This window comes from Paenarthrobacter sp. TA1.8, assembly GCF_048595705.1.
In the GTDB taxonomy this organism is placed as follows: domain Bacteria; phylum Actinomycetota; class Actinomycetes; order Actinomycetales; family Micrococcaceae; genus Arthrobacter; species Arthrobacter nitroguajacolicus.
This window is the reverse complement of record NZ_CP184287.1, coordinates 3,143,231-3,373,916: the sequence shown is the minus strand read 5'-3', so window position 1 is coordinate 3,373,916 and position 230,686 is coordinate 3,143,231. Positions and strand designations below refer to the sequence as shown.

General features: G+C 61.5%; 201 protein-coding genes, 3 tRNA genes, 1 other RNA gene and 2 riboswitches (1 of these 207 only partly in view). Of the genes, 131 read left to right on the top strand and 74 right to left on the bottom strand.

Features of this window, described 5'->3' with window-relative positions; genetic code table 11:
* The first annotated feature begins 173 nt into the window (after positions 1–173).
* The 3 genes from sigE to ACNAOT_RS15635 are packed head-to-tail and all read left to right on the top strand — an operon-like array spanning position 174 to position 2,137.
* Positions 174–797 (top strand): RNA polymerase sigma factor SigE, encoded by a 624-nt coding sequence (gene sigE, locus ACNAOT_RS15645; RefSeq protein WP_017198611.1) that lies wholly within the window; start codon positions 174–176, stop codon positions 795–797.
* A 7-nt stretch (positions 798–804) separates the two neighbouring features.
* Positions 805–1,719 carry a hypothetical protein gene (locus ACNAOT_RS15640; RefSeq protein WP_420178516.1) on the top strand — a complete coding sequence of 305 codons (915 nt, stop codon included), beginning with the start codon at positions 805–807 and terminating at the stop codon, positions 1,717–1,719.
* A 31-nt stretch (positions 1,720–1,750) separates the two neighbouring features.
* Positions 1,751–2,137 carry a Sec-independent protein translocase TatB gene (locus ACNAOT_RS15635; RefSeq protein ID WP_420178515.1) on the top strand — a complete coding sequence of 129 codons (387 nt, stop codon included), beginning with the start codon at positions 1,751–1,753 and terminating at the stop codon, positions 2,135–2,137.
* 53 nt (positions 2,138–2,190) lie between these two features.
* On the opposite strand, the gene ACNAOT_RS15630 is transcribed toward ACNAOT_RS15635, so the two are convergent.
* From ACNAOT_RS15630 to ACNAOT_RS15620, 3 genes are read right to left on the bottom strand one after another with little or no spacing between them, the layout of a single operon-like run.
* Positions 2,191–3,318 carry an Mrp/NBP35 family ATP-binding protein gene (locus tag ACNAOT_RS15630; protein WP_091468743.1) on the bottom strand — a complete coding sequence of 376 codons (1,128 nt, stop codon included), beginning with the start codon at positions 3,316–3,318 and terminating at the stop codon, positions 2,191–2,193.
* A 4-nt stretch (positions 3,319–3,322) separates the two neighbouring features.
* Complete coding sequence (locus ACNAOT_RS15625) at positions 3,323–4,054, bottom strand: DUF1003 domain-containing protein (protein WP_420178514.1); 732 nt, start codon at positions 4,052–4,054, stop codon at positions 3,323–3,325.
* Positions 4,035–5,318, bottom strand: a complete 1,284-nt coding sequence (locus tag ACNAOT_RS15620; RefSeq protein WP_011775428.1) for a magnesium transporter MgtE N-terminal domain-containing protein — start codon at positions 5,316–5,318, stop codon at positions 4,035–4,037. Before ACNAOT_RS15620 ends, ACNAOT_RS15625 begins: the two co-directional genes overlap by 20 nt.
* 76 nt (positions 5,319–5,394) lie before the next feature.
* Here ACNAOT_RS15620 and ACNAOT_RS15615 point away from each other — a divergent pair, with 76 nt between their 5' ends.
* Positions 5,395–6,216, top strand: coding sequence for a general stress protein (locus ACNAOT_RS15615; protein WP_420178513.1), 822 nt, complete (start codon positions 5,395–5,397; stop codon positions 6,214–6,216).
* A gap of 143 nt (positions 6,217–6,359) precedes the next feature.
* Here ACNAOT_RS15615 and ACNAOT_RS15610 read toward each other — a convergent pair whose 3' ends face one another.
* A complete protein-coding gene (locus tag ACNAOT_RS15610; RefSeq protein WP_420178512.1) occupies positions 6,360–7,934 on the bottom strand; it encodes an aminopeptidase P family protein in 1,575 nt (524 codons plus the stop codon).
* A gap of 80 nt (positions 7,935–8,014) precedes the next feature.
* On the opposite strand from ACNAOT_RS15610, the gene ACNAOT_RS15605 reads away from it, so the two are divergent.
* Positions 8,015–8,860 carry a PHP domain-containing protein gene (locus ACNAOT_RS15605; RefSeq protein WP_420178511.1) on the top strand — a complete coding sequence of 282 codons (846 nt, stop codon included), beginning with the start codon at positions 8,015–8,017 and terminating at the stop codon, positions 8,858–8,860.
* Complete coding sequence (locus tag ACNAOT_RS15600; protein ID WP_091468732.1) at positions 8,860–9,468, top strand: MarC family protein; 609 nt, start codon at positions 8,860–8,862, stop codon at positions 9,466–9,468. Before ACNAOT_RS15605 ends, ACNAOT_RS15600 begins: the two co-directional genes overlap by 1 nt.
* Here ACNAOT_RS15600 and ACNAOT_RS15595 read toward each other — a convergent pair.
* From ACNAOT_RS15595 to ACNAOT_RS15585, 3 genes are all read right to left on the bottom strand, one after another.
* Positions 9,441–10,355, bottom strand: a complete 915-nt coding sequence (locus ACNAOT_RS15595) for a DNA-methyltransferase (protein ID WP_091468729.1) — start codon at positions 10,353–10,355, stop codon at positions 9,441–9,443. The genes ACNAOT_RS15600 and ACNAOT_RS15595 overlap by 28 nt on opposite strands.
* Before the next feature lie 8 nt (positions 10,356–10,363).
* The gene (locus ACNAOT_RS15590) at positions 10,364–12,076 is read right to left on the bottom strand and encodes a DEAD/DEAH box helicase (protein WP_420178509.1); all 1,713 of its coding nucleotides are present in this window, start codon (positions 12,074–12,076) and stop codon (positions 10,364–10,366) included.
* Positions 12,077–12,353: 277 nt separating this feature from the next.
* On the bottom strand, positions 12,354–13,838 hold the full coding sequence (locus ACNAOT_RS15585; RefSeq protein WP_420178508.1) for an RNB domain-containing ribonuclease: 1,485 nt from the start codon (positions 13,836–13,838) through the stop codon (positions 12,354–12,356).
* A 41-nt stretch (positions 13,839–13,879) separates the two neighbouring features.
* Between ACNAOT_RS15585 and ACNAOT_RS15580 the strand changes: the two genes are divergently transcribed.
* The gene (locus ACNAOT_RS15580) at positions 13,880–14,548 is read left to right on the top strand and encodes a ferritin-like fold-containing protein (RefSeq protein ID WP_091468723.1); all 669 of its coding nucleotides are present in this window, start codon (positions 13,880–13,882) and stop codon (positions 14,546–14,548) included.
* A gap of 30 nt (positions 14,549–14,578) precedes the next feature.
* Here ACNAOT_RS15580 and thiE read toward each other — a convergent pair whose 3' ends face one another.
* Entirely contained in the window at positions 14,579–15,250 is a 672-nt protein-coding gene (gene thiE / locus ACNAOT_RS15575) for a thiamine phosphate synthase (RefSeq protein ID WP_364306131.1), read from the bottom strand.
* Positions 15,251–15,277: 27 nt separating this feature from the next.
* Positions 15,278–15,396: riboswitch (TPP riboswitch) on the top strand.
* Between thiE and thiO the strand changes: the two genes are divergently transcribed.
* The 4 genes from thiO to ACNAOT_RS15555 all read left to right on the top strand — a co-directional run bounded on the left by thiO (position 15,389) and on the right by ACNAOT_RS15555 (position 18,039).
* Positions 15,389–16,657: a glycine oxidase ThiO gene (thiO, locus tag ACNAOT_RS15570; protein ID WP_420178507.1), complete on the top strand. Its 1,269-nt coding sequence runs from the start codon at positions 15,389–15,391 to the stop codon at positions 16,655–16,657. (Overlaps the previous riboswitch by 8 nt.)
* Positions 16,654–16,890 (top strand): sulfur carrier protein ThiS, encoded by a 237-nt coding sequence (gene thiS / locus ACNAOT_RS15565; protein WP_420178506.1) that lies wholly within the window; start codon positions 16,654–16,656, stop codon positions 16,888–16,890. The genes thiO and thiS overlap by 4 nt, the downstream gene beginning before the upstream one ends.
* A gap of 2 nt (positions 16,891–16,892) precedes the next feature.
* On the top strand, positions 16,893–17,690 hold the full coding sequence (locus ACNAOT_RS15560; protein ID WP_420178505.1) for a thiazole synthase: 798 nt from the start codon (positions 16,893–16,895) through the stop codon (positions 17,688–17,690).
* Between the two features lie 13 nt (positions 17,691–17,703).
* Positions 17,704–18,039 carry a 4a-hydroxytetrahydrobiopterin dehydratase gene (locus ACNAOT_RS15555; protein WP_420178504.1) on the top strand — a complete coding sequence of 112 codons (336 nt, stop codon included), beginning with the start codon at positions 17,704–17,706 and terminating at the stop codon, positions 18,037–18,039.
* Positions 18,040–18,114: 75 nt separating this feature from the next.
* Here ACNAOT_RS15555 and ACNAOT_RS15550 read toward each other — a convergent pair whose 3' ends face one another.
* The 3 genes from ACNAOT_RS15550 to ACNAOT_RS15540 are packed head-to-tail and all read right to left on the bottom strand — an operon-like array spanning position 18,115 to position 19,465.
* Positions 18,115–18,417: a hypothetical protein gene (locus ACNAOT_RS15550; RefSeq protein ID WP_420178503.1), complete on the bottom strand. Its 303-nt coding sequence runs from the start codon at positions 18,415–18,417 to the stop codon at positions 18,115–18,117.
* A gap of 38 nt (positions 18,418–18,455) precedes the next feature.
* Positions 18,456–18,680 carry a DUF3107 domain-containing protein gene (locus tag ACNAOT_RS15545; RefSeq protein WP_091468712.1) on the bottom strand — a complete coding sequence of 75 codons (225 nt, stop codon included), beginning with the start codon at positions 18,678–18,680 and terminating at the stop codon, positions 18,456–18,458.
* A gap of 50 nt (positions 18,681–18,730) precedes the next feature.
* On the bottom strand, positions 18,731–19,465 hold the full coding sequence (locus ACNAOT_RS15540; protein ID WP_420178502.1) for a TetR/AcrR family transcriptional regulator: 735 nt from the start codon (positions 19,463–19,465) through the stop codon (positions 18,731–18,733).
* Positions 19,466–19,471: 6 nt separating this feature from the next.
* Between ACNAOT_RS15540 and moeB the strand changes: the two genes are divergently transcribed.
* Positions 19,472–20,674, top strand: a complete 1,203-nt coding sequence (moeB, locus tag ACNAOT_RS15535) for a molybdopterin-synthase adenylyltransferase MoeB (protein ID WP_179017110.1) — start codon at positions 19,472–19,474, stop codon at positions 20,672–20,674.
* A 60-nt stretch (positions 20,675–20,734) separates the two neighbouring features.
* Here moeB and ACNAOT_RS15530 read toward each other — a convergent pair whose 3' ends face one another.
* Positions 20,735–22,057, bottom strand: a complete 1,323-nt coding sequence (locus tag ACNAOT_RS15530; RefSeq protein ID WP_420178501.1) for a glutamyl-tRNA reductase — start codon at positions 22,055–22,057, stop codon at positions 20,735–20,737.
* Positions 22,058–22,215: 158 nt separating this feature from the next.
* Between ACNAOT_RS15530 and hemE the strand changes: the two genes are divergently transcribed.
* From hemE to ACNAOT_RS15480, 10 genes are all read left to right on the top strand, one after another.
* The gene (hemE, locus tag ACNAOT_RS15525; protein ID WP_091468702.1) at positions 22,216–23,331 is read left to right on the top strand and encodes a uroporphyrinogen decarboxylase; all 1,116 of its coding nucleotides are present in this window, start codon (positions 22,216–22,218) and stop codon (positions 23,329–23,331) included.
* Between the two features lie 5 nt (positions 23,332–23,336).
* The gene (gene hemG / locus ACNAOT_RS15520; protein WP_420178500.1) at positions 23,337–24,797 is read left to right on the top strand and encodes a protoporphyrinogen oxidase; all 1,461 of its coding nucleotides are present in this window, start codon (positions 23,337–23,339) and stop codon (positions 24,795–24,797) included.
* A gap of 87 nt (positions 24,798–24,884) precedes the next feature.
* On the top strand, positions 24,885–25,586 hold the full coding sequence (gene hemQ, locus ACNAOT_RS15515; RefSeq protein WP_091468698.1) for a hydrogen peroxide-dependent heme synthase: 702 nt from the start codon (positions 24,885–24,887) through the stop codon (positions 25,584–25,586).
* Complete coding sequence (locus tag ACNAOT_RS15510) at positions 25,583–26,806, top strand: ferrochelatase (RefSeq protein WP_420178499.1); 1,224 nt, start codon at positions 25,583–25,585, stop codon at positions 26,804–26,806. The genes hemQ and ACNAOT_RS15510 overlap by 4 nt, the downstream gene beginning before the upstream one ends.
* On the top strand, positions 26,803–27,801 hold the full coding sequence (gene hemC, locus ACNAOT_RS15505) for a hydroxymethylbilane synthase (protein WP_420178498.1): 999 nt from the start codon (positions 26,803–26,805) through the stop codon (positions 27,799–27,801). The genes ACNAOT_RS15510 and hemC overlap by 4 nt, the downstream gene beginning before the upstream one ends.
* A 10-nt stretch (positions 27,802–27,811) precedes the next feature.
* A complete protein-coding gene (locus tag ACNAOT_RS15500; protein ID WP_420178497.1) occupies positions 27,812–28,666 on the top strand; it encodes a uroporphyrinogen-III synthase in 855 nt (284 codons plus the stop codon).
* Positions 28,663–29,643 carry a porphobilinogen synthase gene (gene hemB / locus ACNAOT_RS15495; RefSeq protein ID WP_179017115.1) on the top strand — a complete coding sequence of 327 codons (981 nt, stop codon included), beginning with the start codon at positions 28,663–28,665 and terminating at the stop codon, positions 29,641–29,643. The genes ACNAOT_RS15500 and hemB overlap by 4 nt, the downstream gene beginning before the upstream one ends.
* A complete protein-coding gene (locus ACNAOT_RS15490; protein WP_420178496.1) occupies positions 29,643–30,722 on the top strand; it encodes an LLM class flavin-dependent oxidoreductase in 1,080 nt (359 codons plus the stop codon). The genes hemB and ACNAOT_RS15490 overlap by 1 nt, the downstream gene beginning before the upstream one ends.
* 43 nt (positions 30,723–30,765) lie before the next feature.
* Positions 30,766–32,085: a glutamate-1-semialdehyde 2,1-aminomutase gene (gene hemL, locus ACNAOT_RS15485; RefSeq protein WP_091468683.1), complete on the top strand. Its 1,320-nt coding sequence runs from the start codon at positions 30,766–30,768 to the stop codon at positions 32,083–32,085.
* Between the two features lie 112 nt (positions 32,086–32,197).
* Complete coding sequence (locus ACNAOT_RS15480; protein ID WP_420178495.1) at positions 32,198–33,484, top strand: glycoside hydrolase family 3 N-terminal domain-containing protein; 1,287 nt, start codon at positions 32,198–32,200, stop codon at positions 33,482–33,484.
* An 88-nt stretch (positions 33,485–33,572) separates the two neighbouring features.
* Here ACNAOT_RS15480 and ACNAOT_RS15475 read toward each other — a convergent pair whose 3' ends face one another.
* From ACNAOT_RS15475 to ACNAOT_RS15460, 4 genes are all read right to left on the bottom strand, one after another.
* Positions 33,573–34,310: an amino acid ABC transporter ATP-binding protein gene (locus tag ACNAOT_RS15475; RefSeq protein WP_017198579.1), complete on the bottom strand. Its 738-nt coding sequence runs from the start codon at positions 34,308–34,310 to the stop codon at positions 33,573–33,575.
* The gene (locus ACNAOT_RS15470; RefSeq protein ID WP_091468678.1) at positions 34,307–35,071 is read right to left on the bottom strand and encodes an amino acid ABC transporter permease; all 765 of its coding nucleotides are present in this window, start codon (positions 35,069–35,071) and stop codon (positions 34,307–34,309) included. The genes ACNAOT_RS15475 and ACNAOT_RS15470 overlap by 4 nt, the downstream gene beginning before the upstream one ends.
* 12 nt (positions 35,072–35,083) lie before the next feature.
* Positions 35,084–36,034: an ABC transporter substrate-binding protein gene (locus ACNAOT_RS15465; RefSeq protein ID WP_091468676.1), complete on the bottom strand. Its 951-nt coding sequence runs from the start codon at positions 36,032–36,034 to the stop codon at positions 35,084–35,086.
* 322 nt (positions 36,035–36,356) lie between these two features.
* Entirely contained in the window at positions 36,357–37,067 is a 711-nt protein-coding gene (locus tag ACNAOT_RS15460) for a 3'-5' exonuclease (RefSeq protein WP_172325483.1), read from the bottom strand.
* A 66-nt stretch (positions 37,068–37,133) separates the two neighbouring features.
* Here ACNAOT_RS15460 and ACNAOT_RS15455 point away from each other — a divergent pair, with 66 nt between their 5' ends.
* The 3 genes from ACNAOT_RS15455 to ACNAOT_RS15445 are packed head-to-tail and all read left to right on the top strand — an operon-like array spanning position 37,134 to position 44,424.
* Entirely contained in the window at positions 37,134–37,550 is a 417-nt protein-coding gene (locus ACNAOT_RS15455; RefSeq protein WP_091468671.1) for an MGMT family protein, read from the top strand.
* Positions 37,547–40,900, top strand: a complete 3,354-nt coding sequence (locus tag ACNAOT_RS15450; protein ID WP_420178494.1) for an ATP-dependent helicase — start codon at positions 37,547–37,549, stop codon at positions 40,898–40,900. The genes ACNAOT_RS15455 and ACNAOT_RS15450 overlap by 4 nt, the downstream gene beginning before the upstream one ends.
* Positions 40,897–44,424: an ATP-dependent helicase gene (locus ACNAOT_RS15445; RefSeq protein ID WP_420178493.1), complete on the top strand. Its 3,528-nt coding sequence runs from the start codon at positions 40,897–40,899 to the stop codon at positions 44,422–44,424. Before ACNAOT_RS15450 ends, ACNAOT_RS15445 begins: the two co-directional genes overlap by 4 nt.
* Positions 44,425–44,472: 48 nt before the next feature.
* Here the strand turns inward: ACNAOT_RS15445 and ACNAOT_RS15440 are convergent, their stop codons facing one another.
* Positions 44,473–45,645 (bottom strand): macrolide 2'-phosphotransferase, encoded by a 1,173-nt coding sequence (locus ACNAOT_RS15440; protein ID WP_420178492.1) that lies wholly within the window; start codon positions 45,643–45,645, stop codon positions 44,473–44,475.
* Between the two features lie 194 nt (positions 45,646–45,839).
* Between ACNAOT_RS15440 and nudC the strand changes: the two genes are divergently transcribed.
* From nudC to ACNAOT_RS15425, 3 genes are read left to right on the top strand one after another with little or no spacing between them, the layout of a single operon-like run.
* Entirely contained in the window at positions 45,840–46,829 is a 990-nt protein-coding gene (nudC, locus tag ACNAOT_RS15435; protein ID WP_091468661.1) for an NAD(+) diphosphatase, read from the top strand.
* Entirely contained in the window at positions 46,826–48,958 is a 2,133-nt protein-coding gene (locus ACNAOT_RS15430) for an ATP-dependent DNA helicase UvrD2 (RefSeq protein ID WP_420178491.1), read from the top strand. The genes nudC and ACNAOT_RS15430 overlap by 4 nt, the downstream gene beginning before the upstream one ends.
* Entirely contained in the window at positions 48,958–49,575 is a 618-nt protein-coding gene (locus ACNAOT_RS15425) for a M48 family metallopeptidase (protein WP_420178490.1), read from the top strand. Before ACNAOT_RS15430 ends, ACNAOT_RS15425 begins: the two co-directional genes overlap by 1 nt.
* 131 nt (positions 49,576–49,706) lie before the next feature.
* Here the strand turns inward: ACNAOT_RS15425 and ACNAOT_RS15420 are convergent, their stop codons facing one another.
* Positions 49,707–51,164 (bottom strand): zinc-dependent metalloprotease, encoded by a 1,458-nt coding sequence (locus tag ACNAOT_RS15420; RefSeq protein WP_420178489.1) that lies wholly within the window; start codon positions 51,162–51,164, stop codon positions 49,707–49,709.
* A gap of 211 nt (positions 51,165–51,375) precedes the next feature.
* On the opposite strand from ACNAOT_RS15420, the gene ACNAOT_RS15415 reads away from it, so the two are divergent.
* The 5 genes from ACNAOT_RS15415 (at position 51,376) to ACNAOT_RS15395 (ending at position 57,139) form a co-directional block, all read left to right on the top strand.
* Positions 51,376–52,512: a PDZ domain-containing protein gene (locus ACNAOT_RS15415; RefSeq protein ID WP_420178488.1), complete on the top strand. Its 1,137-nt coding sequence runs from the start codon at positions 51,376–51,378 to the stop codon at positions 52,510–52,512.
* Positions 52,513–52,553: 41 nt separating this feature from the next.
* The gene (locus ACNAOT_RS15410; RefSeq protein WP_420178487.1) at positions 52,554–55,634 is read left to right on the top strand and encodes a UPF0182 family protein; all 3,081 of its coding nucleotides are present in this window, start codon (positions 52,554–52,556) and stop codon (positions 55,632–55,634) included.
* A gap of 133 nt (positions 55,635–55,767) precedes the next feature.
* A tRNA-Met gene (locus tag ACNAOT_RS15405) sits at positions 55,768–55,841 on the top strand.
* Positions 55,842–56,146: 305 nt separating this feature from the next.
* A tRNA-Met gene (locus ACNAOT_RS15400) sits at positions 56,147–56,220 on the top strand.
* A gap of 121 nt (positions 56,221–56,341) precedes the next feature.
* Complete coding sequence (locus ACNAOT_RS15395; protein WP_420178486.1) at positions 56,342–57,139, top strand: GntR family transcriptional regulator; 798 nt, start codon at positions 56,342–56,344, stop codon at positions 57,137–57,139.
* Positions 57,140–57,245: 106 nt separating this feature from the next.
* Here ACNAOT_RS15395 and ACNAOT_RS15390 read toward each other — a convergent pair whose 3' ends face one another.
* Positions 57,246–58,034, bottom strand: a complete 789-nt coding sequence (locus ACNAOT_RS15390) for a PspA/IM30 family protein (RefSeq protein ID WP_054808911.1) — start codon at positions 58,032–58,034, stop codon at positions 57,246–57,248.
* Positions 58,035–58,132: 98 nt separating this feature from the next.
* On the bottom strand, positions 58,133–60,181 hold the full coding sequence (locus ACNAOT_RS15385) for a TPM domain-containing protein (RefSeq protein WP_420178485.1): 2,049 nt from the start codon (positions 60,179–60,181) through the stop codon (positions 58,133–58,135).
* Positions 60,182–60,513: 332 nt separating this feature from the next.
* Here ACNAOT_RS15385 and ACNAOT_RS15380 point away from each other — a divergent pair, with 332 nt between their 5' ends.
* The 6 genes from ACNAOT_RS15380 (at position 60,514) to ACNAOT_RS15355 (ending at position 66,979) form a co-directional block, all read left to right on the top strand.
* Positions 60,514–62,142 carry a S1C family serine protease gene (locus ACNAOT_RS15380; protein WP_420178484.1) on the top strand — a complete coding sequence of 543 codons (1,629 nt, stop codon included), beginning with the start codon at positions 60,514–60,516 and terminating at the stop codon, positions 62,140–62,142.
* A gap of 260 nt (positions 62,143–62,402) precedes the next feature.
* The gene (locus ACNAOT_RS15375; protein WP_420178483.1) at positions 62,403–63,206 is read left to right on the top strand and encodes an electron transfer flavoprotein subunit beta/FixA family protein; all 804 of its coding nucleotides are present in this window, start codon (positions 62,403–62,405) and stop codon (positions 63,204–63,206) included.
* Between the two features lie 14 nt (positions 63,207–63,220).
* The gene (locus ACNAOT_RS15370; RefSeq protein ID WP_091468639.1) at positions 63,221–64,174 is read left to right on the top strand and encodes an electron transfer flavoprotein subunit alpha/FixB family protein; all 954 of its coding nucleotides are present in this window, start codon (positions 63,221–63,223) and stop codon (positions 64,172–64,174) included.
* Positions 64,175–64,194: 20 nt separating this feature from the next.
* Complete coding sequence (locus ACNAOT_RS15365) at positions 64,195–64,959, top strand: PIG-L deacetylase family protein (protein ID WP_166660298.1); 765 nt, start codon at positions 64,195–64,197, stop codon at positions 64,957–64,959.
* A gap of 74 nt (positions 64,960–65,033) precedes the next feature.
* On the top strand, positions 65,034–65,579 hold the full coding sequence (locus tag ACNAOT_RS15360; protein ID WP_420178482.1) for a gluconokinase: 546 nt from the start codon (positions 65,034–65,036) through the stop codon (positions 65,577–65,579).
* Complete coding sequence (locus ACNAOT_RS15355; RefSeq protein WP_091468631.1) at positions 65,576–66,979, top strand: gluconate:H+ symporter; 1,404 nt, start codon at positions 65,576–65,578, stop codon at positions 66,977–66,979. The genes ACNAOT_RS15360 and ACNAOT_RS15355 overlap by 4 nt, the downstream gene beginning before the upstream one ends.
* A gap of 82 nt (positions 66,980–67,061) precedes the next feature.
* Here ACNAOT_RS15355 and ACNAOT_RS15350 read toward each other — a convergent pair whose 3' ends face one another.
* The 4 genes from ACNAOT_RS15350 to ACNAOT_RS15335 all read right to left on the bottom strand — a co-directional run bounded on the left by ACNAOT_RS15350 (position 67,062) and on the right by ACNAOT_RS15335 (position 70,141).
* Positions 67,062–67,895 carry an anti-sigma factor domain-containing protein gene (locus tag ACNAOT_RS15350; protein ID WP_420178481.1) on the bottom strand — a complete coding sequence of 278 codons (834 nt, stop codon included), beginning with the start codon at positions 67,893–67,895 and terminating at the stop codon, positions 67,062–67,064.
* A gap of 1 nt (position 67,896) precedes the next feature.
* A complete protein-coding gene (gene sigK / locus ACNAOT_RS15345) occupies positions 67,897–68,502 on the bottom strand; it encodes an ECF RNA polymerase sigma factor SigK (RefSeq protein ID WP_166660316.1) in 606 nt (201 codons plus the stop codon).
* Between the two features lie 188 nt (positions 68,503–68,690).
* Positions 68,691–69,158 (bottom strand): tRNA (cytidine(34)-2'-O)-methyltransferase, encoded by a 468-nt coding sequence (locus ACNAOT_RS15340; RefSeq protein ID WP_178996968.1) that lies wholly within the window; start codon positions 69,156–69,158, stop codon positions 68,691–68,693.
* Between the two features lie 38 nt (positions 69,159–69,196).
* Positions 69,197–70,141: a J domain-containing protein gene (locus ACNAOT_RS15335; protein WP_091468621.1), complete on the bottom strand. Its 945-nt coding sequence runs from the start codon at positions 70,139–70,141 to the stop codon at positions 69,197–69,199.
* Positions 70,142–70,295: 154 nt separating this feature from the next.
* Here ACNAOT_RS15335 and ACNAOT_RS15330 point away from each other — a divergent pair, with 154 nt between their 5' ends.
* The 4 genes from ACNAOT_RS15330 (at position 70,296) to ACNAOT_RS15315 (ending at position 74,004) form a co-directional block, all read left to right on the top strand.
* Positions 70,296–71,189: a diacylglycerol/lipid kinase family protein gene (locus tag ACNAOT_RS15330; protein ID WP_420178480.1), complete on the top strand. Its 894-nt coding sequence runs from the start codon at positions 70,296–70,298 to the stop codon at positions 71,187–71,189.
* Positions 71,190–71,320: 131 nt separating this feature from the next.
* Entirely contained in the window at positions 71,321–71,995 is a 675-nt protein-coding gene (locus tag ACNAOT_RS15325) for a hypothetical protein (protein WP_420178479.1), read from the top strand.
* 51 nt (positions 71,996–72,046) lie between these two features.
* Complete coding sequence (locus tag ACNAOT_RS15320) at positions 72,047–72,730, top strand: helix-turn-helix transcriptional regulator (protein WP_420178478.1); 684 nt, start codon at positions 72,047–72,049, stop codon at positions 72,728–72,730.
* Positions 72,731–72,771: 41 nt separating this feature from the next.
* Positions 72,772–74,004, top strand: coding sequence for a cysteine desulfurase family protein (locus ACNAOT_RS15315; protein ID WP_420178477.1), 1,233 nt, complete (start codon positions 72,772–72,774; stop codon positions 74,002–74,004).
* Positions 74,005–74,013: 9 nt separating this feature from the next.
* Here ACNAOT_RS15315 and ACNAOT_RS15310 read toward each other — a convergent pair whose 3' ends face one another.
* Entirely contained in the window at positions 74,014–75,249 is a 1,236-nt protein-coding gene (locus ACNAOT_RS15310) for an NAD(P)/FAD-dependent oxidoreductase (protein WP_420178476.1), read from the bottom strand.
* 181 nt (positions 75,250–75,430) lie between these two features.
* Between ACNAOT_RS15310 and mnmA the strand changes: the two genes are divergently transcribed.
* The 7 genes from mnmA to ACNAOT_RS15275 all read left to right on the top strand — a co-directional run bounded on the left by mnmA (position 75,431) and on the right by ACNAOT_RS15275 (position 83,904).
* Entirely contained in the window at positions 75,431–76,552 is a 1,122-nt protein-coding gene (gene mnmA, locus ACNAOT_RS15305) for a tRNA 2-thiouridine(34) synthase MnmA (protein WP_243836845.1), read from the top strand.
* 171 nt (positions 76,553–76,723) lie between these two features.
* On the top strand, positions 76,724–78,352 hold the full coding sequence (locus ACNAOT_RS15300; RefSeq protein ID WP_420181179.1) for an ABC transporter substrate-binding protein: 1,629 nt from the start codon (positions 76,724–76,726) through the stop codon (positions 78,350–78,352).
* 127 nt (positions 78,353–78,479) lie between these two features.
* On the top strand, positions 78,480–79,571 hold the full coding sequence (locus ACNAOT_RS15295; RefSeq protein WP_091468608.1) for an ABC transporter permease: 1,092 nt from the start codon (positions 78,480–78,482) through the stop codon (positions 79,569–79,571).
* Between the two features lie 2 nt (positions 79,572–79,573).
* Positions 79,574–80,578, top strand: coding sequence for an ABC transporter permease (locus tag ACNAOT_RS15290; RefSeq protein WP_420178475.1), 1,005 nt, complete (start codon positions 79,574–79,576; stop codon positions 80,576–80,578).
* Entirely contained in the window at positions 80,575–82,281 is a 1,707-nt protein-coding gene (locus tag ACNAOT_RS15285) for a dipeptide ABC transporter ATP-binding protein (RefSeq protein ID WP_420178474.1), read from the top strand. Before ACNAOT_RS15290 ends, ACNAOT_RS15285 begins: the two co-directional genes overlap by 4 nt.
* A 195-nt stretch (positions 82,282–82,476) precedes the next feature.
* Positions 82,477–82,866: a chorismate mutase gene (locus ACNAOT_RS15280; protein ID WP_054808477.1), complete on the top strand. Its 390-nt coding sequence runs from the start codon at positions 82,477–82,479 to the stop codon at positions 82,864–82,866.
* Positions 82,867–82,878: 12 nt separating this feature from the next.
* A complete protein-coding gene (locus ACNAOT_RS15275; protein ID WP_420178473.1) occupies positions 82,879–83,904 on the top strand; it encodes a hypothetical protein in 1,026 nt (341 codons plus the stop codon).
* Positions 83,905–83,915: 11 nt separating this feature from the next.
* On the opposite strand, the gene ACNAOT_RS15270 is transcribed toward ACNAOT_RS15275, so the two are convergent.
* The 6 genes from ACNAOT_RS15270 to ACNAOT_RS15245 are packed head-to-tail and all read right to left on the bottom strand — an operon-like array spanning position 83,916 to position 89,909.
* Entirely contained in the window at positions 83,916–84,629 is a 714-nt protein-coding gene (locus ACNAOT_RS15270) for a DUF4166 domain-containing protein (RefSeq protein WP_420178472.1), read from the bottom strand.
* A 37-nt stretch (positions 84,630–84,666) separates the two neighbouring features.
* Positions 84,667–85,959 (bottom strand): DUF58 domain-containing protein, encoded by a 1,293-nt coding sequence (locus ACNAOT_RS15265; protein WP_420178471.1) that lies wholly within the window; start codon positions 85,957–85,959, stop codon positions 84,667–84,669.
* A 32-nt stretch (positions 85,960–85,991) separates the two neighbouring features.
* Positions 85,992–87,062 (bottom strand): AAA family ATPase, encoded by a 1,071-nt coding sequence (locus ACNAOT_RS15260; protein ID WP_420178470.1) that lies wholly within the window; start codon positions 87,060–87,062, stop codon positions 85,992–85,994.
* Positions 87,059–88,261 (bottom strand): DUF4350 domain-containing protein, encoded by a 1,203-nt coding sequence (locus ACNAOT_RS15255; RefSeq protein WP_420178469.1) that lies wholly within the window; start codon positions 88,259–88,261, stop codon positions 87,059–87,061. Before ACNAOT_RS15255 ends, ACNAOT_RS15260 begins: the two co-directional genes overlap by 4 nt.
* A complete protein-coding gene (locus ACNAOT_RS15250; protein WP_420178468.1) occupies positions 88,258–88,947 on the bottom strand; it encodes a DUF4129 domain-containing protein in 690 nt (229 codons plus the stop codon). Before ACNAOT_RS15250 ends, ACNAOT_RS15255 begins: the two co-directional genes overlap by 4 nt.
* Positions 88,944–89,909, bottom strand: coding sequence for a hypothetical protein (locus tag ACNAOT_RS15245; protein ID WP_420178467.1), 966 nt, complete (start codon positions 89,907–89,909; stop codon positions 88,944–88,946). The genes ACNAOT_RS15250 and ACNAOT_RS15245 overlap by 4 nt, the downstream gene beginning before the upstream one ends.
* A 528-nt stretch (positions 89,910–90,437) precedes the next feature.
* Between ACNAOT_RS15245 and mtrA the strand changes: the two genes are divergently transcribed.
* Genes mtrA through ACNAOT_RS15230 form a run of 3 tightly spaced genes read left to right on the top strand, consistent with a single transcriptional unit; the run spans position 90,438 to position 94,787 of the window.
* The gene (gene mtrA, locus ACNAOT_RS15240) at positions 90,438–91,112 is read left to right on the top strand and encodes an MtrAB system response regulator MtrA (protein ID WP_014922244.1); all 675 of its coding nucleotides are present in this window, start codon (positions 90,438–90,440) and stop codon (positions 91,110–91,112) included.
* Entirely contained in the window at positions 91,084–93,072 is a 1,989-nt protein-coding gene (gene mtrB, locus ACNAOT_RS15235; RefSeq protein ID WP_420178466.1) for an MtrAB system histidine kinase MtrB, read from the top strand. Before mtrA ends, mtrB begins: the two co-directional genes overlap by 29 nt.
* Before the next feature lie 53 nt (positions 93,073–93,125).
* Positions 93,126–94,787: an LpqB family beta-propeller domain-containing protein gene (locus ACNAOT_RS15230; RefSeq protein ID WP_420181178.1), complete on the top strand. Its 1,662-nt coding sequence runs from the start codon at positions 93,126–93,128 to the stop codon at positions 94,785–94,787.
* A 354-nt stretch (positions 94,788–95,141) separates the two neighbouring features.
* On the opposite strand, the gene ACNAOT_RS15225 is transcribed toward ACNAOT_RS15230, so the two are convergent.
* Positions 95,142–95,423 (bottom strand): hypothetical protein, encoded by a 282-nt coding sequence (locus ACNAOT_RS15225; protein ID WP_364308842.1) that lies wholly within the window; start codon positions 95,421–95,423, stop codon positions 95,142–95,144.
* 21 nt (positions 95,424–95,444) lie between these two features.
* On the opposite strand from ACNAOT_RS15225, the gene ACNAOT_RS15220 reads away from it, so the two are divergent.
* From ACNAOT_RS15220 to secA, 4 genes are all read left to right on the top strand, one after another.
* Entirely contained in the window at positions 95,445–95,888 is a 444-nt protein-coding gene (locus tag ACNAOT_RS15220) for a ComF family protein (RefSeq protein WP_364308840.1), read from the top strand.
* 153 nt (positions 95,889–96,041) lie between these two features.
* Positions 96,042–96,770 carry a ribosome hibernation-promoting factor, HPF/YfiA family gene (hpf, locus tag ACNAOT_RS15215; RefSeq protein ID WP_026005453.1) on the top strand — a complete coding sequence of 243 codons (729 nt, stop codon included), beginning with the start codon at positions 96,042–96,044 and terminating at the stop codon, positions 96,768–96,770.
* Positions 96,771–96,799: 29 nt separating this feature from the next.
* Positions 96,800–98,089, top strand: coding sequence for a winged helix-turn-helix domain-containing protein (locus ACNAOT_RS15210; protein ID WP_420178465.1), 1,290 nt, complete (start codon positions 96,800–96,802; stop codon positions 98,087–98,089).
* Positions 98,090–98,131: 42 nt separating this feature from the next.
* A complete protein-coding gene (gene secA / locus ACNAOT_RS15205; RefSeq protein WP_091468578.1) occupies positions 98,132–100,867 on the top strand; it encodes a preprotein translocase subunit SecA in 2,736 nt (911 codons plus the stop codon).
* Between the two features lie 112 nt (positions 100,868–100,979).
* On the opposite strand, the gene ACNAOT_RS15200 is transcribed toward secA, so the two are convergent.
* Together ACNAOT_RS15200 and ACNAOT_RS15195 are read right to left on the bottom strand one after the other, a co-directional pair.
* Positions 100,980–101,402, bottom strand: coding sequence for an Rv3235 family protein (locus ACNAOT_RS15200; RefSeq protein WP_420178464.1), 423 nt, complete (start codon positions 101,400–101,402; stop codon positions 100,980–100,982).
* 154 nt (positions 101,403–101,556) lie between these two features.
* Positions 101,557–102,333 carry a LysM peptidoglycan-binding domain-containing protein gene (locus ACNAOT_RS15195; RefSeq protein ID WP_420178463.1) on the bottom strand — a complete coding sequence of 259 codons (777 nt, stop codon included), beginning with the start codon at positions 102,331–102,333 and terminating at the stop codon, positions 101,557–101,559.
* A gap of 149 nt (positions 102,334–102,482) precedes the next feature.
* Between ACNAOT_RS15195 and ACNAOT_RS15190 the strand changes: the two genes are divergently transcribed.
* Positions 102,483–103,061: a hypothetical protein gene (locus tag ACNAOT_RS15190; RefSeq protein ID WP_420178462.1), complete on the top strand. Its 579-nt coding sequence runs from the start codon at positions 102,483–102,485 to the stop codon at positions 103,059–103,061.
* Between the two features lie 6 nt (positions 103,062–103,067).
* Here the strand turns inward: ACNAOT_RS15190 and ACNAOT_RS15185 are convergent, their stop codons facing one another.
* Positions 103,068–103,289, bottom strand: coding sequence for a helix-turn-helix domain-containing protein (locus ACNAOT_RS15185; protein ID WP_420178461.1), 222 nt, complete (start codon positions 103,287–103,289; stop codon positions 103,068–103,070).
* A 154-nt stretch (positions 103,290–103,443) separates the two neighbouring features.
* Here ACNAOT_RS15185 and ACNAOT_RS15180 point away from each other — a divergent pair, with 154 nt between their 5' ends.
* The 4 genes from ACNAOT_RS15180 to ACNAOT_RS15165 are packed head-to-tail and all read left to right on the top strand — an operon-like array spanning position 103,444 to position 111,810.
* Positions 103,444–104,088 (top strand): SAF domain-containing protein, encoded by a 645-nt coding sequence (locus ACNAOT_RS15180; protein WP_420178460.1) that lies wholly within the window; start codon positions 103,444–103,446, stop codon positions 104,086–104,088.
* Positions 104,085–105,395, top strand: coding sequence for an AAA family ATPase (locus ACNAOT_RS15175; RefSeq protein WP_420178459.1), 1,311 nt, complete (start codon positions 104,085–104,087; stop codon positions 105,393–105,395). The genes ACNAOT_RS15180 and ACNAOT_RS15175 overlap by 4 nt, the downstream gene beginning before the upstream one ends.
* A gap of 57 nt (positions 105,396–105,452) precedes the next feature.
* Positions 105,453–110,309 (top strand): NAD-glutamate dehydrogenase, encoded by a 4,857-nt coding sequence (locus ACNAOT_RS15170; RefSeq protein ID WP_420178458.1) that lies wholly within the window; start codon positions 105,453–105,455, stop codon positions 110,307–110,309.
* A 31-nt stretch (positions 110,310–110,340) separates the two neighbouring features.
* Positions 110,341–111,810 (top strand): sensor histidine kinase, encoded by a 1,470-nt coding sequence (locus tag ACNAOT_RS15165; protein ID WP_420178457.1) that lies wholly within the window; start codon positions 110,341–110,343, stop codon positions 111,808–111,810.
* 89 nt (positions 111,811–111,899) lie between these two features.
* Here the strand turns inward: ACNAOT_RS15165 and ACNAOT_RS15160 are convergent, their stop codons facing one another.
* Positions 111,900–112,148 (bottom strand): WhiB family transcriptional regulator, encoded by a 249-nt coding sequence (locus ACNAOT_RS15160; protein ID WP_015937605.1) that lies wholly within the window; start codon positions 112,146–112,148, stop codon positions 111,900–111,902.
* 238 nt (positions 112,149–112,386) lie between these two features.
* Here ACNAOT_RS15160 and ACNAOT_RS15155 point away from each other — a divergent pair, with 238 nt between their 5' ends.
* A complete protein-coding gene (locus ACNAOT_RS15155; RefSeq protein ID WP_420178456.1) occupies positions 112,387–112,887 on the top strand; it encodes a hypothetical protein in 501 nt (166 codons plus the stop codon).
* 50 nt (positions 112,888–112,937) lie between these two features.
* Here the strand turns inward: ACNAOT_RS15155 and ACNAOT_RS15150 are convergent, their stop codons facing one another.
* Positions 112,938–117,146 (bottom strand): FtsK/SpoIIIE domain-containing protein, encoded by a 4,209-nt coding sequence (locus tag ACNAOT_RS15150; protein WP_420178455.1) that lies wholly within the window; start codon positions 117,144–117,146, stop codon positions 112,938–112,940.
* A gap of 130 nt (positions 117,147–117,276) precedes the next feature.
* Between ACNAOT_RS15150 and ACNAOT_RS15145 the strand changes: the two genes are divergently transcribed.
* The 7 genes from ACNAOT_RS15145 (at position 117,277) to ACNAOT_RS15115 (ending at position 124,935) form a co-directional block, all read left to right on the top strand.
* Positions 117,277–117,894: an acyltransferase gene (locus ACNAOT_RS15145; RefSeq protein WP_091468551.1), complete on the top strand. Its 618-nt coding sequence runs from the start codon at positions 117,277–117,279 to the stop codon at positions 117,892–117,894.
* Positions 117,891–118,982, top strand: a complete 1,092-nt coding sequence (locus ACNAOT_RS15140) for a DegT/DnrJ/EryC1/StrS family aminotransferase (protein ID WP_091468547.1) — start codon at positions 117,891–117,893, stop codon at positions 118,980–118,982. Before ACNAOT_RS15145 ends, ACNAOT_RS15140 begins: the two co-directional genes overlap by 4 nt.
* The gene (locus ACNAOT_RS15135) at positions 118,982–119,968 is read left to right on the top strand and encodes a Gfo/Idh/MocA family protein (RefSeq protein WP_091468545.1); all 987 of its coding nucleotides are present in this window, start codon (positions 118,982–118,984) and stop codon (positions 119,966–119,968) included. Before ACNAOT_RS15140 ends, ACNAOT_RS15135 begins: the two co-directional genes overlap by 1 nt.
* A 187-nt stretch (positions 119,969–120,155) precedes the next feature.
* Positions 120,156–121,340: a UDP-galactopyranose mutase gene (gene glf / locus ACNAOT_RS15130; protein WP_091468543.1), complete on the top strand. Its 1,185-nt coding sequence runs from the start codon at positions 120,156–120,158 to the stop codon at positions 121,338–121,340.
* Positions 121,337–123,343, top strand: coding sequence for a glycosyltransferase (locus ACNAOT_RS15125; protein ID WP_420178454.1), 2,007 nt, complete (start codon positions 121,337–121,339; stop codon positions 123,341–123,343). Before glf ends, ACNAOT_RS15125 begins: the two co-directional genes overlap by 4 nt.
* Positions 123,344–123,345: 2 nt before the next feature.
* On the top strand, positions 123,346–124,203 hold the full coding sequence (locus tag ACNAOT_RS15120) for an ABC transporter permease (protein WP_166660296.1): 858 nt from the start codon (positions 123,346–123,348) through the stop codon (positions 124,201–124,203).
* Complete coding sequence (locus tag ACNAOT_RS15115) at positions 124,204–124,935, top strand: ABC transporter ATP-binding protein (protein WP_091468535.1); 732 nt, start codon at positions 124,204–124,206, stop codon at positions 124,933–124,935. It begins immediately after the preceding gene.
* Between the two features lie 321 nt (positions 124,936–125,256).
* On the opposite strand, the gene ACNAOT_RS15110 is transcribed toward ACNAOT_RS15115, so the two are convergent.
* The 8 genes from ACNAOT_RS15110 to ACNAOT_RS15075 form a co-directional block, all read right to left on the bottom strand.
* Positions 125,257–127,500 (bottom strand): hypothetical protein, encoded by a 2,244-nt coding sequence (locus ACNAOT_RS15110; RefSeq protein ID WP_420178453.1) that lies wholly within the window; start codon positions 127,498–127,500, stop codon positions 125,257–125,259.
* Positions 127,501–127,597: 97 nt separating this feature from the next.
* The gene (locus ACNAOT_RS15105) at positions 127,598–128,626 is read right to left on the bottom strand and encodes a lysylphosphatidylglycerol synthase domain-containing protein (protein WP_091468530.1); all 1,029 of its coding nucleotides are present in this window, start codon (positions 128,624–128,626) and stop codon (positions 127,598–127,600) included.
* Positions 128,623–129,378: a glycosyltransferase gene (locus tag ACNAOT_RS15100; protein WP_420178452.1), complete on the bottom strand. Its 756-nt coding sequence runs from the start codon at positions 129,376–129,378 to the stop codon at positions 128,623–128,625. The genes ACNAOT_RS15105 and ACNAOT_RS15100 overlap by 4 nt, the downstream gene beginning before the upstream one ends.
* A 212-nt stretch (positions 129,379–129,590) precedes the next feature.
* Complete coding sequence (locus tag ACNAOT_RS15095) at positions 129,591–132,674, bottom strand: chitobiase/beta-hexosaminidase C-terminal domain-containing protein (RefSeq protein WP_420178451.1); 3,084 nt, start codon at positions 132,672–132,674, stop codon at positions 129,591–129,593.
* Entirely contained in the window at positions 132,674–133,201 is a 528-nt protein-coding gene (locus tag ACNAOT_RS15090) for a hypothetical protein (protein ID WP_420181177.1), read from the bottom strand. Before ACNAOT_RS15090 ends, ACNAOT_RS15095 begins: the two co-directional genes overlap by 1 nt.
* 84 nt (positions 133,202–133,285) lie before the next feature.
* Positions 133,286–134,122, bottom strand: coding sequence for a hypothetical protein (locus tag ACNAOT_RS15085; RefSeq protein WP_420178450.1), 837 nt, complete (start codon positions 134,120–134,122; stop codon positions 133,286–133,288).
* 119 nt (positions 134,123–134,241) lie between these two features.
* Positions 134,242–135,588, bottom strand: coding sequence for a hypothetical protein (locus ACNAOT_RS15080; protein WP_420178449.1), 1,347 nt, complete (start codon positions 135,586–135,588; stop codon positions 134,242–134,244).
* A gap of 262 nt (positions 135,589–135,850) precedes the next feature.
* Positions 135,851–138,574 (bottom strand): GH25 family lysozyme, encoded by a 2,724-nt coding sequence (locus tag ACNAOT_RS15075; RefSeq protein WP_420178448.1) that lies wholly within the window; start codon positions 138,572–138,574, stop codon positions 135,851–135,853.
* A 283-nt stretch (positions 138,575–138,857) separates the two neighbouring features.
* Here ACNAOT_RS15075 and ACNAOT_RS15070 point away from each other — a divergent pair, with 283 nt between their 5' ends.
* From ACNAOT_RS15070 to ACNAOT_RS15005, 14 genes are all read left to right on the top strand, one after another.
* Positions 138,858–140,081, top strand: a complete 1,224-nt coding sequence (locus tag ACNAOT_RS15070) for a CpaF family protein (RefSeq protein WP_420178447.1) — start codon at positions 138,858–138,860, stop codon at positions 140,079–140,081.
* On the top strand, positions 140,081–140,935 hold the full coding sequence (locus ACNAOT_RS15065; RefSeq protein WP_420178446.1) for a type II secretion system F family protein: 855 nt from the start codon (positions 140,081–140,083) through the stop codon (positions 140,933–140,935). Before ACNAOT_RS15070 ends, ACNAOT_RS15065 begins: the two co-directional genes overlap by 1 nt.
* Entirely contained in the window at positions 140,932–141,873 is a 942-nt protein-coding gene (locus ACNAOT_RS15060; RefSeq protein WP_420178445.1) for a type II secretion system F family protein, read from the top strand. Before ACNAOT_RS15065 ends, ACNAOT_RS15060 begins: the two co-directional genes overlap by 4 nt.
* 82 nt (positions 141,874–141,955) lie before the next feature.
* On the top strand, positions 141,956–142,195 hold the full coding sequence (locus tag ACNAOT_RS15055; RefSeq protein WP_420178444.1) for a hypothetical protein: 240 nt from the start codon (positions 141,956–141,958) through the stop codon (positions 142,193–142,195).
* Between the two features lie 8 nt (positions 142,196–142,203).
* Positions 142,204–142,629 carry a TadE family protein gene (locus tag ACNAOT_RS15050; RefSeq protein ID WP_420178443.1) on the top strand — a complete coding sequence of 142 codons (426 nt, stop codon included), beginning with the start codon at positions 142,204–142,206 and terminating at the stop codon, positions 142,627–142,629.
* 133 nt (positions 142,630–142,762) lie between these two features.
* Positions 142,763–143,152 (top strand): hypothetical protein, encoded by a 390-nt coding sequence (locus ACNAOT_RS15045; protein ID WP_420178442.1) that lies wholly within the window; start codon positions 142,763–142,765, stop codon positions 143,150–143,152.
* Entirely contained in the window at positions 143,149–143,604 is a 456-nt protein-coding gene (locus ACNAOT_RS15040; protein ID WP_420178441.1) for a pilus assembly protein TadG-related protein, read from the top strand. Before ACNAOT_RS15045 ends, ACNAOT_RS15040 begins: the two co-directional genes overlap by 4 nt.
* Positions 143,605–143,673: 69 nt before the next feature.
* A complete protein-coding gene (gene prfB / locus ACNAOT_RS15035) occupies positions 143,674–144,792 on the top strand; it encodes a peptide chain release factor 2 (RefSeq protein ID WP_309073003.1) in 1,119 nt (372 codons plus the stop codon).
* 188 nt (positions 144,793–144,980) lie between these two features.
* Positions 144,981–145,745 carry a cell division ATP-binding protein FtsE gene (gene ftsE / locus ACNAOT_RS15030; RefSeq protein ID WP_420178440.1) on the top strand — a complete coding sequence of 255 codons (765 nt, stop codon included), beginning with the start codon at positions 144,981–144,983 and terminating at the stop codon, positions 145,743–145,745.
* Entirely contained in the window at positions 145,742–146,656 is a 915-nt protein-coding gene (gene ftsX, locus ACNAOT_RS15025) for a permease-like cell division protein FtsX (protein WP_017198500.1), read from the top strand. The genes ftsE and ftsX overlap by 4 nt, the downstream gene beginning before the upstream one ends.
* A gap of 55 nt (positions 146,657–146,711) precedes the next feature.
* Entirely contained in the window at positions 146,712–148,127 is a 1,416-nt protein-coding gene (locus ACNAOT_RS15020; protein WP_091468498.1) for a M23 family metallopeptidase, read from the top strand.
* Between the two features lie 76 nt (positions 148,128–148,203).
* Positions 148,204–148,674 carry an SsrA-binding protein SmpB gene (gene smpB, locus ACNAOT_RS15015; protein ID WP_017198498.1) on the top strand — a complete coding sequence of 157 codons (471 nt, stop codon included), beginning with the start codon at positions 148,204–148,206 and terminating at the stop codon, positions 148,672–148,674.
* A gap of 97 nt (positions 148,675–148,771) precedes the next feature.
* Positions 148,772–149,140, top strand: a transfer-messenger RNA (tmRNA) gene (gene ssrA / locus ACNAOT_RS15010).
* A 171-nt stretch (positions 149,141–149,311) separates the two neighbouring features.
* Positions 149,312–150,295, top strand: a complete 984-nt coding sequence (locus ACNAOT_RS15005; RefSeq protein WP_420178439.1) for a S1C family serine protease — start codon at positions 149,312–149,314, stop codon at positions 150,293–150,295.
* On the opposite strand, the gene ACNAOT_RS15000 is transcribed toward ACNAOT_RS15005, so the two are convergent.
* Positions 150,292–150,660, bottom strand: coding sequence for a hypothetical protein (locus tag ACNAOT_RS15000; protein WP_256870808.1), 369 nt, complete (start codon positions 150,658–150,660; stop codon positions 150,292–150,294). The two genes, ACNAOT_RS15005 and ACNAOT_RS15000, sit on opposite strands and share 4 nt — an antisense overlap.
* 31 nt (positions 150,661–150,691) lie before the next feature.
* Between ACNAOT_RS15000 and ACNAOT_RS14995 the strand changes: the two genes are divergently transcribed.
* A complete protein-coding gene (locus ACNAOT_RS14995; protein ID WP_420178438.1) occupies positions 150,692–152,146 on the top strand; it encodes a DHA2 family efflux MFS transporter permease subunit in 1,455 nt (484 codons plus the stop codon).
* A gap of 49 nt (positions 152,147–152,195) precedes the next feature.
* Here the strand turns inward: ACNAOT_RS14995 and ACNAOT_RS14990 are convergent, their stop codons facing one another.
* From ACNAOT_RS14990 to ACNAOT_RS14960, 7 genes are all read right to left on the bottom strand, one after another.
* The gene (locus ACNAOT_RS14990; RefSeq protein WP_420178437.1) at positions 152,196–152,909 is read right to left on the bottom strand and encodes a metal-dependent transcriptional regulator; all 714 of its coding nucleotides are present in this window, start codon (positions 152,907–152,909) and stop codon (positions 152,196–152,198) included.
* A 9-nt stretch (positions 152,910–152,918) separates the two neighbouring features.
* The gene (locus ACNAOT_RS14985) at positions 152,919–153,743 is read right to left on the bottom strand and encodes a class I SAM-dependent methyltransferase (RefSeq protein WP_420181176.1); all 825 of its coding nucleotides are present in this window, start codon (positions 153,741–153,743) and stop codon (positions 152,919–152,921) included.
* A 76-nt stretch (positions 153,744–153,819) separates the two neighbouring features.
* Entirely contained in the window at positions 153,820–155,229 is a 1,410-nt protein-coding gene (locus tag ACNAOT_RS14980) for an aminotransferase class V-fold PLP-dependent enzyme (protein WP_420178436.1), read from the bottom strand.
* Between the two features lie 32 nt (positions 155,230–155,261).
* A riboswitch (SAM riboswitch) is annotated at positions 155,262–155,375 on the bottom strand.
* A 180-nt stretch (positions 155,376–155,555) separates the two neighbouring features.
* On the bottom strand, positions 155,556–156,368 hold the full coding sequence (hisN, locus tag ACNAOT_RS14975) for a histidinol-phosphatase (protein WP_091468486.1): 813 nt from the start codon (positions 156,366–156,368) through the stop codon (positions 155,556–155,558).
* 56 nt (positions 156,369–156,424) lie between these two features.
* On the bottom strand, positions 156,425–157,540 hold the full coding sequence (locus tag ACNAOT_RS14970) for a ribosome small subunit-dependent GTPase A (protein ID WP_178996844.1): 1,116 nt from the start codon (positions 157,538–157,540) through the stop codon (positions 156,425–156,427).
* A gap of 2 nt (positions 157,541–157,542) precedes the next feature.
* Positions 157,543–158,925 (bottom strand): 3-phosphoshikimate 1-carboxyvinyltransferase, encoded by a 1,383-nt coding sequence (gene aroA / locus ACNAOT_RS14965; protein WP_420178435.1) that lies wholly within the window; start codon positions 158,923–158,925, stop codon positions 157,543–157,545.
* A gap of 6 nt (positions 158,926–158,931) precedes the next feature.
* The gene (locus ACNAOT_RS14960; protein ID WP_178996843.1) at positions 158,932–159,447 is read right to left on the bottom strand and encodes a DoxX family membrane protein; all 516 of its coding nucleotides are present in this window, start codon (positions 159,445–159,447) and stop codon (positions 158,932–158,934) included.
* A 181-nt stretch (positions 159,448–159,628) separates the two neighbouring features.
* Here ACNAOT_RS14960 and ACNAOT_RS14955 point away from each other — a divergent pair, with 181 nt between their 5' ends.
* Entirely contained in the window at positions 159,629–160,423 is a 795-nt protein-coding gene (locus tag ACNAOT_RS14955) for a sigma-70 family RNA polymerase sigma factor (RefSeq protein WP_420178434.1), read from the top strand.
* On the top strand, positions 160,420–160,680 hold the full coding sequence (gene rsrA, locus ACNAOT_RS14950) for a mycothiol system anti-sigma-R factor (RefSeq protein WP_017198486.1): 261 nt from the start codon (positions 160,420–160,422) through the stop codon (positions 160,678–160,680). The genes ACNAOT_RS14955 and rsrA overlap by 4 nt, the downstream gene beginning before the upstream one ends.
* 102 nt (positions 160,681–160,782) lie before the next feature.
* On the opposite strand, the gene ACNAOT_RS14945 is transcribed toward rsrA, so the two are convergent.
* From ACNAOT_RS14945 to ACNAOT_RS14930, 4 genes are all read right to left on the bottom strand, one after another.
* A complete protein-coding gene (locus ACNAOT_RS14945; protein WP_369299106.1) occupies positions 160,783–160,857 on the bottom strand; it encodes a 50S ribosomal protein bL37 in 75 nt (24 codons plus the stop codon).
* 113 nt (positions 160,858–160,970) lie between these two features.
* Positions 160,971–161,585 carry a PadR family transcriptional regulator gene (locus ACNAOT_RS14940; protein ID WP_420178433.1) on the bottom strand — a complete coding sequence of 205 codons (615 nt, stop codon included), beginning with the start codon at positions 161,583–161,585 and terminating at the stop codon, positions 160,971–160,973.
* Complete coding sequence (locus ACNAOT_RS14935) at positions 161,585–162,433, bottom strand: DUF4097 family beta strand repeat-containing protein (RefSeq protein WP_420178432.1); 849 nt, start codon at positions 162,431–162,433, stop codon at positions 161,585–161,587. The genes ACNAOT_RS14940 and ACNAOT_RS14935 overlap by 1 nt, the downstream gene beginning before the upstream one ends.
* 104 nt (positions 162,434–162,537) lie before the next feature.
* Entirely contained in the window at positions 162,538–163,563 is a 1,026-nt protein-coding gene (locus ACNAOT_RS14930; protein ID WP_256871376.1) for a serine hydrolase domain-containing protein, read from the bottom strand.
* Here ACNAOT_RS14930 and ACNAOT_RS14925 point away from each other — a divergent pair.
* Positions 163,562–163,858 (top strand): hypothetical protein, encoded by a 297-nt coding sequence (locus tag ACNAOT_RS14925; RefSeq protein ID WP_256871377.1) that lies wholly within the window; start codon positions 163,562–163,564, stop codon positions 163,856–163,858. The two genes, ACNAOT_RS14930 and ACNAOT_RS14925, sit on opposite strands and share 2 nt — an antisense overlap.
* On the opposite strand, the gene ACNAOT_RS14920 is transcribed toward ACNAOT_RS14925, so the two are convergent.
* Positions 163,836–164,435, bottom strand: a complete 600-nt coding sequence (locus ACNAOT_RS14920; RefSeq protein WP_026005442.1) for a GDSL-type esterase/lipase family protein — start codon at positions 164,433–164,435, stop codon at positions 163,836–163,838. The genes ACNAOT_RS14925 and ACNAOT_RS14920 overlap by 23 nt on opposite strands.
* A gap of 138 nt (positions 164,436–164,573) precedes the next feature.
* The gene (locus ACNAOT_RS14915; protein WP_420178431.1) at positions 164,574–168,368 is read right to left on the bottom strand and encodes a multifunctional oxoglutarate decarboxylase/oxoglutarate dehydrogenase thiamine pyrophosphate-binding subunit/dihydrolipoyllysine-residue succinyltransferase subunit; all 3,795 of its coding nucleotides are present in this window, start codon (positions 168,366–168,368) and stop codon (positions 164,574–164,576) included.
* Between the two features lie 487 nt (positions 168,369–168,855).
* Here ACNAOT_RS14915 and ACNAOT_RS14910 point away from each other — a divergent pair, with 487 nt between their 5' ends.
* The 5 genes from ACNAOT_RS14910 to ACNAOT_RS14890 all read left to right on the top strand — a co-directional run bounded on the left by ACNAOT_RS14910 (position 168,856) and on the right by ACNAOT_RS14890 (position 174,252).
* Positions 168,856–170,208 carry a hemolysin family protein gene (locus tag ACNAOT_RS14910; protein WP_420178430.1) on the top strand — a complete coding sequence of 451 codons (1,353 nt, stop codon included), beginning with the start codon at positions 168,856–168,858 and terminating at the stop codon, positions 170,206–170,208.
* On the top strand, positions 170,205–171,275 hold the full coding sequence (locus ACNAOT_RS14905) for a hemolysin family protein (protein ID WP_420178429.1): 1,071 nt from the start codon (positions 170,205–170,207) through the stop codon (positions 171,273–171,275). The genes ACNAOT_RS14910 and ACNAOT_RS14905 overlap by 4 nt, the downstream gene beginning before the upstream one ends.
* A 106-nt stretch (positions 171,276–171,381) precedes the next feature.
* Positions 171,382–172,392 (top strand): metal ABC transporter solute-binding protein, Zn/Mn family, encoded by a 1,011-nt coding sequence (locus ACNAOT_RS14900; protein ID WP_420178428.1) that lies wholly within the window; start codon positions 171,382–171,384, stop codon positions 172,390–172,392.
* Between the two features lie 135 nt (positions 172,393–172,527).
* A complete protein-coding gene (locus ACNAOT_RS14895; RefSeq protein ID WP_178997623.1) occupies positions 172,528–173,361 on the top strand; it encodes a metal ABC transporter ATP-binding protein in 834 nt (277 codons plus the stop codon).
* Positions 173,362–174,252 (top strand): metal ABC transporter permease, encoded by an 891-nt coding sequence (locus ACNAOT_RS14890; protein WP_091468467.1) that lies wholly within the window; start codon positions 173,362–173,364, stop codon positions 174,250–174,252. It abuts the gene before it with no gap.
* Here ACNAOT_RS14890 and ACNAOT_RS14885 read toward each other — a convergent pair.
* A complete protein-coding gene (locus ACNAOT_RS14885; RefSeq protein WP_017198476.1) occupies positions 174,249–174,716 on the bottom strand; it encodes a Fur family transcriptional regulator in 468 nt (155 codons plus the stop codon). The two genes, ACNAOT_RS14890 and ACNAOT_RS14885, sit on opposite strands and share 4 nt — an antisense overlap.
* Before the next feature lie 94 nt (positions 174,717–174,810).
* On the opposite strand from ACNAOT_RS14885, the gene ACNAOT_RS14880 reads away from it, so the two are divergent.
* Entirely contained in the window at positions 174,811–175,464 is a 654-nt protein-coding gene (locus ACNAOT_RS14880; protein WP_091468465.1) for an MBL fold metallo-hydrolase, read from the top strand.
* Here ACNAOT_RS14880 and ACNAOT_RS14875 read toward each other — a convergent pair.
* Positions 175,461–176,543, bottom strand: a complete 1,083-nt coding sequence (locus tag ACNAOT_RS14875) for a PLP-dependent cysteine synthase family protein (RefSeq protein ID WP_420178427.1) — start codon at positions 176,541–176,543, stop codon at positions 175,461–175,463. The genes ACNAOT_RS14880 and ACNAOT_RS14875 overlap by 4 nt on opposite strands.
* Positions 176,544–176,625: 82 nt before the next feature.
* On the opposite strand from ACNAOT_RS14875, the gene ACNAOT_RS14870 reads away from it, so the two are divergent.
* Genes ACNAOT_RS14870 through ACNAOT_RS14860 form a run of 3 tightly spaced genes read left to right on the top strand, consistent with a single transcriptional unit; the run spans position 176,626 to position 179,095 of the window.
* Positions 176,626–177,525, top strand: coding sequence for a sulfurtransferase (locus tag ACNAOT_RS14870; protein ID WP_420178426.1), 900 nt, complete (start codon positions 176,626–176,628; stop codon positions 177,523–177,525).
* The gene (locus ACNAOT_RS14865) at positions 177,522–178,670 is read left to right on the top strand and encodes an NAD(P)-dependent alcohol dehydrogenase (protein ID WP_420178425.1); all 1,149 of its coding nucleotides are present in this window, start codon (positions 177,522–177,524) and stop codon (positions 178,668–178,670) included. Before ACNAOT_RS14870 ends, ACNAOT_RS14865 begins: the two co-directional genes overlap by 4 nt.
* Positions 178,667–179,095, top strand: a complete 429-nt coding sequence (locus ACNAOT_RS14860; RefSeq protein WP_091468455.1) for an HIT family protein — start codon at positions 178,667–178,669, stop codon at positions 179,093–179,095. The genes ACNAOT_RS14865 and ACNAOT_RS14860 overlap by 4 nt, the downstream gene beginning before the upstream one ends.
* 69 nt (positions 179,096–179,164) lie before the next feature.
* On the opposite strand, the gene hrpA is transcribed toward ACNAOT_RS14860, so the two are convergent.
* From hrpA to ACNAOT_RS14845, 3 genes are all read right to left on the bottom strand, one after another.
* Positions 179,165–183,112, bottom strand: a complete 3,948-nt coding sequence (gene hrpA / locus ACNAOT_RS14855; RefSeq protein ID WP_420178424.1) for an ATP-dependent RNA helicase HrpA — start codon at positions 183,110–183,112, stop codon at positions 179,165–179,167.
* Between the two features lie 13 nt (positions 183,113–183,125).
* Entirely contained in the window at positions 183,126–184,118 is a 993-nt protein-coding gene (locus ACNAOT_RS14850) for a helix-turn-helix transcriptional regulator (RefSeq protein WP_420178423.1), read from the bottom strand.
* Positions 184,119–184,279: 161 nt separating this feature from the next.
* Positions 184,280–184,450 carry a hypothetical protein gene (locus tag ACNAOT_RS14845; protein WP_014922190.1) on the bottom strand — a complete coding sequence of 57 codons (171 nt, stop codon included), beginning with the start codon at positions 184,448–184,450 and terminating at the stop codon, positions 184,280–184,282.
* A gap of 81 nt (positions 184,451–184,531) precedes the next feature.
* Here ACNAOT_RS14845 and ACNAOT_RS14840 point away from each other — a divergent pair, with 81 nt between their 5' ends.
* Positions 184,532–185,500, top strand: coding sequence for a GlxA family transcriptional regulator (locus tag ACNAOT_RS14840; RefSeq protein ID WP_420178422.1), 969 nt, complete (start codon positions 184,532–184,534; stop codon positions 185,498–185,500).
* Positions 185,501–185,557: 57 nt separating this feature from the next.
* Here the strand turns inward: ACNAOT_RS14840 and ACNAOT_RS14835 are convergent, their stop codons facing one another.
* The 6 genes from ACNAOT_RS14835 to ACNAOT_RS14810 form a co-directional block, all read right to left on the bottom strand.
* Positions 185,558–185,860 carry a protealysin inhibitor emfourin gene (locus tag ACNAOT_RS14835; protein ID WP_420178421.1) on the bottom strand — a complete coding sequence of 101 codons (303 nt, stop codon included), beginning with the start codon at positions 185,858–185,860 and terminating at the stop codon, positions 185,558–185,560.
* Positions 185,861–185,940: 80 nt separating this feature from the next.
* Entirely contained in the window at positions 185,941–186,981 is a 1,041-nt protein-coding gene (locus ACNAOT_RS14830; RefSeq protein ID WP_420181175.1) for a M4 family metallopeptidase, read from the bottom strand.
* Between the two features lie 158 nt (positions 186,982–187,139).
* A tRNA-Arg gene (locus tag ACNAOT_RS14825) sits at positions 187,140–187,212 on the bottom strand.
* Positions 187,213–187,342: 130 nt separating this feature from the next.
* Positions 187,343–188,845 carry an FAD-dependent oxidoreductase gene (locus ACNAOT_RS14820; RefSeq protein WP_420178420.1) on the bottom strand — a complete coding sequence of 501 codons (1,503 nt, stop codon included), beginning with the start codon at positions 188,843–188,845 and terminating at the stop codon, positions 187,343–187,345.
* Entirely contained in the window at positions 188,842–189,714 is an 873-nt protein-coding gene (locus ACNAOT_RS14815; RefSeq protein ID WP_420178419.1) for an FAD:protein FMN transferase, read from the bottom strand. Before ACNAOT_RS14815 ends, ACNAOT_RS14820 begins: the two co-directional genes overlap by 4 nt.
* 5 nt (positions 189,715–189,719) lie before the next feature.
* Positions 189,720–190,214 (bottom strand): hypothetical protein, encoded by a 495-nt coding sequence (locus ACNAOT_RS14810; protein ID WP_420178418.1) that lies wholly within the window; start codon positions 190,212–190,214, stop codon positions 189,720–189,722.
* A 235-nt stretch (positions 190,215–190,449) separates the two neighbouring features.
* Between ACNAOT_RS14810 and argS the strand changes: the two genes are divergently transcribed.
* The 25 genes from argS to ACNAOT_RS14685 all read left to right on the top strand — a co-directional run bounded on the left by argS (position 190,450) and on the right by ACNAOT_RS14685 (position 217,895).
* Complete coding sequence (gene argS / locus ACNAOT_RS14805) at positions 190,450–192,099, top strand: arginine--tRNA ligase (protein WP_420178417.1); 1,650 nt, start codon at positions 190,450–190,452, stop codon at positions 192,097–192,099.
* Between the two features lie 5 nt (positions 192,100–192,104).
* A complete protein-coding gene (lysA, locus tag ACNAOT_RS14800) occupies positions 192,105–193,577 on the top strand; it encodes a diaminopimelate decarboxylase (protein ID WP_420178416.1) in 1,473 nt (490 codons plus the stop codon).
* Complete coding sequence (locus ACNAOT_RS14795) at positions 193,570–194,886, top strand: homoserine dehydrogenase (protein WP_091468423.1); 1,317 nt, start codon at positions 193,570–193,572, stop codon at positions 194,884–194,886. Before lysA ends, ACNAOT_RS14795 begins: the two co-directional genes overlap by 8 nt.
* On the top strand, positions 194,887–195,990 hold the full coding sequence (thrC, locus tag ACNAOT_RS14790) for a threonine synthase (RefSeq protein WP_091468420.1): 1,104 nt from the start codon (positions 194,887–194,889) through the stop codon (positions 195,988–195,990). It abuts the gene before it with no gap.
* Positions 195,991–195,992: 2 nt separating this feature from the next.
* On the top strand, positions 195,993–196,967 hold the full coding sequence (gene thrB, locus ACNAOT_RS14785; protein ID WP_420178415.1) for a homoserine kinase: 975 nt from the start codon (positions 195,993–195,995) through the stop codon (positions 196,965–196,967).
* Positions 196,968–197,271: 304 nt separating this feature from the next.
* Positions 197,272–199,425 (top strand): transcription termination factor Rho, encoded by a 2,154-nt coding sequence (gene rho, locus ACNAOT_RS14780; RefSeq protein WP_420178414.1) that lies wholly within the window; start codon positions 197,272–197,274, stop codon positions 199,423–199,425.
* A 243-nt stretch (positions 199,426–199,668) separates the two neighbouring features.
* Positions 199,669–200,742: a peptide chain release factor 1 gene (gene prfA / locus ACNAOT_RS14775; RefSeq protein WP_014922181.1), complete on the top strand. Its 1,074-nt coding sequence runs from the start codon at positions 199,669–199,671 to the stop codon at positions 200,740–200,742.
* Between the two features lie 34 nt (positions 200,743–200,776).
* Positions 200,777–201,649, top strand: coding sequence for a peptide chain release factor N(5)-glutamine methyltransferase (gene prmC / locus ACNAOT_RS14770; protein WP_420178413.1), 873 nt, complete (start codon positions 200,777–200,779; stop codon positions 201,647–201,649).
* Positions 201,650–201,661: 12 nt separating this feature from the next.
* Positions 201,662–202,468, top strand: a complete 807-nt coding sequence (locus ACNAOT_RS14765; RefSeq protein ID WP_420178412.1) for an L-threonylcarbamoyladenylate synthase — start codon at positions 201,662–201,664, stop codon at positions 202,466–202,468.
* Positions 202,465–203,250 (top strand): WecB/TagA/CpsF family glycosyltransferase, encoded by a 786-nt coding sequence (locus ACNAOT_RS14760; RefSeq protein WP_420178411.1) that lies wholly within the window; start codon positions 202,465–202,467, stop codon positions 203,248–203,250. Before ACNAOT_RS14765 ends, ACNAOT_RS14760 begins: the two co-directional genes overlap by 4 nt.
* Entirely contained in the window at positions 203,251–204,207 is a 957-nt protein-coding gene (locus ACNAOT_RS14755) for a glycosyltransferase (RefSeq protein ID WP_420178410.1), read from the top strand. It begins immediately after the preceding gene.
* Between the two features lie 281 nt (positions 204,208–204,488).
* On the top strand, positions 204,489–205,601 hold the full coding sequence (locus ACNAOT_RS14750) for an MraY family glycosyltransferase (protein WP_091468403.1): 1,113 nt from the start codon (positions 204,489–204,491) through the stop codon (positions 205,599–205,601).
* Positions 205,602–205,720: 119 nt separating this feature from the next.
* The gene (locus ACNAOT_RS14745; protein ID WP_420178409.1) at positions 205,721–206,212 is read left to right on the top strand and encodes a hypothetical protein; all 492 of its coding nucleotides are present in this window, start codon (positions 205,721–205,723) and stop codon (positions 206,210–206,212) included.
* Positions 206,199–206,537: a hypothetical protein gene (locus ACNAOT_RS14740; protein WP_178996815.1), complete on the top strand. Its 339-nt coding sequence runs from the start codon at positions 206,199–206,201 to the stop codon at positions 206,535–206,537. Before ACNAOT_RS14745 ends, ACNAOT_RS14740 begins: the two co-directional genes overlap by 14 nt.
* Positions 206,538–206,618: 81 nt before the next feature.
* The gene (gene atpB / locus ACNAOT_RS14735; protein WP_017199729.1) at positions 206,619–207,419 is read left to right on the top strand and encodes a F0F1 ATP synthase subunit A; all 801 of its coding nucleotides are present in this window, start codon (positions 206,619–206,621) and stop codon (positions 207,417–207,419) included.
* Between the two features lie 77 nt (positions 207,420–207,496).
* Entirely contained in the window at positions 207,497–207,700 is a 204-nt protein-coding gene (atpE, locus tag ACNAOT_RS14730) for an ATP synthase F0 subunit C (protein WP_009356484.1), read from the top strand.
* 55 nt (positions 207,701–207,755) lie between these two features.
* Positions 207,756–208,313 carry a F0F1 ATP synthase subunit B gene (locus tag ACNAOT_RS14725; RefSeq protein ID WP_017199730.1) on the top strand — a complete coding sequence of 186 codons (558 nt, stop codon included), beginning with the start codon at positions 207,756–207,758 and terminating at the stop codon, positions 208,311–208,313.
* Entirely contained in the window at positions 208,313–209,140 is an 828-nt protein-coding gene (locus tag ACNAOT_RS14720) for a F0F1 ATP synthase subunit delta (RefSeq protein WP_091468397.1), read from the top strand. Before ACNAOT_RS14725 ends, ACNAOT_RS14720 begins: the two co-directional genes overlap by 1 nt.
* A gap of 85 nt (positions 209,141–209,225) precedes the next feature.
* On the top strand, positions 209,226–210,863 hold the full coding sequence (gene atpA / locus ACNAOT_RS14715) for a F0F1 ATP synthase subunit alpha (protein ID WP_011775259.1): 1,638 nt from the start codon (positions 209,226–209,228) through the stop codon (positions 210,861–210,863).
* Positions 210,864–210,939: 76 nt separating this feature from the next.
* Positions 210,940–211,830: a F0F1 ATP synthase subunit gamma gene (locus ACNAOT_RS14710; RefSeq protein ID WP_011775258.1), complete on the top strand. Its 891-nt coding sequence runs from the start codon at positions 210,940–210,942 to the stop codon at positions 211,828–211,830.
* A gap of 83 nt (positions 211,831–211,913) precedes the next feature.
* Positions 211,914–213,365, top strand: a complete 1,452-nt coding sequence (gene atpD / locus ACNAOT_RS14705) for a F0F1 ATP synthase subunit beta (RefSeq protein WP_091468394.1) — start codon at positions 211,914–211,916, stop codon at positions 213,363–213,365.
* A 1-nt stretch (position 213,366) separates the two neighbouring features.
* The gene (locus tag ACNAOT_RS14700; protein ID WP_014922172.1) at positions 213,367–213,651 is read left to right on the top strand and encodes a F0F1 ATP synthase subunit epsilon; all 285 of its coding nucleotides are present in this window, start codon (positions 213,367–213,369) and stop codon (positions 213,649–213,651) included.
* 10 nt (positions 213,652–213,661) lie between these two features.
* Positions 213,662–214,093 (top strand): DUF2550 domain-containing protein, encoded by a 432-nt coding sequence (locus ACNAOT_RS14695; protein WP_420178408.1) that lies wholly within the window; start codon positions 213,662–213,664, stop codon positions 214,091–214,093.
* Positions 214,094–214,098: 5 nt separating this feature from the next.
* A complete protein-coding gene (locus tag ACNAOT_RS14690) occupies positions 214,099–215,397 on the top strand; it encodes an alpha/beta hydrolase (RefSeq protein WP_420178407.1) in 1,299 nt (432 codons plus the stop codon).
* Positions 215,379–217,895 carry a bifunctional lysylphosphatidylglycerol flippase/synthetase MprF gene (locus ACNAOT_RS14685; protein ID WP_420178406.1) on the top strand — a complete coding sequence of 839 codons (2,517 nt, stop codon included), beginning with the start codon at positions 215,379–215,381 and terminating at the stop codon, positions 217,893–217,895. The genes ACNAOT_RS14690 and ACNAOT_RS14685 overlap by 19 nt, the downstream gene beginning before the upstream one ends.
* A gap of 178 nt (positions 217,896–218,073) precedes the next feature.
* Here the strand turns inward: ACNAOT_RS14685 and ACNAOT_RS14680 are convergent, their stop codons facing one another.
* The 3 genes from ACNAOT_RS14680 to nucS form a co-directional block, all read right to left on the bottom strand.
* Positions 218,074–218,277 carry a cold-shock protein gene (locus tag ACNAOT_RS14680; protein ID WP_017199737.1) on the bottom strand — a complete coding sequence of 68 codons (204 nt, stop codon included), beginning with the start codon at positions 218,275–218,277 and terminating at the stop codon, positions 218,074–218,076.
* A 298-nt stretch (positions 218,278–218,575) separates the two neighbouring features.
* Positions 218,576–219,823, bottom strand: coding sequence for an N-acetylglucosamine-6-phosphate deacetylase (locus ACNAOT_RS14675; RefSeq protein WP_420178405.1), 1,248 nt, complete (start codon positions 219,821–219,823; stop codon positions 218,576–218,578).
* A gap of 47 nt (positions 219,824–219,870) precedes the next feature.
* A complete protein-coding gene (nucS, locus tag ACNAOT_RS14670) occupies positions 219,871–220,566 on the bottom strand; it encodes an endonuclease NucS (RefSeq protein WP_178996812.1) in 696 nt (231 codons plus the stop codon).
* A 57-nt stretch (positions 220,567–220,623) separates the two neighbouring features.
* On the opposite strand from nucS, the gene ACNAOT_RS14665 reads away from it, so the two are divergent.
* Positions 220,624–220,971: an ATP/GTP-binding protein gene (locus tag ACNAOT_RS14665; protein WP_091468381.1), complete on the top strand. Its 348-nt coding sequence runs from the start codon at positions 220,624–220,626 to the stop codon at positions 220,969–220,971.
* A gap of 19 nt (positions 220,972–220,990) precedes the next feature.
* A complete protein-coding gene (locus ACNAOT_RS14660) occupies positions 220,991–221,785 on the top strand; it encodes an alpha/beta hydrolase (protein ID WP_420178404.1) in 795 nt (264 codons plus the stop codon).
* Positions 221,786–221,962: 177 nt separating this feature from the next.
* On the opposite strand, the gene ACNAOT_RS14655 is transcribed toward ACNAOT_RS14660, so the two are convergent.
* Entirely contained in the window at positions 221,963–223,270 is a 1,308-nt protein-coding gene (locus ACNAOT_RS14655) for an AI-2E family transporter (RefSeq protein WP_420178403.1), read from the bottom strand.
* Positions 223,271–223,472: 202 nt separating this feature from the next.
* On the opposite strand from ACNAOT_RS14655, the gene ACNAOT_RS14650 reads away from it, so the two are divergent.
* The 6 genes from ACNAOT_RS14650 to nagB form a co-directional block, all read left to right on the top strand.
* Positions 223,473–225,296 carry a hypothetical protein gene (locus ACNAOT_RS14650; protein ID WP_420178402.1) on the top strand — a complete coding sequence of 608 codons (1,824 nt, stop codon included), beginning with the start codon at positions 223,473–223,475 and terminating at the stop codon, positions 225,294–225,296.
* A 38-nt stretch (positions 225,297–225,334) separates the two neighbouring features.
* The gene (locus ACNAOT_RS14645) at positions 225,335–226,333 is read left to right on the top strand and encodes a tetratricopeptide repeat protein (protein ID WP_178996807.1); all 999 of its coding nucleotides are present in this window, start codon (positions 225,335–225,337) and stop codon (positions 226,331–226,333) included.
* Positions 226,333–227,433, top strand: a complete 1,101-nt coding sequence (locus ACNAOT_RS14640; RefSeq protein ID WP_420178401.1) for an NADH:flavin oxidoreductase/NADH oxidase — start codon at positions 226,333–226,335, stop codon at positions 227,431–227,433. Before ACNAOT_RS14645 ends, ACNAOT_RS14640 begins: the two co-directional genes overlap by 1 nt.
* A 40-nt stretch (positions 227,434–227,473) precedes the next feature.
* Complete coding sequence (locus tag ACNAOT_RS14635) at positions 227,474–228,373, top strand: ATP-binding cassette domain-containing protein (protein WP_420178400.1); 900 nt, start codon at positions 227,474–227,476, stop codon at positions 228,371–228,373.
* Positions 228,355–229,926 carry a transporter gene (locus ACNAOT_RS14630; RefSeq protein WP_420178399.1) on the top strand — a complete coding sequence of 524 codons (1,572 nt, stop codon included), beginning with the start codon at positions 228,355–228,357 and terminating at the stop codon, positions 229,924–229,926. The genes ACNAOT_RS14635 and ACNAOT_RS14630 overlap by 19 nt, the downstream gene beginning before the upstream one ends.
* 81 nt (positions 229,927–230,007) lie before the next feature.
* On the top strand, positions 230,008–230,686 hold the 5' portion of the coding sequence (nagB, locus tag ACNAOT_RS14625; RefSeq protein ID WP_420181174.1) for a glucosamine-6-phosphate deaminase. 104 nt of this gene lie beyond the right edge of the window; only the first 679 of its 783 coding nucleotides appear in the window; it begins with the start codon at positions 230,008–230,010; the stop codon falls past the right edge of the window.

Below are 230,686 nucleotides of genomic sequence, written 5' to 3'. Positions count from 1 at the left end.
CCCGTCGCAGGGAAGCCTCCCCGCACCTGTGTCCACGGCCGATTTCAGCCTCGCGGGGAAATCCTCTGCCAGTCAGGAAATTCCCAGACAAACTTGGGATGATAATGCTCCGGTCATCCATGAGGTGGGCGGCGCCGAAGACTCGGTGAACCACAGTTTGAGGGGAGTGGACGATGCCGGCATCGCATGCTGCGCCAGTCCAAACATCGGAAAGCCTTGAGGCCGTTACAGATTGGGTCATGCCCAGCTGGGAGGAAGTGGTTTCGAACCACTCCGCCAAGGTATATCGCCTCGCCTATCGCCTGACCGGCAACAAGTTCGACGCCGAAGACCTCACCCAGGAGGTCTTCGTCAGGGTTTTCCGGTCCCTGGAAAACTTCAAGCCGGGAACCCTGGACGGCTGGTTGCACCGCATTACCACCAACCTGTTCCTGGACCAGGCCCGGCGCAAGAGCCGGATCCGCTTCGACGCGCTTGCCGAGGATGCCGAATCCCGCTTGCCCGGCCGCGAGCCAGGCCCTGAGCAGAGCTTCGAGCACAACAACCTTGACCTTGATGTCCAAAGGGCCTTGGAAGAACTCCCGCCGGACTTCCGCGCCGCCGTCGTGCTGTGCGACCTTGAGGGCCTTTCCTATGACGAAGTGGCGGAGGCGCTCGGTGTGAAGCTCGGAACCGTCAGGTCCCGTATCCACCGCGGCCGGACCATGCTGCGCGAGAAGCTTGCCCACCGTGACCCCCGACCGGCGGAGGCCCGCAAGCCGCGGCTGAAGATGCCCCGCATCGCCAGCATTCTTTAGGTAGTCGATGCCTCGACGTTCACTTCGTCCGGGAGCCCTGTCCCGGCGCAAATTGGCTGCGCTTCGCCATACACGCAGCCCCGAACACCTGGAGGACTGCCCGGACTGCCGGAGCGCGCTCCGCCGGGAACGGCAGTACCTTGAACGCCTCCGTGCGGCAGCCGTGCCCGAAGCCAGCCAGGATCTTGCGGCGCGATTAATTCAGCACACCGAACGCTTGGCCAACGAACCGGCACCAATGTACTCACCACCGCAATATCCGAACCGTCGGTTGCGCGGCCTTGGCATTGCGGGCATTGCTGCCGGCACCTTGGCGGTGAGCGCAGGAGCCTTGGCACTGTCCGCCTACGTGATCGCCGGCGACGAAAGACCACAGGCCCTTGCGGGAACCAGCGATGTTGGCCCACTTGCCGGTGCCTGGACGGGTAACCCCGCAGAAGCCATGGTTGGACCCGCATTTCGGGCCGGCAGCACGGTCAGCTTGAGCGCTGCCCAGCTGGAGTCACTGCGTGAAGACGGGTGGGCGTGTCCCGAACTATCCGGAATGGGCTTCCACGTCGTGTCCGCCCAGGCCACCATGCATAACGGGAATCCGGCTGTGGAGATCAGGCTCGAAAGCAACGGTCACTACGCCACTATCGTGGAGGAACATCTGCCAGCGGATCGATCCGGAACTGGACGGTCTACGTCTGCGCAGCTTTCTGTCACGCAGGGAACCCCGTGGAAGGCTGTCTACACCATGCCCGCCGCAGTCATCAGCTATGCCTCCGACCTCCCGGCGGACAGCGCGGACGACGCCGTCCCTGAAATCGTCCGGGCCGGGGAGTCCATGGCGTTAATGTCCGCCGATGAAGATCCGGAAGCCTGGTACCAGAGGCTGCTTCGCGGCCTTCAGACCCTACTCCGTCCCGCCGGTTTATGAGCGGCACCACAGACAAGGTAATCTTCGTAGCGTGCTTGGAATCAACGGCCCGGAGTTCATACTCCTTCTGATTATCGGCGTACTCGTCATCGGTCCCAGCCGTTTGCCCGAATACACTCAAAAGCTCGCCAACCTGGTCAAGGAAGTCCGTCGGATGGCTTCCGGCGCCCGCGAGCAGATCAAAGAAGAAGTCGGCATCGACATCGATGACGTCGACTGGAAGAAGTATGATCCCCGCCAGTATGATCCCCGTCGAATCATCAAGGACGCGCTCCTGGATGACGACACCAAGCCAGTCAGCGCTGGAGCTCCAGCAGCTGCTGCCACTGCTGTAGATACCAAGCCCAAGGCCCCTGTGCGGGTCATTGAGCGGCTCGCCGAGGGCGAAGCTGCCCCGTTCGATACCGAAGCGACCTGATTCGAAGCAGTGAAGCACGTTGTGGGTGCCGGCTCGGAGTGAAGGGTGCCGGCCTAGCGCGGCTGGATTCCCAAGGACATGCCGGACAGTCCGCGGGGTCGCGTGGCCAAAGCGGAAGCAATACCTTCCATCGCTTTTGCGGCAGCCGTTTCAGGTGCTGCCAGGACCACGGGTTTTCCGGCGTCGCCGCCCTCCCGCAAACGGATGTCCAAGGGAATCTGCCCGAGGAGCGGAACGTCGCTGCCCACGGCAGCGCTCAAGCGCTCAGCCAGGATGGCACCTCCGCCACTTCCGAACAGTTCCATACGTCCGCCGTCGGGCATTTCCAGGTAGGACATGTTCTCGATGACGCCGGCCACTTTCTGCCCTGTCTGGGTGGCGATGGTACCGGCTCGTTCTGCGACATCGGCAGCAGCTGCCTGCGGTGTGGTGACAACCAAAATTTCTGCGTTGGGCAGGAGCTGCGCCACGGAAATGGCGATGTCGCCCGTGCCCGGGGGCAGGTCCAGGAAGAGCGCATCGAGGTCACCGAAGTAGACATCGGTGAGGAATTGCTCCAGGGCCCGGTGCAGCATGGGACCGCGCCAGGCCACCGGCTGGTTGCCCGCAACGAACATGCCGATGGAGATGACCTTCACGCCGTAGGCGACAGGCGGCAGGATCATGTCGTCTACCTGCGTGGGTTTCTGGTCGATCCCCATCAGGGCGGGCACGGAGAAGCCGTGCACATCGGCGTCCACGATGCCAACCCGGAGGCCTTGGGCGGCAAGTGCACACGCCAGGTTGACGGTGACGGATGACTTGCCAACACCGCCTTTTCCGCTGGCTACGGCGTACACCTTGGTCAGGGAGCCAGGCTTGGTGAAGGGTATGCCGCGCTGTCCACCGGGCCCGCGGAGTTGTTCCTTGAGGGCTTCCCGCTGGGCCTGGGTCATGACCTTCAGTTCAACATCTACGCCCGTGACGCCTTCCACCCGGATCAGGGCGTCGGTGGCGTCCTTGGTGATGGTCTCTCGCAGGGGGCAACCGGCGATGGTCAGCAGAACTGCGACGTGTACTGCGCCGTCATCATCGGCCGACACCGATTCCACCATTCCCAGTTCCGTGATGGGGCGCCGGAGCTCGGGATCAATGACGGTGGCCAAGGCAGCATGCAGCGCCTCGGCAGATGCGATGCTCATACGTTCAGGCTCGGCTTTCGGGATTTTCAGGCGATGGCTTGCCGGTGGAATGTTGTGGACCTGCGGCCCGCGGTGGGCGAACCTTCGGAATCTGCTGTGTGCGGGGCCCACGCGATTTGTCGCGCTTCTCCTTCAGCTTCTCCTTGACCTTCTCACCCGGCGATTCCGTGCCATCAGTGGCGCCTTCGCTCTCGCGGAGTTCCTCCTGGGCGTCGATGATGTCTTCCAGAAGGCTTCGGAGCTCGGTCCGGACGTAGTCACGGGTGGCTACTTCGCGCAAGGCGATGCGCAGTGACGCCAGTTCCCGGGTCAGGTATTCGGTGTCGGAGAGATTGCGTTCGGCACGCTGGCGGTCCTGCTGGAGCGAGACACGGTCGCGGTCATCCTGCCGGTTTTGGGCGAGCAGCAGCAGCGGTGCCGCATAAGAAGCCTGAAGGGACAACATCAGGGTCAGCAGGGTGAAGCCCAGCTCCACGCGGTCGAACTGCCAGTCCGTGGGCGCGAAGGTGTTCCAGGCAAGCCAGAAGACACAGAACACCGTCATGTAGACGAGGAACGTCGGCGTGCCCATGAACCGGGCGAAGCCCTCCGTTGCGTTTCCGAACGCGTCCGGGTTCGGGGAGAACTTGGGCAGGATGCGTTGGCGACCGCTCAGGGGCGTGTCAAGGCTACTGCTCGAGCGTCCTGCGGACTTGGGGGATCGGGCGGCGTTGTTATCAGCCAATGCGGCCTCCAAGTTTCCTTATAGGGGCGTCGTCCTCATGGGCGCGCCAGTCATCCGGCAACAGGTGATCCAGCACGTCATCAACAGTCACCGCCCCCACAAGGCGGCCGTCGTCGTCAACGACTGGAAGCGAGTTCAGGTTGTACGTGGCCAAGGTGCGGGCCACCTCGCTGATGTGGGCTTGGTCCGAGAGCGGCTCGAGGTTCTTGTCCACGAGGTTGCCCAGCGGTTCCGGCGGTGGGAAGCGCAGCAGTTGCTGTATGTGCACCACCCCCAGGAAACGGCCTGTCGGCGTCTCCAAGGGAGGGCGGGCGATAAAAATGGATGAGGCCAGTGCAGGCGAGAGCTCCTCGCGGCGAACGTGTGCCAGGGCCTCGGCCACGGTTGCTTCCGGCGGCAGGATGACCGGAACCGGAGTCATGAGGCCACCGGCGGTGTCTTCGTCGTATTCCAGGAGACGGCGGACGTCCTCGGCTTCCTGGGGTTCCATGAGTTGAAGCAGCTCTTCCGCCTGAGCGGAAGGCAGCTCGGCCAAGAGGTCGGCGGCGTCGTCCGGATCCATTTCTTCGAGGACGTCAGCGGCTCGTTCCACATCCAGCGCTGAGAGGATCTCCACCTGGTCGTCTTCCGGGAGTTCCTGGAGGACATCGGCGAGGCGCTCGTCCTGAAGCTCACTGGCCACCTCGAAACGTCGCTTGTCGCTCATTTCCTGGAGGGCCTCAGCGAAGTCGGCAGGTTTAAGGTCTTCGTGCGTGGCAACGAACTGCGTGGCAGCCTGGGGCTCGTTATGGGCGCCGGTCTGTGCATCGGCCCAATCGATGATCAGGGTCTCGTTGCGGCGAAGCCTGCCAAAGGGGGACAGGGAGTGCCCACGGCGGACGAAGAGCTTGCTGACAAACCAGTCTTTGGACCTGTGCTGGTCCATGGCGATGTCTTCGATCGTGGCGTCGCCACTGCCATCGGCCAGCGTCACGCGGCGGTCGAACATCTCAGCGACCACCAGGGTCTCGGCGCCGCGCTGCTCGAAGCGGCGCAGGTTGACCAGGCCGGTGCAAATGATTTGCGTCTGGTCTATGGACGTGATGCGCGTCATGGGAACAAAAACCCGCTTCTTGCCCGGAACTTCAACCACGATGCCCACCACATGGGGCGCACCACGGGTGCCGCGGGAGAGCACCACGACGTCGCGCAACCGGCCCAGACGATCGCCCAGGGGGTCGAAGACGTCCAAGCCGAGCAAGCGCGCGACAAAGACGCGTGAGGGATGTGTGCTCATGTTTACAGGCTACCGAGTCTGCTCTCTTTTAGCTGAATTACAGCCGCTACACATGTCCATGAGACACAATGGGGCTATGTCAAACATTTTTGGTGCTCCCAAAGCCGTTGAGGAATCCCGCAGTGTCCCCCAAGGTGACACCGTAGGCTCGTACACCTCGTATTTGGATGCCCAGAAGGCGGTGGACTACCTCGCAGACCAGCAGTTCCCAGTACAGCTGGTGTCCATCGTGGGCAACGACCTCAAAATGGTGGAACGGGTAACAGGCCGCCTGAGCTACCCGAGGGTGGCATTGTCCGGTGCCTTGAGCGGCATGTGGTTCGGCCTCTTCGTAGGCGTCATGCTGTCCTTCTTTACTCCCGCCGGGGGACCGTTCTCCATCATCACATCTGTGCTCATGGGTGCGGCTTTCTTCATGCTGTTCGGCATCGTCACCTATGCCATGCAGCGCGGGAAGCGTGACTTCACCTCAACCAGCCAGGTAGTGGCCACCAACTACGACGTCATCGTCTCTGTAGAGGCAGCCCACGAGGCCCGCCGTTTGCTTCACCAGCTGCCGATGAACCCGGCGCAGGCAGCCGCGCCGCAGGCCAACTACAACCAGCCGAATGCGCCGTTCCAGCAGCCGGGCCAGGCTCCTGAGCGGCCTTCCACCTGGAACGACCCCTACGGCCAGCGTGGTCCTGAGGCCAATGGGTCGGCTCCGGAGGGACAGGGCGCAGCTGCGTCGGAGACCCAGCCGGCTCCGAACCCGGCGCCGGCAGCTGTCCGTTACCCGGACCTCCCGGACGGTCGCCCGCAGTACGGTGTCCGGGTGGCCGACAGCCAGGACCGGACACGGAATGCGCCACAGGAAGACGGAGATCACTCCAGCGCCGAGGGTTCGCCCAAGCAGTAGTCGCCTCCGCAGGCACCAGCCTCCGCAGGCACCAGCTTCCGCAAAGCACTAGCCTCCGCAATGCACCAAGGGAAGGCCACCGGATCTCCGGTGGCCTTCCCTTGGTTTGGCCCAACTGCCTGTGTCAGCCCAACGGCGTGCGCTTAGCCTTGGGCTTCCTGGTAGATGCCGGCCATCCAGGACTCGACGTCGTCGGCCTTGCGCGGCAACGCTGCGCTGAGGTTCAGGGGGCCGTCTGCGGTCATGAGGATGTCGTCTTCGATGCGGACGCCGATCCCGCGGTACTCCTCGGGAATGGCGAGGTCTTCATTCTTGAAGTAGAGCCCGGGTTCGATGGTGAAAACCATGCCCTCGGTGAGGATGCCATCGAGGTAGAGCTCGCGCTTTGCCTGCGCGCAGTCGTGGACGTCCAGGCCAAGGTGGTGGCTGGTGCCGTGCGGCATCCAGCGGCGGTGCTGCTGGCCCTCCGGGCTGATGGCTTCCTCCACGGAAACAGGCAACAGACCCCACTCGGCGAGGCGTTCGGCCAGCACCGTGGTTGCAGCGGTGTGGATATCCCGGAACCTCACGCCCGGCTGGGCGGCAGCAAAACCGGCATCGGCGGCGTCGAGCACGGCCTCATAGACTTTGCGCTGGACATCGGTGAACGTCCCTGTAGCCGGCAGTGTGCGGGTGATGTCCGCTGTGTAGAGGGAGTCTGCCTCCACACCGGCATCGAGGAGAAGGAGTTCGCCCGCATTGACGGTCCCGGAGTTGCGGTTCCAGTGCAGCACGGTGGCGTTGTTGCCGGACGCGGCAATGGTGTCGTAACCGAGTTCGTTGCCTTCCTCGCGGGCCCGGGCAAAGAAAGCGCCCTCAACTACACGTTCGCCGCGCTTGTGGGTCAGCGCGCGCGGGAGTGCCCGCACCACGTCGGCGAAGCCTTCCACGGTTGCCGCCACAGCGATCTTCATCTGCTCGATTTCCCACTCGTCCTTGATGAGGCGCAGCTCGGACAATGCTTCGCTGAGCTTCTCATCCAGGGCGTCGAGTTCGCCGAGGTCCAGGTTCTCGGGGTCTTTGGCCGTGTTGTAGCGGGCGGTGTCAACCAGCGCATCAATGTTCTCGTCCACCTTGCGGACCAGGCGAATGGAGATGCCGCCGATTTCCGGGGCGCCCACGTTCTTGGTGATGGCCATCTCGAGCTCGGAGATGTGCGCGGTGGGGAGGCCGAGGCGGGCTTCGAATTCGGCCAGTGTGGGACGCGCACCGATCCAGAACTCGCCGGCGCGCGAGTCCGCGTAGAACTGCTCTGTATCCCGGCCGGCCAACGGACGGAAGTAGAGGGTGGCAGTGTGGTGACCGCCGTCGTCGCCCTTTCCTTCAGCAACAGGCTCAAGGATCAGCACGGCGTCGGGCTCGTGGTCGAGGCCCAGGCCGGTGAGGTGGGCGAAGCCGGAATGCGGGCGGAAGCGGTAGTCGCAGTCGTTGGAACGGACCTTCAATGGACCGGCGGGGATGACGAGCCGTTCGCCCTTGAACAGTTCGGAGATAGTACGACGGCGGCGGGCAGCGTGGTCTGCAACGGCGTCTCGCGCGGGGGTCACCTGCGGGGCGGGCGCCCAGTTGCTGGCCATGAATGCCTTGAAGGCATCGGATGTGGGCCGTTGCGAGCGGTTGTTGACACGCTCTTGCAGTGGCTGGGAGGACGAGTTCTGGGTGTTTTCGGCATCGTTCACCGTTACATCGTCCCACCAGTTACGTGAGGAGGCCAACGGCGCAACGCTCCAAGCATGCCCGTATCCCATAGGCTGGGAAAGTGAGGATAGACCTGCATGCGCACTCAAATGTTTCCGACGGAACCGAGACACCGGCCGGCGTGATCATCTCCGCCGTCTCGGCCGGCCTGGACGCCGTGGCGTTGACGGACCACGATTCGACGGACGGCTGGGAATCTGCTGCCGCGGCGGCCCGGGAACATGGCATTGCCTTCGTTCCCGGAATGGAGATTTCCTGCCGGACCGAGAAGGGAATCAGCGTTCACTTGCTGAGTTACCTCCACGACCCCACCCATGCGGGTTTGCTGGAGGAAATCACCAAGTCCAAGGACGCCCGACTCACCCGTGCCGAGCACATGGTCACCTTGTTGTCCGAGGATTACCCGTTGACTTGGGATGACGTCATCCACCACGTGGCTCCCGGTGCCACGGTGGGTCGCCCTCACATCGCCGATGCCTTGGTCGCGGCTGGCGTTGTCGCGGATCGAACGGAGGCCTTCACTTCCATCCTTACTTCTCATTCGCGGTACTTCGTGCAGCACTATGCGCCCAACCCGGCAGTCGCCGTCGAGCTTGTCCGTGCAGCCGGCGGCGTTCCAGTCTTTGCCCATCCTGTGGCCTCGTCGAGGGGACGCATTGTGGGGGAGCAGACATACCGGGACATGATTGATGCCGGACTGCTGGGACTTGAGGTTCAACATCGGGACAACCCGGAGGAGGGCCGCACGTTCCTGCGGGGCCTGGCAGCCGAACACGGTTTGCTCATGACAGGGTCATCTGACTATCACGGAGCGGGCAAGCCCAACCTGTTGGGCGAAAACACTACCTCGCCCGAGGTCTTGGCACGCATTGAGGAGTTGGCAACAGGGAGCACGGTCATTCGCTGATGGATCTTCAACTGCTTGCCTCCGTGATCGTCACCTTGTTCGTGATCATGGATCCCCCGGGTACCGTGCCGATTTTCATGTCACTTACGGCTCAGATGTCGGCCAAGGACCGAAACCGGTCCGCGTTCCAGGCTCTTTTGGTGGCCACCGGTGTGATCGTTGTGTTCGCGATCTTCGGGCAGTCCATCCTGAACTACATGCACATCTCGCTGGCGGCCTTGCAGGGCGCCGGCGGTCTGCTTCTGGTGCTCATTGCGCTGCAGCTGCTGACGGGGTCCACCAGTGGCGAAGAGAATGCTGCCAAGTACAAAAACGTGGCGTTTGTGCCGCTGGGAACACCGCTGATGGCCGGGCCCGGGGCGATCGTCGCCGTCATGGTGTTCGTGCAGCAGTCCAGCCAGCTCTCGGAGTACTTGGCGGTTGGCCTTGGCATTGCCGTGGTGCTGGGCTCGCTTTACCTTGCGATGCGCTTCGCTGGCGTCGTACAGCGCGTGCTCGGTGAAAACGGAGTGGAGCTGGTGACCCGGATCGCCGGCTTGCTGCTGTCAGCCATTGCCGTCCAGATGATCGCGGACGCCGTTCAGGCCTTCGTGAAGGGTGCTGCCTGATCCAGGCCGGCGACCGGCAAGGACCCGCTCCGGTGGAAACCTGCCTTGCTGCCCAGCCGTTTCCGCATGACCTCGATGGCCTGTTCGTTCTGGTCTACGCACACGAAGTTGCGGCCCAGCTTGGCTGCAACTGCGCCCAGGGTGCCTGAACCGGCGAAGAAATCAAGGCACCAATCGCCCTCGCGGCTTGATGCAGAGACAATCCTGCGAACCAGGCCTTCAGGTTTTTGAGTGGGGTAGCCGGTCTTTTCGCGGCCCGTGGGCGAGACGATGGTGTGCCACCAGACATCCGTGGGAAGCTTGCCGAGCTCGCGTTTGGCCGGAGTGACCAGGCCAGGCGCCATATACGGTTCCCGGTCCACTTCGGCGTTGTCGAAGTGATATTTGGTGGGGTTCTTGACGTACACCAGGATGTTGTCGTGCTTGGTGGGCCAGCGGTTCTTGGCGCGGGCGCCGTAATCGTAGGCCCAGATGATCTCGTTCAGGAAGCATTCCCTGCCGAAGATCGAGTCCAGCATCACCTTGGCGTAGTGGACTTCCCGGTAATCCAAATGCAGGTACAGGGTGCCGTCGTCTGCCAGCAGTCGCCAGGCCTCCACGAGCTTTGGTTCCAGGAAAGACCAGTAATCGCTGAAGGCGTCGTCGTAGCTATGGAGGGCGCCCTTGATGGTGTCGTAAGAACGGCCCTTGAAGCCGACGCGGTCGCCGTCGCCGTCCGCATTGCGGACCATACGGGTTTCCTGGCGGCGTTGGACCCTGCCCGTGTTGAAGGGCGGGTCCACGTAAATGAGTGTGAAGGCGCCGTCCGGCAGCGTAGGGAGGAATTCCGCGTTGTCCGCGTGCACCACCAAGTTGCCGCCGTCCGGCGCCCAAACAGATTCAGTCATTGAGGTTTTTAGGCCTCGGTGCTGCCGGACTGGGCAGCTGCGGTCTCTCCGGAAACCACTTCGCCGTTGCGACGACGCGTGCGGGTCCGACGCGTACGTGACGGCTTCTCCGCATTGTCCGCAGTGGCGGTGCGGGTCTCCGAGGCGCCGGCAGCCGGGGCTGCCTCACCATCAGAAGTACGACGGCGGCGCGTACGGTTACGACCACCCTCGCCCTTGGATTCGCTGGACTCGGCGTCACCGGACCTGCCGGAGCGGCCACGGCCGCCGTCACGACCGCCGTCGCGCTTGCCGTCTCGTCCGCCATCCCGGCCGGAGCCGCCGGAGCGGGCGTTCTTCTTGCCCGTCTCGCCCAGGTCCTCAAGGACCTCGGCGTCGACGCCGGCGAGGACGCGCTTGTTGCGCGGCAGGCGGCCCTTGGTGCCCTCGGGGATGTCGAGATCGGAGAACAGGTGCGGCGAAGAGGAGTACGTCTCAACGGGCTCGGGAACGCTGAGTCCCAGGGCCTTGTTGATCAGGCCCCAGCGAGGCATGTCGTCCCAGTCAACAAACGTGACGGCCGTGCCCTTGTTGCCCGCGCGACCGGTACGGCCAACGCGGTGCAGGTAGATCTTTTCGTCTTCCACGCACTGGTAGTTGATGACGTGGGTGACGTCATCGACGTCGATGCCGCGGGCTGCGACGTCGGTGGCCACCAGGACGTCAACCTTGTTGTTGCGGAAAGCGCGGAGCGCCTGCTCGCGGGCGCCTTGGCCCAGGTCGCCGTGAATGGCTGCAGCTGCGAAGCCGCGGTCTACGAGTTCCTCGGCAACCTTCGCGGCGGTGCGCTTGGTCTTGGTGAAGATGATGGTGCGGCCACGTCCGCGGGCCTGCAGGATGCGGGCCACAACCTCGGTCTTGTCCATGCTGTGGGCACGGTAGATGAGCTGGCGGATGTCGCGCTTGGTGAGGCCTTCATCATTCGGGTCAGCCGCACGGATGTGGGTGGGCTGTGTCATGTAGCGGCGGGCCATGGCGATGACGGGGCCGGGCATCGTTGCCGAGAAGAGAAGCGTCTGCCGAACGGCGGGGGTGCCGGCGATCAGCGTTTCGACGTCGGGCAGGAAGCCGAGGTCCAGCATTTCATCGGCTTCGTCAAGGATGACCATCTTGACGTTCTTGAGGCTGAGGTGCTTCTGCTTGTAGAGATCGATCAGCCGGCCGGGCGTGCCCACTACGATTTCGACGCCCTTCTGCAGGGCATCAACCTGCGGCTCGTACGCACGGCCGCCGTAGATGGTGGCGATGCGCGCGTTGCGCTTGCGCGACGCGGTCTGGAGATCGTTGGCAACCTGCACCGCGAGTTCACGGGTGGGGACGATAACCAGGGCCTGGGGTGCGCCCGGGACAGCAAGCTTTTCGTAACCGGCGTCGTCGCGGCCGGCTACGCGCTGGAGGGCGGGAATGCCGAACCCAAGCGTCTTTCCGGTTCCCGTCTTGGCCTGGCCGATGATGTCGTGGCCGCTCAAGGCGACCGGCAGGGTCATGGCCTGGATGGGGAAGGGGTGCGTGATGCCAGCGTCGGCCAAGGACTCAACGATGTCGGCGCGCACGTTAAAATCAGCGAACGACTTCTCTTCGATCTCGTGGGGCGTCTCATCCGAGATGATCGTTTCCTCGGGTTCGATTGATTCGGTTCCGGTGGAGTCCGTCAGGACTTCGTGGGTATGCAATTCACTCACAGGGAGTTTCCTTATTCATTTGGGCATTGGCGCTGCATGCTCAACGGCGGCGGCGGAGCCGTACCGGAGCACGAACGGGCGCGCAAGCAAGTCCAGTGGAAGCCGATCGCGGGCTATCTAAGTACTGGCACTGGTGACCAGTTGGTACATCTCAAGATCGCGTAGGGGCGGGCTTGTTGAGTTCAAAAATTAACTGAATCAACGACCGGGCATCCATTACTACAAGCCCAGTCTATCCTCTGGGGGCCGGAAAGCCCGGATCGCCGGATGAGCGGCTTCAGGGCAGCAACTGGAATCGGATCTCCCGGCTGGCGATATCAGCCTTCAGCAGGCGCACCCGAACCTTGGTTCCGGACTCCATTTCTCCGTCGCACCGGGCCGTGACAGCGGGTTCCGCGATTTGCACGACGCCAAAGGGTCCGTTGCCGTTTCCATTGCCGTTGCCGTTTCCACGGGCGGCTCCGTTGGAGGGTTTGGACCCGGAAATGACAACAGCCTCGAATTCCTGGCCGATGTGGTTGGCAACGAGAGCCGCTTCCACTGTGTCCAATGCCGCCCGCTCAAGGCGTCCGGCCAACTGATCAGAGGATGCCATGATCTCGGGTAACGACGGGAGGGCTTCACGCGCCCACGCCGGAATGTCCTGGTTATTGCTGAGGGCTTCGCAGATCACCAGGACAAAGCGATCAATGAGGCGCCGCAAGGGTGCTGTGGTGTGGGCATAGGGAGCCCCGATAGCTGCTTGGATCACATTGGCCGGAACATCACCGTCAAAGGGCGTGTAGCCTGCACCGCGGAACAACGTTCCGGCTGAATGCAGGATGGCCAGCTGTTTGGGATCGGATGCATCCAGGGTCCGCAGGTATTCGCCGTAGCTGACCTCTCCGTCCCAGGGTTTGCCGAGGGCAGTGGTCTGCCGCTTGAAATGGAGCAGTGACCGATCATCAGGTGCGGGCATGGTGCGCAGGATGCCCACTTTTCCATCGAGCATCATCTGCGCGGCGGCCATGCCGGTCATGAGGGAGATCTGCGCGTTCCAATCCTCAACCGGCAGGGACGGTGCCGCTGCGATTCTGTACCCGCCGCCGTCAGTCGCCTGGACTATTTCCTGTTCCGGCATGTTGAGGCTTGCGCCGCCGCGTTGACGTTCCAGTTCAACGCGCTTCAGTCCCACTTCTTTGAGTAGCTGGAGAACCGGCGGGGCAGTACCGTCGTCGATCTGCTGTTGTGCGCCCTTGTAGCTCAGCTTTGCCCTGCTGCGCACAGTCGCACGGGCAACGGTGACGGCCAAAATTTCAGCTTTCCCGTCCAGGTCGAAATCCCAAACGAACGCGCTGCAATCCTGGTCGGCCAGCAGGCTTCCCGCGTTCTCACTGATGACCTCCGGATGCAGCGGGATCCGCCCGTCAGGGGCGTAGAACGTCTGCCCGCGTTGACGCGTTTCGGTATCCAGCGCGCCGCCGGGAGCCACGAAGGAAGGCACATCGGCGATGGCATAGAGGACCTTGTACCCATCACCGGCCCTTTCAATGAACAGAGCCTGGTCCAGGTCGGTGGACGTCGCGGGGTCGATGGTCACAAAAGGGATATCCCGCAGGTCCTGGGCTGGCAGCTCAAGGGCCTCCACCGCTTCCCGGGCCTCGTCCACAGCTTCTGCCGGGTATTCGCCGGGGAGTTCCAGCTCCGTCCTCAGGGCGGCGAGGGCCGAGGCGAGCTGGTCCGACGAGTCGTCGACGTTGGGCGCAATCCGATGATGTGACACGAAAATCAGGTTAGCCCGAAATGGGCCGATAGTCTTGGATCATGGGCACTTCCCCGGACGCCGCAGCCTATGCCGGGCAACTCTCAGCGGAGTTGCTTGGAGCCATGGCGTATGGCGAACTGTCCGCCTTCGGGCGGCTCTCCCTGGATTCCCGCTATGCACCCACGCTTCACGACAGGTCCGTGCTCGCGAAGATCGCAGTGGGGGCCTACGGAAACTTCGCCCTCCTCAACGACCGCCTGTCGGAGATGGGTCTGGATCCCGAACGTGCCATGCTGCCGTTTCAGCGCTCCTTCGATCACTTCCACGAGCGCACCAAGCCGGGGGACTGGTTCGAATCCGTGATGAAGGCCTATGTCATCGATACTGTGTCATCGGATTTCTATAGGGCTGTCTCGATGTTCCTCGACCCGACAACGCAGCATTTCGTTGAGCGCGTTGCTTCACCCGATCAGGCCACGGAAGTCCTTCGCGTCCTGCTCAGGCGGGCCTTGGCAGATGACCCGCGCCTCGCTTCGCGATTGGCGCTGTGGGGCCGCCGCTTGGTGGGGGAAGCGCTGACGCAGGCGCAACGCGTGGGCATGGAACACCCCCTGCTGGGGCCGATGCTGAAAAGCGGCGGGGACGCGCGTGCCGCGGCGAAAAGGCTGACGACGGAGCTCGCCGAAAAGCACGCCCGCCGGATGACTGGCCTCGGCCTGACCGCCTAGCCCGCGGATCGCGCGGAACCTCCGGCTTCCCTAGACGGAATCCAAGGCTTCCAGCAGCGACTTGGCCGCCGCCGTCGGGTCCGGTGCCGCTGTGATGGCGCGGACCACCACGATCCGGCCGGCGCCCGCTTTCACAACCTGTTCAACGTTGCTGAGATCGATGCCACCAATGGCGAACCATGGGAGGGTCACACCGTCGCCCGAGCGCTTGACCGCTTCTGCGGCATATGTGACCAGGTCCAAACCGACAGCAGCGCGACCGGGTTTGGTGGGTGTTGCCCAGACCGGACCCACGCAGAAATAGTCCAGTCCCAGGGGCCCTTGGGAGGTGGCCACAGCGGCATCGATTTGTTCGGTTGTGTGGGTGGAGAGGCCGATGCCGGTGGCGTTCGGCAGGAGGGTCCGGGCTGCAGTCAGGGGCAGGTCCTTTTGCCCGATGTGGAACACGGGAGCCCCTGAAATGCTGGCAACATCGGCCCGGTCGTTGACCGCCCAAAGCCGTCCGTGCCGTTGTGCGACGCTCCGCAGGACGGCCAACATCTCCAGTTCCTCGGCAGCTTCCAGCGTCTTGTCGCGGAGTTGGATGATGTCCACGCCGCCTTCGAAAGCGGCGTCCACAAAGTCCTCAAAATCGCCCTGCTCCTTACGGGCATCGGTGCACAGGTAAAGGCGGGCGGAGGCAAGAGCGTCAGGCTGAGTCATGGGAACCAGAGTAGTTCCTCTAAACTGGGCTCGTACTGCGGGAGCCGCGACATTCGTCATATGACTGTCCGGCTGAGAGGGCTTCAGCGCCGACCGCTTGACCTGATCCGGCTAGTACCGGCGTAGGGAAGGAAACGAATGGCAGATTCCCGCCATACCCGCCTCCAGGCAGACGTTGCCGTCATTGGTGGTGGCGTCATCGGCCTCGGCATCGCTCACGAAGCCCGGCGATTGGGCCGTTCAGTTGCGCTGATCGACCCCGCTCCCGCTTCCGGCGCGTCCTTCGCAGCGGCAGGCATGCTTGCACCCGTCAGCGAACTCCATTACCAGGAAGAAGACCTTCTTGAGTTAATGCTTGAGTCTTCCCAGCTCTGGCCCTCCTTCGTGGACGGCCTGCATCAAGGCGCGGAGGACAACGGATATCGCACGACGCCGACCCTCGCCGTGGGTGCCGACGCAGCCGACCGCCGGGCGCTCGCGGACTTAAGGTCGGTCCAGCTTGCGGCTGGCCTGGAAGTCGAACCTATCGCTCTGCGGGACGCGAGGCAACGGGAGCCGCTCCTCAGCCCGCAGATCTCCTGTGCTTTCGATATACCTGCCGACCACCAAGTCGATCCAAGGAAACTCGCGGCATGCCTCCTGGCAGGACTGGCAGCCCATTCGCCCAATGACAGTTCCTGGGTGTCGGGAGCCGATGACGGATTCGCCATTGCTTCCAGGGCGCGCGGTTTGCTGTGGGAAGGCGGGCGTGTCACAGGCGTGGCGCTGGACTCAGGAGTCACCGTTCACGCCGGAGAAACGGTGGTGGCCAACGGGCTCGGGGCGTCCCAACTCTCCGGTCTCCCTGAAGGCCTCAGGCTTCCCGTAAGGCCGGTCTACGGGGACATCCTCCGGCTTCGCGTCCCCGATCACCTGCGGCCCTTGGTCACATCAACGATTCGCGGGATGGTTCGCGGGGTGCCGGTTTACATCGTGCCCCGGGACGACGGAACTGTGGTGATTGGAGCCACGCAACGCGAAGACGGGTTGTCAGCCTCTTCCAACGCGGTCTCGGCGGGTGGCGTTTACCAATTGCTGAGGGACGCCCAAGTATTGGTCCCCGCAGTGGCTGAACTGGAACTCCTTGAAGCAACCGCCCGCGCCCGGCCCGGAACTCCGGACAACGCTCCACTGCTCGGACGGGTCGGTGTTTCCAACGGTGGCATCGACGGCCTGGTGATTGCCACAGGATTCTTCCGCCACGGAGTCCTCCTGACTCCGGTGGCCGCCAAGATCGTGGGGGAACTCCTCAAAGGCTCCACGGACTCCCGGTGGGCCCCCTTCCTGCCCCATCGTTTCGTGGGCAACGCCCCTGTTGCCCGAACACTCACACCAGCAGCACGAACCACCACCAAGGAAACAGCATGAACATCACAGTGAACGGAACCGACCACGCAGTCTCTGACGGCGCATCCGTCAGTACCCTCGTCACCGCCGTCACCGGTCGCGCCTTGGACCCTCGCGGACAAGCGGCCGACGGCGGCAAGCTGGGAGTCGCTGTCGCACGCAATTCCGAGGTGGTGCCGCGCAGCCAATGGGCCGTGACAGCGCTCTCCGACGGAGACGAACTTGAACTCGTAACAGCAGTCCAGGGAGGCTAATCATGACAACAGCAAACGTTGACGTTCGCACCGACGCACTGGTGATCGACGGCGTCGAATTCGGTTCCCGCCTCATCATGGGTACCGGAGGCGCGCCGAGCCTCGATGGCTTGGGAGCAGCGCTCCTCGCTTCGGGGACCGAGCTCACCACGGTGGCGATGCGTCGCTATTCGCCCGCCGAAACGGGCTCGCTGTTTCAGCTGCTGGTGGACCATGACATCCGCGTGCTGCCCAATACTGCTGGTTGTTTCACGGCCAAGGACGCCGTAATGACTGCTGAACTGGCCCGGGAAGCACTTGAGACCGATTGGGTGAAGCTGGAAGTCATCGCGGACGAACACACGCTCCTTCCAGACGCCGTGGAACTGGTGGATGCAACGGAGCAGCTGGTGAACCGAGGCTTCAAGGTATTCGCTTACACCAATGACGATCCCGTACTCGCGCTCAGGGTCGAGAACCTGGGTGCAACAGCCGTGATGCCCTTGGGATCGCCCATCGGGACCGGCCTTGGCATCCTGAACCCCCACAACATTGAGCTCATCGTGTCCCGGGCCTCCGTACCCGTGGTCCTGGATGCCGGGATCGGGACGGCCTCCGATGCTGCCCTTGCCATGGAACTGGGCTGCGACGCCGTCCTGCTTGCCACCGCCGTAACGCGGGCGCAGAACCCGGTGCAGATGGGCGAGGCCTTCAAACACGCTGTGATCGCCGGTAGGCTGGCCAAGCAGGCGGGCCGGATCCCGCGGCGGGAGCACGCGCTCGCATCCTCAGCGATGGAGGGCCGGGCAGAGTTCCTCTGATGAAGGAGCAGTCATGGCAGGCACGGAAGACCAACTGACTGAAGCAGCCATCAATGATGCCCTCGGGGACCTTCCGGACTGGAAGTACCAAGGTGGCCTGGTGACTGTATATAAAACCTCGACGGCGGCGGACGCGCTAGCGCTCATCGCCGCGGTTGGAGAGATCGCCGAGGATCAAAATCATCATCCGGATCTGGAGTGGCGCTACAACAGGGTTTTTCTCCGCTACGTATCCCACGATGCGGGCGGCCAAGTGACCAAACGTGACGTTGCCGCTGCCACCGCTGTGAGCGATGCGGCCGCAAGGGTAGGCGCAGCTGCGCAGCCTGAGCGGTATCCGGCGTCGTAAAGAGCCGAGATGGCAGTTAACACCAATCCCAAGCTTGGCCATTGGTGTTAACTGCCACCTCGCGGGCTTAAGGCCCTAAAGCCGCAGGGCCTTGGTGAGCGCCGCAGTGTCGTGTTTCGTTCGGGTCCGGCCCAGGAAGAGCACCACGGCAACCGCAGCGGCGGTCCCGAGCACAATGGGCAGGACCCACGGAATCCATATGGCGCCCGGCTGGTAGCCCAATCCGGCGCTGATGAAAGCGATCCAGCTCAGCGTGCCGACAGCTGCTGAGACGCCGGCCGGCAGCGCGATCCCGTATTTGCCGTGCCGCTTGTCGTTGGCCCACACGATGAATCCGGTGGCAATGGTGGCCAAAACCACCACGACGAGAGAAAGCATGAAAACTCCTTAGCGGACGACGAGACGCGGGGATTGGGCTAGAGGGCGCCGAAGCCTACGCGGCGGACTTCCTCCGCGCCGATCTCCACGTAGCCCAGGACGTTGCCCGGAACGATGATCTGGCGGCCCTTCTCGTCCGTCAGGCGAAGTTCGGAGCCCTTGGTCACGGCCTCGGCCACGATCTTGGCAACAGCATCGGCATCCAAAGAGGATTCGAGCACGATCTCACGGCCAACATTCTGAATGCCGATCTTTACTTCCACAGCAAGGCCTCCAAGCCAATCAAGGGTTAAGTCAGTCCTCTATTTGTAGCCTAGGACTCTTTGGGGAAACGACTGATTCCGCGCCAAGCTAAACGATAGATCAGATCGCTGGCCACATCGAGGTCCAGGTTTCCATCCGTTTCAAGCCAGTACCGGGCGCTGACCTGCGCCATTCCGGCCAAACCACGCCCAAGCAGCTGCGCTTCAAGCGGGGGCAGCTTGGTGTCCTCCGCAATCACGTGGGCCACGGCGTCCGCGAACGTTTTGTTGAAAGTCTCCAAACGCGAACTGACGTCGGGGTCGTTGATGAGGTCGGACTCGAACACCAGGCGGTGGGCTTGGTCGTCGTCGGCGATGAACCTGTAGTAGGCGCGCATGACGGCCTTGACGCGTTCCTTGTTGTCCGTGGTGGAGTTCAAGGCGTCGAGCATCAGTTGCGTCAAGGTTGCCAGGTGGCTGTCCAAGAGAGCCATATAAAGCTCGCGCTTGGACGGGAAGTGCTGGTAAAGCACTGGTTTGCTCACATGTGCGGCTTCCGCGATTTCGTCCATGGCCGCGCCGTGGAAACCGTTGGAGACGAAAACTTCCAATGCCGCGTTCAGTAACTGTGCGCGGCGCTCGTCCCGCGGCAACCTTGGTGAACGCGTTGTACCTGCCCGTTCCAGCTTGGCCGGTGCTCCATCGTTTGCCCGTGTGCCGTCAGCCACAGTCTGCCGCCTTTCCTTTGCAGTTATGACTACTCTACCGGGGGGTAATATGACCACGCGGCATCTGCAGGCATACATTGGGGTATGGCCTCAATTGTTGCTGCCCACACGGCTGCGCCCGCTGTCCTGCCGCCCCTCGTCGAACCTGCCGCCGAACTCACTCCGGCCGAGGTGGAGCGGTACTCCCGGCATCTCATCATTCCCGAAATTGGCGCCCTGGGCCAACGCAGGCTTAAGAATGCCAGAGTCCTCGTCATCGGCGCCGGAGGCCTCGGGTCCCCGGCTCTGCTTTACCTGGCCGCCGCAGGCGTGGGCACTCTTGGCATTGTGGACGACGACGTGGTGGACCTCAGCAACCTGCAGCGACAGGTCATCCATGGTGTGAAGGACGTGGGTACGCCCAAGATCGAATCCGCGCGCAATGCCATTGCAGAGCTCAACCCCTTGGTCAACGTGGTCCTGCATGACATCCGGCTCGACTCTTCAAACGCGCTGGAGCTGTTTGCGCAATATGACCTCATCCTGGACGGCGCCGACAACTTCGCCACGCGATACCTCGTGAACGACGCCGCTGCCATCCTCGGTAAGCCTTATGTCTGGGGCTCCATCTTCCGTTTTGACGGCCAGGTGAGCGTCTTCTGGGCCGAACACGGGCCCACATACAGGGATCTCTACCCTGAAGCGCCTCCCGCGGGGTCTGTGCCGTCCTGTGGCGAGGGCGGGGTGTTCGGCATGTTGTGCGCAGCGGTTGGATCGCTCATGGTGACTGAGGCCGTGAAGCTGATCACCGGCGTCGGACGTTCCTTGCTCGGCCGTGTGGCGCTCTTCGACGCTCTTGGCGGCAGCTGGCGCGAGATCAAGGTCTCCAAGGATCCGGAAGCCGAACCCATCACTGAACTGACCGACTACGAAGCCTTCTGCGGCGTGACGCCGCCGGCAGCCACGGACCAGGCTCACACTGTTACCGCCAAGGACCTCGCCGGGATGCTTGCCGAACGGGAGCTGGGGGAGCGGGACTTCGAACTCGTGGATGTCCGTGAGTCCGGCGAGCACAGCATCGTCAGCATCGATGGCTCGCGGCTCATTCCGCAGGGCCGCATTCTCTCCGGCGAGGCGTGGGTAGAGCTGCCGCAGGACAAAGACATAGTGTTCCACTGCAAGGCGGGGACGCGCTCGGCTGCAGTCCTGGAAGCGGCACAAAAGGCGGGTTACACCCGCATCAGCCATCTCGACGGCGGTATTCTCGCCTGGGTGCGGGATGTGGAGCCGCAGAAGCCCGTCTACTAGGCGGAGAGGTGGGCGCCCAGCTAACGCAGGCCAGCTGAGCGGCGGGCGGCAATCTGGCGGCTAGGCGCTTTCGGAGCGGAGTTGCTCGTGGTCAACCGGGCACTCAGCGGACGGGGCAACGGCCCGGGGCTGTTCCACCTGGATGCCGTAGAGGGCCTCGAGCGCGGCAACGTAGTCGTCCTGCTGGCCGTTTGCCGCGAGTTCACGCGCCCGGACGGTGGGGATGTGCAGGAGCTGCTTGACCATCCGGCGCAAAGCGAACTCCACCTCTTCGGCAGCGGCAGTACAGCCGTGACGGGCGCGGACTTTTTCCATTTCCGCGTCCAGGACGTTCATGGTGTGGCGGCGGAGCGCCACGATGGCGGTGTCCACGGAGCGGGCTTCGCGTTCTGACTCGAATGACGTTGCGGCACCGTTGACGATTGCGCTGGCCTGCGAGAGTGACTCTGCCTGTTCCTGGGGGGCCGCGAGCCGAACGGATTCGAGCGTCAGGAGTTCAACGCCGTCGAGTTCGCCTACTGCGGGGTCGAAATCATGGGTGAGGGCGAGGTCGATTGCGATCAAGGGTTTGCCCGAACTTGCCCGGACACGGGCAAGGTCCGCGGCCTCCACCCGGTTGTCGGAACCGCTGCAGCCGATCATGACGTCAGCTGCGGCAACAGCAGCGGGAAGGGTGTCGGCGTCGAGTGCTGTTCCACCGCGGGTCGCGACGAAACCTTCGGCGCGGCCGGAAGACGAATAGACGGCAACATCCGTGCAGCCACGCTCACGGAGCAGCGACATAGTGGCGCCGGCGTAGGCACCGGTTCCGAAGACCACCACTTTCTTGGTGGACCAATCGTCGTTCTCGGCGAGGTCGGTGGCCAGGTCCAACGCAACAGACACGATCGAAAGACCACGCGAGCCGAGGGCAGTCTGCGCGCCTACATCCTTGGCGGTCTTGGATGCTGCCTGGAAAAGACGCACGAGGCCGGAGCTGGCCGTGCCTTCCTGCTGGGCGGTGATCAATGCACGGCGGACCTGGCCGGCGATTTCACGCTCACCCACTACGGCTGAATCCAGTCCGGCGCTCACAGCGAAGAGGTGCCGGGTAACGTCCGGGCCGGTGTGTGTGGCAAAAGAGCGGGAGACGAGTTGCTCATTGAGGCCGCTGAGTTCGCTGATCTGCGAAACGAGGGCGGAACGGGCTGCCTCAAGGTCAGCGCCGTTGGCAGTTTCGCCGTAAACCTCGTAGCGGTTGCACGTGGCCAGAACCACGGCTCCGGAGACCACAGAGGAATCTGTCAGGGCTGCCGAGGCAAGCTCAGAGGAACCGTTGCTCAACTGAGCGACGGTTTCGAGGTCGATGTCGGCGTGTGTAGCCACCAATGAGAAAAGAACCACAGCACCCCAATCATAGCTTTTTCGTAGCCCGGTAGAACAATGTGGCGCCGTGGTGATCCACACGAAGGCGGGTGATCCCGGCCACAACGGCCCGGGCGGGGCGCGACGTGACAGCTTGTCGTTATCTTTTGCCCCGGATTTTCGGCACAATCGAAGGCATGACTTCTAGCGCGGCAGCATCCAACAGTACGGCCTCCAACGCCCCGGCGGGAACCCTCGACGCCAACCACCCGCTGAAGGACGGTCGGACCTCGGACTCGCCGCTGATCACGGCATACCGCGGTGGCACCCCTTCCCGCAGGCCGGTGTGGTTCATGCGCCAGGCTGGCCGTTCCCTTCCGGAGTACCTGAAGGTGCGCGAGGGCGTGGCCATGCTGGACTCTTGCCTCCGCCCGGAACTCGCCGCCGAGATTACCCTCCAACCTGTTCGCCGCCACGATGTGGACGCCGCCATCTTCTTCTCGGACATCGTCATTCCGCTGAAGCTCGCCGGTGTCGGTGTGGACATCGTCCCCGGCGTGGGACCCGTCCTGGATAAGCCGGTCCGGACAGCAGCCGACGTTGCTGCCCTGCCCACGCTGACGTGGGAAGCGCTGGAGCCCATCCGTGAAGCCGTCCGCCTGACGGTTGCCGAGCTGGGAAAGACGCCGCTTATTGGCTTCGCCGGTGCACCGTTCACCCTTGCCGCCTACATGGTTGAAGGGAAGCCCTCGCGTGACCACCTCGGCCCGCGGACCATGATGCATGCGGATCCCGAGACCTGGGCCGCGCTGGCCAACTGGGCTGCCGACACCTCAGGCATGTTCCTCCAAGCCCAACTTGAGGCAGGCGCTTCGGCAGCGCAGCTCTTTGACTCGTGGGCCGGATCCCTGGGCCTGGCTGACTACACCAAGTACGTGGCGCCGGCATCTACCCGCGCGCTTGACCATGTCCGTGGACTCGGGGCACCGCTGATCCACTTCGGCACCGGTACCTCCGAACTGCTGGTTGCCATGCGCGACGTCGGAGTGGACGTCGTGGGCGTGGACTACAGGCTGCCCCTGGACGAGGCCAACCGTCGTCTCGGTGGCACCGTGCCGCTGCAGGGCAACATCGACCCCGCTCTTCTGTCTGCCCCGTGGGAGGTCCTTGAAGCCCACGTCCGCGAAGTCATCGCCGCCGGTTCCCACGCCCCGGGCCACGTACTGAACCTCGGCCACGGAGTTCCTCCCGAAACGGACCCCACAGTCCTGACGCGCGTCGTGGAGCTCATTCACTCCATCCCCGCGGAGTAGGAACAATGCGCGGGGGACACCCAACGCCCAAGGCAACAGTCGCAGGACCAGCCGCCGTCGTAGTGGGCGGTGGCATCTCGGGCCTGATCGCCGCACGGGAACTGGCCCTGGCCGGTTCTGCGGTTACTGTCCTTGAGGCAAGCCAGGGCTGGGGCGGCTGCGTGGGTAGCCATGTTGTTGCCGGGCTGCACCTGGACAGCGGGGCGGAATCGTTCGCCACCCGGTCCACAGCTGTAGCCGACCTCGCACGTGAACTTGGACTGGCGGACAGGATCGTAGCTCCGCACCCGGGCGGTGCTTGGGTGCAGCTGCCGGACGGCCCGCAGGAGCTCCCAAAAACGGGAGTGCTTGGGATTCCGGCGAACCCGTGGGACCCGGAGGTACGGCGTTCCCTGGGCCTCGCCGGAGCCATCAGGGCCTCCTTGGACCGCTGGCTCCCGGCTTCTGTTGGCACGTCTTCGGACGTCACCAGCGTTTCCTCTTTGGTCCGCGCCCGCATGGGCAAAAAAGTTCTTGAACGGCTTGTTTCACCCGTAGTGGGCGGCGTTCACTCGGCCGACCCTGCCCTCTTGGATGTTGACATGGTGGCCCCGGGGCTGCGCGCTGGGATTCGCGCCCAGGGCTCACTCGCCGCCGCTGTGGCGGCTCAACGCAAAGCCGCCAAGGGTTCCGGCGGTGCGTCTGGTCCGGCCAAGGCGGGTTCCGCCGTCGCGGGCTTGAGGGGTGGAATGAACACCCTGGTGTACGCGCTCGTGGCGGACCTCCGGGAACGTGGAGCCGAGTTGCTCACGGGTCAACACGCCGACGACGTCGTTAAGGCACCGGAGGGCTGGCGGGTCACCGCCGGGAATGCCACGTACGACGCCGGCCGCCTGGTGGTCGCGCTTGACGGCCCGGCCGCTGTTGGGTTGCTGGAGAAGTCCTTGCCTGAGCTGTCCAGCCTCCGCCCGGCTCCCGGACCGCTGGTGAGCCTGGTGACGATGGTGGTGGACTTGCCCCAGCTCGATGGCAGGCCGCGGGGGACAGGGATCCTGGTCGCGCCTGAAACCCCGGGGATCAGGGCCAAGGCGCTGACTCATGCAACGGCCAAGTGGGATTGGCTGGCCGACGAAGCTGGTCCCGGCACGCACGTTTTGCGCCTTTCCTACGGCCGGCGTGAAGAAGCTGGCGGGGGCGGGGATGTTGTCCTCGATGACGATTCTCTGCTGGCGGCGGCGTTGGAGGATGCTTCCACGCTGCTGACCGTTCCCATTTCGCAGGCGGACATCGTTGACTGGGATGTGGTGCGGTGGGCGGGCGCCTTGCCGTTCGCCGCCGTCGGTCATAAACAGCGCGTGGCGCAAGTCCGCCAGGTGTGCGCCGCAGCGGACGGACTTAGCGTGGTGGGCGGCTGGTTGGCCGGAAACGGCCTTGCCGCAGTTGTGGCTGACACGCGGGCGCAACTCGCCGCCGTGCGGGCCGGCTGACTGTCAGATTTGTGATTTGCATCACTTCTACGGCTTGTAGAACTGATCCGTTTCGACTTAGGGGCTGGCACGGGGCAAACTTGAACCATGAGCCACACTTCTGCCGAATCTGTCACTAAAACTGCTGAAACCGAAGAACAGTTCTACACCCTGTGGACGGTCTTCAAGCGCTCGGCCGACGTCCTGCGCAGCGGCGATGCTGCACAGGAATTCGAAGCCCTTGCGGAGAAGCTCGCGGAGGGCGGCGTGATCCTCCGGGGCAGCTACGACGTCTCGGCTATGCGCTCGGACGCTGACATCATGGTGTGGCTCCATGGGCCCAAGCCGGAGGACCTGCAGGCAGCTGTTCGGTCCATCCGCCGCAGCAAGCTCTTCGCAGGAACCGACATCGTCTGGTCCGCCATGGGCGTGCACCGCGAAGCTGAGTTCTCCAAGAGCCACGTGCCCGCCTACGCACGCGGCGTAGAGCCCAGCACCTGGCTCTGCGTCTACCCGTTTGTGCGTTCCTACGAGTGGTACCTATTGCCCACGGACGAGCGCGGCAAGATGCTCCGCGACCATGGCCTTCTTGGGCGCGAATTCCCGCAGGTCATTTCCAACACTGTCTCCTCGTTTGCCCTGGGCGACTGGGAATGGATCCTCGGCCTCGAAGCACCTGAACTGGTGGACCTGGTGGACCTGATGCGCCACCTGCGGTCCACGGAAGCGCGACACCACGTCCGCGAAGAAATCCCCTTCTATACCGGCCGCCGCGTCACGGCTGCCGAGATTGCCGAGGTCCTGGCATGACCCAGCCCGTTATCTCCACAGCACCGAACGCCGTCACTGAGCGTGGGCGGCAGGAACCCAAGCGGTACGACGCCGTGCTGCTCGCATCATTTGGTGGTCCTGAAGGCCAGGATGACGTCATTCCCTTCCTGCGCAACGTCACCCGTGGCCGCGGGATCCCGGACGAGCGCCTCGAAGAGGTCTCGCACCACTACCGGGCTTTTGGTGGAATCAGCCCCATCAACCAGCAGAACCGTGAGCTGAAGGCCGCGATCGAGGCCGAACTGGCACAGCGGGGGATCGAATTGCCGGTCCTTTGGGGCAACCGGAACTGGGACCCGTACATCGCTCCGGTCCTGCAGGACGCTTACGACGCCGGACACCGCCGGATCCTGATGCTCACCACCAGCATCTACTCCTGTTACTCCAGCTGCCGCCAGTACCGCGAAGACATTGGTATTGCGCTGACCGAAACCGGTTTGGACGGCAAACTTGAAGTGGACAAGATCCGTCAGTACTTCGATCACCCCGGCGTAGTCCAGCCCTTCCTTGAGGGAACTGCCGCCGGCCTGGAGGAGATCCGTGGGAAGCTCGCCGCCGCAGGCGAAGCGGACCCGGATTCGAAAATTCGAGTGCTGTTCGCCACCCACTCCATTCCTACCCGGGATGCAGAGGCCGCAGGCAGGTCCGAAGACGAGCCGCGCGAATTTGCGGAAGGTTCCGCCTACGCTGCACAGCACCTTGCCAATGCCAAAGCCATCATGGACGCTGTGGCGCCGAACGTGGCTTGGGACCTCGTGTACCAGTCCCGCTCGGGCGCGCCGCACATTCCCTGGCTGGAACCGGACATCAATGACCACCTTGAGGAGATCGCCCCCGAGGGCGTCCGCGGTGTGGTCATCGTTCCCCTTGGCTTTGTCAGCGACCATATGGAAGTTGCCTGGGATCTGGACACCGAGGCACTGGAAACCTGCAAGAACCTGGACATCGAGGCCACCCGTGTGCCCACACCGGGTACGCACGCGGCTTTCGTGTCCGGCCTCGTGGACCTGATCTGCGAACGCACAGTGGACAACAACATCGCCGAACGTCCCCACGTCACCGACCTGGGCCCTTGGTACGACGTCTGCCGTCCCAACTGCTGCGAGAACTTCCGCGGGGCAAAACCCGTCATCTCCGAAGTTGGCGCCGGAATCGGTATCGGCCACGACGCCTACCCGGCTCCGGAGGCTGCCAAGTGACTGTTCGCATCGGCACCAGGGCGAGCAAACTTGCCCTGACGCAGACGCAGCAAACAGCGGACCAGTTGGCTGCCGTCGGCGGCTTCCCCGTAGAGCTCGTGCACATCAAGACCGAGGGCGACGTCAAAACCGGATCCCTTTCCCAGATGGGCGGCACAGGCGTATTCGTTGCTGCCCTGCGTGATGCCCTTCTCGCTGATACCTGTGATGTCGCCGTGCACTCCCTGAAGGACCTGCCCACGGGAGCCGCACTTGGCCTGAGCATCGCAGCAACTCCCAAGCGGGTGGATGTACGTGACGTTCTCTGTGCACGCGACGGTATGACTCTTGCCGAACTGCCGGGCGGTGCCAAAGTAGGCACAGGCTCGCCACGGCGTGCCGCTCAGCTTCGGGCTGCACGTCCGGATATCGAGGTACTCGATATCCGTGGGAATGTGGACACTCGCCTCGGTCGTGTCCCGGGATTGCCCGGAAACCTCACCGAGGAAGTTGTGCCGGGCAAGTCCTGTGACCTCGACGCCGTGGTGTTGGCTGCTGCGGGCTTGGAGCGCATGGACCGCCTGGACACTGTCAGCGAGTTCTTCGAATCCGACGTCATGCTTCCCGCGCCCGGACAGGGTGCGTTGGCCATCGAATGCCGGACCAACGACGCCCCGCGTACAGCGGGTTCCACCGAAGGGTCAAACGGCGTGCTCGCACAGGCCCTTGCGGCGCTGAACGACGACGACACCCGCCTCGCCGTCACGGCCGAGCGTGCAGTCCTGGCCAGGCTTGAAGCCGGTTGTGCAGCTCCCGTGGGCGCCTACGCCTTCCGCAAGGGCAGCATGCTGCACCTTGAAGCAGTGGTCTGTGCCGTGGATGGCACCAAGACTGTGCGCGAGAAGAAAGCCACCGACGGCCTCACGGAAGTCGGAGCCACGTTGCTCGGCATCGAAGTGGCGGAGCTCCTGCTCGCTGCCGGCGCCGCGGAGATCGCGGACCTTGCGGCGTCCTGAGACGCATGAATTGAACGGGCTGACCGGTCGGCGCGTCCTGATTACCAGGACCGCCGACCGTGCGCGTCCGCTGGCGTCGCTTTTGACAGGTTTGGGAGCGGAGCCACTGGTGCTGCCGCTCATCGATTTTGAGAAGGCGGGAAACCAGGTTCCCCTTGACGCCACCTTGGACCGTTTGGTGGCCGGCGACTTCGACTGGATGGTGATCAGCAGCATCACTACCGTGCGGGTTCTGTTGGAGAAAGCTTCTCAGCGCGGCATCGCCCTCGCTGACCTTGTCCCAGCCGATACGAAGGTGGCCACCATCGGTCCCTCCTCCCGTCAGGTCCTTGAATCCGTCGGCCTTACTGTCGCCTTGGCGCCGGCGGAAGTCCAGTCGGCCGAGGGTTTGCTTGCTGTATGGGAGGCGTCCAATGGAAGGGTTTTCCTGCCTCAGGCTGACATAGCTTCGCCCGGCCTGCGGGACGGCCTGGCCGCCACCGGCGCGGACGTGACGTCCGTTGTCGCCTACCACACGGTCGATTACCCTGCCCGTGCGGAACTCCGCCTCACAGCGGAACTACCGTCCGGCGTCGCGCTTTCCGCACCAGACGTTCCGGCAACGCTCAGCCCTGAAGAGGCACGAACCGCACTCGATGCCGGAACCCTGGACGCAATAGTGGCTGCTTCTCCCAGCGCTGCACGTCGTATCGCCCAATTATTTCCTGCTTTGGGCACCTGCCGCTTAGTCGCCATCGGGCGTCCGACGGCGGCAGAGGCCTCGCGGATCGGCCTCGCCGTTGCAGTCACAGCCAAAGAACCAACCCCGGACGGCATTGTGGCCGCCCTGGAGTCTATTTTCGCCAACGAAGGGAACCCGCAATGAGCTTTCCGAACCATCGTCCCCGCCGCTTGCGCACAACTCCCGCCATGCGCAGGCTCACCGCCGAGACCCGTCTGGCGCCCGCGGACCTGATCCTTCCAGCGTTCATCCGGGAGGGACTTACCGAGCCGAGCCCCATCAGTTCCATGCCGGGGGTCGTCCAGCACACCACCGAGTCCCTGAAGCGGGCGGCCGCGGAAGCCGTGGAGTTGGGCGTCGGCGGCATCATGCTGTTCGGCGTGCCCGCGGTACGTGACGCGCAAGGCACCGCCTCGCTGGACCCTGAAGGCGTCCTGAACAAGGCCATTCGTGACGTCAAGGCCGAGGTCGGCGATGACCTGGTCATCATGGGCGACGTTTGCCTCGACGAATTCACGGACCACGGCCACTGCGGCGTCCTTGATTCCGATGGCTATGTGGACAACGACGCCACGCTGGAGATCTATGGCCGGATGGCAGTCGCCCAGGCCGACGCCGGAGCCCACGTCTTGGGCCCCTCGGGAATGATGGACGGCCAGATCGCGGTGATCCGTCAGGCACTGGAAGAATCCGGACACAAGAACACGGCCGTACTTGCCTATGCTGCCAAGTACGCGTCAGCGTTCTACGGCCCCTTCCGTGAGGCCGTGGATTCCCAGCTCAAGGGCGATCGCCGGACCTACCAGATGGACGCTGCCAACCGTCGGGAGGCCATCCTGGAAGTTGAGCTGGACCTCGAAGAGGGCGCCGACATGGTCATGGTCAAGCCCGCAATGAGTTACCTGGACATCCTGGCTGACGTTGCAGCCATGAGCCCTGTGCCGGTGTCGGCCTACCAAATCTCTGGCGAGTACGCCATGATCGAAGCGGCCGCGGCCAACGGCTGGATCGACAGGCGCGGTGCCATCACCGAATCCGTGCTCGGCATCAAGCGTGCCGGAGCAGACACCGTCCTGACCTACTGGGCCTCCGAACTGGCAGGCTGGCTGAAGGAGTCCTGATGACATCCGTTTCCTCCGACCCCACCGCTCCGGTAGGGGCCAACGAGATCCTGCTCGGCCTGAACACTTTTGGCGACGCCGGTGTGGATGCCGATGGGAACCCGAAGGAGCATGCGCGCGTCCTGCGTGAGTTGCTGCAGGAAGCGAAGCTGGCTGACGCCGTCGGAATCCATGCCTTTGGTGTGGGCGAACACCATCGCCGCGATTTCGCTGTGTCCGCGCCCGAGGTCTTCCTTGCAGCGGCAGCCGCAGTTACCTCACGGATTCGCTTGGGGTCGGCCGTTACCGTGCTCAGCTCAGATGATCCGATCCGGGTTTTCCAGCGCTTCGCCACAGTGGACGCGTTGTCCAACGGCAGGGCTGAGGTAATGCTCGGCAGGGGTTCGTTCGTGGAGTCGTTCCCGCTGTTTGGCTTGGACCTGGCGGACTACGAAGTCCTGTTCGAGGAAAAACTGGAGCTGTTCGACAAGGTTCGGGCCCAGAAACCGGTTCATTGGGAGGGCCGCACGCGGCCCAACTTCAACGGGCTGCAGGTATACCCGAAATTGCAGCACCACTTGTTGCCGGCCTGGATTGGCGTCGGAGGTACACCTGAGTCGGTGCTGCGCTGTGCCGAATATGGGTACCCCATTATTTTCGCCATCATCGGGGGTGAGCCCCGCCGCTTCGCACCGCTGGTCAACCTGTACCGTGAGGCGATGGCCAAGTACGGCCATCCGATGCGTCAGATCGCAACGCACTCACCCGGTTTCATCGCTGACACGGACGATGCTGCCCGCGAGGAACTCTTCCCGCATTGGCTGGAGCAACGTAACAGGATCGGTTCCGAACGCGGCTGGGGTCCAGGGAACCGTGGCGAGTTTGATGCCATGTGCGGCCCCGAAGGTGCTCTCTACGTCGGCTCACCGGAAACCGTGGCGCAGAAAATCGCCCTGCTCAAGCGGAACCTTGGCGTGGACCGCTTCGACCTCAAATACAGCAATGGAACATTGCCGCATCAATCCATGATGCGCTGCATCGAGCTCTACGGCACCGAGGTAGCCCCGAGGGTTGCTGAGTTGCTGGCCGCAGCATCCTAGGTGGCAGCCATGCACTCCCTGAATCACTGAAAGAATAGGTACCATGACGTCAAACACCCCCGTGTCCGATCAACTGTTCGACCGTGCCCGGTCCCTGATGCCCGGCGGCGTGAACTCGCCGGTACGCGCCTTCGGGTCAGTGGGCGGCACTCCGAAGTTCATGGTGTCCGCCAAGGGCGCCTACCTGACGGACGCAGACGGTAAGGAATACGTAGACCTGGTGTGCTCCTGGGGGCCGGCGCTGCTGGGCCACGCCCACCCCGCCGTGCTCGACGCCGTTCACGCAGCTGTGGACCGCGGCCTTTCCTTCGGAGCCTCCACGCCGGATGAAGCCAACCTTGCCGCGATCGTCAAGGACCGGGTGTCCGCCGTGGAACGTTTGAGGATGGTATCCACCGGAACCGAAGCCACCATGACGGCCGTTCGCCTGGCCCGCGGTTTCACCGGCCGCAACCTGATCATCAAGTTCGCCGGTTGCTACCACGGGCACCTTGACGGACTGCTGGCAGCCGCAGGATCCGGCCTGGCCACGTTGGCGCTGCCCGGCTCTGCCGGTGTCACAGAGGCCACCGCAGCTGAGACTCTGGTTCTGCCTTACAACGATCTTGCTGCCGTTGAGGCTGCCTTCGCTGCCCACGGCCAAAACATCGCTGCCGTCATCACGGAAGCGGCTCCGGCGAACATGGGCGTCGTCACTCCGGGCGAAGGCTTCAACGCGGGCTTGTCCCGCATCACCAAGGAACACGGTGCACTCCTCATCCTCGACGAAGTCCTTACCGGCTTCCGTACCGGCTACGCCGGCTACTGGGGATTGACCGGTCGCCAGGAAGGCTGGGCTCCGGACCTGCTCACCTTCGGCAAGGTCATCGGCGGCGGACTGCCGACGGCGGCACTCGGCGGCCGTGCCGACGTCATGGACTACCTCGCTCCCGTGGGCCCGGTTTACCAGGCCGGTACGCTGTCCGGAAACCCCGTGGCCATGGCCGCAGGTGTAGCGACGTTGACCAATGCAACTCCTGAGGTCTACGCCTATGTTGATGCCCGTTCGCTGGAACTCTCAGCTGCGCTCTCCTCCGCCCTTGATGACGCCGGCGTGGACCACTCCATCCAGCGGGCGGGCAACCTCTTCTCGGTTGCGTTTGGAACCTCTGCCCACGGCGTGCACAACTACGACGACGCCCAGCGGCAGGATAGCTTCCGATACGCCCCGTTCTTCCACTCCATGCTGGACTCCGGCGTTTACCTTCCGCCGTCCGTCTTCGAAGCCTGGTTCCTCTCCGCTGCCCATGACGACGCAGCGATGAACCGGATCATCGATGCCCTTCCGGCAGCAGCGAAGGCCGCAGCGGGCGCCTCGGCCTGATCTTTGGTGATGCCCCGGGCGACTGCTTGACGCAATTGTCCGGGGCAATGTTGCGTCCGATCGGGGTAGGCTCGTAGGTGGAAACCCACCCCCAACGAATTCACGGTTTACCATGCGCAAGTCCCCTTCCATTGCATCACTGAGCGTCAGCATCGCCACCGCCGGAGTGCTTCTGGTCTCGGCGGCCGGATGTTCCACTGGCCCAACGAACTCCGGCCAAAATTCGGCGGAGGGGACACCATCGGTGGCTCCTTCTTCGCCGTCAGGCACGCAGGCTCCCTCGTCCCCGCCGGCGTCAGTTACCAAACCAGCGGTTCCTTCCCCGGCTCCCTCCGTAGCGCCTGTGCCGGCGCCGAGCACGCCGTCAGCTGCGGAGCAGCAGCTCGCCGCTCTAAGCCTTGAGCAGCGGGTGGGACAACTGTTCATGGTGGCAGCCAAGGCCAGCGGCCCCGAACCGGGAACCATGGAAGCGCTGACGAAGTATCACGCCGGGAACGTTTACCTCAGCGGACGCAGCAAGGCCGGAACTGCCCCGACGGCGTCCCTTGTGTCTTCGCTGACAGGCACGGTCTCTGCCGCCACAACCGGCGGGGTACCCCTTTTTGTGGCCACCGACCAAGAGGGTGGATATGTCCAGGTTCTCTCCGGTCCGGGTTTCTCCACCATTCCCACGGCCCTGGTCCAGGCGTCCTCCGGGGCGGCAAAACTTCGCGCGGATGCTGCAACGTGGGGGAAGGAACTTAGCAGCGTAGGCGTCAACGTGAACCTCGCGCCGGTCTTGGATACAGTGACCAGCCCACAGTTTGCACCCTCCAATGCCCCCATTGGCCATTTCCAGCGGGAGTACGGCTACGACCCAGCCAACGTCTCGCTGCTGGGCAATGCCTTTGCCGATGGCATGAAGGATGCCGGCGTGGCCCCGGTAGTGAAGCACTTCCCAGGGCTTGGCAGGGTAGTTCCCAACACGGACGTCACCAGCGATGTCCGTGACACGGCCACCACCCGGAACGATCCCGCACTGGGGCCGTTCCACGCGGCCATCAAATCAGGCGCCCGGTGGGTCATGGTTTCGAATGCCTACTACGACAAGATTGACGCCGCCAACATCGCACCATTCTCCTCGACCGTAATGGACACGATGCTGCGTAATGACGCCGGCTTCAAGGGGATAGTTCTCTCCGATGACCTCTGCAGTGCGGCCCAGCTGGAAGCATGGTCCGATGCCGAGCGTGCCCTGAACTTCTTCGGCGCTGGGGGAACCATGCTGGTATGCGCCGATCCCGCGAGCATTCCGGCGATGCACCAGGCGGTGGTGCAGAAGGCCACGTCCGATCCTGCCTTCCGAGCCAAGGTGGATGCCGCCGCGCTCACGGTGCTGCGCGTCAAGGCCAATCAGTAGCGGCCCCAAGCAGTGTGAACGGCAAAGAACCCCGCCTTCGCTTGGAAGGCGGGGTTCTTTGTGGCGGGTGTAACCCTGCTAAGGGTCCTTAGAGGACGTCCGAAAGGAAACCCTGGAGGCGTTCCGTTTGCGGATTCGTGAACAGCTGCTCCGGAGGCCCGGATTCAACCACCACGCCGGCGTCCATGAAGGTCACGATGTCCGAGACGTTGCGTGAGAAGCCCATTTCGTGGGTTACCACCACCATGGTCATGCCTCCCTGGGCCAGGTCCGTCATGAGCGCAAGGACACCCTTGACGAGTTCCGGGTCCAGCGCGGAGGTAGCTTCGTCAAAGAACATCACCTCAGGCTTCATGGCCAGCGCGCGGGCAATCGCCACACGCTGCTGCTGTCCGCCCGAGAGGTTTGCCGGACGGGAATCCGCCTTATGCTTCAAACCCACCAGGTCCAGCTGGGCCAATGCCTCGTCGCGCGCCTGTTCCTTGGACATGCCACGGAGTTTGCGCAGTGCCAGCGAGATGTTCTCCGCCACCGTCTTGTGCGGAAAAAGGTTGAACTGCTGGAAGACCATGCCGATGCGGCGACGCAGTTCGTCCGGGTTGTCCTTAAGGACCGAACGTCCATCCAGCAGGATGTCGCCCTGATCCGGCTCGATAAGCCGGTTCATTACTCGAAGCAGCGTTGACTTGCCTGAGCCGGACGGGCCGATAACGGAGGCCGTGGTGCCCTTCTCGACGTGCAGGTCGATGCCCCGCAACACATGGTTGCTGCCGAACGACAGGTGGATGTTCTTCGCCGTCAACGTCCCTGATGCGAATTCACTCATGCCTGCGCTCCTTTTCCTACGACGGCGGCTGCCTCGTCCGGTTCCTTCTTCTCCGGGCGTCCAGCGCGCATCCGGGCGTCAATAAAGTTCACGAAGTGCGTGAGCGGGATGGTCAACGCCAGATAGAAGATGGCTGCTGCCACGTAGGGGGACAGGTTGCCACTGTTGGCAGCTGCATCCTTACCAATCTGGAAGATTTCACGCTCTGTTGCCAGGAGGCCAAGCATGAAGACCAGTGACGATTCCTTGATCAACGCGATGAACTGGTTGACCAACGCAGGAAGAACGCGGCGGATGCCTTGCGGCACTACCACCAGGCGCATGGACGAGCCGTAGCTGAACCCGAGGGCACGGGTCGCTTCGAGCTGTCCTTTATCCACGCTCTGGATGCCCGAGCGGAAAATCTCGCCGATATACGCGCCGGACATCAAGGACAAGGCAGCGATCGCCATGGGGTAAGGGCTGGTGGAGCCGGTTAGTTCACGAATGATCGGGCCAAAGCCGAATCCGATCACCAGGATGGTCAGCACCGGAGGGAGCCCGCGGAGAATGTCCGTGTAAATGCGGGCCACCCACCGTGCTGCTGCATTCCGGGAGATCCCCATCAGGGCGAGCAACATCCCGAGCGCGGTCCCGATGATGCCCGAGACGACAGCCAGGACGATGGTGTTGGGCAGACCGACGGCGAACATCTTGGGGATGACTTCGCCCATCGCCTCCCAGTCAAAGAAGGTGTCGGCTAATTGATTGAGGATATCCATGGAACGCCTTGGTTACTTGGCGGGGAGCTGGACGGCCTTGCTGCCCGGCTTCCAGCCCTGGGGGGTCTGCTCGGCGGCAGTCGGACGGTCCTTGTACCACTCGGCCGTGAGCTTGGCCCAGGTTCCATCAGCGATGACAGCGTCCAGACCGGAGTTCAGGGCATCAATCAGCGGCTGGTTGTCCTTGTTCACGGCATACGCGGTGAAGTTCTGGGTGTTGACAACCTTCTCTGCGATCTTGGTGTTGTCGCCTTCCTTGACCTGGCCTTCGGCCTGCTGGGACGGTGCAACCCAAGCATCGATCTGGCCGTTCTTTACGTTGCCGTAAACGGTGTTGTAATCAGGGAAACGGACCGGCTCGATCTTCAGCGTGTTGGTCATGTAGTCATCCTGGACGGTGCCCTGGACAACGCCGATGCGCAGGCCTTCCTTGACGTCCGCGAAGCCGGTGACCTTGGAGTCGCTCTTGGTCACGATTGCCATGTAGCCGAAGTCGTAGCCATTGGTGAAACCAACAGTCTTGCGGCGGGCGTCCGTGGTGGAGATCGAGGAGGATCCGACGTCGAACTGCTTGTTGCCCACCTGGGACAGGAGCGCCGAGAAGTCGGTGGAGGCAAACTCCACCTTGAGGCCAAGCTTGTCACCAATGGCGCGCAGGAGTTCGTTGTCGTAGCCGGTGAACTTACCGGAAGGATCAATAAAGATGTTCGGCGGTGCGTCGGAAAGGGTGCCCACGCGCAGGGTGCCGTCGGTGATAAGGCCCAGTTTGGACTTGTCGATCTTGTCCAGCGGAGTCACTTCAGCGGTAGTAAACGTGTCCAGCGACTTCTGGTCGCTGCCGGCCAAAGCGTCGGTCGGCGAGCCGCTGGGCTCGGAGGTTCCTCCGCCGCATGCTGCCAGGGAAATCACCAGGGCTGCGGCCACGGGGGCAACAGACAGCCACTTAGGGGCTTTGAATTTCATGAAGAAATCACTTTCATCGAGTCACGGGGACGTTTCGCGGTGGGCGGGGAATGCGGCAGCAATACGAAGGTTGGCTGCTCTAGCAGACTTCAACCCGCCAAACTTAATTATGTCACCAGCCCGCTGGCGCGCGGTGAATCGAAGAAATGATTGCCTACAGTCGATTTAGCCGAACAAAGTTCCGTCAACAGACCTTCTGGCTCCGGACTATTCCGGCAGCGGAGGCTCGCGTGGAATCCGCGGGCGGACAACCCTGAAAAACGGGTTCCCGAAATTGCTGTGACTTGCGTCGCAAAAGGAGGCGGTCGCCTGCTCTCCGGGGCTAGAAGCCGCCCCGGCTTGCGTCTTCGGGCGGGAGGACCGGCCACTCACCCTCGATGACTGCAGTGGGCTTACTGCGCCGCAAGTACTGCTGGAAATCAGCGGCCTGGGATGCCGCCCAGTCTACTTGCAGCTGATGCAAAGCCGGCGCCGGCATCTGCAACTTGGGGAATTTGCCGGCCATTGCATCCAATACCCGGAGCGTAGCGAGAGCGTCCGCAGCTGAGGTGTGCGCGTTTGTCAGGTCCACACCGTACTCCTCGCACAAAGCGGTAAGCGTGCGCTTTCCCTTGCGGTAACGGTCCACCTGCTTGTTCATCACATAGGGATCCAGCACGGGGAAGCGGCTGAGTTGGGGGACCCCGTAGCGGGCGGACTCGGCCGCCAACACGGTGAAATCGTAGCTGGCGTTGAAAGCAATGACGGGAGTGCCGTCGTCGAACAGCCCTTGGAGTACACCGGCCACCTCGCGCGTGACCTCGGCCGCCGGGCGGCCCTCTGCACGGGCTTTCTCTGTAGTGACACCGTGCACCTCGCTGGCTTCGAGCGGGATTTCGACACCGGGATCTGCCAGCCACTCGTGCTCTGCGATGAGCTCCCCGTGGGCATCCACGACCGTGATGGAAGCTGTGACGATCCGCGCTGACCGTGAGTTTTTCCCGGTGGTCTCGAGGTCGAATGCGGCGCGGGAGAGGGTGTTCCAGGAGCTCATGTCTTCAAGCTACCGGCTAGGTCCGACACTATTCGGGCACGACACTCCTGCCGTTACGCTGAACACATGCGGATGGAGTATGTGACAGCGGTTCTGGCCGTTGTGGACCTTGTTCCGTCGGGTTCGGCGGTTTCCTACGGTGACGTCGCAGAGCTTTTGGGAGCCGGCGGGCCGCGGCAGGTCGGCGCAGTGATGAGCCATTATGGCAGCTCGGTCGCCTGGTGGCGCGTCCTTAGGGCCAGCGGGGAAGCGCCACCAGGTCACGAAGTCGCCGCCCTGCAGCATTACTTGGAGGAAGCCACCCCGCTGCATGGCGCATACGAGGCCTTCCTGAGGACGGGTGAAGGCCGTTGGCGCGTCGACCTGACAGCGGCCCGATGGACGCCTGCCGACTCCGATTTCGACCAACTGGATGTGATCTCGGACCAGTTGGAGCGTCAACTCCATAAATTGTCGGTGCCCGATGATGAAATGACTGTGTGACCGCAACTCCTGCCAAAACCCGCCAAGCACCGGCAGCCCTCCGGCTGCTCCCGCCGCGTGAGACCCACTATGCGGCTCCTGTTTTGTCTCCGGACCAAGGTGCGGTCGTTGCCCTCCCACAGGGGAGCGGCCCTGTCCTCGTGCCCGGGGGCCCGGGAACGGGTAAATCAACTGTGCTGGTGGAAGCCGCAGTCCGCCGCGTCCGCGAGGATGGCCTGGACCCGGAACAGATTCTCGTTCTTGCTCCCGGGCGCCACGCCGCAGCGGCTCTGCGCGATACCTTCACGGGGCGGTTGGACCGCAGCCTCAGTACGACGCCGGCACGAACCTGGGCGTCCTACGCCTTCGACGTTATCCGGCGGGCCAAGGCAGAAGGCATATTGCCGCTGACGCGGCCACCGAAGCTTCTGTCAGGCCCCGAACAGGACCTCATCATCAAGGAGTTGCTGGAAGGCCACTCCCGTCCGGGATTCCAGCTGCCTTGGCCGGAGGATCTAGCAGCGGCACTTCCCACCCGCGGCTTCCGTCACGAGATCCGGCAGTTGTTCGACCGCATCATCGAATCGGGGCGCACCGCAGAGGACCTGGTTGGGCTGGCCTACGAGTGCGGACGGCCTGATTGGATGGCGGCTGCCGAACTTTACAGCGAGTACCGGGATGTCTTGGACCTCCGTATGCCTGAGGCCTTTGACCCTGCTGGAATCATCACCACGGCGCGGCAGATTTTCCAAGACTCGCCGGCCTTCCTGGCTGCCGAGAGGGAAAGACTCCAACTCATCCTCGTGGACGACGCCCAGGAATCGAATCCTGCCGTGTTCGAGCTCCTTGCCGACATCGGCGAAGGCAAAGACGTCGTGGTGACCTACTCACCGGATACCGTCGTGCAAGGATTCCGCGGCGCACGCCCGGACCTGGTGTCAGAGCTGCCAACACTGCTGGGCGGCACACAGCAAAACGTTCTTGAGCGCCCGCTGTCGGTTACCCACAGGCATGCGCCTGAGGTAGCTGAGGCGTGGACCCGGGTCGCGAGCCACATCTCGCAGCGCTCGGGTGGCCAGTTGGCCAGGCAAATGGAACAACCGCAGCATCCGGAAGGCATGCATCCTGCATCTGCGCGGAATGGTCGCGTGGAGGGTCACGTGCTGCCGTCAGCTGTCCACGAGTTGAGATACGTTTCACAGCGCATCCTCGAGGCTCAGCTGCGGGAATCTCGGGAGTTCAGCGACATCGCGGTGATCGTCCGGAACGGCGGGCAAATTTCCCAGTTGCAGCGTTACCTGAGCGGGCAGGGGATCCCGGTTCGTGTTCCAGTGGCAGACTCGGCCGTCCGTGACGAAGTCGCGGTGCGTCCGTTGTTGGAGGCCTTTGCCATTGTCCTGGACCCGGCAAAGCTGACGCCGGAAACTGCGGTTTCCCTCCTTACATCCCGCATCGGCGGAGCTACGGCCATCGAACTGCGCAGGCTCCGACAGTCCCTGCGCCGCGAGGAGCTTCTGGGCGGTGGCGGCCGGTCCAGCGACGCTTTGCTGGTTGAGGCACTCCTTCAGCCCGGTGCCCTGGCGTCGCTGGGTATTGAAGGCAGTTCTGCCCGTCGGCTCGCCCGCATGATCGCAGCCGGTTCCGCCGCCGCGGCGGAACCCGGTGCCAACGCGGAATCTGTGCTGTGGGCGTTGTGGCACGCCACCGGCTTGTCTTCCCGTTGGGCAGAAATGGCACTTGAGGGAGGCAATGCCGGTGCACGTGCCGATAGGGACCTTGACGCCATGATGGCGTTGTTCCATACAGCCGAACGGTTCGTGGACCAACTGCCCGGTTCGGGTCCTGAACAGTTCCTGGACTATTTGCTGAACCAGGAACTTCCCATGGACACCCTTGCCGCGCGGGCACAGCTGGAGGCCTGCGTGGAGATCATGACCCCCGCAAGCGCAGCCGGGCGGGAATGGCCGGTGGTGATCGTTGCGGGTCTCCAGGAAGGCGTATGGCCCAACACGCGTTTGCGTGGAGAGCTGCTGGGAAGCACTGTCTACGCCGACGCAGTGGAGCATGGAGTGGACTACGCCCTTCGGCGCGGGCCCCTGAGCAGGCTCCGGGATATTCGTTATGACGAACTCAGGAGTTTTTCGACCGCCGTTTCCCGAGCTCGAGAAGTATTGATCTGCACCGCGGTGTCTTCCGAGGACGAGCAACCCTCGGCTTTCCTGGACTACGTGGCGCCCCTGGAGGCCGGTGAGTACAAGCGTGATTACACTCCCGTTGACCGTCCCATGACCTTGCGGGCCCTGGTCGCAGAACTGCGGCAGCACGCCCAGTTGGAAGACGCCGGTAGCGGCGAAGCCCATACCTCGCACGAGGCCGCCCGGATATTGGCCAGGCTCGCCAGCACGGAACCACCCGTTCCGGGTGCACATCCGGACACGTGGTGGGGTTTGGCGGCGCTGAGTTCCCAGGAACCCGTGGTGCCACCCGGCGGTACCGTTTCCGTCTCGCCTTCCAAAGTGGAAGCTGTCCACAAGTCGCCGCTTGACTGGTTCGTCCAAGCCGCCGGAGGGGAAGCTGCCACCGACTTCGCACGCAGCCTGGGCACTTTGGTCCACAGCATTGCCCAAGAGCTTCCCGATGCTTCAGGAGCCGAGTACGTGGCTGAGCTCGTACGCCGGTGGCCTGCTTTGGGCATGAAGGACAACTGGGAAGGAAAGCTCGATTTCCAGCGGGCGGAACTGATGGTTCGGAAGTTGGCCCACTATGTGCTCATCATGCGCGGCGACGGAAGAAGCTTGCTGGCCGTGGAGCACGACTTTGAAGTTCAGCTACCTGATGTCACCCTGGACGACGGCGCTGTAAGTGGTTTCCCTGCTCCTGAAGGGGAGGCCACTCGCCACGCAGTACTCCGCGGCCAAGTGGACCGGCTTGAGATCGATCCGGAGGGCAGGCTCGTGATCGTTGACCTCAAGACCGGCAAACGGCAACCAGGCAAAGCGGAGGTTGCCAGGCACCCACAACTGGGTGCCTACCAGGCCGCCGTCCTCAAAGGTGCCTTCCGGGACGCCGGGGAAGGGGACGAAACACCCGACGCCGGCTCTCTTGCAGCGTCCGCGGACGGCTTAGTCCCCGGCGGCGCCGTGCTGGCCCAACTTGGGACCAAGACCAAGAGCCCGGCGGTACAGCAGCAGGATCCGTTGGATCCCTCGGACAACTGGGCCGAGGGGCTGGTGAATGAGGCGGCTGCGCTGATGGCCGGTGCAACGTTCGAAGCACGGCACGACCCCGGCAAGGGCGGGTATGGCGGCCATGGATGCCGCCTACCGGACGTTTGCCCGTTGTGCGCCAGAGGAAAGCAGGTCACCGAATGACAACCGAACTCCTGGACGGCTTTGCCACCAGCACCCCGGGCGTCGAGGCAGTCCCGGAGCCAAGGTTCTCTCCTTCTGAGCTGGCCAACATCCTTGGCGAAAAGAACCACCCTACGCCTGAGCAGGCGGCCATCATTGCCTCCCCGCTTTCTCCGCGCCTGGTGATTGCCGGGGCAGGTTCGGGGAAGACGGCCACCATGGCGGACCGTGTGGTGTGGCTGGTGGCCAACGGCTGGGTGCGCCCTGAAGAAGTCCTCGGCGTGACATTTACCCGCAAGGCTGCCGGAGAGCTGGCGAGCCGGATACGGTCCAAGCTGGCCACGCTCCAGCGGATAGCGGTGGCGGACGATGGCAGCATAGGCTTCCCGGAGGGACTTCTCGGGGCAGACGACCTCGAACCCAAAGTGTCCACGTACCACTCCTATGCAAGCGGCATCGTGTCTGACTACGGCCTGCGGTTGGGCATCGAGCGGGACGTCGTCTTGCTGGGAGGCGCACAGTCCTGGCAGCTGGCCAGCCAAGTCGTGGAAGCATATGACGGTGACTACGAGCACTTCACTGCCGCCAAATCCACGCTCGTCAATGCAGTCATCCAGCTGGCCGGGGAGTGCGCAGAGCACCTTCAGAATCCGGGGGAAGTGCGGGAATGGGTCCTGGAGCGCGCTCACGCCTTTGAGCAGCTTCCCTACGTGGCCGGTGCCAAGAAGAATCCAACGCAGGCCGCAGGAGAACTTGCGGCCATGCTCAGGACACGCGCCAGCGTTGCCGACATGGTGGTCCGTTACCAGGAAGCGAAGCGCCATCGCGGTGTCCTTGATTTCGGCGACCTCGTGGCGCTCGCAGCCCGAATTGCGAGCGATATTCCGCTCGCCGCCTCCACTGAACGTGCCCGCTACAAAGTAGTGCTCCTGGATGAGTTCCAGGACACCTCCCACGCCCAGCTTGTTCTGTTCTCCCGTCTTTTCGGTCAGGGCCACGCAGTTACTGCGGTGGGCGACCCCAACCAATCGATATACGGCTTCCGAGGCGCTTCCGCCGGCCAGCTCTTCCACTTTGTGCAGGAGTTTCCCGTCCGGCATGGGGACCCCTCCGGCGGCCCTGAATCCTATTCCGTCGCCCCCACTTCGTATCTGACCACCGCTTGGCGGAACGGCAGGAACATCCTCCGGGCCGCCAACACCATCGCAGCGCCCCTCAACAGGTCGGCGGCACTGAATGGTCCGGCGGGGGAGCGGGAAACAGCGGGTAATGTCTCAGTCCCCGCGTTGGTTCCAAGCCCTGCTGCGGTGGATGGAAGCGTGGTGATCGGTCGCTTCGGCACGGATGAGGACGAAGCCGCAGTGATAGCCCGCGATGTCCGTCGGTACCAACGGACTGTCTTCGAAGAAGAGAAGGACGGCACTCCGGTCAAGCCCACCATGGCGGTCCTCTGCCGCCGACGGGCGCAGATGGAGTGCCTCCGCCGCGAGTTCGAACTCCAGGGGATTCCCTATGAGATCGTTGGACTTGGCGGCTTGCTGGACACACCGGAGATCGTGGATCTGGTGGCGACCTTGCGGGTCCTTGCCGATCCAGGACGTTCCGATGCCCTGATGAGGTTGTTGGCCGGGGCACGGTGGAGGATTGGTCCGGCAGACTTGATGGCCTTCAGTGACTGGTCCCGCTTCCTGGCCCGCCGACGGTCGGCTCCCGAAGCACACCCTGAATCCTTTGACCACGACGAAGAACCGTCCGGGGCCGTGATCGAAAGCGACATCACCGATGCAGCAAGCCTCGTGGAGGCCCTTGACTTCCTTCCCCGTCCAGGCTGGACGTCCGGACATGGGAGGAGCCTGAGCGCTGCTGCCTTGGATCGGCTGACCCGCCTTGCTTCGGAACTGCGCTCCCTGAGGAGCTACATCGGCGACGACCTCACCACACTCCTTGGCGAAGTGGAACGTGCGATGTTCCTGGACATCGAAGTAGCGGCCAAGCCGGGAATCAGCATCCACCAGGCGCGCCGCAACTTGGATGCTTTCCAGGATGCGGCAGCAGGGTTCCTGCAGACGTCGCAACGCATTGACCTGCTGGCGTTCTTGTCGTGGCTGGAAGCTGCAGCCTCCGAGGAAGGCGGCTTGGATGTTGCCCCCGTTGAGGCCAATCGGGAAGCGGTGCAATTGCTGACCGTTCACGCTTCGAAAGGATTGGAATGGGACGTTGTTTTTGTCCCGGGCCTCAATGCTGGTTCGTTCCCCAGCAACAGGGATTCGCGCTGGAGCACCGGCGCCGCGGCCTTGCCGTGGCCCTTGCGGGGCGATCGCGCCGACCTTCCCCAGTGGGATCTCGATCAGCCTGACCAAAAGGGATGGTTGGACGCAGAGAAGGAATTCAAATCCGAGGTCCAGCATCACGGTGAGGCCGAAGAGAGAAGACTCGCCTACGTCGCTTACACCCGGGCGAAGTTCGTCCTGTGGGCTTCCAGCGCTGCTTGGAATGGCTCTCGATCAGGAATGGCCGGCATGTCTGCCTTCCTCTCCGAACTGGCGCCTCTTGCCGGTGTTGCTGGAGAGGATAATGACGCCGGCCGGACGCAGTCGGTTGGCGGTTCGCGGTCGGTCGGAGGGGCGGTGGTCCATGCGGAATCGGTGGCCGAAGAGGCCTTGCCTGGGGAAAGCCCCTTGACGGCAGCGCTCGAGGTTGCCCAATTCCCCTACGATCCTTTGGAAGGACCGTCAGACCCACGGACCGGCGCCCGGCTGAGGCTGACTCCGGGCAGGCGGCTTGCAATGGACCGCGCCGCAGCCATGGTCCGGGGATACATTGAGGAACCCCGCCCGGCCTCTTCAGATGAATTGAGTGGTCCCGCCGGGAAATGGTCCCAGGAGGCCGAACTACTGCTGGATCGCCAACGGCAGCTAAAGACCGTTCAGGATGTCCACCTGCCAAGCCACATCTCTGCCTCACTTTTCGTTGACCTCGGTGCTGACCCCGCGGCCGTCCTGACCCAGCTGCGCAGGCCCGTTCCCCGCGAACCGGGCATCTCGGCTCGCAAAGGCACGGCATTCCATGCATGGGTGGAGGAGTACTTTGGCACAACCGGCATGCTGGACCTTGATGAAGCTCCGGGTTCGGACTCCCACATCGACGAGGCCTACGGCTTGGATGACATGGTGGCGGCGTTCAAACAGTCCGAGTGGTCCCAGCGCGCTCCGGCTTTCGTCGAAGTGCCTGTGGAAACGCGGATCGGCGACGTCGTGGTCCGTGGGCGCATCGACGCCGTGTTCCGCGATGCTGACGGCCGCTGGCAACTCATTGACTGGAAAACCGGGCGACGCCCCGCGGGGCAGCAGCTGGCGACCCGGGCGGTGCAGCTGGCCGTTTACAGGCTGGCTTGGGCACGGCTTAAGGATGTACCCCTCGAGGACGTCAGTGCCGCGTTTTACTATGTGGCTGACGACGCCGTTGTGCGTCCGCACGATCTTGGCAGGGCCGAGGAACTGGAGCTGATCGTGGCGAAGGCACTGAAGACCAGCGCTGATGGGTAGGAACGCCCTGGAACCCGGGAAGGCACTGGGGTTCCAGGGTTCTGCCTTCTAGGAACGTTCGGCTGCGTGAAGCGGCGTTACGCTGACAACACTGATAGCGGCAGTGGACGTGTCGTCGTGTGATGTCGTGCCGGGGCCCCTATCTTCGGAGCCCTCCGACTCTTCGGCGTCGGGAATCGCCGCCACACTGACTGCAGGCTTGTCGGCCCGTGAATCCGCTGCTCCCAAGTGATTGGCCGCGTGCTGAGCAGCTTCGTTCTCGGCGGTCTCGTCCTCAGCTGCCTGTGCGGCCTCTTCGTCGCGACGCACCTGCTCGTCGATGTCATCGGCGAGTGCCTGGAGCATGGACTCTGCTTCTGCCGTCATGCTCTGGTGCCCTGCCGCCATTGCCTTGACCAGATATTGGGCGAGGGCGAACTCGGCCAGCAGGGCGGACCGGCGGAGAAGGTGCGTGTCAGGGATCTCGCGGCGTGCTTGGGTGTAGTGGCTCAAAACGGCCTCAACAAACGAGGCTTCGTTGGATGCAACCAGCCAGGCGAAGTCGTCTGCAGGATCACCGATCCGGAGATCGGTCCAACCCGTTAGGGCGGTCACCGTGTCATCCTGCACCATGAGGTTGTCTTCATGAAGGTCGCCGTGGACCACTGATGGATTGAAACGCCAAAGGGCAACGTCTTCGAGGGCGTGCTCCCAACGACGCAGCAGGGTGGCCGGAATCTTCCCGGTGGTTGCTGCTTGGTCCAGTTCGTTGAGTTTGCGTTGCCGGAACTCATTGGCCGAGTAACTGGGAAGGTCCGCATTGGTGACCAGGGTCAGTGGCAAGTCATGAATGGCTGCCAGTGCTGCGCCGACTTCCTTGGCCAAGGCGGGGCTTCCGGCTGACAGTTCGTCGATGGAGAGCATGGAGCCTTGCAGATGGGCGTACACGAACGTCGTCAAAGCACCTTGCCTTACCGTGCCGGCGATGGTGGGCACATGAAAAGGCAGTTCAGCGCGGATGGCGGGCGCGAAGGCCCGCAGGACCATAAACTCGGTTTCCAGTCGCGTGCTGGCTTCCGGATGGCGCGGTGAACGGACTCGCCAGCGTTTGCCTTCCGCGTCCAACAGCAGCGCGGAGTCGAAGTCGGCGTCGTCGTCGGGGGAATAGGCTGCGGCCGTTGGCGAAAGGCCAGGCACCGCCGCTGTTGCTATGGCGGCCAGTTCGAGCGGTGTTCTTCTCACGTTCTCCACGGTAGATTGAGTGCGGCCTGTGGCCATGATGCAGTACGGCGAGTCTTCAGATCCGCAGCAAATGCGCAGGAAATGTGGAGCAAAACATTGCTCAAGTGCCCAAGCGGGCAACTGTGCGGGGTGCTGTCCACAACAGTGGACCTTTCCAAATGTTTTTTGTCGGTACGAGTCAGTACGGTAGATACATGAGTCAAACGGAGTCGCCGGCGCTTGCCAATCACCTGATGGAGACTGTTCTTCCCGTCCGTCCTGCCATGGTGGATCGCGGCTCGGGCGTGCGGATGAAGCCGGGCATGGTTGAGGATCTCATTGCCTCCGGCACCGCCAAGGCCATGGTCATTTCACAGCGCAAAGCGTTGGTGACCGCTGACGGCCTGTGGTTCGGAGACGCTGCGCCGCTCTGGAACGCTCTAAGTGGGTCCGAAGGCGGCGCTGTTGCTGCCATCTACCTGGGTGCCACGTTGACGTCGTCCTCCTTGCCGGAGGGTACGTCCGTTGTGCTGTTCACAGTTACTGAACCGCCGGCGCCCGGCATCGCCACGGTGCCGTTGGATGCTGAGTGGGCCGGTTTTCGGGATGTCGCGGCGCGTCTTGACGCCAAGGACACCGCTTTGTTCATCGAGGCCAGCGCAATCTCCAACTGGCATGCAACCCACACACATTGCCCTCAGTGCGGCACGCCTACGGACATCGAGGCCGGTGGCTGGGTCAGGCGTTGTCCCAAGGACAACTCAGAGCATTACCCGCGGACGGATCCCGCCATCATTGTCACGGTGATCGGCCCGGATGGCCGGCTCCTGCTCGGCGGCGGGGGGCCCGTCGACGCCAGGAATTACTCCACGCTGGCAGGATTCGTTGAGCCCGGGGAATCGCTGGAGCAGGCTGTCGTCCGGGAAATCGGCGAAGAAGTGGGTGTCCGTGTGACGGCCTGCCAGTATCTCGGCTCGCAGTCCTGGCCGTTCCCCGCTTCCCTCATGTTGGGATTCACCGCCAAAACAGACGACGCCGTTGCCCGGCCCGACGGCGTCGAGGTCACACGGGCGAGGTGGTTCAGCCGTGAGGAGCTGCAGGAAGCGGTGTTGAGCGGTGAAATCACCATCTCAACGCGCCTGTCCATCGCGCGTTCATTGATTGAGCATTGGTACGGCGGCGTCATCGAAGACCTGCAGCCGTGACCGAAGGGATTTTCGACGGCGGTGGCTCACTTGAGGAGCGCATCCTCGGCGGGCTGGACGAAGAGCAGCGGGAAGTAGCCAGTACCTTGACAGGTCCCATGTGCGTCCTCGCAGGGGCAGGCACGGGAAAGACACGCGCCATCACTCATCGCATTGCTTACGGTGTTCACTCCGGGGTTTACAGTCCGCAGAGACTGCTGGCCGTGACCTTCACTGCCCGGGCCGCAGCTGAGATGCGCAGCAGGCTCCGCGATCTTGGGGTTGCCAACGTTCAAGCCCGCACATTCCACGCGGCCGCATTGAGGCAATTGCAGTTCTTTTGGCCGCAGGCAATCGGCGGCACTTTGCCCAATCTCCTGGACCACAAAGCCAACATGATCGCTGAGGCCTCCCGCAGGCTTCGACTGAGCACTGACCGTGCATCCATCAGGGACCTGGCAGCCGAGATTGAATGGGCCAAAGTGTCCATGCTGACGCCCGCCAATTACCTGGAGAATGCACAAGGCCGCGGAACTCCCGGAGGCTTCGACCTCACCGCGGTCTCCCGGGTGTTCCAGGCCTATGAGGACATCAAAACCGACCGCAACGTCATCGACTTCGAAGACGTCCTGCTCATAACAGTGGGTATCCTCCAGGAGGACCCGAAAGTAGCGGCAACAGTCCGGGAGCAATACCGCCATTTCGTGGTGGACGAGTACCAGGACGTTTCACCCCTGCAACAGCGGCTTTTGGATTTGTGGCTCGGTGGCCGGAACGAGTTGTGCGTGGTGGGCGATGCCAGCCAAACCATTTACTCCTTCACCGGCGCCTCACCCAAGCATCTCCTCGGGTTCAAAGGGCAGTTCCCCGGAGCGACCGTCGTCAAGCTCATTCGTGACTATAGGTCCACCCCGCAAGTGGTGAAGTTGGCCAACGACCTCCTGGGTTCCCGCCGAAGCGGTGGGCCGGTGGCGGATGCCGCGTGGGCTTCGCCCCTCAAGCTCGTCGCCCAGCGGCCCTCTGGTCCGGAACCGCGGTTCATGGAGTGCCCGGACGACGAAGCCGAGGCAGCTGTGGTGGCAGGCAGAATTCAGGAGCTGCTCAACAGCGGTGTCAAAGCCAGTGAGATAGCCATCCTGTTCCGCACCAACGGCCAGTCTGAAGCGTACGAGCAAGCCCTGGCCTCTGCCGGGATCGGCTACCAGCTCCGGGGAGGCGAGCGGTTCTTCGCGCGCAAGGAAGTCCGCGATGCGATCCTCCAGTTACGCGCGGCCACCCGCGCCGTGGCGGAGGGGCCCCAGGAACCCCTGGGCCAGATCGTGCGGGACATCGTTGCCTCACTTGGTTACACGGAGGCCGCCCCCCACAACGGCGGAGCACTGCGTGAGCGTTGGGAATCCCTGGCAGCCCTGGTCGCCTTGGCCGATGAGCTTGCTGTCAGCCGCGGGGAGTCCTTCACCTTGGCTGAGTTCGTCAACGAGCTTCAAGAGCGTTCGGTCGCGCAACACGCACCCACCGTTCAAGGTGTCACTCTTGCTTCCCTCCACGCCGCCAAGGGCTTGGAATGGGATGCGGTGTTCCTGGTGGGCCTCAGCGAGGGCCTAATGCCTATTTCGTTCGCAGATACCCCGGAGGATGTGGACGAAGAACGCAGGCTGCTTTATGTCGGCATCACCCGGGCAAGGGAGCACCTGAATCTCTCATGGTCCACAGCCCGAACACCGGGTGGCCGGGCCAACCGCAAGCCGTCCCGGTTCCTCGACGGACTTCGTCCCAATTCCGTGGCTTCCGCCAACGCGCGCAGCAAGACAGGTCCCACGCGGCGGAAAGCTGCCGCCCCGGCGTCGTGCAAGGTATGCGGAAGCATGCTCGCGAGTGGAGCCGAACGGAAGGTGGGACGTTGCAACCAGTGCCCGCCTACCTACGAGGAACAGACCTTCGATGCGTTAAGGCAGTGGCGCAGGGACGAGGCCCAATCGGCCGACGTTCCCGCGTACGTAGTCTTTACGGACGCTACGCTGACTGCCATCGCCGAGGCTAAGCCTTCATCGCTTGAGGAACTTGCCGGCCTGGCGGGGATCGGCCCGTCCAAGCTCGAACGCTACGGCGAGGCTGTCCTGGCAGTGCTCGCCGAGAGCAGTGAACTCTGATGACGGGCAGATCTTCCTCCGATACCGCCATCCCGCACCTCACCGACGACGGCGCTCCCGTTGTGGTGCGTAGATCAGCCAGACGGCGGCGAACCGTTGCCGCTTTCTGGGAAGACGGAAATGCCGTGGTCGCCATCCCTGCCAGCTTCACCAAGTCCCAGGAACAGGAGTGGGTCCGGCGGATGCTGGTCAAGCTGAAGAAGCAGGGGGAGCGGCAAACGGGTGCGGGCAGGCGTCGTCCTGCGACGGATCAAGCCCTCGCCAAGCACGCCGAGCACCTTTCAAAGACGTATCTCGGCGGGCGGGCGGTCCCGACGTCGGTCCGCTGGGTAGCCAACCAGAACGCCCGCTGGGGTTCGGCAACTCCTGGGGACGGCACCATCCGGCTGTCCAACAAGCTTCAGCCCATGCCGCAATGGGTTATTGACTACGTTCTGGTCCACGAGCTCGCGCACTTGCTGGTGGCGAGCCACAATGCCGAGTTCTGGAGATTGGTTGAGGCCTACCCTGATACGCAACGGGCAAAGGCCTTTTTGGAGGGCGTTGCCTTCGCTACGTCCCGGGGACTCCCGGCAGATTCCGGGTCCGGGATCCCGGCGAGTCGGCCGCGGAACTGACTGACTAAAGACGTCAGAGGCTCGGCCGCTCGGCTTCTCTCAGCCGCACCTGCACTGCACCGTTCCTTAACAGCAAAGCGGCCGCCATGAGATGGCGGCCGCTTTGCTGCAGTGTTTATTCCGAGGCTGGCCTACTTGGTCGGCGCCTCGGGGTCATTGTCGTCCGATGGTGTTTCATTGCCGGACTCGTTCTCCGCGGAATCAGCCTTGGACGCTTCCGTTCCAGCTTCATCGGCCTTGGTGGAGTCGTAACCGCCGCTCAGAAGCTTCTGCAGGGCGTCGTCAACCTCGCTGTCACTTGCCTCGGCAAGGCGTCGCCGTTCGGAGAAGCCCTTGGGATCATCGAGGTCCTCACCGGTGGGGAGAAGATCCGGGTGGTGCCAAATGGCGTCGCGGCCGGCGATGCCCCTTTCTTCCTTCAGAGTTGCCCACAATGTTGCTGCTTCCCGGAGCCTGCGGGGGCGAAGCTCCAGGCCGACGAGGGACGAGAACGCGTGCTCGGCCGGTCCGCCTGTGGCCCGACGACGACGCACGGTCTCGCGCAGCGCCGTCGCCGATGGCAGCACCTTGTCGGTGGCTTCGGCGGTGAGCTCGTCTACCCAGCCCTCAACTAAGGCAAGAGCTGTTTCGAGCTTCTCCAACGCGGCCGTCTGGACCGGCGTGCGTTCCGGTGTGAAGACCCCCTGGGACAGTGCTTCCTGGATACCCTCGGGGTTGCTCGGGTCGAGGTCGCGGGCGAGGTCTTCGATGCGGGACATGTCAATGTGAATGCCGCGGGCATATGCCTCGATGGCTCCGAGGAGGTGGCCACGCAACCATGGGACCTGGACAAACAGGCGCGCGTGAGCGGCTTCACGGACGGCAAGGAAGAGCCGAACGTCGTTCTCGGGGAGGCTGAGGCCTTCCCCGAATTTGGCTACGTTTGCCGGCAGCAGCGCCATTTCCAGGTCTGCAAGGGGGACACCGATATCGGTGGAGCTGACAACCTCGGCCGAGAGTGCGCCGATGGCCTGTCCCAGTTGCATGCCGAAGATCGCTCCGCCCATGTTCTGCAGCATGGACGAGGCACCGCCCATCATGGACTTCATTTCTTCGGGCATTTGCTGAGTGAGAGCGTTGGACAAGGCATTGGCGATGCTGTTGGCCACGGGCTCAGTCAGGCGCTTCCACGTCCCCAAGGTCGCTTCAACCCATTCGGCCCTTGACCATGCCCTACCAATCAGGCCGGTCGCCGAGAGATCAGTAACCGGGTCCAGCCAAAGTTCTGCAAGCCTCAGCGCTTCGTCGATCTCCCTGGCCTGTTGGGCGTTGACCGAGGGGTCGCTGCCGGCAGCGGCGACGCGCCGCGCATTCTCGTGGGCGAGCTGCCAATTCACGGGGCCTTCGGAGGTAGAACTCATCATCGCCTGTACCTGAGCGAACATCTGCTGAAGGAGCTGAGGATCGTTGGGCAGGCCTGCGGCCTTGGCCAGCTCAGCGGGATCGATGTTGCCCATGCCCTGGCCGCCCATCAGGTTCTGGAGCATTTCTGCCAGCGGATCCTTAGGGGTTTCGTCGTCGTTGGACGGATTGTTGGGGTTGGAAGTCATGGTGCCGCCGATCGTCGAACTGGCTGGTGATCTCTTTCACCGTACCGCGCGGCCGGAAGGCTGTCTGCCCGGAGGCGGTGCCGTTCGCTGTAGGCAAAGCAGCCCTGCAACGTCAGACCGCGTAGTGTTGATGTTTGGTATGTGCCGCCGCCGCCTTCGGCGGCAGGAGCCATGGATCCGGTCACGCAAATGCCGGCATAGAGAGGCCTCAATGCTTACTTCGCCCAGCCCCGAGGGCTCATTGGACCCGCGTCGAACGCCCGACGCCGATTCCACCTCCACGCCGCCGGCACCGTCCCGTGACGGTCGCTACATGATCATGGTGATCTCCGGTCTCCTCGCGCTCGGCCTCGGCATCGGGGCGGCAGCGTTGCCGGTTCCATATGTCATTGAGTCAGCGGGTCCCACCTTCAATACTCTGGGCAAAGACGGCGACAAGCCTGTCATCAACATTTCCGGCCGTGAGTCATTTCCAGCAAATGGCAACCTTGACCTGACCACCGTTGTCATGACCGGCGGTCCCAAGAGTCCGGCCTCCATCTTCGATGTCTTCCGCGCCTGGTTGGATCCCTCCAGGGCCATTTATCCCGAAGAACTCATCTATCCCAAGGGCACCACCGCCGAGCAGACCGTTCAACAAGGTGAGATAGCCATGGAAACTTCGCAGGAGAACGCGGTGGCAGCAGCCTTGCGTGAGCTCGAGATCCCCTTTGAGCAGCGGCTCAACGTCGCAGGTCTATCAGACCCTTCGCCATCCGCCGGGAAGATCCAGGAAGGTGACCGGCTGGTCTCCATCAATGGCAAGGCAATCACGTCCATGAGCGTGGTCCAAGCCGAACTGGCCGCGGGCGCCGGTGCCCCTGCCGTCGTCGGAGTGGACCGGAACGGCACTTCGGTTTCCGAAACAATAACGCCTACCAAGAACCAGGCGGACCGTTACGTTCTGGGTGTGCTGCTGGCCAGCGATTTCACGTTTCCGTTCGACGTCAGCATTTCCTTGGACAATGTTGGCGGACCGAGCGCAGGCATGATGTTCGCCTTGGGGATCGTGGACAACCTCACGCCGGGGGACCTTACTGGCGGCAAACACGTGGCGGGCACCGGCACGATCACCGCCGATGGCGCCGTGGGCCCCATCGGCGGCATTGCCCAAAAGATGATAGGCGCCCGTCACCAGGGTGCCACCATGTTCCTCGCGCCGGCATCGAACTGTGCCGACGTCGTGGGCCACATTCCGGACGGGCTTCAGGTTGTCAAAGTGGAAACACTGGCTGATGCCACCTCCGCCGTAGAGCGGCTCGGATCCGGTCAGGACACGGGGAGCCTTCCCACCTGCACAAACAACTAGACTGACGGTGGAACTTAGCTTCACCGCCACTCGTGGCATAGATGACGGCCCCTGCCACATCCCAGCGGCAGGGAAAGTCAGCACTCGCACACCGACTGTTCACTGACACCAATGAGGTACAGAGTTTGTCCCGTCCCGCCAGCTCCAACCCGCCCGGAAGATCACCGCTGAGACGAGGTGCCCTGACTCCGACGCTCATTGTCGTGGCAGTGGCCGTCGTCGGGTTCATTTTCTTCGCCAATGTGTGGACTGACGTCCTGTGGTACCAGCAGCTTGGCTTTTTCGAAGTTTATATCCGCGAAAACCTCGCAAGGATCATTACGTTCCTCATCGGTTTCGCCATGATGTTTGCCGCTGTTTTCTTCGCCATCAGGATCGCCTACCGCTCCCGGCCCGTCTACGCTCCGGATGCTGAGGCCCGGGACAACCTCAACCGTTACCAGGCGCAGCTTGAGCCTGTCCGTCGGGTTGTCATGATCGGCCTCCCCCTCCTGTTCGGGCTCTTCGCCGGCAGTGCGGCAGCCAGCCAGTGGCAGAAGGCCCTGTTGTTCTTCAACCAGGAGCCGTTCGGACAGACAGACCCGTTGTTCAACATGGATATCAGCTTCTATCTGATGACGCTGCCGTTCCTGGGCTTTGTCACCGGGTTCCTGATCAGCATCGCCGTTGTTGCTGGTATCGCAGGCATCCTGACGCACTACCTCTATGGCAGCATCCGCCTCATGGAACGCGGCATCTTCACAAGCAGGGCAGCGCAAATCCATATCGCCGTCACCGGCGCTCTTTTCCTGGGCCTGCTGGGCATCAATTTCTGGTTGGACAGGTACACAACTGTCCAGAGCAACTCCGGCCGCTGGGCCGGCGCACTTTACACGGATGTTAATGCCGTTGTACCCACCAAGGCGATCCTTGCCGTAGCCGCGGGCCTTGTTGCCATCCTGTTCATTATTGCCGCGATCATTGGTCGTTGGCGCCTTCCGGTGATCGGCACGGCCATGCTGGTCATCACGGCCATTCTGGCCGGCGGTGTCTACCCGTGGGTTATTCAGCAGTTCCAGGTTCGTCCGTCTGAGAACACCTTGGAAAAGGAGTTCATTGATCGAAATATCAAGATGACGCGGGCTGCTTACGGTCTGGACAAGATCGACGTATCTGCTTACAACGCCACCACCACGGCGACTACCGGTGCCTTGGCGGCGGACGCGCAGACTACTGCCAATATCCGCCTCCTTGACCCGAACCTCATTTCCTCGGCATTCGCTCAGCTTGAGCAGTACCGCCCGTACTACCAGTTCCCGCAAACCCTGAATGTTGACCGCTACATGGTTGATGGCAAAGTCCAGGACACCGTTATTGCGGTTCGCGAACTGAACCCGGATGGCCTGAGCGCAAACCAGCAGACGTGGGTTAACAGGCACATCGTTTACACCCATGGTTATGGCGTCGTCGCCGCCAAGGGCAACAAGTTCACGGCCGACGGCAAGCCGGAGTTCCTGCAGTCGGGCATTCCGTCCAACGGCGTCCTCGGCAACGACAATTCATACGAACCCCGCATCTACTTCGGCGAGAACTCTCCGGAATACTCCATCGTCGGCGCGCCGGAGGGTGCTCCGAACCGAGAGCAGGACCGGCCAGCGGGACGTGAAGGTGGCGGGGAGACGCAGTACACATTCAGCGGTAATGGCGGACCAAACGTCGGTAACTGGCTCAACAGAATCCTCTACTCCATCAAGTTCCAATCTTCGGATCTGTTGCTTTCGGACGGCGTCAATGCCGAATCCCAGATTCTCTACGAACGCAATCCGCGCGAACGCGTAGAGAAGCTGGCCCCGTACCTGACTGTCGATGGCAATGCATACCCGGCGGTCGTTGACGGCCGGGTCAAGTGGATCGTTGACGGCTACACCACCAGCCAGTATTTCCCGTACTCCCAGCCTCAACAGTTGCAGAACGCCACTGTTGACTCGCAAACCAGTGCCGGACGTACCGTGGCTCTGCCGAACAGCTCGGTGAACTACATCCGCAACTCGGTCAAGGCCACTGTGGATGCTTACGACGGTTCCGTCAATCTCTACGCATGGGACGACCAGGACCCCATCCTGAAGGCATGGCAAAAGGTCTTCCCAACGGTCATCAAGCCCTACTCGGAAATGTCCGGCGACCTCATGAGCCACGTACGTTACCCCGAGGACCTGTTCAAGGTTCAGCGTGAACTGCTCGGGCGGTACCACGTGACCGACCCGGACAGCTTCTACCAGAACAACGATGCTTGGAGCGTTCCGAACGATCCCACCGTTTCGGAAGCCGTCAAACAGCCTCCGTTCTACATGTCACTGCAGATGCCTGACCAGGAGAAGCCGGCGTTCCAGTTGACCTCATCCTTCATTCCTCAAACGGTCAACGGCAGCGCCCGAAACATCCTGTACGGCTTCCTCGCGGCTGACTCCGACGCCGGGAACGTCAAGGGCGTTAAGGGGGAGAGTTACGGAAAGCTGCGGCTCCTGGAGCTCCCCACCGATACCCAGGTCCCTGGTCCCGGACAGGCGCAAAACAAGTTCAACTCTGACCCCACTGTGTCTCAGGCGCTGAACCTACTGCGACAGGGCGCATCAGATGTGCTGAATGGCAACCTGTTGACTCTTCCCGTGGGTGGTGGCCTGCTCTACGTACAGCCTGTCTACCTGAAGTCCACAGGTGAGACGTCGTACCCCACATTGCAGCGTGTGCTTGTGGCATTTGGTGACAAGATCGGCTTCGCGGCTACCCTGGATGAAGCTCTTGACCAGTTGTTCGGCGGCGACTCCGGTGCTACTGCCGGCGACTCGGATAACAACGGCCAGACGCCCACCTCGCCTCCTGGCACCACGCCGCCGCCTGCTGGCCCCACTGACGCCAAGGCTGACCTCAAGGCAGCCCTGGATGAGGCCAACAAGGCCATCCAGGATGGCCAGGCGGCATTGGCCAAGGGTGACTTCGCCGGCTACGGTGCGCAGCAAACCAAATTGTCTGACGCACTCAAGAAGGCGATCGACGCTCAGGCCCGTTTGGACGCCACTCCGGCTCCAACAGCGACGCCGGGAGCTACTTCCAGTGCGACGCCGTCGCCCTCACCAAGCAGCTAGTTCTGTAGGCGGTTGAAAGGCCGGCGCCTGCTCCCTTCCGGGGGCGGGCGCCGGCCTTTTCCGTTGGCGAGACACACATCACGTCGCCTCGATTTGGTCTGCCATTCACCGGACGGTAATGTTGTTCTTGCGACGCGGGGTGGAGCAGTTCGGTAGCTCGCTGGGCTCATAACCCAGAGGTCACAGGTTCAAATCCTGTCCCCGCAACTGGAGAAAAGGTCCGGATCAGTAAACACTGATCCGGACCTTTTGTTTTGCCCTGAAGGTCCCAACCCGGCATCTTCCCTGCTCCGACGCTCTCTCACGCCCCTCGGGTTTGAGCCCCACCTTCTCTCACGTCCCTGGGCTTAAGCCCGGCGCTCGGAAGGCATTGGCAGGCCGACGGCGAAGCGCCTTTTGGCCGCTGGCCACGGTGACCGCAAAATGTTCAGGGTTGAGGGAGTGATCTGCGGCACCTTGGGTGCCATATGGTCAGAAGCACCCTGGGCGGTGGGGTAGAGTTGTTCTTGCGACGCGGGGTGGAGCAGTTCGGTAGCTCGCTGGGCTCATAACCCAGAGGTCACAGGTTCAAATCCTGTCCCCGCAACTGGAGAAAAGATCCGGATCAGTGACAACTGGTCCGGATCTTTTGTTTAAGGGGTAACCGGTACACCGGTGCTAGCATCAAACCCGGATTTGCTGAGGCAAGAAATGGATGGGAAGGCCCAATGGTCAACGACGACTACGAGTTTGGCCTAGAGCGTGAAGTCCTCCAGAGGGACAGCCCTGTTGCCGTGTATCAGCAGGTGGCGGACGTGCTCACGGATCAAGTCAGCCGCCTGGAGCCGGGGTCGCGGATTCCCACGGAAGAGTCCCTGATGGATGCCTACGGCATTAGCCGGACCACCGTCCGGAAGGCGATCGAAACACTGGTTGTGAAGGGCCTGTTGGTCCGTAGGCAGGGCAAAGGGACGTTCGTGATGGCTCAGCGCCCCGTCAAGATGCTGAATCGTCTGGCACCGTTCATGGAGACGTTCACGGCGGCCGGCATGAAGACTGTCAAGGGACTCATCGAATACAAGTGGATGGAGAAGGACAAATCGGTGCCAGCCAAGCTGGTTTCCGATGACAATCTAGTTCTGGTCATCCGCCGCTCCTACTCAAGCGCGGGTTGGCCTTATGCCATAGCCGAGATTTTCATCCCCTCGCACATTGGACGCCACATCAGCCTCGCCGATGCCGAACGGAACTCCATCTATCAAGTTATCCAAGACAGGACACTGAAGCCCCTCCATCGGGCGGAAATCACTGTGACAATGCATGCACCGCCCGAGCACCTGGCAGACGCTCTGAACGTCCGCGGGTTTGCTATGGTGCCACGCTTGGAGCGGACTACTTTAGGCCCGCATGGAGAGGTTCTGGAGTGCACGGTGACCTACTTCCACCCCAAGGGATTTGAAATCCGCGCTGAAGTGGCAACCGACGTCAGCCCCGGCCAGGATTCGCCAGTTCCTTCGGCAGGTTAGGTGAAAACCGAAAAATGGGCCGGATCCCTGCGAGGATCCGGCCCATTTCCTGGTTCAGCGGTATGTTGAGGCAATCCGCCCAGTGGAGTTGCAGCCCGTTTAGTTCCTAGAGCTTGTCGAAGTCAGCTTCGTCGACAGTTGCGCCGGTTGACGCCGGAGCTCCCGCGCCGATGGCAGGCTTGGAACCGCCCGACTTCAGGGCCGCAAGACGGGCTTCGATCTCGGTCTGCTCTCCGAGATCTTCGAGCTGGTTGAACTGCGCATCGAGGCTGGAGCTGGCGAGTTCCTGCTGGCCCAGGACCTTGGCCTCTTCGCGGCGGATCTTCTCTTCGAAGCGGCCCACCTCGCTGGTGGGATCCATGATGTCGATGCTCTTAAGGGCATCGTGCACCTGGGACTGCGCGGCAGCGGTCTTGGAGCGTGCCACCAACTCGTTGCGCTTGGCGGTGAGTTGGTTCAGCTTGTTCTTCATCTGGTCAAGCCCGGTCTTGAGCTTGTCCACCACCTCGGTCTGGGACGCGATGCTCGGCTCTGCTCCCTTTGCCTCGGACTCCGCCGTCATCTGGCGCTGGATGGCTACCTTGGCAAGGTTGTCGAACTTTTGGGCATCAACGGAATCACCGGAAGCGCGGTACTCGTCGGCTTTCCGGGATGCTGCCAGGGCCTTGTTGCCCCAATCCTGAGCGTTCTTGACGTCCTCGTTGTAGTCCGCCTGAAGCATCCGCAGGTTGCCGATGGTCTGGGCCACGGCTGATTCGGCCTCGGCAATGTTGTTCGTGTAGTCGCGGACCATCTGGTCCAGCATCTTCTGCGGGTCCTCAGCCTGGTCCAGCAAGGCGTTGATGTTTGCCTTGGCGAGCTGTGAGATCCGACCGAAAATGGACTGCTTAACCATGGTGTTGCCTTTCGTCCTGCTCAGTGGTGACACTGAAATCAGTGATCAGTTGTTGTACCGCTTCTATGCGGGGCGTGGACCCCGCCTAGTCTGTCTGGCTAGAAGCTGCCGGAGTCTCCACCGCCAAAGTCGCCCCCACCGCCGCCGAAGTCACCGCCGCCGGAATCGCCGCCGAAGAAGCCACCGCCTCCGCCGTCATTCCCGCCGCCCCAGCCGCCTCCTCCACCGTTCAGGATGGAGTTGATGAGGATGCCGCCGAGTATTGCTCCGCCGAGGCCGCCGCCTCCGCCGCCCCCGCCGAACATCCCGCCGCGGCCGTAGCCTTGGTCGGCGTAACCGAACTGGTCGACGTCAGACTGCGCGAGTTGCGCCGCCTGGGCTGCCAGCGAATGCGCCTGCTGTGCATAAGTAAGAGCGGTCACGGGGTCGTTGCGCGAAATCGAAAGCGCGTAATCGAGGTTGCGCTGCGCTTCCGCCAGCCTTGTCCGGGCCTCTGTGCCCACGCCACCGCGGCGGGCTGTGATGTAGTCCGATGTTGCGCTGATCTGCGCCTGGGCGGCCATGATTGTTTGCTGCAGGGAGGCCTGTGCTCGGCGGGCCTGCTCCTGCTGGTCGCGGATGCCGGACAACGACTGATCGAGCGCCTGGTGGGCTGACTCTACGCGGCTCAGCGTCGCAATGGGATCGATCTTTCCGCCTTGGATCTCGGTCTTCACCTGTGCCAGGGCGGCTTCCACGCCGGCCACGGGCCCGGCGAGTTCCGGGTGTTCGCCGGACTGGATCATCGCACGGGCCTGGGCAAGGTCCTGGCTGGTCTCCGCCACGGCGCCTTCCAAGGAGGAGCGTGCCTCATCAAGGCTGCCTGCCGTCTTGGAGATGGCATCGATCAGCACGTTGGTCTGGTGCAGGCTTTCTTCTGCGGCACGAACTGCCACAGCAGCCAGGCTGTTCTCGCCGGTTGCCAATTTTTCCTGGGCGGCGGTGGCGGCGTTCTGCACGAATGCGAGTCGCTCCTTGGCCTGCAGGATGTTGTCTGAGACCTGAGCCAAGGCGGACTCGGCGTACTTGGCGCGCAATCCCTCTAGGGACTGCTCTGCGCTGGCGATCTTGGCATCGGCTTCCTTGGCTCCCGCAGTTACTGCTGCCAAAGCCTGAGGGGCGTTCTTCTCAAGCTCGCGCAAAGAGTCGAAGTCAGCCTTCTGATCACGCAGTGACGCCAGGGCGGCCTCTGAGCGGCGGATGATTTCGCCAAGCCAGCTCCGCTGCTGCTCTTCGGTATCAGGAATGTGGTCGTCCAGCTGCTGCTGCAGCTTGAACGACTCCGTCATGTGGCCCTTCGCCTCTTCCAAGGCTTTGGTGAAGTTGCCAATAGCAGAGTCACCATACTGCGCCTGGGCGAAACCAAGTTCCTGTTCGCTGGACTTGATGGCGTCGTCCGCCTCGATCAACAGCGAACCGCTCTTCTGGCGCAGTTCCGGAATGGTGAGGCCCGCTAGAGGGTCAAGTTCCTCACCCTGCGGCCCGTAGCTGGCGCTGACGGCCTTGGTGCTGCCCTTCTTGCGGCGGTTTCGGAGATAGAGGTACGTACCGGCGCCGCCTGCTGCGACCACGCCCACCCCGACAAGGACGCCAACGCCGGCGTTGCCGCTGGGCACTGTTCCGCTGCCTCCACCTGCGGCGTCGCCAATGGCAGCAGCAGTGTCAATGGCTGCCTGGGCGTAGTCCTTCTTGCCACCGGCCAGATTGGCAACGACGGCGTTCTGCGCGATGGCAGATTGTTTGGAATAGATGGAGCTGCCCGAGTTAAGGGTGAAGTTGTACTGGCCGGCCGTAGAGATCGCCAGAACGGCGTCGGCCTTGCCCATGCCCCTATCCTTGGCAACGGCCGCAACCCATGCAGCAGGATCGCTTGGATTCTCGAACTTGTCCACCGTGACCACGTACAGGTTGTACTTGTGGTCCTTGAGCGTCTTTTGGATGGCTTCCTGGACTTCGCCTTTTCGGCTACCTAGGACGTTTGCGTCGTCCACGATGTTTTGGCCGGACGGAATGGTCACCGGATCGGCAGCCCAGGCTGCGCCGGCCGGCAGGGCCAACATTCCAGCCAGGCCGATAACGGCGAGTACGCGTTTAACTATTGACCGCATGTGCAACCCTTCAGCACGTCTGCGACTGGAACAAGGCGTACCAATCGTCACAGAATGCTCAGCGCCCCCACGCATGGTGTAAAGCCGCAGGTCGCTGTGGCAATTCCTCTTGATTCTATGGTGCACCCCATGGCCCGTCCACAGGGGTGAATATGCCACCAGCGAAATATAGGAGAGAGCTGCAATGTTGATCCGTTGAGGGTCTTTTTGAAAGGTTCGCACCGGCTGCGGGAACAGGGGCTGGGGTCTTTCAGGAAGCTCCCAGCGAACGTCCGCTTTTGTTCCAGTTATTGGGTACATAGTTATTGGAGACGAGGACGAAAGGAAGACCCATGACGGAGAACCCAGCGCAGGGCACCGCACCAGAGGACCGCGAGCCATCCGAGCCGCGGAATACGACGGGGGAGCAGGGCGATGCAGCCGCCACCCAGCAGCAGCCTGCCTGGACGTCGGGACAAGCGGCCGCTACGGACGGCACTGCACAGCACACCACTCCGCTGCCTGCCTTCCAGCGGCCGGCAGCCCAGCATCAGTCCCAGCAACCGCAGCAGCCGCAGTACTACGGCGCTCCGCAGCAGAATGATCCGGCTCACCGCCCTAGCTACCCCCAGCACCAGCCGTTCTACGGGGGTTCAAACCCCGGAACAAATGGAAATACCGGCAGCCAGTTCCACAACGCACCGGGATTCCAGAATGCCCAAGGCCAGAATGGCCCCGGAATGCAGCACACCCCAAACCACTCTTCGGCGGTAGCCAACAAGCGTAAGCCGGCATTCGGTGTCGGCACCCTTGTGGCAAGCATGCTTGCGGCAGGTTTGATCGGTGGCGGTGTTGTGGCCGGCAGTAACGCCCTGTGGGATAACCCCGCCCCGGCTGCTTCAACGGGCGGGCAGTCCAGCACGGTCATCGTGAACAACAAAGACGACGTCAACGTCATTACCGCTGCGGCAGCCAAGGCATCGCCCAGCGTGGTGACCATCAAGGCGACCAGCGGCAACGAGGGCGGAACGGGTTCCGGCATCATCCTCGACGACCAAGGCCACATCCTCACGAACACCCACGTCGTAACGTTGGACGGTGCTACCGCCAACGCTGCCATCGAGGTCCGGACGAGTGACGGAAGGGTCCTGAAGGCCACAGTGGTTGGCACGGACCCGTTGTCAGACCTCGCCGTGATCAAGGTGAGCGATGCATCGGGCCTTGTCCCGGCGACTCTGGGTGACTCGTCCAAGATCAACGTGGGGGACACCGCCGTCGCTATTGGCTCGCCGTTGGGCCTCACCGGCACGGTGACGGACGGCATCGTGTCCACGCTCAACCGCACCATTAGTGTTGCGTCGTCGGCTGTGCCAGAGGGGACTCCGGATGAGAGCCAGGGCGATGATGAGGGCTTCCAGTTCGCGCCGCCGAACGGTGGCCAGAGCCAGCGGACTGCCAATGAGGGTTCCATCGCCATTAACGTGATCCAGACTGATGCAGCGATCAATCCCGGCAACTCCGGCGGTGCCCTGGTGAACAGCAAGGGCGAGGTCATCGGCGTCAACGTTGCGATCGCCTCGGCGGGCAGCGGATCATCCGATTCTTCGGCCGGGAACATCGGCGTCGGCTTCAGTGTCCCGATCAACCACGCCAAGCGCGTCGCGCAGGAGATCATCGATACCGGCAAGGCCAGCCATGGTCAGTTTGGTGTGTCCGTTCGTTCGAAGTCCTCTTCAGGCAGCGATTCAGGCTTCTCCGTGGGGGCTGAGGTTGCCTCGGTGACGTCGGGTTCGGCAGCTGCCAAGGCTGGGCTCAAGGTCGGTGATGTCGTTACCAAGTTCGGCGACTACACCGTGAGCGATCCCAACCAGTTGACCGCCGCTGTCCGCGAGCAGCCGGCCGGTGCCAAGGTGAAGGTCACCATTCAGCGTGGTGGCCAGACACAAGAGGTAGAGGTCACCCTCGACGCCGCCCAGCAGTAGGCGGCCCATTAGCAGGCAAGAACAACGTACGACGGCGGACGGCACCTCCCTGGTGTCGCCCGCCGTTTTGCTGTGGCCAAGCAGTCAACCGCAACAAACGCATCGCGCGTAGCTGAAACAGGACTTAACGCGGGGAGTGGTTTTCTGCGGGCAATATGCTTAGCTAGGACGAGCCCACGCGATGGGCAATTTACGGCCACGCTGCTGCGTTTGGCCGTCCACAAGCATGGAAGGCTGCTTCGAAGACAGTGGAAGAGACATTGAAGATTGTCGTTCTGGTCAAGCACGTCCCGGACGCCCAGTTCGACCGGCACATCACCGGACCTGGCAACACAACCGACCGTGAAGAGAGCATTTTGTCCGAACTGGACGAATACGCCCTCGAGGCAGCGCTCCAACTGGCAGAGGAACGCGGCGGCCCGAAGGCCGGAAACGAGGTTATTGCCTTGAGCATGGGCCCGTCCGGTGCGGTCAATGCTGTGAAGAAGTCCCTCCAGATCGGCGCGTATTCCGGCGTCCACCTCAGCGATGACGCTTTGGCTGGTTCGGATGCTGCTGCTACATCTCTGGCACTTTCCGCCGCCATCCGCCACATCTCAGCCGACGGCCGACCGGTGGACCTGGTTCTGACGGGCATGGCCTCCACGGACGGCGAGACGTCGCTCATCCCCGCCCAGCTTGCCGAACGTTTGTCGTTCCCGCAGGTCACCTTTGCCTCCAGCCTTGAGGTCGCGGGCGGCCAGGTCACGGCCCGCCGCGACGCCGGCGCCTTCTCCGAGACGGTTGAAGCGCAACTCCCTGCAGTGGTCTCGGTGACCGACCAGATCAACGAACCGCGCTATCCCAATTTCAAGGGCATCCTGGCTGCCAAGAAGAAGAAGATTGCCTCCCTGACGCTGGCCGACATCGGCGTGGACGCCTCACAGGTCGGCTTGGCCGGCTCGTGGACAGTGGTCGAGTCTGCAGAGGCACGCCCACCGCGGACAGCAGGAACCATCATCACAGACGACGGCGACGCCGGCATCAAGCTGGTCGACTTCCTCGCCGCACAGAAGCTGCTCTAAAGGGGACTCCAACCATGGCAAATGCACTTGTTTTCATTGATAACCCGGGAGCAGCGCTCAAGAAGAGCAGCCTGGAGCTCCTGACCATCGCCCGTTCCCTGGGGGAGACCGCCGTCGCGTTCACCGGGCAGCTGCACGACGACGTCGCCGCCACCTTGGGTGCATACGGTGCCACCACGGTCTACCAGCCGTCGGTGGACAACCTCGACAACTATTTGGTGGGACCCAAGGCCGCTTACCTCGCCGCTGCCGTGGCAGCGTCCGGAGCTACGACGGTACTCCTGGACAACTCGCCTGAGGGCAAGGAAATCGCGGGCAGGCTCGGCATCAAGCTCAACGCCGGCGTCATCACCGACGTCGTGGGCGTTGAGGCTGACGGCACCGCGCACAAGTCGGTTTTGGCGGGCTCCTACAACACCACCGCTAAGGCCACCACTCCGGTGACGGTTCTTTCGGTCAAAGCCAACAACGTAGAGCCTGCACCGGCTGGTACTGCGGCAGCCCCGTCAACCTCCACGGTAGACGTTCCGGCAGACGCCATCGCGAACTCCGCACGCATCGCGGCGCGGACCGAGAAGCCCGTCAGCGGCCGGCCGGACCTCAGCGAAGCAAGGATCGTCGTTGCCGGTGGTCGTGGCGTTGACGGCGACTTCGGCCCGCTCGAAGAGCTTGCCGATGCCCTGGGCGCGGCAGTTGGTGCGTCCCGCGCCGCTACCGATGCAGGGTGGATCGGCCACGACGCACAGGTTGGCCAGACCGGCGTCACGGTGTCACCGCAGCTCTACATTTCTGCCGGCATCTCAGGGGCCATTCAGCAAAAGGCCGGGATGCAGACTTCCAAGGTCATTGTGGCCATCAATAAGGACGCAGAATCGCCGGTGTTCGAGATTGCCGACTACGGCATCATCGGTGACCTCTTCAAGGTTCTCCCGCAGGCAACTGCGGAGATCAAGAAGCGGAAAGGCTGATCCCTTTGTCCACTGACGCCATGTCAGCGAAGAGCCCGTTCGACGCCTCTACGGAGCGCGTTGAGCGGGTGCTTTGTTTTACTGCCCATCCTGACGACATCGACTTTGGCGCTGCCGGGACCATCGCGGCCTGGACGGCGGCCGGCGTCGAGGTCAGCTATTGCATCATGACCGACGGCGACGCCGGCGGCTTTGATCCGGTGGATAGGGAACGAATCACCGAACTCCGCGCAGAGGAGCAACAGCGGGCAGCAGCCCTGGTGGGAGTCACCGACATCCATTACCTGCATGAGCATGACGGCTACCTTGAGCCGACACATGGCGTCATCAAGCAAGTAGTGAAGCTGATTCGCGAGATCCGTCCCGACATCGTGCTCACCATGCACCCGGAAAGGAACTGGGATCGCCTGCAGAAGAGCCACCCTGACCACCTCGCAGCAGGCGAAGCCGTTACCCGGGCGGTCTACCCGGCAGTGGAAAATCCCTTTGCCTACCCCGAGCTGGCCGCGGAAGGACTTACTGCCTACAAGCTGCCGTGGTTGTGGTTTATCTCCAGCCCGGATGCCAGGGAGAACTACTTTGTGGATGTCTCGGACCACGTGGAGGCAAAGCTTGACGCCATCCGCGTCCATGCGAGCCAGCACCCGGATATCGAAGGTATGGAGCGCGTGGTCCGGAGCATGATGTTGGCCAACGGGGAGCGTGCCGGCCTGCCCGCCGGGACCAGCGCGGAGGCTTTCCACGTAGTGTCCGTTAACGGGTCAAGCACCATCGCCGGCTTCTGACGTTGCTGTGGTGTAACCCGTGTCATATGCTTGATCTCGGTTAAATCATATTTATTCGAGGAAGGCAGACTTTGATGGCGAAGACTGCGCAGCAACCTGTACTGGTGATTATGGGAGTCTCCGGTTCGGGCAAATCGACTGTAGCCGGCGTATTGGCAGGGAAGCTTGGATGGGACCTTGCTGAAGGCGATGACCTCCATCCTGAAGCGAACGTGGCAAAGATGCACTCGGGACAGGCCCTCAGCGATGAGGACCGCTGGCCTTGGCTGGGTATCATCTCGGATTGGATCAGGGCGCACGTGGATTCCGGAACCCCGGCGATCATCACCTGCTCGGCACTGAAAAAGAAATACCGCGACGTACTCAGGGGTGAAGGCGTTGTCTTCGTCTTCCTGCAGGGGAGCAAGGACAAGATCTCGGATCGCCTAGCCTCCAGGCATGGGCACTTCATGCCGCCGTCGCTCCTGGAATCCCAGTTCGACGCTCTTGAGGAACCCACGGAGGACGAAAACCACATCTCCTTGTGCGTTTCCGCGTCGCCGGCCGAGGAAGCCGACGAAGTCATTGAACGGCTCGGCCTCCGGACCCTGGGCGCCGGTGCCGAAGTGACCGCCTCGTGAGGGTCCTGGAAACAGCGACCCAGGTGCAGGAATGGACAGCGCACGACACCCAACTTCTTGTGGTGGCAGCGCTTGGCATTGCCCTGATTGTGGTTCTGATCGCAAAACTGAAACTGCATCCGTTCCTGGCGCTGGTCTTGGGCTCGGCCTTTGTTGGCTTGGCGTCAGGCGTGGAACTGGGCAAGGTCATCACCAACTTCGAGGACGGCGTCGGGGGTGTCCTCAAGGAAGTCGGCCTGCTCATTGCGCTCGGAGCCATGCTGGGGAAGTTGCTGGCTGATTCCGGCGGAGCCAACCGCGTGGTGGACACCCTGTTGGCTAAAGCCAGCGGCAACAAGCTCGTGTGGATGATCACGCTCGTGGCTGTGATCATCGGCTTGCCAATGTTCTTCGAAATCGGACTCGTTCTGCTGCTTCCGGTGATTGTCCTGGTTACCCAGCGGTCCAAGATGAAGCTGATGCGTATCGCTATTCCGGCGTTGGCAGGCCTGTCCGTGCTTCACGGACTGGTGCCACCGCACCCGGGTCCGTTGATTGCGATCAGCGCAGTCAAAGCGGAACTGGGAACAACGCTCGGCTTGGGCATCCTCGTGGCGATCCCCACGGTTATTATCTGTGGCCCGCTCTTCTCGCGGTTGGCTGCCCGTTGGGTACCTGTTGACGCTCCGGCCGTAGCCGGAGGCATCGACACCCAGCACGCAGCCGATCTGAGCGAAGTGAAGCGCCAGCCGTCGTTCCTTGTGACACTGCTGACCATTATCTTCCCCGTGGTCCTCATGTTGCTGAAGGCTTTGGGCGGCATCATCTGGCCAAACCCTGAAACGGCACCGGCAATCAGGATCTTCTTCGACTTCGTGGGCCAGCCTCTGGTGGCCATGACGTTGGCGGTCCTTTTGGCAATCGTGACGTTCGGATACGCCGTAGGCTTCACCGGCAGCAGGATCACAGCCAAATTGGGTGAAAGCCTGGGGCCCATCGCTGCCATCCTCCTCATTGTGGGCGCCGGTGGTGGTTTCAAGCAGACCTTGATCGGTGCCGGTGTAGGCGATGCCGTCAAGAAATGGGCAGAAGGCGCCAACATGTCGGTCCTGGTGCTCGGCTTCATCGTGGCGGTGGCTCTCCGCCTGGCCACGGGCTCGGCGACAGTGGCGACCGTGACTGCAGCGGGTATTGTGGCACCCCTCGCCAGCAGCCTTAGCCCGACGCACGCAGCCTTGCTGGCCTTGGCCATCGGAGCAGGGTCCCTGTTCCTGTCCCACGTCAACGACGCTGGATTCTGGCTGGTCAAGGAATTGTTCGGCCTTACCGTTGGGCAGACGTTCAAAACCTGGTCCGTGATGGAGACGCTGATCTCCGTGGTGGGCTTCGGCTTCGTGATGCTTCTATCGCTCGTGTTGTAGCTGCGAAAGCAGCCGACAAACGCACGACGCCGGCCGTCCCCTTAGGTGGGGCGGCCGGCGTCGTGCGCTGTTTGGTCATGCGTCAGGCGCTGAGCCCCACCACCAGGACCGGGTCCGTGGTGGGGGCGCTGGATCCGCCAGTGGGTTCCACGGTGATGGCTACGGACGAGGCTGAGGACAGGCCCTTTACGACGGCTGGCTTGGAGAGCGTCTCCGCATCCATGGTTCCCTGCGGTACAGGGGCGGAGCCGTCCTTGGGCAAGGTCCACAACTGGTAGACCTTGCCTTCCGGCGCCGGTGCAACCCCGTCCATCAGAACCACGAAGGAATCTTTGGCCGATGATGCAGAGATGGTGGCCGTACCACCGCCGGGAACAGGCGCGGACTTCTTCTGGACATCCTGTGCCTGCAGAACCTGGTTGACCGGGTCATTCTGCGCAGAAACGTAGGCGCCCACTCCGATGCCGCCCAGTGCAATCACAGCTGCTGCGGCAGCTCCGACGATCCATCTGCGTGCGCCGCCGGCGCGAGTGCGTTCTGCGCGCCTGGCCCTTGCAGCCGAAAGGTCGTCGACGGCGGGATCCGCTACAGCTGGGGCCGCTGGCTCGGCAGGGGGGCGGGTAGCGGCATCCGTGGTGATGCGTTCCATGATGTTGTCGAAGAGTCCGGCCGGGGGTGCCTCTTCCGGCGCGAAGCTGACTGACAGTGCCTCGCGGGCTTCGCGGACCCGATCAAGGAACTCAGGACGTTCAGGAGCGTCCTTGATGTAGTCGTCGATCATGGCCCGTTCGTCGTCGTTCACGGCGTCCAGGGCATAGATTTCCGCCAGTTCCAGAACGCGGCCCTCGGCGAGGTCGGTGGCGATGTCGTTGGCAAACATTCTGCGGATAAAGCCTCCACTGGTGTTTTCACTCATATCAACCCACCCCCAGGCAGGTCTTCAGACGTAGTAGTCCATCACGGATGCGGGATTTGATGGTGGGGACAGCGGCACCGAGATGCTCGGCTACTTCCCGGTAGGTCAGTCCGCCATAGTATGCGAGGCGGACGGATTCGCGCTGCGTGTCCGTGAGCGTACCGAGGCAGCGGCTGACAGCTTCGGCCTCCAGGTTCGTGTCGGCTTCCTCTGCCACCAGGTCGCGGTCCGGATCGAGGCTCGCTGCGCCGTACTTGGCTTCGCGGTCGGTTGCCGCTTGCACGGCGCGGACACGGTCAATGGCCCGCCGGTGGGCGATGGTCATCAGCCAGGCCAGTGGAGTCCCGGCGGCACGGTCGAATTTGGCAGCACCCTGCCAAACCTGGATATAGACCTCTTGGGTGGCGTCCTCGCTGAGGTCAGGGTCTATCAGGACGCGCCTGGCCATACCGAACACACGCCGCGAGGTGAGGCTATAGAACTCGGCGAAAGCCTGCTGGTCGCGTGCTGCCACGAGTTCGAGCAAGCCAGCCAGCTGCGAGTTCAGATCAGTCGCAGAGCCGGTAGCTTCGGAGACCGGGGGGCCGGGGTTGTTGGGGATGTCCATCACCGTCCAGCATATGTCGTCCCGTTTGAAACCGGCAGCATAACGGGATTGCGTCGACGGCGCGGCGGTGCAGCGGCTTGCCGTCATCACCCTGGTCTGCAGCGCACTCACGAAGGCTCCCTCAACGAATGTCCAAGGCAGGAGTTGTCCTGCATAAGGTATTCGGTGCTGCGGGGCCGTTGGATGGGCTACACCTTGGCGCCGGCAAATCCGTTCTGCCGCCAAGCTTCAAAGACGGCGATCGAAGCAGCGTTGGCCAGGTTGAGCGAACGAAGCGACGGCTTCATGGGAAGGCGAACACGCGCTGTAACGTGCGGATCCTGTTTGAGCCAATCCGGCAGGCCCACGGACTCCGGACCGAACATGAGGACGTCGCCCTCGCGGTAACTGATGTCCGTATAGGACGTTTCACCGTCGGAGGTGTAGGCGAAAACCCGTTCCGGCTTGAGTGCGGCCCACGCGGCATCGATGTCCTTGTGGACAGTAACTACGGCGAGATCGTGGTAGTCGAGGCCGGCGCGGCGCAGCTTGGCATCGGAAAAATCGAAGCCGAGGGGCTCCACCAAGTGAAGCTCGGCCCCCGTGATGGCGGCCAAACGGATGGCGTTGCCCGTATTGCCCGGGATTTCTGGAGTGTGGAAGAGGATGCGGAACACGGTCCCATCTTAGTCAGCCCCGTAGAAGTCGGCTGCGCCTAGTGCATCCCGCGAAGCAGACGTGCCAGAACTGGTATCACCACAGTGTTCGGCGCTGGCCCTGAACTGAGAAATTGCTTGAGCCCCCTCACCAGCCCTGCCGCGTTGACTACTTCCACAGCGTTGTGGCTCGACTGGCCCTTGCCGTATTGGTCGATAACTGGTTCGTGGAGGTTGCCGTCAGGGCTGTGCAGAACCACCCAGCCGGTGACATTGAGTTCGGGAAAGAGGTCCTGCATGTGGCGGACGATGTGCGCGAGCTGCGGTGGAGCTACCGAACGCCCGCCGTGCCGCAGCGAGTGGCCATCCCAGGCATAGGCACCTTTGGGCAGGAGCATCGAACCGATCAACGCCAGCCGGTAGCCGGAAAGGACGGCGTGATCGATGTGATTGTTGTCCGACGGCGAGCGCAACCCGTTGATCAGCCGGGCGGCGGGTATGGCAGTCAGGACCTGCCGGCTGATGAGCTGCACAGTGCGCATCTCGCGTTGAATGCGGGCCTCGGCTCCAAATATGCCGCGTTTGCGGGGGAGCCCGTGGACCTGCTGGGCCGCTTCGGCCGCTGAAATGAGCGGAACCTCGGTGGGATCGTCAAACGCAGGGACATAGACCGGGGGGTCGCCCGCCGTATTGCGCTGGGCCTGGGGTCGCTTGACGTTTGTGGTGGCGGAGGGACCCGGCGTGGCAGTGCCGGTGTAGTCCCCGGGCCGGGGCTGACTGACGCTTGAGGCTCCACGGGCGTACCTTCGGTCGTACTCGGCCCGTCGTTTGGGATCAATCAGGGTTTCGTAAGCGAGGGTGACACGCCGGAACATCTCGGCTTCTCCACCGTGGTCAGGGTGTGCCTTCCTGGCAGCCTTTCGGTACGCCACTTTGATCTCCTTGTCCGTAGCTGTGACGGAAACGCGGAGAACCTGATAGTGCGAGCTGTTGCCCTCGGCCAAGCACGGGCCCTTCTCTGTGATGGTGGTGCGCCTCCGGGGAAGCGCGGTACTGGCAAGTTTATCCAGCCACTATGTGAACGTCGGTAACGGGCCCCGTGGTTCCCGCTGGCATAATTCACGCTGTGAACCCTTCGGCAACCGATAACACCTGAGCATGCCGAAGAAAATCGCTGTCGCCATCAACCCTGCTGCCTCATTCGGCCGCGGGCGCAATGCCGGGCACCAAGCCGTAGGTCTCCTCCGCGCCGCCGGCCTGGACGTCGTCGTACTTGAAGCCGACGACTACGACGCCCTGCGGAGTGCAGTGGATGTGACCTTGGCAGCTGGTGTGGAGGCGTTGGTAGTGGTAGGTGGCGACGGCATGGTCCATCTGGGTGTCAATGCGGTTGCCGGGATGGACATTCCCCTCGGCATTGTTCCTGCCGGAACAGGCAACGACGTCGCGCGGCTGTTGGCTTTGCCGCTGAACGACACTGGGGCCGCGTGCCGCAGGCTGCTGGCTGCCCTGGAAACGGGCGGGCGCAGGATCGACGTCGGACGGGTCGCCGCAGGCGGTGAGACCAGCTACTTCGCGGGCGTCCTGTCCGCCGGCTTTGATGCGGCCGTCAACGAGCGGGCCAATTCCTGGCGGTGGCCCCGCGGGAAGAGCCGGTACAACCTTGCGATGCTCACGGAACTGGTTTCCTTCCGGCGAATCACCTACACCGTGACCGCCGATGACGTGACCTGGCGGCAGCCTGCCTTGCTCATTTCAGTGGCCAACGGTCAGTTCATAGGCGGGGGCATGCAGATTACACCTGACGCGGTTCCCGATGACGGGTGGCTGGACATGTTTGTGGTGAAGCCCTTGTCGCGGCTCAGCTTCCTTGCAGTGTTTCCCAAGGTTTTCGCCGGGAAGCACACCAGCCATCCTGCCGTGGAGATCAAGCGCGTCCGGAAAGTGCAGTTGGACGCCGAAAGCGTGGTGGCCTACGCCGACGGGGAGCGCATCGCCGAGTTGCCGGTCGTCGTCGATCTTGTTCCCGCAGGCTTATGGGTGCTTGCCTAGTGCGTGCGCGGTGCTGGCGGGGCCTCGTTGCGGCAGGCGGCTAGACTCGATCGCGGCGACAAGCCGCGGTTGCCGGATATCAGGCGGCACGGCCCGGACGGCAGGGCTTAGGGAGCAGACAGGGAGAAATAGTGGCGAACAACGTTCGACGACGACTGGCCGGCTTGGTTGCCGGCGGAGCCGCAGGCGTCCTGCTGGCCGGCTGCACTGTCAACGTTCCGGATCCGGCAGCCCCGAAGCCTTCGCCATCGGTATCCACGCTGGCTACTCCGACTATCACTCCTGGACACGATGCGGCCGCGGTGGCCGCCAAGGATTTGCCGCTGGCAGCAGGTGGAACCTTGGCACCGGGGGAGCCGGTGACTGTCTCCACGCGGTTGGAGGAAGTGCCAGGCTGGTCCGTGGTTCACTCCGCCCTGCAGGGTGAGACCAGATACAAGAAGACGGACGGATGCATTCTCGCGGTCCGGGTCAGCGTGAACCAGGGGCCGTTGGTGGTGGCTGGCGACGACGTCGCGTCAACCAAGGCACTGTTCGATTACTTGAATGCCGGCGCTGCGGTGGACAGCTTGAAGCCGGCGTCGTTGCGTTGGGGGGAAGACTCTGACAAACCGCAACACAACGTCGAGTTCCTCAGTTTGGAATCCTCTTCAGCATCCGGCGGCCAGTCAGCTGTTGTCTTGGCCAGGTTGTTCAGCGCCCCCGCGTCCTCGGTGTATGTCTCCCTGGCATGCCCGGATGACAAGACCTTGGCCCCGGCGCGTGCTGAGATCATGGCCCAGCTCGTCGTGGTACCGCCGTCCTGATCCGGGCAGCGCATAAAGCAGCAATTCTTGTTTTTAGAGTTAACGTAATGCATGGGCACTTTCGACCTCCCGTGGATCCGCAAAATCGCAGCTATCGCTGCGTTGGGCGATGAGAACCGCCGCAAGTTGTATGAATACGTTCTGAATGCCGGCAGCGCGGTGGGGCGGGATGAGGCGGCCTTGACTCTGGGCTTGCCCCGCAGTTCGGTGTCTTTCCATTTGGACCGCCTGGTTCGCGAAGGACTTTTGCAAGTCGAGTTCAGGAAGTCGCCCGACAGGACGGGTCCAGGCTCGGGGCGGCCATCCAAGCTCTACAGGCCCGTGGTGGATGAGATTAGCGTCTCCATCCCGGAGCGGCACTATGACCTCGCCGGCCACCTCATGGCTGCAGCCATCCAGCGGGCTGAGTCCGATGGCGCTCCCGTTGAGGCTGCCCTGCGTGAGGTCGCTTCAGCCAGGGGAAGAGAGTTGGGAAGGCCTGGCGATTTCCTGGGTGCGATCTCGGAGCTTGGGTACCATCCCACCCCCGATGCATCCGGGGGATACCGCCTGCTGAACTGTCCCTTCCATCGCCTGTCGCTGGACCACAAGGAGGTAGTGTGCGCCATGAACGGCGCCTTCCTCAGCGGTGCTGCGACGGCCTCCGGACTCAGCGCCGACGTCGTCGTGCCGGATCCGGACCATGGACCGGGACACTGCTGTGCGCGCATCACCACTCTTGAGGGCGATTCCTGAGCGGGCGGCTCCTGAAGGCTCGTCGTCGGTAGAATTGCAGGGTGCCTGTTTACCTTGACCATGCTGCAACCACGCCCCTGTCGGCCCAAGCGCTGGCCGTCATGACGCGCGAGCTCGCGCGGACGGGGAACCCTTCGTCGCTGCACGGCGCAGGGCGCCGCGCGAGGCGGGCGGTAGAGGACGCACGGGAGACGCTCGCCGCGGCTGCCGGGGCACATCCATCTGAGGTTATTTTCACCTCAGGCGGGACCGAAGCGGACAACCTGGCAGTCAAGGGGCTGTTTTGGGCCAGGCGGGACGAGAACCCGCGCCGCACGCGCATCCTCTGCTCCGCCGTCGAGCATCATGCGGTCATGGATACCGTGGAGTGGCTTGAAAAGCACGAAGGCGCGCACGTTGTATGGCTTCCCGTGGACGCTGACGGGAAGGTCCGGATGGACGTCATCAAGCACGAAATCGAACGGGAGCCCGAATCGGTAGCCCTGATCACCGTCATGTGGGCCAACAATGAAGTAGGCACCCTCCAACCGGTTCCGGAGATCGTGGAGCTGGCGAAGCCGCATGGCATTCCGGTCCACTCCGACGCTGTCCAGGCGTTCGGTTCCGTTCCTGTGGATTTTCGTGGTTCCGGGCTCTCCGCAATGTCCGTCTCAGGGCACAAGCTTGGTGGTCCCGTAGGGGTTGGCGCCCTTTTCCTGGGGAGGGCTGTGAAATTGACGCCGGTGCAGCACGGGGGCGGCCAGGAGCGCGATGTACGGTCCGGGACGTTGGACACTCCCGCAATTGCTGCCTTTGCCGCAGCCGCCGAGGCTGTGGCGGCAAACCTGGAGCGTGAACGTGAACGCCTCAGCTCGTTGCGCGACCGCCTCATCCGCGGGGTACTCGAATTGATTCCCGACGCGGTGCTGAGGGGTGCTCCCGGGGACGGTCGGCTGCCGGGAAACGCCCACTTCACCTTCCCTGGTTGTGAAGGCGACTCACTGCTCTTTCTCCTGGACCTGGCGGGTGTTGAATCTTCTACGGGTTCGGCGTGCACCGCTGGGGTGCCCAGGCCATCACACGTCCTCCTGGCCATGGGCTTGGACGAGGATACTGCCCGCGGCGCCCAGCGATTTACCCTGGGCCACAGTTCCACCGAGGCGGATGTGGACGCGCTCCTGAAGGCACTTCCCGAGGCATGCCTCAGGGCCAGGCAGGCAGGAATGGCTGGTCATGAATCCAGCATTCAGACAGCGGCGACGGTAGCCCGGCAAGCCTCGGCAGAAACTTTGTAGAGACTCCTGCTAGCCAGGCACCAGTTCGTCCAGCGGTACTCCGGGATCCGTCAGTTTCGCTACATCTACCGGGACGCGGTTCGAAATCAATGCCTTGATGGGTTTCTGGACGCGGCTCTGGTTGACGCTCATTCCGGCCACTACATTGCCCTCCCTCAACCAGAAAGCAATGAAGCTGCCCTCATCCAACGAGCCGCGAATCACCGGTGGGATTCCGAATGTCAACGAGGGAAAGCCCGAGTACTCCATGCTCAGGCTGAACTGGTCCGTATAGAAGTAGGGCACCACATCCAATCTGGCGTCCTGGCCCATCATGGACTTTGGCGCCACTTTGCCGCCGTTGAGTGCGTTGGCCCAATGCTCGCTGCGATGGTGCTCGCCGGTAAAGGGATGCAGTGCGTTGGCGACGTCTCCGGCGGCCAGCACATCCGGAGCGCTGGACCTCAGTCCGGCATCCACCAGTATTCCATTGCGTATTTCAAGCCCGGCGGCTTCGGCAAGTGCTGTGTCCGGTACGACGCCGACGGCAACGATGACGACGTCAGCAGGCAGCATTTCGCCGGTATTGGTGCGAACCGCCGTCGCCTTGCCGTCCTGTCCATCAATCCCGACGGCGCTTGCCGGGAGACGGAAACTGACGCCTTGGTCTTCATGGAGACGTTGGAAGTATAGGCCGAGTTCAGGGCCGATAGCGGCACTCAAAGGTATGTCTTCCAGCCCCAGCAGCGTGACGTCGTTGCCGTACGTGCGGGCTGCAGCGGCCAGTTCCATGCCGATCCATCCGGACCCTATCATGACCACCCTCCGTCCTCCGCCTTTCAGGAGGGAACGAAGTCGTAGGCTGTCATCCAGTGTCCGGAACGTCATGACTCCGTCAAGGTCTACGCCGGGAAGCGGGAGAGTACGAGGCCGGGCACCCGTAGCCAGAAGCAGTTTGGAGTAGCCGAGGCGTCGGCCGTCGGCCAGAGTTACCTGATGTCCATCAGGGTAGATCCGGCTGACGGGGCTGCCAAGAAGAAGCTCGACGTCGTTCTCCCCGTACCAGTCCCCGGGTACTACGAGGGCAGAATCTGCGTCAGCTTTACTCAGGAGGAATTCCTTGGACAGGGGTGGGCGTATGTAGGGTGTCCGGTGCTCGGCGCCCACCACGGTGACGTCCCCTCCGTAGCCCTCGGCCCGGAGGGTTTTGGCCGCATTAGCCCCGGCGAGCCCGCCGCCCGCAATAACGATGTGTTCGTTTGCCATGTCAGCTCGATTCTAAAACCACTAGTTTTGACTTTAGAAGCAGGGGTGTGGCCAGTCAAGGGGTTTTAGGGCGGGCGTGGCACTACGGGCTAGAATGGATGGGCACGCCGACTCTTCCCAGCCGGATCAGTTGCTCCAAATCCCACAGACACAGAAAGCCAGCATGCGAGTACTTGCAGCAATGAGCGGCGGAGTAGACTCCGCCGTGGCCGCAGCCCGGGCCGTGGAGGCCGGACACGACGTCGTCGGAGTCCACCTTGCGTTGTCGCGCATGCCCGGCACCCTGCGCACAGGAAGCAGGGGCTGCTGCACCATCGAAGACTCGCGCGATGCTTGGCGTGCCTGCGACGTCCTGGGCATTCCCTACTACGTGTGGGACTTCTCGGAGCGTTTCAAGGAAGATGTGGTCCAGGACTTCATTGATGAGTACGCTGCGGGCAGGACGCCCAACCCTTGTATGCGGTGTAACGAGCGGATCAAGTTCGCCGCCCTTCTGGAAAAGGCCATTGCGCTGGGCTTCGACGCCGTGTGCACCGGTCACTATGCCAAAGTCATTGAAGACGCCGACGGCAACCGGGAACTCCACCGCGCCGCCGATTGGGCCAAGGACCAGAGCTACGTTCTCGGTGTGCTGACCCACGAGCAACTCAAGCACTCCATGTTCCCGCTGGCGGACACCCCTTCCAAGGCTGAGGTGCGTGCCGAGGCCGAGCGTCGCGGGCTGTCCGTGGCCAACAAGCCGGACAGCCACGACATTTGCTTTATTTCCGACGGTGACACCCGCGGATGGTTGGCCGAGAAGATTGACATGACAACCGGCGACATCGTTGACGAAACCGGTGTCAAGGTTGGCGAACATCCCGGTGCCAACGCGTTCACGGTGGGGCAGCGGCGCGGCCTGAAGCTGGGAACCCCCGCGGCAGACGGTAAGCCCCGGTTCGTCCTGGAGATCCGCCCCAAGGAAAACAAGGTGGTCGTGGGACCGGAAGCCCTGCTGGCGATCGACGAGATTCGCGGTATCAAGGTTTCCTGGGCGGGCGTGCCCATTTCCGAAGTCGCCACCGGCGCTGAGTTCGACTGCCACGCCCAGGTCCGGGCGCACGGCGATCCTGTTCCGGCAATCGCCCGTGTGGAATCCGTTGCTGACGAATCCGGAGTGGAGCGTGCCCAGATCGTTGTCACGCTGACGGATCCCTTGAGAGGCGTGGCGCCGGGCCAGACCGTCGTTCTCTACCAAGGCAGCCGCGTCCTGGGACAGGCAACCATTGACGCCGCCCGCTCACTCCAGCGGGAAGTCCTCTAGGAGCCGGCACCTTCCCGGTGAAACCTACTGGAAAGTAAATTTTGTGTCTCGAATCACAAAATGAAGGGTTCGCGGCCTTCGAAGTCTGATTGAATCGTGGAATCAAGAGTGCGCGCCGTCACAAATATCCCACGGCGGCGCGCCGAATCCATCGAACAGAAGGTTCACCAGATGGCACTGAACAAGAAGGCCCTGCACGGCGTTATCGCGCTGGCGGGCATTTCCGCGCTCGCCCTGACGGCATGCACGGGTCCCTCCGGCGGCGGTTCATCATCCGCCCCGGCCGCCGCAGGCCCCATCGCCTACGGCACTACTGACAAAGTCACGTCGCTGGATCCCGCCGGGTCCTATGACAACGGTTCGTTTATGGTGATGAACCAGGTCTACTCATTTCTCCTGAATTCGAAGCCCGGCGGTGCGGAGCCCGTTCCCGACCTCGCCGAATCGTCGTCGTTCACGGCGCCGTCGGAATACACCGTCAAGCTCAAGTCGGGGCTCAAGTGGGCCAACGGGCACACTTTGGATTCCAAGGACGTCAAACACTCCTTCGATCGGCAGGTGGCAATCAACGATCCCGCCGGACCTGCCTCGCTGCTGACCAACATCGAAAGCGTAAGTACGCCCGATGCCACCACCGTGGTATTCAAGTTGAAGAACGCCAACGACCAGACGTTCAGCCAGATCCTGAGCAGCCCTGCCGCGCCGATCGTGGACGATGAAGTCTTCCCGGCCGACAAGATTCTTTCGGACGACGAGATCATCAAAGCGAACGCGTTCTACGGCCAGTACACGATTGACAGCTACAAGAAGAACGAACTGGTCAGCTTTAAGGCCCTCGCTGACTACCAAGGCGTTCTTGGGAAGCCCGCCAATGATGCTGCCACCATTAAGTACTACGCCAGCCCCACCAACCTGAAGCTGGAAATCCAGCAAGGTGCCATTGACGTTGCCTTCCGCAGCCTGAGCGCCACGGATATCGACGACCTGCGCAAGGACTCCAAGGTCAAGGTCCTCACCGGACCGGGTGGCGAGATCCGCTACATCACCTTCAACTTCGACACCATGCCGTACGGAACCAAGGCAGCCGGCGCAGACCCTGCGAAGGCACTCGCAGTTCGCCAGGCCGTGGCCAACCTCGTTGACCGCCAGGCTATCGCTGACCAGGTATACAAGGGCACCTACCTGCCCCTGTACTCCAACGTTCCGAGCGGATTCCTCGGCGCCAACGAGTCGTTCAAGGACGCCTATGGCGATGCCGGAAAGCCAAGCCTGGACAAGGCAAAGAAGGTCCTGACGGATGCCGGCATCACGGAACCCGTCGCACTGAACCTGCAGTACAACCCGGATCACTACGGCGGATCCTCCGGCGATGAATACGCCATGGTCAAGGAGCAGCTGGAGAAGTCCGGTCTCTTCACCGTGAACCTGCAGTCCACAGAATGGGTCACTTACAGCAAGGCCAGCCGTGCCGACGAGTACCCGTTGTTCCAGTTTGGCTGGTTCCCGGACTTCAGCGATTCCGATAACTACCTGACGCCGTTCTTCCCGGAAGGCGGCTTCCTGAAGAACCATTACAACAATCCCGAAGTCAATGGGCTGATCGCCAAGCAGCTGACGGATGCGGACAAGACCAGCCGCGAGGCTGCCATCAAGGATGTCCAGAACGCCTTGGCCAAGGACATTTCCACCCTGCCCCTGCTCCAGGGCGCCCAGGTGGCGGTTGCCGGAAGCGGCGTGAATGGCGTCGAGAAGACACTGGACCCATCGTTCAAGTTCCGCCTCGGAGTAATTTCCAAGTAACCGCACCTATGTGAAGAAAGGGAGGCGGGACACTGATCCGGTGTCCCGCCTCCTTTGCTGACCACCCAGGTGGCCGGCTCGCATGAGACAACCCCGCGCAATCCACGGGCAGGAAATGCAGGTAACAATGACAACACTTATTGAGGTTCCCGAGGCTGAGCCCGGCATCGTTGCTCCCAAGAGCAAGTCCAAAGCCGGGGGAGGTCTGGGCAGATACATCGTGGTCAGGTTTTTCCTGATCATCCCCACCGTCTTCATCTTGGTGACTCTCGTCTTCTTCCTGATGCGGGTCATTGGAGACCCCATCACGGCATCGCAAGGCGGACGCCTGCCCCCGGACGTCCTGGCCCAGCGAATACAAGAGGCCGGCTACGATCGGCCCGTCCTGGTCCAGTACTTCGAATACCTGGGCCAACTCATCACCGGCAATTTTGGCAGCACCATCACCGACCGGCGGCCAGTGGTGGAAGTACTCACCACTTTCGGTGCAGCCACACTCGAGCTGTCGATCAACGCACTGATCGTCGCGCTTGCAGTCGGCATCCCCTTCGGTCTCATTGCCGCACAGCACCGGGACAAGACTCCTGATGCGTTTCTGAGGTTCTTCGCCATCCTCTGCTACGCCACACCTGTTTTCTTCTCCGGGCTCCTCCTCAAACTGACGTTTTCCGTGTGGCTTGGATGGTTCCCCGTAGCTGGTCGAGCCTCTACGCGAACGGAACTGACCATGAGCGGCCTGGCTGCACCGTCAGGCATTTACTGGCTGGACGCATTGCGCAGCGGCAACTTCGCAGCCCTGGGGGACATCGTGGCCCACGCGGTGCTCCCCGCAGTAGCCCTCGGATTGTTGACCGCCGGCGTCTTCCTGCGACTGGTGCGCACCAACGTCATCGGCACGCTGGGAAAGGACTACGTTGAGGCCGGGCGTTCCCGCGGTGTCAGTGAGTTCCGCCTGGTGACCAAGCATGCCTACAAACCGGCACTGATTCCCATCATTACTGTCATGGGCCTGCAAATTGCGCTGATGCTGGGCGGCGCCATTCTGACCGAAACCACCTTTGAGTGGAAGGGCCTGGGCTATCAACTGGTGCAGTACCTGAACGCGCGCGACTTTGTGGCCGTCCAGGGAATCGTTGTATTGCTGGCCATCATTGTGGCCGTCACCAACTTCGTGGTGGATATTATTGCCGCACTCATCGACCCTCGAGTGAGGTACTGACCATGAGCACTTCCCCATTGACCCGACCCAAGCAGCCCTTGTTCTCAAGGCTTCCCGTGGTAAGCCACTTGAAGAAAAGCGTCGGACTTCAGCGAGGCATGCTCATTGTGGGCGTTGTCCTCAGTGGACTCTTCATCCTTACGAGCATCTTTGCACCCCTCCTTGCTCCCTATGGCTACTCCCAACTCAGCGACGCATCCGGTTCGTTTCCCACCCAGGAAGCTCCGAACTCCAAGCACATGCTGGGAACAACTGTTGGCGGCTACGACGTCTTGTCACGGGTGGTTTGGGGTTCCCAAACAGCGGTGACAGTCATCGTTGTGTCAGTGGCGATGTCCTTGTTCCTCGGTGTCGCCCTTGGTCTGCTCAGTGGATATTTCGGAGGGTGGCTGGACAGGATTCTGGTGGTAGTGGCGGATGCCATCTATGCGTTTCCTACCCTGCTCCTGGCAATCGTAATTTCCATCGTGATCAGCCGGGGACAATCCAGTTTCTGGGGCGGCATCTTCTCTTGTGCTTTCTCCATCACGGTGGTCTTTGTCCCGCAGTACTTCCGGGTCATCCGGGCAGAGACCATTCGTCTCAAGGCCGAGCCGTTCGTCGAGTCGGCCAAAGTGCTCGGGGCTTCCAGCGTGCGCATCATTGGGAGGCACATTTTCAAGAACGCCACCCGGACCCTGCCGCTCATGTTCACCCTGAACGCTTCCGAGGCGATCCTGACGCTCGCCGGCCTGGGCTTCCTTGGCTTCGGCATCGAGCCCACATCAGCCGCTGAATGGGGGTTTGACCTCAACAAGGCACTGGCGGACACTTCGTCCGGTATTTGGTGGACGGGCGTCTTCCCCGGGATCGCGATCGTACTCACGGTCCTGGGGCTGACCCTCGTGGGCGAGAGCATCAACGACCTCAATGACCCCCGGATCCGTGGACGCAAACGCGCGGGCAGGACGCCAACACCAACAACGGCAGGAACGCCTTCAAACCCGACAGAGGCAGGCAAGCCATGACCACCAACTTGGGAAATGAGTCAGATCACGTCAGCACCGAGCCGCCTGTACTAACCATCGATCGGCTCCAAGTCACCTTCGCCACTGATGGCGGGGACGTTCACGCTGTAAAGGACGTCAGCCTGGAAGTTGGAGCCGGTGAAGTAGTGGCCATCGTAGGGGAATCGGGTTCCGGCAAAACCGTGACAGCCAAAACCATCCTGGGCCTGCTTCCGGAAACTGCCATCAGCTCCGGTGCCGTGGTGATCAACGGCAACAACGTCATCAGCGTCAGCAAATCGACGCTTCGCAAAATCCGTGGCCGGGATGTTGCCATGGTGTTCCAAGAGCCTTCCACGGCCCTGAACCCGGTCTTCACCGTGGGCTGGCAGATTGCCGAAGGTATCCGGGCACACGCCTCGGACGGCCGTCGCATCTCCGCCAAGGAAGCCAAGCACCGGGCAACCGAGGCGCTCCGCAAGGTGGGCATCCCGGATCCTGAGACGCGGGTCAACTACTACCCGCACCAGTTCTCAGGTGGTCAGAAGCAACGCGTGGTAATCGCTGCGGCCTTGGCCCTCAACCCGGGACTGATCGTGGCGGATGAGCCCACCACCGCGCTGGATGTTACAGTCCAGGCTGAAATCCTGCAGCTCCTCCGCGACCTGAGGGACAACTATGGCACCTCAATCGTGCTCATCACGCACAACATGGGTGTAGTGGCAGATTTGGCCGACCGCGTTGTGGTCATGTACCAGGGCGACGTTGTGGAGGAGGCTCCTTCACGGGTCCTGTTTGCCGAACCCCGGCAGGAGTACACCAGGAAACTGCTGGCCGCAGTACCGCACCTCGGACGAAACTCGGCCTCCGAGGGTGCCCGTGGCCGGCTCCACCAGGGAGGCAAAATCCTGGTGGAAGCAAAGAACCTCACCATCGAATACCCCGGCCGTTTCGGCAGGCACGGGTTCAAGGCCGTGGACGACGTCAGCTTTACGGTCTCGGAGAATGAGGTTTTCGGACTGGTCGGTGAATCCGGTTCCGGAAAATCCACCATTGGACGGGCCATAGCAGGCCTGACCCGAACCACGGGAGGCAGCCTGAAGGTTCTTGGGTACGAGATGCTGGACTTCAAAGAGCGTACCTTCCGTCCGCTCCGCAAGGAGATCGGCTTCGTTTTCCAGGATCCGGCGGCGTCTTTCAATCCGCACCTCACGATCGGCGAGTGCGTCGCAGAACCGCTGCTTATCCACACCAAGCCCGGTGCCGCTGAGGCGAGGAAAAAGGTAGGTGAGCTGCTCGAATCAGTCCAGCTGCCGGCGTCGTACGCGGAGCGCTACCCGCACGAGCTGTCCGGTGGGCAGCGGCAGCGCGCATCCTTGGCGAGGTCGCTGGCACTCAACCCGCGCCTCCTGATCGCCGACGAACCCACCTCCGCCTTGGATGTCTCGGTGCAGGCCAAAGTGTTGGACCTGTTCAAGGACATACAGGAGCAGTACGGTTTCGCGGCTCTGTTCATCAGCCACGACCTCGCAGTAGTGGACATGTTGTCCCACTGGGTTGGCGTGCTGTACAAAGGCCAGTTGGTGGAGCAGGGGATCGGAAACCATGTGATGGGCTCACCGCAGCATGAGTACACCAAGAGGCTCATCGCCTCGCTGCCGGTGCCGGACCCCGACGAACAAGCACGACGGCGGGAAGCGCACCGCACTCTGTTGGGCGGCTAGATCGTTGCTTGGCGACTAGACCGTCCCCGGAGAATCCACGCAATGTAGAGAAGGTACGCCCCCCACTGTGGCGGGCGTACCTTCTCCGCGTTAAGGGATACGCCAATAGCTGAGGCCATGGTTGCTGTAACGTGCCTGTCCTGGCCCGCAGGTAACACCCGCGGCTGGACCGCCCCACACCATAGACTGGGGTGCATGACCGAGCAGAACAACGCCCTTCCTGATGACGCCGATTCCTTCAACCCGGCAGCGAGCTCCCTGGCCGGCCAAGTGGACCGTGCAGTCATGGACGAGCTGTTGTCCATCCGGTCCAGCATCGACAACATTGACGCAACACTTGTCTTCCTGCTCGCGGAACGCTTCAAGGCCACCCAGAAGGTAGGAATCCTAAAGGCCACCCACAAGCTTCCCGCCGGAGATCCGGGCCGCGAATCGGCCCAGATCGCCCGCTTGCGACGGCTGGCCGAGGATGCGCACCTTGATCCAGCCTTCGCAGAGAAATTCCTCAACTTCATCATCAGCGAAGTGATCCGCCATCACGAGGCAATCGCCGAGGATCACCAGATTTCCAGCCAGCAGGCCTAAGCCGTGGCGGAAATGGCTAATTTGCGCGCCAGCGCCACCGCACTGGGCCCGTGGCCCGGAAGCGACCCCGCGGAAGCAAACCGGATCATTCGGGGCGAATTGGGGGACCCCCATCTTCCTTTCCTGCCCGAGTTGCCTGATCGAGGGGTGGGCTCGGATGCTGTCGGGAGGACCGGCTCACTGTTGGTCGACCTGGCAATCGACGTCCAACCGCACGGCTGGCGTCTGGTGGACAAGCCCGGGAAGGATGCCCGGCGCGCCCGCTCTGCGCTCTCGACCGACCTCAATATATTGGCCGACATAGCTGGTGCCGAGGATGTCGCTGCAACGGAGCTCAAAATCCAGCTGTTGGGCCCCATGAGTCTTGCTGCCAATCTTTACCTGCACAACGGCGAACGGGCACTTCTGGATCATGGCGCCCGCAGGGATATTGCGGAATCCTTGGCCGCCGGCATCGCAGAGCACCTCAGGCGCATCGCCTCGGCTGTCCCGGGTGCCCGGCTGGTGGTTCAAATTGACGAGCCGGACATCGCCTCCGTCATGGCAGGCACGATCCCGACGGCGAGTGGCTACCGAACGTTGCGGTCCATATCCGGCGAGGAAGTGACAGGCGCGTGGCGAGTGGTGATCGACGCTCTCAAGAGTGCGGGAGTCGTCGAGGCCGTGGTCTCAGTGCCGGAAATCGAAGCTCCCATCGAGCGTATCCTTGCAGCGGGAGCCGACGGCGTCGCGGTGCCCCTGAAAGCCCTGACGACACGCCAATGGGAGCAGCTGGCTGTAGCAGTGGAGGACGGAAAACGCCTGTGGGCGGGCGCACTGTCAACAGGCGAGCCACAGGCGCAACTGCCACGCACCGCCGAGGTTGTTGAAAGCATCGCGAAGCCGTGGCGGCAGCTCGGGCTTCCTGCCTCGGGCTTGTCGGGACTCCGGGTTACGCCCTCTACGGGGCTGGCTGACTTCAAGCCTTCAAGGGCCAAGGCTGTGCTATCTAAACTGACCCAAGTGGCCGACGGACTGGACCAGCTGGCTCAGGGCTAACTGCGAAAGCGTCAGATTCTCTCTTCCCAGCGGTCTGGTTCCGCATAGCGGGGGAGAGAAGTACCGGGGGCAGCTCCTGGCAGATATGGTGCCAAGCGGTAGTCGAAGCGTCCTGCGTATACAAGGACCAAGCCGATCTGGGGCTGGATGACTTTGACTTGGATGCGGTGCTTGCGCTCTGCGCTGTCCCACCACTGCTCCGCGTAAGCACGCGCATCAAGTGCGGTTGGCAAGGGTACTCGCAAGGGGCCGAGGAATAGTCTGCTTGCTTTGGACACGCCACGAAGGCGGCCCTCTGAGGTAACGCTGACATCCAGGTCCGTGACAAGACGGCGATAACGTCCCACATGGTCCACCAAATGGGCATTTCGATGGTCGGAGCCAGTCAGGACCGCGCTCGTCGTATCGTGGAACAGCCGTGTACCCGAAGGGAAATAGATCTCCCGACGGGCCGTCAGGGCCGGTCGTCCGAAAGGATCCAGATGGGCGTGGTTTTCGATCCGGAACGGAATGCCCTCACCGTAATCAGGAAAGAAAACCTCCTCGCTCCCCGTCAGGGCGAGCAGCGGCCGCAACCACTTTTGACGGCACCCGACAACGTCAAAGACTCCCTCTCCGATTCCATACGATCCGGAGCCGGCAGCCAACGAAAAATACTCCTGGAGCTCCGGGGTTAGCCGGCTGAACTCATCGCCGAGTGCCAGCTGGTAGATGGGGGTATTCATTGCGGTCCTTCCTTGTACGTGGAACTAAACCTTGGAACTAGAGCCTCCCGGCTGCTTTGAGCCGTATGTAGGTGTCAGCGAGTAAGGGAGGAACATCGTGGGGTTCGGCGTCAACCACTTCGGCTCCGAGTTGCCGGAGTTGCGCCGTCACCGCGGAACGCTCCAACAATGCGCGCTCGGCGGCGGCTGCACGGAAAACCTGGCTGGCCGTCGTTCTTTCTTCTTTCATGGCAGACAGCAGGGGATCCCGGACCGAGGCCACCACCACAACGTGTTGGCGCGACAATTGCGCCACAGTGGGGAGGAGCCCCTCTTCGGGGGCGCCGCCGTCGAGCGCTGTCAAGAGGACCACCATGGATCGGTGCGCCGAAACTGCCCGTACCTGAGCCGGAACCTGCTGCCAATCGAGTTCGATCAGTTCAGCTTCCAAGGGGGCCATGGCTTGGACGAGTTGACCCAGCAGATTGCCTTTTGAGGCCGATTCAACGCGTGCGCGAATTCGCCGATCGTAAGCGAGGAAGTCCACGCGGTCGCCTCCGCGCTCGGCCAGCACCGCGAGCAGCAGCGCCGCCTCAATTCCGGTGTCGAGCCGGGGTTCATCCTCGATTCGGGCGGCTGCTGTGCGCGAAGTATCAAGCACGATGACCACTCGCCGGTCGCGCTCCGGGCGCCACGTCCGTACCACCACTGAAGTCCGCCGCGCGGTGGCCCGCCAGTCGATGGACCGGACATCGTCACCGCGGACGTAGTCCCGCAGTGAGTCGAATTCGGTGCCGGCCCCACGGATCTGTACGGCGGCCCTGCCATCCAACTCCCTAAGCTTCCGGAGTTTGGAAGGCAGATGACGTTTTGAATGGAACGGGGGGAGGACCCGCAGTTGACCAGGCAGGGCGCGGGTCCGCTGCCTTGCGGCCAAAGCCATGGGGCCGAACGATCGGATGGTCACGTGGGGGCTTTTGAGGTCGCCGCGACGACGAGGAATCAGGGTCACGGTCATGCGGCGCCGCTCTCCGGACGGGACTACCAAGGACTGTGAAGGGTTCACTGCGCCGGCGGAGGGCTGCCATGTGTCTCTTACCTCGGCACGCAGCTTGCGCCGCGTGCCATTGGTGACAGTGACAACGGAGTCTGTCTCGCCCTCAAGCGTCACGTTTCCAGGTTGCCTGCGTTCCAGGGCAAGCCTCGCGGGCGAGGCTGCCAAGACAAGGTCCGCAACCAGTAAGAGCAGCAGCCCCACGGCCACGAACAGGACGGTGGTCCACGCGGGAAAAACCACCAAGGGCACCAAACCCAGAAGGGCCAGCAACACGAAACGACCCGTAATGGCCACTCAAACCCCCTCGGCCAATGCCGGTCGGAAGATCACCGCGGCACCGGGACGGATGCCAGGATACTGCCCAGGACGGCGTCCACTTGGATGCCGTCCATTTGAGCCTCCGGACGCAGACCCACCCTGTGCCTCAGGCACGGCAACGACAAAGCCTTGACATCGTCCGGAGTCACGAAAGACCTGCCGGACAACCATGCCCATGCCTTTGAAGTGTTGAGTAGGGCGGTGGCTCCACGGGGAGAAACGCCGAGTTGGAAAGAAGGAGCAGACCGTGTTGCGCGCACCACGTCAACTATGTACGCGAGGATTTCCGGAGCCACGGCCACTTGCGCGACAGCCGCTTGGGCACTGGAAAGCTCGACGGCGCCCGCCACTGGCCGTACGCCCGCTGCAGACAGGTTCCGGGGATCAAAGCCGTTGGCGTGGCGACGGATAACCTCGATTTCCTCTGCCCGTCCAGGCAGTGGCATGGTCAGCTTGAGGAGGAACCGATCCAGTTGTGCTTCCGGCAAGGGGTAGGTGCCTTCGTATTCCACCGGGTTCTGGGTTGCCGCCACAATGAACGGGCTTGGAAGCGGACGCGACACACCATCTACCGAAACCTGGCGTTCCTCCATTGCTTCCAGGAGCGAGGCCTGGGTCTTGGGCGGGGTCCGGTTGATCTCATCGGCCAGCATGATGTTGGTGAAAACCGGGCCCTCGCGGAAAGTGAACTCAGAGGTGTGCGAGTCATATACCAGTGAACCCGTGACGTCGCCGGGCATGAGGTCCGGAGTGAACTGGACGCGCTTTGTGTCCAGGCTCAGCGCGGTGGACAACGCCCTGACCAACAGGGTCTTGGCTACGCCGGGTACACCTTCCAGGAGAACATGTCCGCCACAGAGCAGGGCGATCAGCATACCCGTTACGGTGGGGTCCTGACCGACCACGGCCTTGCCCACCTCTGCCCTGACATTCAGCAGAGACTGCCGGGCCGGATCCTCACCGGGCCGGCGCTGTCCGTTTTCTGCGGGTCCGGTTCCCCGAGGCGCACCCTGCGGGCTGGCGTCACCTCCCGCGGAGTGGCTGGTGCTGTCCGTATAGCTGTTTGGCTGGCTGCTCATCGGGCGGTCGCCTCCTGTTCGATTCGTTCGATTTGTTGTGCCCACTGCACCAGTTGTCCTTCGCTTTCCGGCATGAAGTCGATCAGGACAAATCGGACTTCCTGGATTGATTGCTCCGCATGGCGGGCTGTTGCGTCGACTATTGCTTCGGCGGTGGTGTCAGCGCCGAGGTTGAAGTGCCGGGCCAACCGTGAGAGGGTTCCTGCCCTCAAGTTGTTGGCTGCCCGCCCCACAGCCCGTGAATCCTGGTAAAGGCGTGCCCGGCCTTCTGCTGTTTCGACGGCCTTGACCACCACGGGCAGCGGCTCGAATACGAGAGGACCCATGCGCCGGCCCCGCCAAGCGATGGCCAACAGGGCTACCAAGCCCAGCCACGGGCCGGCGAAGGCCAGCCATCGCGGTGCCAGCTCGTTCAGTGTGGGGTTTGAATTGGAGGCGGAGATATCGCCGACGCCCGGGATGTACCACACGAGGTCCGCGTTGTTCCCCAAGGTACGCAGGGCAAGGGCAGCATTGCCCTCCAAGGCTAGGTGTTGATTGTCCATGAGTTCCCTACTGCCCAGGACGATGACCCGCCCATCGGCTGACGCCGCATACAAGCCTGGTCCGTCCTCGCGGGTGGGATAACAAACCACGGGCCCGGACAGGACAGATCCTTGTGCGGACACCCGGCCCGCCGCCCTGGCATCTTCCTGTTCACATCCGGGTTCGGTCACCTGTGTTGCTTCTGGAACCACACCGCCGGGCCGGATCCCCTGGTTCAGGCCATTGAGTGTCCTCAGCCGTGGAGCAACTACCACAACGCGGTCTGCTGCGGCAGTGATCTCCTCCAGTTGGGACCGGTCAAGAAAGCCCTGCGCGTCAAAGAGGAGAACCGTGGCTTCGTCCTTGGCTGACAACGTATCCATAGTGTCTTCAAACGTGTCTGTCCGAGTGACGGAAACTCCGTGGCGTGCGAGGATTTCGGCTGCAGCCATGGCTCCGTCCGGCGCTGGATTCCGTGCGGAGAGCCGCCGGGAATCAGTTGCGCCGGAGACGCTGTTGATGGCCAGGAAAGTGACCAAGCCTGCAAGCAGGGTGCCGAGGGCAATCCATACCAGGTGTTTCCGGAACCAGGCCCTGAAACGTTGACCCGCGGGAAGTTTTTCGGCAGCGGCATTGTCGGTACCCGGGGTGCTATCCTCCAAGATGGTGGTCATCGTGGTACCGCGAATCCGGCGTGGGCTTGTCCTGTGAAGTCGGGCTTCAGCTCAAGAAGATCAGCGTCCAGCTGGCGGACGGACTCATAGTCCGCCCGTGTTGCGGCTTGTTCGCCGTACCGCACGGCGTCGAAAACACCCGCAGCGGCGAGCAGCCTGGCTTGGGCCGAACCAAAAACCTGGCCCAGTTGACCGGCTGCTTCGTCTGCCGTCCTGCCCGCTCGAGCCTCAATGATGTCCCGTTCTTCGGCAGATCGGACAAGAGCGCGAAATTGATCGACGACGGCGGCCGGCCAGTTGCCACTGTCTGCTGCAGTCGCCGCCCTGCTTCGGTAGCCCCCGGCGTCGACGCTCTGGTCTTCTCCATAGAGATCTCCGGGTTCTTTCCGTCGTCGGGCGTTGAGTCTTGGCCGAACGACGACGACGGCAGCGATGATGAGTGCCAGCGCCAAAACCACAATCAACGGGACAGCAAGGTTGGGTCCGGTGCCAGGTCCATCACCTTCCAACGATGCCAGCCAGTCCAGGAAATCCCGCCACAACTGGTCCAGCCAGCCGGGCCTTGCATCCGGATATCGGGGATTCGATAGCTCCTCAGCAGCCCAACGCCGGGCTTCGTCACGGTCCGGTTCCACCGGTGGTTCCATGAATGCCAACGGTGCAATGTCAATGGCGGCGACCTTCATGCGGGAGGCCGCTGCCCGGGGGGAGCGGAAGGAAACTGCCCGCCATCAGGTGGCCAGGTGGTGTTTCGTGTCAACGTGGATGGCCCGCCTGGAATACCGTCAGGATCGGAACCAGTTTCCATGAGCCGCATCAATTCAACATCCAGGCCATCGCGACGCATCCGAAGATCCATGTAGATCAAGCCCGACACGGACGCTTGAAAGGCGAATGTCACGGACCCCACCAACGCCCCAATCGCAGTGGAGATGACAGTGGTCAGAACCAACGTTGAGGTCATCGAGTCGGGATCAGGGTGGGGTGAAACTACTCCACCAATGGCCGCGGAGGCCAAGGACACAGGAATTTGGACGATCTGCGCGATGATTCCCACCATGATGGCTACCACCAGGGTGATGCCGAAGATCCGCCACCAATTGTTCTTCGTCAATCGCCAGGATCGGAGCAATCCTTGGAAAACGCCGGTCTTCTCCACCACGATGGCGGCGGGAGCCAGCATCAACTTCAGGCCGATCCAAACGAAGGCCACAAAGAAACCCAGGCCCAAGGGCAGGACGATAAGCAGGGCCGCGGGTCCCATCGCAGTGAATAACAAGATCGCTACCCCGATCACTGCGGCAGCTACAAGCAGCCCGCCCAGCGTCAGCAGCGCGGCAACGCCCAGGAGCGGCAGGATTCCCGGGCCCGCAAGCTTCCACATTTGTTTGAAACCTGTCCGGCGGTTGAGAACCGAGCGGGAGACCGGGACAACCAGAACTCCTTGGAGGACGGAACCCAGGAAACCGATCAACACGGAAACGCCCATGGTGCCGGCCATGAAAGCGAGGAACGGGCCCATTGCATCGGCCAGCTCAGCTTCTGAACTGACAGACTCAAGGGAAGTCGACAGCTGGAACATCCCAACGGTGACGATGCCGATGAAGACTGCTCCAATGGCTTGGACGATCAGTGCGGAACCAAACATCGAGGCAGCATTGCGGCGGATTGTTTGGAAGGAGCCATCCAGAATCTCGCCGAACTGCAGCGGACGCAGGGGAATGACTCCTGGCTTTGGGGGAGCGACATAGAGGGGCTGCCCATACGGAGGCCCTGGGGGCCATCCCGGGGCAGCTCGGCTTGGATGGTTCTGCCCGCTGCTCTGCGGTGGCGCCCAGCCTGGAGGGCCTCCCCATTGTGGTTGGTTTCCCCACTGTGGTTGATTTCCCCATTGCGGCTGGTTTCCCCATGCGGGCTGACCGCCCGGCGGATTCTGGCCGTGCTCTGGTTGTGACACGATTCCCTCCCCATAAGATCCGGCCCGCCGACTCCCGACGTCCCCCACACGGACCTTCGCACCCAGCCTATAGTCCCGCCGTCGTCCCTCATAGCCTGTAGCCCATGCTGCCACCGGGGCATAACGGCAGGGTGCAGTACGGTGGAAGTGCCTTAGGGGCGCCATGCCGTGCGCCGCGCCCAACGGGACAAAGACTTGGTGATAAGGGAATATATAACTATGAAGGCACGCATTCTGGTAGTTGACGACGACGAAGCACTCGCAGAGATGATTGGAATCGTTCTGCGCAACGATGGCTTCGAGCCGGTGTTCTGCGCAGACGGCGGCCAGGCTTTGGAGGTCTTCCGCTCCTCAAAGCCGGATCTGGTGCTGCTTGACCTGATGTTGCCGGGCTCGGATGGAATTGAGGTTTGCCGGCAGATCCGTGGCGAGTCGGATGTGCCCATCGTCATGCTCACCGCCAAGTCCGATACTTCAGACGTTGTTCGCGGGCTTGAATCCGGCGCCGATGATTACGTGCCCAAGCCGTTCAAACCTGCTGAACTTGTAGCACGCGTCCGGGCCCGGTTGCGGCCGGGTGACCAGAAGGCCCCCGAGACCTTGCGTATCGCAGACGTGACCATCGACGTCGCCGGTCATTTGGTGACCCGTGGCGGCGAGCGGATCTCCTTGACGCCCCTGGAGTTTGATCTCTTGGTAGCGCTGGCACGCAAGCCGTGGCAAGTATTCACCCGCGAATTGCTTCTCGAGCAGGTGTGGGGATACCGCCACGCGGCTGACACCCGGCTGGTCAATGTTCACGTCCAGCGTCTGCGCTCAAAGATTGAACGTGATCCGGAAGCGCCCGAGGTCGTTTTGACGGTGCGTGGTGTCGGATATAAAGCAGGTTCCTGAGTCCCCGGTCGGCAAGACCGGCGGGGCAGGCGGGGGGCCGGGCCCCAAAACTCCCGATCGGGCCGGTGTCCAGCAGGTGACCCCGGCTGAGTCTGAGACCCCGGAAACGTCCCCTGAGCAACCCGATAAGTCCCCTGATCAGTCCGCTCGGGAGGCCAGGGACCTTTCCTGGGTCCTGACCCGGGGGCGGATCTGGACACGGCGCGGATTGATCCTGGTTCTGCGGGTTTCGCGACTCGTCGCCATTGGCGTGCGCCAAATAAGACCGGGGCTGCGCTTCGTTTGGCGTTCCTTGTTGAGGCGATGGCGGCGGTCGTTGGAGTTCCGCACGGTCCTGACCACATTGCTGCTCGCTGTGACGTCGTTCGCCATTGTTGGCGCGTACTTATCCAACCAAATCGCCAACAACCTCTTCCAGGAGAGGCTGGCACAGGCGGAATCCGAGTCGCGCTTTAACGTCAAGCAAGTCCAGGACACGTTCGACGGCGCCCAAGTCACCGACCAGTCAAGCGTCATCACCTTGGTTTACGACACCTTGACAGCCGTGGAAGGCCGGGGCTCGGTCATCCAGCGTAGATATGTCTTCGAAGCTGCTCCGGAACAAACCAAACCACGTAACCGTTGGGTTGAATCGCGCGCTTCGGACCAGCTGACGGTTCGCGTCATTCCCCCCGAGCTGCGTAAGGCTGTTCAAAGCGGTGGCAAGCAGCAATTCTGGGCCTCCACGCAGTTTCCGGTGGGGAACGAGGACAGGCCCGGCATCGCCGTCGGAAACATGGTCACGTTCAACGGAACGGCTTACGAGCTATACCTGATCTACGACCTCAATACTGCCCAGCAAACACTGGACGAGATTCAGAACGTACTGTGGGCAGGCGGTGCGGCTCTCGTCCTCATGATCGGTGCCATTGCCTGGTACGTGACCCGTAACGTAGTCAGTCCGGTCAGCCATGCTGCCGTCGTATCGGAAAAGCTTGCTGCCGGCCAACTACAGGAACGAATGGTGGTTAAGGGAGAAGACGAAGTCGCGAGATTGGGCGCTTCCTTCAACCACATGGCCGCAAGCCTCCAGGAACAGATCACCCAGTTGGCCACGTTGTCGCAGATGCAACAGCGCTTTGTCTCTGATGTTTCCCACGAACTGCGTACCCCGCTCACCACGGTACGAATGGCGGCCGAAGTCCTGTTCGATGCACGGGACGATTTCGATCCCATGAACAAGAGATCGGCGGAGTTGCTGTACCACCAGGTTGAGCGCTTTCAATCGCTGCTTTCGGACCTGCTGGAGATTTCACGATTCGACGCTGGCGCCGCCGTGCTGGATGCAGAACCGCAGGACATTTTCCAAGTGATCTCTCACGTTATGGAAGGTGCCGCACCGGTGGCCGCGGAGTACGGCTCGGAAGTCCGGCTGAACGCCCGGCAAAAGAGCATCATCGTGGAGATGGACTCCCGCAGGATCGACCGCATTCTCCGCAACTTGCTGCTCAATGCCCTCGAACACGGTGAAGGCAAGCCTGTCCATATATCTGTCGCGGCCAATCATGAAGCTGTAGCGGTGTCAGTAAGGGACCACGGCATCGGAATGACCCAGGCTGAGGCTGCCAGGGTCTTCGACCGCTTCTGGCGGGCAGATCCTGCACGCGCCAGGACCACCGGAGGAAGTGGCTTGGGCCTTTCCATCGCAGCCGAGGACACCAAGCTTCATAACGGTTGGCTTCAGGCCTGGGGCCGAAAGGGTTCCGGTTCCAACTTCCGACTGACGCTTCCACTGCGGCAAGGAGGCACCATTGTGAAGTCTCCGCTTCAGCTGGAACCTGCGGACATAGGATTCCCCGGGACGGCAAGCGAACGGCAAATGCTGGTACTGGGCCAGGATTCCGGCGAGACTCCGCAGCCGACTCCATCTGTCGGCGGGATGCCGGCGCTTGACGACGATGGAACAGGGGAGAAGTCGTGAGAACGTTGCGTCCCGGGCGTATCAGGGCAATCGTCGCGCTGTTGGTTGTGCTGATGGTCATGCTGGCTTCCTGCGCGCAGATTCCACGCTCCGGCCCCGTCGGCAAGAGCAAAGACGAAGGCGCCGGTAACCCCAACGCACCGGTATTTTTCCCTGCAGCACCGCGCGCCGGTTCCAGTCCGGAGACTGTGATCGAGGATTTCTACATGGCTGGCAGCGGCTACGAGGATGACTATCCCGTGGCTCGTCAGTACCTGACGCAAGCGCAGTCTGTAACGTGGAAACCGGACAAACGTGCGATCGTTTTCCGCGAGGCACAGGTAGTCAAAGCAGCGGGTGAAAACGAATACCTCTACGAACTCGATCTCGCATATTCGGTGGATGCAGACGGCGTTGCGACCCAGTTCCCGCCGGGTACCAAAGAGACCATTCTGCTAACGGTTGAGCAGGTGGAAGGCGAATGGCGGATCTCCAAGGTCCCTGACGGTACGGCCATTCCGGAGGAGACATTCAAGGTTATTTACGGGGCAAATCCCATCTACTTCTATGACCCGACGTTCACTTACGCAGTGCCGGACTACCGGTGGTTCATTAAAAAGAACACTGTGAAGTCCATGACCAGTGCCCTGCTTGCCGGCCCCGCCCCCTACCTGCGCGGGGCAGTGGTCAGTGCCTTCCCATCGGGAATGAAGCTCGCCCGCGAATCTGTTCCGGTTGTCTCCGGTGCAGCCCAGGTGGACCTCTCTGCGAAGGAGCTATTCGACGCCTCTGCGGAGGACCGTCAGAGGATGCAAAACCAATTGGCGCTGACCTTCCGTAGCCAGCCCGATGTCATCAACGTTCAACTTCGCGCCGATCAGGACCTGGTACGCGTGGAAGACAACGGTACCGTTTTGCCGCCAGTGCTGGACAAGAGCGTTCCTGCCCGCCAGATCGCAGTAAACAACGGCGATCTGGTGCGGTACGAGAACAACAGGATTACTCCGTTGCCGGACATTCAATCGGTGGCCGGTCTGGGGCCGCACTCGCCCGCTGAGTCGCCGGTGTCCCAGACAGCCGCTTTCCTCAACGGCGATAAGACCACGCTTTACTCCATCGAACCGGGGCAACCTGCGCGACAACTAACCACCAGAAGTACCCTCACTGGTCCTTCCTTCAGCCCGAATGATTGGGTGTGGACAGCGGGCCCTGGTGCCAACGGGGCAGCCGAAGTTGTAGCTTACAAGCCCACAGGCACAGCCCCGGGTACCGGCGTTCCCAGCGTCACCATGACGCCGGCCTGGCTCACGGGACGAACAGTCAAGGACTTCCGGGTCTCCAGGGAGGGGACCAGGGCGCTGGTCATTTCCGAGGCAAACGGTAAGTCCGCTGTGCAGATTACGGGCATAGTCCGGAACCCCGACGGCGTCCCGAAGGACCTCACGCTTCCCATCACACTGCTGAGCAATACAGCCGCGGACCAAGGCGCCTGGGTCAATGGCTCTACGGTAGCCGTGATGTCCGGTTCGGCCTCTTCGACCGTGGTTCCGGAGTTGCTGTCGCTGGCATCGGGTGAACCGCAGCAGTTGGCACCGTGGGACGGATTGACCAGCCTCAGCGTCGGAAACGGAGCTGAGCAAATCTATGGACAGTCGGCTGCCGGCATCTTCCAACGCGTCGGAAACGGCTGGGAGCTTCAGTTAAAAGGGCCAACAGAACCGGCGTTTCCAGGCTGACTTCTGTATCAGGGGCTCCGCTCCATGGATGCAACCCGATTATTTATGCACATAGCGTGCTGTGTGCCTTCTGCGGGAAAGACCAGACGGTAAAGCTGAAGAGTGACCTTTACCGTCCTTAGCTCATGGTTCCGTGCACGGCAGACCCGGCAATATGTCGACCCTGACCTTGATCCGCCCGAACCTGGCAGTTCGCGTCGTCGTGGCCCGGACCAACGAAGAACGGGTAGGGCCCTTGCCGCTCTGCAGGGGGCACTGGTTGACCTTCTGGCTGTGCTGGTTCCCGTCGACTGTGTCTGCTGTGAGATGGAAGACGCGGTACTTTGTGGCAGCTGTGCAAGGAAGGTCCGTCACCTATGCAAGCAGCCGTTCAGGGCTGAGCAGCAGTCGCCGGCATTGGTTGACGTCGACGGCACGGCAAAGATCGAAGTGGTAGCAGCGGGGGTATACCGGGATGAGCTGGCGCAGTGCCTCCTCTCTTTCAAGCATCACGGTCAATGGCGGCTGGCGGCTGTTCTGGGTCCTTGCCTTGGCAAAGCCGTGGTGACTGCCATCGGTGGCCGGTCCGGTTATTGCCTCATCCCTGTCCCCAGTAGCGGAAAGGCCTACCGCAGGCGCGGATTCAGCCCTCTGCATCTTCTGCTCTTTTTCATACGCATGCGCCGGATGCTGCCCTTTTGCCCAGTCATTGACGTGTTGGAGCGGCGGGGGGATCCGTCAGTGATTAAGGCTGCCCCACAAGCCGTCCGGGAAGCGGCAGCCCGGCTTTTTGGGGAAGTGTCGGGACGTATCGCCGTGGAACGTGGAAGCGGTGGTCAAAAGGGGCTGGGAAGAGGCGAACGTGCTCGCCGGGTCCGGGGATCCATGAGGGTACGCAGGGGAAGAGGCAAAGAATTGAGGGGCAGGAGATGCATCCTCGTTGACGATGTCCTCACCACCGGGGCAACGCTTGCTGAGGCAGCGCGGGCGGTTACCCTTGCCGGCGGGGTAGTCTCCGGCGCTGTTGTGCTCGCGGCCACGAGGCCACCAGCCTACGCCTCCGTCGCTGCAGAGGACCACCTGATGCAGGCATTAAGACTCAATCAAAAATTAAGTGGCTAAAGGATGAATAACGGGTGCCGATGAACTAACGTCGGTTGTGGGTACCAAGAACAGATGTACCTGTCGATAGCGGCTCGGAAAGGGGCTCGACTGTCCGTCAGACAAGCCCCCAACAGCGTCGTTGTCGTGTCACCTGAGTTATTGGAGGGCACCATGGAGTTCATGATCAGCGGACGAAATCTCACAGTTTCTGACCGCTTTCGCGAATATGCCGGCGAAAAAATCTCAAAGATTGAATCGCTGGGGGATAAGGTCCAGCGGGTTGACGCCAAGGTTTCCAAGGAAACCAATCCCAGGCAGACGCCTGGCGAACTCACCGTTGAAGTGACCGTCCTGGGCAGAGGCCCCGTTATCCGTGCCGAGGCCACAGCCGCTGACAAGTTTGCTGCATTCGATCTCGCGTACAACAAGCTGCTTGAGAGGCTTCGTCGTGCTAAGGACCGCAAGAAGGTGCACCACGGCCGCCACACGCCTAAGGCTGTGCGGGAAGCCACGGCAACACTTGAGCCAGCCAGTGCGAGTGAGCCGCTTTATGTAGAGGCAAGCAACCACCAGGAGTCCGCGCCGCAGGCAGACGAGCGCTCACCCTATGACATCGAGAACGACATCCCGGCCGGTGACTCTCCCGTCTTGATCCGCCGGAAAGTCTTCCCTGCAGCATCGCTGACCCTTGATGACGCTGTGGACAACATGGAGCTCGTCGGACACAACTTCTACCTGTTCCTGGACAAGGAAACCAACGCACCGTCGGTTGTTTATCGGCGTAGTGGCTGGACCTACGGTGTCATCACCCTCGACTCCACGTGCGAGCCCGGCGAGGAAGCAGTGGAAGAGAAGATCCACGCCTACCGATCCGATGATCAGGCCGCCACAGCCAAGTAAAGCCCCACTTTAAGCACGAAGGGACTTCAATGACCGCTTCGCTGAGCCTGTCACAGGCACGGCGGATCGCATTGGCAGCTCAAGGATTGGCAAAGCTCCGGCCCGCCGGCTCCGTGACTTCACGGGCGGTGGGCCGGACCTTTGCCCAATTACAGCTTGTCCAGATCGATTCTGTTAATGTCGTGGCACGTAGCCACTACCTTCCGTTCTTTTCCCGACTGGGTAATTACGATCCCCTCATCCTCCAATCAATGGCAAGCCGCCACCCACGCAAAATGATGGAGTACTGGGCACACGAGGCAAGCTTTATCCGACCGGAGCACTTTCAGGACTTGCTCGTATGGCAAAAGCGGGCCTGGGTGGGTGCCCATGGCCTGGATCCGGCCGTACGTCAGGATATGGAGGATCGAATCCTCGACGCCCTCACCGTAGGACGCCCGATGACAGCATCCGAACTGACTGTAAAGCTCGGACACGATGAAGACCCGGAACGTGACAACTGGGGCTGGAACTGGAACATCGTCAAGCGTGTGCTGGAGCACCTGTTCGAAGAAGGGCGGATTTCCGCTGCGTCGCGAACATCGCAATTTGAACGCAAGTATGCCCTGACCTCACGGGTCATTCCACACGTCACTCCGTCCGCAGTCGACGCCGAAGCGTCCCTGGATCGTCTGATGGAAGCAGCCGCCCAAGCCCACGGCATAGGCACGGTGAGGTGCTTCTCAGACTACTTCCGGACACCCCTGAAAGCAGGTGCAGGCTCTGTACAACGCTTGGTCCGGGCCGGCCGCCTTGAGCCTGTTGTGGTTCGTGGATGGGACCGGGAAACCTACAAGCATGTTGATGCCAAGCTGCCACGACAGGCCGCGGGCCGGGCGCTGCTGAGTCCTTTCGATTCCTTGGTCTTCGAAAGACGGCGACTCGAGGAACTGTTCGGATTCCATTACCGGATTGAGATTTACACCCCTGCCGCCAAGCGACGGTTTGGCTACTATGTTCTACCGTTCCTGCTCAGGGACGCCATCGTAGCCAGAGTGGACCTTAAAGCGGACCGGGCATCCGGTCAGCTCCTGGTGCGCTCCGCTTTTGGTGAGATGAACGCGCCGGTGGACACCGCCGTCGAACTAGCCCAGGAACTTAGGCTCATGGCTACATGGCTCGGCCTTCAGGAAGTGGTGGTGTGGCCGGTCGGGGACCTTGCCGGAGAGCTTTCCGAGGCGGTGGCAAAAGGTCATGCTGCGCCGGAAGAAGGCGTCCAACCGGGCAGTCCGCTCAGAGGGGAACCCGGCAACGTGGCGCTGGTCTCTCCCGTAGACTGAAACAGCCAGAATTCGGCAGCATGAGACTGGGAGCAATTTCACGTGGCATCACTAATCGAAAAACTTCTCCGCACGGGTGACAAAAAGACACTCAAGACACTGCGGAACTATGCCGATTCCATCAATGCCCTGGAAGACACTTTCAAGTCCTTCTCGGACGCTGAAATCCGCGAGGAAACGGACCGCCTCAGGTCCCGTCACCAAGACGGCGAATCCCTGGAATCCCTCCTTCCGGAAGCCTTCGCCGCTGTGCGCGAAGCCTCGTCCAGGACCTTGGGGATGCGGCACTTCGACGTGCAGCTGATGGGTGGCGCCGCCCTGCACCTGGGCAACATCGCGGAAATGAAAACAGGTGAAGGCAAGACCCTCGTTGCTACAGCGCCTGCCTACCTTAACGCTCTTTCGGGCAAGGGTGTCCACGTTGTCACGGTGAACGACTACCTTGCCGAGTACCAGTCCGAACTCATGGGCCGCGTCTACAGGTTCCTTGGTCTCTCCAGTGGTTGCATTCTGTCCAACCAGGATCCCACCGTCCGCCGCGAACAATACGCCGCTGACATCACGTACGGCACCAACAACGAATTCGGCTTCGATTACCTGCGCGACAACATGGCTTGGGACTCGAGTGAGCTCGTCCAGCGCGGCCATAACTTCGCGATCGTGGATGAGGTCGACTCCATCCTGATCGACGAAGCGCGTACTCCGCTAATCATTTCGGGTCCCGCGCAAGGCGACACCAACCGGTGGTACAGCGAATTTGCCAAAGTCGTGCTCCGTTTGCAGCCTGACGTCGATTATGAGGTCGATGAGAAGAAGCGAACCGTGGGCGTGCTGGAAGCCGGTATTGAAAAGGTTGAGGACTACCTGGGAATACAAAACCTCTACGAATCTGCCAACACCCCGCTGATTGGCTTCCTCAACAATGCCATCAAGGCCAAAGAACTGTTCAAGCGGGACAAGGACTACGTCATCCTCGACGGCGAGGTCCTGATCGTTGACGAGCACACCGGCCGCATCCTTGCCGGGCGGCGCTACAACGAAGGCATGCACCAGGCTATTGAAGCCAAGGAAAACGTCGAGATCAAGGCGGAGAACCAGACTCTCGCCACGGTGACGCTGCAGAACTACTTCCGCATGTATTCGAAGCTGGCCGGCATGACGGGTACGGCTGAGACCGAAGCCGCTGAGTTCATGAGCACCTACAAGCTCGGTGTCGTTCCCATTCCCACTAACCGCGACATGCAGCGTATCGACCAGCCGGACCTCGTCTACAAGAACGAGGTGGTTAAGTTCGATGCTGTTGTTCAAGACATCGCCGAACGTCACGAGCACGGCCAGCCTGTGCTGGTAGGTACTACCAGCGTCGAAAAGAGTGAGTACCTCTCCAAACTCTTGGCGAAAGAAGGCATCCGCCACGAAGTACTGAACGCCAAGAACCACGCAAGGGAGGCGTCCATCGTGGCGCAGGCCGGGCGAAAGGGCGCGGTTACAGTAGCAACCAACATGGCTGGCCGCGGTACTGACATCATGCTCGGCGGCAATGCCGAATTTACTGCCATTGCCGAACTTGCCAAGCGCGGCCTTGATCCAGAGGAAAACTCCGAAGAGTACGAGGCCGCATGGCCGGCGGCACTTGCCGCAGCCAAACAGGCAGTCAAGGACGAGCATGAAGAAGTTCTGGACCTTGGCGGACTTTACGTGCTTGGAACCGAGCGCCACGAATCCCGCCGGATCGACAACCAGTTGCGTGGACGTTCCGGACGGCAAGGTGACCCTGGCGAATCCCGGTTCTACCTCTCGCTAACAGATGACCTCATGAGGTTGTTCAACTCAGGTGCGGCCGAACGACTGATGAACAGTTCGGTGCCTGACGATGTTGCCCTTGAGTCGAAGCTGGTTTCCCGTGCGATCGCATCTGCGCAAGGCCAGGTGGAGGGCCGCAACGCCGAGCAGCGTAAGAACGTCCTCAAGTACGATGACGTCCTCAATCGTCAGCGTGAAGCCATTTATGGCGACCGGCGTCGGATCCTTGAGGGCGATGACTTGCACGAAAAAGTCCAGTACTTCCTGGAAGACACCATCAACGCACTCATTGACGCCGCTACTGCTGAAGGATCGGGCGACGACTGGGACTACAACCAGCTGTGGGCGAACCTCAAGACGTTGTACCCGGCAACAGTGACTGCCCAGGAGATCATTGACGAAGCCGGCGGCAAGTCCAGGGTCACTGCGGAATTCCTCAAGGAGGAAATCCTCTCTGATGCCCGGCTCGTTTACCAGGCACGTGAAGAGGCAATCGGCTCTGAGAGCATGCGTGAGCTCGAGCGCCGGGTTGTGCTTTCGGTCCTCGGACGCAAGTGGCAGGAACACCTCTACGAGATGGACTATCTCAAGGAGGGCATCGGTCTTCGTGCAATGGCCCAACGTGATCCCCTGGTGGAATACCAGCGCGAGGGGTTCGTGATGTTCCAAAGCATGATGGAAGCCATCCGTGAGGAGAGCATCGGTTTTCTCTACAACCTCGAAGTTGAGGTAACACCGGCCGAAGACGTGGTGGTGGCGGACGCCGCTGGCACGCACACCGAACACCACGACCCGCAAATCCGTGCGGCAGGCCTCCAAGCGCCGGAAAAGCCGGCGCAGCTGCAGTACACCGCGCCAGGTGAAGACGGAGCAACCCAGACGCGCATCGAGGGGCGGGCTTCAGGCCGCTCCGGCAATCCTGCGAAAGCGGCAAGCCAGGACCAGCGCAAGCAGGCCAAGAAGAAGCGCCGCTGAACCGATCTCGCAAAGCAGCAATGAAAAGGGTGAACCTTGGCTAATGGTCCAGGGTTCACCCTTTTTGTCTGCCTCGGCTTTTGTCTGCCTCGGCGCAATATTGCCGTTGAAGTTATCCAATTTCCAGTACGGTAACCTGCCAAACTCCGTCCAACCGCTCCAGCCTCATGGCTACGGCACGGCAACGTTGCTCTTCCGCCACTACGATGCTTGCCTCACAAATGGCTTCGGATATTGAACAGACCCGAACAGAGCGGACCATGGGGCTCAGGTGCGGCTGCGGATTGCCCCTGGTCCTGGCTGCGTGCTTTCGTGTGAGGGCTGCCCGATGCTGGAGGGACAGGTAGCACTCCGAATCCAGTAAACGGGAGAGTTGTTGCAGTGGACGGGTGCCGGCCAGCACCTCCAAGGCTGCCTGCGCGATGCTCCTGGCCACAAGCCGGACATCGATGTCCGGGCCCGCCGGGACGTAAGCCGGGGTTGTTCGTTTTGTGCTCCGACGGCTTGATGGTCGGTTCGCTGTTGCAACGGTCATGGTCATACCTCAGGCATTCACTACATGAGCTTCAGCGTGGGGACGCTTTGCTCGGTGGCTTCTGCTGGGATGACGCTAGGAATCGGTTTTGATAGGTGGAGGCTGCCCCTGAGTGGGCGCGTGTGTGGAAATGGCGGGCACGAGCCCTTTACTGCTAGCCCGGCGAGGGCGGCTGCAGAACCTGCCCGGCAAGCAGCACTGCTGGGTCACTTCCGATGGTTTCACGGTTGGCGGCGTACCACTTGGGCCAGGCCAGTGCGACGTCCACGTCAGTTGCGAAGGGTCCCAGCCTGGACGCCGCAATAGACCACAGCGAGTCACCGCCCTTGACGACAACGCTGGCATCGCCGGCTGGTGCCGATGAACGTGAGGACTGGCGGCTCAGAAGTCCTGGATCAACCACGGGAGGTTGAGGCTGCCAGCGCGGTTCAGTGGCGGGACTGCCGGCCTTTTCGTTTTCGTCTACAGGTGCCGGGGTGGAGAATGCGCGCTCCACGGAAGAGGGCTTCCACGCCGGCTGCGCCTTGGCCGTGTTGCCGGAGGAAGCATGATGCCAACCTGGTTCAGGCGGGCTGGTATCCGCTTGAACGACCCCTGTGCCCAGAAGGCTCAGGCTCATGAGCGCCACGGCGATTCGCAACATGAAGCCAGGGCTGAACTTTGAAAGCGAGTCGGCACGCTTCCTGTGCCCTGCATGGTGCAGTAGCGACGCCATGAAGGCGATGAAGAAGGAGAGTGCCCACCAAGCTACTATCGCAATCCCGGCAGCGCAGGCAACAAAACCGAGAAGATGTTCAAACGTGGATCTGTGATTAAGTCGCTCAGCAGCTTGCCATTGTGCAAGGAGCAGGTTTCCTACAAGAACCAGGAGCAGTCCCAGACCAAGAACAGACGCTGCGAGGGTGAAGTCACTACGCAATGTTCGTGCCATTCAAAAGCCCCCAAGCTCTAGTTGACGCAATTTGATGCAGTTTGCCCTACCGGACATATTTTGACCATACTTGCCCCTTCTTGTCCAATCGCGATGTTTCCCGAACCGACGGGTTGCCCTTGCTTCTTCCTGCAGCCTAGTCTGATTACATGAGATGGGACTCTCTTTTTGGTGATCTGGAAGCACAATTCTCTGCAGGGCGTGCCCTGGAGAAGGAATCTGAGATAACAGATCGGGCCAGGGTAGAGCTCGCGGGAATCGATCTGGCCGATCGCCTCCGCGGGGCCGACGGTGCCGAAATCAAGATCGTTCTGGTTGACGGCAACGTTATCCGAGGAGTGCTAGGTCATGCGGGCAGCGAGTGGCTGGTCCTGACCGAGGGTGCGCGACAGTGGCTGGTGCCTTACGCGTCTGTGCTCTCGTATCAAGGATTGGGGCGGCTGGCACTGAAGACCTCGTCACGGATACAGCAGTCATTAGGGATCGCCTCAGCACTGAGGGCACTGTCAAAGGACCGCTCTGAACTGGTAGTTCATCTGAAGGTGCGGACGGGCGATGGGTACAAGTTGCATGGAGTCATAGACAGGGTGGGGCGTGACCATTTCGACCTCACGGTTGTTCCGCAAGGTGAAGTACGCCGGGCCGGCAATGTAGCCGCAGTCCTGACCATCCCTTTCAGCTCATTGGCAGCGCTTTGCTCTGGGGCGAGCCAAGACTTCAGGGGGTAGCGGCAACTAAGGCTGATGAACCTTGTTCTTCGCCTCTTCGATCATGCGGCCGGCCTCTGTGTAGCGATCCTCGATGTACTGCTCAAGCATCTTTTCCTCGATGCGCCATTGTCCCCGCCCTCCTACCTGTATGGCCTTCAGTTCGCCGCTTCTAGCCAGAGCATAGGCCTGAGGCGAATTGATTTGGAGTTGTTCGGCGACATCCGCAAGAGTCAGGAATCGGGGCATGGCCTCATTTTGCCACCCTTGTCCGCTTTTGGGGTAGTTATCCACAGTTTCGGCCTGTTTACGGCCAATGGCTTTGGCGCTGTGGAAGACGCCGGTAAGAATGAGGAGGCAGGTGCCATCCGCCGTGCCGTACTCAAAGTGGGGGAGCAGGAAAATGGGTCAGAGTGAGGGCGTTGCAGCTCCAAGGCTACAGAAGCCATCGTGGAAGGATCCCCGGCTGCTCATCGGCGTATTGCTGGTTTTGGGGTCTGTGGCCGGAGTCATTGCGTTGCTTGGTTCGGCCGACAGGACTACGCAGGTCTACTCGGCCCGGGAAGACATAGCCGTAGGACAGGTGGTTACGGAAGCGGACTTATCCATTGTCAAGGTCCGTTTGGATGAGGTCGAGCCCAGCTATGTCACAGTCGAACACGGCTTCGCTGAGGGCAAGGTTGCGCTGCAGCGGGTAGCAAAGAATCAGCTGGTCCCACAGGCGAGCCTGGGGTCTGCCGATGCCGTCGACCGTAAGCCGGTAGCCATTGCCATGGAGGAAGAGCTGCCCGCGCAGGCCGTTCCAGGCACCAGGGTTGATGTCTGGGTTGCCATGCCGGGTTCGAATCAAGCGTTTGAGGAACCGCGGCTACTTCTGCCCAGTGCGGAGATTGCCGGAATGACCAGCGGCTCTTCTGCGTTGGGTGCTGCGAAAACAACCGTGGTGATGGTGCTGGTAACTGATGAGCAAATGCCAAAATTGCTGGGTGCCCAAGCAAACAAGGCCAAGGTGTCGGTTGTTTGGAATCCTGCGGGCGTGGTTCGGTGAGCATTCCTGTCGTTACCGTTGGTTCCGCACAGGAAGCTGTAGTCGGCGGGTTGGAACGCCTGCACGGACCGGTGACGGTGGTGCGCCGGTGTTCAGAGCTAGCTGAACTGATTGCTGCTTGCCAAAGCGGCCTCGCAGTGGCGGCTGTGGTAGCGGAAGGTTGCGAGGAACTCACCACCACACTGGTTGATCGCCTCGGAGCAGTCGGCGTCTCCATCGTTGCCTTGACCGATGATCCCGCTGAGGCCAACCGCCTGCACTCCATAGGCGCCGTGACAGCTTCGACCGGCATTGATGCCGCGGACCTGGCGGCCAAAATATCGGAGGCCGTGGACCGCGTAGGGCCACGTAGCCAGCCTTTGGCTGGTCGGGACGCAGGATTCGCAGACCCCGGGGCAGGTGTGCTTTTGGAGGCTGCGGCGGAATCCGTCGACGACACACCAAGGGGGTCAGGCCAGATAACTGCCGTGTGGGGACCGGTCGGCGCACCTGGCAGGACTCTTCTGGCGGTCAACATCGCGGCGGAGCTGGCCGCGGCCGGCGAGTCCGTCATCCTCGTGGATGCTGACAGCTATGGGGCAAGTGTGTCAGCGGTGCTTGGGCTGCTGGACGAGTCCGCGGGTCTTGCCCAGGCCTGCAGGCTGGCGGACCAGGGTTTGCTCGATATCGAGGCACTCAAGTCGGCGGCCATTCCTGTTTACACGAAGGCCGGTACCTTTCGGGTACTCACGGGAACTACCAGGGCGGACCGGTGGACGGAGTTAAGGGCGGGGGCTGTCTCGATGGTCCTCGAAAGGGCAAGGCAAGTTGCGGACCATGTGGTGGTGGATACAGGTTTTTGCCTTGAATCCGATGAAGAGCTCAGCTTTGACACCATGGCTCCGCGGCGGAACGCCGCGACGCTTCGAAGTTTGGAAATGGCTGATGTTGTGTTCGCCGTAGGAGCGGCGGATGCCATTGGAGTGCCGCGATTGGTGAGAGGGCTGGCGGAGCTTGAGTCCGCGGTTCCGGAAGTATCTCCCCGTGTCGTGCTGAACAAGGTGAAGCGTTCGGCAGTGGGTCATTCGCCCAGGCAGCAACTGGGTGACGCCTGGGACCGCTATGGTCCGGGAGCGGGCGTGGACGCCTACCTTCCGGCAGACTCCGTGGCGTGTGATGCAGCTTTGCTGGCTGGTGCAGTCCTTCTGGAAGTGGCGCCTGACTCGCCTCTTAGGATGGCGATAGCCAGCTTGGTCTGTGCACCCGTCCAGCAAAATCGCAATTCGTTTGGTCGAACTATCAGAGCTTTGCGCCTCTTTAAGCGCTAGGCTCGCCATGTGGGCTGCAGAGTCGCAGCAATGAACATGTGATGGAGGCGTTTGTAGATGTCGTCAGGATCCAGCGTGGAGGATCGGTCCGATGCAACAGTTGTCCGTGAAGGGTTCTTCGGTGACTACTATGAACACCTCGCAGAGGAAGACTCACGTGCGTATTCACCTGAACTTCTGATTGCGCGGGCCACAAAGCACAAGGACGTTGCCCAGTCCCGACGGCCCGGAAATGCCGTCGTCCAGATCGCCGCCGAACCCGAGCGAAACGTTGTATATATCGTCACGGACGATATGCCGTTCCTCGTCGACTCTGTCAATGCAGAACTTGTTCGCCAGAACTGCGCGATCCGTTTGGTGATGCACCCGTTGTTCGTGGTCACCCGCGACCGTGTGTCCGGTGAGCTGAGCGGTATTTCCAGGGTCCCGTCCAACGTTGGCATCTCCAGCGGCGACACCGCCGCACTCCCCAGCGTGGCCCACCTCTTGGGCGATGGCGATAACGCGTCGCATATGGAGTCATGGATCGCTGTTGAAATTGACCGTGTAGGTGACGATGCGCGGGAAGAGTTGATCGCCGGGCTGCAACGCGTCCTTGGCGACGTCAGGGCGGCGGTGGAGGACTGGCCCAAGATGCGCAGCAAAGCTCTCGAGCTAGCCGAGGCGTTGTCCGGCATCACGCACCCGGAGCAAGTCGCTGAACTCCGGCAGGCACAAGACCTTTTGCGATGGCTGGACAACGGAAACTTCACTTTCCTGGGTTACCGCGAATACGACCTCGTGGACGAGAACGGCGAGGACGTTCTTCAACTCCGTGAAGACAGCGGCCTCGGCCTCCTGCGTGCCGGCGACACCACGCGTCAAGTCCAGCACCTCACGGATGCCGGCCGCAAGCGCGCGCGGGAGAAGCGTGCCTTGGTGATTACCAAGGCGAACTCGCGTTCCACTGTGCATCGGCCCGCCTACCTTGATTACATCGGCGTCAAGAGCTTCGACGCGTTGGGCAACGTTAACGGTGAACGGCGGTTCATCGGCCTTTTCGCCACTAGTGCCTACACCGGATCGGTGCGCAACATCCCAATCGTTCGGGACAAGGTGGATGCTGTCCTGCGCAACGCGGGGTTCCCCATTGACTCCCACTCGGGCAAGGATCTTTTGGGAATCCTTGAGACGTACCCCCGCGACGAACTGTTCCAGATCGAGATACCGGATCTTGCCGCCACTGCCACCGGCATCCAGCGTCTCCAGGAGCGACGACGGACCAAGCTGTTCCTGCGCCCGGACATCTACGGCCGGTTCATGTCCGCCGTGGTCTACCTGCCCCGTGACCGATACACCACCAGCGTCAGACTCCGGATCGAGCAGGAACTCCGCGAGACGTTCCACGCCGAAAGCATTGACTACGAGGCCCGGATCACTGAATCCGCATTGGCTCGTGTCTTCTTCAGGATCAGGTTGCCCCGCACGGCTGAACTGGCGGAAGTTGACGTAAAAGAACTGGAACAACGCCTGATGCGTGCGTCCCGGTCTTGGAGCGAAGGTATCGCAGAGGTGCTCCGTGAGCACCGGTCTGCCGAGGACGCTGATGTTCTGTCTGCGCTGTGGGCTGAGGCGTTTCCCGCGGGGTACCGCGTGGACTACGAAGTGGAAGACGCTCTTGAGGACATTGAACGCTTCGAGAAATACGGCGCGGAGGCGGAGCGGGCAGGACGGGTCACCAAGCAAATCAAGCCCGGTGTCCATGTGTATCTTCCGGAAGGTGCCGGTGAGGCCTTGGAGGAGGATGCCCGAGTCAAGCTCTACCTGATGGAGCCCAAGAGCCTTAGCCAAATCCTTCCCTACTTCCACAACCTCGGCCTTGAGGTCTTGGATGAGCGGCCGTTCGAGATCGAAACCTCGGATCATCGCGATTTCTTCCTTTACGACCTCGGACTCAAGTACCCCGCGGGCGTCGACCCCCTGGCTACGGGAGACCTGCTGGGCGCCTCCTTCGGTGCAGCCATCACGGGCGCTGTCGAATCCGATAACTTTGACCGGCTGGTTCTGCGTGAAGGCATACATTGGCGTCAAGTGGTGGTACTCCGTGCCTACGCCAAGTACATGCGGCAAATGGGCAACACCAATTCCTTCGGATTTATTGCGGATACCCTGCTGGGCAACCCCGATGTTGCACGTGGACTCAATGAGCTCTTCTCTGCACGCTTCGACCCCGCCGTTCCGGAAGGACAGCGGCCCGAACGCCAAGCCGTAGCGCGGGCAGCGCTTGCTGAGTCGATCGAGCAGGTGGCCACGTTGGATGCCGATCGCGTTCTGCGTACCTTCGTGAACCTTATTGAGTCGACTCTGCGGACTAATTACTACCAGAACAAGGAATACGTCAGCTTCAAGCTGGATCCCACGTCCATTGAGGGTCTTCCTTTCCCACGCCCAATGTTCGAGATCTGGGTTTACTCTCCGAGAGTTGAAGGCGTGCACTTGCGATTCGGGAAGGTAGCCCGCGGTGGCCTTCGCTGGTCTGACCGACGGGAGGACTTCCGGACGGAGATTCTGGGCCTCGTAAAGGCGCAGACCGTCAAGAACGCGGTCATTGTCCCAACGGGCGCCAAGGGAGGTTTCTTTGCCAAGAAGCTCCCCAACCCGGCAGTAGACAGGGCTGCTTGGATGGCCGAAGGAATTGAGAGCTACAAGACTTTTATTCGAGGCCTTCTGGACATCACAGACAACCTCGTTACGTCAGCAGACGGCGAGAGGCTGGTGCCGCCGTCGGACGTTGTTCGGCACGACGATGACGACTCGTACCTTGTAGTTGCAGCGGACAAAGGCACCGCAACGTTCTCCGACACCGCCAACGGGCTTGCGGCCGAATACGGTTTCTGGCTCGGTGACGCGTTTGCCTCGGGTGGGTCAGTCGGTTATGACCACAAAGCCATGGGCATCACTGCCCGCGGAGCCTGGGAATCAGTCAAGAGGCACTTCAGTGAGCTCGACCTGGACACCCAGACTGAGGAATTCACGGTGGTTGGCGTGGGCGACATGTCTGGTGACGTCTTCGGCAACGGCATGCTGCTTTCCCGGCATATCCGGCTGCTGGCCGCCTTCGACCACCGCCACATCTTCCTTGATCCCTCGCCTGATGCTGCTGCATCGTTTGCCGAGCGGCAGAGGCTCTTCGAACTGCCCCGATCCTCGTGGGACGACTATGACCGCACCCTTATCAGCGAAGGTGGCGGCGTCTATCCACGTCAAGCCAAGACCATCCCGGTCTCGGAGCAAGTACGCAAGGCATTGGGCCTGCCGGATGGAACGACGCAGCTAAGCCCGCCGGAGCTTCTTCGCGCGATTTTGCTGGCCCCGGCAGATCTTCTCTATAACGGCGGTATTGGCACGTATGTCAAGGCTAGTACTGAAACCCATGCAGCCGTGGGCGACAAAGCCAACGACGCTATCCGCGTGGACGGCCGGGATTTGCGGGTCAAGGTTGTGGGCGAAGGCGGAAACCTGGGATTGACGCAGCGGGGACGTATCGAGGCCGCTTTGCAAGGTGTCATTCTGAATACGGACGCAATCGATAACTCCGCCGGTGTTGACTGCTCTGACCATGAGGTCAACATCAAGATCTTTGTGGATCGGATGGTCGCGGCCGGCAAACTAGACTCCGCCGAACGAGCCAGCTTCCTCGCCGACATGACCGATGAAGTGGGACGGCTTGTCCTGCAGGACAACATCGACCAGAACATTCTGCTGCTCAACGACCGGACCCGAGTCGCGGACTGGAGCCCAAGTTACGAGCGCCTCATGGACTGGCTGGAGAAGTCTGCCGACCTCAAGCGTGATCTTGAAGCACTCCCCACCACGGAAACCCTGCGGTCGAGGTTGGAACAGGGCCAGGGACTTACCTCTCCCGAGCTGGCGGTTCTGGCTGCATACGCAAAGATCGAGCTGGCTGGCGCGTTGCGGGACAGCAACCTCGCCGACGATCCGTGGTTTGCGGACACAATCCGTGAGTACTTCCCGAAGCAACTGCGGGAAAAGTTTGACGCTGAATTGGACACTCACCCGCTGCGGCGCGAGATCATCGCCACTGTGGTCGCCAATGACATCATCAATCTTGGGGGCATCACCTTCGCCTTCCGGGCCATTGAAGAAACGTCGGCCAATGAGGTGGCCGTTGCCAAGGCTTTCGTGGCTCTGCGTGAAATCTATGATCTCGATCCTATGGTTGCCGAGCTGAATGCACTTCCGGCTTCCTTCCCCACCGAACACTGGAGTGAAGTCCATCTGGACATCCGGCGGTTGCTCGACCGGGCAGTACGCTGGGTGCTGGGCCAGGGGATGGGGTCACAGCCTATTTCCGATGTCGTTAAATCCTTCAAACCCATGTTGGCCCCGCTGAGGGCCAAGCTTCTGGACTACCTCCGGGGTGAGGACAAGATCCGAATTTCCGGCTGGTTGGACAAAGCCAGAACCTGGGGACTGCCGGAGCATCTTGCGCACAGGTGGGCTGAGCTGTTCGAGAGCTACGCACTCTTGGACATCGCGCGGATTGCCCAGACCGGAAGCGAGGGCGTCGAGGACGTTGCACACGTCTACTACACAGTATTCAACCGCTTCCATGTTGATTCGCTGCTGGAACGAATCAGTTCCTTGCCTCGCGATGACCGCTGGCAGGCATTGGCGCGTGCAGCTCTCCGTGATGACTTATACTCCACGGTGGCGGATATGACGACGTCGGTCCTTGAGTCCACAGAGTCCGGCGCCTCGGCTGAGGATCGCCTGAAGGCGTGGGAAGGGCAGAATGCCGAACAGCTGGGACGTGCCAAGACGATGTTTGATGAGGTCAACGCGCTCGAAGCCGACGACATGGCTTCACTGTCGGTAGCATTAAGGCTCTTGAGGTCAATCGTTCGACGCTAGGGTCCGTCCCGGCGTCGCAAATGGAGGTGCAGTGGCAATCTTTACAGACCCCATCAGGGAACACGCTGATTTCGGGCCTGGAGATGCCGAATGGCTGCACCTCCTCGTCGGTGACTGGCAGATGGTCGCTGACTTGGCTTTCGCGGACCTCGCTTTGTGGTTCCCGCATCCGGAGTTCGGCTATATTGCCCTCGCCCACGTCCGTCCGTCGACATCGCATACGGTGTTCCATGCGGACTTCGTGGGGGAGGGCATCCGCTCGGATCTCCGCCCGATTGTGGATAAGGCGTGGAACAGTCGCTCTATCGAGCGATCAAGTGAAACAAGCTGGAGCAGCGAGATGGCACTCCGTGTTGAGGCTGTCCCCATGGTGCGCAACGGCAGAACACTCGCTGTCGTGACATCGCATATGGACTTGTCCAGTTCGCGCATGCCATCCAGGCTGGAACTCACGTATCGTCAGTGCGCCTATGATCTCTTGCGGATGGGAACCCTGGGTCTGTGGCCCGACTTCGCATCTCCGACAGGCTCCCGACGTGGCGCCCCCCGAGTGGGCGACGGGCTCATCAGGCTAGACGCGGAAGGCATTGTGCAGTATGCCAGCCCCAATGGCGTGTCTGCCTTCCGTCGACTGGGGGAAGTGGAATCCCTGGAGGGGCGTTCGCTGGCAGAGGTGACTGCCGGCCTTCTGAAGGACCGGCGGATGGTGGACGAGACGCTGCCTTTGGTTGTGACAGGGCGGATGCCTTGGCGCAGCGAGATTGAGTCCAGGGGTGTCAGTCTGTCACTTCGGGCCATTCCACTGCGCGATGAGCAGCAGCGTTTCGGAGCACTTGTCCTTTGCCGTGACGTTTCGGAACTGCGTCGCAGGGAAATGGAACTTGTTACCAAGGACGCCACCATCCGGGAGATCCACCACCGGGTAAAGAACAATCTTCAAACCGTTGCAGCTCTCCTGCGTATGCAATCTCGGCGAATGGTCAGCGACGAAGCCAAGCAGGGTCTGGAACAGGCGATGCGGCGGGTGGCCACGATCGCGCTCGTACACGAGACCCTTTCCCAAGGCCTGACTCAGAGTGTCGACTTTGACGAACTGATTGGGCGGCAATTCAGGCTGTCAGCTGAAGTAGCTTCACCGTCCCAGCAAGTGCGAACAGAACGCTCAGGTTTGTTCGGCGAGTTGCCCAGCGATTTTGCCACCCCACTGGCCTTGGTCATCAACGAACTTGTCACCAACGCCGTTGAGCATGGACTCGAGGGACGCACAGGAACGGTGTGGTTGCTGGCCGATCGGGCAGATGGCGACGGCAACGACGAATTCCTGACGGTGACCATAGCCGACGATGGCGTGGGCCTGCCGGATGGCCAATACGCCGAAGGGCTGGGCCTGCAAATTGTTCGTACACTCGTGACCAGCGAGCTCGGGGGGTCCATTCAGTGGAGCCCGCGCGAAGGCGGGGGGACCGCTGTCGAGATCGTCCTCAACCTCGCTCGGGCGTAGCTCCCAAAGCCAGGCTTCGCGAATCTCACGAGCAGCACTTAACGAAGAAGGCCGCGGACCAAGGGTCCGCGGCCTTCACTGTCCTTGGGCTAGGAAGCGCGGCGTGCGCGTGCAGCGCGACGCTTAAGTGCCCGTCGTTCATCTTCACTCATGCCGCCCCAAACACCTGCGTCTTGTCCGGACTCCAACGCCCACTGAAGGCAGGTGTCTACGACGGGGCAGCGGCGGCAGACGCTTTTGGCTTCCTCGATTTGCAGAAGTGCTGGTCCCGTGTTGCCTACTGGGAAGAAGAGCTCCGGGTCCTTTTCGAGGCAGGCTGCGCGATTACGCCAATCCATGCTGATCAGTCACTCCATTCGTGAGAACTAGAAGGGCCTTTTGTGAAAACATTCACGAGAGGCTCCAAAGGAAAGGGGCCCGCATGGGCCCCCTTGGTCGTCTGAGTCAAGCGTTTCATGTTAACGCCTTGTAAACAAGGGGTGTTAGTGGTCGAAATGCCCGGAATCCGTGAGCGATGCATCACATCAGCCGCCAGTGCCCTCACTGCTAGATGACTATGTCCGGTAGTGTGCCAGTGTGTCAAGACCTCCCGTGAACCCTGCCCAACCCGAGTCCGGCCCGGACGGAAGCGATGATCCTGATGCGTCAGCGAGCCTCGCAGCCAACAGACTTGGTGCTGGTCGCCGTCCCCTGGGAATCGTCATCATCTCAGTGGTTGTAGCGCTTGAAGCCCTCGCCCTCCTCGGGGCAGCTGCTTGGTACGCATTCGAACTGTTGACGGGTGCCCCAGTGCTGACCTTTTGGGGGGCAATCTTCACGCTTGGGCTGCTGCTGGCCTTCTCTGCGTGGCTATTCGCCGTAGGCCACTTCTTGTTCCGCGGCTATAGGTGGACGCGTGCCGCGGCCTTGGTGGCCCAATTGTTTGTTCTCACCATTGGTTTCCCCACCATAACCGGGGGACTGGTGCTGCAGGGAGCGGCGATGCTGATTCCGGCGTTCGCTGCGATTGTTTTTCTTTTTCAGAAGGACGTCGTGGCTTTTGCCTCACGTACTGGGGGAGCTACCGGGGCGCTCTAGCCATCGGCTGCTCCAGACGCACGGCAGCATGGACCGAGCCTGGCACCCGTTCAGTGCCCTTTGGCTTGCGATGGAAAGCTTGTGGCGAGTACGCCTTGAAAGGGCTTTACTTCCGCTCCGCTGATGAGAAAGCCGCGGCCCGGGCGTCCGCCCCGATCGGACTCCAGCCTCACGCCGAGCAGTTCGCCATCGTGGGGTGTTCCAGGGGCTAAAACCAACCCCATACCGGACGCCTGTGCTTCCTTTGCCAGCGGCAGATGATGTAGCAAGGCCGGTCTCGTTGTTGCTGCCAGGACGATGCCACGCACTTTACCGACCAAGCCCGCCAAGGCTTGGCGTCCTTGGGGATCAAGCAAATCGGCGTCGTCCACCAGCAGGATGCTGTTGGAGGCAAGGGTCTTCGCCGCGGCTTGGGCTGCCACCAGGGCCCAGAATGGGCTGGCAGAAGCTATATCCGGCGGGTAAACCCATGGGACCAAAGGATTCATCGCGTGCAGCGATGCCAGGAGCGAGCTCTTTCCGGAGCGAGGACTGCCCAGGATGACGCTGACCCCATGTTCCCGCAGCGGCATGGCTACCGGGAGGGCTTCGTCTCCTCCGACGCCGATCCACAGTGGAGCCAACGCGCTGCTTTCCGCGGTGCAGGCTCGCGCTACGTTGCCGGGGGCCGGGCCTGAACCTGATCCCGACGGCAGTCCTTGTTCCTGGAATTCCGCCACAAGGTCAAGGAATTCCTCACCTCCCAGAAGCTCTGGGAGTGGTCGTACACGGAACGGCGGTTCAGATGGAGCTAGATCACCGAACGGCCAGCGTCCATTGTCCGGAGCCACACGAAACTGAGCGACCGTTGCGTGTTGGCTGGCAAGATTTCCCATGACGACGGCGCGCCCAGGGAGGGATTCCATATCCGGGAGGCGTGGCCAGTGGAACCGCGACTCTTCAGTAGATCCCGAAGGAAAGTAGGCGCGATTCTGTATCGAGGCAAAAAACCGTGAGCTGACGAGTTCCCGCTCGCCCGAGATCAAAACAGTGACGCCGACGGAACAACCGTCCCTGACGATGTCCTGCAGAATTGCTTCTGCATAGCCAAACGGCCCACTCCGGAGCGCTGTGGCCCACGAGCACCACCCGGCCACGATGAGGACCAGGGGTGAATTGGCCGTCCCGGCTTCGCCGGCACTTCGTCGACACTCCATCTCCGCAGCGAGGCGCTTTAAGACCCGCACTGCGAGGTGCAGCTGGTGCAGGCCCACGCTGGCACCGATTCGGCCTCCCTCGATGACATGGCCAAGGATGCCCCTTGCATCCAGGATATAGAGGTCCGGTTGGGGCTTCTGGGTCGCGAGCATCGCGGACGCAGCCCTGAAGCAGTCCCGTATGCCACTCGAGTCGCTGCCGATCATTGCCAGATGTCCGTCTTTGGAAGGTGACCATAGCAGCGGTTCCACAACTTGATGAGTCGGTCTGTCGAGCATCGCCAATGGTCCCACCGCCCACTGTCCTTCCGTCGTGGACTTGGGGCCCGCCACTCCAGGTAGCTCATCATGCCAAAGGATCGTTGAGGGCAGTGGTGGGGCTACTGGACGTTTGGGAACGGGTTTGCAGAGGCGCTGCCATGCCTCGTCGACTGCTGAAACCACCCATTCGGCGCCAGCATCCTGGAGGGAGTCCTGTTTGGCGGACGTATTGGCTGCGGTAGAAAGGGGCTCCAACGCCTGCAAAGCTGACTGCACGGCCGGCAAGGAACTGTTACGCCAGACGCCAGCCGTAGTCATGTTCGGGGAAACCGATAGGGACGCTGTCTGGAATTCTTCGGGGCTGCATGAAGCCTTGGCTAGGTAGGCCCGTCCCGGCGCTCCCACGCTTATAGAGGCAGCAGCCTTCGTATTGATGATGTCCGTGGACTCCGCCTCAGACTGCACCCGCAGGGCAATGCTTGATGTCACGTTCGCCCGGATATCGGCTGACAAGGCTCCTTGGGGCCGCTGGGTAGCCATGACCAAATGAATACCCAGGGAGCGCCCGATGGTGGCGACACGCATGAGCTCGCGGAGAGAGCTCGGGGCTTCGTCAACCAGCATGCGAAACTCATCAATAACCAAGACCAGATACGGGATTTTCGGATCGCTTGCCAACGCTAATCGCCGATATCCGGCGAGATCTGACACGCCGGCCGCAACGAATAGCTCTTCTCGGCGCCGTATCTCCCCACGGAGGGAAACAAGAGCGCGGTCCAAATGGTGCTTGCTCAAGTCCGTCAGCATTCCAACGCAGTGAGGTAGGCCCGCTAGTGGCCGCAACCCCGATCCGCCCTTGAAATCAAAGAACAAGAATGTTGTGCGATCGGGTGAGTCACGCAGTGCAAGCGAAGCTACTAGTGTCCGAAGAAGTTCGGACTTACCGGAACCAGTGGTTCCGGCTACCAACAGATGCGGACCGTCGAGCTTAAAGTCGAAGGTCAACTGCCCGCGGTGGCCTTTGCCCAAGACCGCAGTGAGGCCGTCTTGCTTGGATGACTCTGCCCACCGCCGGAGCACTCTGCGCTGGCCGTAAGGAAGCAAATCAGCGAGCGAACATTCCTCCGGAATCGCGTTGCTGATTCCAAGTCCTTCACCGAAAGCTGTACCCCGCGCCCTACGGCAGAACCTATCGAAAACTTCGGCTGGCACGAGATCCGGGATGAAGTGCCGGCGCTCGCCGTCCGTCTCCAGATAGCCTGTTGTTCCGGATGGCGATATTTCGATGACGCCCCCGGAAAGCTCAAACTGTACGGAGCACCTGATGACCCGCCACGCGGCGGCTTGAGCAGTCTTCAAGAGCTCGGACACGGATTCTTGATCGTGCGGTGGATCATCGAGCATGATGAGCATCCCCTTCAGCGTGCCGTTCGCGCGCTGCAGGGCAGCGAGGACGGTGGCCAGCGTGCTTGTGAGCGTGACCCGGGGTAGGAACCGGGCGCTCAATGGCAACCTTCCTGTCCTGCCAAAAATAATGACGGGCGTCTCCGCCGAGCCCGAAAAGCTGGCTAGTTGCATCAACACGAATCGAAGCATTGCCTCCGTGTGATCCGGGTGGCCGCAGAGTGTCACCACGGAATGTTTGGGATCCAAAGTCATTGCCGCGCTGCCAATGGACGGCGGCCGGAACTGGGGATCGTCGGGAACAAGGCGCATGTTTGCTGCCGCCTGCGTGGTGCCGAGCCGGAGCCACACATCACAGCCCGGACTACTGATCCCGGTCGGCCTTATGGTCCCTGCCGGCGACACCGCAACTGTAGTGACAACGGCGTGGTCCGTGATGGGCTCCATCGTCACCTGTCCCACCTTGGAACCGCGGTGAGCTGCCACAATCAGCTCTGCAGCTGAAGGCGAGCACTGCCGGCGTCGTTCAATGTCTTGCTGCACCGCGCGCGCAACGGCCAGCCTGCGTTCCCGGCGGCCCTTTTGCCCAGCGATCAGCGGGACGAGAAGGGTGATCGCTGAGATGGCTGTAAATCCCAAGTACATCCAGATTCCTGTGGCAACTGCCAGGCCGATACCGGCAACTAATGGCAGCCCGGCAGCCAAGGCCATTGTCAGACGGTTTCCGGCGCGACTGACATGAGGTACTTCGAGTGGTACGTCAACCGAACGACCTGCATCAACTGAAATCTCCGTAAGGGGAGCGCTGCCCGTGACGACGGTGAAGGTGGAGTTCCCACACTGCACCAATGACGATGACGTGATGAATTTTCGATGAACGGGCTGACCATCGACGAGAACCGGGTTCGCGCCCTCGACCGCCTTCAACATCAGCGCCGTGCTGGAAACCTCTAAGAAAGCCTGTTCCCTGGACATCCCTGGATCCGGCAATGAAATATCGAACGGACCCCTGCCAATGCAGTACCTGCCCCGTTGAATCCGGAAGGCGGAGCCTGCGCCGGGGCCTGAATGGGTAAGCAACATTAGGGGCATGGACATGTTCTCCGTGTCTCGATGCGGAGGACCATCCACAATGACAGCGCCAGAAACAAGCGGCGATATTCCCACCGTGAGAGTAGCCAAGAACTGTCCACCCACCGAGAGCACGCCAGTTCCACGCGTTTTGCTGAGAAGTTGCTGTACGTGGGCGCCGGACGTGCCTTCCGGGACGGTGATGCTGAGTTCTTCCGGGCCCTTTGTTCCAGCGGCTCCGGGGGCGCAGACCAATGTGCACTCCAAGGCCATGGGCTCTTCCTCCGCATTTCGTAGGGCATTGAACATCGGATTGACAAGAATCACGCTACGGCCGTCCGAATTTAGGCGCTGCGGCCGTAATGCCCTATGTGGAAAACTCTCGCCAAGGCTCATGCAGACGCCGCCTTGACACCGGGGCATGGTGTCTCAGCTAAGATGAATCACGTTGTCGCGTGTGCTCAATGAGGAAGGACCTTCACCGGTGATAGTGGTTGCGGAGAGCGCCGATGTTTCAGACAAGGCGATTATTGGTGATGGATCAAAGATTTGGCATCTGGCCCAAGTCCGCGAGCAGGCCGAGTTGGGTGTTAATTGCATCGTAGGACGCGGGGCCTATATTGGCACCGGAGTCAAGATGGGGGACAACTGCAAAGTTCAGAATTATGCTCTTGTCTACGAGCCCGCAGTGCTGGAGGCTGGAGTGTTCATCGGCCCGGCCGTAGTACTCACGAACGATACTTACCCCCGGGCGGTCAGCCCGGATGGCGGTCTAAAGAGCGCTCACGACTGGGAGCCGGTTGGCGTCACCATTCGTGAAGGTGCATCAATCGGTGCCCGCGCCGTCTGCGTGGCCCCAGTGACCATCGGACGATGGGCCACAGTAGCTGCAGGAGCTGTTGTGGCTAAAGACGTCCCTGATTTTGCCCTGATGGTCGGAGTGCCGGCCAAACGCCATGGTTGGGTCGGTAAAGCTGGTTTCCCGTTGCAGCGCAGCGGCGAGAACTGGGTATGCCCGGAGACCGGCGCCACATATGTTGAACAGAACGAGACCCTTCGAGAGGTAGAGGCATGAGCCCCGAATTCATTCCCCCCGCCAAGCCCATCATCGGTGATGACGAGCGCAAGGCAGTAGAGGCCGTCCTGGCCTCCGGCCAACTCGCACAGGGTTCGGAGGTTGCGTCCTTTGAGCAGGAGTTCTCTCAGGTGCTCCTCGACGGCCGGGCTGCTGTAGCGGTCAACTCCGGTACTTCCGGCCTGCACCTTGGCCTGTTGGCTGCGGGGATTGGTCCTGGTGACGAGGTCATCGTTCCGTCGTTCACGTTCGCCGCCACGGCCAACTCCGTAGCTTTGACGGGGGCGACGCCCATCTTCGCTGACGTGGACCTGGACCACTACACGCTTGACCCGGCCTCCGTCGAATCAAAAATCACGGACCGTACGGCCGCCATCATGCCGGTGCACCTTTATGGCCACCCGTTCGACGTGGACGGCATCGGCGCAGTCGCATCCAAGCACGGCGTGAAGGTCTTCGAAGATGCAGCCCAAGCGCACGGTGCCGCCGTCAACGGTCGGAAGGTGGGCACGTTCGGTGACTTCGCAATGTTTAGCTTGTACCCCACCAAGAACATGACGTCCGGCGAAGGCGGCATGGTCAGCACCGGTTTGGCCGACGTCGAGCGTCGGCTCCGGTTGCTTCGTAACCAGGGCATGGAGCGCCAGTACGAGAATGAGCTTGTCGGCTTCAATGCCCGAATGACGAACATCCATGCTGCCATTGGCCGCGTGCAGCTGACCAAAATCAACGCTTGGACGAAGACCCGGCAGGAGAACGCGGCCTTCTTCGATGCAAACATCGAAGGCGTTGTCACTCCCAAGGTTTCTGAAGGCTACGAGCACGTATACCACCAGTACACCATTCGCATCGCTGAGGACCGCGACGGCTTCGCCAAGGCGCTGCGTGAGGAATACAACGTGGGCTGTGGCGTGTACTACCCCATCCCGAACCACCGTTTGGCTCCTTTCCAGACTTCTGATGACCTTCCCGTCACGGAGGAAGCTGCGGCCAGCGTCTTGTCGCTGCCTGTACACCCGTCGCTGAGCCAGGACGACCTTGATCGCATCGTAGCTGCGGTCAACGCCATTGCGAAGGCAGGAAGCTAGTGGCAAATCTGCGTGCAGGCCTCATCGGACTGGGGATGATGGGTCGCCACCACGCCCGCGTTATTCGCGAGCTGGAGGGCGTGGACCTCGTTGCCGTCGCTGACTCCTTCGGTGACCCTCACAACGTAGCCAGCGGCCTCGAGGTGTGCAGTTCGGTTGAACAGCTCATCGAACAGGGCATTGACATGGCCGTGGCCGCTGTGCCCACCGTGCTTCATGAGGAAGTGGCACTGCGATTGGCCGAAGCCGGCGTGCACTGCCTGGTGGAAAAGCCCATTGCCAACGATTCCGTTTCGGGCCGCAGGATCGCCGAAGCGTTCGATTCGCGGGGATTGATCGGGGCGGTAGGCCACATCGAGCGCTTCAACCCCTCATTGCAAAGCCTCCGCGAACGGCTCGGCAACGGCGACCTGGGAGAGGTCTACCAGATCTCGACCCGCCGCCAGGGGCCATTCCCTTCCCGCATTGCGGACGTTGGCGTGGTCAAGGACCTGGCAACTCACGACATCGACCTGACTGCATGGCTTGCACAGAGCAATTTCGTGAATGTAGTTGCGCACACCACCTCCCGAAGCGGGCGCGAGCACGAGGACATGGTCACCGCAATTGGCCACCTCAAGAGCGGCGTAGTCACCAACCACATCGTCAACTGGCTGTCCCCCATGAAGGAGCGCACCACGGTTGTTCTGGGTGAGCGCGGTGCATACATCGCGGACACTATCTCGGCGGATCTGACGTTTATTGAAAACGGCACTTTCCAGACAGACTGGGATTCCATAGCCGCATTCCGTGGCGTGTCCGAGGGGTCATCCACACGCTTTGCCCTGGCAAAGCGCGAACCGCTGAAGATGGAACACGAGGCCTTCCGTGATGCTGTACTCGGAAAGTCCATGAACATTGTCACAATGGCGGAGGGGCTTGAGACCCTTCGCGTTGCCGAAGCAGTGCTCGAGTCCGCAGGGACAGGCTCCGTGGTCTCGCTCTAGGCATTGTTCTTTTTGCAGTATTGAACGGGAGGCTGGCTATGGGCCACGCCTCCCGTTCGTTTTTTCCGGAACAAATGCTGCCTTGCTGCCAGGCGCCGCCGAATCGGGGAACGATCGCAACGTCGGGTAGCCTTGACCAGTAGACGTGGGCATCTCTGTGCCCGCACGCCAATACACAGGAGAGTTTGTGAACGCTGATCTCGTCGTCGTCGGCTCGGGTTTCTTTGGCCTGACCATTGCAGAACGCGCCGCTACCGAGTTGGGGCTGAAGGTTGCGGTGCTTGATCGCCGCCACCATATTGGTGGAAACGCCTACAGCGAGAATGAGGCGCAGACCGGAATTGAGGTGCACCGCTACGGTGCCCACCTCTTCCACACCTCGAATGAGCGAGTGTGGGACTACGTGAACAGGTTTACCAAGTTCACGAGCTACCAGCACAAGGTTTACACCAGCCATAAGGGCGAGGTGTACCCAATGCCCATCAACCTGGGTACCATCAACCAGTTCTTCCGTTCGGCTATGAGCCCCACCGAAGCAAAGGCACTCATTGCCGAGCAGGCTGGCGAACTGGCGGGAACAGACCCCCAGAACCTCAACGACAAAGGCATCCAGCTCATCGGCCGTCCTCTTTACGAGGCCTTCATCAAGCACTACACGGGCAAACAGTGGCAGACGGACCCGAAGGACCTGCCGGCTGAAATCATCTCGCGGCTTCCCGTGCGCTACAACTATGACAACCGTTACTTCAACGACACCTACGAAGGTCTCCCGGTGGACGGTTACACGGCTTGGATTGAACGCATGGCGGATCACCCGAACATCGAGGTCGTCTTGAACTCGGACTTCTTCGACGACGGTGAGTACGGCCGGTCTTCTGTCCTCGGACAGGTACCCGTCATCTACACGGGTCCGGTTGACCGCTACTTCGATTACGCAGAAGGCGATCTGTCCTGGCGCACGATCGATCTCGAAGAAGAAGTCCTGCCCATTGAGGACTTCCAGGGCTGTTCGGTTATGAACTACCCGGATGCAGATGCAGCTTTCACGCGCATCCATGAGTTCCGTCACTTCCACCCCGAACGGGACTACACCAAGGACGCCACCGTCATCATGCGCGAGTTCTCGCGTTTTGCTGAGAAGGGGGACGAGCCCTACTACCCCGTCAACACCTCTGATGACCGTCAGAAACTGCTGGCCTACCGCGACCTTGCCAAGGGCGAGAAGTCTGTTCTGTTTGGTGGCCGCCTTGGAACCTACAAGTACCTCGACATGCACATGGCAATTGGTTCCGCCTTGTCCATGTTCGACAACAAGATCAAGCCGCACTTCACCGGTGGCGCCAAGCTTGAAAGTGGGGGAGTAGACGCATGACCGCTACAACAAACGAAAGCCAGGAGATCGCCATGACGGCCACAACTGCCGCTGAAATCCCCGCTTCGACGGAACAGAGCCTGCGGATTGTCCAACGCGTGGTTTTCCCGGCCAACCGTGACCTCGACACGCTGCCCCTGTATGTGGATCCTGACACCAACAAGGTCCACAGGAGCGACAGCAGCGCCGATGTTCAGGCGATTGGCATGGCGAGGAAACTCCACCCGGAGGATATCTTGAACCGCGGCTCCGTTCAGGTGCGCCGGGGTGAGCGTCTTTCATTCGGCTCCTACTTCAACGCCTTCCCTGCAAGTTACTGGCGCAAGTGGACCATTGCCACCAAAACCGTTCTTCACATTGAAACCGAGGGTGAGGGGACGGTCATCGTTTACCGCTCCAACGCTCGTGGCGCATCTCAGCGCGTCGACTCGATCCTGGTTGAGGGCACTTCCGTCAATGATTTCGAACTGACCTTGGCGCCGTTTGGTGACGGCGGCTGGTACTGGTTCGACCTCATCGCGGGCGGCGATGGCATGACGCTGAAAAGCGCTCACTGGGCCGTCCCCGATGAAGGCCGGCCCCAAGGCCGCGTGACGCTGGGCGTAACAACGTTCAATCGCGCCGACTACTGCCTCGAGACCATCAAATCCATTGATGGTGACGCTGGTCTACGGGAAATCCTGGCTGAACTCATCATCGTGGACCAAGGCAACAAGAAAGTTGCCGACGAAGCTGGCTTCGATGCAGTTGCGGAGTCCATGGGCGATCAACTGCGGATCATCAACCAGGGCAACTTGGGCGGTTCGGGCGGTTTTGCCCGAAACATGTATGAGATGGTCGTTTCTGACAAGAGCGATTACGTCATGCTTTTGGACGACGACATCGAGCTGGAAACAGAGGGCGTCATGCGTGCAGTGGCGTTTGCCGACCTCTGCCGGAAGCCGACCATTGTTGGCGGCCACATGTTCGATATGTACAACAAGTCCGTCCTGCACGCCTACTCAGAGGTAGTCAACTTCTACCGCTTCCTCTGGGGTCCTGTGGAAGGACTCGGTAATCACGACTTCTCCACCGCAGGTTTGCGCTCCACTCCGCAACTCCACCGTCGCTGGGACGCAGACTACAACGGCTGGTGGATGTGCCTCATTCCCAAAACCGTTGTGGAAACCATCGGCCTGTCCCTTCCTGTGTTCATCAAGTGGGACGACGCTGAGTACTCCCTTCGCGGCCGCGCAGCGGGCTTCCCCACCGTGACCCTTCCCGGGGCAGCAGTCTGGCACGTCTCCTGGGCTGACAAGGACGATTCGGTGGACTGGCAAGCCTACTATCACGAGCGAAACCGACTTATCGCGACCCTCTTGCACTCCCCGTTCCCCAAGGGCGGACGCATCCTGCGGGAAAGCTTGAACACGGACGTAAAGCACCTGGTGTCAATGCAGTACTACCCGGAGCAGGCCCGTGTCATGGCTCTCCGCGACGTTCTCGCCGGACCAGGCAATTTGCACGAGCAACTGCCGACCATGATGCCGAAACTCCGTGCCATGCGTGAGGAGTTCCCGGACTCGCAGGTCAAGACCGACCCTGCAGCTTTCCCGGAGGTCTTCCTCAAGCGTCCCCCCAAGAAGCCCCAGTCCTACAAGCAGCCAGGTGCTTTGGGCCTGCTTCCCTGGGCGGTTAAGACTGTCCTCAAGCAGACGCTGGCCCCTGTCCGCGATACCGCGAAAGCCAACCCTGAGGCTCATGTGGCCCACCAGGACGGCAAATGGTGGAGCTTGGCGCACTTGGATAGCGCAGTGGTGTCCAATGCCGACGGCACAGGTGCTTCATGGCACTTGCGTAACCCCAGGATGGCCCGTCAATTGGTGGTCGAATCGGCCAAACTCCATGCCCAGCTCTTCTCCAACTGGGAGACCCTCCGGGCTCAGTACCGTGAAGCTCTTCCCGAGATCACCTCCATGGAGTCGTGGCGGGAAACATTCGAAGCTTCGGAGCCCAGCAAGTAGCAATGACGACTTCCACAGATACTTATGCTGTTCCCGGGGTAGGGGCCGGGCTGCTGGACGTTTACCGGCGCCGGTACCTCCTCAAATTGATAGTCCGTAAGGAGCTCCGTGTAAGGTACCGGGGCTCTGTCCTGGGACTTGCCTGGTCCTACGTCAAGCCGTTGGTTCAGTACGTTGTGCTGTTCTTCGCTTTGGGAATTGTCCTGCGCGTCGGGGATCAGATTCCCAACTACGCGTTGTACATGTTCTCCGGCGTCATTGTCATCAACTTTTTCTCCGAAGCGTTTTCGAATGCCACGAGATCCATCGTGTCGAATGCTGCTTTGGTCAAAAAGATCTATCTGCCGAGGGAGCTGTTCCCCGTTGCGTCAGTGTGGGTGGCAGCAGTTCACTTCCTCCCACAACTGGTGGTCTTGTTGGCAGCTGCGCTGCTGAACGGGTGGAAACCAGACATCATGCAGCTTATTGGAGCTGCTTTGGGCTTCGTCATTGTGGCCATTACGGCAACGGGTTTGGGCCTGTTGGCTGGCGCCATCAATGTGTTCTTCCGCGACGCTGAAAACATCGTGGATATGTTGATGATGATCGTGACGTGGACGTCGCCGGTGCTCTATGACTGGACAATGATCCGTCGGCTGGCGCCCCCTTGGGTGTTGGTCATCTATCAGCTCAACCCGATCACAGTCGCTGTCGAATTGTTCCACTGGGCCTTCTGGTTTCCCACTGTTGACCGCCCAGTCGAACTGCCTCCGCACCTCATGTGGACGGGATTGATTGGTCTCGGGATGGCAGCCCTGTTCCTTATCATCGGCCAACTCGTCTTCCGACGACTTGAGGGCCACTTTGCGCAGGAGGTCTAGATGGGCGCCGCAATAATCGTCAAGGGCCTTAAGAAGACGTTCAACCTCCGCCATTCGCACTCCCTCAAGGAGACTCTCGTTTGGTTGGTCAAGGGTCGGAAAGGCGACCTCAGCAGGAAGTTCGATGCTCTCCACGATGTGAGCTTTGAGATTCAGCCGGGGGAGACCGTGGCACTTTTGGGGTTCAACGGCTCGGGAAAGTCCACACTGCTCAAACTGATATCGGGCGTTATCCTGCCCGATAAGGGAACGGTCCGCACAAAGGGTCGCGTAGCTGGGCTCATCGAGGTCGGCGCAGGATTCCACCCGGACTTGTCCGGGCGTGAAAACGTCTTCCTCAATGCCGCCATTCTGGGAATGAGCGAGCAGGAAATCAACGAGAAGTTCGACGAGATCGTTGCGTTCTCTGAGATAGAGCAGTTCATCGACACTGAAGTGAAGTTCTATTCCTCCGGCATGTTTCTGCGGCTGGCTTTCGCCGTAGCGGTCCACACGCAACCGGACATCTTCCTGGTGGATGAGATCCTGGCCGTGGGCGATGAACCATTCCAGAAAAAGTGTTTGGCCAAGATCAAACAACTTTCGGCGGAAGGCCGGACTCTGGTGGTTGTCAGCCACGACCTCGACATGATCTCGCGCATATGCGACAGGGGAGTTGTCCTTGCCTCCGGCACGGTGCAATTCGAAGGCCCCGCCAAGGAAGCTGTAGCTTGGCTGCGGGATAGCAACTAGCCGATACTCCTTATGTGACCACGCTATAGGGTGGATTGAAGGCCACCTCCCATCTTCTCAAAAGATGGGAGGTGGCCTTTGCCGTATCCCGGAGCAGCAATCAGAAGGTCGGAGCAGCATTGGAAGCGTCAGCAGCACACTAGTAGGTGCATCGGAGACGGATAGGCTCTGACGTGCCGGAGGCACCCATTCCATCAGCACACCCCCACCTCCCGTGATGGTTCCAGAGGGCCTTGGAAGGACACAAAAGAAGAGCGTCCTTCCCTGTGAGGGAAGGACGCTCTTCTGAGTCGCAGGTGCCTCTGGGCCCATGCCCAGCGGCTAGACAGAAACCTTTTCAGCCGGCGCCTGGATGACATGCTCTTCCGACTTAGCCCGGCGATGCCGACGAACGTAATGGAAGACAGTGAACACCAATATCCCGAACCACGCGGCTGCTTGAGCAGCAAGGCCCATGGTGAGACCCGGCGTCGTGAAGGTAACGTCCACAGAGCTTGCGCCGGCCGGAACGTCCACCAGTATTACTCCCGCCGGGCCCTGTGTGAGCTTCTGTGGTTCACCGTCGACCGTGACGGTGTAACCGGGCCAAGCGAGACGGGCGAGGGTCAGCTTTCCAGCGCTGCCGTCGCCGGACAGCGTGATGTGTTCGTCGTTGCCGTTCTTGACAGCATCCTGCACGGAGATACCGTCGGAAGCCCAGGAAACGGTGCCAGGATAGGGTAGCGGGTTCTCCCGCTGGAGGATTGTCCTGGTCTCATCCGAGGCCACGATGCTCCAGCCCGGGGCTACGTTCAGTTGGTCCGGGGCGATCAACGTTTTTTGGACGGCTACAGTCTCCACTTGGAGGACATCTGCCAAAGTAACGTCAATTTCACCTGATGCCTGCTTGAACAACTCAGTGTAGGCCAGTGGGCAAGTCTCGCCGCGGTAGTTCATGCACAAGGCGTTCACATAGGTGGTGAAGCTGATCCCGCTGTACCGCCCCATGCTGTTGTTGACGTCTGCATTGAGGATCTGGTTGCCGTACAGAAGGCGGCCCTCAGTGAATTCCTCTCCCGTGATCTTCATGGTGTTGAAGATCTGAATGGTGTTACCCCTGTAACTACTGGTTGAGTCACGGAGCGTGTCTGCATCCACAGGGGAACCGATCCCGGCAACAGCGTTGTTGGGAACGAACTGCCTGGACTGCATTCCAAGCGTAGCGATTGTTCCGACCACCATGACGGCTGCGAGGCCGCGGTAGCCGAATCGCTTCCAGCCAAGGACCGCCAGCCCCACCAGACCCAAAGTCACGCCCAGGGTGAAGACCTGCCATTTGCCGCCCTCAGGCACCATGGACCACGCCCGATAGGTTCCAAAACCAAGGATGGCCACGGTAATGAATAGCCGCTTTTTCCATGACGTGGTCTTCAGGCCCGCTGAGGCCACGACTGCGACGAGGACGATGACTCCGAGGTATACGTACTCGATGAGCCGAATGGGCCAGCGGAAGACAAGCACCTGGGAGGGAGCGAAGGTCAGCAGGAAGTAGATTCCCGTAATGATGTAGATACTGAATATTTGACGCGAGCGGTTCCTGAAACTGCGGAAATCAAGCCACGGAAGCAACGGTAGGACAAACCACGCCAAATAGCTGGAGGGGACGTTGTCTATGGGGGCCCAGAAGTTGTTGATCCGGGGCCTCATGGACGAGGTGCTCATGGTCAGCAGCGAGGACATATCCGGGGAAAGGAAGAGGTCATTAAGGATTTCGCTCTGCTGCCTTACGGTGACGGCCGAGCTGAGGGGCAAGGGGAAGTAGACCAGGACGGCGGTCAAACCCACCAGCGCACCCACGATGACGATGGGAATCAGCCGACGCCAGTGCCTCATGAGCATCAGCTCGACAGCGACTGCCGCGAGAACCAGGATGACGCCAATGGCACCGTAGGGGTTTCCTGCTGTCATCGTGAGGAAACCCAAGAAGAACGGCAGGAACGGTGAGGTGTTGCGACGCGCGTAGCGGCGAACAGACCACCAGAAAACGGTAATCCAAGCGAAAGCCATCAGGCCGCCTGGCCAGCGGGCGGCCTCGTAGAAGAGCGTGAATCCGCTGAAGGGAATGGCTACACCGGCAGCCAGGGCGAGCGGCCTGTTGGAGCCGTAGTCGCGGGCGAGCATGAACGTCCCGAACGCCAGCAACGCGATGAATTGCACGATGATGAAATAGCTGGCCAGAGACAAGTTCTCGAAGTTCGAGACGATAACTGAGTTGACGATGTTGACCGGGTTGAAAATGCCGTAGCCCACCTCGGCCACGATGTTGCCGCCGACCCAGCCGCCTGGTTCCATCAATGGGAATCGACCGGACCGTATCTCCTCGCCCATATGCCGCCACAAGGGGAGGAACGACTGCATCATGTCATCCCAGTAGTAGAACGTGGGGTTGAACAGTCGCGGAATAATGGAGGCAACGGCCGCTATAGCGGCAGTAACAATTCCCCAATGCCAGTCGTGCTGCATGAAGTAGCGCCGCCGAGTGACCGGGGGGCGCTGGGCAGTAGCCCCGGAGGTTCCTGCTGTCATGGTCTTAGCTTGCTCCTTAGCGCGCGGCATAAGTTTGGATATGGGCCAGAAAGACTACCGTGGTAACGGAAAGCCGGAGGGCGTCCGTTACCACCTGCTACTTGGCCTCGGAGGCGGAGTCTACGGAGGTCTTGGAAGCGGATTGTTGCCGCCACCGGAAGTGAACGAAGGCGATACCGACGCACAGCAGATCGGCGATCGTGAACATAATTCGCGAAAGGGCAGCGATTGCCGTCGCGGCACCGGCGCTCATCATTCCGGCCAGGGCAAGGATCAAGATGGCTTCGCGGGCACCTACGCCGGCGGGAAGCAGGAATGCCAGCACTCCGAGCGTCATTCCAAGAGCCAATGCACCAGTCAGTACCAGGAACGTTGCGAGGTCGAGGGTGGCCTCATGACCAACCAGGATCCACAGGTGCAGGCCGAAGCACAGGTACATCAGAACGCCAAGAATGAAGGCCTTCACCATGGTGTTGGCTTGAATTCGTTCGGGGAGCGGTGGCCGGCGGAACACTCGCAGAACGATGTTGACCAGGAACGTCACGACGTTCGGGTTCATCGCCAGGATCACCACCGGGAGTATGACGTAAAGCCACTGCAGATTGGGCTGCCGCTGCACCAGGATTGGAAGAGCTGAAGCTCCAACCACCAATGCTGCGCCAATGGTGATTCCGGTGCTCACCAGGGATGCTACGAAAACCTGTGCGCGCGCAATGCCGTTTTTACGGCCCAGCTCCATCTGAAGCACGAATGCCCACACAGAGCCGGGCAGGTACTTGCCGATCTGGCCGACCAGGTAGATCTGGTTGAGCACCAAACCTTGGGGTTCAATGTCTACTGACCTGAGCAGACTCGCCATGACAACCCGCCACATGTACATCCCGAGGAGAACACCAGGGATGAGCGCCAACAGGGACAGCAGGACCTGCCACCATTGCAGGGCGAAGACAGTGGCTTGGACTTGCGGCCATTGGACTGCAATGAAATACACCGCGGCGGCGAACACGATCACTACCAAGGCTCGCCGGGCGAAGTCGACCAGCTTTGCCTTGGTGCTCTTTGCAGCGGGCTGTTCCGGATTCAGATCGTTGTCATTTGAAGGTGTCTCCGCGATTGAACCCGTCATGAGGCATGCGTTCCCGCGCTTGGCGCCACGGCAAACTCACTCCGACGGCGGCGCATGGCTACCAGCCCTTTGAACATCTTTACGACGTCGGCAGTCCGGATGGTGGTTTCGCCTGGTTCGTCGTCGGGAGCCAGCGTGACGGGCACTTCAACAATCCTGAAACCTTGCTTCTCAGCGGCGTACACAACTTGGGTGCTGAAAAGAAACCCGGGGTCATCGAAGCGGTCAACCATGCTTCGAAGCCAGTCGCCGTCGACGATCAACGTTCCTTGGGAGTCACCAATCTTTGACCCGAGTATTACCTGTCGCAGCGTCTTGAAACCAAAAGTGGTAATGCCGCGAATGACACTGCGCTCGGTGATCGAGTCCTTATGGGCTTTCGAACCGATGACGATGTGTGGTTTGGTTTCCAGCTTCTTGTCTTCGTCGAGATCATCTGTGCCGAACGGCAGATCGTCGGCGGTGAGAAGCACTCTACGGCCGGAGCTGGCTTCGATGCCCCGGCGATATGCATTGCCCATGCCCTTTTGGCTCTGGAGAACCTGGAACGTCACGTTGGGAGTGTCCACCGCATTCTTGAGGGCGACCTCGAGTGTGTTGTCGGAAGAACCGTTCTCCACGATGATGATCTCGGAGGTGCCACTGGTCAAGTAGCCGGAAAGACGGGCCATTGTTGCCGCCAAAATCCGTTCTCCGTTATAGACCGGGATCACAACGGAGAGATCCGGTTGGCCTGCCTGGTCGAAAGTCAAGACTCTCCTCGGTAGTTCGTGCCGACGAATTCTTGAACGCCAGCCGCAGCCCGCAACGCTGTTGTCACGAGTTCCTTGCAAACCCTCAGTCTAGTTCATTGTTGGATACCTTCTGTGGAAGGGAACCGCCTCACCGCTGGCAGCAGACGAAAGGGGTGCACCGGATATTCTCCGATGCACCCCTCAAAACGGCAAGCTATGTCCGGTCCCTATCAGGGGAGCGACGTGAATCCTTGCCATCCGTTGCCTACCTGGCCCCAAGCCAGCCAGCCCCCGGAACCGTTGCCTGGGTAGAGCCACAAGTTGCCGTTGGCGTCCCGGGCAAGTACATCAGCTTTGCCATTCCCGTTGAAGTCTCCCGGGCCGAGCAGCGCTGTCATGCCGTTCCATCCGCTTCCGATTTGGGAGCGGCTGCCCCAGCCACTGCTGCCATTGCCAGGGTAGAGCCACAGGGCGCCTGCAGTATCCCGGGCCAGCACATCAGTCTTCGCGTCGCCGTTGAAATCGCCCGTGCTGAAGATGGCATTCATGACGTTCCACCCTGCTCCTACTTGAGTGCGGCCAGCGCTGAACTTACCCAGGCCGTCGCCCTTGTAGAGCCACAGGACTCCAGAGGAGTCCCTCGCCAGGACATCGGATTTGCCGTCCCCGCTGAAATCCCCGGGGACGATCACGGACGTCATACCGCTCCAGCCTGCGCCCGCTGCCTCAGGGGGTTGCCAGCCGCCCACGCCGTTTCCTTTGAAGAGCCACATCTGCCCGGACGCGTCCCTGGCCAGGACATCACTTCGTCCGTCCCCGCTGAAGTCCCGCGTCGGGACAATCAGGTTGTAGTTGTTCCACGAAGTACCCGTGTTGACCTTGCCCAGCCATCCGCCTGTGCCGTTGCCCGGGTAGAGCCACAAAGTACCGGCGGCGTCCCTGGCCAAGACGTCGTTCTTGGCGTCGGAGTTGTAGTCCTTCCAGGTGTTGGTTGGCGCCGCAGGCAACGTGTACGTCTGCGAGGCTACTGCGGATTGGTTTCCTGCAGCATCAACGGCGAAGTACTTGACCGTAGTGGTTGCCGTTGGGGTCACCGTTACTGTTGTGGTCCCGCTAGGGCTGGAAACCGTCGGAGTGGAGTTGTTCGTGGTGTAGTAGATCTTCGCGCCGGTCTCTGTGGTCAGTGTGACCTTTTGCCCGAGGGTGAGGTTGCCACCTTGTGGGCTGGCGGTCACCGTAGGCGCTATATTGTCCAACACGTATACCTGGGTTTGGGGTGCGGAGGCGTTGTTGGATGCGTCGACGGCCATGTACTTGATGGTCTTGCTTCCCATCGTGATTGGACCGGTGTAGAGCGTACTGGCCGTGGTAGGAGTCGTGCCATTTTCCGTGTAGTAGATTTTGGCGTCGGCCTCATTCGCGGTCAGCGTGACCTTGGTTGCAGGACCGTACGTTCCGCCCAAGGGACTGGCTGTCACTGTAGGTGGTGTCGTGTCCGCCACGAAGACAGTGAAGTTGACGCCTGCGACGGTGGTGTTGCCGGCAACATCCCGGGCCTCTACCTCGAACCTGTTAGGTCCGTTTGCGATGTCTGCATAGACCTTGGGTGAGGTGCATGCGGTGAAGGCATCGGTTCCCAAGCGGCAGCGGAATCCCGCCACATCCGGAGAAGTGGAGGCGAACTGGAACTGGTACCCGGCTCCCACTGTGGCCCCGCTGGCCGGAGCCGTGATGGCTACCTGGGGGGCCGTCAGATCAGCCGTCACGGTCTGTGCAGCAGCAAGGCTGACATTCCCGGCTGAGTCTGTGCTGCGGATCCTCAAGGTATGGGTGCCCGCAGTTGTGAGCGTGAAGGTGTCGCCAGGTACACAGGCCTGGAAAGCGGTATCGGCAGTGGAGTCAACAGAACAGGAGAGTGTTGTTCCTGGCTCGAAAGTGGCACCGAGGACCGGTTTGCCGTTGACCACTTGACCACTGTTCGGGGCAGTGAAGACCGGCGCAGCCGGGGCGACCGTGTCCACTGTGAAGGTCCGTGAAACCGGAACCCCGCCGGGGGCCGGCCTGACGGAGAACGTCTGCGGTCCGTTGTTCAGTGCAGTTGACGTGTACGTTCCGCCAGTGCAGGCCACCCAAGCGCCGCCCATGGAGCACTCCAAAGCGCTGCCTGCTGGTTCCGCTGCCACACCGAACGTTGGAGTGGTGTCGTTGGTGAATTCGGGGTTGGGCGCTTGTGCACCACTCGCCAGTGTGGGGCCGGAAGTAATTTTGGCCACAGCGCCACCAAGGATGCTGATGCTCCCCCTGCCGGTTCCCGTTGGGGAGCTCAACTGTCCGGGATCGTCCAGGACCAGCAGTTGGCCAGCGCGCATACCCAAACCGCTGATCTTGCTGAAGCCCAGGGCCCATTGGTTGTCTACTGCACCGGTGGCGAGGTTGAGGCGGGACACCTTGTCTGTGCCTGCGGTCGTGCCGCTGCTCGTCCCCGTGTAGATGACGTGGGCGTCGTAGTCGTAGAAGATCGACGCCGCGACGCCGACGTTGTAGGAAGCCAGGGGTACGTAATCTGTCATCTCTCCATTGCCCGGGGCAGAGAACGCCCGTAGGCCAGTGGTTTCCAGAACATACACACTGACATATCCATTGCTGTCATAACCTGCCGCCACAAGGCCCAGTGCCCGGTTGCTGACCGACGCAATGGATTCGATGCTTGGGTGCATGATGGTCGGATCAACGATCTTGATGATTGATCGGGCGTTGGCGAACGACAGATAGATGTTGCCGTCCGGGCCGTCCGATACTGCGTTCGGGCGGACGTCGCCGTCGAGGACCGTCAGTGTACTGCTGTATTCAAAGAGGTCCAGCGGCGGATTCCATACAGCCCGTACAAGATGCGAACTCCCAACGGCTGAGTCCGGGATGAAGACGGTTTCGTCGCCGTTACCGATGGAGCCTGGCGTCGGGTCGAGCACGATTGAAACCCCGGGTACTTTGGGGCCCGGTCCGGCTCCAGGCAGACTTCCGCCCAAGCATGTGTCTTCCTCAATGGTGCCCGCGTTGCCATTAACTGGTTCGGACATCCGGCAGAATCCGGCCACGCTGTCTGAAACCCACATCCTGCCGATGGGGTCCAGAACCGTTCCAGCCGGCTTGGTGAGCCCGATTCCTATAATTTGTTTCTGTTGGTCGGCGTGCGCTGGGGTACTGGAGACCACCGCTGTCATACCTGCCACCGTCAGAAGAACCGCAGCCAATGCTGTGGTGAGCTTGTGGCCGCGAAGCCGCCAACCGCCGTCGCGCCTTATCTGCCGTTCCATCACGCCACTTCCTTCAGCCACTTGGTCAGGACTGCGGCCTGTGGTGCCATGGGTGCCAGGGTGAGCGCTCCCTTGACGATGGGAACGCCGCCAAGCCCATAGAGTGCCGTACTTATGGTTGGCGGATTGTTTCTGGTGCAGGCTTTGATAATCAAAAGGCAAATGTCATTGCGGGTGCCAACGGCGCCCGTTTCCAGAGCGACATTTACCGCGGCATTTTCTTCCGCCACCAAAACCTGGGGTTGAGGGCCCACATATGTCACCACGACATCTGCGAATTTCTTGTATTGAGTGTTGGCCCAGACCTCTTCAAGGCTCGACAAGATGATGAGCGGATTTCCATTTATTCCGCGGCACTCAAATTGATAGCGCTTTACTGGTTCGGGTCTTTCGACGCGTGGTTTGTCGGCATCGCCGGCATTCGTCACGCCCAGCCTGAATGGCTCAGCATTTTCAACGACCTTGACCGAGCAGCCTGTAAGAACGAGACCGGCTAGGCCAAGCTGGACGATAGCGCGTCTTGGCATGTCCACCGAGGGATCCCCACTTCATTCGGATGCTCCCCAGCTCCGCATGCAGTTGGATTTTCGCCCCAGCCGTTGCCGGCTGCATTACTCTATCTTCTCCCAAATTCCGCATTTGTCACTAGTTAGTACGTCTTTTTCTTTCAGGAGTATTCCCGATTGGCCTTCAGCTGCGCCGCCGCTGGCCTTCGTGCTGCCGTCAGAGGCCGTCACCGACCACGTGCAGCCCTCCGGCGGGGTCTTTCGGAGATGGAACTTTCCGGGAACCAGGCCGTCGTTCGTCACCGCATACTCGCCGTCCGCGGCTCTTTCGCCGGACGCCCAAAATCCAATGATTCTTCCTTGCGGCGCCCTGGGACATAGTTCGCTGGCTGCCTGCAGCATCTGCCGGCTGCTGCGTCCGAAGAGCTCGGAAGCTGCTTCGTCGCTAACGCGGCTACAAAGCGACAATGCAGTTAGGTAGGCTTCGAGTCCTTCGGATGGCGGCACGCCGGGCTCAGCTATGGAGATGATCCTCGCTTCATCTTCGGTGGGTTCGAACGGGACAGGCCCCTCGTAGTTTGCCGAGCAGGAAGCCAGCCGGACATATTCCGAGGAAGCCCAAACCTCGGCGAGGCTTGTGTACGCAACGTCTGGAACGGCCTCGTTCAGGCTTGAACATAAGTACGAGAACCGGCCTGAATCATCAGGCGCGCCGACACCCTGTCCGCTGCCTTCGCCTGGTTCCGTCGGTTCGGGACTCGAGGCTGCTGATGATGAGGGTGTTGTGGTGGGAGGTGCCGATGCAGAAGAACCGGACGATGCCCCGGCCGAAGGCGTCGTCGTTGGTGTCGTTGCGCCTGAGCAACCAGCCACAAGCAGTAGCAGCGCCGCAGCGGCCGGGTACAGGGTTCGCATGGTGACCTCCACCTCCATGGTTGCCATAACCCGAAGGCCGGTCAATGAATTTGGCTGCGAATCGGGTATCGATACCGCTACGAAAAGGCGATCCGTGTTCGCCGAAGGCCTTGCCCCGGGGACCAAGGCCTTCGACGATACGGTGCTTAGGCGAACATCGAGTTCAGCGTGTTGATGACAGTTGCTTCTACGCCCGTTGTTCCGCCACGGAAGTGGCCGATGTGTCCGTAAACGGTCATGGAGCCGCCAGCGATCCCGGGATGGTCCGGGTCCCAGCCGCCCTCATAGCTGCCGCCGGATGAGTAGGGCGGTAGGAACTGTGCGCTAGGCACGTAGTAGCACGATTCGTTTCCGTAGCCCCCAACGATCACGCCGTTTGCACCGCCGAACCTTGCCCTGAAATATGCGGCATAGCCGCTCACCAGCTCGCCACCGACGATCCCGATCCTCAGTTGAGGGCTGCCTCCGAACTTCCACACCTGGAAGGGACAAACGACTGACGTTTCATAACTGCCGCTATCAATTCGACCCATCATGACCTGGGCGTGGCGTCCATACCAAGCGGGATTGCCATCGAGGTTGGGTAGCCGGGATGCATATGCGGCCCGGACCGCGGCCATGTTGCCTGCCGTGGGCGTGATATCCAAGGGTATATCCACTTCCCGGTAGCTGGTCTGAAGGGGGCTGCCAATGATCCTTCCCGGGGTCTGCATGGCCACATCAACAGCAGCCCCGAGCCTGGTGGCGTACTCGTCCCTTAACTCCCAACTGGGTACTCCCATGGGGTTCTGATCTCCGGCCGCTCCCTGCAGGAACAAGGCAAAACACTCGGGGTTGGTGTTTTCGATGTAGTTGCACGCCCCGGCGGGAAAATCGCCGTCGAAGAGTGTCCGCATACCTGCCGCGACCGGATGGCATGCGTAATTGAAGATCACCGCCGCGGCGTTGCCGTTTGGCTTGCGTGCCACGATGACGGGGACTGTGTTCTCAAGGTAGGGAAGGCCCACCCTGTTGTACGCAATGCTGGCCGTAGTGACCTTGTAGTCCAGAGTGACGGCGGTTTGCGAGGCGTTGAGCGCCTCACTGGCAGCGTCCACGAGGTCGTTCTCCAAGTGCTGGCTGTAGGTCTCCACCATTGACAAATCTGACAGCCCATAGCACATGAACGGGTGGAGGGTGTCAACTATGGCCGGCCCGTTATGGGTGTGGGTGGACTGGATCAGGATGTCGCCGTTGGACCAGCTTGCCAACTCCAGGATCCGTTGCCGGGCCCGCTGATGGATGGATCTGGGCAGGGCAAGAATATCCACGCTCATGATCAGGTTGGGGGAGCCGTTTTCCCAAAGGATGATCGCCCGAACCCACAGTGATTCGTAGGGTGCACTGCTGGTGGCCTCCCGGCCGCCGTCGAGGGTCCCGTACCCCGCCATGTAGGGATTGACGGAAAGCGGCGGCGAAATGCTGACCTTGGCCGTTGAAACGGTAAACGCCATGAAAGATCACTCCTTGATTGTGCGCATTGGTGACCTTCGCTTGCCCCCAAACAAAGCCCGTTTCCCGAATGCGCTGAACAGCCAATACGTGAGACCACCTTCATTAGATCACGCAATCCCGGGATTTAGACCTGTCCGTTGGCCTAAACATTATTTGTTTCCTTTACGTAGTTTTTCCAAATACGAAAGGGCCTGCGCACTCCTTTTCGGAGTGTGCAGGCCCTTGGAGAATTTCGGACTCGGAGCGTGCCGGGGTCTACCTTCAGGCGGGTGCGAGGATTCTCAGCCCGCCCCAACCAGTGCCAACCTTGGTGGGTGAGCCCCAGCTGCGATTCTGTCCTACAGGGTAGTAGCGCAGATCGCCGCCGGTGGTCCGCGCCAGGATTCCGGTAGATCCGGCTCCTGCGAAACCACGGATGGCTCCGTAGCTGTTGACCACGTTCCAACCGGTTCCCACTATGCCCGGCGCTTCCTGGACCAGGGCTCCACTGCCGTTTGACCGGTATAGCAACAGGTCACCGGCGGAATTCTTGGCCAGGAGGTCCATGTTGGAGTCCCTGTCGAAGTCCATCTGGGCGATGTCCAATCCGGCCCAACCTGTACCAATCTGAACCCGGGCGCCTAATGAGGTTCCGGATGGATTGCTGATATGGAACAAGCGACCAGCGGGATCGTAGCCAACGATGCTCGGTCGTGCATCAGACTTCCGCCACGAACCAACTGTAAGAGTCCAGTCCTTCCAACCGGTCCCGAGGCTGATCGGCGCCCCGTAGCCCCGGCCCGCGAATCCTGGGTAGACACTAAGCCGACCATCGGTCCACTGCGCAACGATGTCCAAAGCGTCGTCGTTGTTCCAGTCTGCGAGGAAACCCGCCTTGAGGCCGGTCCACTGCGTGCCGATAAGCTCGGCTGGCATCAAGGAAGTAGACCCGGACCCGGCGTAACGGTACAGGTTGCCGTCTTGACGTGCGGCCACGACGTCCTGCGCGTCGACGCCGAGAGTCCTCTCAACGTTGACCGGTGCGCCGCTGATCACGTTCGCGTCATTCCATCCCACACCGATGAGGAAGCGGTTGCCCCAGGACCCGGAGACTGCCGGATAGTAGTACAGGTCACCATTGGCAGTCCGGGCGTGGAGCCCCTGCGAACCGGATCCGTTGAAACCCGCCGCGGAGCTCACCGATGTCATGCCGGACCAGCCGTTGCCAATCACCCGGCTCGACTCGGAGAGGAACGATCCCACACCGTTGGAGCGGTATAGACGCATGATGCCGTCGGCTGTCCGGGAGACGATGTCCTGGTTGCCGTCACCGTCGAAGTCCAGTTGGTTGAATTGGTGCCCGCCGAAGCCGGTCCCGATAAGCACGCCTCCGTTGAGGGCGCCTCCTGCCGCATTCGTATAGCGGTAAAGGTTTCCTTTGCCATCCTGGCCGATGACACCCGGATAACCGTCCCTCGAGTTCCACCACCCAGCCGTGAGTGACATCTCCTGCCACCCTGTTCCCACCAGCAAAGGCGAAAGGAATCCGCCGCCGGAGGCGCCGCGGAACACTTGGAGCGAGCCGTCCCGCCACTGGGCGAGGATGTCCTGGACTCCGTCCTGGTTCCAGTCAACGACATGGACGGACTGCGCAGTGCCCCAACCGGACCCAATCGTTACCGGGCCCGTGATGCGGCCTTGGCCGTCTGCGGGGAAATTGTCCAAGCGTCCGGAGGGCATGGCAGCGAGCACGTCAGCCCCGGACCGGATGGAGGGGCTGGATGGGCGGGGGACTCCGCGCGCAAATGTCCGAAGCTGGTCATAGGTGCCGTTGAAAATGTTTGAATCACCCTCAAAGGGGCCGGTGCTGCTGTACTGCCACATGGTGTAGTTGCCCCAACTGACCGGCAGGTTGCCCGGGGAGTTGGTTGGGTTGTTCCAGTAGGACGCGATCCACAGGGGGTAGCTTCCGAATGTGGAGTTTCCCACGCAGGTGTTCCACCAGTCGGTGGTGCTGTAGATCACCGGGAAACGGCCGGTCAGGGCCTTGACTGTGTTACCAAAGTCGGCCGCCCACTGTCCGAGCTGCGCCTTGGACATGTCATAGCACGTGTTGCCGAAGTAAAACCCGTTGATGGTCCGTCCGGCATAGGGGTTGTACTCAATGTCCAGGACGGGAGGCAACGTGTAACCGTCGGCTGTCCAGCCGCCACCGTTTGCCACGAAATACCGGGCCTGGTCAGCACCTGATGACCAGTTGGGTATGGCGAAGTGGTAGGCGCCCCGGACCATGCCTACGCTGCGGGAGCCGTTGTACTGCTGTGTGTAGTTCTCATTGAGGTAGTAGTTGCCCTCAGAAGCCTTGACGTATGCCCATCGGGAACCTTGATTCCATTGGTTCTGCCAGTTGACGTTGCCCTGGTGGGCACTGACGTCCTGTCCGGCAATGCCGATGGAGGGGCGCCAGTGTCCCGGGTCAGCCGCCATGGGGAACGCTGAGTCCACGGCTCCGCCGATTGCTTTCGCTCCAGAAGGCTGCGAAGCCGCCTTCTGCTGCTTGGCCATTACTCTCGGCGAGCGCTGCCCCATTTCTGCACCACCGGCTGGAATGGCGGCTCGCATGGCCGTTTTCATGGCTTCGGCGTCCGGGGCGTTGCCGGGCATGGATTTGGGTGTTGCGACAGGTGCTTCGGGCTGACCGGAGGCGGTTGGGCTTGTCACCACGGGTGAGGGTTCGACGGCGGCCGGCCGCTCTTGCTGCTCGGGCACCTGCGCATCCGTTGGCAACTCGCTGTCCGGCGCGGACCCGGAGCCGTCACCGGCCGGCCGGGGGCCTTGCGGCGGCGGGCTTTCCTGAGTGTTGGAATGCGGGGCCGTTTGAGGTCCGGAAGGCTGCGCCCATGCGGGAACTCCAAGGCTGCAAGCCGCCAGCAATGCGACAGTTAGCGCCAGGCCGGCACGTGCAAGAGGGATGCGGTGGACCGGGTCCATCGAATTAGTTTTCATTTTCACATCCGGCCCTGTACCGCGGCTTAGCGGCGCATGGTGTGGCTTGCGGACAAGCTCCAGGGCGGGCGCCTGCGCATGAGACCAAAGGCCAGCTCCTAACGGGCTTTACCCTAACATTCCGAAACTGGAGTGACTAGTGGGATTCAGGTTGCTTGTGTGACAGATGATGGCACTTATCCACACGTGTTTCCTCGGTGACTTGGGCGAAGCGACTGGCTCGCCTAGCGTGAATGACTCGAGATGCGCCTCTCATTTACGGTTCGTGATCATGGGGAGAGATGTGGATGCTGTAAAAATCGTCGAAGGAGAAGTCCGGGAACTCATACGACGCCGCGGGCTGGATCCGCTGGAACAAACAAAGGACGTTCGGCTCCTCGTGGATGAGGCCGTCAACGATTACGACGAGCGGGCACTCCTGGGCCCCCTGCCGTCACTCGGACACCTCGAGGCCGCCCGACAACACATCTTCGATGCCGTAGCAGGGTTTGGGCCGCTGCAGCCGCTCTTGGATGATGCCGGAATCGAAGAGGTATGGATCAATGCGCCGCACGAGATCTATGTGGCCCGCAATGGGGAATCCGAGCTGACGACCGTAACACTCAGCGATCAGCAGGTGCGGGATCTCGTGGAAAGGATGCTCAAGAGCTCGGGGCGCCGTTTGGATCTCTCATCCCCTTTCGTGGATGCGGCACTTCCCGACGGATCCAGGTTGCACGTAGCGATCCCGGACATCACCCGTCAGCACTGGGCTGTCAACATCCGGAAATTTATCGCGCGGGCAAACCGACTCGAACACCTCGTTGAGCTTGGAAGTCTGACGCCCCAAGCTGCCAGGTTCCTTGGCGCGGCAGTAGCCAGCGGGCTCAACATCCTGGTGTCGGGAGCCACCCAGGCGGGGAAGACAACCATGCTGAACTGCCTTGCCGCAAGCATCGGTTCACGTGAGCGTGTCATCACGGTCGAGGAGATCTTTGAATTGCAGCTCCCGCTGCGCGACGTAGTCGGGCTGCAATGCCGCCAGGCGAATCTCGAAGGGGGAGGGGAAATTCCGTTGCGGCGGCTGGTTAAGGAAGCGCTTCGGATGCGTCCGGATCGCTTGGTGGTGGGAGAGGTCCGCGAAGCCGAAAGCCTCGATATGCTGATCGCCCTGAATTCCGGGTTGCCTGGGATGTGCACTGTGCATGCCAATTCTGCACATGATGCCGTCACTAAGATCTGCACGCTACCACTCCTGGCAGGAGCGAATATCTCCAGCGCTTTCGTAGTACCCACAGTGGCATCCTGCATCGACCTCGTGGTGCACTGCGGCCGACATTCAACCGGGCGTAGGCAGGTAACCGAAATTCTCTCCCTGGGGCGCAGGGTGGAAAACGGGATCATCGAATCCACTGGTGTCTTTGGCTTGGTTGCAGGTCAATTGCAGCCCAGGGCAAACTCCATGCCGGCAGCGGAAAAGTTTGCCAGGGCAGGCTTTGACGTGGCTGCCCTCTTGGAGTTGAACTGATGGCCCCGTTGCTTGGGATCGTGGGTGGTTTGGGAGTGTTCCTCGTTTGGTGGTCCGCATGGGTCGAGCCACCGGTTGAATCCAGAAGAAGCAGGCCCCGTCGCTTGGACCTCCTTCTGATGTCAGCAGGGATCGAAAAAGTAACGGGCGGCGGACTCCTTGCCACCTGCGCCGGCTTCGGCTTGTTTGCCCTGCTGGCGTTTTACGTTCTGACAGGGTCGCCGCCGGTTGCCTCGTGTTTTGCGATATTCGGTTCCTGGATTCCGTTTGCGGCTGTACGCTGGCGGGCCCGGAAGCGCAGGACTGCGCTCCGGCAACTGTGGCCGGATGTTGTGGACCACTTGCGGTCCGCGATTCGTGCGGGTCTTGCACTGCCGGAGGCGTTGATCCAGCTGGGACACAATGGACCGGAAGAGCTAAGGGAATTGTTCCTGGACTTTGGAGCCGACTATAGAGCTGCCGGGAATTTTGAGGCGGCGGTGAACAGACTCAAAGGTCGGCTGGCAGACCCTGTGGCCGACCGCATCATAGAGGCCCTGCGAATGACCCGCGAAGTGGGCGGTTCAGACCTTGGGCGCATGCTGGGTACCCTCTCGGTGTTCCTGCGTGACAGCGCCCGGACCCGCAGTGAGCTTGAGGCCCGGCAGTCCTGGACCATCAATGCTGCCCGGCTTGCTGTAGCTGCTCCCTGGATAGTTTTGGTGGTCATGGCAAGCCGGCCGGAAGCCATGATGGCTTTCAACTCCGGCATGGGCGCGGTGGTGTTACTGGGAGGGCTGCTGATCTCAGTTTTTTGCTACTCCGTGATGCTTCGCGTTGGTGCCTTGCCAGAGGATGAGCGGGTTTTTCAATGAACACCTCGGTTGCTATCGCCATGTTGTGCGGCCTGATTCTCGGAGCCGGATGCTGGCTAATGCTGGTGCGGCTCCCGTTCATGCGGCCACCGAGATTCTCTGACCGCATTGAAGCGCAGTTGAAGTCGCAAAATCTCGATTCGCGCCTGCTCCGCGCGCCAACACAGAATCTCACGCCCTTCGGCCCGGTGGAACGGATTCTCCGTCCAGTCATTCGCGATGCAATCATCGCTATGTCCAGCTTCAATCCCGGTTTAACAGCCCTGGGCAAGAGGCTTGCCCGTGCCGGATCGACAAAATCCACCTTGGATTTCCGGGCTGAGCAGCTTCTGTGGGCCAGCGCCGCTTTCGTGCTCGCTGTCCTCGTGGTTATCGCGGGCGCGACCTCCGGGCGATCCAGTCCGGCCGGCTCTTGTATCGCAGTCCTGGGAAGCGCGCTAGGAGGTTACCTGCTCCGCGATTTTGTGTTGGGACTGAGGATCAAACGGAGGGAATCAAGGATGTTGTCCGAGTTTCCCAGTCTCGCGGAGCTCATGGCGCTCGCTGTTGCTGCGGGAGAGAGCGCGATGGGCGCAATGGACAGGGTGAGCCGTAGCTCGAATGGTGAACTTTCCGGGGAATTTGCCACAATCCTGGCGGATACACGGTCGGGGAAACCACTGACGGAAGCACTTCAGGCCTTTTCATCAAGGGCGGAATTGCCGCCCCTCGTTAGGTTCATCGACGGTCTGGTGGTTGCTGTCGAACGCGGAACGCCCTTGGCGGACGTCCTACGGGCGCAAGCGGCAGACGTCCGCGACGCCGCACAACGGGAACTTATGGAGTCTGCAGGCCGACAAGAGATTGCCATGATGGTGCCGCTTGTCTTTGGCGTGCTTCCTCTGACCGTAGTCTTCGCTGCTTTCCCGGCCATCGCGGCTCTGGAAATGAGCCTCTAACGCACAGCCATCAATCTGTCCTATCCGTACATTCAACCAGCGACGCTACGTCAGTGCCTGCTGGAAACACATTGGGGAAACCATGAAACGAGTTACAAACAAACTGTCCGCTGTCTCTCTCCCTCTGCTTTGCCCCCCATGGGTGTTCGTGGCCATTGCTTTGAGGGCACTGCCCTACAAGGAAAATCGCGAGCGCGGTGATGTCCCTGGTTGGGTGATGATCACCCTGATGTCAGCGATCCTCGTGGCTGGACTACTTGCCATCGCCACACCGGCGTTGGGCGATCTCTTCAATCAAGCAATGAGCAAGGTGGGCAAGTAGGGCGCGGGATGGACAACAACAAGGGCCCCGTGGGTGATTGTTTCAAGCCGGCAAGTGTCGGACAGGTGAATGAGCGCGGATCAGCGGTTGTTGACTTCGTGTTGGTTGGCGCATTGCTGACCCTGTTTTTCATGGCGATTGTTCAACTAATGCTGGTGCTGCACGTTCGGAACACGCTTATTGATGCTGCCGCTTCCGGAGCGCGGTACGGGGCGTTGTCGGATCGAACGTCCGCGGACGCCCGTTCCCGGACTGCCGAGTTGATTGGTGCCGCATTGAGCGGTGATTTTGCCCGCGATGTCACGTCGACTGAAATCACGATGGATGGGATCCGAACCTTGGAAGTGACAGTGAGGGCACCCCTGCCGGTGGTTGGCCTGATCGGCCCCGCCCAAACCTTGGAGGTCAAGGGTCATGCAGACCTCCCGGGGTGACACGCCACGATCATTACTCGTCCCTTTCCGGCTTAGGCTGCGGGCGGCCTTGTGCTTACGGGCGGAGCCGCTTGGGACAGCAACGACTTACGCTCCCCATCAGGAACAGGAAGTCCAAGGGGGCAACGCCACGGTGGAATTCACCTTCCTGGCGTTGTTGCTCATGGTCCCCGTGGTCTATTTCGTGGTGACCATAGGCCAGATTCAGGGCGGATCGTTTGCTGTGGTGGGTGCTGCTGACCAGGCAGCTAAAGTCTTCGTGACGCAAGGGGATCCCACCAGCGCACGGATCGCAGCGGAGCGCAGTGTTCTTCTGGCCCTCAAGGACCACGGCCATGGACCCGAGAAGGCCAGCATCACCATCGTTTGTGATCGTGGGAGTTGTTTGGCGGCCGGTGCGACCGTAACCGTGACAGTGCGTCTGGAGGTGTCTTTGCCCTTGATGCCATTCGGGGACGTCCTGCAATTGCACGCGAGTCGACTCAGTGCCTCGGCATCGCAGGTTGTAGGGCGTTACCAATGACAGTGGTGACATCGAGTGGACACTCTCGGGAGGATGGCCAGGTAACGGTTCTCATCCTGGGGTTCGTGCTGTTGTCGCTTCTCCTGGCCTCGGTGGTCATGGGAGCTTCAGCTATCTATCTGGAGCGCAAGAAGCTCTTGTCCCTGGCTGACGGAGCGGCTCTCGCGGCCGCGGATTCCTACACAGTGGGGGATATTGGGGGAAGTACTACTCCTTCTACCTCGCTGGTGGATGCGAGGGTCCTGGCCGCGACCGTCTCCTACCTCGAGGCCAGCAACGCTTTTTCCCGCCATGACCAGCTGGCTGTGGCAGCGGGGACGGGTAGCGAGCCGGGGGGTACAGCGGTGGTAGTCCTCACAGCCATGGCGCATCCGCCGGTGATCAGCTTTCTACTCCCCGAAGGGATTCTCATTGAGGCGAGGTCAACGGCCCGTTCCCGGCTGACCCAGTAAGTGCATCTTCCACGGCCAGGGCGAGGACGCCATGAGGGAGGCCGACGGATAGCGTACGCTGGGAAGATCATGGCTGAAATTGATTTTCCCGCGGAAATCCGCGCACTTCGAGCAACGTACAGCTCAATCGAGAACGTCACCGATATCGATGCCCTCAAGGCTGAGATCGCTGAGCTGAGCGAGCAGGCAGGGGCTCCGGACCTTTGGGATGATCCCGCTTCTGCTCAGGTGATCACCTCCCGGTTGTCGCACCGGCAGTCCGAAGTTGAGCGCCTGTCCAAGCTCGCATCCCGGATTGACGACCTCGAAGTCCTGGTGGAACTGGGCCAGGACGAGGGCGATGAGGATTCGATGGCGGAAGCGGCCAAAGAACTTTCCTCTATCCGCAAGGCGCTGGCGGAACTCGAGATTACAACCCTTTTGTCGGGCGAGTATGACGAACGCGAAGCTGTAGTGACCATCAGGGCAGGAGCCGGCGGCGTTGATGCTGCCGACTTCGCAGAGATGCTCATGAGGATGTACCTGCGTTGGGCGGAACGCCATGGCTACCCGACCACTGTGATGGACACGTCCTATGCCGAAGAAGCCGGTCTGAAATCCGCCACCTTCGAAGTCAAGGCACCATACGCCTTTGGCACGTTAAGTGTTGAAGCCGGAACCCACCGGTTGGTCCGCATCAGTCCTTTTGATAATCAAGGGCGCCGTCAGACATCCTTCGCAGCGGTAGAAGTCATCCCCTTGATCGAGCAAACAGACTCCATCGAGATCCCGGACAACGAAATCCGCGTGGACGTCTTCCGGTCCTCGGGCCCGGGCGGCCAGTCGGTCAATACTACTGACTCCGCAGTGAGGCTGACTCACATCCCCACGGGCATTGTGGTTTCGATGCAGAACGAGAAATCGCAGCTTCAGAACCGGGCGGCCGCCATGCGTGTGCTCCAGTCCCGATTGCTTCTGGTGAAGAAGGAACAGCAAGACGCGGAAAAGAAGGCTTTGGCCGGAGACGTTAAAGCGTCCTGGGGTGACCAGATGCGTTCCTACGTCCTCAATCCCTACCAGATGGTCAAGGACCTGCGGACGGAACACGAGGTGGGCAACACCTCGGCGGTGCTTGATGGAGATATAGATGATTTCATCGACGCCGGCATTCGCTGGCGTACCGGCAACCGAAATGCAGCGGCCAACTAGGAACCGTGTAAGGCGGCCCGGGTCACCCAGGGCTTTGGATTCCGCGACACGCCCTTGAAAGCCGCGGAATAGCGGCTGAACCGTGCGTATAGTCGAGTGGCCGGTGCTCTCACTTCCCCCATCGAAAGCCCGCGCTCCGGCTGTTGGACTGGGCGACTATGTCATGTCCGGCGGGGTTCTAAAGGGCCATGATCAGATTTGAGAATGTCACCAAGGTCTACGAGCAGAATGCCCGACCGGCGCTCGATTCTGTGAGCCTTGAGATCAACCGCGGCGAATTCACCTTCCTGGTGGGCGCTTCTGGATCAGGCAAGTCCACGTTCCTGCGGTTGATCCTGAAAGAGGACAAAGCCTCGTCCGGATCCGTTTATGTCGCTGGCCAGAATGTTGCCAACATTTCGACTTGGCGCGTCCCGAAGCTCCGGCGCGGAATCGGCGTTGTCTTCCAGGACTTCCGGTTGCTCCCTCAGAAGAACGTCTTCGCCAACGTAGCATTCGCGATGCAGGTGATCGGCAAAAGCCGCTCGATTATCAGGGAGACAGTACCTGAGGTCCTGAAGACGGTTGGACTTGAGGGCAAGGAACGTCGCATGCCTCATGAACTTTCCGGTGGTGAGCAGCAGCGCGTGGCGATCGCCCGCGCCGTCGTAAACCGCCCCGGCATTTTGCTGGCGGACGAACCGACCGGAAACCTTGACCCCATCACGTCGATGGGAATCATGGGAGTCCTGGACAAGATCAATCAGAACGGCACCACGGTAGTGATGGCAACCCACGACGACGACATCGTCAATGAAATGCGCCGCCGCGTGGTGGAACTCAAGAACGGCAAGGTCATTCGCGACGAAGCCAAGGCGCTGTACACCTCGATGATTCCCGTGGTTGGGGAATCGCGCCGGCTGCGGGACGCCAGCGGGGAAGAGCTCAACCGTGCGCAGGGGGCACAGCTGTGAGGCTTTTGTTTATCCTCGGGGAAATCGGTGGTGGCCTGCGTCGGAACCTCTCCATGGTGATTTCCGTGGTCTTGGTGACTTTTGTTTCCCTGACGTTCGTGGGGGCGGCGGGAATGCTGCAGATGCAGATCAACCAGATGAAGGGCTACTGGTACGACAAAGTCCAGGTAGCAGTTTTCCTCTGTAATGATGGTTCGACGGCGGTCGGTTGCGCTTCGGGGTCGGCCACCAAGGAACAGCAGGACAACCTCCAGGCAATGCTCGAATCCCCGGCAATCAAGCCGTACATCAACGACTTCCAGTTTGAGTCCCAAGCCGAGGCGTACACGCACTTCAAGGAGCAGTTCTCCAACTCGCCGATAGTGGATTCCGTATCCGAGGACCAGTTGCCGGCCTCGTTCCGGATCAACATGAAGAACCCCGAAAAATACGAAATCATCAGTGAGACGTTTTCCTCGCAACCGGGTGTTGAAACGGTCAGTGACCAACGGCAGGTGCTCGAGCGCATTTTTTCCTGGATGAATGGGGCATCGGTTGCGGCCATTGGCGTGGCAGCCGTGATGATTTTCTGTGCGGTCCTCCTGATCACCACCACCATCCGGCTGTCGGCCTTCAGTCGACGCCGGGAGACAGGAATCATGCGGCTGGTGGGTGCGTCAAAGACGGTGATCCAACTGCCGTTCATCCTGGAAGGTGTAATAGCTGCCGTTGTGGGAGCGCTGCTGGCCTCCGTCACGCTCTGGCTTATGGCCCACTTCTGGCTAAACGGCGACTTGTCGAGGCAGTTCCTCAACACCCCGTTCATCTCCTCCACGCAGGTCCTGGTGATCGCGCCGGTGTTGATTGCCCTTGGCGCCGGTCTTGCCGGCATCTCTTCCCTCCTGACTCTCCGGCGTTACCTGAAGGTCTAACCGTGAACGCCCTGACTGAAACAACGGCCATGCTGACAAGCGAAAAGGAATCCTGATGACCACGTTGGACCCGAACCCCCTGCGCAGGCGCCTTGCGTCGGGCCATGCTCGGTTTCTGGGGGCGGTTCTTGCAGTTGGCCTGGCTGTCAGTCTCCTTTCAGGCGCTCCATCAGCCCAGGCAGACAGCCTCGAGGACCAGCAGGCTGCGCTGGAAGCAGAAGCGGCCCGGGTCCAGGCTTCGCTCGAGTTTGTTGACTCAAACATCGCAAAGGCTGCCGGTGACCTGGTGATCTACCAGGGACGGCTTCCTGGCGCACAGCAGGCTCTGCTTGAGGCGCAGGGTCGGGTGGCGAGTGCGGTCAAGGAAGTCGAGGCACTTGCTGCCAGGGTTGAGCTTGCCCAGCAGAACAAGGCCAAGATTACGGAGCAGCTGGAGAGCGATAAGCAGAAGATCACGGACACCAAGAAGCTGATCGGACAGATCGCCTCGCAGGCCTACAAGTCCGGTGGAGTTCCCACTAACATTGCACTTTTGTTCGGCTCCAGTGAATCCGGAAGCTTGACCGAGTCCATGGATTTGGCTGACCAGGCCATGCGCAGCCAAAACGCGGCGATGACCAAACTCACCCAGCAGAACGCCACCAACGTGAACTCCCAAGCGAGGCTTGTTGCTGTCGAGGAAGAAATCCAGGACCTGAAGGCCAAGGCGGACGCCGCACTTGACCGGGAAAAGTCGGCGAGGGACGAAGCGGCGAGCAAGAAAGCCGAAGTCGACAAGCTCATTGAAGACACCACCCGCCTCAACGGACAACTGCAGGCCGCCAAGCCGGGCATCGAAGCCAATCTTGCCCGGGTGAAAGCCGAACAAAATACGGTGGCCGCCGAGATCGTGGAGCGTGACCGGAAGCTGAGGGAAGCATGGGAAGCGGAACAGCGCCGGATTGCCGAAGAGGCTGCGGCCGCGGCTGCTGCTGCAGCAGCAGCGCAAGGTAGGCCTGCACCTCCGGAACCGCCGTATTCTCCTCCGCCAGCTGGTTCGCCGTCGGCGTTCGGCCTTCGGCACCCCTTCGCAAGTGCTGTCCCCATCACCTCCGGATTTGGCTGGCGTGCAACGCCACCAGGCACCATTGACTTCTATGGCACCGGTGGTTACATGCACACCGGCATCGACTTCGGTGCGGCATGTGGCACGCCCGTCTACGCAGCGGCGGCGGGGGAGGTCTTCAACTCGGGCTGGAACTCGGCCGACGGCGGCGGATGGCGGGTAAAACTGTCCCATGGTGTGGTGCAAGGCAACTCGCTGACCACCATTTATTACCACAACAGCAGCATTGTTGTAGCAAACGGCCAGCAAGTATCGGCGGGGCAACTCATCGCATACTCGGGCAGCACGGGTAACTCGACTGGTTGCCACGCGCACTTCGAAACCTGGCTCAACAGTGCCGCAGTGGACCCCATGACTCTTCTCTAGCGTGCCGATAGCGCGCAAAGGCTATGCCGCGCTGGCGTACACTAGTTGAAATCCGCATCTAACAAGGAGTTCTACCGTGCCCAAGGAAAGTGGCCGTAAGGTAGTGGCCACCAATCGGAAGGCCCGGCATAACTACCATGTCCTGGACACCTATGAGGCAGGCATTGCCCTCATGGGAACAGAGGTGAAGTCCCTCCGTGAAGGCCATGCCTCCATGGTTGATGGCTTCTGCACCTTCTACAACGACGAACTGTGGATGGAGGGCATCCACATCCCTGAGTATCACCAGGGGAGCTGGACAAACCATGCTGCACGCCGGCGTCGTAAGCTCCTGCTGCACCGCGATGAACTGGACAAGATCTCGCAGAAAATTCGCGAGTCCGGCTTTACCGTTGTGCCGCTCCAGCTCTACTTCCTGGACGGCCGGGCCAAGGTGGAAATCGCTATCGCCCGAGGCAAGAAGGATTACGACAAGCGCCAGACACTCCGTGAGCAGCAGGACAAGCGTGAGTCGCTGCGTGAGTTGCGGGAACGCAACCGACGCTAGGCAGCGGGTCTCCGGGAATGATTCGCCGGATGGATGCGTTATGATAGGTAGTCCGACGGGAGTTCAAAGACTCTTGCCGGGTTTGGTAACAAAATACGGGGATGATCGGTTTCGACGATGTTAGTCGCGACAGGTGAAGCGGGCCGAGGATGCAGAATTATCTCGTAAACGCTGTCTGCAAACCAATAAGTGCCGAATCTAAGCGCACTGACTTCGCTCTCGCTGCCTAAGCAGTAAGACAGTCCGTCAGCCCGGGGTTGCTATCGCCCCGGTTCCTGGCGTCATTTAGATAGCCACTGCTGTTTGCCTTCGTCATTGAGGTAAACGGGACTCTTAGATGACTGGGCCCGGATCAGCCACCTGTTCGCAGGATGGCTGGGGCCGAGAAAATCCGACGCGAACTGCGCCCGGAGAAGCCCTGACAAAACGACATCGGACGGGGGTTCAATTCCCCCCATCTCCACCCCGGAAAGCCCTCGGATCCTCGTGATCCGGGGGTTTTCTTTTGCCACGCGCCATCGTTCACCCACGGCGTAGCAACTTCCGGACTACCGGCAACTGCATGGCAGTTGTACAGGGTAGACGCGTCGCCGAAGGTTAGCGGTGAAGCGCGGCGGACCTTGGCAGGAGGCACGAGATGACGACAAACCAGGCTTTCGAAGAACAGGCGTCAGACGACGACGGAGCCTTGGACGCGTACTCACAGATTGTCATACGGGTTGCCGAGTCGGTGACGCCCCACGTTGCTGCAATCGAAATGACGAGTACAGACCGCCGCGGGCGGGTCCGCGGAGGAAGCGGTTCAGCTGTGGTCTTCACCGGCGACGGATACATGCTGACCAACGCCCACGTGGTGGCAGGCATCCAGTCCGGTCGGGCCGTTTTCGCGGATGGCAAGCAAACTGATGTGGAGCTGGTGGGCGCAGACCCCCTCTCCGACCTGGCCGTGGTCCGTGGAGTGAAGTCAACCCCGCCTCCGGCTTTGCTGGGCAACGCTGAAACCTTACGGGTGGGCCAGCTGGTGATTGCTGTGGGGAACCCGCTCGGTTTGGCCGGTTCGGTAACTGCTGGCGTGGTGAGCGGGTTGGGGCGTTCCATCCCCGTACGAGCGGGCGAACACAGGCGGGTGATTGAGGACGTCATTCAAACCGATGCTGCGCTCAACCCAGGGAACTCCGGGGGTGCACTGGCGGATACGAGGGGACGCATCGTGGGCATCAACACCGCCGTCGCGGGTCTCGGGCTGGGGCTGGCAGTACCCATAAACACCACAACCCAGCGCATCATCGCCGCGCTGCTGAGGGACGGCCGCGTGCGCCGCGCTTATCTTGGCCTGGTGAGCACTCCGATACCACTGGATGCAAGTTCGGTGGTTCGGACCGGCCAGAAAGAAGGCCTGCGAGTAGTGGAGGTCATTCCGGGCTCGCCGGCGGAATTGTCCGGGCTCCAAGCGGGGGATGTGGTGCTGCGTGCGCAGGATCGTGCGGTGTCCAGTGCTGAAAGTTTGCAGAAATTGCTGTTTGCCGAGGCTATCGGCCAGCCGTTCCCGCTGACGGTGCTCCGGGAAGGCACAATAGTGAAGTTGACTGCCGTCCCATCCGAAATGAGCCAGCTGGCCTAGCCCTCGCGAACGTCGACAACGCCGATGAAACGGCTTCCCACGCCTTCATATTCGCTGCGGACATCGCCGAGGAACAGTTCGGGAAGTTCGCTGTTCCGGTGGGTGCCACAGAAGACGAAGGAAAAGTCCGGCCACCATTTCTTGGGGCGAACGGCCTCGGTGTATCCGCAGACAGCACACGTCAGGTGTACCCAGACGGGTCGCTTGCCGGTGCGGTTGGCCCTGGACTGAACCAACCACGCCGGGGGATTGTCCTGGATGTCCCGGAGTTCGGCCTCGGAGAGGCGGGACGGAATGCCGTGGCGTTGGGCCATTTCCATCGAAATATCAAGGGCCAATGCGGCATCACGTCTGCTAATCACCATTCAACGATACGGGACTTCCCGGGCGTAGGCTGTGCACATGACTGACGCTGCGGTCCTTCCGCCGAGCACACCTCTCCAGAAACGCGTGCTGGTGGTGGCAGTTGTGGCGTCGTTCATCGCTATCCTCGATGGATTTGTGGTGAATCTCGCATTGCCAGCCATTGGAAGGGAACTGGGTGGCGGCCTGGTCATCCAACAGTGGGTGGTGGATGCTTACCTGCTCACACTGGGGGCCTTGATCCTGGTTGCCGGTTCACTATCTGACCATTTCGGCAGGGCAAGAATTCTTGAATGGGGGCTGGCCGGTTTTGCCGTGACCTCGGTGATGTGCGGGCTCGCGTGGACGGGCGAAGTGTTGGTAGTCTCCCGGGCACTGCAAGGGATAGCCGGCGCCCTCCTTGTTCCGAGTTCGCTCGCCATGATCATCTCGTCGTTCACCGGCCCGGCGCAGTCAAAAGCCATCGGGCAGTGGTCGGGTTGGACGAGCGCTGCGGCTATTGTGGGTCCGCTGATCGGCGGCATCGCTGTCGACCTGCTCTCATGGCGGGTGATCTTTTTCATCAATGTCATCCCTGCTGTTGCCATCTGGCCGATGCTTGCAAGCCTGCGGTCGTCGGATGCGGCGAGGGACAAGAGCAAAAGCATCGACTACCTGGGAGCTTTCCTGGCCATGGTTGGCTTGGGCGGGCCAGTGTATGCCTTCATCGAACAGGGGAGGATGGGGTGGGGGAGCGCCCAGGTATGGGTCCCACTGGTGGTGGGTGTGGTTGCGATGGTGCTGTTCCTCATCCACGAGGCCCGGACTGCTGAGCCCATGTTGCCGTTGCGACTCTTCAGTATCCGAAATTTTGCCTGGGGTAATCTCGCCACTCTGGCCATCTATGCCGCGATCTCCCTGGGTTTCTTCGTGTTGGGCATTTACCTGCAGCAGGTAGGAGGCATGGGCGCCACCGCGGCGGGCCTGGCGCTGCTTCCCGGCACAGTCATCCTGATGCTGGGTGCGTCCTACTTTGGTGGTCTCGCCGGAAAATACGGCCCCAGATGGTTCATGACGGTAGGCCCTCTACTGTGCGGTGCGGGCTTCCTGATGTCATTGACTGTCCAAGAGCCGCTCAACTACTGGACGCAGGTGTTGCCGGGGCAGATTGTCTTTGGCCTTGGCCTGGCGACGTTGGTTGCGCCCCTCACGGCTGCCATTCTAGGCGCTGTTCCCTCGGAGGAGGCCGGGATCGGTTCAGCCGTGAACAACGCGGTTGCCCGTATTGCGGGTCTGATCTCCATCGCCTTCGCTGGGGTGATTGTGGGGCCGGCCTTCACCCGGGACGGACTGTACAACGCTTTGCTGGTGACCGCGGGCCTGTTCCTGTTCGGGGCGCTGGCCTCCGCCGTCGGAATCCGGAATCCTGTGCAGGAAGCTGCGGCGGCCGCCGTCAGCGAACCTCATACCGCGTCCGACGACGGCGGTGCGAGCGGGCAGCCAAGCTGACCTAAGGCGCGCCTGGGCTCAATGGGGCCTGGGCTTGTCAGGATCGGGCTTACCGGGCTGGAAGGATGCAGCCTTCGTGCGTCTCCGCGCTTTGAACCCAGAGAGCTGAAGTGACCTCGTCAGCGAGGTCGAACTCGCGGCCTTTTGCGCCGCTGCCGATGCGCACCACCAAAGCTCCGCCGAAGGGTTTGCGGCCCACCACTTCAACGGGCGCGTCCAAGGAAATTTCTTCAGAGGCAAGGTATCGCAAGAGGTCCGGATTCTCATCGCTGATTCGCGTGATCCTGCCTGAGTGGCCCTGATCCAGTTCAATCATTCGGTAAGCGTGCGGCAAGTCGACCGAACCATCTGCCGAGGGAATCGGGTCTCCGTGTGGGTCCCGGACAGGATGTCCAAGCTTGGCCGACATCCGCTCAATGAACGTATCGGACACAGCGTGTTCCAACATTTCGGCTTCGTCGTGGACCTCGTCCCAGCTGTAGCCGAGTTCATCCACCAAGTACGTCTCAATCAGCCGGTGCCGGCGCACCATGGACAGCGCGAGCCGCATTCCCTGAGTGGTCAGCCTGATGGCGCTGTAAGGCTGGTGATCGACCAGGCCTTGGTCCTTGAGCTTGCGCACCATCTCAGACACCGAGGAGTTAGCCACTCCCAGGCGCTGGGCAAGTTGGGACGACGTAATTGGTTTGTCCTGCCACTCCGTGTAGGAGTAGATGACCTTGACGTAGTCCTCGATCGAGGATGAGGGCGTACTGGTCTTCACACCCCAAGCCTACCGTGGCGTTGTACCTTGAACCTTGACTGCCCGCCAGGTCTGCGTCATGTAGGGCAACCCGATGGTTTCACCAGGGACATGGCCGAGGTGGTCGTAGAGGTACCACTCCAGGTTGCCCATGACCTTCGCACGGGTGGCGTCGTTGGCGCGGAGGTAGTAGCTGCGCGACTTGGTCAGTTCCATGATGTCCTCCGGCGTCAGGGCATCCTCCCACCGGGTCAGATGACTTTCCAAACCTTCAAACTCCGGGCCGATGACTGGCCGGAATCCGGGCTTGTGGACATCGCCTGCATGCATGATGCGTGAAAGGCGGTGAACCCACGGGATTGAAGTGTCCAGTTGATTCCAGATCAGTCCCAAGATCCCATGAGGCCGCAGGATCCGGGCGATCTCCGTGCTCGCTGCGAGGGGCTCGCACCAGTGCCAGGCCTGGGCAACGCTGACGACGTCGAATGCTGAGTCCGTCAGTCCAGTTGCCTCGGCCGTTCCCTCCAGCGCACTGACGTGGGGGTAGGCTTTTCGCAATTGCTCCAACATGTCCGTGGAAGGATCGACCGCGGTAACCGCCAAGCCGCGTTCTACGAGGAGTGCCGTGAACTTTCCTGTGCCGGCTCCGAGGTCCGCCGCTGACCTTGCCCCCGGAGGAACCAGCCAGTCCACGGAATCGGCGGGGTAGCCGGGTCGCACGCGGTCATAGTGTTCGCCGCCGTCCTGGAAGCTCTGACCGAGTTCATGCCGGCGGGAAGCATGCAGCCTTGGACCACGCGGCCCGGCTGGTCCGGGAGTACGTGGCTGTCCGCTGGAGGCAGCCGGTGAACGCAGGGCCACGAAAGCTCCTTCACAGGGTCGCTAAAAGTACCCTATGAATTTACCGCAGTGTTCCTGGTCCGCAGTGTTCCTAGTCAACAGTGCAGGGAGCTGCGCCCGCAGTGCCGGGAGTGTTCGGGGCCCATTCGGGGTAGCTGCGATGGTCATTTGCAGGAACCCAACGGCCCTCGTCCACCACGTAGTCCCATCCCAGTCCGTCGCGCTTGAGTCCTTCGATGCCTGCGAGCAGCCTGGTGGCGTCCTCCAACCGGGAGCCGACGCCGAAGCTGGCGCGCAGGGATCCGGAGGGGAGCCCGAGGCGTTTGAGGAGCGGGTGGGCGCAGAACCGGCCATCACGGAGGCCAACCCCGTGCTCGGCCGCCAGGTAAGCCGCAACCAGCCCGGCGTCGAATCCTTCTACGGAGAAGTTGACCACACCGATGGTGTCCAGGGAGTCAGCGAAGATCTTGTGGACGGTCACGCCATCGATGGCCTCCAGGCCCTGCACCAGGTACGAGCGGATGGCGGACTCGTGGGCATGCCACGCGTCCTGATCGAGCCCTGCGAGGACTTGGGTGGCGCGGGCAAGTGTCGCGGCGCCCAGCACGTTGGGGGAGCCGCCCTCGTGGCGCGCCGGGCCCGCGGCCCAGCTCACTGAGTCCAGGCGCGCTTCACGTACCGCGCCGCCTCCGGCCAGGTGCGGTATGCCGGCGTCGAGCCAGTCCGGACGACCCACCACGACACCCGCGCCGAAGGGGGCATAAAGCTTGTGTCCGGAGAAGACGATGTAGTCGACGTCCGCCTCGGTGATGTTGATCCGGCGATGAGGTGCGAGCTGCGCAGCGTCCACCACGATCCTTGCGCCGTGTTCGTGGGCAAGCGAAGCAAGGCGCGCGATGGGAAGAATTTCCCCCGTCACGTTCGAGGCGCCGGTAACAGCCAGCAGGCTGACCCCGCCCTGGGCAAGTTCGGCCTCGAGCTTGTCCACCGTTTCGGCCAGGGTTGGTGCCGCGACGACGCTGCGGTGGGGGACTCCCTGCCACGGAAGCAAGTTGGCGTGGTGCTCGATGTCCAAGTACAGGACCTCGCCCGCAAATTGGCCATCCACCTGCGGGAGGCATCCGGCCAGGAGGTTCAACGAGTCAGTGGTGTTCCGTGTGAAGATCACTGAGTCATCGGCACGCCCGCCGACGAAATCACGGACGATGTTCCGCGAGTTCTCGTACACCGACGTGCTGATTTGGGAGGCGTACCCGGCGCCCCGGTGAACGCTGGCGTAGTAGGGCAGGACCTCGTTGAGGTAGGCCGAAACGATGGTCAGGGCCGGGGCCGATGCGCCGTAGTCCAAGTTTGCGTAGCGGACGTGGCCACCCTGAATCAGGGGAGCCTGAAGCTCAGCGCCAGTGACCGCGGCAAGCGGACGCAGAGCGGTTATCGTCTCCGCTGTGGATTCTTCAACAAAGGACGGAATGGTGGTGGAGTTGAACGTGACAGTACTCATGGAACCTCACTCAAGAGGGACCCCCATAGGGGGATCCGCGCTTGCCGCATCCGTTCCGGACCGGCCGGGTCGTCACCCGGGGCACCCCACCGCGAATGGAGGGTTGCCGGCCAGCAAACCGGGGTTTAGCGCTGGCACTCGTGACCTGTAAAAAAGGCTAAGGCACGTCCGGGGAGGCTTCCAAAGCCGCTTCCTTTTGTTAAGCCCTTTGTTACGTCGAATGCGAAATCCCTTCTTCGCCGAATAAAAAACGGCGGAGACCCCCTGCGGGGGCCATCCGCCGTCGAAAATTCCGCCTGCCGCTGGGTGGCCAGGCGTGGATAAGTTTAGAGAAGGTCGTCCAATCCGGGGTTGAGGCGCTTGAGGACCTCGGAGTGCAGGATCGAGTTGGTGGCCAGGGCGTTACCGCCAAACGGACCGTCTTCGCCTTCCAAGGATGTGAAACGGCCGCCTGCCTCGGTGACGATCGGGACGAGTGCTGCCATGTCGTAGAGGTTCAGTTCAGGCTCGCAAGCGATATCCACTGCCCCCTCGGCCACGAGGCAATACGACCAGAAATCACCATAGGCGCGTGTCCGCCAGATGTCTTCCGTCAGCCCCAGGAATTCATCCAGGTTGCCGCGTTCCTTCCACCCCGAAAGGCTGGAATATGACATGGAGGCGTCAGCCAGGCGGGAAACGTTGGACACCTTGAGCCGCGTTGCCGAGGCCAGGGAGCGGCCCATGTAGGCGCCCATGTCCTTCGCAGCCCACCATCGCTTGCCCAGCGCAGGCGCACTGACTACGCCCACCACAGGTTCCCCCTCATCCACGAGGGCGATCAACGTTGCCCACACCGGGACACCACGGACAAAGTTCTTGGTCCCGTCGATGGGGTCTATGATCCAGCGACGTGAACCGTGACCGCTGCTGCCGAACTCCTCGCCCAGGACCGCGTCCCGCGGACGGGAGCGGGACAGTTGACCGCGGATTGCTTCCTCTGCGGCCTTGTCAGCGTCAGTGACAGGTGTGAGGTCGGGCTTGGTTTCGATCTGCAGGTCCAGTGCCTTGAAGCGATCCATGGTCTGGGCGTCGACTGAATCGGCGAGGACGTGGGCCAGGCGCAGGTCATCGTTGTAGGTGGAAACGGGATGGGTCATGCCACCAAACTATCCTGAATCGTTCGCTGCATTGGGGACGTGAAGCAGACAACGAATCAGTTGACGGTGCCCAGTTCCTTGGTCTCTTTCGCTTCGAGCCTTGGGTCTGCACCCAGCAAGCGGCGCAAGGAGGCCAACCGGGCCACTCCCGATGGCCCGGCATGGCCATCGTTCACCCATGCATCCAGCCCGCAATTGGTGGCTGTGGCACCGTGCTTGCAGCCGCGGTCGCAGGTCTCGGTGCCGGGCTCAAGGTCCGGGAACGAGTGCAGTATCCGGTCCGGATCCACATGCGCCAAGCCGAAGGAGCGGATTCCGGGAGTATCGATGATCCAGCTGCCGGACGGTGCATCGTCCAGCTTCAACGCCAAAGCCGAGGATGATGTGTGCCTGCCACGGCCCGTAACCGCGTTGACGCCTCCAGTGGCGCGCTCTGCGCCTGTCAGCGCGTTGACCATGGTGGATTTGCCAACGCCGGAGTGACCGAGCATGACGGTGACTTTTCCACCCAAGTGCGAGCGGAGTTGGGATACGGCGACCTTGTCCAGCCGGGCTGATAGTCCGTCATCGGAACGGGCATCGATGCCGCCGGCCTCGGAGTCAGCGGTCCGGCTGATGATTACGGGAAAATCCAAGCTCAGGTAATTGGCCAGGAGTTCCGCCGGGTCCTTCACATCCGCCTTGGTGATGAGCAGCAACGGCTCGATGCCGGCGTCGTACGCTGCGACCAAGGCGCGATCAATGAATCCGGTGCGTGGCTCCGGGTTGGCCGCCGCAACAACCACCACGAGCTGATCGGCGTTGGCCACGACCACCCGTTCGATGGGGTCCGTATCGTCGGCACTCCGGCGAAGGAGGGTCTTCCGCTCTTCCACCCGGACCAGGCGCGCCAAGGTATCGGGAGACCCGGAGACGTCACCCACCAATGCGACGAAGTCGCCGGGGACAACGGGGTTGCGTCGCAGTTCGCGGGCGCGGGCTGCGATAACGATCCGTTCGTCGGCGGAATCTTCGCCAACAATTGCCCTGTACCGTCCGCGGTCCACGGTGATGATCCTGCCTATTACGGCGTCATCGTGGCTGGGGCGATCCTTGGTGCGTGGCCTGGATCCTTTTTTGCTGGGACGGATCCGGACGTCGGATTCGTCCCAGGAGCGTGCGTCACGGCCCATGGTTAGTTGCTGGCCTCATCAAGATCGGTGTCGGCATCAGTTGGCTGCAGCATTGCTTCCCACATCTTTGGAAAATCCGGCATGGTCTTCGATGTCGTGGCGATGTCCTCAACCTGTACGCCTTCGACGGCGAGCCCCAGGATGGCCCCGGCAGTGGCCATGCGGTGGTCTGCGTAGCTGTGGACCACGCCGCTGTGAAGGGCCGACGGGCGGATAACCAGGCCATCGGCGGTCTCTTCCGCGTCGCCCCCGAGGCCGTTGATTTCGGCAACCAGCGCGGCGAGCCGGTCCGTTTCGTGTCCGCGGAGGTGGGCAATACCGGTCAGCCGGGAGGGGCCGCTGGCCAATGCGCACAGGGCGGCCACAGTGGGTGCCAATTCGCTTGTTTCGTCGAAGTCGGCACCCTTGATTTCTGCCCCGCCGGTCACCGTCAGTGTCCCGTTTTCGAAAGTTACTTCTGCTCCCATGGTGGTCAGGATGGTGCGCCACTGGTCGCCCACTTGTGTGGTCCCGGCCGGCCAATTGGGGATGCGGACGGTGCCGCGTGTGGCCAGCGCAGCGGCGAGGAAAGGTCCTGCATTTGAGAGGTCCTGTTCGATCCTCTGGTCAAAAGCGCGGATGGGTCCCGGAGAGACCCGCCAGTGGTTGGGCACGGAATCGTCCACGACGACGCCCACGCTGCGGAGGACTTCCACGGTCATGGTGATGTGGTCCAAGCTGGGGACGGGCTTGCCCACGTGTTCCAGATGCAGGCCATCAACGAAGCGGGCACCCACCAGCAATAACGCGGAAACGAACTGCGATGAGGCGCTGGCGTCGATGACAAGGTGGCCGCCCCGGACCTGGCCGGTTCCCTCTACGGCGAAGGGAAGGGACGACGGCGTCCTGCCGCCGTCTGCTGCCACTGGCACGCCGAGGGCGATCAACGCTTCGATGATGGTTCCCATGGGCCTCTTGCGGGCGTGGGGATCGCCGTCGAAGACGGTGACGCCCGTACGCAACGCAGCCAACGGGGGGACGAACCGCATGACAGTTCCGGCCAGCCCGCAGTCAATTGCCGTTTCAGCCCCTGTTGCGGCGGGATCCATGGGCGTAATTTCCAGGTCCGGCCCGAAGGATCCGTCCCCCGGTACCTCGGTGACGCTTGCCCCCAATTGCCGGAGGGCCTGGATCATGAGCGCAGAGTCGCGGGAATGAAGGGGAGCCCGCAGCCGTGAAGGACCATCCGCCAGTGCGGCCAACACCAGGAACCGGTTGGTCAGCGACTTTGAACCAGGGACCGTCACGGTTGCGTCCACGGGCCCCTTGGCGTACGGGGCCGGCCACAGTGGCAGCATGGTGGCGGCTTTGGTTGATTCGGTGTTTGCGGCGGTGGTACCGGTCATGCTTCCTTATGCTCCAACTGCGTTGTCAACGGCCTTGCGAACTGCTTTGTCTGCACGCTTGATCTGCTTGCCCGTCACCTTTTTGGCATCGGCAGCCAGGTGCTCCGCCCTCCAGGCGATGCTCGGCTGGCCCGCGGTATCAACAGAGGCCAGAAGCACACCACCCGTGAGGGAAATGTTCTTCAGCAGCTGGGCCTTGCGGGCACTTCGGCCTTCCTTGGTGCTGATATCGGCGGACCGCCACTCCACGTAGGAGTTCAAAGCCGACGTCACAGCCAGGACCGTGGCGGCAAAACGGGAGAGCTTGCCGAGCCCGAGCAAGGCTCCGGCGCCCAGTTGCGCCCCGCCGATGACGCGCGCCAAGGTCTTTTCATCAGTTTTGAAGGGAAGGGATTCCGAGGCACGGCGAAGGACTGGCGAGAGTTGCTTCGCAGTGTCGTCCGCGTTCCTGAGCTTATCCAGCCCTGCGACGACGAAGCTCGACGCGAGCATGGGACGTGCGAGAAAACGGATAACAGACATGTCTTGCCTCCTGGATGGCTTGCCACATTAGTTTGATAAGTGTTGTGTTCAAGGGGTGCAGTCTGCTCTAGTCTTGCACTTTTGCGGAATATTTACCCAGCAGCAGCCGTTGTGAACTTCAGGTGCGGTGGAGACCGGACTGCGGCATCGTGTTTGCCGCCTGTTGAACGGAGTTGGTTTTTTGACTTTGGTTAAGGACCGGTTGGTTCTGACGGAGCCTGCGTATGGGATGCAGCCGGAATCCCGGCAGCTGACAGTAGACTTGGCAACGATGAGCACCACTGAACCGGCCGCAGCGGCCATGTACCAGGCAACCGGCGCGGACGACGCGGCGGCTGTAACCGACGTCGATCCTGCTACGGAAACTCCAGAACAGCGGCGGGCGCGCTTTGAGCGCGACGCCATGCAGTACGTGGACCAGCTGTATTCGGCAGCCATGCGGATGGCACGCAACCCATCCGATGCTGAAGACCTGGTTCAAGAGGCTTACACCAAGGCGTTTTCTGCTTTTCACCAGTACAAGCCGGGGACCAACCTCAAGGCCTGGTTGTATCGCATCCTGACCAACACGTACATCAACCTTTATCGGAAGCGGCAGCGTGAGCCGCTGCAGTCCAACTCGGACACGATTGAGGATTGGCAGTTGGCCAAGGCAGAGTCGCATACTTCGGCTGGTTTAAGGTCCGCGGAGACTGAGGCCCTTGACCACCTCCCTGATTCCGACGTGAAGAACGCATTACAGTCGATCCCTGAGGAATTCCGGCTGGCCGTCTACTTCGCGGATGTTGAGGGGTATGCGTACAAGCAAATTTCAGAAATTATGAATACCCCGATCGGCACGGTCATGTCACGGTTGCACCGCGGCAGGAAGATGCTGCGGGACATGCTGGCGGATTACGCCGCCGAACGGGGCTTCAGGGCCCAAACCGAAGATCAGGCCGCGGCCGGAAGCAACAATCAGGAGAAAGAGAAATGAGCGACTGCCAGGGATTGGGCGATTGCGACGATACGCGAATGCAGCGGATCTACGAGTACCTCGACGGTGCGTTGACCCGCGAGGACTTAACTGAGATCAAGCAGCACCTGGACTCCTGCGAGGAGTGTGCCGAGCAGTATGACCTTGAGTGCCTCATTCGCACCATGGTCAAGCGATCATGCACTGAGTCCGCGCCGGAGAACTTGAAAAACTCCATCCTTGACAGGATTCACTCCATCAAGCCTGTGGACGCCTGATTCGGCTCTCATTCCACTCATTAGGGTTTAACATCGAAGGCCCCGGAAACCGCATGGTTTCCGGGGCCTTCGCTTTTAAGCCTGTGACGCTAAGCCGATGGCTTAGGTGTTGGGACGCTTGCCGTGGTTCGCGCCGCCGCGCTTACGGTCACGACGCTTACGTGCACGCTTGCTCATAGCTGGCCTCCTTCAAGGATTGATACTCAATAAAGCTGCCCTCCAGTTTCGCACATCAGAGCGCTGCGCCGCGAACCGGGCGGGTGTTGTGCTGCCTCGGAGCAGCCTCTTAGTCAGTTTCGCAGCGAGTTCCTGATCGAGATGCGGGCCTGGTCCAACACAGTGCGCACGGTTTCAAGGGCAATGGGAGTCAGCGGATGCGAGGCGCCATGCTGGCGCAATTCGACACGAATGTCGTCCCTGAAGGACTGAACCAATAGTTCCGCTTCCTTGAGGATGCGCTGGCCTTCGGGAGTGTAGCCCGCCGTCCTGCTCCGAAAAGCAGCCGAAGAGGCGCTGGTGCGCGCAGCCTCCGCTGTTGCCGCAAGATCTGCCCGCAGGCCACGCATATTTGCCCGGATGTCCTCCCGCAGGTCGTCTGCCAGCCTCCTGACGGAGGCCGATATGGTGTCCTCGACGGCGGCCAACTCCTGCCGGCGGCTGTCCAGCTCAGCACGGCCGGAATCGGTAATGAGGTATTTGGTGCGACGCCCTTCGGTCTCCGTGGCAACGAGGCCTTCCGCCTCCAGCTTTCCCAAGCGCGGGTAGATGGTTCCGGCGCTGGGGGAGTAGGTGCCGCCGAAGCGCTCGCCCAACTCCTTGATCAGCTCATAGCCGTGCTTCGGACCTGCCTCCAGCAAGGCAAGCAGGTACAGTCGCAGGGCGCCGTGGGCAAAAACCGGCGGCATCAGAGGCCCGCTTCCCCGGGGGCCGGGTGGCCGTTTTCCGGTGTGGGCGCCGATCCGTGCATGATGTAGGTCTTCCCGGACATCGTGTTGGTCCGAACCAGCATCAGCCTTTCGTCCGGGCCCACAATGGTGTGAACGTTGCTGCCAGGCTGGGCGTACATTTGGTCGTCGATCACCACGGTTCCGCTGGCCGATTTCGCTACGATGTCCAGGCCGACGTCGTGCGGCAGCCGGATGGTCAGGTCGCCGGAGACGGAGTTGGCGCCAAGGTCGTTGGTGTAGTCCTGGAGATCGAAGCTGAGGTCGCCGCTCACGGTGCTCGCACGGACATTCTTGAACTTGCCCGAGGCGGTAACTTCACCGGAGACGCTTTTGGCGGTGAGGACGCCGTCGTGGTTTCTGGCGATGACCTCGCCACTGACTGTGTTCACGTGCAGTTCGCCGCTTGTGTTGTCCGCCAGGACGGAACCGGAGACGGTGTTCAGGCGGATGCGCCCGCTGATGCCGGACACCATGCCGTCACCGCTCACGGTACCTGCTTCAACGTCGACGCCGGACGGCAGCGCAATGCCGACGATCACAGAGTTGGTGCTTGTGTTGTTGACGGTCCCCATCAGGTTGCGGAACCAGCCCTGAGGTCCTTGGAGTTGGTGGCGGACTTCCAGTCTGCCGTCAACAAGCGTGACCGTCAGGGGGTCGCCAGTGATCTCACTGATTTCGATACGGACGTATGGCTCGTCGTGTGTCACCACGTCAAAGCGGCCCCTAACGATGCCCAGTTTGAGAGAGCGGACCTCCTCTACATCTAGTGTTTGCGGGCCCGTCACGGTCCATAGTTCGTCAGACATGATCCCTCCAAGTTGCGATATATCGCGTTGCTTAGGAACACGATATATCGCGTCTGGTCCAGGGGCAATGGTTTGTTGGCTAATGCGGGACGGCAGGCCTAACGCTAAGGCCGGTAAATCTTGCCGATGAGCGAGCGGGCAATGATTACTGCGGGATCGCGGCCGTCGGCAGTGGGCGCCAAATTAGTCCACACCACCAGCGTGACGGAGTTTATGGGGTCACTGCCCATAAAGGTGTTGAAGCCTGGAAGTTCTCCGGTGTGGCCGAAGAGATTACCGAACTTCGCAATCCCCAAACCATACGAGGCGCCGTCCGGTTTGTCCGGGTTCGTGGGCGTGACGGTCTCAAGCCGCTTTTGTTGCAATTCAGCGTCCAGGAGCTTTCCGTTGACGAGGGCCTCACCAAGAGTCTTCAGATCAGTGGCCGTGGAGATCCCCGAACCCGCTGCCCAAGCCCACGATGGATTGACGTCAGTGACGTCGTTGGGTGCGAGCGTGCCAGCGATGGCTTCCTGCTGCATGGCCTCCGGGAGTGCGGGATTCGTCATGGTCAGGACGTTGTCCCCGAAGAAGTAGCCCTGGGGATGGGGTTCGGGAATACTGTTCGACGCGATGTCGGGGAACACTGTTCCCTTCATCCCCAGCGGCTCGAAGATGCGTTCCTTGAACAGTTGCCCCAACGGTTTCCCGTCGATCTTTTCGGCGATGAGGCCCAGCAGGACCGTGTTGGTGTTGGAGTAATGGAAACCCTGGCCAGGCGCAAAGTACGGTGGGTGTTTGTAGGCCAGGGCAAGAAGTTCGTCCGGTTGCCAAGCCCTTTGCGGGTCCGTGTCCATGGCCGAATTGAGCTCGAGGGTTTCCGTGTAGTTGAACAGCCCGCTCCGCATGGTCAGCAGCTGATCGATAGTGATGTTGTCCCCGTTGGGAACGTCGGGCCGGTGCCGGGACACCGGATCATCCAAGGAAAGCTTGCCCTCCTGGACCATCTGCAGAATGGCAGTTGTGGTCCAGGTCTTGGTGACGGAGCCCACCCGGATATGGTCCTCGGTGGATACTGCGCGCTGGGCGTCGCGGACTCCGGTGCCGTACGAAGCTGTGAGGGTTCCTTCAGGGGTAACCAACAGCATCATGGCCCCGGGTACGAGGACTTCCTTTGCCGTCCGCTCGAAGTCTGCGCGGAGGGTTCCGGCATCGAAGGGCTGCAATGCAGCCGAGGGCGTCGACGGCGATGGCGAAGTGGGTGATGGCGAAGTGGGTGATGGTGACGACGCAGGCGTAGCCGTAGACGACGTCGCTGAAGGAGCCGGTGGACCGGAACTGCAGGAAACTGTGGCTACCACCCCGGCAACAACGGCCGCTGTGAATGCTGCTCTGACAGAAACCTGCACGTTCCGCGTCATGGCTACTCCGGTTGAGCGATATTAAGCCACTGGAACCAGCCGCGGTGCAGAACAAGCCACGCAATCAATCCGTAGCCGGCCTGGCCCGGTGTTCCCCCATTGGCTGCGAGGTCCGTCCTCCACTGCTCATGATTGAGCAAGGGGGAGAAGGTGTCAACGTAATGGTGATTTCGGCGGGTGGTGACATCGGCAAACGCAGTGTTCAGTTCAGCAAGCCGCTTATTGCGTGTGGGATCAAGCGTGGGAGGCGGGCCCACCACAAAGACTTCCACGCTGCTGTGCGAAGCGCCATCAAGGATGTTGGCAAGATTCAAGCGGCTGCGCGCGGTGGACAGCCCAAACTCAAGATCCCGCCCCGAAAGGCCGATCACCAATCGATTCTCATGCGTATCACTGAAACGCCTGCCGGCTTCATCCTGCCAGCGGGCGGCAAGGCCCTCAGTACCTTCCATGGGGCAGGGGAGCGGGAAACTTTCCACCACGACGGAATCCTGGGGTGTGCGGGCCAGGACTCTTCCGAGCCAACCCAAGGCGCGGGGATCCCCCAGGCCCGCGAGCAGTTCATCTCCTACAGCTGCGATGCGCAGCTTCCTGTCTTCCACGGTTACCTCTTCACACTCGTTACGGTCCTTGCACGGTTTCCGGATCACCGGCCGGTTTGGGAACCGGGTACCTGTCCCATTAAACAGAACTGCCCGGCCTAAGGCGCGCTCATCGCTCCTCAGGCCGGGCAGTTTCGCTTACTTGCGTTCGAACGCCTGCTTGATCAGGGCGTCCTGTTCAGCGGCGTGGCGCTTCATGGAACCGGCAGCAGTGGATGCTGAAGCCGGACGTGAAACGAGGCGGAGCTTGCGGTCGAGCTCCGGTGCCAGATTCAGGCCCATGAACGGCCACGGACCCTGGTTGGCGGGCTCGTCCTGTGCCCACACGATGTCAGCGTTCGGGTACTTGGCGAGCTCGGCGTCGATCTCAGCCTTGGGCAGCGGGTACAGCTGCTCTACGCGGATGATCGCCGTGGACGTATCCCCGGACTTCTGGCGGTTGGACAGGAGGTCATAGTACAAGCGTCCGGAGACCAGGATGACGCGGTCCACATTGGCGGGCTGCACTTCTGGATCGCCGATAACCGTCTTGAATCCGCCGGTGGTGAAGTCCTCGACAGCCGAGGCGGCACCCTTGAGGCGGAGCAGCTGCTTAGGCGTGAAGATGATCAACGGCTTCCGTGGACGGCTGTAAGCCTGGCGGCGCAACAGGTGGAAGTGAGAGGCAGCCGTGGTTGGGTTGGCCACGATCATGTTGTCCTCGGCGCACATCTGCAGGAAGCGTTCGATGCGTGCAGACGAGTGGTCCGGCCCCTGGCCTTCGTAGCCGTGCGGGAGCATGAGCACCAGCGAGGAGCGCTGGCCCCATTTCTGTTCGGCCGAGGAAATGAACTCGTCAATAATGGTTTGCGCACCGTTGACGAAGTCACCGAACTGGGCTTCCCAGAGGACCAAGGCATCGGGGCGCTCAACCGAGTAGCCGTATTCGAAGCCCATGGCAGCGTATTCGGACAACAGGGAGTCGTAGATCCACAACTTGGCCTGGTCGTCGGAAAGGTTGCCCAGTGGCAGCCATTCGTTGCCGTTGGCGCGGTCGTGGAACACAGCGTGACGCTGGACGAACGTCCCGCGACGGGAGTCCTGTCCGGCCAGGCGAACGGGTACGCCTTCCATGATCAGCGAGCCAAAGGCTGCGATCTCGCCAAAGCCCCAGTCGATGCCGCCTTCACGGGACATCTGCTCACGCTTCTCCAGGAGTTGCTTGAGCTTGGAGTGAACGGTGAAGCCGTCCGGAATTTCCAGGTGCGCCTTGCCGATGCGGGCAAGGGTCTCTGCGGAAATCGCCGTGGACGCGGGCGAATTGGTGCCGAAGTCCGACTGCTGGGCAATGGGACGCTCGATGTCCGAGACCGCCGCGGAGTCAGCCGTGATGATCGGGATCGGCGACGTCTGCGCAGCGTGCGTTTCGGCGAAGACGCGCTCGAGGCGCTCCTGGTAGTCGCGGAGCAGCTGCTCTGCTTCTTCCTCGGTGATGTCCCCACGGCCGATGAGCGACTCGGTGTACAACTTGCGAACGGAGCGCTTGGCTTCGATCAGGTTGTACATGAGCGGCTGGGTCATCGAGGGGTCGTCGCCTTCGTTGTGGCCGCGACGGCGGTAGCAGACCATGTCGATGACGACGTCCTTGTGGAAACGCTGGCGGAACTCGTAGGCGAGCTGTGCAACGCGCACCACGGCCTCGGGGTCATCGCCGTTCACGTGGAACACAGGGGCCTGGATCATCTTGGCAACGTCCGTGGAGTATGTGGACGAACGCGAAGACGACGGAGCAGTGGTGAAGCCCACCTGGTTGTTGACGATCACGTGGATGGTACCGCCGGTGCGGTAACCGCGCAGCTGCGAGAGGTTGAGGGTTTCAGCCACAACACCCTGGCCTGCGAAGGCTGCGTCGCCGTGGACCATGATGGGCAGAACCGGGAAGGATTCGCCCTGGTCAAGGCGATCCTGCTTGGCGCGGACGATGCCTTCCAGCACGGAGTCGACTGCCTCGAGGTGGGACGGGTTGGCGGCGAGGTAAACCTTGGTCTGCTTGCCGTTGTCCGATGTGAAGGTGCCTTCGGTGCCGAGGTGGTACTTGACGTCACCGGATCCCTGGACCGAGCGGGGGTCCTGGGTGCCCTCGAATTCGCGGAAGACCTGCGCGTAGGTCTTGCCTGCAATGTTGGTCAGCACGTTAAGGCGGCCACGGTGGGCCATGCCGATGGCAACTTCGTCCAGGCCGTCGTCGGCTGCGTCTGAAATGACGGCGTCGAGCAGCGGAATAAGCGACTCGCCACCCTCAAGGGAGAAGCGCTTCTGGCCGACGAATTTGGTCTGCAGGAAGGTCTCGAATGCCTCAGCAGCGTTGAGCTTGGAGACGATGCGCAACTGCTCTTCGCGGCTGGGCTTGGAGTACGGGTGCTCCAACTGGTCCTGGAACCACTTGCGCTCGGCGGGCTCCTGGATGTGCATGTACTCGATGCCGGTGGTGCGGCAGTAGGCGTCACGCAGTACGCCAAGGATGTCACGGAACTTGAGCTGCGGCTTGCCGCCGAAACCGCCGGTGGGCCATTCCCGGTCCAGGTCCCAGAGGGTCAAGCCATAGGTCAGGACGTCAAGGTCCGGGTGTTTGCGCTGGACGTATTCCAGGGGATCGGTGTCAGCCATCAGGTGGCCACGCACACGGTAGGAGTGGATCAACTGCTGGATGCGCGCAACCTTGTTGATCTCGTCAGCGGGGTCAACCTGGAGATCCGGGCTCCAACGCACCGGCTCGTACGGAATGCGCAGGGCTTCGAAGATTTCGTCGTAGAAGTTCTGCGCGCCGAGGAGGAGCTGGTGAACAAGCTTGAGGAACTCGCCGCTGCCTGCGCCCTGAATGACGCGGTGGTCATAGGTGGAGGTCAGGGTCAGGATCTTGCTGATGGCGTTCTGGGCGATGATCTTCTCGCTGGCGCCCTGGAACTCAGCCGGGTAGTCAAGGGCACCGACGCCGATGATGGCAGCCTGGCCCTTGGAAAGACGCGGCACCGAGTGGACCGTACCAATTCCACCGGGGTTGGTCAGCGAGACGGTGGTGCCAGCGTGGTCATCAGCGGTCAGTTTGCCGTTGCGGGCGCGCTTGATGAGGTCCTCGTAGGTGTGCCAGAACTCGGCGAAGTCCATGGTCTCTGCCTTCTTGATGTTCGGAACCATCAAGAGGCGGGTGCCATCGGGCTTGGGCATGTCAATGGCGATGCCGAAGTTGACGTGAGCCGGCTGCACCGCGCTCGGCTTGCCATCGATTTCGTCGTAGTAGACGTTCATCGAGGGGAACTGGGAGAGCGCACGGACAACGGCATAACCGATGAGGTGGGTGAAGGAGACCTTGCCACCGCGGGCGCGGGCAAGGTTGGAGTTGATGACCACCCGGTTATCGATGAGCAGCTTGGCAGGAACTGCCCTGACGCTCGTGGCAGTGGGAACTTCAAGGCTGGTCACCATGTTGGTGGCAATAGCCTTGGCCGGGCCGCGGAGGACGGAAACGACGTCTTCCTCAGGTGCCGTGGGAGCCTTGGTGCTCTTGGGCAGCTGTGCCGGGATGGGCTGGGCCGTGGTGCCGGCGGCGGGCTTCTTTGCTCCGTCCCGGGCAACCGTGGCGGGTGCCTTTTTCGCCGGGGCGGGTGCCGCCGGTGCAGCCTCGGGGGCAGCTGCCGGAGCGGCCGGCGCCGGTGCCGGTGCCGCTGCAGACGGAGCTACCACGGGAAGTACTTGGGTTGGGGGATTGGCAGCCGTTGCGGCTGCGGAGGATCCGTTGGAAGAAGTGCCGTCACCGGAAGCAAAGGACTCGAAGAGCGGCCACCACTTGGCGTCGACCGAATTCTTGTCCTGTTGGTACCGCTCGTACAGTTCGTCAACGAGCCACTCGTTTCCGCCAAATTCCTCTGGTAGACGGTGGCTGGGCTGCTCTGGCACTTGAAATACGCCTCTTCCATGAGTGTTGTTTTCCCGCTGGCCACAGATGCTCTCCACAACGATGGGCCAGGGTCCGGGTCCCGCGAACTCAGACCCATGTCAGTCTAGTTAGGATCGTTGGTTAACTGCCAATAGTGGTGACCTAAATCATGTTGCGGCTGACTTAATGAGCATGTCCTTCATTCATGTAAGCGCACGTGACGCCAGCGAGGCGCCCTGGCCGGGTGGACTGTAGACTGAAATTCTTATGGACAGTAAATCTAGGTGCCGGCCTGGGAACTGTCGGGGGAGCCAATCTGGTAACTCCGCACAGCGCGCCCGTCGAGCCGGCAACACCCGTTCACATGCCCATCACGCGCCGGCGCTCACAGCCGGTGGTGCCGCAGACCATGCGTCCGCGGGACCCGACCAGCCTCCGCCGGGGCGAATCCCCGCGCCAGAGGCGTTACCGCCATTGCACGTGCCCACTCTTGGAGTGATGCGCTAAGTGGAATGGATTCTTCTCCTTGCCGGCTTTGCCCTGATTCTTGGCACCGGCTTCTTTGTAGCAGTTGAGTTTTCCCTTGTTGCCCTGGACCAGGCAAGCGTTCAGCGGGCGGTGGATAACGGCGACCACGCTGCCGCGCCGCTGCTCAAGTGCCTCAAATCGCTCTCCACGCAGCTCTCCAGTTGCCAACTCGGCATCACATTGACGACTCTCTTGACAGGTTTCGTGATGGAGCCCTCTGTGGGGCAGTTGCTCGTTGGGCCCCTCGGCTTGCTTGGCCTCGCCCCTGAGGTCGCGCATTCGGTCGCGCTGATTGTTGCCATGGCGTTTGCCACGCTGCTGTCGATGCTTCTGGGCGAGCTGGTCCCCAAGAACATGGCCATTGCCCTCGCTTTCCCTTTGGGTAAGCGCCTCGCGCGGCCCCAGTTGATGTTTACCGCCGTTTTCAAACCGGCGATCGTGGTGCTCAATGGTTTCTCGAACAAGGTGCTGAACCTGTTCGGCCTCGAAGCAAAGGAAGAGATCTCGGGGGCAAGGACCCCCGCAGAGCTTGCGTCCTTGGTGCGGCGCTCGGCCGAGCTGGGGACGCTGGATGCCGGGACAGCCAACTTCGTTGCCCGCACCCTGAACTTTTCCGGGCGCACGGCGGCGGACGTCATGACCCCCCGCATCCGCATGGAAACCATCGACGCCGATCAGCCGGTCTCAGACGTCCTGGACGCCGCGCGGCGAACCGGATACTCCCGTTTCCCTGTCATTGGGGATTCGACGGACGATATCCGCGGGGTTGTTCACGTCAAGAAGGCAGTTGCTGTCCCTGCGGAGCGTCGGGCCAAGCTTGAGGCGGGCGCGATCATGACTGACGTCCTGCAGGTCCCGGAGACTATCCATCTGGACGCACTCCTGTCTGAGCTGCGCGAAGGCAACCTTCAGCTAGCCGTCGTGCTGGATGAATACGGCGGCACCGCGGGAATCACCACCCTCGAAGACCTTGTGGAAGAGATCGTCGGCGAAGTATCCGACGAGCATGACAAAGTTCGGCCGGGAGTGCTGCAGAGCGCATCCGGTGACTGGTATTTCCCGGGCTTGCTGAGGCCGGACGAAGTGTCCGAGCAGATCCCCAACCTCACTGTTCCTGATGAATCCGCCTACGAGACTGTGGGTGGTTACGTCATGAGCCAGCTGGGCCGAATTGCCAGGACAGGCGATGTGGTGGGCACCGTTGGCGGGACGCTGACGGTGACCAGGATGGATGGCCGAAGGATCGACCGGATCTGTTTCCATCACGTGGAGACGGGCGAATCATCATCCGCTGCCTCCGGAAGCACGCGTCACGAAGCAGGTGCCGTATGAGCGACTGGGCAGGAATCGTCTGGCTCGTGGTCCTTTTGATCGGCAACGCCTTCTTTGTGGGTGCAGAGTTCGCAGTCATGTCTGCGCGTCGCAGCCAGATCGAGCCGCTTGCCGAAGCGGGATCCAAGCGCGCGCAAACAACGCTGCGCGCCATGGAAAACGTTTCGCTGATGCTCGCCTGTGCGCAGTTGGGTATCACTGTCTGCTCCCTCCTGATTCTTCAGGTTGCCGAGCCCGCAATCCACCACTTGTTGGCGGAGCCCTTGGAGCTGGTCGGTGTTCCGGTTGAACTGGCAGACATCATCGCTTTTGCCATTGCGTTGCTGTTCGTCACGTTCCTGCACGTCACCTTTGGTGAGATGGTGCCTAAGAACATTTCGGTCTCCGTTGCGGACAAGGCTGCCCTGCTGCTGGCCCCGCCGCTGATGTTCATAGCCAAGGTGGTCAATCCGATCATCTGGACGCTGAACTGGCTGGCCAACCACATCCTTAGGTTGATGAAAATTGAACCCAAGGACGAAGTCTCCTCTACGTTCACGCTGGAGGAGGTGCAGTCGATTGTCCAGGAGTCCACGCGCCACGGCCTTGTGGACGACGAAGCGGGCTTGCTCAGCGGTGCTTTGGAGTTCTCGGAACATACTGCCTCGCACATCATGGTTCCCCTGGACAAGCTGGTGGTACTGAAGACAGCGTCCACGCCCGTGGACCTCGAGAGGGCGGTCAGCCGCACCGGATTCTCCCGGTTCCCGATGGTTGACGACGACGGCGAACTCGCCGGATACCTGCACGTGAAGGACATCCTGTCCATTCCCGACGAGGGCCGGAGGTACCCCATCGCAGAGGGTCGCATCCGGTCACTGGCAAACCTCTCCCCGGATGACGAGATCGAACAGGCAATGTCCGTCATGCAACGCACGGGTTCACACTTGGCCCGTGTTGTTGGTGCGGGCGGCGAGACTCAGGGTGTCCTGTTCCTGGAGGACGTCATTGAGCAGTTGGTAGGCGAAATCCGTGACGCCACACAGGCGACCGGCATTCGCCGTTACGGTGGTCAGCAAGCGCAATAGCAGGAGAAAGTGAGTCTGGCGTCGATGGATCTCCATCGGCGCCAGATCCGTCTAAACTGGAATCATTCCTATTTAGGGGTACACTGGGTGGAGCCCCTAATTGTGTTTGATTCTCATTTTGACTAGATCCGAGGTCTCCGTGCGCCGTGCCGCCGCCCGTCTTTCCCTGGCCGCTTCTGCAGGTCTTGCTGCCCTCCTGTTGTCCTCCTGTGCTGGCCCGGCCGGCGGCAATACTCCGTCTTCATCTGATGCCATCGAGGTAGTGACCTCTACCAACGTCTATGGGGATGTGGTCAAGGCAATCGGTGGTGACAAGGTCAACGTGAGTGCGATCATCACCAAGACCAGCCAGGATCCGCACTCCTATGAAGCCACGGCCCAGGACAAGCTGCTGATCTCCAAAGCCAAGCTGGTGGTGGAGAACGGGGGCGGGTACGACGAATTCCTTCACAAAATCGCTGATGAAACCAATGTCGCGGGTGAGTACTTTATCAGTGCCGTAGAGATCTCAGGCCTTGCCTCCGAAGAAGAAACCCACGGTGCCGAATCCAAGAGCGCCGAGGTCCCCGGCGAAGAGGAGCATGGTCACGGCGAGTTCAATGAGCACGTCTGGTATAACTTTGACGCCATGGGCAAGCTTGCCGATGCTGTTGCCGGTAAGTTGAGCAGCCTCGATCCCGAATCTGCCCCTACTTTCACTGCGAACGCGGACTCCTTCAAAACGAAAATATCCGAACTGACCGGCAAACTCGGTGAGATCAAGGCCGGCAACGAGCACGCACCCGTTGCTGTTACCGAACCCGTTCCCCTGTACCTCCTGGAGGCGGCCGGCCTGGAAAATAAGACGCCGGAAGCTTACAGCGCCGCGATCGAAGAGGAAACAGATGTCCCTCCCGCCGTCCTGAAGGAAACCACAGACCTCGTCAGCGCCAAATCTGTGCGTCTCCTCGCCTACAACCAGCAGACGGAGGGGCCACAGACCGAGTCCGTCAAGCGCGTCGCTGAAAGTGCCGGGGTGCCGGTTGTGAACTTCACCGAAACACTTCCGGACGGCAAGGACTACCTTCAGTGGATGGCGGATAACGTGGAATCCATTTCGGCAGCACTCAAGAAGTAGCCGTCCCCGCATAACAACGTGCAGGGGAGAGCCCCGTTGGCGTCCTAAGATATTCAGGATGGCTGCGGGGCCTTTTCCTGCCATCAGCACAGCCGCGGATACCAGCGGCATAACTATTGCGCTCCTCCGGGGCGCATGGATCGAGGACAACTTTTGACACCGGTAGTGAGCCTCCGCGGAGCGAGCCTGCAGTTCGGCAAGAGGACACTGTGGCGGGATCTGGACCTGGACATCCACCCCGGAGAGTTCTTTGCCGTTCTTGGGCCCAATGGCAGCGGAAAAACAAGCTTCCTGAAAGTTCTTCTGGGGCTGCAGGAACTGCATTCCGGAACTGTGTCGCTGGGCGGCCACGCAGTGGAACGCGGCAGTAAACGTATTGGATACATACCGCAGCAAAAGTCCTTTGCAGCGGATACGCCGTTGAGGGCACGCGACCTGGTTGGGCTGGGGATCGATGGGCACCGCTGGGGAATGCGGTTCGCATCCGGCAAGGTCAACCAGCGGATCGACGAGTTGTTGGAGCAAGTGGGCGCGTCAGACTACGCCAAGGTGCCGGTGGGGCAGTTATCGGGTGGCGAGCAACAACGTCTCAGGGTGGCTCAGGCACTGGCCACTGAGCCTCAGGTTCTCCTGTGTGATGAGCCGCTGCTCTCCCTGGACCTGCATCATCAGCAGGGCGTCAGTTCACTGATCAACAAGCAATGCCACGATCGGAACAGTGCCGTGGTCTTCGTGACCCACGAAATCAACCCGGTTATCGACTATGTAGACAGGGTCCTCTACCTTGCCGGCGGCCAGTTCCGTGTAGGGACGCCTCAGGAAGTCATGACCACGGAAGTTCTTTCCGAACTGTACGACAGTCATGTGGAGGTCATCCACACCAACGGAAGGATCGTCGTCGTCGGTCTTCCAGACGCAACCACGCACTTCCATGACGATGCCCACGCCACCGCGGGGGAGGAGTTCTAGATGGATCTCGAGAGCATCCTGCAGACCATTTTCAACTTCGAGAATTACGGTGAGTTGCTGGTACTTGTCCAAAATTCCATCTGGGCGGGAGCTGTCCTCGGATTGCTGGGCGGACTGGTTGGCACCTTCGTGATGAAGCGCGACCTTGCTTTCGCTGTTCACGGCATTTCCGAGCTGTCCTTCGCCGGTGCGGCGTTTGCTCTCCTGATTGGCACCGACATCATTTTTGGTTCCTTGATCGGCTCGGTGGCTGCGGCAGTGCTCCTGGGTTTCATGGGAGTCCGGGCCCGGGACAAGAACTCGATCATCGGTGTGATCATGCCGTTCGGGCTGGGCTTGGGGATCCTGTTCCTCGCCCTTTATGAGGGGCGCGCGGCGAACAAGTTCGGCCTGCTGACCGGTCAGATTGTGTCCGTGGATACGGTGCAACTGCAGGTTTTGGCCGGCACCGCAGTGGTGGTGATGGCGGCGCTGGCGGCGATCTGGCGGCCACTGAGCTTTGCCAGCGTTGACCCGGAGATGGCTGAGGCCAGAGGGGTTCCGGTTCGCGGCCTGGCCATCGGCTTCATGGTTCTCCTGGGTGTCAGCGTGGCACTGTCCATCCAGATTGTCGGCGCGCTGTTGGTACTTGCCTTGCTGATTACCCCTGCAGCCGCTGCACTGCGGGTCACCACATCGCCCCGTTTGGTGGTGCTGCTGAGTGTTCTCTTCGCGATGACGGCCACCGTGGGCGGTATTCTCCTGGCCTTGGGTAGCCGTATTCCCATCAGCCCTTACGTCACCACGCTGTCCTTCCTGATCTACGTGGTGTGCCGGGTCATTGGCAGGGTCCGCGCCAACAGAGGCATCAACGGCCGGGTGTCGCGGGACCAGCCGGCAGGTGCCCTCTAGAGCTTGCCGGCTGCCTTCTTGGCCGTGCATTCGGGGCATAGCCCGAAGATTTCCACTGTGTGGGCTACCTCGGTGAAGCCATGTTCAGTTGCCGTGCGGGCAGCCCAGGTCTCGACGGCGGGTGCTTCCACTTCTTCTGCCTTGCCGCAGTTGCGGCAAAGCAGGTGGTGGTGGTGCCCGGTGACTGCACAACGACGATAGACGGCTTCGCCGTCTCCGTTTCGGAGGACGTCAATGAGTCCGTCGTCCGCCAAGGACTGCAGAATGCGGTACGCAGTAGCCAATGACACCGAGATGCCCTTGTTCTGCAGCAGCCGGTACAGCTCCTGGGTGCTGACGAAGTCATCCAATTCATCCAGGGCAGCGCTGACGGCCAAGCGCTGCTTGGTGACGCGCTGCTCCTTGACGCCGCTGGTGGCCGGCGCGTCATGGCCGGTCGTGGCGGGACTGGTGCCTTGTGGCATTGAAAGACTCACTTCCCTGGGGATGCTGGCAAACCCCAATTTTACCAGTAGGGGAACCTTGGAAACTGTCAGCGGGCGGCCCTAGGCTGTCTCCATGAAGCTCACCAAGTACACCCATGCCTGTGTTCGGTTGGAGAAGGAAGGAAAGGTCCTGGTGATTGATCCCGGGACTTTCTCCGAGTCAGAGGAAGCGTTAAGCGGAGCCCACGCTGTACTTGTCACGCACGAGCACAATGACCACATTGACCGCCCGGCAGTAACGGCAGCCCTGCGGAGCAACACCATGCTGGAGGTCCACGCGCCAGCCGGGGTGGCAGCTGCGTTGAAGGAAAACGGGGATGTCGCCGCCCGCGTGCATACTGTGGAACCCGACTCCGGCTTTGACGCGGCAGGATTCAACGTCCGGACTTACGGTGGTCAACATGCCGTCATCCACGCCCAGATCCCGGTGGTAGCGAACATCGGCTACTTGGTGGACGACAACGTATTCCACCCCGGGGATTCGTTCGTGGTCCCTGACGGAATCAGCGTCCAAACCCTTCTTGTCCCCATTCATGCGCCGTGGTCCAAGGTGGGCGAGGTAGTGGACTTCGTCATTTCCGTACGAGCTCCAAAGGCATTCCCTGTCCATGACGGGCTGCTCAACGAACTGGGCCGGGGGATTGTCGAGGGACACGTCACCCGGATAGGGGCCCGCTACGGAACCACTTACGCGCGATTGGCGCCCAAGGAGTCCGTGGAGGTCTAGCCGGTCCAAACTCCTGTGCTGTGGAAGTTTTCCAAAACTGCTTCATGCGGTGCGGGGTCCAGGCCGTGCGCGGCCAACCATCCGGCGTCGTTGTAGCTTCCCGCATAGCGGTCGCCGGCGTCGCACATCAGGGAAACGACGCTGCCCCTGCGGCCCTCAGCCACCATCCCGGCAACCAATTGCCAAACGCCCCAGAGGTTGGTCCCGGTTGAAGGCCCTGCATGCAGACCGGTGAGTTTCCGGAGGTGCAGCATGGCGGCAACGGACGCGGCGTCGGGCACTTGGATCATATGGTCGATGACCGCCGGCACGAAGCTGGGCTCAGACCGAGGCCTGCCGATGCCCTCAATCCTGGACGGCAGGCCAGTGGCTGCGGCTGCGTTTCCGTCCCGCCACGCCGGGTAGAAAGCCGAGTTTTCGGGATCAACAACGGCCAGGCGGGTGTTGTATCGGTTGTACCTCAGATAACGGCCGATGGTGGCGCTGGTACCGCCGGTGCCGGCGCCCACAACGATCCATTCCGGAACCGGGTGCTCTTCCAAGGAAAGCTGTTCGAAAATCGACTCGGCGATGTTGTTGTTGCCCCGCCAGTCCGTTGCCCGCTCGGCAAACGTAAATTGGTCCATGTAGTAGCCACCGGACGTCCTGGCCGTCTCTTCGGCCACGGCGTAAACTTCCGAGGCGTGGTCCACCAACAGGCAGGCGCCGCCGAAATCCTCGATCAGGGCGATCTTCTCGGGGCTGGTGGTCTTAGTCATGACTGCGATGAAGGGCAAGCCGATGAGCCGGGCGAAGTAGGCCTCTGAAACGGCCGTGCTGCCGCTGGAGGCTTCCACGATGGTGGTGCCCTCGGTGATCCAGCCGTTGACCAGGCCATACAGGAACAGGGACCGCGCCAAACGGTGCTTGAGGCTGCCGGATCTGTGGGTTGACTCGTCCTTCAGGTACAACTGGACTCCCCAGTGGTCCGGGAGTGGAACCGCATAAAGGTGGGTGTCGGCGGAGCGGTTATTCTCGGCCTCGATCTTACGGATGGCCTCGCTGGCCCATGCCCTGTCCTGAATACACGAATTGCTCACCGGATAAGCCTAGGCTGGAATTCGGACACCGGCAGCAACGAAACCTCTGCGGAAGACCAGCCGCCAGAACGAAGGAGATCCCATGGCCACGTTGATGAGTGCGTCAGAACTGCACCAGCGACTCGAAACCGGGCGGCGGACTGTGCTTCTCGACGTCCGATGGGTCCTAGGCCGCACTGACGGGCACCTTGAATATCTGGGCGCCCATCTTCCGGGCGCCGTTTTCGTGGACCTGCCCACAGAGCTGGCCGACCACGCACAGACCGGGCTGGGCCGCCACCCGTTGCCAACCAAGGACCGCTTTCAGGAGTCGGCTCGAAAGTGGGGGATTAACGACAGCGACACCGTGGTCGCGTACGACGACAGCGGCAGCATGGCCGCGGCACGCGTTTGGTGGATGCTGCGGAACGCTGGATTTGTCTCTGTGTACCTGCTCGACGGCGGCCTCGCCGCTTGGCGTTCGGCTGGTTACCCGGTGGAGTCCGGTGAGGTGAGTCCCGCCGTGGGAAATGTCACTTTGGGCGAAGGCCTCATGCCGGCCATCACGGAGCAGGAGGCGGCACAGTGGCATCGCAATGGTGTCTTGCTGGATGCCCGGGCAGGGGAGAGATACAGGGGCGAGGTGGAACCGATAGACCCCAGGGCCGGGCACATTCCGGGTGCGGTGAGCGCGCCGACCACGGGGAACGTCTCAGCTGCCGGCACGTTTCTTCCAGAGGAAGAGCTGCGGAGGCGTTTTGAGGAGTTGGGTCTGGATCAGTCGTCCAACGTTGCTGTTTATTGCGGATCCGGCGTGACAGCTTCCCATGAGATTGCTGCCTTGGAGATCGCCGGATACCGTGCGGCGCTCTATCCGGGTTCATTCTCGCAGTGGTCAAACAATGCTGCGAATGACGTGGCTGTGGGCAGCGTGCCGTTTGACGAGGACTCCGCGGCCCCAAGTGGCACAAGCACGGCTGCCGGGAGTAGCGTCGGAGCATGACTCCCGGACGCCCTGTGCCCCCGCCCCTCGCCAAGCCCGTCACCCTGGATAGCAGTGAACACCGGTCCGGAACGCTGGCTGCAGCGTACGGGGCCACTTCCCCGGACAGTGGTTTGGTGCCGCTGACTGTTGCGCGCCGGACCCCTACAGCGGACGACGTCGAAATCGCGATTGAATTCTGTGGTTTGTGCCACTCGGACGTGCATGCAACGCGCGGTGAATGGCGGATTCCTCCCTACCCGTTGGTTCCAGGCCACGAGATCGTAGGCCGTGTGACACGTGTGGGTGCCGGGGTGCAGGAATTTGCCCCCGGCGATCGTGTTGGTGTGGGTTGCATGGTGGACTCCTGCCGCGAATGCGAGAGCTGCCTTGAAGGACTGGAACAGTACTGCGAGCGGGGCAACGTTGGTACTTATGGAGCTGCGGACCCGCGTCATGGGGACGACATTACGCAAGGGGGATACTCGACGTCGGTAGTGGTGGACAGGCGCTTCGTGCTGCGCATCCCGGAGGCCCTTGATCCGGCAGCGGCCGCTCCCTTGCTGTGTGCCGGAATCACCACATACTCTCCGCTGCGTTATTTCGATGTGGAGGAAGGCGACTCCGTAGGTGTCGTAGGCTTGGGTGGCCTTGGCCATATGGCAGTGAAGATCGCCAAAGCCATGGGTGCCGACGTCACCGTTTTCACGACGTCGGAATCCAAGTTCGAGGCTGCCCGGGAACTGGGCGCTGACCACGTGGTCCTCTCCAAGGACGCGGACGCCATGGAGGCCGCCAACCGGAGCATCGACGTCATCATCGATACCGTCGCAGCGCCGCATGATCTCAACCCGTACTTCCGGACCCTTCGCCTGGATGGGGCCCTCTTCCAATTGGGCCTCCCCGCGGACGACATGCCGCCGGTCAGCCCGGGACTGCTCATCCGCCGACGACTCGCCTATGCGGGTTCACTGATCGGCGGCATTGAGGAAACGCAGGAAATGTTGGACTTCTGCGCCGAACACGGGGTTGTGAGCGACATCGAGATAGTGGGAGCCGGACAACTCAATGAAGCTTACGACCGCATGGTGGCCGGGGACGTGAAGTACCGTTTCGTACTGGACACCGCAACACTTCAGGAACCATCCGAAAGGTCAGACGCATGAGCACACTGTTCACCAAGATCATCAATGGGGAGATCCCGGGCCGTTTTGTCTGGAAAGACGAGGACGTGGTCGCTTTCCTGACCATCTCGCCCATTACCCAGGGACACACCTTGGTGGTTCCGCGTGAAGAAGTGGATTCGTGGACGCAAGCCAGCCCTGAACTGCTGGCCAAGGTCATGGACGTGGCCCAGCGCATCGGCAAGGTGCAGGAGGCTTTGTTTGACGCCAAGCGCGTTGGCGTGCTGATGGAAGGTTTCGAGGTAGACCATTTGCATGTCCACGTGTGGCCCGCCTACTCCACGGCAGACTTTGAAATCCACAACGTGGACCACAACCCCGATCCCGCGGTCATGGAGGCCACGGCTGTAAAGCTCCGTGCTGCGCTTCGGGAAGCAGGCCACGGCGACGCAGTCCCTCAGGACTGAGTCCTGCACGACTTAACCCGGCGGTGCTTATTAAGCGCCGCCGGGTTTTTTCATGGCATTGCACCGCGGCTATGCGGGTGCCAAGGCTTGGTTCAGCACCGTGCGGATGCGCTTTTCCGACACTGAGTAGGCAGTACCAAGCTCGACGGCGAAGAGGCTCACCCGGAGCTCTTCGATCATCCAGCGCACCCGGGTTAACTCGGTGCCCGCCCTGCGTCCCGGAAGGAGCGCCGACACAGCGTCGTCGTAGTCGTCCTCCAGTGCCTGCACTATTGCCATGTTGAGGCTGTCCCGTTGAACGTTGCCCGGGAGCTTTTCCAGCCGCTTCTCGATCGCCTGCAGATAGCGTGGCAGTTGGCTGAGCTGCGCATAACCCGTCTGTGCCACAAAGCCCGGGAACACCAGTTGCTCCAGCTGGCTCTTCATGTCGTTGAGGGCGCTGATCAGTGGCAGGCTGGTGTTGGACTTCAGCTGCTTCTGGATGCGCCGCGTACTGGCCAGGATGCGTTCGACGACGGCGGTCACCGTGAACACGGTGTCGATCAGTTCTGCCCTGACCACTTCGTACAACGCATCGAAGGCCTCCTTGTCCCACGGCAGATCCTGCGGAACCAGTTTGTCGATGGCTGCCAGTGCACAGTCAGCGATGAGGGCACTCACGGATCCATGCGGGTTTTGGCTGAACGTCAGCTTCTCCGTATTACTGAGGTGTTCCAGCACGTAACGGTCGGGTGGTGGGATCCGGAGGGCCAGCAGCCGGATAACACCGCCCCGCATGGCGGCTTCCTGTTCCGGCCGGGTCTGGAAAACACGAAGGGCGACAGACTTGCCCTCATCGACGACTGCAGGGAAGCCCGTCACGGCGTGACCCTTCACGGTGCGCGTCACTTGGCGTTCCACTGCGCCGAAGTCCCAGGCGGTGATACCTTCGCGTTCGGCAACCGCTCCGCCACCGGCAGGAGCCGGCCCTGAAGCCGGCGTTCCGCCGTTGGGTGCGCTCAGCGGGCCGGTTGCCTTGACGCCTTTGGCGCGTGACGTCGTCGCAGGTGTTGCTCCGAGTGATTCGGCAATGGCGCGGCGCGTGGCCGGTGCCAGCTTTTCCTGGAGTCCAGCGAGGTCTTTTCCTTCGTCGAGCACCTTGCCACTGCTGTCCACCACCTTGAAGCTCACACGCAGATGCGGCGGTACTGCGTCCCAATTCCAGGATCCAGGGGGAATGACGTGCCCGCGGAGCCGTCGAAGGACAAGTTCCAAAGACGGCTCGAGCTCATCGGTGGCGGGATCGAAGTCTGCTTCCAGTGCTGCGGTTGCTTGCCTCGCAACGTCAGGGGCAGGCACGAAATTCTTCCGTACTTGCTTGGGCAGCGATTTGATGAGGGCAGTGACCAGCTCCACCCGTTGGCCCGGGATTTGCCAACGGAAGGGGGCGTCGTCCAATTGGTTGAGGAACAACACCGGAACTTCGGCGGTGACGCCGTCGGACGGATTGGGGGCCGAGCCTGGAGCCACAGGATGGAATTCGTAGCTCAGGGGCAGTTCGAATCCCTTGTGCAGCCAACTCTTCGGATATGCGGAGTCGTCCAGTGCCTCGGCATCTTCGCTCATCAGCAACGATTGGTCGAAGTCCAGGAGATCGGGGTCTGACTGGCGGGCATCCTTCCACCACTTATCAAAGTGCCTCTCGGAAACCACTTCCTTGCCCACGCGTGCGTCGTAGAACTCGAAGAGCGTCTGATCGTCCACCAGGATGTCGCGGCGCCGCATACGGGTTTCGAGTTCTTCGATTTCCTGCAGGAGGGCGCGGTTACGGTGGAAGAACTTGTGATGGGTCTTCCACTCGCCTTCTACCAGAGCGTGGCGGATGAACAGTTCACGTGAGAGTTCGGGATCGACCCGTCCGTAGTTGACGCGGCGGTTGGGAATGATCGGGACGCCGTAGAGCGTCACTTTCTCGTGAGCCATGACGGCCCCTTGCCGTGAAGACCAGTGCGGCTCACTGTAGGACCGCTTTACCAGGTCCGGAGCTACCTGCTCGGCCCACAGGGGATCGAACTTGGCGGCGACACGTGCCCAGAGGCGGCTGGTTTCCACCAATTCCGCCGCCATAACGAACGTAGGCGATTTCTTGAATAGTGCTGAACCTGGGAAGATCGCAAACCGGCTTCCGCGGGCGCCGGCGTATTCACGCTTGCGCTCATCCAGCAGGCCGATATGGCTTAGCAAGCCGGAAAGCAGGCTGATGTGGACGCCCTCGTAGTTGCCTACGGGATCCGCTTCCCGTTTGTTGTCCAGCGATATGCCAAGGGGTTTGGCCATCTGCCGGAGCTGGGTGAAGAGGTCCTGCCACTCACGCACGCGCAGGTAATTGATGAATTCGTTGCGGCATAGCTTGCGGAACTGGGTGGAGGACAGCTCGCGTTGCTTTTCCTGGATGTAGTTCCACAGATTGAGGAAGCCGGTGAAGTCCGAGAGTTCGTCCCGGAATCGTGCATGCTTCTCCGCAGCCAACTGTTGCTTGTCTGTTGGCCGTTCACGGGGGTCCTGGATAGTGAGGGCGGCCGCCAGGATCATGACCTCGCGGACACAGCCGCGCTTTCCCGCCTCCACGATCATCCGGCCCAGCCGTGGATCCACAGGCAGCTGAGCCAATTTCTGCCCGACGGCGGTCAGTCCACTGCCGCTGCGACCGTTGCCACCCGCGTCACCGGACTTGGGCGACGTCAAGGCGCCGAGTTCGCGCAGGAGCGTGACGCCGTCGTTGATGGCCCGGGAGTCGGGCGGTTCCACGAACGGGAAATTCTCTACGTCTTTGGGTCCGCGGGCAACTCCCATCGCGGTCATCTGCAGGATAACGGCAGCGAGGTTGGTCCGGAGAATCTCCGGGTCGGTGAACAGCGGACGCGATTCGAAGTCCTCTTCCGAGTACAAACGGATGGCAATGCCCTCGGAAACGCGCCCACAGCGGCCCGAGCGTTGGTTGGCCGAGGCCTGTGAGACGCGCTCAATGGGAAGGCGCTGGACTTTAGTACGGTGTGAGTACCGGGAAATACGAGCGGTTCCGGTATCGATCACGTACTTGATGCCCGGCACGGTCAGCGACGTTTCGGCAACGTTGGTGGCCAGGATGATGCGCCGTTTACCGCCGGGGTTGAATACCCTGTGCTGCTCTTGCAGGCTCAATCGGGCAAACAGGGGCAGAACTTCCGTCCCGGCCAGGCGCCTGTTCGTTTGGATGCGGCCGTTGATGGCTTCAGCAGCATCCCTGATTTCGCGCTCGCCGGAGAAGAAAATGAGGATGTCGCCGGGCGCTTCCTTGGCGAGCTCGTCCACGGCGTCGCACACAGCGTCCAGGGGATCGCGGTCCTCTTCGAGTTCATCGTCCGAGGTGTCTTCGTCCCCGCCCGCCGGCTGCGACAAAGGCCTGTACCGGATCTCCACGGGATACGTTCGTCCGGAGACCTCGATGATCGGAGCCGGATCTTCTTCTGTGCCGAAGTGTTTGGCGAACCGTTGGGGATCGATGGTAGCCGAGGTGATGATGACCTTGAGGTCCGGACGCTGGGGGAGGATGCGCTTGAGGTAGCCCAGGATGAAGTCGATGTTGAGGCTGCGCTCGTGGGCTTCGTCGATGATGATAGTGCTGTATTTCCGCAGCAGTTTGTCCCGCTGGATCTCTGCGAGGAGGATGCCGTCGGTCATCAGCTTGACTTTGGTGGACGCGCTGACCTCGCCGGTGAATCGGACCTGGAAGCCCACTTCCTGGCCAATTTCCACGTCGAGTTCGGAAGCGATGCGTTCAGCCACCGTGCGGGCCGCCAGCCGGCGTGGCTGGGTGTGCCCGATCAGGCCCTTGTCTCCAAGGCCAAGTTCGAGGCACATTTTGGGGATCTGGGTGGTCTTACCCGAACCGGTCTCGCCGGCAATGATGGTCACCTGGTTTGCGGCGATGGCCGCCATCAGATCCTCGCGGCGCTCGGATACGGGCAGCTCTGCGGGGTAGGAAATATGAAGTGTCATGGCTGCTGTCAGTCTACTGTGAGTGGGGTTCCACGTCCGCTGTGTCCGTCACAGTCCCGGCCGCAGCACTTAGCCGGCTGGATAGTTCCATGGCGTAAGCCTTGAATTCAGCAGGCTCGAGGATCTCGAAGTCCAGGTCCATCGCAGCCAAATACGCCGCCGGGGCGGCAAGGTTGTCCCATCCGGAGCGCAGGATGGTGGCATTCAGGCCGTCGGCAGTCAGTGTCGCATATTGGGAACTAATGGTGGCGGCTACCTCGGCCAGTGGAGCGCGGAGCCGCACCACGACGTCGAACCTGTACGGCGAACGGGTGATGGACTGCTGCACGTAAGCGGCGAGGTCTTCCGCAGGCAGGGGCCTTGGCGTGTACCTCTTCCGTTCCGACGGCAGGGAAGCAAGACGGTCAGCCCTGAAGGTTCGCCAATCTTCCCGTTCAACGTCCCACGCCACCAGATACCAGCGGCGTCCGGTGTCCACCAATCTGTAGGGCTCCACCAGCCGGCGTGCTGATTCGCCGTCGGATTTCACGTAGTCGAAGGAGATTTGGCGCCGGTCCGATATGGCGGCGGAGACGACGGTCAGTTGCTGGGGATCAACGGTCCCCGCGTTGCTGGGGAGGGTGGTGACGGCCGCTTTCAGCATGGCGAACTTGGGACGCAGGCGGGACGGCAAGACCTGCTCCAGCTTTGCCAAGGCGCGGACGGATGCTTCACCGATGCCTGCTACGGGGCCTGCGGCTACGGAATTCAAACCTAAGGCGACAGCCAGGGCTTCGTTGTCATCAAGCAGCAGCGGCGGAAGCTGCGCACCGGCACCAAGCTGATAACCACCGGCTATGCCGGGGGAGGCGTGTATGGGATATCCCAGGTTGCGCAGCTTGTCGATGTCCCGGCGCACGGTCCGCTCCGTCACACCCATGCGATGGGCCAAGGCTGGTCCCGTCCACTCGCGGCGCACCTGCAGCAGTGATAACAGCTGGAGGAGCCGCGCAGACGTTTGGATCATGCAAGTGAATCTAGCCCATGGGACATCCGCATGGGTCCATTGGCGGGACCATGGGCAACATAGGGACGCCCGCCGTTCGGGAGGAATCCTGCAGAATTCCGTGAACGGGCGGGCGTCATATGGATGTGGCCTGGTGTACCTCGCGGCGGCTTGGCATCCCCCTAGTAGATACGGGGGTTCCAATACGGGCTGCTCGGAGCGTCGAAAGCGCTCCAGGGCTCCTTGGAGTTGATGGGCGGGTTGTGCCCGCGTCCATCCTTCAACAGGGCTGAAACGGTGGCAGCGACGGCGGTGATGAGGACGATGAAGAGGATGATTCCAAAGATTTCCATGCCTCAAGCCTGCTCTCACGGCAGCTGAAGAAACAGTGGCAGAAATGCCCCATTTAGATAATTTTCTGCCACACTGGAGATATGTTGAAATCAGTGGCGGTGATCGTGGTTCCCAACTTCTCGATCTTTGAATTCGGTACAGCCTTTGAGGTCTTCGGCATTGATCGATCGGACCGGGGTGCCGGAGTACCGGCTTTTGACTTCCGCGTGGTTGCCCCGGAACCGGGTGATATCCGCATGAAATCCGGCTTGTCCCTTCATGTAAACCTCGGCCTCGAAGCAGCAGCCGACGCGGATCTCGTCATCATGGCGCCGTTTGGCCGTGACCAGGACGTACCCGAGTCCGTTATGGCTGCCTTGCGCGCAGCGCATGCCAGGGGCGCGTGGGTGATGTCCATTTGCTCCGGTGCCTATGCCCTGGCCCGGGCAGGTTTGCTGGACGGGCGTCGCTGCACCACGCACTGGCACTATTCACAGGACCTGGCCAGCCGGTACCCGAACGCTATCGTGGACGAGAACGTCCTCTACGTTCAGGACGGGACCATCATCACCAGCGCTGGCACCGCCGCCGGAATCGACGCATGCCTCCATCTCGTTCGTGAGGAGCTGGGAGCGAACGTAGCAGCCGCGATCGCGCGCGACATGGTGGTACCGCCGCATCGCGACGGCGGCCAGGCCCAGTTCATCGACAGGCCCATGCCCCGCTGTGGCTCAGCGCCCATGGAGGCGTTGCTGCGCTGGATGGTTGAACACCTCGACGAAGAGCACAGCGTGAACGAGTTGGCTGCACGGCTCCACATGTCTCCCAGGACGTTTGCCCGCCGTTTCCGGGCCGAAACCGGAGCGACGCCCGCAGCCTGGCTGAACTCGCAACGTGTGCTGCGTGCGCAGGAACTGTTGGAAACCACTGAGTTGAACATCGACGAGATCGCCCGTGTTGCAGGGTTCGGGCATTCCGTCCTGCTGCGTCACCACTTCACCAAAGTGTTGGACACAAGTCCGCAAAGCTACAGGCGGGCATTCCGGGGGCAGTTGGCGGAAGCCATCTGAAATCGCGCCCAACCAGAAGCCGACCGAAACCGCGTCGGGCTATGAGTGCGGCTCCTCTTAGCGGCGGTTTCCGAACCCGCCCCGCGACTCTGCACCTTCGGCCTTGGCGCATTCCACCAGTTCCTGCCAGGGGCCTGTTACGGCGCGGTCGGGAAGAGTTGCCCGCCGCTGCCCCGCACGGATGGAGTACATAAACCGGTCCGGCTCATTAGGTGTCCGGGACTGACTCTTGGCTTCGTCCCACGGGCAGGCCTCAACGATCAGCACCCATCGTTCCTTCTCATCGGGAGACACAGCATCTACGCTCCAGACGCGTGTCATCGCGGCGATTCCCCCACTGCGTTGGACGGTGATCTTCATGGCCGGCTGCTTCTCGTTCGACGTTCCGTTGTCAGCCAACCGGCAGGGACCGAACCAAACTGTCCGGTCCCGCCACCTGACTAAACCTTGACCTTCACAGTCTCCCACGCCTTCAGGACGGCGTCATGCTCAGCTGATCCGGTCCCGAAAAGTTCCACAGCAGTTGCAACTGTGGTCTTGGCAAACTTTCCAAACGTGCAGGTTGCCGGCAAGGATCCACTGGTCAAGGTGTCGTACCAAATCTGGCCGGGCGCCTCCCACGCATTGCCTCCGAGTTCCGAGGCAACCACGTAGAAGGCCTTATTGGGGATGCCGGAGTTGATATGCACTCCGCCATTGTCAGCACTCGTCCGTACGTACGTATCCATGGAATCCGGTTGCGGGTCTTTACCCAAAACGTCGTCGTCATAAGCCGTCCCCGGCGCTTTCATTGAGCGCAGGGCGGCGCCTTGGACCTGATCTGTAAAGAGGCCCTCCCCGATGAGCCAACTGGCATCCCGGGCGGACTCCTGCTTCAGATACTGCTCGACGAGGACCCCGAAAACGTCCGACATGGACTCGTTCAGCGCGCCGGCCTGGTTCCGATAGGCCAAATTGGCTGTGTATTGGGTGACCCCGTGCGCAAGTTCGTGGCCTATGACACTCACGGACTTGGTGAAGCGCTGAAAAATCTGGCCATCGCCGTCACCGAAGACCATTTGGCTCCCGTCCCAAAAGGCGTTGTCGTAGAGCTTCCCGTAATGAACCGTTGCATCCAGGGCGAGCCCTGCACCGTCAATGGAGTCCCTCCCGAAGATCTCCCCGTACAGCCGGTGTGTGCTCCCGAGGCCGTCGTAGGCCTCGTCCGCAGCAACGTCACCGACGGGTGGGGTTCCTTCCTTGCGGACAATGCGGCCGGGCAAGGCCTCGGAGGACTCGGCATCGAAGATTGTCCGCTTGGGCGGACCGGGTTTGGCTTGACGTGCGCTCGGCGGTGCAGCAGGGATGGGGGCTGTCCGGATGGCCTGCAGATCCTTGATATGCAGCAACGACTCTTTCGCGGCCCTGGCAACTGCCCGGAGTCGTGGTTCGTTCCGGGCAGCAATCCTGCGCAGCATATACGGCGGGACGATTGAACACATCACGGCAAAACCCCTTTGGCTATCGGTATGACCAACTGAAATCAGCCTAGGAGCAGGGGCTGACAATATTGCGGTCCAAGCCCGGCAAGCCCCCAACTGATAGTCCATATCCGGCACACAAAAATACCCCGCCAGCAACGCTGGCGGGGTATTCGTTGTGCCCTCGATAGGATTCGAACCTACGGCCTTCTGCTCCGGAGGCAGACGCTCTATCCCCTGAGCTACGAGGGCATCCAGGGTTCCCTCCGTTGCCGGTGGGACGTCCTAGAGCTTAGCAGTCCCTGCGCCGCAAATGAAAACCCGCCAAAGCAGACGAAAGTCACGGCGCCGGACCAGCAAGCCCGGCCCCGAACTCTTCGAATCAGTAACCCGCAAACGAGTCCACGTGGACCCGACGCGCTCCTGCGCCACGTGCTGCAGCTCGAAGGGAATCCACACTCGCCGGGGAGCCCGAGACAAAGACTTCCCGATCCCCAATGTCCGGAACCAGCTCTTTAAGGCGCGCTGCATCGATTCTGGAGGTACCGGCGTCGACCATGTACTCCGGGGGAGTGGAACCGTCCGCAAGGCGGGCGACGACCTTGGCCCCGGAGGCTTCCAGCTGTTCCACGCAGGCCAGCTCCTCGCGACCTTTCGCGAGGTACACCACCACCGTGTCGCGTGCGGCGTCGTCGGCGGACAGCTGTGACAGGAACGGCGTGATGCCGATTCCTGCGGCGATCAGCAGGACCGGCTTCCCGGCGTCGTGCGGTAAAACAAAGTCTCCACCCACGGCTGTTGCGGAAACGCTGTCCCCGGGTCGAAGAGCAAGCAGTGCCTTCTTCGCTGCAGACAGCGGCTCGGCCGTACCCACGCCGAAGGTAACCTCAGCCGCGCCAGGTGGGCTGGTAATGCTGAAGACGCGGCGACGGCCCTTGCCGTCGGATCCGGAATGCGGCAGGTTGAGCTCCATGAACTGTCCGGGCTCAAAACGCACAGGCCGCTGCGGTTCGAACCTGAATTCAGTACTGGCGGGGGTGAGGGGCCGCGAGCCCTTAAACGTCAGATGGACGCCGCCGCGCTGTCCAAGGAAGAACGCAATGAGGTTGCCCAGCAGCAATGCGAGCTCCGGGGAGTTGGCAATGAAGCCGAAATTATAGGGGACTGCGAAAACGACACCCACGACGGCGGCAAGCGCCAACTGCTGCCAGCGGCGGGGAGGCAGGGTGAGAGGTTCCGAAAGCATGAAGCCGACGAAAAACAGCAACGGCCGTTGGGCCAAGGCCTGCCATAAAGCCTGTCCCAGCGTCATATCGCGGCTCAGCAGCTCCACGGTGATGATGCTTGTGGCAGCCACCAGGAAAACGGTGCCCATCAGCATTTTCCGTGTGCGATACAGGACAATCACCACTCCGGGAACCAGGAGCCAGAGCATGGCCGGGGTGGCGGCCCACCACGTGGCGATATTGAGCCCCGTCAGGCCCGTAATGAACGCACCTGCGGCGGCCGGGTTGAAGATATGACGCCCGCGGAAGGCCAGAGCGTACTTGGACACGCTGGCAAGCACGCAAGCCAAAGCAACGCCCGCCATATCCATCGTTCCAAAGGCGGGCCAGAAGAGGAAATACAGCAGCAGTCCGGTGATCAGTGACGACTCCGTATGCTGCTTGACACCAAAGAGCAAAGCCAGGAGTCGGCCGGAGGCATAGGTTGCGCCCAGGCAGAGCACCAAATGGACCAACATCTCAGGTAAGCCAAAGGTCAGCCATCCCAGGATGTTGAGGACCATGCTGTAGGCCGCCAGTACTCCAAGCACCCAGAGAATCAAGCGGTACATGGTGAAGCGGCCCAACCAGGTGTCCACGCGGGACTTAGCGGCAATCATGTGAACAGTCTCCCCTCAAAACCCTTCGAAAATGCGGCAGCACCGCTCGACGACACCGTAAGCCATGAGAATTCGAATTCCTTCTCCAGCGGAGCAGGTTCCTGCATGAACAATGCCGTGGCCAGGCCGTCCGCCATCAGGGCGCTCGCAGCCATGGTCCAGGTTGCCACTGTGGTGTGTATTGGCTTGCCCGTGGTTCCATCCAGGACATGGTGCAGGCCGTCACCCCACGTGCGACGATTCGAGGCCGAGGCACACAGCGCGAAGTTATCCAGCTCCACCGTGCCTACGGCCTGCCGCGGGTTATAAGGGTGCTCCAACGCAACGGTGACCGGGCGGTTTCCGGAGTGCAGCATGTCGCCGCTGCCGTCCACCAGGAAGTCGGTGCAGCCCGCTTCCCGCAGGACTTCACCCAAGAGGTCCACGAGCTGGCCCTTGCCGGCAGCTCCAATGTCCAAAACCACCGGCTCCTTCACTGTTATCCCGGTTCCTGCCCAATCAAGGACGTCTTCCCAGCGGGGCGGAGGGAGGGGAGTGCCCGACGGTGTGAGGGCATAAGTGGCGCCATAACCCAGCCGCTCCAGGCTGCTGCCGACGAGTGGGGTCATGGCACCACCGGTGAGGCGATACAGCGCGGAATAGACCTCTTGCAGGACGACGGCGTGCCCCGGCAGGGTGATCTTGCCTGCACTACGGGAAAGGCCGGACACCAGAGAATCCGTCCTGAACCGTGACCACGTCTTGTCGTATGCCGCTACTGTTTCAAGCAGTTCGCTTCGGACGGCGGGTACTAAGCTGTCCGGCGTCGAAATCTCCCACTGCGTACCGATCCCTTCGAAGCGGAAGGTGCTCCAGCCAGGGTGGGGCATGGCTGCTACTTGGCCTGGGACTTGATCTGTTCCACGGCTTCGTTGAAGCCACCGGAGGTCAGTGAAGAGCCAGCCACCTTGGAGACGTTGAGCTCATCGATATCCTTGCCCACGATCTGTGCGGCGATGCCACTGGCAAACTCACCCTGGAACTTTTTGGTATTGGGATTGGAGGGGTGGACCGTGATGTTGACCGCAGAAACCTTGTCGGCTGCAAGCGTCAGCTCGACGCCCACCGTCTCCTGGCCATTGGGCGAAGTGTACGTGCCGTCGGAGCTGTAGGTCCCGTCCTTGTAGGTGGAAGCGCCGGTGGAAGCGACAGCTGTTGACGATGACGTGCCCGCTGATGAAGGACTGCTGGAAGCTGCCTGGCCCCCCTCCTGGGTAGCGGGGGCTTGGGTTGAGGGGGCTTCGGTTGTGGGGGCGCAGGCCGCGGCTGTTCCAATGATGGAGAGGCCGGCGAAACCAACGTAGAGGCTCTTGCGGAGTGGCGTAGTCATGGTTCTGCTCGTTTCAACTGGACAAGAATTCGTCAATGGTCATTTACGTCAAGGGATACTGCGCGTACCGGGATGACCAACGAGGCCACCTCCTACGTGTTCACAACGTTGAATTCAGCGTAATGGTTCAGTCTGTGGCGTCGGGCAGCCGCTCCTGTGAGTGGGCTGTGAGCGGATTATCCACATACGAGACCCTCAATTCCGCGACTTTGCGGGCCCCCGGTAGGCTAGGAGAGTGACTCCCGAAGAACTCTCAGCTGCCATATCCGCCTGCCTTAAGGACGCCGTTTCCACCGGCGAAATCGCCCTGACGGAATCTGCCGTGCCCGACGCCGTAAGAGTGGAGCGACCCAAGAACCGGGATCATGGAGACTGGGCCACCAACATTGCCCTGCAACTCTCCAAGCAGGCAGGCATGAATCCCCGCGAATTTGCTGGAATCCTCAGCAACCATCTGCAGGGCATTCCCGGCGTTACCGGAGTGGAAATCGCCGGTCCGGGCTTCCTGAACATCACCGTCGATGCTGCCACAGCCGGCGCGCTCGCCAAGGCCATTGTTGAGGCCGGAACCAGCTATGGCACCAACCAGGCGCTCGCAGGGCGAGTGGTTAATATGGAGTTTGTTTCCGCGAATCCAACCGGTCCGTTGCACATCGGGCACACACGCTGGGCTGCTCTGGGCGATGCCATTGCCCGTGTTCTGCGTGCCTCGGGCGCCAACGTCACCGCCGAGTACTACATCAACGACGCCGGCTCGCAGATGAACGTCTTCGCCAACTCGGTCCTCTCCCGTCTTCACGGACGTGGCGTGCCTGAGGGTGGCTACCCGGGTGAGTACATCCGCGAGCTTGGCGACGAAGTACTGAAGGCCCATCCGGATATCCGCGAGTTGACTGACGAGGCAGCCCTGCCCGTTATCCGCGCCGCTGCGTACCAGGCACAGATGGCAGACATCGAGACCACGTTGGCGGAGTTTGGCGTCGAGTTTGACGTCTTCTTCTCGGAAAAGGAACTGCACGACGCCGGTGCGATCGAATCCGCCGTCGCCCGCCTTCGCGAGCAAGGCCACGTTTTCGACGATGGCGGTGCCGTATGGTTGCGCACCACAGACTTCGGTGACGACAAAGACCGTGTGATGATCCGCGCCAATGGCGAACCTACCTACTTCGCTGCGGACGCCGCGTACTACCTCTCTAAGAAGGACCGCGGCTTCACGGAGAAGATCTACCTGCTCGGCGCGGACCACCACGGATACATCAACCGCTTGAAGGCCATCGCCGCATGCGCGGGAGATGATCCCGAGGTCAACATCGAGGTCCTCATCGGCCAGCTTGTGTCCGTCAATGGCGCCAAGCTTTCCAAGCGTGCCGGTAACATCATCGAGCTCAAGGACCTTATTTCCTGGCTCGGCAAGGATGCCGTCAGGTATTCCCTGGCTCGATTCCCGGCTGACTCACCTCTGACGCTGGATCCGGAACTGCTGAAGAAACACAGCAACGAGAACCCGGTGTTCTACGTGCAATATGCGCACGCCCGCTCCCGCGGCACAGCACGCAATGCTGCGGAGGCCGGCGTGGAGCGTTCCGTCTTTGACGCATCGCTCCTGGACCACGCCACTGAAAACGAGTTGCTCTCCTACCTGGGCAGCTACCCGTCTATTGTGGCGAAGGCCGCCGAACTGCGTGAGCCGCACCGCGTGGCCCGCCACCTCGAAGTCATAGCCGGTGCCTACCACCGCTGGTACGACGCTTGCCGCGTCTCGCCGCAAGGCGATGAACCCGTACAGGACGTTAACCGCACGCGCCTGTGGCTGAATGACGCCACCAGCCAGGTGCTGGCCAACGGACTCGAACTGCTGGGCGTTTCCGCGCCGGAACGGATGTAGGGGAAATGACCATCAACGCTACACACGCTTCTCCGCTCGCACCCGCATGGTTGGCTGTTCCCGAAGACCTCAACGCCTTGCAGGCACCCATGTGGGCTGCCGGGGTTGAGAAGAACGACGCCGGTGAGGTCACCATTGACGGCATGTCCGTCAGTAAGCTCAAGGAACAGTACGGAACTCCGCTGTTCGTGATGAGTGAATCGGACTTCCGGTCCCGTGCACGGGCGTTCAAAGACGCGTTTGATTCCGCCTTCGCCGATATTTGCGGGGGAGTGGACGTCTACTACGCCGGGAAGTCGTTCCTGTGCACTGCAGTAGCCAGTTGGGTTTCCGAGGAAGGCCTTCGCTTGGACACCTGTTCGGGCGGCGAGCTGGCTGTTGCCGCCCGTGCGGGAATCGAAGGGCCCAATCTTGGCCTGCACGGCAACAACAAGTCCGACGCCGAGATCAAGCGCGCGTTGGATATGAAGGTCGGCCGAATCGTGGTGGACAGCCTCGATGAACTGGAGCGGGTGGCCAAGATTGCCTCCAGCCGTGGCGAAACTGCCAAGGTCATGCTCCGGCTGACCCCCGGCGTACACGCCCACACCCATGAGTTCATTGCCACGGCACACGAGGACCAGAAGTTTGGCCTCTCCATGGCCGGAGACACCACCGATGAAGCAGGCCTGTCAGCAGCCGAGGAAGCGGTGGCTGCAGCAACCTCCTACGCCAGCATCGAGCTCTTGGGCCTGCACTGCCATATCGGCTCACAGATCTTTGAGCCCGACGGCTTTGCCCTTGCAGCGGAGAAGCTGCTGGGCTTCCTGGCTTCCATGCAGGCCAAGTACTCCATCGTCATGCCCGAACTGGACCTGGGCGGCGGCTACGGAATCGCCTACACCCCGGTGGATACACCCCGGCCGCCAGCCGAAATTGCGCAGGCGATGGCCGCCGTCGTGCGTTCCAAGTGCGCGGAACTGGACATCACTCCACCGCGTATCTCGATTGAACCCGGACGCGCCATCGTGGGCAGCACTACGTTCACGCTCTACGAAGTCGGAACGCTCAAAACCGTTCGTGTTGACGCTACTGAGGGGGAAGACGGGGACAACAACGTTACGTATCCCCGCCGCTATGTGTCGGTGGACGGCGGGATGAGCGACAACGCGCGCCCGGTGCTTTACGACGCGGATTATTCGGCAATTTTGGCTTCCCGGAACTCTTCGGCGGATCCTCAGCTGTCCCGCGTAGTGGGCAAACATTGCGAGAGCGGCGACATAGTTGTTAGAGATGTATATCTGCCCGCGGACGTGGCAGCCGGTGATTTGCTCGCAGTACCGGGTACCGGCGCCTACTGCTGGGCCCTCTCCAGCAACTACAACTACCTGGCCAGGCCTGGCGTTGTCGCAGTACGCGACGGAGCCGCCCGGCTGATTGTCCGCGGGGAAACCGAAGAAGATCTCTTGAACCGCGACATGGGAGTGGCGAATGTCTGAAGTGCAAACCTTGAAGGTGGCCCTGCTGGGCTGTGGCAACGTTGGGGCCCAGGTTGCGCGGATTCTGATTGACGACGCCGAGGCCCTCGCAGCCCGCAGCGGAGCCCGCTTGGAACTTGCCGGCATCGCCGTGCGCAATATCGACTCCCCACGCGACGTCGAACTGCCGCGCGAACTATTCACCACGGATGCCGAAACCTTGGTGAAGGACGCAGACCTCGTCATTGAACTCATGGGCGGCATCGAGCCTGCCCGTTCGCTGATCCTGACGGCCATCCAGAACGGCGCATGCGTTGTCACCGGCAACAAGGCACTGCTCGCACAGGACGGCCCCACACTCTACGAAGAGGCAGACAAGGCCGGCGTCCAGCTGTCCTACGAGGCCGCCGTTGCCGGTGCGATCCCCATCCTGCGCCCTATCCGCGACAGCCTGTCCGGCGACCGCATCACCCGCGTCCTGGGCATCGTTAACGGCACCACCAACTTCATCCTTGACCAGATGGACACCACCGGTGCGCAGTTCTCCGACGCCTTGGCCGAAGCCCAGCGCCTTGGCTACGCGGAAGCCGACCCCACAGCCGATGTCGAAGGTCACGACGCTGCAGCGAAGGCTGCGATCCTTGCATCGTTGTCCTTCCACACGCGCTTCTCCCTGGACGATGTCTATTGCGAAGGCATCACCAAGGTCAGCGCTGCGGACATTGCCTCCGCCAAGGAAGCCGGCTTTGTCATCAAGTTGCTCGCAATCGCCGAGAAGATCGACTCATCGGACAACGGCAGCGGCATTTCTGTGCGCGTCCACCCCACGCTCCTGCCGCGCGAACACCCGTTGGCTGCTGTCCGTGGTGCCTTCAACGCCGTCTTCATCGAAGCGGAGAACGCCGGCGAACTAATGTTCTATGGCCAAGGTGCAGGTGGAACGCCCACCGCATCCGCTGTGCTGGGTGACCTCGTGTCTGCCGCGCGGCGTTTGGTCCTGGGCGGCCCGGGCCGGACGGAGACCACCACTGGCCACGTCCCGGCGCTGGCCATCGATGCGTCCACCACGAGCTATTACATCGGCCTGGACGTCGCTGACCAAGCCGGCGTTCTGGCCCGGATCGCGCACATCTTTGCGGAGAACGGCGTTTCCATCGAAATAATGCGCCAAACGATCCACCGCGACTCTGCCTCGAACGTTGAGTCGGCCGAGCTGAAAATCGTGACGCACCGTGCATCCGAAGCTGCACTCGCGGCAACCGTCGAGGCCGTGAAGGGCCTGGACGTCATCAATTCTGTAACATCCGTACTCCGGGTAGAAGGGGTCTAAGTGGCTCACCAATGGCGCGGAGTAATCCGCGAATACGCTGATCGTTTGCCTGTAACGGAAGCCACCAAGGTCATCACCCTGGGCGAGGGCGGCACGCCTCTGGTCCACGCGCAGAAGCTTTCAGAGCTGACCGGCTCCGAGGTTTACCTTAAGGTCGAAGGCATGAACCCCACGGGTTCGTTCAAGGACCGTGGCATGACAATGGCCATGACGGCTGCTGTGGAGGCCGGTGCGAAGGCCGTGGTTTGCGCCTCCACCGGCAACACCTCCGCCTCTGCTGCTGCGTACGCGACGGCCGCAGGCCTCAAGTGCGCGGTGCTGGTACCTGAAGGCAAGATCTCCATGGGCAAGCTGAGCCAGGCCATCGCCCACGGTGCCACCCTGCTCCAGGTTGACGGTAACTTCGACAACTGCCTGGACATTGCTCGGAAGCTCGGCGAAGCCTACCCGGTGTTCCTGGTGAACTCAGTCAACCCGGCGCGCATCCAGGGCCAGAAGACCGGCGCCTTCGAAGTTGTGGACACGCTGGGCGACGCCCCCGACATCCACGTATTGCCAGTGGGCAACGCAGGCAACATCAGCGCCTACTGGAAGGGCTACAAGGAGTATTCCGCGCCGTTCGAGACGGCTAACGGAACACTTCCGGCTGTTTCCACCAAGACGCCCGTCATGTGGGGCTTCCAAGCTGCAGGTGCCGCACCGTTCGTTGCAGGGCATCCCATCACCGAGCCCGACACGATCGCCACTGCCATCCGCATCGGCAATCCGGCCTCGTGGGAGACCGCCGTTGCGGCCCGTGACGAATCGGGTGGATTGATTGAGGCTGTGACCGATGACGAGATCCTGGCCGCCCACCGCTGGCTTTCCGCAAAGGAAGGCGTGTTCGTAGAGCCCGGTTCCGCTGCCGGTGTCGCGGGCTTGATCAAGAAGCACGCTGCAGGCGAGGTTCCGTCCGGCAAAACCATCGTCATCACGGTCACCGGGCACGGGCTCAAGGACCCGCAGTGGGCCCTCCGCACTGAGGACGGCAGCGATGTCCAGCCCGTCAAGGTGCCGAACGATGTCGTCACCGTTGCCGCAGAACTGGGACTGGAAGAAAACTAAGAGTGGAATCAACGCAGCCCACCGCGACCGATCGCGCACTTGTCGCGGCAGGTCAGCGGCTGACCGTCAAGGTCCCCGGTACGAGTGCCAACCTGGGACCCGGTTACGACAGCCTCGGCTTGGCCTTGTCGATTTACGACACCTTGACGGTGGAAACCCTCAGTACCGGAGAGCTCGAGTTCGAGCTCTCCGGTGAGGGCGCTGACTCCCTCCCACGTGACGCCAGCCATCTGGTTGTTCGTGCCATTGACCTTGCGCTGAATCGGCTTGGATTCCGGCACTCAGGTCTGAAGATCATTGCGGACAACGTCAATCCACATGGCCGGGGGCTGGGGTCTTCAGCCTCGGCTGTGGTTGCCGCCGTATCTGCCGCCAACGCATTGGTCCCTGCCGAATTCCGGCAGGACCGCGATTGGATCCTGCAGTTGACCAGCGAGATGGAAGGCCACCCGGACAACGTCGCACCCGCCATTTTCGGCGGACTGGCGCTGTCGTGGCAGGACAGCGAGCAGTACAGCACCACACGCGCTGACGTCGCACGGTCGGTGGTCCCCGTGGTGGCAGTCCCGGACTACGAACTGTCAACGGAGACTGCACGCGGATTGCTTCCGGCATCCGTTGGACATCACGCGGCAGCAATGAATTCCGGACGTGCAGCCTTGTTGATTCACGCACTCACCGCGGATCCCACGTTGCTGTTGCCCGGCACGGAAGACTATCTCCACCAGAGCTATCGCGCTCAGGCAATGCGCCCCAGTGCCGACCTCATCGCTGCTCTTCGGTCGGCCGGCCATGCAGCGGTTGTCTCCGGTGCAGGCCCCACCGTGATGGTGCTGGCCAATGGCGCTGAGGAAGCAGTAAGTGTCGCCGGATTCATCGGCACATTCACGGCGGACAACACACCCGACGTCGGTTGGCGCGTGATGACGCTGGCTGTGGACGATCAAGGTGCTAGAGTGGAAGTGCACCGCCGGTAAAGCCGCGGGCAGTTCCCTGATTTTGGATCTCGGTGTTTTGCCGTACCTTTCGTCAACTGTGCCAACGTTGGTGGTGTCGTCTCTTTCCGGCCTGTCTCAGGTGCCGCAGAAATCTCTCTGTTTCCTGAATCTACGCCGGCTGTCCGGGCAACTGGATCCAGTGATGACGATCAGTATCCGGCCCTGTTGGCCACAATCCATCAGGCACGGCCCAAATCACCGGCTGCAGATCTGAACTGCAGCCCAGAACAAATCATCGCGTCCAGCTCTCGCTCTGGACGCCGTCGAGGGGGAAGGATCCTTCGTGACAGAAACCACTGAGCTGGCTTCAGCTGTGGACACAACATCTTCTGCTGCTGAGTCGTCAACTGCAGCAACCACCAAGAGCAGCGGCCTCGCAGGCCTTAAGCTCGCCCAGCTCCAGGCTCTCGCGAGCCAGCTGGGCATTTCCGGGGGATCCCGTATGCGCAAGGGGGATTTGGTCACGGCCATCTCCGCCCACCGTGCCGGCACCTCAACTACCAAGGCGCCCGCCAAGGCCAGCACGGCGAAAGCAACTGCGGCCAAGGAAGCCCGGGCTGCAGAGCCGAAGGCCGCTGCTGAAAGCAGCGCACCTGCTGATGCAGCTGTCGAGGCCCCGGCCCAGGAAGCACCCCGCGGTCGTGGTCGTGGTCGCAGCCGTCGGGCTACAAGTGACGGAGTAGTAGCAGCCGCTGAAGCCGCTGCTGCGCCTGCCGAGACCACAGCCGCACCGGCTGTTGAAGCTCCGGCGGCCGTCGAGACCGGCGAGGCCGCAACTGAGCGTCGCCAGCCGCGAACGCGTAACCGCCGCCGTGGCGAAGCTGCCGCGGCACCTGCCGAAGCAGCAGAAGCGCCAGCAGCCGAGCAGCGTACGGAACAGCGTGAGCAGCGTGCTGATCGCACCGAGCAGCGTGCCGACCGTACGGAACAGCGTGAGCAGCGTGCCGACCGTACGGAACAGCGTGAGCAGCGTGCTGACCGCACGGAACAGCGTGAGCAGCGCGAACAGTCTGACTCGGGCGACCAGCAGCGCGAACGTCGCGACAACACCCGCGGACGCCGTGAAGACAACAACGACGGCGACGACACCGGCAACCGCCGCAACCGCCGCAACCGTCGTGACCGCAACGAACAGAACGACCGGAGCGACCGCCGTGGCGGTCAGGACAGCCGTGATGGAAACACCCGCAGCGACCGCTTCCGCGACCGCAACGAGCGCCGCCGTGGCCGCGCGCAGGGACCGGACGTTGACGACGTCGAGGTCACGGAGGACGACGTCCTTCTTCCTGTAGCCGGCATCCTGGACGTTCTGGAGAACTACGCGTTCATTCGGACCTCCGGATACCTCCCCGGTGCAAACGACGTCTACGTTTCCCTGGCACAGGTCAAGAAGTACAACCTTCGCAAGGGCGACGCCGTCGTCGGGGCCATCCGGGCACCGCGGGACGGTGAAGACCGCAGCCAGCAGTCTGCCCGCCAGAAGTTCAACGCGCTCGTCCGCGTCACCTCGGTCAACGGCAAGACGCCGGAAGAACTCAAGGATCGCGTCGAGTTCGCCAAGCTCGTACCGCTGTACCCGTCCGAGCGCCTGCGCCTCGAGACGGATCCCAAGAAGATCGGTCCGCGTGTCATCGACCTCGTGGCCCCGATCGGCAAGGGCCAGCGTGGCCTGATCGTCTCCCCGCCGAAGGCCGGCAAGACGCTCATCCTGCAGTCCATCGCGAACGCGATCACCACCAACAACCCTGAGGTTCACCTCATGATGGTGCTGGTGGACGAACGTCCCGAAGAAGTCACGGACATGCAGCGCACCGTCAAGGGTGAGGTCATCGCCTCCACCTTCGACCGTCCCGCAGACGACCACACCACCGTTGCCGAGCTCTCCATTGAACGCGCCAAGCGCCTCGTGGAAATGGGCATGGATGTGGTGGTCCTCCTGGACTCAATGACCCGTCTGGGCCGCGCCTACAACCTGGCCGCACCGGCCTCAGGCCGCATCCTGTCCGGTGGCGTGGACTCCGCAGCTCTGTACCCGCCCAAGCGCTTCTTCGGTGCAGCCCGTAACATCGAAAACGGTGGCTCGCTCACCATCCTTGCAACCGCGCTCGTCGAGACCGGCTCCAAGATGGACGAAGTCATCTTCGAAGAGTTCAAGGGCACCGGCAACATGGAGCTCCGCCTGTCCCGCCAGTTGGCAGACAAGCGCATCTTCCCGGCAGTGGACGTCAACGCGTCCGGTACGCGCCGCGAAGAGAACCTGCTCTCGCCTGAAGAAGTCAAGATCATGTGGAAGCTGCGCCGCGTCCTTTCCGGCCTGGAGCAGCAGCAGAGCCTTGAGCTGCTGACCAACAAGATCCGGGAGACGCAGAGCAACGTCGAGTTCCTCATGCAGGTTCAGAAGACGACGCTCGGAGCGAAGTCGGACAACGACAAATAGCTGTAATCGGGGCGGGGTGTCGGGTGTTTGTGCGGTTGGTGCCGCGCGGATTTCCCGCCCCCGCCCCTTCGCGTGGCGGCTCTGTCCTAACGGACCTGAGCCGCCACGCTTCGGCAGGCCCGATGCCACTCCCGGGGCGGGAAATCCGCGCGGCCGGCGCCCGGCTCACCTAACGCCGGGCCTGACGGGGAACGGATTTCTGCACCCGACTAACATAGGGTGCGACACGAAAGAGGTTTGAAAATGTTTGAGTCCGTACAGGGATTGCTGGATGAGCATGCTGCTATTCAGGCGCAGTTGAGTGATCCTGCCGTTTATGCCGATCAGTCTGCTGCCCGGAAGTTGGGGCGTCGGTCTGCTCAGCTCCAGGGCATTGTGGAGGCGTACAACAAATGGCGCGGGCTCAATGATGATCTGGAAGCTGCCAAAGAGATGGCAGACGAAGATCCCGAATTCGCTGCAGAAGTTGTGCAGTTGGAGGAGCAGATTCCTGCGGCACAGGAGCGGCTGCGCCGTCTGCTGATCCCTCGTGATCCGGACGACGCCCGCAACGTGATTCTCGAAGTCAAGGGCGGCGAAGGTGGCGACGAAGCTGCACTGTTCGCTGGCGACCTTCTGCGGATGTACATGCGATACGCCGAGTCGCGGGGCTGGAAGACTGAAATGATCTCCGCCACCGAATCCGATCTTGGTGGATACAAAGACGTCGCCGTGGCCATTAAGGGCAATTCGAACGACCCCGCACAGGGCGTTTTTGCCCGCTTGAAATTTGAAGGCGGCGTGCACCGCGTCCAGCGGGTTCCTGTGACTGAGTCGCAGGGCCGCATCCACACGTCGGCTGCCGGCGTGCTGGTGCTCCCCGAAGTTGATGAGCCCGAAGAACTTGAGATTAACCAGAACGACCTCAAGATCGATGTTTACCGTTCATCCGGACCGGGTGGCCAGTCCGTGAACACCACCGACTCCGCCGTCCGCATTACCCACTTGCCTACGGGCATTGTTGTGGCAATGCAAAACGAAAAATCGCAGCTGCAGAACCGTGAAGCCGGTATGCGCGTTCTCCGCGCGCGCCTTCTGGCCCACCAGCAGGAACAAATTGATGCTGCCAACTCTGAACAGCGCAAGTCCCAGATCCGCACCATGGACCGTTCAGAGCGCATCCGCACATACAACTTCCCGGAAAACCGTATTGCGGACCACCGCACCGGCTACAAGGCCTACAACCTCGATGCCGTCATGAACGGCGATCTTGAACCCGTGATCCAGTCAGCCATTGAAGCTGACGAGCAGGCACGCCTGGACGCCATCGGCGAATAGCGCTGCCGGACAACAACCACAGCAGAGTTCATCCATGACGTTTTACCAAGGCCAGAGCCTCGCGGACGCTGTTCGCGAGGCTACTGCCGTCTTATCCGACGCCGGTGTGCCCAGCCCGCGTGTCGACGCTGAGTTGCTTGCCGAACACTTGCTCGGTGTCGGCCTTGGCCGCCTACGCGCCATGATGCTCGGCGACACACCAGCTCCCGACGGCTACCGGGAACTGGTGGAGGAGCGCGCCGGACGGGTCCCGCTGCAGCACATCACCGGCGTCGCGTATTTCCGTCACTTGGCGTTGCGTGTAGGTCCCGGCGTCTTCATTCCGCGTCCTGAAACGGAATCGGTAGTGCAATTGGTCATTGACCACCTCGCTGGAATGCCGAAACCCAAGGTGGTGGACCTCGGCACAGGATCCGGTGCAATTGCCGGTTCCATCGCCCATGAGGTTCCGGGCGCTGAGGTTCATGCCGTGGAATACAGTACGTTCGCGCATGCCTGGGCGGCCAGGAACCTGGAACCCTTGGGGGTCATGCTCATTGAAGGCGATCTGCGGGATGCGCTCCCTGAGCACAACGGAACTTTCGACGTCGTCGTATCCAACCCTCCGTACATCCCGGCCGAAGCGATCCCCACGGAGCCGGAAGTCGCCCTCCACGATCCGCCGGAGGCACTGTACGGTGGGGGATCGGACGGCATGGAACTTCCGACGGCGGCAGCGGCCTCAGCGGCCCGCCTCCTTAAACCCGGTGGTTACTTCGTGATGGAACATGCGGAAGTCCAAGCGGCCTGGATCGCCGGCATGCTGCAACGAACGGGGCGTTGGAAAGACGTCACCACGCACTGTGACCTGAACGGCAAGGAACGTGCCACCAGTGCCGTCCTGGCAAGCCCGTCTCCCGATGAGTGAAAGAATAGCGCTGTGACCACAACCTATAACTGCACTTCCGATGACCAGCGGACTGAAGGCCTTCAGCATGCCCAGCGCGCCATCAGTGAAAAGAAGTGCATCGTGATGCCAACGGACACCGTCTACGGCATTGCCGCTGATGCCTTTTCGCCGTTGGCCGTGACCATGTTGCTGGCCTCCAAGGGGCGTAGCCGGCAGATGCCCCCTCCGGTCCTGATACCCCGGGTCAATGCCCTGGACGGGCTGGCCACCGATGTCCCTGCCGATGCCAGGGCGCTGGCGCAGGCCTTCTGGCCTGGTGGCCTGACACTGATCCTGCATGCACAGCCGTCCTTGGACTGGGACCTCGGCGAAACCAAGGGCACCGTCGCCCTCAGGATGCCCGATGACCAGATCGCCCTGGAACTCCTGGGGCTCACAGGTCCGTTGGCCGTTTCCTCCGCCAACAGGACTGGCCAGGAAGCCGCACAGACGGCCTCGGAAGCACGACTCCAACTGGCAGAGTCCGTAGAGGTCTACCTCGAGGGCGGTTTCCGTCCCGTCAAGGGGACTGCTGCCCTGCCCTCCACGATTGTGGATGCCACTTCCACGCCGTTCCGGGTAGTGCGCCAAGGAGCCATCGAGCTGGAGCGACTCCGCGAGATCGTTCCCTCGATTCTGGGCATCGGTGAAACCATTCCTGCGGAGGTGCCTCCTGTGGAAGACGCGACCCCAGCAGCGGATGACGCGCCGATCGAAGTAACGGAAACGGCCGCCTTCGTGGATTCAACCCAAGAATCAGTGAAACCAGGGGCCCCGAGCGAAGCCAAACCCGAATGATTCCGGAGCGCCAACGCGTCCCCGTCTTCGACGTCGACGCCACTCCCATGCGCGTCAACGAGCTAATTGAAGCGATGGCCGGACTCATCGCAGCCGGAACAACCGCCACCGCCCTTGGACATAATCTTCACAGCATCACGCTGCTTCATTCGCGCCCGGATGTCCGTTCCTTATACGAGGACAGCTCGATCGTCCTACTGGATGGTGCTCCCGTTGCGATGCTTTGGGGACTCGCCCACAAACGTCAACTCCAGGCGCTGGGTGAGGGACCCATGGCCTACCGGCTCGGTTCCATGGATTGGATCCCGGAGCTCGGAAAGGTCAACGGTCTGGAGCGTGTAGCCGTGGTTGGCGCCGGACGGGCGGCCAATACGAAGGCGGTCGCCCGGCTGCGCTCCATCATCCCCGGTGCAACGGTGGATGGAATGCCCGGTGAGGGTTGGGACAGCACCCTGGAGGACGCGGTGGTGAACTGGCTGACGGAATTTCGTCCGCAACTGGTCCTGTTCGGACTTGGGATGCCGCTGCAGGAAACAGTCCTGCACCGCCGGCTCGCAGAGTTGCCGCCTGCCCTCTATTGCGCCGTCGGCGGTGCCATTGAACAGGTCGCTGGCATCCAAAAACTAGCGCCACGTTGGCTCGGCCGCTTGGGGCTCGAATGGGCCTGGCGGTTGGTCCTTCACCCCGGCCGTGTGGCCTACAGAGTTTTCGTTGAACCTTGGAAGCTGGCAGGCCTGCTGATTCGGCGCCGTTTCCAACCATCCAAGACCAAAGGCAAGTAAATGACGTCCCACCCTGTCGTGGTCGCTGTTGTGGTGACCTATAACCGGCGTGAACTCCTCCAGACGACCTTGGAAGGCATTGTTGCAGGTACCCGGGTACCGGACGCCGTGGTCATCGTGGACAATGCCTCCACGGATGGGACCGCAGAGTTCCTCCAGCAGTATCAAAGCCCGGTGACCATTGATGTGGTCTCGTTGAACACGAATGTGGGCGGTGCCGGTGGGTTCGTTGTCGGTATGGAACGGGCCGTGCTGGACCACGGTGCCGACCACGTATGGATCATGGACGACGACACGGAACCGCAGGCGAATGCCCTTCGCGAAGCATTGGAGGTCTCGGAATCCTACCAACAGGAAACGGGCGAGGCCCCGGCCTTCATCGCAAGCCGTGTTGTGTGGACTGATGGCCGTGACCACCCAATGAACGGTATGCGTCCGCGGATGGGAGCGAGCGAGGACCAACGCAGCGTTGCTGCCCGTCTGGGCGCCACCCAGATTCGGAGTGCTTCCTTCGTGTCGGTGCTGATACGCGCTGGAGAGATCAAGCAGCATGGCCTGCCGATTGCGGACTATTTCATCTGGAACGATGACCTTGAGTACACCGCGAGGATTTCCCGCCACGGTACCGCTTTGACTACCAACGCATCGGTGGCCAACCACCACACGAAAGTATTTGGTGATGCGGGAGCGGATCCCGGCCCGCGCTTCTATTATGAAGTGCGGAACAAGCTCTGGGTTTATACCCGATCGAACGCCTTGGCGCCGTGGGAAAAGGTCCTGTTTACCGGCGCTTCGCTGCGCAATTGGACCCGCACCATGGCCGCCTCTCCGAACCGCAAAGTGCTTTTGGCCGGGCTCTTGAAAGGCCTGCGCCACAGCCTGAAAGCTCCGCGGTCCAACGCCCAGGTGCTCGATGGGATCTACGCATTGCGTAACGTCCAGGGGCCCGTCAGGTAGAAGCTACGCCGCTTGAGTTCCCAGCTGAACACGCTGGGGCTTGGTGGCTGCATCACAGGGTGGTCACGGCCATTGGCATTAGTATCGTGACTAGAGTCCACAGTAATCCCGCAACATTCGGCACAGCCGGTGCAGGCATGGCGACGGAGTAGTTCCATTTATCCAAAGACAGAATTCCACACCTTGAGCTGCCCACAACCAGACGGCAATCAAACCCGCCGGCTGCATTCGATGATTCATTCTTCCGGTGTGGTGTGCAGGCTGCTGTCCGGGGCCGCGTCATGATCATGTACATGCTGATGGCCCTTACAGCGGCCGTTGTGTCGTACGCGGGGACGTGGGGTGCACGCGTCGTGGGAAACAAGCTGCGCTTATACCAACCCATCCGAAGCCGCGACATGCATTCAGCCCTGATCTCCAAACTCGGGGGACTGGGCATCTTTGTGGGCTTCTTCGCTGCGTTGGTGGTCGCGAGCAATTCCTTCTTCGTCAAGGACATCTTCAGGCACAACGATGCCCCTTGGGGCATCCTCGCTGGTGCCGTTGTGATTGTCGCGGTGGGGGTCGCGGACGACATCCTGGACATCCGTTGGTGGATCAAGCTCCTGGGCCAGGCCGCAGCCGCCTTCATCGTGGCTATCTGGGGTGTGCGGATGTCTGTGGTGCCCTTTATTCCCGAACCGATCTTCCTTGAGTCCGAAGTCGTGCAGATTGTGCTCACCGCAGGGCTCATTGTCACCACCATGAATGCCGTCAACTTCATTGACGGACTGGACGGTTTGGCAGCAGGAGTCGCCATCATTGGTGGGGGAGCGTTCTTCCTCACCGCCTATTGGGTTCACAGGAACAACCCATCCACTGACAACTCAGACCTCGCAACACTCCTGATGGCCATCCTCGTGGGCAGCTGCATCGGGTTCCTGCCGCACAACTGGTTTCCGGCAAAGATCTTCATGGGCGATTCGGGAGCCATGCTTATTGGTTTGCTGATGGCTTCCGCCGGCGTCGTGGCCACGGGGCAGATCGGCTCCGGTCTCTACGACCGCGCCAACGGTATCCCCACCATCGTTCCCATCCTGCTGCCCTTCGCGGTGTTGTCCCTTCCCCTTCTTGATTTGGGGATGGCCGTTGTCCGCAGGACAGCCAGGGGCCAATCGCCGTGGTCGGCTGACCGCGGGCACCTCCACCACAAGCTGGTGGACCTTGGATACTCGCACCGCAGCGCCGTCGTCATGCTCTATGTGTGGACGTGCATTCTTGCCTTCGGTGGCGTCGCCTTTGCCGTGTTCCCCTGGCAAATCGTGCTCATCGTCATCATTGTGGCAGCGCTCGTCATGGCCGCTGTGACGGCATGGCCCTACTTCACCCGGAACTCGCCGCGGCCGGGGGAGTAGTTGTGACGGCTGGTTATGGTCACAGTTCTATCTCATGTAGAATTCTTTCTGCGGACAGTCACTCGCCCGTAACCCCACTTTGAGAATATGGCACCTGTGCCACGAGGATTGGTATCCCCATGACATCCAACGCCGAAACCGGACGCCCGTCCGGTAAACGTGGTGTTGGAGTTTCCGGTGCGACCACCAATCTCTGGCTCCGGCTGCTTTATTTCAGCGTCGTTGCTGCACTGGCAGCCACCGCCGTCACGTGCGTCATTGCGGCCCTCGTTGCCGGCGGGCAGAGCGCACTCTCGGCTGCTCTCGGCGCCCTGCTGGTCATGCTCTTCTTTGGCATCAGTCTCCTGATTGGCCATTTCGTTGGCCGGAACAATCCTTCCGGCGCAATCGGACTCTTTGTTGCGACTTACTTCATCAAAGTCATCGGATTCGCCGTAGTGCTTTTTGTGCTTGGTAAGCCGGACTGGCTCCAGGGCCGGTGGTTCCTCATTGGGGCGGTTGTTTCAGTCGTCTTCTGGCAGGCCGCAGAGATCTACGCTTTCAGCAAGGCCCGTCTCCAGATCTACAACGATCCCGCAGAACCGAAGGGTGGCCCGGATGTCTCCGCGTAAGCGTTATTCACGCCCGGCTGCCACTGCTCAGCAACCCGCCAACCACAATGAATCCGCCGAAGCAGGAAACGACGGCGGATACAACGCCGGCATCGCTGTCTTCAGCTACATCATTGGCGGGATCATTGTCTGGAGTTTGATAGGCTGGGGTCTGGATAATCTGTGGGGGACCCGCTGGATTGTGCTCCTTGGCGCTCTGCTGGGAGCCGCAGGAGGGTTCTATCTTTCCCATATGCACGGCCTCACCAGGCAAAGCTCCAATCCTTCTGGCGAGAGCAACGCAGACAGCGGTCCGTCCACGGACGGGGACAGTAATGCCAAATAATTTCACATGGATTGTGAATGCGTCCAACGCGTTCGGATTCCAACCAATGCCCAATGATGGACACAGCAGAGAGGAAACGCGTTGATCGCGCTTGCGCTCCCCGCCCAGGATTCGGGGTCATTCACCCCACCCGGAATCGACGAAATGCACCTGCCGGCAATCCTGCCTTGGGGTGCACACGACGGATTCTCCAAGCAGATGCTGCTGGTGATCCTTTCGGTCGTCATTATCGCTACATTCTTCATCCTCGCTGCACGTAAGCAGCAGCTGGTTCCCGGCAAGCTGCAGTTCGCAGGCGAGATGGCCTACGGCTTCGTCCGCAACAGCATCGCCAAGGACATCATCGGCGGCAAGGACTTCATCAAGTACGTCCCGCTGTTGTTCAGCCTGTTCTTCTTTATCTTGGTGAACAACATTTACGGCGCCATCCCGGTGATCCAGCTCCCGAGCTTCTCGCACGTTGGCGGCGCCTACGTGCTGGCCGGCATCGTGTACTTCACGTGGATCATCATCGGTATCAAGAAGAACGGCCTGAAGTACTTCAAGCTCGCCACCGTTCCGTCCGGTGTTCCTTGGTACATCCTCCCGATCGTCGTACCGATCGAGATCATCTCCAACTTCCTGGTCCGCCCTGTCACGCACAGCCTCCGTCTGTTCGCAACAATGCTGGCCGGTCACTTGATCGTCATGCTTGCCGGTTCCGGTATCGAGTATCTCGTCATGCAGGAGAACGTCCTCTTGAAGGGCACCTCGGTCCTGGTCCTGGTTGGGGCAATCGCCATGTACATGCTCGAAGCATTGATCATGGCCCTGCAGGCTTACGTGTTCACTCTGTTGACCGCGATTTACATCGAAGGCGCACTGCACGCCGACAGCCACTAGGCTCCCAAACTTCCCCTTGTGGGGATTGAAGTAAACCAAACAACCTGCCACATGGGTGGCATCTTGAAAGGAAAAAAATGGAAGGCAATCTCAACCTCGTAGGTTACGGTCTGTCCGCAATCGGCGGTGGTATCGGTGTGGGTCTCGTGTTCGCGGCTTACATCAACGGTGTTGCTCGTCAGCCGGAAGCTCAGCGTGTGCTGCAGCCGATCGCGTTCCTTGGTCTGGCACTGACCGAAGCTCTCGCCATCCTCGGCCTCGTCTTCGCGTTCGTTCTCTAGTCTTCGGATTCAGAACAAGCGAATTCCGCAACCGAGTAGATAGGACGGGTGAAATATGAATCAGCTGATCATCTCAGCCGCCACTGAAGGCGAAGAGGCCGCTAACCCTCTCGTTCCCAATGTTTGGGAAATGGGCGTCGTCCTCGTCGGCTTTGCGGTCCTCCTGTACATCGTGATCAAGTTCATTGTTCCGATGTTCGAGAAGACCTTCGCAGAGCGCGCCGAAGCAATTGAAGGTGGCATTGCAAAGGCCGAAGCGGCACAGGCAGAAGCTTCTGCTGCTCTCGAAGAGTACAAGCAGCAGCTCACTGATGCCCGTGCCGAAGCCAACCGAATCCGTGAAGAAGCACGCGCCGAAGGCGCCCAGATCCTCGCGGACCTGAAGGCAAAGGCTGCAGCAGAGTCTGCACGCATCACCGAGCAGGCACACGCTGCCATCGAGTCGGAGCGCCAGGCAGCTGTTGTCTCGCTTCGTTCCGAGGTTGGCACTTTGGCCACCACACTGGCCGGCCGCATCGTTGGGGAAGCACTCACCGACGACCAGCGCGCCGCACGTGTTGTGGACCGCTTCCTTGCAGATCTGGAGACCCAGAGCGCAGGTGCAGCTAAGTAATGGCAGGTATATCGAGCGAATCGCTGACCACAGCGCTGGCGCAGCTGGAAGCCAAGCTTCCCTTCGCCTCGCTGCAGTTGGCTAAGGACCTCTTCGGAATCCTGGGAACGGTGGACAGCTCGGCTGGCTTGCGCCGCGCCCTGACTGACCCGTCCCGTTCCGGTGACGAGAAGTCGGCGCTGGTCAAGCAGCTGGTTGGCGGAAAAGTCTCCGCTGATGCTGCTGAAATTGCAGGCGGATTGGCCAGCTCGCGCTGGGCATCGGCCCGCGATATCGGCGATGCACTCGAGACGCTTGCCGCCACGGTTGTCATTGCCGTAGCTGAAAACAAGTCGGCCGTTTCTGCCTCCGGTATCACGGGGCTGGAAGAGCTGGAAAACGATCTGTTTGCCTTCAACCAGGCCGTCGCCTCCAGCCACGAAGTACAACGTGCTCTGTCTGAACCGCAGGCATCTCCTGCGGCGAAGATTGCACTGGCCGAGAAACTTGTTCCTGGCAGCAGCGAGGAATCAAAGGTTCTCATCCGCCAGGCAGTTACGCAGCCACGCGGTGTCAAGCCGAGCAAGCTCGTCGAGTCATTCGCCAAGCTTGCAGCCAAGCGCCAGCAGCGCTGGATTGCAACTGTCAGCGTTACCCGTCCGTTGACGGAAACGCAGGCCAGCCGTCTGCAGGCCGGGCTTGATGCCCTGTACGGCCGCGAACTGAAGGTCAACGTCAATGTTGACCCCGCACTGATCGGTGGAATTCGCGTTCAGGTGGGTGACGAAGTGCTCGACGCTTCGGTCATCGCCCGCCTGTCCGAACTCCGCCGCCAGCTCGTTGGCTAGCGAAGACAAAGCACAACTTAACTGATATAAAACCCGGTCATCGTGAGCAACGATGATCACGAAAACAGGAGAGCAGGGACTGCAGATGGCCGAATTGACCATCAACGCCGACGACGTCCGTAATGCGTTGAACGAGTTCGCGGCGTCCTACGAACCCGGTAACGCAGAGCGCGTAGAGGTTGGTCGTGTGACCACCGCAAGTGACGGCATCGCCCGTGTTGAGGGTCTTCCCTCGGTCATGGCGAACGAGCTGCTTCGCTTCGAAGATGGCACGCTGGGCCTGGCCCAGAACCTTGACGTCCGCGAGATCGGTGTCATTATCCTCGGTGACTTCACCGGTATTGAAGAAGGCCAGGAAGTTCACCGTACCGGTGAGATCCTGTCCGTTCCGGTTGGCGACGCCTTCCTGGGTCGCGTTGTCGACCCCCTGGGCCAGCCCATCGATGACCTCGGCGAGATCAAGGCCGAAGCCACCCGTGCACTGGAACTTCAGGCTCCGGGCGTTACCGAACGCAAGTCGGTTCACGAACCGATGCAGACCGGCCTCAAGGCTATCGACGCCATGATCCCGATCGGCCGCGGCCAGCGTCAGCTGATCATTGGTGACCGCCAGACCGGCAAGACCGCAATCGCTGTGGACACCATCATCAACCAGAAGGCCAACTGGGCTTCGGGAGATGTCACCAAGCAGGTTCGCTGCGTCTACGTTGGTGTCGGCCAGAAGGCTTCCACCATTGCAGCCGTTCGCCAGACCCTTGAGGACCACGGCGCGCTGGAGTACACCACCATCGTGGCGTCCCCGGCATCTGACCCTGCCGGCTTCAAGTACTTGGCACCGTATGCAGGTTCGGCCATCGGCCAGCACTGGATGTACGGCGGCAAGCACGTTCTGGTGATCTTCGATGACCTGTCCAAGCAGGCCGAAGCCTACCGCGCCGTCTCCCTGCTGCTGCGCCGTCCGCCGGGACGCGAAGCATACCCGGGTGACGTTTTCTACTTGCACTCCCGCCTGCTGGAGCGTTGTGCCAAGCTCTCCGACGAGCTCGGTGCCGGCTCGATGACCGGTCTTCCGATCGTCGAGACCAAGGCAAACGACGTCTCCGCGTACATCCCGACCAACGTGATCTCCATTACCGATGGTCAGATCTTCCTCCAGTCGGATCTCTTCAACGCCAACCAGCGTCCCGCTGTTGACGTTGGTGTGTCCGTCTCCCGCGTTGGTGGCGCTGCACAGGTCAAGTCCATGAAGAAGGTCTCCGGTACCTTGAAGCTGGACCTGGCCCAGTACCGCGACATGCAGGCATTCGCTATGTTCGCCTCTGACCTGGATGCTGCATCACGTCAGCAGCTGACCCGTGGTGCACGCCTGATGGAACTGCTGAAGCAGGGCCAGTACTCACCGTTCCCCGTTGAGAACCAGGTTGTTTCCATCTGGGCCGGCACCAACGGTTACCTGGACGACGTTCCGGTTGAGGACATCAGCCGCTTCGAGTCCGAGTTCCTGGAGCACCTCACGCACAAGTCCTCCATCCTGACAACGCTGGCTCAGACCAACGTCCTGGATGACGACACCGCTGCAGCTCTGAAGGAAGCCATTGTTTCCTTCAAGAAGGGCTTCTTCGGCGAGGGCGACAACCACTTGGTTGGCGCTGGACACGAGGAGCACGCAGCGATCTCCGGCGGCGACGTCGACCAGGAAAAGATCGTCAAGCAGAAGCGCTAGTTCCGATCACCTGCCCTGCCGGGGTCCGCAAGGGCCCCGGCAGGGCAGCACATCGGAAACTTAGGAAAGGATAAGTATGGGAGCCCAGATTCGGGTCTACCGTCAGAAGATCAGCTCGACGACGTCGATGCGCAAGATCTTCAAGGCGATGGAACTGATCGCTACCTCGCGCATCGGTAAGGCCCGCGCCCGCGTAGCAGCTTCACTGCCTTACGCGAACGCGATTACCCGCGCCGTTTCTGCTGTCGCAACTCAGAGCGAAATCGACCACCCGCTGACCACCGAGCCGGAGCAGATCCGCCGCGCCGCAGTCCTGATCATTACATCGGACCGTGGCCTTGCAGGATCGTACTCCGCGAGCGTGCTCAAGCAGGCTGAAGGTCTCACCGAGCTTCTTCACGCAGAAGGCAAGGAAGTCAAGGCATACCTGGTTGGCCGTAAGGCGCAGGCGTACTTCGATTTCCGCAACCGGTCCTACGCCCGCGTATGGACTGGCGGCACCGACGCACCGGAATTCGAAACCGCGCAGGAAGTCGGAGCTGCACTTCTTGAAGACTTCTCCACAGACTTCGAAGAGGGCGGCGTGGACGAGATCCACGTTGTATACACCCGCTTCAAGTCCATGGTGACGCAGGAGCCGACGGTCATCCGTTTGCTCCCGTTGGAGGTCGTCGAAGAGGAAGCAGCCTCGGAATCCGAGCTGTTGCCGTTGTACGAGTTTGAGCCGGAAACAGAGCAGGTGCTTGACGCACTGCTGCCGCGTTACATCGAGTCCCGCATCTTCGCAGCCATGCTGCAGGCAGCAGCTTCCGAGCTCGCAGCCCGCCAGCGTGCTATGAAGTCGGCCGGTGACAACGCTACCGACTTGATCAAGAAGTACACGCGCCTTCGCAACACGGCCCGCCAGGCCGAGATTACGCAGGAGCTTTCCGAAATCGTGGCCGGCGCAGACGCCCTCGCGTCTTAGCCTCAACGAATTCGGCTCGAAGCCGCACCTGCACCAAACAGATAAACTTAAACCCACGCCATCTACTGAGTGAAGTGAGAGAGATGACTGCCACTGCTACCGAACACGTAGCTACGGCCGGTGCTACCGGCCGCATTGCCCGTGTTATTGGTCCGGTTGTCGACGTCGAATTCCCGGCTGACGCAATCCCCTCGATTTACAACGCTCTGACCACTGAGATCACTCTCAACGGCCAGACGAAAACCATCACGTTCGAGACTTCCCAGCACCTGGGTGACAACCTCGTTCGCGCCATCTCCCTGCAGGCAACCGACGGCCTCGTCCGCGGCACCACTGTGCGGGACTCCGGTTCTCCCATCTCCGTGCCCGTCGGCGACGGCGTCAAGGGCCACATCTTCAACGTTCTCGGCAAGCCGCTGGACGTCGAAGAGTCCGAGATCAAGGCGGACGCCTACTGGCCGATCCACCGCAAGGCTCCGTCCTTCGCTTCCCTCGAGGGCTCCACCGAGATGCTCGAGACCGGCATCAAGGTCATCGACCTTCTCACCCCGTACATCAAGGGTGGAAAGATCGGCCTGTTCGGCGGCGCCGGCGTTGGCAAGACCGTTCTGATCCAGGAAATGATCACCCGTGTTGCCCGCAACTTCGGTGGTACTTCCGTATTCGCCGGTGTTGGCGAGCGTACCCGTGAAGGTAACGACCTCTGGGTTGAAATGGAAGAGGCAGGCGTTCTTAAGGACACCGCCCTTGTATTCGGCCAGATGGATGAGCCGCCGGGAACGCGTCTTCGCGTGGCCCTGTCCGCCCTGACCATGGCGGAGTACTTCCGCGATGTTCAGAACCAGGACGTGTTGCTCTTCATCGACAACATCTTCCGCTTCACGCAGGCAGGCTCGGAAGTTTCCACACTGCTCGGCCGCATGCCGTCCGCTGTGGGCTACCAGCCCAACCTTGCTGACGAGATGGGTCTGCTCCAGGAGCGCATCACCTCCACCAAGGGCCACTCCATCACGTCGATGCAGGCCATCTACGTGCCGGCTGATGACTACACCGACCCGGCTCCGGCAACGACCTTCGCACACCTCGACGCGACCACGGAACTTTCCCGTGAAATCGCCTCCCGTGGTTTGTACCCGGCCGTTGACCCGCTGACGTCCACGTCCCGTATTCTGGATCCCCAGTACATCGGCAAGGATCACTACAACACGGCTGTTCGTGTTAAGCAGATCCTGCAGAAGAACAAGGAACTCCAGGACATCATCGCCATCCTCGGTGTTGACGAACTGTCTGAAGAGGACAAGATCGTCGTGTCGCGTGCACGTCGTATCCAGCAGTTCCTCTCCCAGAACACCTACACCGCCAAGCAGTTCACCGGCGTCGAGGGCTCCACTGTGTCCATCAAGGACACTGTTGAAGGCTTCACGGCCATCTGTGACGGCGAGCTGGACCACATCGCAGAGCAGGCGTTCTTCAACGTCGGCGGCCTGGATGACGTCGAGCGTCAGTGGGCCAAGATCCAGGAACAGACCAAGTAGTATGGCTGAGCTCGAGGTTGAGATTGTCGCAGCGGACCACTTCGTGTGGTCCGGTGCGGCCAAGATGGTGAAGGCCCGCACCAGTGATGGTGAAATCGGAATCCTGCCGGGCCACTCGCCCCTTCTGGCCATCATGGCCGCGGGCGAGCTGGCAATCCAGCCGGTTTCCGGTGATCGCATTGCAGTAGTTGTTGACGGCGGATTCTTCTCCGTCGACAACGATCGCGTGGTCATTGTTGCTGACAACGCCAAATTGGGCGAAGCGGCTACAGCGGGGATCCGATAGCACGACCTTGATGGACGATTCCCTTATTCCGTTCATCGCCTTGGCAACAGCGTTTACGTTGCTGATCATTTCACTGTGCCTTTTCGGGGTGCGCCGCTTCAATCTGCGGCGCGCCCTGGGCACGGTCGACGCCTCCATTTGCATGGCTGGAAACAGCTGGCAAATGGGGGTTTGTCGTTATCAGGACAATGAGCTCGAGTGGTTCCGCTTGATGTCCCTGAGCATCATCCCCAAGCACAAGTTCACGCGCAGCTCACTTGAACTGCTTGGCCGCCGCCAGCCCACGGAAGAAGAACTCGTCAGGATACAACCTGGTGTGGTTGTGGTTGAACTGCAGTACGAAGGCAAGAAGTTCATGCTCGCCATGAATTTCGATGCCTATGCGGGTTTGTCGTCCTGGCTTGAAGCTGGGCCGGTCATTGGCGTCGGAACCTGGCGTTAGGCGCCATGGACTTTCTTTCGGACGTCAGTCTGGTTGATGGGCCGTTCCTCTGGTTCAGCATCGCCTGTGGTGCAGCAGGCGGGGCCTACCTCCTATGGCGTCGACGACGTTCCTGGCTTCTGTTCGTCGCCAGCAGCCTACTGCTCGCCGTAGGTGTCGTGGCGCTGATTCACTGGATCCTGGTGGATCTTATGGCCACGTTTTCGGAGAACCTTCCCTTTCAGACTGTGGCCTGGGCGGTCCCCGCTGTCGCAGCCCTTCTCCTGTGCGCTGCGCGCTTCCCCCGAAACTCCTGGCGCGGCCGCTCGTTCAGTGTGGTGGCGATGCTCGGCGTCGTGCTCTTATGCGTGGTCCAGATTAATCTCTATTTCGGATTGAATAACACGGTCTCGGACCTGCTGGGTACTGCGGTGGCGCGCATACAGCCACTGGAATCGAGCCTCAAACGCGCTGTAGACGCGAAGCCCGGTCAGGCCCCCTCCGCATGGAAAGCCCCGGACTCCATGCCCCGAAACGGCGTCCTGCGCAGAGCTGACATTCCCGGTACGGTATCCGGCTTTAACGCACGGGAAGCATATGTTTACTTGCCACCCGCCTATCAGACCGCATCCCGTCCCAGCCTGCCTGTGTTGGTGCTCTTCGCCGGGCAGCCGGGTGGTCCGGCGGATTGGCTGACTGGTGGCCAGCTCCGTTCCGTACTGGACCAGTTCGCTGAAAATCATCACGGGATTGCCCCTGTCACAGTGGTGGTCGACCCCAACGGATCAGCCAACGCCAACACCATGTGCATGGACAGCAACATCGCCTCGGTGGACACCTATCTTTCGAAGGATGTCCCGGCCTGGATCACTGAGACTTTGGATGTGGCGACTGATCACAAGCAGTGGGCCGTTGGCGGTTTCTCTTTTGGCGGCACATGCGCCATGCAAATGGGAACTTTGCACCCGGATCTGTTCGCATCCATTCTGCCTTTCGCCGCAGAAAGGGAACCGGCCCTGGCCAAAGATCGAAGCAAGACGATTTCGGACTCGTTCGACGGCGATGTTGAAGCTTTCGAATCCCGGACACCTCTGGTGATGATGCAGCAGCGCAACTTTGCCGGCAGCGGGGTGTATCTGGTTTCGGGCGAAGCTGACCACGAGTTCACTGACTACATGCATGAGCTTGCTGACGCGGCACGAAACGCTGGTTTTGAAACCGAAGATCATTCAATTCCTCAGGCCGGACACTCCTGGGATGCAGTGATTCGTGGAATGCCCGGCGGACTCGACTTCCTTGCCACCCGGTGGGGGTTGCCGCGGTGAGCCTTACCCTCAGAGGTGTGGCGGAGCCTGCGCTGAGGCAGGCGAGCCGGCATTTGCGGTCAACGCCGTTCACCCTGCTCGTGCTTGCCGTTTTTGTGGGCCTGTCGTTGGCCTCCGGGAGCTTCCTGACTGGACCACCCCGGCCGTGGCTTGCGGTGGCCAGTGTGTCCCTGGATGGGTTGCGCTCGGGGGAATGGTGGTCCATCTGGACGTCGCTGTTCTTCACCACCAATCCGTTGGCCTATGCCACTGCCGTCCTCATGATATTGCTCCTGCTCGGACTCGCAGAGCGGCAGTTGGGCTCCCCTAAAACGGCTGGAGTGTTCTTCGGGAGCCAGTTCGGCTGTATATCGGCCTTCCTCTTGGTGACCCAGGTGGCGCAATACGTCGATGACGGGTGGCTTTCCGAGATGGCTGATACCCGCCTGATCGGACCATACGGCGCAATTCTTGCTACGGCTTTGGCCGCGAGTGCGCTCCTGCCCACATTGTGGCAGCGTCGCCTGCGCACAGTGGTGCTTTCCCTTTCCCTGTTGCTGGTGCTCTACGTAGGTCATGCGGAGACAGTTGTTGGTTTTCTGGGCGCGCTGATTGGCTTGCTCGCCGGCTGGTGGATGCAAAGCAGCCAAGGCCATCTCCACCTGCATAGGTCCACCAGCCGTGAAATCCGGAACCTCCTGTCGCTGACCATGGCAATTTTCGCCGTGGGTCCCATCGTGACCGCGGCAGCCAAGAGTCCATCGGGGCCGTTGGCCTTGTTGCGTGACGTCATCCTTAACCCGCTGCCAACCCTGAGCCAACTGGAAAGCAACTGCGGGGGCACCATCGACGTCGCTTGCCTCGAAATTGCACGCCAGGGTTACACAGGACCGTTCGGTTTGGCCTTGGCAGTTGTGCCGGTTGTCCTGCTCTTGATCTGTGCCGACGGCATGAGGCGCGGACGCCGCCTCGCGTTGGGAATTGCCATCGGCGTGCAGTTGGTGGTGGTCGTCTTGTCCACGATCTATCTTGGCCTTTTTGCCGGTATGCCGAGGCCGGAAGGACGCCCCCATGCGGGAATGCTCAACTCGGCCGTGGTTCACATCATCCCACTTGTGCTGGTCCCCTTGGCTTTGGCACTTCTCCTGTTCGCCTATCGGGGCCACTTCCGGGTGGTGACCTCCGACCACCTGCGCCGGAAGGTGTTCTGGGTGGTCGGATTAACTGGGGGAGGGCTGGGCGTGGCCTACGCAGCGGTATGGCTGGCTTCCGGTGGCTTGGTTCGCGACGGCGGGCTGCTGGGTCTGGTGGCTGAGCTCGCCAGGCAGTATCTCCCCGTTCCGCTTCCAGGTGTTTACCGTAAGGTTTTTGCTGACCGCGATGTGCTGGAAGTTATCCTCTTTTCCTACTCCGGCACGGTCTTTTGGCTCGTTGCCTTGATAGGCGTATGGGTGCTGCTGATCCGCGGACACCACACGGGTGGACTTGACCGTCAGGCGCGTCAGGGTGCACGTGCCCTGGTGAAGCGGGGCGGAGATTCCTTGTCATGGATGGCTCTTTGGGAGCCAAACAAATACTGGTTCACTCCCGAAGGTACCGGGGGAGTCGCCTACCAGCAGCACAGCCACGTGGCGTTGACGCTGGCCGGTCCTTTCGGAGCAAGGCAGCATCACGCGGCTACCGCCAAAGGCTTCCTGGAGTATTGCTCGCAGCATGCGTTGACGCCATGCCTCTACTCCTGCACGGACGAGCTCTGGCCCATGCTGCAATCGCGCGGATTCCGCCGGGTGCCGGTTGCCCAAGAGACTCGACTGCGGATCAGGGGCCTGGAGTTCAAGGGCAAGGAGTGGCAAAACGTCAGAACATCCCTCAACCGTGCCGCGAAGATGGGGATCACGGCCAGATGGGGCCGATACTCCGAACTCCCGCATGGAGTGCGTGCCCAAGTGAGTGAGGTTTCCGAGGAATGGGCTGCCCAGAAAAAAATCCCGGAAATGGGCTTCACCATGGGAGGCCTGGACGAGTTGGATGACGACGACGTCCTGTGCTGCGTCGCTTTGGACGACAAGGGTTTTGTCTATGGCGTCACCAGTTGGCTTCCCGTCTATGAGGAAGGTGTGATTGTCAGTTGGACACTGGACTTCATGCGGCGGCGGGGCGATGCTTTCCCGGGGGTCATGGAGTTCCTGATAGCTTCGGCTGTTTTGCACCTGCGGGATTCGGTGGAGCTGATTTCTTTGTCCGGTTCGCCTTTAGCCCGGGAAAAGGGCGAAATCGAGCAGCGGGCCAAAGGTCTGGCAGGACTACTGGAGGTGGTGGGGCACGCCTTGGAACCTGTTTACGGATTCAGGTCGCTGGCGTCCTTTAAGTCGAGGTTCCAGCCCGAGTACAGAACCTTGTACATGTATTACCAAGACCCGCTGCATCTTCCTGCAATTGGGCGTGCGCTCAGCAGGGCCTATCTTCCGGGATTGTCAGTCCGGCATTCCGCGCGGCTGCTTCGAAGCTTGGTTGGTTGAATTGTCAACACTTATCGGAAGGACCCTTTTGGTATTTCTTCATGGTTAGTAACAAGTCTTGTTGACAAGCCGCTTATTGTGGCGGGCATTCTTTAGGTTAAGACGCGTTGACCCCGGCTCGGAAGCCAGGGTCAACGTGTTTGTTGTATCTGCAACAAGCAGAGATCAACGGGTAAGACTAGACGACCGTAACGCCGGTTGCCTGGGGGCCCTTGGCTCCCTGACCGATCTCGAACTGAACGCGCTGGTTCTCATCGAGGGTCTTGAAGCCACCGGTCTGGATCTCGGAGTAGTGAACGAAAACGTCCCCATCCGCGTCATCCGGGGTGATGAAGCCGAAGCCCTTTTCAGCGTTGAACCACTTGACGGTTCCCAGTGCCATGTATTTCTCCTCATTGTGGAACATCAGTCCGATACACCTCGTACCGGGTTTGTTACTCCGCGAGAAGACCTGAATACCGCACAAGCCGGGGCTTGGTTGATTCGCAGGAGCTTCACGCTCGCAACTGGTCTTGCGAGCATGAAAACCACCTACACAAAGACTGCTACAACACTTTCATGAGCTCTGCCGGAGGTCAACGGTGTTTTGGGCAATTCAGGAAAATTTTCGGTAAAAAGAAGGTAACGTCGGCTTCTGCAATTACCAAAGTCCTTTTCCTGCAACCAGGGCAGTCGCTCAACTAAGACAACCACTGGCCATTGCGCATTACGCCTGTCAGTTCCAGATCCTCGTTTGTTACAACGACATCAGCCCGCAGTCCCCGACGGAGCCCGCCTATTTCGTCGGAAAGTCCCAGGACAGCGGCCGGGACCGCCGTTGCCGAGCAAATGGCGTCGGGAAGCGCGACGCCGGCTGCCACCGTTTTGCTGACGACTTCCAGGAGCGTGGAGGTGCCTCCGGCGATGGAGCCGGTGGCATCCAGCGTGGCCACGCCGTCGCTGACAGTGACCGGCGACGGGCCAAGCATGTAGTTGCCATCGGACAGTCCTGCCGCCGCCATGGAATCCGTTACCAGCACGATGTTGCCCGCTCCCACTAACTGGAAGACGGTGGCCACGGTGCTGGGGTCCAAATGCGTTCCGTCAGCAATGAGTTCAACAACCGCCTTCCCTTCCTGGGCCATGCGCAGGCATGCCGCAACGGGACCAGGGGCGCGGTGATGCAGGGGAGGCATTCCGTTGAAAAGGTGCGTGACCGTGGGAAGCGAGCTGACGCCGTCGAATCCTGCTGACTCGAGTCCCTCGCGGGCCGCAGCCAGGGACGCGGCGGCTGTGGCGTCGTCGCAGTCCGTGTGCCCCAAGGAGGGAGTGACTCCATGGGAAGTCATCAAGTCCACCAAGGCAGCTGCCCCCGGAAGCTCCGGGGCGTAAGTCATGGTGGCGAGCTTACCGGCCGCGGCTCCCACCAGTTCGTCCATGAGCTCCAGGTCGGGCTCCAGCAGGTATTCCGGATTCTGGGCCCCGCAGCGGGCATGGGACAGGAAGGGGCCTTCCAAATGAATGCCGGCCACGAGGCCTTCATCCACTAGCTTCACGTAAAGCTCGATGCCTCGAAGGAGATCTGCCCGGGGAGCGGTGACCATGCTGGCGAGGAAAGTGGTGGTCCCTGAGCGATGAAGGAACTCCACTGCCCTGCGCGCCGAGCCTTCTTCGCCGCCAGGGAAATCGCCGCCGTTGCCACCATGGCAGTGAACGTCCACGAGTCCTGGGAAGAGGTAGCTGCCGCTGGGAATCCCCAAGCGGATTGCGCTTTGGAAACCCTCAAATTCTTCGGGATCGAAGCCTTTGGCCGGCCCCGCGTAGGCAATTCTGTCCCCGTCGACGGCAACCAGGCCGTCTTCCACTACCTCCCCGTCGCTGACAAGCGTTCCTCGGATGATCTGGTGGCTCGGAGCGGAGGAAGAGGGAAATCCGGATGCGACAGTCATAATTCTGATTCTAGTGGCCTGCGGCACAGTCTCCCGAAGGGGAAAACTCAGAAGAGCCGTGACTCGCTGTCATCCACGCCGCGCATGGCGTCATAATCCAGCGTGACGCAATCGATTCCGCGGTCGTTGGCCAGTACTTTCGCTTGGGGCTTGATTTGTTGAGCGGCGAAAATCCCCCTCACGGGAGCCAACAGGGGGTCGCGGTTGAGCAGTTCGAGATACCGCGTGAGTTGTTCGACGCCGTCGATGTCTCCGCGCCGTTTCAGCTCAATAGCAACTGTGGCGCCGTCAGCATCCCTGGCCAGGATGTCCACAGGGCCGATAGCGGTGAAGTACTCGCGGCGTATGAGGGAGTAACCGGATCCCAGAAGCTCGATTTGCTCGGCCAGCAGCCTCTGGAGATCTGCTTCGACGCCGTCCTTGATCAGGCCGGGATCAGTGCCGAGCTCGTGCGAGGTGTCATGCAGTTGCTCGTAGATGTTGATGATGAGGCGGTCATCCGTCTTAGCGGACTGGACAGTCCACTGTTCCACCACCCCTTCTTCCACTTCGGTTTCCTCAGGCGTGGTCACACGAAGTGTTGCAGGGGGGCTCATCCAGTTCAGCGGCTTGTAGGAACCGCCGTCGGAATGCACCAACACCGAACCATCCGCTTTGACCAGCAGGAGCCGGGTAGCGAGGGGAAGATGGGCCTTGAGGCGGCCAACGTAATCAACAGAACAACGGGCTATGACGAGTCGCACCCGCCCCACATTACCGTCTCACCATCTACAACAGGGTGGCTGGGGCAGAATGGAAGCATGCCCCGCTCCAACCGTCCTCGTCGCAACGCGTCCAGCACACGCTCCGGCAGCGCCGGCGGCAGCAAATGGACGGAACCGACGCCGGAGCTCGACCTTGAGCGGGCGCGCGGTGGTATCGCCCGGCGCGAAAGTGCACCGGACGGGGACTGGATGGTGCGGACCATGACGGCCAAGAAGGCGGAAAAGCAATACATCTGCCCTGGTTGCTCCACCGCCATCGTCCCCGGCATCGCGCATCTGGTGGTGTGGTCCGACAGTCACCTGTTTGGACAAGCCGCAGGCCTGGCCGAACGCAGGCACTGGCACACCAACTGCTGGACGGGCAGGACGTACCGCTACCGCTGATTCCCTTAGGCTTGGTTGCATGACTTTCGACCCCGCCTCGTTCGTGTTTACCCCGCAGGACGCGCCATCGGAGATCCGCGCTTCCACGGTCCTTCCCGCCCGCCGCGAGAACGTGGAGTTCACCACCGAGGACGGCAAGGTATTGCTGGGCGAACTGGCAATGCCGGAATCAGGGGAGGTCACCGCGACGTTGATCACCCTCCACCCGCTGCCCACGCACGGCGGGTTCATGGATTCCCACGTCTACCGGAAGGCCTCCTACCGGCTGCCCGCGCTGTCGGGAGTTGCAGTCCTGCGCTTCAACACGCGGGGCACGGCATCACCGCGTGGCACCAGCGACGGCCAGTTCGAGGAGGGCATTGGGGAGCGCTACGACGTCGAGGCTGCCGTCCGTTTCGCCGTGGAACGCGGGCTCCCGAACCGCTGGCTCGTCGGGTGGTCCTTCGGTACCGAGCTCGCCCTCATGTACGGGGCGGTGGAGCCGGTGGCCCCGGAAATCGAAGGTGCAGTGCTGCTGTCCCCACCCTTGCACCGCGCCACTGATGTGCACCTCAAGGAGTGGGCCGCCTCCGGCATGCCGCTCACGGTCCTGGTGCCGGAGCATGACGACTACCTGCAGCCTGCCGAAGCAGCCCAGCGGTTCAGCCTGGTGCCGCAGGCCCGGCTTGTCGGCGTCGACGGTGCAAAACACCTTTGGGTGGGCGAGAAGTACGCGGCCCGCGTCTTGGATGAAATCGTCGACGACGTCACTCCGGCGGGTGCCGGAGCGGACGGCCTGCCACGCGAGTGGGCGGGGCCGGTCGCGAGTGCCTAGTACGGTCGCGAGTGCCTAGTACGGTCGCGAGTGCCTAGTACGGTTGCGAGTGCCTAGTACGGTCGCTAGTGCTTGACCCTGTCGCGAACCGCTGAGCCTGTGTGCAGATAATGCCCCTAAGAACACATCGTGTTCAGGGGCATTATCTGTCTGAAGAACCTGTGGAGGGCGGGGTACTCAGTGCCGATCTTGGCGGACGATGAATACTTCCTTGATCAGCAGCATGATGGCTGCCGCCGTCGGAATGGCGATCAGTGCGCCAAGGACGCCGAGCAGGCTGCCGCCGGCAATCACCGAGATCACCGCCACCGCCCCCGGTACAGCTACTGCACGCTGCATGATGCGCGGTGAGATGAAGTACGCCTCGAACTGCAGGTAGGCGAAGTAGGCGATCGCATAGATCACGGCTGTCTGCCAGCCGGCGGTGAATGCTACCAGGATGACCACGACGGCGGCGATCATGCCGCCTACCAGGGGAATGAACGCCAGCAGGGCAACTACGAAGGCAAGCAGGACGCTGAAGGGGATGCCCAGGATGGTCATCAGGATGAAGGCAAAAATGGCGTTCAGCAGGGCAACGCAAACCTGGCCTATGACGTAGTTGCCCACGGAGTCGGTAATCGCTTCGGAAAGCGCCTCAACACGTGGACGGCGGGACCGGGGAGCGAGGCGGTAGGCCCACTTCTTCATCGATGGCAGGGCTGCCAGGAAGTAGAGGCTGAGGACCAGTACGATCAGGGAACCGAACAGGCCGTTGGCAACCGTGGACCCGAAACCGACCACACCGCCGAAGATTCCGCCCATCGCTTCGGGATCCTTGACGAACTTGTCCAGTTCGGTGGTGATGCGGTCACGTACGCCAAATTGGCTGTCTGCGTTGCGGAAGAAGTCCGAGTCCAGGAAGCTGCGGATCCAGTCCGGGGCTTGGCGGACGATTTCCGATACCTGTTCGACGATGGTGGGAATCAGCGTTGCAAAGAATCCGGCCACCGCGAGCACAAGGGCTGAGACGGATATGAGGATGCCGGCGGGCCGGGGCACTTTGCGGCCTTCCAGCCAGCGGACCACGGGATCAAGTCCGAGGGCGATGAAGAGTGCCGCCACGATCCACAAGATGAGCTGGGTGGTGTTGCTGGCGATGTAGAACACGGCCAAAGCAATTCCTACACCTGCAGTACCCATGAATCCGACATATACAGGGTGCTGGGAAGACATCCGCGGGCCAGGTGCTCCGAAGCCGTGGTCGTCCTCGGGGCGGAAGCCTTCGCGGCCTTCATCCGATTCAGCTTCCGGGGGCATCTCGAAACGTACGCGGTTCCGGGCGCCGGGGATGGGTTGCCTCAGCCTGCGGCTGATTGCAGCCAGGCGTCCGGTGCGGACTGGAACCGTCGCAGCCGGAACCGTCGCGGCAGTGCCCTCGGAGGGGGTATCCACCGCACTTGACCCGGGCTCATCGACGGGACGGGGCTCCATGTGGTCTTTCACGCGGTTTGGCTGCCTTTTCAGTGGTGGTACAGGGTGGACTTAGGCGCTGGAAGGCCCGTATATCATGATCATCGCCACACTATCAGGAGCGCGGATTGGCGCTGCAGCGGCGCGTTGGCGGGCTTTTCGGGATGTCGGGGAGATCACCTCGATCTGACTCTCTGATAACAAAACGGTTACCCTTGAAGTTCAACGACCGCTGATGATAGGTGATCCTGTGCGTTTGAAGACTGCAGCCTTGCTGGTGCTGCTGGGCCTGCTGACGATGCTGGCCGGTATTGGCCAGCTGACTTTTTGGGCCCCCTCCGAGACCGTGACGGCTTCGGTTCCCAGCGATACCAAAGCTGCCCCGCTGACCGTGATCGACCAAAAGTTGATCGCCCTCCATGACGGGCCGGTGAAGATCAAGATCCAGGGTGAAGGCAACTTCATGGTCGCTACGGGACGCCCGGACGACGTCGAAGCCTGGGTCGGCGAGACGGCCCACAACACCTTGACCGGAGTCTCTGCGGACCAGAAATCGCTGGACGTGTCCTCTGCTGACGGCGAGGCCACGGCGCCTTCCCCGGCTGGATCCGATCTGTGGGTCAGCACCGAGGACGCCAGCGGCGATTTGGACTACACCTGGAACCCTCCCGCCGATGGTGAGTGGTCCCTGTTGGTTGCCGGCGACGGTACCCAGCCCGCGCCGTCGTCGATTTCCATGACGTTCCCGAACAACGCCACCACCCCCTGGGCAGTGCCGCTGATTGTCTTGGGCATCATCATCATCCTGATCGGAGCGGCGCTGCCGTTCATCGCCAAAGCGCTCAGCAACCGCCGCAAGCACGACGACGACGAGCCGCGCGATGGCGGAGAGACCACCACGCTCCCGGTTCAGTCCTCTACTGCCAAGTCGCCGGGCGTTGAGGCACCTACTACCCAGTCGCCCACTGTTCAGTCGCCCACTGTTCAGCCGCCTGCTGGCAACAAAGGTCGTCGTCCTGGTGCCGGCGCCGAAGGTCCAACCCTCCGCATCACGGCTCTCGCCGCTACGATGGCCGCCGTCCTGGTCGGAGGGACGGCAGTCGCCGCCCAAGCCACCACGACCCCCGAGGCCACCACGACCTCATCAGCTGCGGCCGACGCTGAGGCCGCCACGCCTGTCATGCTGGAATCCCAGCTGCAGCGGATCCTTGAGCAGGTAGCGAGCACTGTGGATGCGGCGGACGCAGCCAAGGACGCGGCTAAACTCGCCCCGCGAGTAGACAAGATGGAATTCCAGATCCGGACCCAGAACTACAAGATCCGGTCCGCAGTGTCTGCCTACGAGCCGCGTATGCCGGTGCGGGCCACCAAGCTTCAGAGTAGCGTTATCAGCACCAAGCGGGACTGGCCCCGAACGGTCTTCGCCCTCACCCAGGGTGAAGGAAACGTGGTGCCGCAGGTCCTGACCCTTGTGCAGCTTTCGCCTCGTGAAAACTACAAGCTTTGGGGCAGTGCGCCGCTACAGCCTGGCACTAACTTCCCGTCCTTCCCCATTCCGCGCAACGGAACTGAGCCCGTACCGGCGAGCGACAGCACCGGCCTGGCCTACAGCGGTAATGAGGCCTTGGAAATCTTGAGTGAAATGCTGACGAATCCGGAGTCGCCCAACCGAAGCAAGTTGGCCGATGGGCAGTCATCCCCTTACATTGCAGGGGCACTGGCCTACCAGGCGGACACTGTGAAGAACGGAACCAGCGCAAACTTCAAGTTCACGCACACGCCGGTCACCAACCAGACTGTGGTCCTGAAGACAGCTGACGGCGGCGCCGTGGTTGTGGGGCGTTTGGATTTCGCTTTCGAAGGCACGCCCAAGGCTGCAGGCGACAAGCTGGTGCTTGAAGACGATTCCGCAGTATTCGCCGGTGGTAAGGAAACCACCACGGGCATGGTTCTGAACTTCGCCGAATCCGTGGCCGTATACATTCCGCCGGCAGGTTCTGCCGACCCCATGAAGCTCGTGGCGGCTACCCGCGGGCTGGTCGGAGCCAGCTTCAAGTAAGGCGTACCCATGGCAGGGCAGCGGCTAGAGTGGACGGTATGAGTTCGCCCGGATACCGACCCACTCCAGCCGCTGCCAGCCAGCTCAATCTTCGCGGTGCCGTTGACTTGTCGTCGCTGCGCCGCCCGGCCGCCCCGCCAGTGCCGGCCCCCTCTGCTTCGGCAGAGGGCGGATCGCCGGCGGATGGCACGCCCCAAGGGGGCGAAACCGGCAAAGCACCACTTCGAGTGGATGCAACCGAATCAAATTTCCAGGATCTGGTGCAATTGTCCGCACAGATCCCCGTGCTTTTCCTTCTTTGGTCGCGCTATGCGCCCGAGTCACCCGCCGTCCTCGATGCCGCCGAACGTGTTGTTGAGACTTACGGTGGTCGCTTGGTGCTTGCAGCCGCCGATGTGGACACCTTCCCGCAACTGGCACAGGCCTTCCAAGTTCAGGCTGTTCCCACAGCAGTTGCCGTGGTCAAGGGGCAGCCCGTCCCGCTCTTCCAAGGACCAGCGGATGACGAGCAGATCCGAAACCTGGTTGAGGAACTTCTCAAGGTTGCTGCAGCGAACGGGGTCACCGGCAGCATAGGTGATGCCGCACCGGGGGAGGACGCGGAACCCGCACCACTGCCGCCACTGCATCAGGCAGCCATTGACGCGATCGAGGTCGGCGATTACGCCGGTGCAGCCGCAGCTTACAAGCAGGCGCTCCTCGAACAGCCGGCAGACACCGACGCCAAGGCCGGTTTGGCTCAGGTTGAGCTGATGGCCAGATTAGACCAGCTCTCGGCCCCCGAGGCTGAAAGCCTCCGCGAGCTCGCCGCCGAAGAGCCGGACAACGTGCAGGCCCAGTTGACCGTGGCCGACCTTGACGTCTCCGGCGGCCACATCGATGACGCCTTCAATCGCATCATCACATTTATTGGCAGGAATTTCGGTCCCGAGCGTGAGACCGCCCGCGTGCGCCTCCTTGAGCTCTTCGAGGTTGTGGGAACCCAGGACGAACGGGTTGCAAAAGCGCGCCAAGGGCTCGCGAGGGTTCTCTTCTAGTGCCGTCCGCGCTGTTCACTCCGCTTCAGCTGCGCTCGCTTACCGTCCCCCACCGTGGTTGGGTATCGCCCATGTGCCAGTACAGCTGCCACCCGGAGACCGGCGAAGGCGTCCCCAACGACTGGCACTTGATGCACTTGGGTTCTTTTGCAGCCGGCGGCGCCGCGCTCATCCTGAGTGAGGCGGCGGCGGTGAACGCTGCAGGCAGAATCAGCCCCTTGGACGCTGGCTTGTACTCCGATGAGCAGGCGGCCGGATGGGAGCGCGTAGTGGCGTTCGTTCACCGGCATGGCGCCGTCGACGCCAAAATAGGGGCGCAACTTGCCCACGCCGGGCGCAAGGCATCTACGTATTGGCCATTTTCCGATCGCTCCGGCTCTGTTCCGGAGTCCGACGGCGGATGGGTCACCTCCGGGCCGAGCAGCGATCCGTTTGACGGCTACGCCGCACCGGAGGTCATGAGCGACGCGGATATACATGGCGTGGTGGCCGACTTTGCCGCCGCTGCCAGCCGGGCAGTTGCGGCGGGTTTCGACACTGTGGAAATCCACGGAGCCCACGGGTACCTCCTGCACCAGTTTCAAAGCCCGCTCATCAACACCCGGACCGATGGCTGGGGCGGAAATGAGGAGGGGCGCAATCGGCTCATGCTCGCCGTGGTGGATGCGGTCAGGGAAGTCATTCCGGACTCCATGCCGCTGCTGCTCCGCATTTCCGCGACGGACTGGGCTGACGGCGGGGTTGACGTCGAGGCTTCTGTTCGCCTGGCCCGCGCCGCTGCCGAACGTGGCGTTGACCTTGTGGACGTCTCCAGCGGCGGCGCAGTAGCGCATCAGCAGATCAGGGCTGTGCCCGGATACCAGGCTGGATTTGCACAGCAGGTAAAGAATGACGCCGGTGTCCCCACCGGCGCGGTGGGCTTGCTCACGAGTGCCACGCAAGCGGAGGATATTGTGGCGAACGGCAGGGCGGATGCGGTTTTCATGGCCCGGGCCGCTTTGCGGGATCCGCACTGGTGGCTCAGGGCTGCATACGAACTGGGCCACGATATTCCGTGGGTTCCGCAGTACCAGCGGGCCGTTCCCCGCCACGGCTTCTAGGACCTCCTCAGGTTCGTGTTGGCAAGGCTAGGCTGGGTCCATGACGGAACCACGCCATGAACCCACGCCCACTTCCGCGCCGCCACAAGCGTCCGCGCCGCCACAAGCTTCGGCAACGCAGCCGGTCAACCAATTACCGGCTGGCACCCTGCCGCTGGCTGCCAGTGGCCCGGCTGAGGGCGCGCCGATGGCCGCACTGTCCATCCGCGGCCTGGCCAAGCGTTTCGGTGAGAAGATCGCCGTCGATGGCGTAAGCCTGGAGGTCCCCGCGGGTTCCTTCTACGGGATGGTTGGCCCCAACGGTGCCGGCAAGACCACAACACTGTCCATGGCTACCGGCCTGTTGCGGCCCGATTTTGGCACGGCTCTGGTCCACGGCGTTGATGTTTGGGCCCGGCCCTTGGAAGCCAAGAAGCTTATGGGCGTCCTGCCGGATGGCGTGCGCCTTTTTGACAGGCTGACGGGCGAACAGCTGGTCACCTATTCCGGACTGCTCCGCGGCATGGATCGTGATGTTGTGGGTTCCCGGGTTTCTGAATTGCTGGCCGCCCTCGATCTCCAGGCAGACGCCGGCACTTTGGTTGTTGATTACTCGGCCGGTATGACCAAGAAGATCGCCTTGGCCTCTGCACTGATTCATGCGCCCCGCCTCCTTGTCCTGGATGAGCCCTTTGAGTCGGTGGACCCTGTTTCGGCGTCTAACATCCGGGGCATATTGGAGAGCTACGTCGCTTCCGGCGGCACCGTCATTGTTTCCAGCCACGTCATGGACCTCGTGCAGCGCATGTGCAGCCATGTCGCCGTGGTTGCAGGCGGTCGGGTGCTGGCGGCTGGATCTGTGGACGAGGTTCGGAACGGTTCCACCCTCGAAGAACGGTTTGTGCAATTGGTGGGCGGCGGACACCGGACGGAGGGGCTCGAATGGTTGCGCACCTTCTGAGCCTGAAATGGCGCCTGCTCCTGAACGGATTCAAACGCAGCCCATGGCAGTTGGTGGGGATGGCACTCGGGTTGCTCTATGCCTTGGGCGTCCTTTCCCTTCTGATTGGCGGACTCATTGCTTTGCGTTGGGCTGATGCTGAGATTGCCCACACGGTAGTAGTGCTGGGCGGTGCGGCCACGGTGCTGGGATGGGCCATTATTCCGCTCCTCGCTTCCGCTGCGGACATGACGTTGGACCCCGCTCGCTTCACCACGTTCGCGATTCCCCCGAGGCAACTACTGGCCGGACTCGCCTTGGCGGGGTTCATCGGTATTCCGGGTTTGGCTACCTTGCTCGCCGCCTTGGGCACGGTGGGAACCTGGTGGCGTAGCGTTCCGGCTGCTGCCGGCGCCTTTTTGGGTGCCATTCTGGGTGCCCTTACATGCATCGTTCTGTCCAAGGTGGTAACGACGGCGACGGCCGGCCTTGCCTCCTCGCGACGCTTCAAGGACGTGAGCAGCATTATTGTCTTCATCCCGCTGATGCTGCTGGGCCCCATCATGGTGGGAATTGTGGACGGCGTTCGCGGCAGTGCTGATTACCTGCCCCTGTTGGCCCGCACTGTGTCCTGGACGCCGCTGGGTGCGGCCTGGTCCTTGGGCGGAGACCTGGAGTCCGGCAACACCGGCGCCGCAGCGCTGAAATTTCTGATCTCTGCAGCAACCATTGCCGGCCTCCTCCTGGGCTGGCATCTTCTGCTGCAGCGTGCTTTGGTGACGCCCCCGTACTCGGGAGGCTCCGCCAGGAAGGGTGGGAAGCTCGGATTGTTTGCCCTTCTTCCCGGGACTCCTGCGGGCGCAGTTGCTGCCAGGGCTTTGATCTATTGGATGAAGGATCCAAGGTATGCGGCCTCTTTGGTGATTGTTCCCTTGTTTCCCGTCATCTTTTTCTTCAGCGGATCTCAGAGTGGCAGCTACGGCCTGCTCATGATCCTGGGACCGTTGACAGCGTTCATGATGGCTTGGTCCATCTGTGCCGATGTCTCGTATGACAACACAGCTTTTGCGCTCCACCTCGCGGCGGGCGTCAAGGGCATTGACGATCGCTTGGGCCGTGCCCTGGCCTGCTTGGCCATCTCACTTCCAGTGGTGCTCGCTTTTACTATTGGGCCACTTTTCGTCACTGGGGACTGGCAATGGCTCCCCAACCTTCTGGGGTTGTCGCTGGGAACTCTCTTTACCGGTCTGGGGCTCTCATCGGTGATTTCGGCCCGCTATAACATCGCAGTACCTTTGCCGGGAGACAGTCCGTTCAAGAAACCGCCGGGAAATGTCGCCCAGACGCTGGCAGTGCAAGCCGTCGGTATGGGCGTTTTGGCCCTCCTGCTCGTTCCGGAGCTTGCATTGGTGGCTGTCCAGGCCTTCAGCGGGGGTACTGAGGCCGGTTGGATCAACCTGGCTGTTGGACCTTTGCTCGGTGTCATCCTCTTCGTGGTTGGCGTTCGGCTCGGGGGAAAATGGTTGGATGCGCGCGGTCCGGAAATGTTCGCCCAACTGAGCGTGAACCGCTAGCCTGCGTAACAACCGTGCCCGTAGGTGGGACATGGGATAACGTCTTTGTCAGATAGCTCATAACTAAGAAAGGCCGTGACGATGGAAGTTGTCATTCTCCCTGGCACCAAGCAGATCGGTGCGCTTGCAGCCGATGCCATCGAAGCGCTGGTACGCCGTAAGCCCAATGCAGTCCTGGGCTTGGCGACGGGGTCGTCACCACTGCCCATCTATGACGAATTGGCCAGGCGGTACGAGGCAGGGGGATTGGACTTCAGCGAGGCGCATGGGTTCGCTTTGGATGAATATGTAGGGCTCCAAGCAGGACATCCAGAGTCCTACCGCGAGGTCATCCGGCGCGAGTTCACCAACCGGGTAAATATCAAGCCCGAGAACGTCCATGGGCCGGATGGCGCGGCGGAGGATCTTGAGGCTGCATGCCAGGGCTACGAAGACGCCATTAAGGCGGTAGGTGGAGTCGATCTCCAGATTTTGGGCGTAGGAACAGACGGGCATATCGGCTTCAATGAGCCTGGCTCATCTTTGGCATCCCGGACGCGCATCAAGACATTGATCGAGCAGACCCGGAAGGACAACGCCCGCTTCTTCGAGAGCATCGACGATGTTCCTCACCACGTTGTCACCCAGGGCCTCGGAACCATCATGGATGCCCGGCATGTGGTCTTGGTCGCAACGGGGGCCCAGAAGGCCCAGGCTGTCCGGGATTTCGTGGAGGGGCCGGTGGCTGCCATTTGTGCGGCATCCATCCTTCAGATGCACC

Excerpts from the sequence above, each read along its gene's own strand:
- ACNAOT_RS14690 (WP_420178407.1), top strand. The coding sequence starts at position 214,099 with ATGGACTTTCTTTCGGACGTCAGTCTGGTTGATGGGCCGTTCCTCTGG.
- ACNAOT_RS15560 (WP_420178505.1), top strand. The coding sequence starts at position 16,893 with ATGACAACAGCAAACGTTGACGTTCGCACCGACGCACTGGTGATCGAC.
- prmC (WP_420178413.1), top strand. The coding sequence starts at position 200,777 with ATGACGTTTTACCAAGGCCAGAGCCTCGCGGACGCTGTTCGCGAGGCT.
- ACNAOT_RS15195 (WP_420178463.1), bottom strand. The coding sequence starts at position 102,333 with ATGGCACGAACATTGCGTAGTGACTTCACCCTCGCAGCGTCTGTTCTT.
- ACNAOT_RS15245 (WP_420178467.1), bottom strand. The coding sequence starts at position 89,909 with ATGTTTGGTTCCGCACTGATCGTCCAAGCCATTGGAGCAGTCTTCATC.
- ACNAOT_RS14880 (WP_091468465.1), top strand. The coding sequence starts at position 174,811 with ATGAAGCTCACCAAGTACACCCATGCCTGTGTTCGGTTGGAGAAGGAA.
- ACNAOT_RS15290 (WP_420178475.1), top strand. The coding sequence starts at position 79,574 with ATGAGCACTTCCCCATTGACCCGACCCAAGCAGCCCTTGTTCTCAAGG.
- ACNAOT_RS15360 (WP_420178482.1), top strand. The coding sequence starts at position 65,034 with ATGGCGAAGACTGCGCAGCAACCTGTACTGGTGATTATGGGAGTCTCC.
- ACNAOT_RS14925 (WP_256871377.1), top strand. The coding sequence starts at position 163,562 with ATGGCCCCGGGTACGAGGACTTCCTTTGCCGTCCGCTCGAAGTCTGCG.
- ACNAOT_RS15490 (WP_420178496.1), top strand. The coding sequence starts at position 29,643 with ATGACATCCGTTTCCTCCGACCCCACCGCTCCGGTAGGGGCCAACGAG.
- ACNAOT_RS15250 (WP_420178468.1), bottom strand. The coding sequence starts at position 88,947 with ATGAAGGTCGCCGCCATTGACATTGCACCGTTGGCATTCATGGAACCA.
- ACNAOT_RS15365 (WP_166660298.1), top strand. The coding sequence starts at position 64,195 with ATGTCAGCGAAGAGCCCGTTCGACGCCTCTACGGAGCGCGTTGAGCGG.
- ACNAOT_RS15420 (WP_420178489.1), bottom strand. The coding sequence starts at position 51,164 with ATGACTTCCAACCCCAACAATCCGTCCAACGACGACGAAACCCCTAAG.
- ACNAOT_RS14650 (WP_420178402.1), top strand. The coding sequence starts at position 223,473 with ATGATAGGTGATCCTGTGCGTTTGAAGACTGCAGCCTTGCTGGTGCTG.
- ACNAOT_RS15080 (WP_420178449.1), bottom strand. The coding sequence starts at position 135,588 with ATGGCGTTTACCGTTTCAACGGCCAAGGTCAGCATTTCGCCGCCGCTT.
- ACNAOT_RS14980 (WP_420178436.1), bottom strand. The coding sequence starts at position 155,229 with ATGAGTACTGTCACGTTCAACTCCACCACCATTCCGTCCTTTGTTGAA.
- ACNAOT_RS14710 (WP_011775258.1), top strand. The coding sequence starts at position 210,940 with ATGGGAGCCCAGATTCGGGTCTACCGTCAGAAGATCAGCTCGACGACG.
- ACNAOT_RS14850 (WP_420178423.1), bottom strand. The coding sequence starts at position 184,118 with ATGATCCAAACGTCTGCGCGGCTCCTCCAGCTGTTATCACTGCTGCAG.
- thiE (WP_364306131.1), bottom strand. The coding sequence starts at position 15,250 with ATGACTCAGCCTGACGCTCTTGCCTCCGCCCGCCTTTACCTGTGCACC.
- ACNAOT_RS15275 (WP_420178473.1), top strand. The coding sequence starts at position 82,879 with ATGGCTAATTTGCGCGCCAGCGCCACCGCACTGGGCCCGTGGCCCGGA.
- ACNAOT_RS15185 (WP_420178461.1), bottom strand. The coding sequence starts at position 103,289 with ATGCCCCGATTCCTGACTCTTGCGGATGTCGCCGAACAACTCCAAATC.
- prfB (WP_309073003.1), top strand. The coding sequence starts at position 143,674 with ATGGCTGAAATTGATTTTCCCGCGGAAATCCGCGCACTTCGAGCAACG.
- ACNAOT_RS14895 (WP_178997623.1), top strand. The coding sequence starts at position 172,528 with ATGGATCGAGGACAACTTTTGACACCGGTAGTGAGCCTCCGCGGAGCG.
- ACNAOT_RS14695 (WP_420178408.1), top strand. The coding sequence starts at position 213,662 with ATGGACGATTCCCTTATTCCGTTCATCGCCTTGGCAACAGCGTTTACG.
- sigE (WP_017198611.1), top strand. The coding sequence starts at position 174 with ATGCCGGCATCGCATGCTGCGCCAGTCCAAACATCGGAAAGCCTTGAG.
- ACNAOT_RS14665 (WP_091468381.1), top strand. The coding sequence starts at position 220,624 with ATGCCCCGCTCCAACCGTCCTCGTCGCAACGCGTCCAGCACACGCTCC.
- ACNAOT_RS15600 (WP_091468732.1), top strand. The coding sequence starts at position 8,860 with ATGGATCTTCAACTGCTTGCCTCCGTGATCGTCACCTTGTTCGTGATC.
- moeB (WP_179017110.1), top strand. The coding sequence starts at position 19,472 with ATGGCCTCAATTGTTGCTGCCCACACGGCTGCGCCCGCTGTCCTGCCG.
- atpD (WP_091468394.1), top strand. The coding sequence starts at position 211,914 with ATGACTGCCACTGCTACCGAACACGTAGCTACGGCCGGTGCTACCGGC.
- ACNAOT_RS14700 (WP_014922172.1), top strand. The coding sequence starts at position 213,367 with ATGGCTGAGCTCGAGGTTGAGATTGTCGCAGCGGACCACTTCGTGTGG.
- ACNAOT_RS14885 (WP_017198476.1), bottom strand. The coding sequence starts at position 174,716 with ATGCCACAAGGCACCAGTCCCGCCACGACCGGCCATGACGCGCCGGCC.
- ACNAOT_RS15415 (WP_420178488.1), top strand. The coding sequence starts at position 51,376 with ATGCTTACTTCGCCCAGCCCCGAGGGCTCATTGGACCCGCGTCGAACG.
- ACNAOT_RS14970 (WP_178996844.1), bottom strand. The coding sequence starts at position 157,540 with ATGGGCCGTGACGCACGCTCCTGGGACGAATCCGACGTCCGGATCCGT.
- ACNAOT_RS15285 (WP_420178474.1), top strand. The coding sequence starts at position 80,575 with ATGACCACCAACTTGGGAAATGAGTCAGATCACGTCAGCACCGAGCCG.
- ACNAOT_RS15115 (WP_091468535.1), top strand. The coding sequence starts at position 124,204 with ATGGGCGCCGCAATAATCGTCAAGGGCCTTAAGAAGACGTTCAACCTC.
- ACNAOT_RS15125 (WP_420178454.1), top strand. The coding sequence starts at position 121,337 with ATGACCGCTACAACAAACGAAAGCCAGGAGATCGCCATGACGGCCACA.
- ACNAOT_RS14795 (WP_091468423.1), top strand. The coding sequence starts at position 193,570 with ATGTCTGAAGTGCAAACCTTGAAGGTGGCCCTGCTGGGCTGTGGCAAC.
- hemG (WP_420178500.1), top strand. The coding sequence starts at position 23,337 with ATGCGCGGGGGACACCCAACGCCCAAGGCAACAGTCGCAGGACCAGCC.
- ACNAOT_RS15465 (WP_091468676.1), bottom strand. The coding sequence starts at position 36,034 with ATGAAATTCAAAGCCCCTAAGTGGCTGTCTGTTGCCCCCGTGGCCGCA.
- hisN (WP_091468486.1), bottom strand. The coding sequence starts at position 156,368 with ATGACCCATCCCGTTTCCACCTACAACGATGACCTGCGCCTGGCCCAC.
- ACNAOT_RS14835 (WP_420178421.1), bottom strand. The coding sequence starts at position 185,860 with ATGAAGATCACCGTCCAACGCAGTGGGGGAATCGCCGCGATGACACGC.
- ACNAOT_RS14940 (WP_420178433.1), bottom strand. The coding sequence starts at position 161,585 with ATGCCGCCGGTTTTTGCCCACGGCGCCCTGCGACTGTACCTGCTTGCC.
- ACNAOT_RS15075 (WP_420178448.1), bottom strand. The coding sequence starts at position 138,574 with ATGAAAACTAATTCGATGGACCCGGTCCACCGCATCCCTCTTGCACGT.
- ACNAOT_RS15120 (WP_166660296.1), top strand. The coding sequence starts at position 123,346 with ATGACGACTTCCACAGATACTTATGCTGTTCCCGGGGTAGGGGCCGGG.
- rsrA (WP_017198486.1), top strand. The coding sequence starts at position 160,420 with ATGAGCGACTGCCAGGGATTGGGCGATTGCGACGATACGCGAATGCAG.
- ACNAOT_RS15055 (WP_420178444.1), top strand. The coding sequence starts at position 141,956 with ATGAAACGAGTTACAAACAAACTGTCCGCTGTCTCTCTCCCTCTGCTT.
- ACNAOT_RS15385 (WP_420178485.1), bottom strand. The coding sequence starts at position 60,181 with ATGCGGTCAATAGTTAAACGCGTACTCGCCGTTATCGGCCTGGCTGGA.
- mnmA (WP_243836845.1), top strand. The coding sequence starts at position 75,431 with ATGAGCGGCGGAGTAGACTCCGCCGTGGCCGCAGCCCGGGCCGTGGAG.
- ACNAOT_RS15455 (WP_091468671.1), top strand. The coding sequence starts at position 37,134 with ATGCGGATGGAGTATGTGACAGCGGTTCTGGCCGTTGTGGACCTTGTT.
- ACNAOT_RS14840 (WP_420178422.1), top strand. The coding sequence starts at position 184,532 with ATGTTGAAATCAGTGGCGGTGATCGTGGTTCCCAACTTCTCGATCTTT.
- ACNAOT_RS14845 (WP_014922190.1), bottom strand. The coding sequence starts at position 184,450 with ATGGAAATCTTTGGAATCATCCTCTTCATCGTCCTCATCACCGCCGTC.
- atpA (WP_011775259.1), top strand. The coding sequence starts at position 209,226 with ATGGCCGAATTGACCATCAACGCCGACGACGTCCGTAATGCGTTGAAC.
- ACNAOT_RS14755 (WP_420178410.1), top strand. The coding sequence starts at position 203,251 with ATGACGTCCCACCCTGTCGTGGTCGCTGTTGTGGTGACCTATAACCGG.
- ACNAOT_RS15540 (WP_420178502.1), bottom strand. The coding sequence starts at position 19,465 with ATGTATGCCTGCAGATGCCGCGTGGTCATATTACCCCCCGGTAGAGTA.
- ACNAOT_RS14935 (WP_420178432.1), bottom strand. The coding sequence starts at position 162,433 with ATGTCTGACGAACTATGGACCGTGACGGGCCCGCAAACACTAGATGTA.
- ACNAOT_RS15105 (WP_091468530.1), bottom strand. The coding sequence starts at position 128,626 with ATGACGGGTTCAATCGCGGAGACACCTTCAAATGACAACGATCTGAAT.
- ACNAOT_RS15110 (WP_420178453.1), bottom strand. The coding sequence starts at position 127,500 with ATGACAGCAGGAACCTCCGGGGCTACTGCCCAGCGCCCCCCGGTCACT.
- ACNAOT_RS15210 (WP_420178465.1), top strand. The coding sequence starts at position 96,800 with ATGACCGCTTCGCTGAGCCTGTCACAGGCACGGCGGATCGCATTGGCA.
- hrpA (WP_420178424.1), bottom strand. The coding sequence starts at position 183,112 with ATGACACTTCATATTTCCTACCCCGCAGAGCTGCCCGTATCCGAGCGC.
- ACNAOT_RS15350 (WP_420178481.1), bottom strand. The coding sequence starts at position 67,895 with ATGAGTGAAAACACCAGTGGAGGCTTTATCCGCAGAATGTTTGCCAAC.
- ACNAOT_RS15140 (WP_091468547.1), top strand. The coding sequence starts at position 117,891 with ATGAGCCCCGAATTCATTCCCCCCGCCAAGCCCATCATCGGTGATGAC.
- lysA (WP_420178416.1), top strand. The coding sequence starts at position 192,105 with ATGACCATCAACGCTACACACGCTTCTCCGCTCGCACCCGCATGGTTG.
- ACNAOT_RS15460 (WP_172325483.1), bottom strand. The coding sequence starts at position 37,067 with ATGAGCTCCTGGAACACCCTCTCCCGCGCCGCATTCGACCTCGAGACC.
- ACNAOT_RS14660 (WP_420178404.1), top strand. The coding sequence starts at position 220,991 with ATGACTTTCGACCCCGCCTCGTTCGTGTTTACCCCGCAGGACGCGCCA.
- hemE (WP_091468702.1), top strand. The coding sequence starts at position 22,216 with ATGACTTCTAGCGCGGCAGCATCCAACAGTACGGCCTCCAACGCCCCG.
- ACNAOT_RS14750 (WP_091468403.1), top strand. The coding sequence starts at position 204,489 with ATGATCATGTACATGCTGATGGCCCTTACAGCGGCCGTTGTGTCGTAC.
- hpf (WP_026005453.1), top strand. The coding sequence starts at position 96,042 with ATGGAGTTCATGATCAGCGGACGAAATCTCACAGTTTCTGACCGCTTT.
- ACNAOT_RS15410 (WP_420178487.1), top strand. The coding sequence starts at position 52,554 with ATGACGGCCCCTGCCACATCCCAGCGGCAGGGAAAGTCAGCACTCGCA.
- hemQ (WP_091468698.1), top strand. The coding sequence starts at position 24,885 with ATGAGCCACACTTCTGCCGAATCTGTCACTAAAACTGCTGAAACCGAA.
- ACNAOT_RS15320 (WP_420178478.1), top strand. The coding sequence starts at position 72,047 with ATGGGCACTTTCGACCTCCCGTGGATCCGCAAAATCGCAGCTATCGCT.
- ACNAOT_RS15090 (WP_420181177.1), bottom strand. The coding sequence starts at position 133,201 with ATGCCAAGACGCGCTATCGTCCAGCTTGGCCTAGCCGGTCTCGTTCTT.
- ACNAOT_RS14675 (WP_420178405.1), bottom strand. The coding sequence starts at position 219,823 with ATGACTGTCGCATCCGGATTTCCCTCTTCCTCCGCTCCGAGCCACCAG.
- ACNAOT_RS15470 (WP_091468678.1), bottom strand. The coding sequence starts at position 35,071 with ATGGATATCCTCAATCAATTAGCCGACACCTTCTTTGACTGGGAGGCG.
- ACNAOT_RS15190 (WP_420178462.1), top strand. The coding sequence starts at position 102,483 with ATGAGATGGGACTCTCTTTTTGGTGATCTGGAAGCACAATTCTCTGCA.
- ACNAOT_RS14860 (WP_091468455.1), top strand. The coding sequence starts at position 178,667 with ATGAGCACACTGTTCACCAAGATCATCAATGGGGAGATCCCGGGCCGT.
- ACNAOT_RS15065 (WP_420178446.1), top strand. The coding sequence starts at position 140,081 with ATGGCCCCGTTGCTTGGGATCGTGGGTGGTTTGGGAGTGTTCCTCGTT.
- ACNAOT_RS15005 (WP_420178439.1), top strand. The coding sequence starts at position 149,312 with ATGACGACAAACCAGGCTTTCGAAGAACAGGCGTCAGACGACGACGGA.
- ACNAOT_RS14630 (WP_420178399.1), top strand. The coding sequence starts at position 228,355 with ATGGTTGCGCACCTTCTGAGCCTGAAATGGCGCCTGCTCCTGAACGGA.
- ACNAOT_RS15160 (WP_015937605.1), bottom strand. The coding sequence starts at position 112,148 with ATGGATTGGCGTAATCGCGCAGCCTGCCTCGAAAAGGACCCGGAGCTC.
- ACNAOT_RS14930 (WP_256871376.1), bottom strand. The coding sequence starts at position 163,563 with ATGATGCTGTTGGTTACCCCTGAAGGAACCCTCACAGCTTCGTACGGC.
- ACNAOT_RS15260 (WP_420178470.1), bottom strand. The coding sequence starts at position 87,062 with ATGAGCAGCCAGCCAAACAGCTATACGGACAGCACCAGCCACTCCGCG.
- ACNAOT_RS14890 (WP_091468467.1), top strand. The coding sequence starts at position 173,362 with ATGGATCTCGAGAGCATCCTGCAGACCATTTTCAACTTCGAGAATTAC.
- ACNAOT_RS15615 (WP_420178513.1), top strand. The coding sequence starts at position 5,395 with ATGTCAAACATTTTTGGTGCTCCCAAAGCCGTTGAGGAATCCCGCAGT.
- ACNAOT_RS15050 (WP_420178443.1), top strand. The coding sequence starts at position 142,204 with ATGGACAACAACAAGGGCCCCGTGGGTGATTGTTTCAAGCCGGCAAGT.
- ACNAOT_RS15510 (WP_420178499.1), top strand. The coding sequence starts at position 25,583 with ATGACCCAGCCCGTTATCTCCACAGCACCGAACGCCGTCACTGAGCGT.
- hemB (WP_179017115.1), top strand. The coding sequence starts at position 28,663 with ATGAGCTTTCCGAACCATCGTCCCCGCCGCTTGCGCACAACTCCCGCC.
- ACNAOT_RS14740 (WP_178996815.1), top strand. The coding sequence starts at position 206,199 with ATGTCTCCGCGTAAGCGTTATTCACGCCCGGCTGCCACTGCTCAGCAA.
- ACNAOT_RS15225 (WP_364308842.1), bottom strand. The coding sequence starts at position 95,423 with ATGCAGAGGGCTGAATCCGCGCCTGCGGTAGGCCTTTCCGCTACTGGG.
- ACNAOT_RS15000 (WP_256870808.1), bottom strand. The coding sequence starts at position 150,660 with ATGGTGATTAGCAGACGTGATGCCGCATTGGCCCTTGATATTTCGATG.
- ACNAOT_RS15220 (WP_364308840.1), top strand. The coding sequence starts at position 95,445 with ATGCGCCGGATGCTGCCCTTTTGCCCAGTCATTGACGTGTTGGAGCGG.
- ACNAOT_RS15580 (WP_091468723.1), top strand. The coding sequence starts at position 13,880 with ATGGGCACTTCCCCGGACGCCGCAGCCTATGCCGGGCAACTCTCAGCG.
- thiO (WP_420178507.1), top strand. The coding sequence starts at position 15,389 with ATGGCAGATTCCCGCCATACCCGCCTCCAGGCAGACGTTGCCGTCATT.
- sigK (WP_166660316.1), bottom strand. The coding sequence starts at position 68,502 with ATGGACATCCCCAACAACCCCGGCCCCCCGGTCTCCGAAGCTACCGGC.
- ACNAOT_RS14830 (WP_420181175.1), bottom strand. The coding sequence starts at position 186,981 with ATGTGTTCAATCGTCCCGCCGTATATGCTGCGCAGGATTGCTGCCCGG.
- ACNAOT_RS15180 (WP_420178460.1), top strand. The coding sequence starts at position 103,444 with ATGGGTCAGAGTGAGGGCGTTGCAGCTCCAAGGCTACAGAAGCCATCG.
- thiS (WP_420178506.1), top strand. The coding sequence starts at position 16,654 with ATGAACATCACAGTGAACGGAACCGACCACGCAGTCTCTGACGGCGCA.
- ACNAOT_RS14725 (WP_017199730.1), top strand. The coding sequence starts at position 207,756 with ATGAATCAGCTGATCATCTCAGCCGCCACTGAAGGCGAAGAGGCCGCT.
- ACNAOT_RS15630 (WP_091468743.1), bottom strand. The coding sequence starts at position 3,318 with ATGAGCATCGCATCTGCCGAGGCGCTGCATGCTGCCTTGGCCACCGTC.
- ACNAOT_RS15390 (WP_054808911.1), bottom strand. The coding sequence starts at position 58,034 with ATGGTTAAGCAGTCCATTTTCGGTCGGATCTCACAGCTCGCCAAGGCA.
- ACNAOT_RS14820 (WP_420178420.1), bottom strand. The coding sequence starts at position 188,845 with ATGATTGCCGCTAAGTCCCGCGTGGACACCTGGTTGGGCCGCTTCACC.
- hemL (WP_091468683.1), top strand. The coding sequence starts at position 30,766 with ATGACGTCAAACACCCCCGTGTCCGATCAACTGTTCGACCGTGCCCGG.
- ACNAOT_RS15040 (WP_420178441.1), top strand. The coding sequence starts at position 143,149 with ATGACAGTGGTGACATCGAGTGGACACTCTCGGGAGGATGGCCAGGTA.
- ACNAOT_RS15085 (WP_420178450.1), bottom strand. The coding sequence starts at position 134,122 with ATGGCAACCATGGAGGTGGAGGTCACCATGCGAACCCTGTACCCGGCC.
- aroA (WP_420178435.1), bottom strand. The coding sequence starts at position 158,925 with ATGACCGGTACCACCGCCGCAAACACCGAATCAACCAAAGCCGCCACC.
- ACNAOT_RS15640 (WP_420178516.1), top strand. The coding sequence starts at position 805 with ATGCCTCGACGTTCACTTCGTCCGGGAGCCCTGTCCCGGCGCAAATTG.
- ACNAOT_RS15620 (WP_011775428.1), bottom strand. The coding sequence starts at position 5,318 with ATGAGCACACATCCCTCACGCGTCTTTGTCGCGCGCTTGCTCGGCTTG.
- ACNAOT_RS15310 (WP_420178476.1), bottom strand. The coding sequence starts at position 75,249 with ATGGCAAACGAACACATCGTTATTGCGGGCGGCGGGCTCGCCGGGGCT.
- ACNAOT_RS14905 (WP_420178429.1), top strand. The coding sequence starts at position 170,205 with ATGAGCGACTGGGCAGGAATCGTCTGGCTCGTGGTCCTTTTGATCGGC.
- ACNAOT_RS15300 (WP_420181179.1), top strand. The coding sequence starts at position 76,724 with ATGGCACTGAACAAGAAGGCCCTGCACGGCGTTATCGCGCTGGCGGGC.
- ACNAOT_RS14680 (WP_017199737.1), bottom strand. The coding sequence starts at position 218,277 with ATGGCACTGGGAACCGTCAAGTGGTTCAACGCTGAAAAGGGCTTCGGC.
- ACNAOT_RS15280 (WP_054808477.1), top strand. The coding sequence starts at position 82,477 with ATGACCGAGCAGAACAACGCCCTTCCTGATGACGCCGATTCCTTCAAC.
- ACNAOT_RS14745 (WP_420178409.1), top strand. The coding sequence starts at position 205,721 with ATGACATCCAACGCCGAAACCGGACGCCCGTCCGGTAAACGTGGTGTT.
- ACNAOT_RS15370 (WP_091468639.1), top strand. The coding sequence starts at position 63,221 with ATGGCAAATGCACTTGTTTTCATTGATAACCCGGGAGCAGCGCTCAAG.
- ACNAOT_RS14810 (WP_420178418.1), bottom strand. The coding sequence starts at position 190,214 with ATGACTACGCCACTCCGCAAGAGCCTCTACGTTGGTTTCGCCGGCCTC.
- ACNAOT_RS14760 (WP_420178411.1), top strand. The coding sequence starts at position 202,465 with ATGATTCCGGAGCGCCAACGCGTCCCCGTCTTCGACGTCGACGCCACT.
- ACNAOT_RS15295 (WP_091468608.1), top strand. The coding sequence starts at position 78,480 with ATGACAACACTTATTGAGGTTCCCGAGGCTGAGCCCGGCATCGTTGCT.
- ACNAOT_RS14635 (WP_420178400.1), top strand. The coding sequence starts at position 227,474 with ATGACGGAACCACGCCATGAACCCACGCCCACTTCCGCGCCGCCACAA.
- ACNAOT_RS15200 (WP_420178464.1), bottom strand. The coding sequence starts at position 101,402 with ATGACCGTTGCAACAGCGAACCGACCATCAAGCCGTCGGAGCACAAAA.
- ACNAOT_RS15425 (WP_420178490.1), top strand. The coding sequence starts at position 48,958 with ATGACGGGCAGATCTTCCTCCGATACCGCCATCCCGCACCTCACCGAC.
- ACNAOT_RS15060 (WP_420178445.1), top strand. The coding sequence starts at position 140,932 with ATGAACACCTCGGTTGCTATCGCCATGTTGTGCGGCCTGATTCTCGGA.
- ACNAOT_RS14960 (WP_178996843.1), bottom strand. The coding sequence starts at position 159,447 with ATGTCTGTTATCCGTTTTCTCGCACGTCCCATGCTCGCGTCGAGCTTC.
- ACNAOT_RS15595 (WP_091468729.1), bottom strand. The coding sequence starts at position 10,355 with ATGACTGAATCTGTTTGGGCGCCGGACGGCGGCAACTTGGTGGTGCAC.
- ACNAOT_RS15020 (WP_091468498.1), top strand. The coding sequence starts at position 146,712 with ATGACCACGTTGGACCCGAACCCCCTGCGCAGGCGCCTTGCGTCGGGC.
- ACNAOT_RS15445 (WP_420178493.1), top strand. The coding sequence starts at position 40,897 with ATGACAACCGAACTCCTGGACGGCTTTGCCACCAGCACCCCGGGCGTC.
- ACNAOT_RS15230 (WP_420181178.1), top strand. The coding sequence starts at position 93,126 with ATGGTCATGCTGGCTTCCTGCGCGCAGATTCCACGCTCCGGCCCCGTC.
- ACNAOT_RS15270 (WP_420178472.1), bottom strand. The coding sequence starts at position 84,629 with ATGAATACCCCCATCTACCAGCTGGCACTCGGCGATGAGTTCAGCCGG.
- ACNAOT_RS15475 (WP_017198579.1), bottom strand. The coding sequence starts at position 34,310 with ATGAGTGAATTCGCATCAGGGACGTTGACGGCGAAGAACATCCACCTG.
- ACNAOT_RS14865 (WP_420178425.1), top strand. The coding sequence starts at position 177,522 with ATGACTCCCGGACGCCCTGTGCCCCCGCCCCTCGCCAAGCCCGTCACC.
- ACNAOT_RS14645 (WP_178996807.1), top strand. The coding sequence starts at position 225,335 with ATGAGTTCGCCCGGATACCGACCCACTCCAGCCGCTGCCAGCCAGCTC.
- ACNAOT_RS14815 (WP_420178419.1), bottom strand. The coding sequence starts at position 189,714 with ATGCCCCACCCTGGCTGGAGCACCTTCCGCTTCGAAGGGATCGGTACG.
- ACNAOT_RS15395 (WP_420178486.1), top strand. The coding sequence starts at position 56,342 with ATGGTCAACGACGACTACGAGTTTGGCCTAGAGCGTGAAGTCCTCCAG.
- ACNAOT_RS14870 (WP_420178426.1), top strand. The coding sequence starts at position 176,626 with ATGGCCACGTTGATGAGTGCGTCAGAACTGCACCAGCGACTCGAAACC.
- ACNAOT_RS15550 (WP_420178503.1), bottom strand. The coding sequence starts at position 18,417 with ATGCTTTCTCTCGTCGTGGTGGTTTTGGCCACCATTGCCACCGGATTC.
- nudC (WP_091468661.1), top strand. The coding sequence starts at position 45,840 with ATGAGTCAAACGGAGTCGCCGGCGCTTGCCAATCACCTGATGGAGACT.
- mtrA (WP_014922244.1), top strand. The coding sequence starts at position 90,438 with ATGAAGGCACGCATTCTGGTAGTTGACGACGACGAAGCACTCGCAGAG.
- ftsE (WP_420178440.1), top strand. The coding sequence starts at position 144,981 with ATGATCAGATTTGAGAATGTCACCAAGGTCTACGAGCAGAATGCCCGA.
- ACNAOT_RS15555 (WP_420178504.1), top strand. The coding sequence starts at position 17,704 with ATGGCAGGCACGGAAGACCAACTGACTGAAGCAGCCATCAATGATGCC.
- ACNAOT_RS15095 (WP_420178451.1), bottom strand. The coding sequence starts at position 132,674 with ATGGAACGGCAGATAAGGCGCGACGGCGGTTGGCGGCTTCGCGGCCAC.
- prfA (WP_014922181.1), top strand. The coding sequence starts at position 199,669 with ATGTTTGAGTCCGTACAGGGATTGCTGGATGAGCATGCTGCTATTCAG.
- ACNAOT_RS15480 (WP_420178495.1), top strand. The coding sequence starts at position 32,198 with ATGCGCAAGTCCCCTTCCATTGCATCACTGAGCGTCAGCATCGCCACC.
- ACNAOT_RS14720 (WP_091468397.1), top strand. The coding sequence starts at position 208,313 with ATGGCAGGTATATCGAGCGAATCGCTGACCACAGCGCTGGCGCAGCTG.
- atpE (WP_009356484.1), top strand. The coding sequence starts at position 207,497 with ATGGAAGGCAATCTCAACCTCGTAGGTTACGGTCTGTCCGCAATCGGC.
- ACNAOT_RS15380 (WP_420178484.1), top strand. The coding sequence starts at position 60,514 with ATGACGGAGAACCCAGCGCAGGGCACCGCACCAGAGGACCGCGAGCCA.
- ACNAOT_RS15170 (WP_420178458.1), top strand. The coding sequence starts at position 105,453 with ATGTCGTCAGGATCCAGCGTGGAGGATCGGTCCGATGCAACAGTTGTC.
- ACNAOT_RS15255 (WP_420178469.1), bottom strand. The coding sequence starts at position 88,261 with ATGACCACCATCTTGGAGGATAGCACCCCGGGTACCGACAATGCCGCT.
- ACNAOT_RS15330 (WP_420178480.1), top strand. The coding sequence starts at position 70,296 with ATGCCGAAGAAAATCGCTGTCGCCATCAACCCTGCTGCCTCATTCGGC.